The organism is Actinotalea sp. JY-7876 (genome assembly GCF_014042015.1).
In the GTDB taxonomy this organism is placed as follows: domain Bacteria; phylum Actinomycetota; class Actinomycetes; order Actinomycetales; family Cellulomonadaceae; genus Actinotalea.
This window is the reverse complement of sequence record NZ_CP059493.1, coordinates 1,377,181-1,607,866: the sequence shown is the minus strand read 5'-3', so window position 1 is coordinate 1,607,866 and position 230,686 is coordinate 1,377,181. Positions and strand designations below refer to the sequence as shown.

Here is a 230,686-nt window from a genome sequence, read left to right as displayed (position 1 = left end):
CCGCGAGGTTGTGCTCCCGGGCGCCCACGACCTTGACCATGCGCTTGCGGTCGACGGCGCGCCGGTGCTGCGGCATCGGGATCTCCCGGCGACCCGAGAGGTAGGCGCCCGTGACGGACTCCTCCGACGCGAGCAGGCCCGCGAGGTCGCCCGAGTGCACGACGCGCCCGCCGTGCTCGCCCGCCCCCGGCCCGATGTCGACGATCCAGTCGGCCGCCTTGATGGTGTCCTCGTCGTGCTCGACGACGATCAGGGTGTTCCCGAGGTCGCGCAGGCGCGTGAGGGTGTCGATGAGGCGCCGGTTGTCGCGCTGGTGCAGCCCGATGCTCGGCTCGTCGAGCACGTACAGCACGCCCACCAGCCCGGACCCGATCTGCGTCGCGAGCCGGATCCGCTGCGCCTCGCCGCCCGACAGCGTGCCGGCCGGGCGGTCGAGCGCGAGGTAGTCGAGGCCGACGTCGAGGAGGAAGCCCAGGCGCGCGTCGATCTCCTTGAGCACCTGCACGGCGATCGCGCGCTCGCGCTCCCCCAGCTCCAGGGTCCCGAGGAAGTCCCGCGCCTCGCGCAGCGGCATCGCACAGACCTCGGCGATCGAGCGACCGCCGACCCGCACCGCCAGGACCTCCGGCTTGAGCCGCGTGCCGTGGCAGACCGGGCACGGCACCTCGCGCATGAAGGCCTCGTACTTGTCCTTGGACCAGTCGGACTCGGTCTCCGCGTGGCGCCGCTGGATGAAGGTCACGACACCCTCGAAGCCGGTCGAGTACTGGCGCTCGCGACCCCACCGGTTGCGGTACTTCACGTGGACCTTGTGGTCGCGCCCGTAGAGGACCGCGTCCTTCGCGCGCTGCGGCAGCGCACGCCACGGCACGTCCATCGAGAACTCGAGGTCCGCGGCGAGAGCGGTGAGCACACGCTGGAAGTACTCCGACGAGGAGCCCTGGTTCCACGGTGCGACGGCGCCGCCCGCGAGCGTCGCGTCCTCGTCGGGGATGACGAGGTCCGGGTCGACCTCGAGGCGGCTGCCGATCCCGGTGCACTCGGGGCACGCACCGTACGGCGCGTTGAAGGAGAAGGTGCGGGGCTCGATCTCCTCAAGCGTCAGCACGTGGTCGTTCGGGCACGCGCGGTGCTCCGAGAAGCGTCGCTCCCGGTTCGGGTCGTCCGCCTCCGCGTCGACCAGCTCGACGACCATGAGGCCGCCGGCGAGGTTGAGGGCGGTCTCGACCGAGTCGGTGAGACGCCGCTGCACGCCCTCGCGCGCCACCAGGCGGTCGACGACGACGTCGATCGTGTGCTTGAGCTTCTTCTCCAGGGCGGGCGGGGAGGTCAGCTGGACGACCTCGCCGTCGACCCGGGCCCGGGCGAAGCCCTTGGCCTGGAGCTCCTTGAAGAGGTCGACGTACTCGCCCTTGCGGCCGCGGACCATCGGCGCGAGCACCTGGTACCGCGTGCCCTCGGGCAGCTCGAGCAGGCGGTCGACGATCTGCTGCGGCGTCTGCCGGCTGACCTGCTCGCCGCACACGGGGCAGAACTGCGTCCCGGCGCGCGCGAAGAGCAGGCGGAGGTAGTCGTAGACCTCGGTGATGGTGCCGACCGTCGACCGCGGGTTCCGGTTGGTCGACTTCTGGTCGATCGACACCGCCGGCGACAGGCCTTCGATGAAGTCGACGTCGGGCTTGTCCATCTGGCCGAGGAACTGGCGGGCGTACGCCGAGAGCGACTCGACGTAGCGCCGCTGCCCCTCGGCGAAGATGGTGTCGAAGGCCAGCGACGACTTCCCGGAGCCGGACAGACCGGTGAAGACGATGAGGCTGTCCCGGGGGAGGTCGAGGTCGACGTTGCGGAGGTTGTGCTCGCGCGCGCCCTGCACGAGGAGTCGGTCGTTCACCGGATCATCCTACGTCGGGCGGGCGCCGAGCGTACAGGCGTTCGAAGCCACGGGTCCCCACGGTGGCGGGCCGGACGGCCCGCGGCGAGACTGGTCCGCGTGACGACGACGCCGCGACCCCCCGCTCCCCCGCCCCCTCCCGTTCGCAGGCCGGTGGTCCCGACCCCGATCGCCGACTACGCCGTGCTCGGCGACGGCCGCACCGCCGCCCTCGTCTCGCGCACCGGGTCCGTCGACTGGCTGTGCCTGCCGCACTTCGACTCGCAGGCGTGCTTCGCGGCCCTCCTCGGCACCCCCGAGCACGGCCGCTGGCTCCTCACGGTCCGCGACGCCACCCGCATCACCCGGCGGTACCAGGACGACTCCTTCGTCCTGGAGACGACGTACGAGACGCCCACGGGCACCGCTGTGGTGGTCGACGCCATGCCGCTCGCCGACGACCGGGCGGACCTGGTGCGTACCCTGCAGGTGCTCTCCGGGACCGTCACCGTGGAGCACGAGTGGGTGGTGCGCTTCGGCTACGGGAAGATCGAGCCCTGGGTGAACCGGGTCCGTGATCCGCACGGGATCCCGGCGATCCGCGCAATCGCCGGCCCCGACGCCCTCCTGCTCCGGGGCGACCCCCTGCCGCGCGCCGAGGACCACCGGCACCGGGACGTGTTCGAGCTCGGCGCGGGCCCTCCCCTCGAGTTCGGGCTCACGTGGACCGCCTCCTGGGACCCGGTACCGGCGCGGCTGCCCATCGGGGAACGCCTCGAGGCGACCCGCATCCGGTGGGCGCAGTGGGCGCGCGCGTCGGACTACGAAGGCCCGTATCGCGACGCGGTCGTGCGGTCCCTGCTCGTGCTGCGCCTGCTGACGGACGCCCGGACCGGCGGCATCATCGCGGCGCCCACGACGTCCCTGCCCGAGGACTTCGGCGGCGAGCGCAACTGGGACTACCGCTTCGTGTGGCTGCGCGACGCCGCGCTGACCCTGGAGGCGCTCCTCGAGCACGGCTACCGGGCCGAGGCCACCGACTGGCGCGACTGGCTGCTCCGCGCGGTCGCGGGCGACGCCTCGGACCTGCAGGTGATGTACGGCACCGACGGCCGCCGCGAGCTGCCGGAGGTCGAGCTCGACCACCTCCCCGGCTACGCGGGCTCGCGTCCCGTGCGCGTCGGGAACGCCGCCGTCGACCAGATCCAGCTCGACGTGCTGGGCGAGGTCATGACCGCCCTGCACCTCGCCCGGTCGTGCGGCCTCGAGGACACCCCCGACACCTGGGCGCTCCAGCGGCTGCTCGTCGACGACCTCACCCGGACGTGGCACCACGCGGACCGTGGGATCTGGGAGGTCCGCGGCGAGCCACGCCACTTCACCCACTCGAAGATCATGGCGTGGGCCGCCGTCGACCGTGCCGTGCGGGCGGTCGAGGAGCACGGCCTCACGGGACCGGTCGAGCGCTGGCGCAGGGTGCGCGAGGAGATCCACGCCGACGTGCTCGAGCACGGCTACGACGCCGAGCTGGGCACGTTCGTGCAGTACTACGGCGGCACGAACACCGACGCGGCGCTGCTGCAGATGGTGCAGGTGGGGTTCCTTCCGCCCGACGACGAGCGCTTCCTCGGCACCCTGGCGGCCATCCGCGCGGAGCTGGAGGTCGAGGAGGGCCTCGTGCACCGTTACCTGCCGGCCGAGACCGACGACGGGCTCGAGGGGGACGAGCACCCGTTCCTCGCGTGCTCCTTCTGGCTCGCCGACGCGCTCGCGCGCTGCGGCGACGTCGACGGGGCGACCCGCGTCCTGGACCGGCTCACCGGGCTGCGCAACGACCTGGGCCTGCTGTCGGAGGAGTACGACGTCCACGGCGAACGGATGGCCGGCAACTTCCCGCAGGCGCTCTCGCACCTGGCGCTCGTGCGCGCCGTGCACAGCCACGACCTCGCGGTCGAGCGCGAGCGCCGGGCCGCCCGTCGCGCGCCGGTGCGGAGCTGATCGTGGCGTGGGGTGACGTGACCCCGGGCGGGCCGAGCGCCGTGCTGGAGCTGGACGAGGTCGTCGTCCGGAAGGCGTCGGTGGGCCCGATGGACAACAACGCCTACCTGCTCACCTGCCGGCACAGCGGCGAGCAGCTGCTGGTCGACGCCGCGGCCGACCCGGGCCGGCTCCTCGCCCTCGTGCGCGAGGGCGGCGGCGCGCGGGCGCCGCTCTCGGCGATCGTGACCACGCACCGCCACGCCGACCACCACGGCGCGCTCGAGCGCCTGGTGGCCCTGACGGGCGCGGCGACGCTCGCCGGCGCGGCCGACGCCGACCACCTGCCGGTGCCCGTCGACCGCCGGCTGGAGGACGGCGACGTGATCCGCCTCGGCGCGCTCGAGCTGACGGTCGTGGCCCTGCGCGGGCACACACCCGGGTCCGTCGCGCTCGCCTACCGGGAGCCGACGTCGGCGCGCACGCCCGGCGGCGCCCCCGGGCGTGTCCACCTGTTCACCGGGGACAGCCTCTTCCCCGGGGGTCCGGGGCGCACGCTCGACCCGGAGTCCTTCCGGTCGCTCATGACGGACCTCACCGAACGCGTCCTGGACCGCTTCGACGACCGGACCTGCGTGCACCCCGGTCACGGCCGCGGGACGACCCTCGGTGCCGAGCGGCCGCAGGTCGAGGGGTGGTGGGCGCGCGGCTGGTGACGGCCGCCGGCGCTCAGTCGTCGCCGCCGGGGCCCTTGCCCTTGCCGTGGCCCTTGCCGGGCCCGTCGTCCTTGCCAGGGCCACCGTCGCCCCGCGGTCCGGCCGGACCCGACGCTGCCTGCTCGGCGGCCGCCTGCTCCGCCGCCGCCTGCTCGGCGGCTGCCTGCTCGGCGGCTGCCTGCTCGGCGGCTGCCTGCTCCGCCGCCGCCTGCTCGGCGGCTGCCTGCTCGGCGGCTGCCTGCTCGGCGGCTGCCTGCTCCGCCGCCGCCTGCTCGGCGGCTGCCTGCTCGGCGGCTGCCTGCTCGGCGGCGAGCTGTTCCGCGGCCTGCTGCGCCACGACCGCGTCCCGCGTGGCCGCGAGCTCGAGCGCGGTGCGGTCGAGCGCGTCGTCGATGAGGCGGTAGCGCGTCGCCGAGACCTGCCCGGAGTCGACGCCCGCCTCCAGGTCGGCACGCACCTCGGCGAGCTCGGCCTCGGCGTCGTCGTACCGCCCGTCGGCCACGGCCTCGGTCACGGTGAGGACGCCGGCCTGGAGCGTCGCCGCCGCGTCGTTCGCGAGCCCGGATCCCGATCCGCACCCGCCGAGCACGAGGACGACCCCCACGAGCGCCGCGCCACCCGCGGTGACGCCGCGCGGACGCGCTCCGCGGGCGCCGTCCGCCGACGCGCCGCGCCGACGCGCGGCCGTCACGGCGTCACGCTCCGCTGCAGCTCCTCGAGCGTGGCGCCCAGCGGGCCCTCCACGACGGGGTAGTCCGGCGGCGTCGCCGGGTCGGCCCCGCCCATCTGCCCCACCAGGAGGGCACCGGCGCCGAGGACGACCACCCCGACGATGACGAGCGCCGCACGCCGCCGCGGGTGACCGCCGGCGCTGCCCTGCGGCCCGGTGACCTCGGAGGCCGTCGGGCGTCGGCGCGGGCTGCGCGCGGCGCGCTCGGCGGCCGCGCGCAGCTCCGCCGGCGAGTACGGGTGGGTGGCGTCCGGGACCGGCACCTCGCCCGTGTTGCGGCGCCGGGGCGGCGGCGGCGGCACGAGCGGGGGGATGGCCTCGGGCATCGCGTGCCCGGCCGGGGCCGCACCGGCCGCGTCGAGGGCGACGGTGGCGAGCAGGCCGGTCGCGACCTCGCCGGTCGTGACGCCGTCCACGACCAGGTCCGCCAGCCGGACCGCGACCTCGGCCGCGGTCGGCCGGTCCTCGGGCCGCCGGCGGGTCATGGCCTCCAGCAGGTCGGCCCACTCGGGGCCGAACGTGGTCGGGACCGCGGGCGACGTGTTGAGCCGGGCCGCGGCCACCTCGACCATCGTGCCGGTGAACGCCTTGCGGCCGGTGAGGCACTCGAGCAGCACGAGCCCGAGCGCGTAGACGTCGGTGGGCGCCGCGACGGGCGCTCCCGCCGCCTGCTCGGGACTCAGGTACGTCGCCGTGCCCAGGGTGGTGCCCGTGACCGTGAGCCGTGCACCGTCGGCGAGCCGGGCGATGCCGAAGTCGGCGAGCTTGGCGATGGGCCCCGTCGTGGAGACCGCGTCCCGGTCCTCGTCCCCCGCGCCGGCGGGCTCGACGAGGAGCACGTTGGCCGGCTTCACGTCACGGTGGACGACGCCCGCGGCGTGGACGGTCGCCAGCGCCTCGGCGACCTGCCGGCCCAGGCGCGCGGCGCGGCGCGGGCTCAGCGGCCCGCCGGCGAGCCGGTCGGCGAGGGTCGGTCCGTCCACGAGCTCCATGACGAGGTACGTCTGACGCATCGGGCCCTCGGCGTGCGCGAGGCCGGCGTCGTGCAGGGTGACCAGGCCGGGGTGGCTCAGCTGGGCGAGCACCCGCATCTCGGACTGGTGCCGCAGCAGGTCCTCGGCGTCCTCGGCCACGGGGGGGAAGAGCTTGACCGCGACGTCACGGTCCAGGACCAGGTCGTGGGCGCGGTAGACCGTCGCCATCCCGCCCTGGCCGAGCACGTCCTCCAGGCGGTACCTGTCGTCGAGGAGAACACCTCGGGCTACGTCCGCCCCTGGCGTCACCATCTGCCTCCTCGTGCACCTGTGACCGGACGTGACGCCGCCCGCCGCGGGACCCTTCCCACGAAACTAGGCGCGGAGGGCCCGTCCCGCATGTCGAGGGGCCTCCCCGGGCGGGTGAACCAGAGGGCAGGATCGGGTCATGACCGTCTTCGCCGTCCTCTACACCTACGACGACCAGGTCGCCGACCGCGACCGCGTCCGACCGGAGCACCGCAGGTTCCTCGCCGACCTCTACGCGGCGGGCCGGCTGCTCGCCAGCGGACCGTTCACCGGTCCGACCGAGGGCAGCGACCACGAGCCGGACGGCGCCCTGCTCCTCGTCCGCGCGGACGACGCGTCGGCCGTCCGCGCGCTGCTCGACCCGGACCCGTTCGCCGTCGCGGGCCTGGTCGCGGCACGCGACGTGCGCCCGTGGCAGCCGGTCTTCGGCCCCTGGGACTGACGGGGCCTCCCTGCGCCGCCGCGCGGCGCGGGGAAGCTCACGCGGTCGCGGCCGTCATGGCGCGGAGCTCCTTCTTCAGCCCGGCGATCTCGTCGCGCAGGCGGCCGGCGAGCTCGAACTGCAGCTCGGCCGCCGCGGCGTGCATCTGCTCGCTGAGCTCGCCGATGAGGTCCGCGAGGTCTGCCGCGGGCACGGCCGCGAGCTTCGCACGCTCCGACGGGGCGGCGCCGCCCTTGCGCCCCGGCACCGGCGCCTTCCCCTTGCCGCTGTTGCGGTAGCCCCCCTCGAGGAGCGCGGCGGTGTCCAGGTCCTCGCGCGCGAGCATGTCGGTGACGTCGCTGATGCGCTTGCGCAACGGGGTCGGGTCGATCCCGTGCTCGAGGTTGTAGGCCACCTGCTTCTCGCGGCGTCGCGTCGTCTCCTCGATCGCCATCGCCATCGCCGGCGTCACCTTGTCCGCGTACATGTGGACCTGGCCCGAGACGTTGCGGGCCGCGCGGCCGATCGTCTGGATGAGGGACGTCCCGGACCGCAGGAACCCCTCCTTGTCGGCGTCGAGGATGCTCACCAGCGACACCTCCGGCAGGTCCAGGCCCTCGCGCAGGAGGTTGATGCCGACCAGCACGTCGAACTGGCCCATCCGCAGCTCCCGCAGCAGCTCGACGCGACGCAGCGTGTCGACCTCGGAGTGCAGGTACTGCACCCGCACCCCCCGCTCGAGCAGGTAGTCGGTGAGGTCCTCCGACATCTTCTTGGTCAGCGTCGTGACGAGGACCCGCTCGTCGCGCTCGGCGCGGACCCGGATCTCGTGCAGCAGGTCATCGATCTGACCCGTGGTCGGCTTGACGACGATCTCCGGGTCCACGAGGCCGGTGGGGCGGATGATCTGCTCGACCACGCCGTCGGACTGCGCGAGCTCGTACGGCCCCGGCGTCGCGGACAGGTACACGGTCTGGCCGATGCGCTCGACGAACTCCTCCCAGCGCAGCGGCCGGTTGTCCATGGCGCTCGGCAGGCGGAAGCCGTGCTCGACGAGGGCCCGCTTGCGCGACATGTCGCCCTCGAACATGGCGCCGATCTGCGGCACGGTCACGTGCGACTCGTCGATGACCAGCAGGAAGTCCTCGGGGAAGTAGTCCAGCAGCGTGTGGGGAGGCGTGCCCGGACCGCGCCCGTCGATGTGCCGCGAGTAGTTCTCGATGCCCGAGCAGCTGCCGACCTGGCGCATCATCTCGATGTCGTACGTGGTGCGCATGCGCAGCCGCTGCGCCTCGAGCAGCTTGTTCTGCCGCTCGAGCTCGGCCAGCCGCTCCTCGAGCTCGGCCTCGATCGAGGAGATCGCCCGCTCCATGCGCTCGGGCCCCGCGACGTAGTGCGTCGCCGGGAACAGGTGGACGTCGGCCTCCGAGCGCAGGACGTCGCCCGTCAGGGGGTGCAGCAGGTGGATGGCCTCGATCTCGTCGCCGAAGAACTCGATCCGGATCGCCAGCTCCTCGTACACCGGGATGATCTCCACGGTGTCCCCGCGGACCCGGAACGTGCCGCGCGTGAACGCCATGTCGTTGCGGGTGTACTGCATGGTCACGAACCGGCGCAGCAGCTGGTCGCGCTCGATCTGGTCCCCCACGGCCAGGTGCACCATGCGGTCGACGTACTCCTGGGGCGTGCCGAGGCCGTAGATGCACGACACGGACGCCACCACGATGACGTCGCGCCGCGTCAGGAGCGAGTTCGTCGCGGAGTGGCGCAGCCGCTCCACCTCGTCGTTGATCGACGAGTCCTTCTCGATGTAGGTGTCCGTCTGCGCGATGTACGCCTCGGGCTGGTAGTAGTCGTAGTACGAGACGAAGTACTCGACCGCGTTGTTCGGCAGCAGCTCGCGGAACTCCGTCGCCAGCTGCGCCGCCAGCGTCTTGTTCGGCGCCATCACCAGGGTCGGACGCTGCAGCTTCTCGATGAGCCACGCCGTCGTCGCCGACTTGCCGGTACCCGTGGCGCCCAGGAGCACGACGTCCTTCTCGCCCGCCTGGATCCGCTCGGTGAGCTCGGCGATCGCCGTGGGCTGGTCGCCCGACGGGGTGTACTCGGAGACCACCTCGAGGGTGGCGGCACGGCGCTGGAGGTCGGTCACGGGGCGCATGGCTCCACGGTACGTCGCGGGTCCGACACGGCCCGTCCCGGGGTCGGTCCGGCCGGCACAGCCGCGCGACGATCTCGTGTGACGTAGATCACATCGGCGCGCCCTCAAGCCTGTCCGGTTCGTCCCCGATACCGTGTTGTGAGGCACGGAGTCCGGATCATCCGGACCACCGCCTCGTCACAGACAAGGGCAAACCCGCCGCAAGGCGGGGACGCAAAGCCAGGGGCCCGACCAGGGCAGCCCAGCCACCAGATGACAAGGACACGACATGCAGACAGCCCCCACCACCACGACGACCAACGCCCTGCTCACGCCCGGCGAGGTCGCGACGATGTTCCGGGTCGACCCCAAGACCGTCACGCGCTGGGCCAACGCCGGCAAGATCAGCGCCGTGCGCACCCTCGGCGGTCACCGCCGCTTCGTCGCTGCCGAGATCGAGGGCCTGCTCTCGATGGTGCCGACGCAGCAGAACTGACACCGGCGACCGGCCCGGTCGGCCCGACGCGCGAGCGCCGGGCCGGGCCGGGCCGACCCGCGTCACCCCGCCTGCCGACTCACGCCTCGGACCCGGCGGCCATCGTGATCTCGCTGCCGTCGAGACACGCCCCGAGGACGGCCCACAGCGCCACCGCCGACTGCCCCACCGGCAGCGACGCCTCACCGGGACGCACCTGCGCGACGTCGCGCGGGACGTGCACGAGGCCGCCGCGCACGCCCGGGAGGCCGGGTGAGCACGCCAGCAGGTGCATGAGCGCGTAGAACGTCGCGTTGCACACGTAGGTGCCGGCGGTGTTCGAGACCTCCGCCGGGACGCCCGCCGCGCGCACCGCCGCGAGGCACGCCTTGACGGGCAGACCGCTCAGGAGCGCCGTCGGACCGCCGGCCACGACGGGCACGTCCACCGGCGCGGAGCCGTCGTTGTCCGGGATCCGCGCGTCGATGACGTTGAGCGCCACGCGCTCCACGCCGACGGCGGACCGGCCGCCCGCCTCCCCGACGAGCACGACGACGTCGGGCGCGTGCTCCCGGACCGCGTCCCGCAGCCGCTGGCGTGCACCGCGGAACGAGACCGGCAGCCGCGCGACCACGACCTGCTCGTCGCGGTCCCAGCCCTGAGCCACCGCACGCACGGCGTCCCAGGACGCGTTCGCCACCTGCCCGTCGAACGGCTCGAAGCCCGTGAGGAGCACCGTCCGGCTCACGCGGGTGCCGCCGTGCGCCAGCGCTCCCAGAGCCGGTCCACCTGGGCCTGCAGGTCCATGACGGAGCCCGCGCCGTCGAGCACGACGTCCGCCGCCTCGATCCGGGCCTCGTCGTCCGCCTGCGCGGCGAGGCGCGCCCAGGCCTCCTCCGCGTCCAGCCCACGCCCCTCGACGAGACGCCGCAGGCGCAGCTGGGCCGGGGCGTCCACCACGACGACCTCGTCGAAGCGTCCGGCCTGGCCGGTCTCCACCAGCAGCGGGATGTCGTGGACCACGACGTCGTACCCGGCCGCCACCGCGGCGGCCTCCGCGGCGTGGGCCGCCGCCCGGATGAGCGGGTGCACCAGGCCGTTCAGCCGCTCGCGCGCCGCCGGGTCCGCGAACACCACCCGGCCGAGGGCAGGCCGGTCGAGCTCGCCGGCCGCGGTCAGGACACCCCCGCCGAAGGCGGCCACGACGGCGGCCAGGCCGGGGCTCCCCGGGGCGACGACCTGCCGCGCGAGCACGTCGTGGTCCACCACGGCCGCACCGAGCCACGCCAGACGCGCGGCCACGACGGACTTGCCGGCGGCGATCCCGCCCGTGAGGCCGATCCGCCGAACCGTCCTGGCGCGATCGCCCGTGAGCTCCTCGTCGACGGTCACGGATCCAGCCTAGACGCCGACGGGCCGGCCACCCGAAGGTGACCGGCCCGTCGTGCGGCCGTGCCGACGTCGCGCCGAGGCGCGGGCGTCAGTTGCCGGTGAGCTTCTCGCGCAGAGCGGCGAGCGCCTCGTCGGACGCGAGCGTGCCCGCGGCCTCCTCGACGGGAGCCGACGAGTACGTCGACGCGCTGCTGCTGCTGGAGCTGGAGCTCGACTCCGAGGTGCTGCTCGACGCGTCCGCGTCGGCCTGCACGGCCTCGAGGACCTGCTTCTTGTGCGCCTCCCAGCGGGCGTGCGCGGCGGCGTACTGCGCCTCCCACGTCTCGCGCTGCGCCTCGAAGCCCTCGAGCCACTCGTTGGTCTCCGGGTCGAAGCCCTCGGGGTACTTGTAGTTCCCCTTCTCGTCGTACTCGGCGGCCATGCCGTACAGCGCGGGGTCGAAGTCCTCGCTGGTGGGGTCGAGACCCTCGTTGGCCTGCTTGAGCGACAGCGAGATGCGGCGACGCTCGAGGTCGATGTCGATGACCTTGACGAACGTGTCGTCACCGACGTTGACGACCTGCTCCGGCAGCTCGACGTGGCGCACGGCCAGCTCCGAGATGTGGACCAGACCCTCGATGCCGTCCTCGACGCGCACGAACGCACCGAACGGGACGAGCTTGGTGACCTTGCCGGGCACGACCTGACCGATGGCGTGCGTCCGGGCGAACGCCTGCCACGGGTCCTCCTGCGTCGCCTTGAGCGACAGCGAGACGCGCTCGCGGTCGAAGTCGACGTCGAGCACCTCGACCGTGACCTCCTGGCCGACCTCGACGACCTCGGACGGGTGGTCGATGTGCTTCCAGGACAGCTCGGAGACGTGGACGAGGCCGTCGACCCCGCCGAGGTCCACGAACGCACCGAAGTTGACGATCGAGGAGACGACGCCCGGGCGGACCTGGCCCTTCTGCAGGGTCTGCAGGAAGGTCGAGCGCACCTCGGACTGCGTCTGCTCGAGCCAGGCACGGCGCGAGAGGACGACGTTGTTGCGGTTCTTGTCGAGCTCGATGATCTTCGCCTCGATCTCCTTGCCGACGTACGGCTGGAGGTCGCGGACGCGACGCATCTCGACGAGCGACGCGGGCAGGAAGCCGCGCAGGCCGATGTCGAGGATGAGGCCGCCCTTGACGACCTCGATGACGGTGCCGGTGACGACGCCGTCCTCCTCCTTGATCTTCTCGATCGTGCCCCAGGCGCGCTCGTACTGCGCACGCTTCTTGGACAGGATCAGGCGACCCTCCTTGTCCTCCTTCTGGAGGACGAGCGCCTCGACGGCGTCCCCGACCTTGACGACCTCGTCCGGGTCGACGTCGTGCTTGATCGAGAGCTCGCGGGACGGGATGACACCCTCGGTCTTGTAGCCGATGTCCAGGAGCACCTCGTCCCGGTCGACCTTGACGATGGTGCCTTCGACGATGTCGCCGTCGTTGAAGTACTTGATGGTCGCGTCGATCGCGGCGAGGAAGTCCTCACTCGAGCCGATGTCGTTGATCGCGACCTGAGGGGCCGACTTCGTCGGGGTGGAGATGGTCATTGAGTTTCGAGCTCCGATGCGGACAGGGAGTAGGGCGGACAGGGATCGATCGGGGTGCGCCGGCACGACCGGCGCGGACCACCCCTGCCCCCGGAGGAGCCGACGAGGAGCGCGCGAGACGTGCGTGGTCGGACCGACAGACCAGCATGACGAGGCACGCCACACCACCGACCATCCTACGGGCCGTGGTGAAGGGTGGTCAAAGAGGACGCGCCCCCCTCCGCCTCAGGCGAGGACCTGCGCCGTGCGGAGCATGTCCGCGGGCACGTGCTTGACCCGCCCGGCGACCTCCGCCAGCGGGACCAGCTCGATGCGCTCGCCGCGCAGCGCCGTCATGACGCCGGTGGTGCCCGCGGAGATCGCGTCCATCGCCGCGACGCCGAACCGGCTGCCGAGGATCCGGTCCGTCGGGGTGGGCGAGCCGCCGCGCTGCACGTGCCCGAGGATCGTGACGCGCGTGTCGAAGCCCGTGCGGCTCTCGATCTCGCTCGCCACCCGCTCGCCGATCGCGCCGGCGACGATCTCCCCGAACTTGCCGAGCTGCGTGCGGTAGTCCATCGACCCGCCCTCGCGCGGCATCGCGCCCTCGGCGACGACGACGATGGAGAAGTTCGCGTGGGCCCGGTGGCGGTGCTTGAGGAACCTCACGACCTGGTCGATGTCGAACGGCTCCTCGGGCGCCAGGACCAGCTCCGCGCCGCCCGCCATACCCGCGTTGACCGCGATCCATCCCGCGTGTCGCCCCATGACCTCGACGACCATCACGCGGTTGTGGCTCTCGGCCGTGGTGTGCACGCGGTCGATCGCCTCGGTCGCGATGTTCACCGCGGTGTGGAAGCCGATCGACAGGTCGGTGCCCTCGACGTCGTTGTCGATGGTCTTGGGGATGGCCACGATCCGCACGCCCGCCTCGGCGACCTTGCTCGCGGCGTGGAGGGTGCCGTCACCGCCGATGCAGATCAGCGCCTCGATGCGCTCCGCCTCGAGGGTCGCCATCACCGCCTCGATGCCGCCGTTCTCCTCGTCGGGGTGGAACCGCGCCGTCCCGAGCAGGGTGCCGCCCGTGGGCAGCACGTTGCGGATGTGCGGTCGGCCGAGCGGCATGACGTCGCCGTCGACGACGCCCTTCCAGCCGTTGCGGAACCCGATGATCGAGTGCCCGTAGGTGCCCTCCCCGTGCTTCACCACGGCGCGGATCGCCGCGTTGAGGCCCGGGCAGTCGCCCCCTCCGGTCAGCAGTCCGACGCGCACGCGAGCTCCTTCGTTGTGAGGGGGGCGGGTCCGGCGCCCCGACGCGCGCCCGCGAGGACCACACTACCGAGGACGGTGGACGTGCGCCGGGCCGTCGGTCCCCGGGAAGCGGCCCGGGCCTGTGCTGCGCCCGGGACCGGGGGCCTCAGGCGCCCACGGCCAGCTCGAGGCTGCGGCCCGGGATCGCGTCCAGCAGCGCCCGCGTGTAGTCCTGCTGCGGCCGGTCGAAGACGTCGTCGACGGTGCCCTGCTCGACGATCCGGCCGTGCTCCATGACGCAGACCTGGTCCGCGATCTGGCGCACGACGGCGAGGTCGTGGCTGATGAACAGGTAGCTGAGCCCGAGGCGGTGCTGCAGGTCCGCCAGGAGGTGCAGGATCTGCGACTGCACGATGACGTCGAGCGCGGACACGGCCTCGTCGCAGACCACGAGGTCGGGGTTGAGCGCCAGGGCACGGGCGATCGCGACCCGCTGACGCTGCCCGCCCGACAGCTCGCCCGGGTAGCGGCGCAGCAGATCCTCCGGCAGCGCGACGTCGGACATGAGCTCGAGCACGCGGGCCCGGCGCTCGGCCGGCGAGCCCATGCCGTGCGCGCGCAGCGGCTCCTCGATGGTCCGGTAGATCGTGTAGAGCGGGTCGAGGGACGCGTACGGGTCCTGGAAGATCGGCTGCACCTTGCGCCGGAACTCCACCTCGGCAGCGCGGCCGGCGCCGCCCGACCGCCCGGGGCCGACCTCCGCCCCGTTGAACCGGATGCTGCCCGACGTCGGCGCGGTCAGGGCCAGCATCATCCGGGCGACGGTGGACTTGCCGGAACCCGACTCCCCCACGATGGCCGTCGTCGTCCCGCGCGGGATCGCGAAGCTGACGCCGTCCACCGCGGTGAACTCCGTGCGGCGCGCGAACAGCCCGCGTCCGCGCAGGTGGAACACCTTGGTGACGTCGTCCACCTCGACGATCGGGTCCTCGGCGACCGTCGAGGTCGGGGCGTCGGCCGCACCGGAGAGCAGGTCGTCCTGCACCGCGTCCGTCGCACCGGCGCGCTTGGCGAGCTGGATGCGGCGGGACGCGAGCGACGGCGCCGCGGCGAGCAGTCGCTTGGTGTACTCGTGCTGCGGGTCGGTGAGGAGCTGCGCGGCGGGCCCGGTCTCCACCACCTCGCCGCGGTACATCACCACGACGCGGCTCGCGCGCTCGGCGGCCAGCCCGAGGTCGTGCGTGATGAGCAGGACCGCGGTACCCAGCTCGCTCGTGAGCCCTTCGAGCCGGTCGAGGATGACGCGCTGGACCCTCACGTCCAGGGCCGACGTCGGCTCGTCAGCGATCAGCAGTCGCGGTCGGCAGGCCAGGCCCATGGCGATGAGCGCGCGCTGGCGCATGCCGCCCGAGAACTCGTGGGGGTACTGCTCGGCGCGGCGCACCGCGTCGGGCAGCCCGGCCTCCTCAAGCAGCTCGACCGTCCGCCGCCGCGCCGCGGCGCCGTGGGCGATGCCGTTGTCCTCGAGCGCCTCGGCGATCTGCGCCCCACGCCGTGTCACATCGCTGTTACTGGGCAGTCACATCGAGGACTCGGCGAAACTACTGCACATGGAGGACTTTGTGCCTACGCACGCCGGCTTCACGTCTGTTCCCGACGACGTCGGGGGCGCCGCCGCCCGGGGGTGGTGGGACGCGAACGCCGCCGAGTACCTCGCCGAGCACGGCGACTTCCTCGGCAGCGCGGACTTCTGCTGGTGCCCCGAGGGCCTTCGTGAGAGCGACGCACGGCTGCTGGGCGACGTGGCGGGGCGCCGGGTGCTGGAGGTCGGCGCCGGTGCCGCGCAGTGCTCGCGGTGGCTCGCGACGCAGGGCGCCCACGTCGTGGCGACGGACGTGTCGTGGGGCATGCTCGCGCGCGGCAGGGAGCTCGACGGTGCGGTCACGACGCCCGTGGTCCAGGCCGACGCGCGCCGGCTCCCCTTCCCCGACGCCGCGTTCGACGCCGCGTTCACGGCCTTCGGCGCGCTGCCGTTCGTGCCGGACGCCCACGCCGTGCACCGCGAGGCCGCCCGGGTGCTGCGCCCCGGCGCGCCCTGGGTGTTCTCCGTGACGCACCCGATCCGCTGGGCGTTCCCTGACGACCCGAGCGAGCGCGGGCTCACCGCCACCCGCTCGTACTTCGACCGCCGGCCCTACGTCGAGGCGGACGACGACGGGCACGTCCACTACGCCGAGTACCACCGCACCCTCGGCGACCACGTCGGCGACCTGGCGGCCGCCGGCTTCGTCCTCGAGCGGCTCGTGGAGCCCGAGTGGCCCGCCGGGCACGACCGGACCTGGGGCGGCTGGGGCCCGGTGCGCGGCGCCCTGCTCCCGGGCACGGCCATCTTCGTGTGCCGCCTGCCCGGCTGAGGACGCCCCGCCGGACGACCGCGCCCGCCCGGCCGGAGCCGGACGGGCGCGGCGCCGCAGGACCGTGGGTCCCGCCGGCGGACAGCAGACGGTCCGTCAGTGCACGGTCGCCTTCTCCGCGCCGGCGCCCGTGAGGGACCGCACCTCCATCTCGGCGAACTTCGCGTCGTCCGACCGCTCCTTGCTGAGGAGGGTGCCGACGACGCCCAGCAGGAAGGCGAGCGGGATCGAGACGATGCCGGGGTTCGACAGCGGGAACACGGCGAAGTCCACCGACGTGTCCTTGATCATCGAGAGGCTCGCGCCGGTCACCGGGTCGACCTTGCCCGAGACGACCGGCGAGAGCGCGATGAGGACGATGCACGAGAGCAGACCGCCGTACATGCTCCACAGGGCTCCGGCGGTGTTGAACCGCCGCCAGAACAGCGAGTAGATGATGGTCGGCAGGTTGGCGCTCGCGGCGACCGCGAAGGCCAGCGCGACGAGGAAGGCGATGTTCTGCCCCTGGGCGAAGATGCCGCCCACGATCGCGAGCAGGCCGATGACGACCACCGTCATGCGCGCGACCTTCACCTCGCCGTCCGGGTTGACCTCGCCGTGCTTGATGACGTTGGCGTAGATGTCGTGCGCGAACGACGCCGCCGCCGTGATCGTCAGGCCGGCCACGACCGCGAGGATGGTCGCGAACGCGACCGCGGAGATGAACCCCAGCAGGAGCACCCCGCCCAGCTCGTACGCGAGCAGCGGCGCCGCCGAGTTCACGCCGCCCGGGGCGCTCGTGATGGCCTCCGGGCCGACGAGCGCGCCGGCGCCGTAGCCCAGCACGAGCGTGAAGAGGTAGAACGCGCCGATGAGCCAGATCGCCCAGACCACCGACCGACGCGCCTCCTTGGCCGACGGCACCGTGTAGAACCGCATCAGCACGTGCGGCAGACCGGCGGTGCCGAGCACGAGCGCGAGGGCCAGGGAGAGGAAGTCGAGCCGCGTCAGCGCCGAGAGGCCGTACTGCTTGCCCGGCTCGATGAGCGCCTCGCCCCCCTCGCCGCCCGCGTCGACCGCGGCCTGCAGCAGCGCCGAGAGGTTGAGGCCGAACTTCGCCATGACCCAGACGCTCATGACCAGTGCACCGGCGATGAGCAGGATGGCCTTGACGATCTGCACCCAGGTGGTGCCCTTCATCCCGCCGACGAGGACGTAGAGGATCATCAGGGCACCCACCACGGCGATGACGGCGCCCTGCCCGCTGGTCGTCTCGATGCCGAGCAGGAGGGCGACGAGGCCGCCCGCGCCCGCCATCTGCGCGAGCAGGTAGAAGAACACCACCATGAGCGTCGCCAGCGCCGCCGCCATGCGCACGGGCCGCTGGCGGAGGCGGAACGACAGCACGTCCGCCATCGTGAAGCGCCCGGTGTTGCGCAGGAGCTCCGCGACCAGCAGCAGCGCGACGAGCCAGGCGACAAGGAAGCCGATGGAGTAGAGGAACCCGTCGTAGCCGTTGACCGCGATCGCGCCGGCGATGCCGAGGAAGCTCGCGGCCGACAGGTAGTCGCCCGCGATGGCGGTGCCGTTCTGGGGGCCGGTGAAGGAGCGACCCGCGGCGTAGTAGTCGGCGGCGGTCTTGTTGTTGCGGGACGCCCGGAAGACGATCACGAGCGTGACGAGCACGAAGGCCCCGAAGATGGCGATGTTGACGCCCGGGGAACCCACCTGCTGGGACTCGGCTGCGGCGCGCACGATCATCGGACCTCACCCGCCTCGATGCTCTCGCGGAGCCGGTCGGCGACGGCGTCCTGCTTCTTGTTCGCCCAGTTCGCGTAGATCATCGTGATCGCGAACGTGGTCACGAACTGGCCCAGGCCCATGAGGAGCCCCACCGTGATCGTCCCCGCGACGCGGATGCTCATGAAGTCGTGGGCGTACGCGGCGAGCAGGACGTAGAGGAAGTACCAGACGAGAAAGAACGCGGTCATGGGGAAGACGAAGTTCCGGAACCGTCGCCTCAGGTCCTGGAACTCCTGCGACCGCTGCACCCGTTGGTAGTCGGTCTCTGCCGGGTCGATGACCTCGGACATGGCGCCTCCGTCGTGTCGGGCGGTGGCGACACTGCCACCGCGCGACAAAGTGTGTCCTAGGTCACCTTCGGAGGCGACCCCCCACGCCGATATTGCTCGGCCCGCGGACCACGGGGCGGACCGCCGTCAGTGGCCCGCCTCGTGCCAGCTGGTGCCGGTGCCGACGGACACGTCGAGCGGCACGGACAGCTCCGCCGCCGAGCCCATCTCGTGGCGCACGATCGCCTCGGCGACCTCCCGCTCCCCCGGTGCCACCTCGAGCACCAGCTCGTCGTGGACCTGCAGGAGCATCCGCGACCGCAGGCCTTCCTCGCGCAGGCGTCGCTCGACGCCGAGCATGGCGACCTTGATCAGGTCTGCCGCGCTGCCCTGGATCGGTGCGTTGAGGGCCATCCGCTCGGCCATCTCCCGGCGCTGCCGGTTGTCGCTCGTCAGGTCCGGCAGGTACCGCCGGCGCCCGAGGATGGTCGCCGTGTAGCCCGTCCGCCGCGCCTCGTCGACGACCCCCGCGAGGTAGTCCCGGACGCCGCCGAACCGCGCGAAGTAGTCCTCCATGAGGGTCGCGGCCTCGCTCACCGGGATCGCGAGCTGCTTGGAGAGCCCGAAGGCCGAGAGCCCGTAGGCGAGGCCGTACGACATCGCCTTGATCTTGGACCGCATCGCGGGGGTGACCTCGTCGGTCGGCACCCCGAACACGCGCGACCCGACGAAGCTGTGCAGGTCCTCCCCCGACCGGAACGCGGCGATGAGGCCCGCGTCCCCCGAGAGGTGCGCCATGATCCGCATCTCGATCTGGCTGTAGTCGGCGGTCAGCAGGGTCTCGTACCCCGGTCCGACGACGAAGGCGCGGCGGATCTGGCGCCCGGCCTCGGTCCGGATCGGGATGTTCTGCAGGTTCGGCTCGGTCGAGGAGATCCGGCCCGTCGCCGCGATGGTCTGCTGGAAGGTCGTGTGGATCCGGCCGTCCGCGGCGACCGACCGCAGCAGGCCCTCGACCGTCTGGCGCAGCCGTGACGCGTCCCGGTGCGCGAGCAGGTGCGCGAGGAAGGGGTGCTGCGTGCGCTCGAACAGGTCGGTGAGCGACGCGGCGTCCGTCGTCCAGCCGGTCTTGATCTTCTTGGTCTTGGGCATGCCCAGCTGGTCGAAGAGCACCTCCTGGAGCTGCTTCGGCGAGCCGAGGTTCACCTCGCGGCCGATGACGGCGTAGGCCTCGGCCGCGGCGTCGTTCACGGCCGCCGCGAACTCGCGCTCGAGCGCGCCGAGGTAGTCGACGTCGGCCGCGATGCCGGCGGCCTCCATGCGCGCGAGGACCCCCACGAGGGGCAGCTCGAGGTCCTCGAGCAGGCGCTGGGACTCCCGGTCCGCCAGCTCCTGGCCGAGGATCTCGGTCAGCTCGGCGACCGCGGCGGCGCGCAGCCCCGTCCGCCGGATCTCCGAGCTGTCCTCGAGGTCGAGGTCGAGCGCCCCCTGCGCGGCGTCGGCCGCGCCGGCCTCCGAGCGGAGCTCGCGGTGCAGGTGCCGGACGCTGAGGTCGCCCAGCTCGTACGAGCGCTGGTCGGGGTGGCACAGGTAGGACGCGAGGAGGGTGTCGAACGCGACGCCGTCGAGCGCGAGACCTCGGCCGGCGAGCGCGTGCCACGCCTCCTTCGAGCCGTGCAGCGTCTTGCGCGCGCCGGGGTCGGCGAGCCACGCCGCGAGCACGGCCTCGTCCGCCGGGGCCACGGCCGCGAGGTCGATCCCGACCGCCTCGCCCGGACCGTCGGCGATGGCCAGCGTCCACGCGTCGCCGGACGCCGGGGTCGCTCGCCCGGACACGTCCAGCGCGAGCAGGCGCCCGCGTCGGGGCTCCAGCCAGGCCGCCAGCGCGCCCGGCTCCGGCACGGTGACCTCGAGCTCGAAGCCCGTGGTCTCGGGCGCGTCCTCGGGCACCATCGCGAAGAGCCGCTCGCGCAGGGTCCGGAACTGCAGCGCGTCGAAGACCCGGTGCATCGCCTCGCGGTCCCACGGCTGCAGCGCCGCGTCGTCGACGCCGATCGGCAGCTCGACGTCCGTGACAGCCGCGTTGAGCATGCGGTTGATGCGCACCTGGTCGAGGTTGAGGCGCAGGCTCTCGCCGGCCTTGCCGGTGATCTGCCCGGCCGCGGCCAGGACGCCGTCGAGGCCCCCGTACGCCGTGATCCACTTCGCGGCCGTCTTGGGGCCGACGCCCGGCACGCCGGGCAGGTTGTCGCTCGTCTCCCCCACCAGGGCGGCGAGGTCGGGGTAGCGCTCCGGCGCGACCCCGTACTTCTCCTCGACGGCAGCCGGGGTGAAGCGGACCAGGTCCGAGACGCCCTTACGCGGGTACAGGACCGTCACGGCGTCGCCCACGAGCTGCAGCGCGTCGCGGTCCCCGGTGCAGACGAGCACGTCCATGCCGCGGCCGACGGCCTGGCGCGTCAGGGTCGCGATGACGTCGTCGGCCTCGAAGTTGTCCTTCTGCACCGTGACGACCCGCATGCTCTCGAGGATCTCCTGGATGAGCGGGACCTGGCCCTTGAACTCCGAGGGCGTCGCGTCGCGGGTGCCCTTGTACTGCGGGTACTGCTCGGTGCGGAACGTCGTCCGGCCGGCGTCGAAGGCCACCGCCACGTGGGTCGGCTGCTCGTCCCGGAGCAGGTTCGCGAGCATGGCCGTGAAGCCGTAGACGGCGTTGGTCGGCTGACCGGTCGTCGTCGAGAAGTTCTCCACCGGGAGCGCGAAGAACGCGCGGTAGGCCATCGAGTGACCGTCGATCAGCAGCAGCAGGGGTCGGGTTCGCGCCAGGTCGTCCACGGGTGCCAACCTATCGGCCATGTCCGACACAGCCCGGCGCGACGACGCCAGCACCCGAGCCCCCGCCGACGCCGAGGCGGTGCTCGCCGCGGTGCGGGCCTCGACGGCCGGCACCCTCATCGAGCGCATGGGCATCGAGATCCTCGAGGCCTCCCCCGCCCGGGCGGTGGCCACCATGCCGGTCGCCGGCAACACGCAGCCCTACGGCCTGCTGCACGGCGGCGCGTCGGTGGTGCTCGCCGAGACGCTGGGCTCCTACGCCGCGATGCTCCACGCGGGCCCGGACCGGCAGGCGGTCGGGATCGAGGTCGGCGCCACGCACCACCGCGCCGCGCGCGAGGGCCTGGTCACCGGCGTCGCGACGGCTCTGCACCTGGGCCGCACGACGGCGAGCTACGAGGTCGTCGTCGAGGACTCGGCGTCGCGCCGGGTCTGCACCGCCCGCTTGACCTGCTTGCTGATGGACAGGCGAGAGGGCTGAGCCGGCGCGTCCTCGGCGAAGGGGACGTTCTCCTTGTCCCCGACGCGGACGACGTCCCCCACCCCGGCCTTGTCGGCCGCCCGGCCCGCGCGGGACTGACGCCGCCGCGCGATCAGGTCCTCCAGGCCCCGCGACCCCGCGCGCCGCACCATCGCCCCGTCGACCGCGAGCCGGCGCTGCAGCGCCACGGTGCTGGTGACGCGGTGTGCCGCCGCGGCCGCGAAGCCGAGCTGGACGAAGAAGCGCTGCATGCCGCGGGCCCCGGGGATGGGCGCCGCGTAGACGTGCTGCGCACCGGCGCTCGAGGCGACCTCCGCTGCTCCCACCATGAGGGCGTGGCCGACGCCGCGGCGTCGGTGCCGCGTGTCCACGTACAGCGCCTCGACCGCGAGGCTGACGTCGTCGGTGAAGGGGTTCGGACCGAGCAGCCGGCCGAGGAGGAGCCCGACCACCGCGCCCTCGGTGCGCGCCACGAGGACCGTCCCCCCGGGGATCGCCGTGAGGGCGCCGAGCTGCTGGGCGAGCGTGGCCCCGTCGGAGGTGCAGACCTGCGAACCGACGGAGGACTCGGCCCTCGCGGCCAGGCACAGGGCGACGAGACCGTCCATGTCGGCCGGTGTCGCCGGCCCTACCTCGATCCCGGGACGCACGTCGACGGCCTCCTCCGGTGCAGGGCTCCGGTCGCCGCGGGGGACGGGGCCGGTAGATGACGAAAAGATAACGGTCCGGCGGGCCGGAGCAAAGTCCCGGTTCGCGCAGCGGCGAGGGCCTTGGGCCTCGGAGCGATTGCTGCCAAGGTGTGGCGTGTCACGAAATGCCCCCGACACATCCGCTGCCTATCGTTCCGGTCACCTCGTCCCCCCACGCCTCGCCCGACGCCGTCGCGTCCCGGGCGGCGCACGAGGGCCGGGTGACGCCTGATCCCGACTCACCCGCGCGACGGTGCGCGGGCTCGAACCGCGCACCCGCGCGTGAACGGACGGAGACCACACGTGCGACCAGCTGCGACATCGCAGGCCCGGTCCTCGAGCACGACCGCCCCAGGTGTCGCCCAGGGAGCCAGGCGCTGGCTCGTGCTGCTGGTGGCCCTCCTGACGACGTCGGTCGCGCTCCTCCTGGCCCCCGCCGCCTCGGCCGCGACGGGCGAGGCGTGCCAGCCGGGCACCGACCGCGCGTGCGTGGGCGGCACCATCCGGACCGCCGCGGGCGAGCCCGCGGTCGGGGTCGCCCTGGTGGTCGAGGGTCAGGGCGCGTCGGCCGAGGCGACGACGAACGCCGAGGGCCGGTGGTCCGTCGCGGTGACCGCGGCGGGCGCCTACACGGTGACGCTCGACGAGGCGACGCTGCCCGCCGGGGAGACGCTCCGCGACCCGACCGGCAACCCCCGCACCGTCGAGGTCGAGCTCGGGGCCAACCGTGGCGCCCTGTTCCCGCTCGGCGCGCCGACCGCCCCGGCCCCCGGCGCGGACGACGGCGGGGACGGCGGCGACGAGGGCGGCGACGGCGAGACCGCGACCGCGCCGCCGGCACCCGGGGGCGACGAGCCCGGCCTGGACACGCCCGTGCCCGGCACCTCGACCTCGGGCGGCGTCAACTGGGACCGCGTCGCGCAGCAGACCGTGGCCGGCCTCGTCTTCGGCCTGCTCCTGGCGCTGGCCTCCGTCGGCCTCTCCCTGATCTTCGGGACCACAGGGCTGAGCAACTTCGCCCACGGGGAGCAGGTGACCCTCGGCGGCATCCTCGCCTACGTGTTCACCCAGCTCGTCGGGCTCCCGCTCCTCGTGTCCGGGGCGCTGGCCGTGGTCCTCGCCGCCGCATCCGGCTGGTTGCAGGACGCGGCGATCTGGAAGCCGCTGCGCACCAAGCGGGTCGGCATGACGCAGCAGCTCATCGTCACGATCGGCCTCGCGATCACGCTGCAGTACGTCTACCAGTTCTTCCTCGGCGGCAGCTCCCTGCGGATCGTGCGGTCCAACCCCGCGACGGTCACCTTCGGCCCCGTGTTCATCACGCAGCAGTCGCTGGTCTCGGTCGGCCTGGCGGTCCTCGCCCTCGGCGCCGTCTCCTACTTCCTCGTCGGGACGCGGATCGGCCGGGCCACCCGTGCGGTGTCCGACAACCCGGCGCTCGCCGCCGCGTCGGGCATCTCGGTGGACCGGATCATCCGGCTCGTGTGGACGCTCGGGGCGGGGCTGGCGGGCCTCGGCGGCGTCACGATGGGCCTCTACCTCAACGCGACGGCCTGGAACATGGGCTCGACCCTCCTGCTGCTCATGTTCGCCGCCGTCACGCTCGGCGGCCTCGGCACGGCGTTCGGTGCGCTGGTGGGGTCGGTCGTCATCGGGCTCGTCGTCGAGCTCTCCAACCTCGTGATCCCGTCGGACATGCGCTACGCGGGTGCCCTGGTGATCCTCATCCTCGTCCTGCTGCTGCGGCCGCAGGGCATCCTCGGCCGCGCCGAGCGGATCGGCTGACAGGAGATCGACATGGACTGGGAACGCATCCTCACCAACGTCGTCGGCGAGCTCTTCGCTCCCACGACCGCGGCCTACGCCCTCGCGGCGATCGGCCTCAACGTCCACTTCGGCCTCACGGGTCTGCTCAACTTCGGCCAGGCCGGGTTCATGCTCCTGGGCGCCTACGGCTTCGCGATCTCCACGATCGCCGGGGCCCCGGTGTGGCTCGCCGTGCTCGTCGCCATCGCGTGCGCCGTGGTCTTCGCGCTCATCCTCGGCGTCCCGACGCTCAAGCTGCGGGGCGACTACCTCGCCATCGTCACGATCGCGGCCGCCGAGATCGTGCGCATCATCGGCCGCTCCACGGCGCTGACGCCCCTCACGGGGGCGTCGTCCGGCCTGCGCGGCAACAGCTACAAGGAGACGTTCCAGGAGCTGTCGCCGTTCGAGGACGGCACGACAGCGGTCGGGCCCTTCTCGTACTCCAACAACGCGTCGAACAGCTGGTGGATCCGGATCGTCGCGTGGGTGGTCGTGCTGCTCGCGTGCCTGCTCGTGTGGCGCCTGCTGAACAGCCCGTGGGGCCGGGTCCTCAAGGGGATCCGCGAGGACGAGGACGCGGTGCGCTCGCTCGGCAAGAACGTGTACGGGTACAAGATGCAGGCACTCGTCCTCGGCGGCGTCATCGGGGCGGTCGCCGGGATCATCTACGTGCTCCCCCGCGCCGTCCAGCCGGACTCGATGGGTCGCCCGATGACGTTCTGGGTGTGGACGATCCTGCTCCTCGGCGGCGCCGCGACGGTCTTCGGGCCGGTCCTGGGCTCGATGCTCTTCTGGGCGACGCTCATGCTCATCAAGACCGTCGGCCGCGAGCTCATCCCGTCGACCGTCATGCGGACCGAGCAGATCGAGCAGTTCGGCTGGATCGTCGTCGGGGTGACGCTCATGCTCCTGGTGATCTACCGGCCGCAGGGCATCCTCGGCGACAAGAAGGAGCTGGCGATCAATGTCCGCTGAGACCGCAGCCGAGGCCCTCGCCACCGTCCCGGCGGAGCCGGGCGCGCCGAAGCCGGACCCGATCCTCGTGGCCGACGACGTCGTCCGCCGGTTCGGGGGCATGACAGCCGTCGACGTCGGGCACCTGGAGGTGCAGCGCGGCGCGATCACGGCACTCATCGGCCCGAACGGCGCCGGCAAGACGACGTTGTTCAACCTCCTCACGGGCTTCGACCAGCCGAACTCCGGGCGGTGGTCGTTCGGCGGGCGCTCGCTCGCCGGCGTCCCGGCGGCGAAGGTCGCGCGGGCCGGCATGGTCCGCACCTTCCAGCTCACCAAGGCGCTGAGCCGGATGACGGTGATGGAGAACATGCGCCTGGGCGCCGCCGACCAGCCGGGCGAGACGTTCGCGCGGGCCCTCGTGCCCCCGCTCTGGCGGCCGCGGGAGCGGGCGATCACCGCCAAGGCCGAGGAGCTGCTCGACCGGTTCCGGCTGCTCGACAAGAAGGACGAGTTCGCGGGCAGCCTGTCCGGCGGTCAGCGCAAGCTCCTGGAGATGGCCCGCGCGCTCATGAGCGACCCGGAGATGGTCATGCTCGACGAGCCGATGGCCGGCGTGAACCCCGCGCTGACGCAGTCGCTCCTCGGGCACATCCAGGCGCTGCGCGACGGCGGCACGACCGTCCTGTTCGTCGAGCACGACATGCACATGGTCCGGCACATCTCGGACTGGGTGGCCGTGATGGCCGAGGGCCGCCTGGTCGCCGAAGGGCCGCCCGGCTCCGTCATGGGCAACCCGGCCGTCGTCGACGCCTACCTGGGCGCGCACCACGACACGGACCTGGGCGACGACGCGCTGCTGTCGGACGAGGTGGCGCAGGAGCTCGAGGCGGAGGCCGCGGCCGAGGCCCGCGCCCACGACGAGGAGTCACGATGAGCACCACGACCGCGCCGATGCCCGCCACGCCGGGCGGGACCACGCAGGACCCCGTCCTGGAGGCCACCGACCTGGTCGCGGGCTACCTCCCGGGCGTCAACATCCTCAACGGCTGCGACCTGGTCGTCCGCCCGGGCGAGCTCATCGGCATCATCGGCCCGAACGGCGCGGGCAAGTCGACCCTGCTCAAGGCCCTCTTCGGCCTGGTCACGGTCCGGTCCGGGTCGGTCACCCTGCACGGCGAGGACATCACGAACGCGCGCGCCGACACGCTCGTCAAGCGCGGCGTGGGCTTCGTCCCCCAGAACAACAACGTGTTCCCCTCGCTGACCATCGAGGAGAACCTGCAGATGGGCAGCTTCCAGGCGCCCCGCACGTTCGGGGAGCGGTTCGACGCGATCGTCGACCTGTTCCCGACGCTGGGCGACCGGCGCAAGCAGCGCGCCGGCTCGCTGTCCGGCGGTGAGCGCCAGATGGTCGCGATGGCGCGAGCGCTCATGATGAACCCGTCGGTGCTGCTGCTCGACGAGCCGTCGGCGGGGCTGTCCCCGGTGCGCCAGGACGAGACGTTCATCCGGACCCGGAAGATCAACAAGACCGGCGTCTCGATCATCATGGTCGAGCAGAACGCCCGCCGGTGCCTGCAGATCTGCGACCGCGGGTACGTGCTCGACCAGGGCCGCAACGCCTACACCGCGACGGGTCGCGAGCTGATGCACGACCCCAAGGTCATCGAGCTCTACCTCGGCACGCTCGCCGCGGACCAGGACGCGGTCAAGGACACGGGGCCGGCCACGGGCACCCCGCCCGTCGCCTGACGTCCCCGCGAGCACGGCAGTCCCTGCCCGCACAGCAGTCCCAGCCAGCACGACGAAGCCCCGGCCGGTTCCCCGGCCGGGGCTTCGTCGTGCTGTGCTGACTACTGCTCAGCGCTGACCAGCGCTCAGAGCTCGCCGAACTCCTGCGAGATCCAGGCGTTCTTGTTCTCCGCGTCGAACTGGTAGATGCCCACCCAGGCCGACGACGGGTCGTTGTCCTCGTTGAACGCGCCCACGCCCGAGACGGCGACGTAGTCGATGTCCTCGCCGCTCTCGATGAGCTCGACGCAGTCCGCGAACGTCTCGCACTCGGTGCCACCGTCCGCGCCGGACACGGCGTGCAGGTTGGCCTGGATGGTCGGGCCGTCCGTGCCACCGCCCTTGACCGCGGCCAGCGCGGCGAGCACGACGGCGTCGTAGGACTCGCCGGCGTAGTTGTAGTCCTTGAGGTCGGGGTTGACCTCGAGCAGTCGCTCGCGGAACTCCTCGCTCGCGTTGGCCCCGGGCTGGGTCCCCTTCGCGCCCTCGAGCGTGCCGGGCTCGAAGTCCGCCGAGTAGTCGGCGAGGTTGCCGTCGACCAGGTAGAGCTTGGACGTGTCGAAGCCGGCCGAGCTCAGGGCCGGGATCAGGAGCTTCGTCTGGTCGAAGGCGATGACCACGACGGCGTCCGGGGACGTCGACAGGGCCGCGGTCACGGCCGACGGGATGACGTCGTCGGACGCCGGGTCGAACTCCTCGCCGGGGTTGCCGTACGTGACGGTGACGCCGGCCTCCTCGAGCTCACCCTTCGCGACGTCCCGCAGCGTGACGCCGTAGTCGTCGTTGAAGACGAGGAAGGCGACGTTGGAGTGGCCGTCGTTGATGATCGCGTTCGCGAGGGCGCGGCCCTGGATGAGGTCCGACGGTGCGGTCCGGAAGTAGAAGTCCGAGTAGCCGCTGAGGCTGGTCGCCGTGTTCGCCGGGGAGATCTGCACGACGTCGGAGCCCGTGATGTCGTCGACGACGTTGAGCGTCACCGAGGACGACGCCGCGCCCACGATGACCTGGACTTCCTGGCTCAGGAGGTCGGTGACCGACTGCGTGGCGACCTCGGCGTTGTCGGCGTCGGACGAGTCCGCGTGGACGACCTCGACGTCGTTGCCGAGCACGCCGCCGGCCTCGTTGATCTCCTTGATCGCGAGGTCGACACCGGCGATCTCGGGCGGGCCGAGGTAGGCGAGCGACCCGGTCTGCGGGAGCAGGGAGCCGATGATCAGCGGCTCGCTCGACGAGCCGCCGCCCCCGGTGCTGCCGGTCTCCTCGCCACCGCCCTCCTCGCCACCGCCGGCGCACGCCGTGAGCACGAGAGCGACGGCACCTACCAGAGCAGCGGCACGAGCCGCGTGAGTGGAACGCTTCATACGGGAGCTCCCTCTTCTGAGCACTGTGTTCTCCCGCACCGGCTTGGAGGCCCCGGCGCCGGACTGTGCTCGGAAACGTACCCCGGAAGTGTGTCCGAAGTGTGACATGCGTCGTATCAGTCGGCGTCGTTGCCGAGTTGTGACCAACGTCCTACGGCGATGTCACGCGCAGGTGTCAGGAGGACGCGCCACCGACCTGCTCGATGACGGCGTCTGCCACCTCGCGCATCGTCAGACGGCGGTCCATCGACGTCTTCTGGATCCAGCGGAACGACTCGGGCTCCGTCAGGCCCATCTTCGTCATGAGCAGGCCCTTGGCGCGGTCGACCCGCTTGCGCGTCTCGAACCGGTCCGCGAGGTCGGCGACCTCGGCCTCGAGCGCGCTGATCTGGCTGTACCGCGAGATCGCGATCTCGACGGCGGGCAGGAGGTCGGCGGGCGTGAACGGCTTGATGACGTACGCCATCGCGCCGGCGTCGCGCGCGCGCTCGACGAGCTCCTTCTGCGAGAAGGCGGTCAGGAGCACCACCGGCGCGGCGTGCTCCTTGCCGATCCGCTCGGCGGCCGTGATGCCGTCCATGACGGGCATCTTCACGTCCATGACGACGACGTCGGGCCGGAGCTCGACCGCGAGGTTCACGGCCGTCTCGCCGTCACCCGCCTCGCCGACGACGTCGAAGCCCGCGTCGCGCAGGGTCTCGACGACGTCCATGCGGATCAGCGCCTCGTCCTCGGCGACGACGGCGCGTCGCGCGGGCCTCGCCCCCGGCGCGTCGGGGGCCGGCCCGGGACCGCCCATCGGCAGGTCGAGGTCGGGTGTCTGCGGCACGTCCTTCTCGGTCACGGCGATAGCCTAGTGGAGTCGGCGCCGCCGGCAGTGCCCCGATAGCCCAACCGGCAGAGGCGTTCGGCTCAAACCCGATCCAGTGTGGGTTCGAATCCCACTCGGGGCACCCCCGCGCCGTCAGACCGGGCCGCCCGCGTGCGCGACGACCACCGGGCACGGCGCGTGCAGCACCACCTCGTGGCTGACCGAACCGAGCGCCGCCCCGTCGAGACCCTCGTCGCCGTGCGCGCCGACGACGAGCAGCTGGGCGTCGCGCGCCGCCTCGAGCAGCGCGCGAGCGGGCCGGCCGCGTACCAGGCGCCGGCTGAGCGGCACGCCCGCACCCTCGAACGGGGCCAGCATCTCGCGCAGGGCGACCACCTCCGACTCCCGCAGCGCGTCCGCCAGCCCGTGCGTGGGCAGGATCGCGGCCGGCGGCACCGTCGGCGCGTCCCACGCGCGCAGCACCTCGAGGCGGGCGCCGGACCGGACCGCCTCGGCGAGGGCGAACGCCAGGGCGGCGCGCCCGTCCGGCGAGCCGTCGACCCCGACGACGACGGAGCGCACGCCCGACGGCCGCCGTGCGGGCACCAGTGCGACGGGGCACCGCGCGGACGCGGCGAGGCGGTAGGCCAGCCACGCGCCGGCGCCCTCGCCCGCGGGCACCACGAGCAGGGCGGCGTCGCGCGAGCGCTCCAGGAGCGCGCGCCGCGGCGGGTCGGTGACCAGGACGGAACGCACCCGCAGGCCGGGCACGAGCTGCTCCGCCCGGTCGGCGCACGCCTCGACGAGGTTCTTGCCCTGCTGCTCGATCGCGTGGTCGAGGTCCACGTCGAACCCCCACGCCGGCTGCCCCACCGCGTGCACCACCTCGAGGAGCGCGCCCCGCGTCGCGGCCGCGTCGGCCGCCCACGCGAGCGCCTCCTCGCCGTTCGCCGTCCCGTCCACCCCGACGACCACCGTGGCTGCCATCGCCCCTCCTCGCGCGTCGCGCCGGGTCCGACGGTCCCGGGCGTCACCAGCCTCCGGCGGTCCGGCGTCGATGGCGAGGGTCCAAAGGCCCGGGCCCGGCCCACGTCCCGCCCGGGCTCCGGGCGCTAGGCGTCGTCGGTGGCGATCCGCACGTGGACGTCCTGGCCGACGAGCTCGCCCTGGCAGCTGCCGAGGTCGTGGACGTAGCACTCGTGGGTGCAGGGGCCCAACGGCCCGGCCGCTGCGCGGAGGCGTGGGCCGAACGGGTGAGCGACGCCGCGCCGGTTGCCCGGATTGTCCGATTCCCGCGACGATGGCGCCTTGCGGCCGCCGCTCCTGGTGCGACGGCCCCGGCGCGAAGGACTCGCTCGTGACCGACCTGAACCCGCTCCGCACCTCGCAGCACGACATCGCCCTCGACCGGGACCGGCTGCGTCGGCGGCGGTTCTACCGGCTCGCCGCCGTGGTGCTGCTGGTGGAGGCGTGGTTCATCGTGGTGCCGCTCACCGGCCGCTCGCCGCTGCCGGCGCTGCCCGCGGTCGACCCGTTCCTCGTGACCATCATCGTCTTCTTCGCCGCGATGCTCGCGGTCGTCGTCGGGACGCAGGTCGTCAGCAGCCGGTCGCCGCACCTGACGTACCGGCCGGAGCAGGTGGACGTGACCCTCGACGACGTCATCGGGATCGACCCGGTGAAGGAGGACGTCCGGCGCTCCATCGACCTGTTCCAGATGCACCGGCGCTTCGCGGACCGCATGGGCGGCGCCGCCCGGCGGGGCCTGCTCTTCGAGGGCCTGCCCGGCACCGGCAAGACGATGACGGCCAAGGCCATGGCGGCCGAGGCCGGGGTCCCGTTCCTCTTCGTGTCCGCGACGTCCTTCCAATCGATGTACTACGGAGCGACCGCGCGCAAGATCCGCCGGTACTTCGGCGCGCTCCGCAAGGCCGCTCGCCGGGAGGGCGGCGCGATCGGCTTCATCGAGGAGATCGACGCCATCGCCCTGCGGCGCGGCGGCATGCTCGCGGCGGACCCGAGCGGTCGCGCCCATGCGGGTGGCCTGCCCCGCCCGGGCCTGGTCCACGACCGGATCACGAGCGAGGGCACCGGCGGCGTCGTCAACGAGCTCCTCGTGCAGATGCAGTCCTTCGACGAGCCGACGGGGACCGAGCGCCTCGTCAACCGGCTCGTGGCGGCGGTCAACCTGCTGCTCCCCGCGGACCGTCAGATCCCCCAGATCCGGCCGCAGCGCGTCCCGATCCTGCTCATCGCCGCGACGAACCGCGCCGACTCGCTGGACCCCGCGCTGCTGCGCCCCGGGCGGTTCGACCGCCGGCTGACCTTCGCCGCCCCCGACGTCCACGGCCGGCGGGCCCTGGTGGACCACTTCCTGGCCCGCCGGGCGCACGAGGCCGACCTCGACGACCCGCGCCTGCGTGACCGGCTCGCCGCGGCGACCAACGGCTGGACCCCCGTGATGATCGAGCACGTGCTCGACGAGGCGCTCGTCAACGCGCTGCGCCGCGGCTCGGAGGCGATGTGCTACGCCGACGTCGAGACCGCCCGCCTGACCGAGATGGTGGGCATCGGGCAGCCCGTCGCCTACACGCCCGCCGAGCAGCGTCTCATCGCCACCCACGAGGCGGGGCACGCGGTCGTCGCGTGGCTCGTGGCCCCGCAGCGGCAGCTCGAGGTCCTCACGATCGTCAAGCGGGGCGACGCGCTGGGCCTGCTGGCGCACGGCGACGCCGAGGAGGTCTACACCCACTCCGCGTCGGACCTCCGCGGCCTCGTCGAGATCGCGATGGGCGGCCTGGTCGCGGAGGAGCTCTTCTTCGGCCAGACGACGACCGGGCCCGCGAGCGACCTGGCCGCGGCCACCCGCACCGCCGCGCAGATGGTCGGGGCCGCCGGGATGACGGGCTCGCTGGTGTCGTTCCTCGCGACCGGGCACGACGTCGTCGAGGGCGTCCTGGGCGACCGCACCGCGCGGGCGCAGCTCGAGAGCGTCCTGGAGGACGCCCGGCACCGGGTGCTGTGGCTGCTGAGCGAGAACCGGCACCTGGTCGAGGCCCTGCGCGACGCGCTGCTGGAACGGCACGAGCTCGTCGGCGACCAGATCACGGACGTGCTCGAGGCCGCCCGCGCCCGCGGCGCCGAGACCCCGGACGACGTGCCCGCCGCGAGCGTGCCGGCCGACGCCGCGCGGTCCGGCGGCGGGCGGCTCACCGCGGCCTGAGCCTTAGGAGGCGACGACCACCCGGTCACGTCCCGCCCGCTTGGCCGCGAGCAGGGCGGCGTCGGCCTCCGCCCAGCGGTCCCCCGGGGTGTCCGTCGTGGGGCCGGCACCGACCGACACGGTGACCCGGAGCCCGGGGGCGAGCTCCTCCCACGGGTGCTGCCGCACCGTCGCGTGGACCCGCTCGGCCAGCGCCACGGCCGCGTCGCTCCCGCCGGTGAGCAGGACCAGGAACTCGTCACCGCCGAAGCGCGCGACCACGTCGGACTCGCGGGCCTGCGACCGCAGGATGCCCGCCACCCGGCGCAGCACCCGGTCGCCCGTCGCGTGCGAGTGACCGTCGTTGATCGCCTTGAAGTCGTCGACGTCGACGAACACCGCCCAGCGGTCGACGACGTGCTGCTCCGCGGCCGCGTCGATGAGGCGCCGGTTGCCCAGGCGCGTCAGCGGGTCCTGCATGAGCACCTCACCGATGCGGGTGGTCTCCGCCGTGAGCTCGCGCAGCTGGTGGCGGTCGTTGAGGGCGGCGAAGCGGCCCTCCTGCTCCGACCACAGCCGTGCCAGCGCGTCCCGCGCCACCCGCCGCACGAGAGCCAGCGCGGGGTGGGGCCCGGTGATCGCCTCGTGCACGTCGGCGAGGTCCGAACGCGCCGTCGCGGCCCACACGTCCCGGCCCGCCGCGTCCGCGTCGCCGACCAGGGTCGTCAGCAGCCGGACCGCCTCGTCGAGGCGACCGTCGTCGGCGGCGGACTGGGCCAGCACGAGCTGGAGCAGGTGGGTCTCGACGAGCTCGGACCGCGGCGCGAAGCGGGTGGCGGCGGCCGCTGCCCGCGCGGCCGCGAGCCCTCGCTCCCCCAGGTGGAGCATCGCGTACGCCTCGACCACCTCGCCGCGGGCGACGAGGGCGTCGTTGCCGTCCGTGCGCGCCGCGGCGACCATGCGGCGGGCCCGCGACGCGCACTGGACGAGACGCTCCCGCGCGTCGGCGGTGCGTCCGATGAGCAGCAGGCTCGCCGCCCAGAACGCGCTCAGCAGCGCGACCTCGCCCGCCACGAGGGCGTCGACCTCCGGGCGTCCCCCGTACCGGATCGTCGCCAGGACGACGTCGGCCTCCTCGAGGAGGTTGATGGAGCGCAGCGCGAGGCCGACGGCGACGCTCGCCGACAGGTGGTCGTAGGTCTGCACGGGCACGGCGCGCAGCAGGAAGTGCGCCTCCGCCGCGGCGGCGATCGCCGCGGAGTGCCGACCCAGCCGGGTCCGCGACTCCACGAGCACGGAGAGCGCCTTCGCGCGCCACGCCGGGTGCACCTCGTCGCCCAGCTCGCGCAGGATCGCCTCGGCGGCGACCACCGCGTCGGTGTGCCTGCCGAGCTCCTGCAGGGCGATGGCCTCGATGTAGCGGAAGTACCTGACGGAGACGACGTCGTCCGCCGCCGCGGCGAACGCCCGACCGGTCCGCGCGAGCCGCACGGCGTGCTCCGAGAACCCCGTCGCGTACTGCTCGTGGGCGACGTCGGTGAGCGCGTCGAGCGGCCCGAAGACCGGCACGGGGACGAGGGTCGCGCCGACCCGGCCGGTGCTGGACATCGGTCTCCTCACCGGGGCGCAGGGTCACGTGGTGACGGGCCCGCGCGGTGCGCCGACTGCCGTCGTCGGCCGCGATTGTGGCAGGTCAGGAGGCGTGTGGCGGCGCGACGTGCCGTCGCCGGGACACGCGACACCCGAACGCCGCGCACGCCGGCCGCTCCGTCGCCGCTACGATCGTGGCGCCACCCGGCGCCCGCCCTCTGACCACCGAGGTCACCATGCCCGCCCTGAGCTCGAGCCTCGACGACTACGCACGCGCGGCGGCCGGCCGGCTCGGCGATGACACGCACTGCAGCATCACGCTGCGCAGCCGCGGCACCCTCGCCTACGTCGCGAGCAGCAACGACCGTGCCCGGCGCTGCGACGAGGTCGAGGTGCACGTCGGCGAGGGCCCGTGCGTCGAGGCCATGGAGCAGCTGCACGGCGTCCTGGTCCCCGACCTCCAGCCCGAGGCCCGCTGGCCGGTCTGGCGACAGGCGGCGCTCGACGCGGGTTTCCGGTCGGCCGCCGCGCTGCCCGCCGTCGTCGACGACCACACCACTGTCGCGATCAACCTGTACTCGGACCTGACCGATCCGTGGGGCCAGGAGCCGCTGCTCGCCATGGACGAGTACATCCAGGAGATCGCCGAGGTGCTCCGAACCAGGCTGGGAAGCTGACGTGGGCACCGCGGAGCCGGTTCGGCAGGCGAGCGGACGCATGATGACCCATGCTGACCCGATGGCCGTCGCCGAGCTCTTCCTCGAGGCGCGACCCTCCTCCATCCGGGCCGCGCGGCAGTGGGCCGTCAAGCACGCCCGGGACTGCGAGGTCGCACCGGGCATGGTCCGCGTGATCGAGCTCCTGACCAGCGAGCTCGCCGCCAACGCGCTGGCACACGGCCCCACCGAGCCCGTCCGGGTGCGGGCCGGGCTGGCGGGCGACCGGTTCCTCGTGCACGTCGTCGACGCGGGCGACGACCTGCCGGTCGTGCGCTCCACCGGGCCCGAGGTGCCCGGCGGGCACGGGCTGCGGCTGGTCGAGCGCCTGGCGGAGGCCTGGGGCGTCGAGCCGCACCGCGATGGCGGCAAGACCGTCTGGTTCGCGGTGCGGACCGACGGCGAGTCACCCCTGAGCTGAGCCCGCAGGGGCGCGCCCGGACGGACGCCTCAGGGGCGTGGGTCGACACGCCGCCACGGGCGCTCGTCACGACGGTGCCCGGTACCGGCGTCGCAGCGCGGGCACACCCGGCCGACACGCGGCGGCCCTCGTCCAGGATCACCCGCCCGTCGCACCGGCGCACGGGCAGCCCGGCGCCGCGGCGTGGTCGCCCGAACGCGCGCCCAGCCTGGCGCCGCGGACCCGCCCTGGTCGATGATGGGCGACGACCGAGGTGAGTGCGGGGGTTTGCGGTGGCCGACGAGCGACGCGTACGAGGCTCCCGGCGGGACCGTCCGACGTCCGGCGCGGGCCGGCCCCGTGGCCCCCGCCGCCCGGTGGTGGACCCCTCCGAGGTCATCGCCGAGCTGGCGCTCGCGGCGGCCGACGTCGGGACCTTCGAGTGGGACCTGGCCACCGGGCAGCTGCACTGGGACGACCGGATGCTGCGCCTCTTCGGCTACACGCGCCAGGAGTTCCGGGGCAGCGTCGCCCAGTTCAAGGCACGCCTGCACCCGGACGACCGGCCCGTCGTCGGGCGCACGGTCCAGCGGGCCGTCGACGCGCGCGGCGAGGTCGAGCTCGACTGCCGGGTGGTCGTGCCCGGGCGGGCGATGCGGTGGTTGACCGTGCGCGGCCACGTCCTGAGCGGCTCGGACGGGACGCCCGCGCGGGTCCTGGGCGTCGGGTACGACAGCACGGCGCGGCGGGACACCGAGGCGCGCGTGGCACGCGTGCTCGAGTCGATCCCGACGGCATTCGTCGGGCTGGACCTCGCGGCACGGGTGACGTACGTCAACGCCGAGGCCGAGCGGATGCTGGGCCGGAGCCGCCACGAGCTCGCCGGCACGGCGCTGTGGCGGGCGTTCCCGGACCCCGTCGCGGCCGCCCTCCAGGCAGCCTGCGACGAGGCGGTGCGCACCGGCACGACGGGGCTGCTCGAGGCCCACCTGCCGCCGCCGTCCGACCGGTGGTACGAGGTGCGGGCGTGGCCGCACGCGGACGGCCTCGGCGTGTCGTTCCTCGACGTCACCGCCAGGCACACCGCGCAGGCCGTCGCCGAGGACGCGGCGCGCCGCGCACGGCTGACGGCGCGGGTCACGCACGAGCTCGCCGAGACCATGGACGCCGAGACGGCCATGGGCCGCCTCGTGCAGCTCGTGGTGCCGGAGCTCGCCGACTGGTGCGTGGTCACCCTGGCCGAGTTCCCGAGCGACGGACGGGCCCCGCGCCGCCGGCTCCGGGACATCGCGACGTGGCACGCGGACGAGGTCGCGCGCCCGCTGGTCGCCCGGTACGCGACGACCCGGCTCGCGGCGCTCGCGGACGAGTCGTTCCCGGGGCGCGCGCTGGACCGCAGAGAGCCGGTGGCCGTGCCCGCGGAGGCGACGGAGCGCATCGCGGCGATGCTGCGGCCCGGGGAGGCGCTCGAGGCCCTGCGGCTGCTCGCACCCGAGTCGGCGGCCGCCCTGCCGATGAGGGCGCGAGGACGCACGGTGGGCGCGATCAGCCTCTTCCGTGGCCCCGAGCGCGCGCCGATGTCCGCGGCGGACCTCGCCGCCGCCCGCGAGGTCGCCGGACGCGCCGGCCTGGCGCTGGACAACGCCCGCCTCTACCGCCAGCAGCGCCAGCTGGCGGAGGCGTTCCAGCGCTCGTTGCTCACGGAGCCGCCCCAGGCGGACCACCTGCAGGTCGCCGTGCGCTACGTGCCTGCCGCCGAGGCCGCCAAGGTGGGCGGCGACTGGTACGACGCGTTCGTGGAGCCGGACGGCGCGACGGTGATCGTGATCGGTGACGTCGTCGGCCACGACGGCGCCGCCGCCGCGACCATGAGCCAGGTCCGCTCGATCCTGCGTGGCGTGGCTGTGACCTGCGGCGCGACACCCGCGGCGGTGCTCGAACGGGTCGACCGCGCGCTGCGGTCGCTGCGGCTCGACGCGCTCGCGACGGCGGTCGTGGCCACGATCGAGCAGACGGACGACGACCGCGGGCGCGGGCTGACGCGGGTGCGCCTCTCGAACGCGGGGCACCCCACCCCGCTCGTCCTCCACCCCGACGGGAGCGTCGCGGCCCTCACCGCGGGGCGACCCGACATCCTGCTCGGGGTGCGCCCGGACACCGAGCGCAGGGAGACCGTCGCCACCCTCGAGCGTGGAGCGACGCTGCTGCTGTACACGGACGGCCTGGTCGAGCGCCGGGACCGCGGCCTGCGGGAGGGGATCGCACTCCTGCGCCGGACCCTCGGCGAGCTCGCGCCCGCCGACCCCGAGACCATCTGCGACCAGGTGCTCGCGCGCATGCTCCCCGTCCACGCCGACGACGACGTCGCCCTGGTCGCGGTGCGTCTGCAGGGCTCGGCCGCACCGCGACCGGCCCGTCAGCCGACCCGCTTCTCGAACCGCGTGCAGGGCGGCTGACCGGTCGCGGTGCGGTCGGGCTTGCGGGCGTCAACGGCGTCGGGACCGCCGGCCGTCCCGGTGATGCGGGGGCTCAGGAGCCCTGAGTGGCACCGATGGGTGCTCCCGTCGGTGCCGCAGGCGCGTCAGTCCCAGAACGGGGGCAGGTCGTCCTCGTCGATGGCGGCGGGCGCGGTGTGCTCGTTCACAGCTGACCTCTCGGATCGGTGGGGGATGTCCAGCACCTCCACCATCGGCGACCGCGAGCCGTCGGACGTAGGACCTTCAGCCCCGCTCGCGTGCCTGCGACGCGGCGCACCCGACGCAGCGCCGCGCCGTCGGCCGCACAGCGAGCCGGTCGTCGCCCACCGGCCCGCCGCACCGCTCGCAGGTGCCGTAGGTGCCCGCCTCCAGGCGGTCGAGGGCGGCGTCCGCGTCGGCGAGGTCCGCGCGGGCCTGGCGCACCAGCGCCGCGAGCTGTGCGCGCTCGAAGGCGACGGTGGCGCCCTCGGGGTCGTGCTCGTCGTCGGCGTTGGACCAGGCGGACGCCTCGACGACCTCGTCGAAGGCCGCACCGAGCCCGCGGAGGCGGGCGAGGGCACCGTCACGCACAGCGGTGACGCGGGCGGCGGCATCGGGCGTCACACCGCCATCCTTGCAGGCGTCGCCCGGGTGCCGCCGTTACGCTTGCGGGCAGGACGACGAGGCCGGACCCCGCGTGTCGGAACCTCGACGGGGCGGCCGACGTTGCTCCCGCAGGGCGCGCGCGAACCGCGGGCGTCGGTACCCGCATGAAGCTCTGGAGGACTCGCGCCCGATGGTTGTCTCACCCCTGGTCTGGATCCTGACGATCGCGGCGATCGTCGGTCTCCTGGCGTTCGACTACGTCTTCCACGTCCGCAAGGCCCACACCCCCACCCTGCGCGAGGCCAGCATCTGGTCGGCGCTGTACGTCGGCATCGCCCTGCTCTTCGGCGTGGGCGTGCTCGTGCTCGGGGGCGGCGACGCCGGCTCGGAGTACTTCGCCGGCTACATCACGGAGAAGGCGCTGTCCGTCGACAACCTCTTCGTCTTCCTCATCATCATGAGCAGCTTCCGCGTGCCGCGCGAGGACCAGCAGAAGGTGCTGCTCTTCGGCATCACCTTCTCGCTCATCGCCCGGACCGCCTTCATCCTGCTCGGTGCCGCGCTGATCAACTCGTTCGCGTGGGTCTTCTACGCGTTCGGGCTCATCCTGCTCATCACGGCGGGCAACCTGCTCAAGCCCGAGTCCTCGGACTCCCACACGGCGGACAACTTCGTCATCCGGCTGGCGCGCCGGGTGTTCCACACCACCGAGCACTACGACGGCGACAAGATGTTCACGCGGGTCGACGGCCGCCGGGCCCTGACGCCGATGCTCCTGGTGATGGTCGCCATCGGCGGCACGGACATCCTGTTCGCGCTCGACTCGATCCCCGCGATCTTCGGCCTGACCCAGGACGTGTACATCGTCTTCACCGCGACGGCGTTCTCGCTGCTCGGGCTGCGCCAGCTGTACTTCCTCATCGACGGCCTGCTGGACCGCCTCATCTACCTGTCGTACGGGCTCGCGGTGATCCTCGGCTTCATCGGCGTCAAGCTGATCCTGCACGCGATGCACAAGAACAACATCCCCTGGGTCAACGACGGCGAGCCGATCGACGTGGTCGAGGTGAGCACCCCGCTGTCCCTGGGTGTCATCGTCGGCGTCCTGATCGTCACGGTCCTGGCGTCGCTCGCCAGCCCTCGTGGTCGAGCCCAGAACGCGCTCAACAGCGCCCAACGCCACGCGACCGAGTACCTCGACCTCGAGTACACGGCGGACCCGGCCGAGCGCGAGCGGATCTACGCCGAGCTCCTCGAGGAGGAGGCGGAGCTCAAGCGCATGGCCGCCGACCACTCGTCGGTGACCAAGGGCCAGGACGAGCTGCGCGAGCTGATCGCCCGGGCGCACGCCGAGCACCGCGCCCACCCGCTGACCAGCACGCCGGCCGACGCCCCGCCGCGGGACACCTTCTGAGGAGAGGCGTCGCCCCGTCGACCGGTCACACGCTCCGGTCGACGGGCAGCAGGCGCACCTCGACGCTCGCGGCGCGCTCGCCCCGCGACGCGTCGCCGCCCCGCGACGGCACGACGGCCGTCATGACGGTGCACACCGGCTGGCGGCGTCGGTCGGTCGGCGAGCCGGGGTTGAGCAGCCGCAGGCCGGACGGCGTCGTCGTGTCCCACGGGATGTGGCTGTGCCCGAACACGAGGACGTCCGCGTCCGGGTAGGCGGCGTCGGCGCGGCGCTCCCTGCCGGCCGCGGCCCCCGTCTCGTGGACCACGGCGAACCGCACCCCCTCGACGGTGCGCCGGGCGACCTCGGGCAGGCGGGTCCGCAGCGCCGGCCCGTCGTTGTTGCCCCAGCAGGCGAGGAGGTCGCGGGACCGCGCCGCGAGCTCGTCGAGCAGGGCGACGTCCACCCAGTCGCCCGCGTGCACCACCAGGTCGGCCTGCTCGACGAGGTCCCACACCGCCCGCGGCAGCCCGCGGGAGCGGGCGGGCACGTGGGTGTCGGCGAGCAGCAGCAGGCGTGTCGTCATCGGTCCTCCGGGACCAGCACCAGGGTCTGGCCGGGCCGCAGCTGCGCGAGCCGGTCCAGGTCGGCGTCGACCACCGTGGCGACCACCGGGTAGCCGCCCGTGACCGGGTGGTCGACCAGGAAGACGACGGGCAGACCCGACGGGGGCAGCTGCACCCCGCCCGCCAGGACGCCCTGGCTCGGGCGCTCCCCCGCGTCGGCCGGCGGCAGCGCGCGACCCTCGAGGCGCAGCCCGATCCGGTTCGACGCCGTCGCGACGGTCCACGGCACGTGCCACAGCGCGGGTCCCGTCGCCCCGTCCCGCCCCGGACGCGGGACGTCCGGGCCCGGGACGGCGCGCACGCGCACCGCGCCCGCCTCGGGGACGACGGGCGGCTCGGGAGCTCCGACGGCGCCGGACACCTCCCCGCGCACCCCCAGGACCGCGCCCGCGGCCACGGGACCCGGGCCGAGCCCACCGAGCACGTCGCTCGACCGGCTGCCCAGGACCCGAGCACCGTCCAGTCCCCCGCGCACCGCGACGTAGGACCGCAGCCCCGACGGCGGCTCCGGCACCGTCAGGACATCACCCTCGGCCAGGCCCACGGCGTGCCACGCGGACACCGTCCTCCCGCCGCGGGCCGTGGCGACCTCGGCCTCCCGTGCCGCACCCGTGACCGCGACGACGACGGGGCGCGCCGCCCGCAGCCGCAGTCCTCCCAGCACGGTCTCCAGCAGCGCGGCGTCGCGACGGTTGCCCACGAGGCGGTTCGCCGCGCGCGCGGCCGCCCGGTCGGCCGCACCGCCCGGAGAGACGCCGAGATCGCGCCGGCCCGGCCGCCCGAGGTCCTCGACCAGCGTCAGCGGCCCCGGGTGCAGCACCTCGAGCGCGGCCCCGTCGCCGTCGCCGTCGCCGTCGCGGACGGGATGCTCCGCGCGCGGTGCGACACTCGGGACGACGGGCGCCGCCGCGGCGGCGGCGCCCGCACCGGACGCCGTGGGAGCCGTGGCGCGCACGGGTCGGAAGCGCACCCGGTCCCCCGGCCGCAGCAGCGCGGGCGGGTCGGCCGCGAGATCCCACACGGCGGCCTCGGTGCGCCCGAGGAGCCGCCAGCCGCCGGGGCTGCGCCGCGGGTAGACGGCGGAGTACGGGCCGCCCACGGCGACGGCGCCCGCGGGCACCGCGGCCCGCGGCGTCTCGCGGCGGGGCACGCCTCGCCCGTCGCCGACCAGGTACACGAACCCGGGCGCGAAGCCCGCGAACGCGGCGGTCCAGGGCGTGGCCGCGTGCGCCGCGACGACCGCCTCGACGCTGCGCCCGGTGAGCCGGGCGACGTCGGCGAGGTCCTCGCCGTCGTACACGGTGTCGACCTCCACGAGGCGACCGTCCGCCGCCGCCCGCGCCGGGACCTCGAGCGTCCCGAGCAGCGCGGCGGCGCGTGCCTGCAGCCGCCGGTCCCGCAGGACGACGAGCACCGTCAGCGCGCCCGCCTGGAGGTCCTCCTGGCCGGGCACGGGGTGCTGTCGCAGGTGGGCCACCACCGCCTGCACCTCGCCGACGTCCCGGCAGGCGACCAGGAGCGCCCGGTCCCCGACGCGCCTGACCCGGGCGGTCGGCTCACCCACCTGCGCCGCCGGGCACGAAGGGCCCGACCCCGACGTCCGCGGCGGCCAGGGCCCGGCGGACCGCCCGCGCCGCGGCCACCGCGCCGCGGGCGTCCCCGTGCAGGCAGAGGGTCTCGACGTCGAGGCGGACCGGGGTGCCGTCGACGGCGACGACGACGCCCTCGGTGGCGAGGCGGACCGCACGCGCGGCCACGTCGCCGGGATCCGTCACGTTCGCGCCCGGCTCCGTGCGCGGCACCAGGGTGCCGTCGGGCCGGTAGGCACGGTCGACGAAGGCCTCGCCGACCACCCGGACCCCCGCCTCCTGCGCGAGGCCCGCGACGACGCTGCCCGGCATCGTCACGAGCGGGAGCGACGCGTCGAGCGCACGGAGGGCGTCGACGACCGCGGCCGCCTGTCCCTCGTGCCGCAGGATGGCGTGGTAGAGCGCGCCGTGCGGTTTGACGTAGCGCACGTCGCTCCCGGCCGCCCGGGCGACGGCCTGCAGCGCACCGACCTGGTAGACCACCTCGTCGGCGAGCTCCGCGGGCTCCACGTCGAGGAAGCGGCGACCGAACCCCACGAGGTCCCGGTAGCCCACGTGCGCTCCGACCACGACCCCGCGCTCCCCGGCGGCGGCGCACGTGCGGCGCATCGTGGCTGGGTCGCCCGCGTGGAAGCCGCAGGCGACGTTGGCGCTCGACACGAGGTCGAGCAGCGCGTGGTCGTGGCCCATCGGCCAGGGGCCCAGGCCCTCGCCCAGGTCGGCGTTGAGATCGGTCGTCACGGCCCCGACGCTACTGCCGACGACGGACCGTGCACCCGTCGCGCACGCACGCGAGCCCCGGCCGGGACCGGCCGGGGCTCGCGTGACGTCGCTCAGGACTCGCGGGACTCCTGGACCGACTCCTTGGCGCCCTGCGCCTCGCCCTTGAGGTCCTGCGCGGCCTGCTGGCCCTCCTCCTTGAGCGTGTGCGCGGCGTCGGCCGCGGCGTCCTTGACCGCCTGCACCGCCTCCTGCGCGGGCTCGCGGAAGTCCGCGGCGACGGACTGGGCGACGGACTTGGCCTCGTCGACCAGCGGCGCCGCCTGGTCCTTCACCTTGCCCGCGACCTGCTGCTCCTTGCTGGTGCTCGGGATTAGGGACCCGACGAGCCAGCCGAGCCCGAAGGCAACCAGCCCGGCGGCCAGGGGGTTGCCCTCGGCCTGACGCTGCACCGTGCCCGGCACGCCGCGGACGGCGCTCCCCGCGCTCGAGGCGAGCGAGGACGCCGACGACGCCACGCTCTGCGCCGCGCCGGACACGCCGTGGGCGGCGCCCTGCGCCGCACCCCTGACGCTCCCGGCCGCACCCTGCGCGGCGCCGGCCACGTTGCCGCCGACGCTGTGCGTGGTGCCGGAGACCGAGTCCCCGAGGCCCGCCGCGTGGTCCTTCGTGCTGTCCGACACACCCATCACCCTGTCCTTCAGACTCGTCGCCCGGTCCTTGACCGCCTCGACCCTGCGGTGCGCGATCTGGCTGGGGCTGACCTTCTCCTCGAGGGCGTCGACGTCCTGGCTCAGCTCGGCCCTCGTACGCTCGATCTCGGCGCGGATCTCGTCCGGGTCGCTCATCGGTTCTCCTCCTCGTGTCCCTTGAGTGCGTTGGGGATCATGGCGACCGTCTCCTGCGTCTGCGGTACGCCCTTGACCTTCTGGAGCTCGGTCCTGCCCTTGAGGGCAAGCACGGCGGCCACGACGCCCCAGAGGACCGCGACGATGATCGCCGAGATGGTCCAGTTGTCCATGAGGTCCCCGAGGCCCCACCACAGCGCGACCGAGAGGAAGATCAGCACGAAGTGCCCGGCGACGGCCGCGCCCGAGAGCATCCCCGCGCCCTTGCCGGCCTTCTTGCCCGAGTCGGCGAGCTCCGCCTTGGCGAGCGCGACCTCCTGGCGCATGAGCGTCGACAGGTCACGCGTCACGTTGCTGAAGAGCTCCCCGAGCGACGCCTGCCCCGCCGACCCCTGGCCGGGGTCGGCGGCCGGGCGTCCCGCGGCGACCGTCGGGTCGACGTTGCCGCTCACCGGTTCTCCCCGGTCCACGGATCCTCCGACTCGAGGCCGGCGACCGGGTCGCCCGTCGCCGTGCCCGCGAGGTCGTCCGCCGCCGGCGTGGCGCCGGGGGTGGAGGCGACCGGCGCCGGGCCACCCACGCCCGAGCCGTACCCGCCGCTGGAGTAGCCGGAGTCGCCATAGGCGCCCGTGGCCGCCGCGGGCGTGCCGTACGTGCCGGGCGTGCCGGTCGTGCCGTAGGTCGACGTCGTGCCGGTGGTGCCGTAGGTCTGCGCCGTGGTCGAGGCGGTGTCGCCGAGGCCGTAGCCGCCGGTCGGCGGCGGCGGCGTCGACGGCACCCCGGGTGCCCGGTGGGCACCGCCGGAGGTCGGCACGCCCGACGTGAGCGCAGCCGGAGCGTCGTCGCTCGACGCGTCCTTCACCCCGCGCATGAGGCGCCCGGCGACGAGGCCGGCGCCCGCGGCGATGAGGAGGAACGTGCCCGGCTTGCGCCGTGCGAACTGCTTGACCTCGTCGAGCAGCTCCGCGGGCTCGCGCCCCTCGAACCACGTGGCGACGCTGCCCGCCTGGTCGGCGACCGTGCGGGCGACGCCCGCCGCCACGCCGCTCTCCGACGACTCGGCCATCCGGCCGAGGTCGTCGCTGAAGGCGCGCAGCCCGTCCGTGAGGCGCTGCTGCTGGCTCTGGGCGCTCGAGGCGAGCTGGCTGCGCCCCTGGTCGAGCAGGTCCTTCGCCTGGCGGCCGGCCTCCGAGGCGACGCCCTTGGCCTGCGCGCCGGCCTCGCCCGCGAGGTACTTGCCGCTCTCAGCAGCGCTGTGCGCGACCCCCGAGGCCTCGTCACGCGCCGTCTGCGCGGTCGAGGAGCCCTGGGACGTCGAGGTGGTACCCGTCGAGTTCTCGTACGTCATCTCGTCCTCCATCCGTTCGTGCGGTCGGTCCGGCGTGCGTCCGGCTGGTCTGGGGGACCGCCGGCGCCGCCGGTTGCGCAGGGCCCGCCTCCCGGCGCGCCGTGCCCGTGCTCTGACCATTCAGCCCCGCGACACGGGTGTCCCGGCGCTCTCGATGCTTGGACGCTAGGCGCGCACCAGGGGGTCCGCCACCTGAACGGGACGCGGGTGTCCGTGACGGTGGGGACGGACGCCGATCGTGGGACGGCTCCTGCGGGCCCGATCGGCGTCCGGCGCGACAGCCGGTCGCCCGACGGGCACAGTGGTCGCGTGTCCGTCACCGACGTCGTCGTGGTGGGCGCCGGCCCCGCCGGGTTGAGCGCCGCCCTCCTGCTGGGCCGGTCGCGTCGCTCGGTCGTCGTGGTCGATGCGGGCGAGCCGCGCAACGCCGCCGCGGGCCACGTGCAGGGCTTCCTCACGCGTGACGGCGTCCCGCCCGCCGAGCTGCTCAGCCTCGGGGTCGAGGAGGTGCGTCGGTACGGCGTCGAGGTCAGGCACGGGCGTGTCGTGGACGTCACGCCGATCCCACCGGGCGCGGCCGAGACGTCCCGGGCACGGGTCACGGTCGAGCTGGACGACGGGACGAGCCTCGCGGCGCGGCGCGTCGTGCTCGCCACGGGTCTGCGCGACGAGCTGCCCGCCGTCCCGGGCCTGTCCGACCGCTGGGGACGCGACGTCCTGCACTGCCCGTACTGCCACGGCTGGGAGGTGCGTGAGGCCGCGGTGGGCGTGCTCGTCGACCGCCCGGAGGACGCCGTCAAGGCGTTCACGATGACGCAGTGGACGGACGCCGTCACGGTGGTGCTGCACGGCGTCGACCCGGACGACGTCGAACCCGCCGTCCGGCGGCGCCTGGACGCGCTCGACATCCCGGTCCTCCCCGGCCCGGTGACCGCACTCGTGCTCGAGGACGACGCCCTCGTGGCTGTGCGCACGCCCGCGGGCGAGGTCCGGCTGGGCGCCCTCGTGGTGCAGCCGCGCCTGGTGGCGAGCGACGCCCTCCTGACCGCGCTCGGCGCCCACGTGCAGGCCGGCCCGTCCGGGCACACGGTCGTGGCCGAGCCCGACGGGCGCACCGGCGTGCCCCACGTCTTCGCGGCCGGCAACGTCACCGACCCCTCGAGCCAGGTCGTCATGGCGGCCGCTGCCGGTTACCGCACCGCCCTCGCCGTGGACCACGACCTCATCGACGAGGACGTCGAGGCCGCGGTCCGACGATCCGCCGCCGGTGGGCACGACGACGCCCCGGGTGCCCAGCCGGAAGGCTGAGCGCCCGGGGCGCGTGTCGGTCGTGCCGAGGCACCGCCTCGGCGGCCGCGTCAGTGCGTCGCGCTGACCTCGGTCCCGATCTTGTGGACGAGCAGCGAGTTCGTCGTGCCCGGGACGCCCACCGGCGCACCGAAGACGATGACCACGAGGTCGCCGTCCTCGGCCAGGCCGTTGGCGCGCAGCGTCTGGTCGACCTGCACGACCATCGCGTCCGTGTGGGCGACCGTCGGCACCTCGTACGTCTGCACGCCCCACGTGAGCGCGAGGGTGTTGCGCACGTGCGGGTCGGGCGTGAACGCCAGCATCGGGATCCCGGAACGCAGCCGCGAGACCCGGCGGGCGGAGTCGCCGCTCTGCGTGAAGGTCACGAGGTACTTCACACCGAGCGTCTCGGCGACCTCGGCCGCGGCGCGGGTGATGGCGCCACCTCGGGTCTTCGGGCTCCAGCCGAGGGGGGCCATGCGGTCGTGGCCGTGCTCCTCGGTGTTCTCGATGATCCGCGCCATCGTGCGCACGGCCTCGATCGGGTACTCGCCCACGCTGGTCTCGCCCGAGAGCATCACCGCGTCCGCGCCGTCGAGCACGGCGTTGGCGCAGTCGGACGTCTCGGCGCGGGTCGGGCGCGGCGCCGAGATCATCGACTCGAGCACCTGGGTCGCGACGATGACCGGCTTGGCCGACCGGCGCGCGAGCTCGATGGCGCGCTTCTGGACGAGCGGCACCTGCTCCAGCGGCAGCTCCACGCCGAGGTCGCCACGCGCGACCATGATGCCGTCGAACGCGTCGACGATCTCGACGAGGTTCTCGACCGCCTGCGGCTTCTCGACCTTGGCGATGACGGGGACCGTGCGGCCCTCCTCGGCCATGATCCGCGCGACGTCGTCGTAGTCGGCCGCGCTGCGCACGAACGACAGGGCGATGAGGTCCGCGCCCAGGCGCAGCGCCCAGCGCAGGTCCTCCTCGTCCTTGTCCGACATGGCGGGGACGCTCACGGCGACGCCCGGGAGGTTGAGGCCCTTGTTGTTCGAGACGGGTCCGCCGACCTCGACGCGCGTCACGACGTCGGTCGCGGTCACGTCGGTGATCCGGACGGCCACGCGGCCGTCGTCGATGAGGATCCGGTCGCCGATCTTGGCGTCGCCCGGCAGACCCTTGTAGGTCGTGGACACGCGCTCCTTGGTGCCCGGGACCTCGTCCGTCGTGATGGTGAAGACGTCACCGTCGGCGAGCTCGTGCTTGCCCTCGGTGAAGCGGCCCAGGCGGATCTTGGGGCCCTGCAGGTCCACGAGCACGGCGACGGCGCGGCCCGAGGCCGTCGCGGCGGCACGCACCCGGTTGATGACGGCCTCGTGCTCCGACGCGTCGCCGTGGCTGCGGTTGATCCGCGCCACGTCCATGCCGGCGTCGACGAGCGCCTGGATCTGCTCGGGCGACTCGGTCGCGGGTCCGATGGTGCAGACGATCTTGGCTCTACGCATGTCTCCAGCCTATGTCCTCGGCACCGGGACCTTTCGGCCCCGGGGTCGGCGCCCGGGGGCGCCATCATGTCGCCCGCCGCGACGGCGGGGGGCGGTCCCACGATGCCTGCTCGCGGGCGGTGCTGCGAGCGGGCCGCCCGTGGGGGCGTCGTACCGTGGCGGCCGGGGGGGCCGTCACGACGGTGTCAGGGGCGCATGGCCCGGTCGCTCGGCCGCACGGGAGCGGGCAGCTCCGTGCTCCCGCGCAGGTAGGCGTCGACCTCGGCGGCGGCGGCGCGCCCCTCGGCGATCGCCCACACGATGAGCGACTGGCCGCGTCCGGCGTCGCCGGCGACGAAGACGCCGGGGACCGACGACGCGTAGTCCTCGCCGCGGGCGATGGCGCCCCGACCGGTCACGTCGGCGCCGGTCTGCTCGACGAGCACGTCCGTCTCGGGCCCGGTGAAGCCCATCGCCACCAGCACGAGGTCGGCCGGGATGTCGCGCTCGGTCCCGGCGGTGGGCACGCGCCGGCCGTCCGGCAGGTACTCCGTCGTCGCGACGCGGAGCGCGGTGACGCGCCCCTCGTCGTCACCGAGCAGCGCGACCGTCGACGCGAGGTAGGCGCGCTCGCCGCCCTCCTCGTGGGAGGTCGAGACCTCGAAGAGCAGCGGGTCCGTGGGCCACGGCTGGTTCTCGGGCCGGTCGAGCGGCGGCTGCAGGCCGATCGCGAGCGTCGTGACCGACGCCGCGCCCTGGCGCAGGGCCGTGCCCAGGCAGTCGGACCCGGTGTCGCCGCCGCCGATGATGACGACGTGCTTGCCGGTCGCGACGATCTGGTCGGGCACCTCGACGCCCGCGACGACGTCGTTCGCCTGGTGCAGGTACTCCATCGCGGGGTGCACGCCGCTCAGGTCGGCACCCGGCACCGGCAGCGCGCGCGGCACCGGCGCGCCGGTCGCGACGACGACGGCGTCGTACCGGGCGCGCAGCTCCTTCCAGGTGATGTCGCGGCCGATCTCGACACCGGGGCGGAAGCGCGTGCCCTCGGCCTCCATCTGCGCCACGCGGCGGTCGATGAGCTGCTTCTCGAGCTTGAAGTCCGGCACGCCGAACCGCAGCAGGCCGCCGATGCGCGCGTCCCGCTCGAAGACGGCGACGGTGTGCCCCGCCCGGGTGAGCTGCTGGGCGGCGGCGAGCCCGGCCGGACCCGAGCCGACGACCGCGACCGTGCTGCCCGTCAGGAAGTGCGGCACCTGCGGGGTGACGTGGCCCCGCTCGAACGCCTCGTCGGCGATCGAGACCTCGATGTTCTTGATCGTGACGGGCGGCTGGCTGATCCCCAGCACGCAGGACGACTCGCAGGGCGCCGGGCAGATGCGCCCCGTGAACTCGGGGAAGTTGTTGGTCTGGTGCAGCCGGTCGCTGGCCTCGGCCCACTGCCCCTTGCGGACCAGGTCGTTCCAGTCCGGGATGAGGTTGCCCAGGGGGCAGCCCTGGTGGCAGAAGGGGATCCCGCAGTCCATGCACCGGCCCGCCTGGGCGTGCAGCATGGTGGCGTGCTCGGCGCTCTCGGCGGCGGTGCGGTGCTCGACGACCTCGCGCCAGTCCATGAGGCGGACGGGCACCGGACGGCTGGGCGGGAGCTCCCGGTCCCTGACCTTCAGGAAGCCGCGGGGGTCAGCCACGGGACACCTCCAGGATCGTGTCCCACACACCCGGGGCGGCGGGGTCGAGCCCCTCCTGCTCCGCGGCGGCGAGGCTCGCGAGCATGCGCTCGTACTCGGTGGGCAGCACCCGCGTGAAGCGCTCGAGCGCCGCGGGCAGGTCGTCGAGCAGCTCGGCCGCCCGCGGTGAGCCGGTCTCCTCGAGGTGGGTCCGGAGCAGGCCCTCGACCACGACCGCGTCCTGCGCGTCGAGCGCCGACAGGGCCAGCTCGCCGGCGGCGAGGCCCGGGGCGTTGACCGCCTCGCGGCGCAGGTCGAGCACGTACGCCCGGCCGCCGGACATGCCGGCGCCGAGGTTGCGGCCCGTGCGACCGAGCACCAGCACGGTGCCCCCGGTCATGTACTCGCACGCGTGGTCGCCGACGCCCTCGACCACCAGCGTGGCGCCCGAGTTGCGGACCGCGAACCGCTCGCCGACGACGCCGCGCAGGAAGATCTGCCCCGACGTCGCGCCGTAGCCGATGACGTTGCCCGCGATGACGTCGCGGTCACCGGCGAGCACGGAGGCCTGGTCCGGCCGCACGAGCACGCGCCCGCCCGACAGGCCCTTGCCGACGTAGTCGTTGGCGTCGCCGAAGAGTCGCAGGGTGATGCCCCGCGGCAGGAAGGCGCCGAGGGACTGACCGGCCGACCCCGTGAGGGTCACGTCGATCGTGTCCTGGGCCAGCCCGTCGCCCCCGTACCGCTTGGTGACCTCGTGGCCGAGCATGGTGCCGACCGTCCGGTTGACGTTGCGCACGGGCAGCGAGATGCGGACCGGCTCGGCGCGCTCGAGCGCGTCGGCGGCGAGGGCGATGAGCTGGTTGTCCAGGGCCTTGTGCAGGCCGTGGTCCTGGGTGGTCGTCTGGCGCAGCGAGGAGCCGGGGACCGGCTCCGGCCGCACCAGGACCGGACCGAGGTCCAGCCCGGAGGCCTTCCAGTGGTCGACGGCCGCGCGCGTGTCCAGCGACTCGACGTGGCCCACGGCCTCCTCGATCGAGCGGAAGCCGAGCGAGGCGAGGTACTCGCGCACCTCGGTGGCGATGAACTCGAAGAACGTCTCGACGAACTCCGGCTTGCCCGTGAACCGCGCCCGGAGCTCGGGGTTCTGGGTCGCGACGCCGACCGGGCACGTGTCCAGGTGGCAGACCCGCATCATGATGCAGCCCGAGACGATGAGCGGCGCGGTCGCGAACCCGAACTCCTCGGCGCCCAGCAGCGCACCGATGACGACGTCGCGCCCCGTCTTCATCTGGCCGTCGACCTGCACGACCACGCGGTCGCGCAGGTTGTTGAGCACCAGGGTCTGCTGCGCCTCGGCCAGGCCGATCTCCCACGGCGTCCCCGCGTGCTTGAGCGAGGTCAGCGGGCTCGCGCCGGTGCCGCCGTCGTGCCCCGAGATGAGGACGACGTCGGCGTGCGCCTTGGCCACGCCCGCCGCGACGGTGCCCACGCCGAACTCGCTCACGAGCTTGACGTGGACGCGCGCCGCGGGGTTCGCGTTCTTGAGGTCGTGGATCAGCTGGGCCAGGTCCTCGATCGAGTAGATGTCGTGGTGCGGCGGCGGGGAGATGAGGCCGACGCCGGGCGTCGAGTGCCGCGTGGCCGCGATCCACGGGTAGACCTTGTTGCCCGGCAGCTGACCGCCCTCACCGGGCTTGGCGCCCTGGGCCATCTTGATCTGCAGGTCGTCCGCGTTGGTGAGGTAGTCCGACGTGACGCCGAAGCGGCCGGACGCGATCTGCTTGATCGCGCTGCGGCGCTCCGGGTCGCGCAGGCGCGCCGGGTCCTCGCCGCCCTCGCCCGTGTTCGACCGGCCGCCGAGGCGGTTCATCGCCACCGCGAGGGTCTCGTGCGCCTCGGCGGAGATCGAGCCGTAGGACATCGCGCCCGTGTTGAAGCGCTTGACGATCTCGCTCACCGGCTCGACCTCGTCGAGCGGGACCGGCGGGCGCGCGCCCTCGGCGAACGTGAGCAGGCCACGCAGCGTCGCCAGGCGCGAGGACTGCTCGTCCACCCGGCGCGTGTACTGGCGGAAGACGTCGAGCTGGCGGGTGCGCGTCGAGTGCTGCAGGCGGAAGACCGTCTCCGGGTCGAAGAGGTGGATCTCGCCGTCGCGGCGCCACTGGTACTCGCCGCCGATCTCGAGCCGGCGGTGCGCCTGCGGGTTGCCGCTGGCCGGGTAGGCGTCGGCGTGCCGCGCGGCGACCTCGGCGGCGATGACGTCCAGGCCGATGCCGCCCAGGCGGCTCGTGGTGCCCGTGAAGTACCGCTCGACGACGGCGGCGGACAGCCCGAGCGCCTCGAACACCTGGGCGCCGCGGTAGGACGCGATCGTGGAGATGCCCATCTTGCTCATGATCTTGAGCACGCCCTTGCCGAGGGCCTTGATGAGGTTGGCGACCGCCTTCTCGGGCGAGACGTCGCCGAGCGAGCCGTCCCGCGCCAGGTCCTCGACGGACTCCATCGCGAGGTACGGGTTCACCGCGGCCGCGCCGTAGCCGATGAGGAGCGCGACGTGGTGCACCTCGCGCACGTCGCCCGCCTCGACCACGAGGCTCACCCGGGTGCGGGTGTGCCGGCGCAGCAGGTGGTGGTGCACGGCGCTCGAGAGCAGCAGCGAGGGGATCGGCGCGTGGTCGGCGTCCGAGTGCCGGTCCGAGAGGACGATGAAGCTGACGCCGTCCTCGACCGCGCGGTCGACCTGCTCGAAGATCTCCTCCAGGCGCGCGGCCAGCGCCGCCTCGCCGCCGGCGACCGGGTACAGGCCGCGCACGATGGTGGAGCTGAACACGCCCGCCAGGTCGGGGTCGCGGTCGATGCGCACGATCTTGGCGAGCTGGTCGTTGTCCAGCACGGGGAACGAGAGCACGAGCTTGCGCGCGTGCTGCGGGTCGTCGGAGAGCAGGTTCGGCTCGGGGCCGATCGCGCCGCCGATCGACGTGACGAGCTCCTCGCGGATCGCGTCCAGCGGCGGGTTCGTCACCTGGGCGAACATCTGGGTGAAGTAGTCGAAGAGCAGCCGCGGGCGCTCGGAGAGCACCGCGACCGGCGTGTCGGTGCCCATCGCGCCGAGCGGCTCGCCGCCGGTGGCCGCCATGGGGGTCAGGAGGATCTTCAGCTCCTCCTCGGTGTACCCGAAGGCGCGCTGGCGCCGGCGCACGGAGGCGGGGCTGTGCCGCACGTGCTCGCGCTCGGGCAGCTGGTCGAGGAAGAGCGAGTGCTCGGCGACCCACTGCGCGTACGGCCGCTGCGCCGCGAGCTGCGCCTTGATCTCGTCGTCCGCGATGACGCGTCCCGCGCCCGTGTCGACGAGGAACATGCGACCGGGCTCGAGCCGCCCCTTGCGCACCACGGTGGACGGGTCGAGGTCCAGCACACCGGTCTCGCTCGCGAGCACGACGAGGCCGTCGTCGGTGATCCAGTAGCGCCCGGGACGCAGCCCGTTGCGGTCCAGGACCGCGCCGATGAGCGTGCCGTCGGTGAACGTGAGCGCCGCGGGCCCGTCCCAGGGCTCCATCAGGCTCGCGTGGTACTCGTAGAAGGCGCGCCGGTCCGGGTCCATCTCGCCGTGGTTCTCCCACGCCTCCGGGACCATCATGAGCACGGCGTGCGGCAGGCTCCGGCCCGCCAGGTGCAGCAGCTCGAGCACCTCGTCGAACGTGCCCGAGTCGCTGCTGCCCGGGCTGCACACCGGCAGCAGCGGCTCCAGGTCGCCCAGCGCCTCGCTCGCGAGGGTCGACTGCCGCGCCGCCATCCAATTGCGGTTGCCGCGCACGGTGTTGATCTCGCCGTTGTGCGCGAGGAGGCGGAAGGGCTGCGCCAGCGGCCACGACGGGAACGTGTTGGTCGAGAAGCGCGAGTGCACCAGGCCGATCTCGGACGCGTACCGCGGGTCCGAGAGGTCGGGGAAGAACGGCTCGAGCTGGGCCGTGGTCAGCATGCCCTTGTAGGTCAGCGTGCGCGCGGACAGCGAGGCGAAGTAGACGCCCAGCTCGTGCTCGGCCCGCTTGCGCACGCGGTAGGCGCGCCGGTCGAGGGCGATGCCGGACAGCTCGCGCGCCGGGTCGGCGACCACGAGGTGGCGGAAGACGGGCATGCTGGCGCGCGCGGTGGGCCCGACGAGGCCGGCGGTCACCGGCACGTCACGCCACGCGAGCAGCTCCAGACCCTCGTCGACGACGAGCTTCTCGATGCCCTCGACGGCGGCCTGGAGCGCCTCGGCGTCCGTGGGCAGGAAGGCCATGCCGATCGCGTACCGGCCGGCGCCCGGCAGCTCGGCGTCGACGACGTCGCGCAGGAAGGCGTCGGGGATCTGCGTGAGGATGCCAGCGCCGTCACCGCTGTCCGTCTCGGCGCCGACGGCGCCGCGGTGGTCGAGGTTGAGCAGCGCCGTGAGCGCGGCATCGACGATGTCGCGTCCGGGCGTGCCGCGGAGCGTGGCGACGAACGCGACGCCGCAGGCGTCGTGCTCGGCCGCGGGGTCGTAGAGACCCGCAGCTTCCGCGGTGGGGTGGAGCGCCCGGCTCATGTGCACCGTCCTCGCTGGGCCCGGGCACGCGGCACGGGTCGGTGATCGGAGAAGTACCGGGACGCCATCGGCCCAAAGCGTTGCGACGATACCGGCCGCGGCCACGGGCGTCTGCCATCTCGACGAATGATGAGCTTCACCGTCGGCAGGAGCCTGTGGTCAACGGAGGGTGTCGTCGGTTCCCGGGCCTACGGGCCCGACACCGTCCGGAGCCACCGTCTCGTCCGACGGCGCGTCCTCGGTCACCGGCTGCGCGTGCTGCGCCGTGCTGTCAGGGGTGCTCAGCACGGTGGTCTCACGCCCTGGGTGACGGCGCCCGACCAGCACGAATGCTATCAGTGCCGCACCCCCCAGCAGGATCGAGGTCCAGACGTTGAGGCGCAGCCCGAGGACCTGCTCGGCGGGGTCGATCCGGAGCAGCTCGATCCACAGCCGGCCCGCCGTGTAGAGCACGACGTAGAGCAGGAAGACGCGACCGTGGCCGAGCCGCAGGCGCCGGTCGAGCACGATGAGCAGCGCGGCCGCGGCCAGGTTCCAGACCATCTCGTAGAGGAAGGTCGGGTGGAACAGCGTCTCGGGCGGGTAGCCGCTCGGGAACGTCGGGGCCAGCGGGTCGATCCGCAGGCCCCACGGCGCGGTGGTGGGTCCGCCGAAGAGCTCCTGGTTGAACCAGTTGCCGAGCCGGCCGATCGCCTGCGCGACGAGCAGGCCCGGGGCGACCGCGTCGGCGAACACGGCGAAGCGCACGCCCTCGCGTCGGGTGCCGATCCACGCGCCGAGCGCACCCAGGGCGATCGCGCCCCAGATGCCCAGGCCGCCCTCCCAGATCGCGAAGGCGCGCCAGGGGTTCCCGTCCGGGCCGAAGTACGCGTCCGGCGAGCTGATCACGTGGTACAGCCGGCCGCCGACGATGCCGAACGGCACGGCCCAGAAGACGATCTCCATGACCGTGTCCGGGTCGCCCCCACGCTCGACCCAGCGGCGGCGGGTGAGCCAGAACGCCGCCGCGATCCCCGCGAGGATCGCCAGCGCGTAGGCGCGGACCGGGAGCGGGCCCAGGTACCAGGTGTGCTCGGACGGGCTCGGGATCTCGGCCGGCAGCCGTGCCCCGAGCGCGACCAGGCCGGCCGGGACCAGGGTCATGGCAACGCCGCCGTGCTGGGTGTCCGTGGGCTCGCCGTCCGCGGGCTCGGTGTCCGCGCGGAGCGCACGCCCTCGGCGATCCGCCCGACGGCGTCGGCGAGCGCGGTCAGGCCCTCGCTCGGCGTCGCGGCCTCCACCATGGGGCGCACGAACGCGCTGCCGACGATGACGCCGTCGGCGTACGCGCCCACCTCGGCGGCCTGCGCCCCCGTGCTCACGCCCAGGCCGACGCACACGCGCTCGGCACCGGCACGCCGGGTGTCGGCCACGAGACGCTCCGCGTCCTCGCCGACGGACGCACGGGTCCCCGTGACGCCCATGGTGGACGCCGCGTAGACGAAGCCCCGCGAGGCCGCGGCCGTGAGCGCGAGGCGCTCGGGCGTGGAGCTCGGTGCGACCAGGAACACGCGGTCGAGCCCGTGGGCGTCCGAGGCCGCGAGCCACTCCCCCGCCTCGTCCGGGATCAGGTCGGGCGTGATCAGGCCGGCGCCCCCCGCCGCGGCGACGTCGCGCGCGAACGCGTCGACGCCGTACCGCAGCACGGGGTTCCAGTAGGTCATGACGAGGACCGGGGCGCCCGTGGCCGCGACGCCCTCGATCGCGCGCAGCGTGTCGCGCACGCGCACGCCACCGGACAGGGCGCTCTCGACGGCGCGCTGGATCACCGGCCCGTCCATCACCGGGTCGGAGTACGGCAGCCCGAGCTCGACGACGTCGACCCCCGCGTCGACCATGACCCGGGCGGCCTCGATCGAGCCCGCCACGTCGGGGAAGCCGACGGGCAGGTAGCCGACGAGCGCGGGGCGCCCCGCGGCCCGGGTGCTGTCGAGCGTCGCGGCGGTCCGGGAGACGGCGTCCTGGGTCACGCGGTGCCCTCCTCGAGCAACGAGAACCACTCGGCGGCGGTCTCGACGTCCTTGTCCCCGCGTCCCGACAGGTTCACGAGGATGATCTCGTCGTGGCGACCGGCGGCTGCGGCCTCCTGGCCGAGCTGCATGGCGCCCGCCAGCGCGTGCGACGACTCGATCGCCGGGATGATGCCCTCGGTGCGGCACATCAGGCGGAACGCCTCCATGGCCTGCGCGTCGGTCACGGGCCGGTACTCCGCGCGTCCGGTCGTGGCGAGCCACGAGTGCTCGGGCCCGACGCCCGGGTAGTCGAGCCCCGCCGAGATCGAGTGGCTCTCGATCGTCTGGCCGTCGTCGTCCTGGAGCAGGAACGAGCGCGCGCCGTGCAGGACCCCGGGGGCGCCGCCGGTCAGCGTCGCGGCGTGGCGGCCGGTGTCGACCCCGTCGCCGCCGGCCTCCAGGCCGACGAGGCGCACGGAGGGGTCGTCGAGGAACGCGTGGAAGATCCCGATGGCGTTGGACCCGCCGCCGACGCACGCGGCGACGACGTCGGGCAGCCGGCCGGCGAGCTCGAGCACCTGCTGCCTCGCCTCCACGCCGATGATCCGCTGGAGGTCGCGGACCATGGCCGGGAACGGGTGCGGTCCGGCGACCGTGCCGAAGACGTAGTTGGTCGTCCCGACGTTGGTGACCCAGTCGCGCAGGGCCTCGTTGATGGCGTCCTTGAGGGTGCGCGACCCCGTCGTGACCGGGACGACCTCGGCGCCGAGGAGCCGCATGCGCGCGACGTTGAGCGCCTGGCGCCGCGTGTCCTCCTCGCCCATGTAGATGACGCAGTCGAGGTCGAAGAGCGCGGCAGCCGTCGCGGTGGCGACGCCGTGCTGGCCGGCGCCCGTCTCGGCGATCACGCGCTTCTTGCCCAGGCGCTTGGTGAGCAGCGCCTGGCCCAGCACGTTGTTGATCTTGTGTGAGCCCGTGTGGTTGAGGTCCTCGCGCTTGAGGATCACGCGCACGCCGCCGCAGTGCCGGGCGAAGCGTGGCACCTCGGTGATGATGCTCGGCCGGCCCGTGTAGGTGCGGTGCAGGCGCGCCAGCTCCTCGCCGAACGTCGGGTCGGCCTTGGCCTTCGCGTACTCGGCGTCGAGCTCGTCGAGCGCCTCGATGAGGGCCTCCGGCACGAAGCGCCCGCCGAAGTCCCCGAAGTACGGGCCGGAGCCCGCCTCGGCGGTCACCGGGCCGTGCGTCTCGGGCTGGTCGTGGAAGTCCGGGGCCGACGGCTGGTCGCCCGTCACGCCCACCCCGGGCGCCTCGGGCACGGCCGTGCCGGCCTGCTCTTGGCCGGGCGTCGCGGTCACTGGCGCACCGCCCGCAGCGAGGGGTGGGCGCCGGCGGCCACGAGGTCGGCGACCGCGGCCCGCGGGTCGCGCCCGGTGACCAGGGTCTCGCCGACCAGGACGGCGTCGGCGCCGGAGCGCGCGTAGTCCATGACGTCGTGCGGACCGCGCACACCGGACTCGGCGACGCGGACCACGCCGTCGGGGATCATCGGGGCGAGCCGCGCGAAGGTCGTGCGGTCCACCTCGAGCGTCTTGAGGTTGCGGGCGTTGACGCCGATGCAGCGCGCGCCGGCGTCGAGCGCGCGCCCGACCTCGTCGACGTCGTGCACCTCGACCAGCGCGGTCATGCCGAGCGAGTGCACGCGCTCCACCAGCGACGTCAGCACCGTCTGCGAGAGCGCGGCCACGATGAGCAGGCACAGGTCCGCCCCGTGGGCGCGCGCCTCCCACACCTGGTACGGCGTGACGACGAAGTCCTTGCGCAGCACCGGCACGTCGACCGCCGCGCGCACCGCCGTGAGGTCGGCGAGGCTGCCGCCGAAGCGCCGCTCCTCGGTGAGCACCGAGATCGCCGTGGCGCCGCCGGCCTCGTACTCGGACGCGAGCGCGGCCGGGTCGTCGATCGACGCCAGCGAGCCCTTGCTCGGGCTCGAGCGCTTGACCTCCGCGATGACCGCGACCGCCTCCTCGTCGTGCAGGTGGCACTCCTTGGCCGCCGGCTGCCGCGCGGCGCGCTCCTTCACGAGCGCCAGCGGCGTCTGCTCCTCGCGCGCGGCGAGGTCGATCCGTACCCCAGCGATGATGTCCTCGAGGACCGTCATGTCCCACCTCCCCCGTGGGTCCAACCCCGCGAACCCGTCCGGGTCATCGTAGGGCCGACCGGGGACCGGCCCCGTCACGCCCATCTGCTGGGACCGCGACGACCGGGCGAGCGGCGGTCACCGGCGCGTCAGGGCGCCAGCCACGGGGCGAGCGCGGGCACATTCCGGCCCACGGTGAACACGACCATCGCCACCACGACGGTCCAGAGCGCCCAGGGTGGGGCGGCCCAGCTGCGCGGCCGCCCGGTCCAGGCGCGCACCGTCCAGGCCAGCCACGAGGCGACGGCGAACGGCGCGAGCAGCAGCAGGAGCGGGTTCATGTCCCACGCCGCCGCGATGTCGAGGTGCATGAGGCTGTGCGTGGCGCGCAGCGTGCCGCAGCCGGTGCAGAAGAACCCCGTCAGCGTCAGCACCGGGCAGGTCGGGAAGTGCCCGGGCTCGTACGGGTCGGAAGCACCGACGACGATGGCCGCGGCGGAGGCCGCCGCGGCCATCGTCAGTGGAGCCAGGAGGGCGGCGCGTCGAGCGCGGCGCCCATGCGTCCTGGTGTGTCCGCCGGGTGCTCCCGCAGGTGGTGCAACCATCCGCGGGCCCGGGATCAGTACGTCGGGTCGTTCATGCCCGCCATGACCCCTGCGGCGACGAGGATGATGTACAGCAGGAGGCCGACGCCGCCGAGGATCGTCGCCCACAGCGAGAACTGCTTGGCCTTGCGGGACGACTCCTGCGCGCCCGCGGCGTCACCCTGCGCCCACTTGGTGTTCACCTGGGTCGAGAAGATGATCGCCGGGATGGCCAGCGGCCAGCACAGGAACACGGAGATGATCGCCCACACGAGGTAGTTCGAGGGCGGGCTGCCGGCGGGCTGGTAGCCCCCGCCACCGTACGAGGGGGGCGGCGGCGTGGAACCGTACGACGGCGTCGAGCCGTACGGGTCCGATCCGGTGGGCTCCTGGGGTCCGGGCGGTGTGCTCATGCACTCACTCCTGGTCTCTGGGGATTCACGACGCGGCTTCGCCCGCGTCGTGGTGACCGGCCTTCTGGCCGGGCTGGCCGAACCCGAGCATCTTCAGGACCCGTCCGAGGACGAGGCCGAGAAGGATGACGACGAGCCCGGCCCAGAACAACCACGACTCGGCCATGATCATGGCGATCGACGACACCACGGCACCGGCCAGCACCAGGATCACGGTGACCCAGGCGGCGGTCGTGTGACCGTGGTTGCGTGGCGGAGCGGCCGGCGGCAGGTAGCTGACCTCGCCGGTCGCCTCGTTGGTCTCTCGCATTGCGTTCAGTGCCTTTCGTGGAAGTGGACGCGAGCCTATCCAAAGTGCCCGTGCGCGTCGCACCGAGCGGGAGCCCGTGTCGGGTGAGTTTCTCGAAGTGAGGTCGGTGGACCCGGACTCGTCGCCCGGGAAGGGGACGGTCGGGTCAGGTGGGGTCCTCGCCGCGCGAGAGCGCGTCCCACGCGTCGAGGTCGTCGGCCGCGCGCTCCGGGGCGGGCTGCGCCGTCGTCGGGCGGGACGGCTCACCGGGTGCGGGTGCGGGCACCTCGTGCCGGTCGCTCCGGCGCGCCGGCCAGCGGCCGGCGCGCACGACCGCGACGACGCCCAGCAGCACCAGGGCCGCGCCGAGCGCCACGGCGACCCATGGCAGGGGCGTGACGACCACGGGCCCGGTGAGCGCGGAGACGCCGACCTCCGCCGAGGCCGCCGAGCCGGCCGCCCGCTCCGGGTCCGCGAGCCCGCCGGCGGCGGACGCGGCGACCAGCACCCCGCCGAGCGCGATCCCCGCGCCGGCGAGCCGGGCGCCCCAGCGCCCGCCGAGGGCCAGCGCGCCCGCCGCGGCGAGCACGAGCAGGCCGCCCGCGTTGACGCCGGGCGCGACCACGGAGCCGACGGCGGCGACGGGCACCGCGCCGGCCACGGGGCTCGTCGTCGTGCCCCGGACCCAGACGCCCGTGCCGGCGAGCAGGGCCGCCGCGCCGAGCACGAGCGCGGCCCAGACGGTCCGGGCGCGCCCGGAGCGCGGCCGCGCCGCGCGGTTCTCGTCCGGCGCGGGTCCGCCGGCCTGGTCCCGCGGCACCGCGTCCGTCATCGGGCGGCGCGCAGGCGTGCGGCGAGCTGGACCGCGCGGACCGCGGCGGCGGCCTTGTTGCGCGACTCGGCGTACTCGAGCTCCTCCACCGAGTCCGCGACGATCCCGCCCCCGGCCTGGACGCTCGCGCGCCCGTCGCGGATGAGCGCGGTGCGGATCGCGATCGCCATGTCCATGTTGCCCGCGAAGTCGAAGTACCCGACCGTGCCCCCGTAGATGCCGCGCCGGGCCGGCTCCAGCTCGTCGATCAGGGCGATCGCCCGGGGCTTGGGCGCCCCCGACAGCGTGCCGGCGGGGAACGTGGCCGTGAGCGTCTGCAGCGCGGTGGCGCCCGCGCGCAGCGTCCCGACCACCGTCGAGCAGATGTGCATGATGTGGCTGAACCGGCGCACGGCCATGAGCTCGACCACCTCGACGCTCGTCGGCTCGCAGACCTTGACGAGGTCGTTGCGCGAGAGGTCGACGAGCATGATGTGCTCGGCGCGCTCCTTGGGGTCGGCGAGCAGCTCCTCACCCAGCTCGGCGTCCTGCGCCGGCGTGGCGCCGCGCGGCCGCGAGCCGGCGATGGGGAACGTCACGACCTGGCGGTCGGTCACCTTGACCAGCGTCTCCGGGCTCGAGCCCACCACGGCGAACTCGCGTCCCGCGGCGTCCTGCAGCGCGAAGCAGTACATGTACGGGCTCGGGTTGATGGTCCGCAGCACGCGGTACACGTCCAGCGGGTCCGCCGGGCAGTCGAGGTCCAGCCGCTGCGAGATGACGACCTGGAACACCTCGCCCTCGCGGATCGCCTCCTTGCCGGCGCGCACCGCCTCGGTGAACTCGTGCCGCGGGCTGCGGAACTCGAGCTCGGGCTCGGGGACGTCGTCCGCGAGCACGGCGGGTGCGGCGGGAAGCGCCGTCGCGAGGCCGGCCTGCATCCGGTCGAGGCGCGCGACGGCGTCGGCATGGGCCTCGTCGACGCGCGCGTCCGTGTCGTCGAAGTTGATGGCGTTCGCCACCAGCCACACCGAGCCGTCGACGTGGTCGACCACGGCAAGGTCGGTCGCGAGGCACAGCGTGAGCTCCGGGACGTCGAGCTCCTCGGGGGCCTTGGCCGGCAGCGTCGGCTCCCAGTGCCGGACCACGTCCCAGCCGAGCGCACCCACGAGGCCGCCGGTCAGCGGCGGCAGCCCGGGCACGGCGGGCGTGCGCAGCACCTCGAGGGTCTCGGCGAGGACGTCGAGCACGTCACCCTCGCGCGGCACACCCACCGGCACGTCACCGAGCCAGGCGGCGCGGCCGTCCGTGACGGTGAGGGTCGCGCGCGACGCCACGCCGACGAAGGACCAGCGCGACCAGGTGCCGTCGACCTCGGCGGACTCGAGGATGAAGGTCCCCGGACGCCCGCCGGCGAGGGTGCGGTACAGGCCCACCGGGGTCACCTCGTCGGCGAGGAGGCGGCGCACGACCGGGATGACGCGCCGGTCGCGGGCGAGCTCCCGGAACGTCGGCAGGGCCGGCCAGGTCGCGCCCCAGGTCAGCTCCGCGACCTCGCGCGCCTGCTGGTCGAGCGCGGCGCTCACACCTCACCCCGCGGTGCCGCGGCGCCGGACCCGACGACCGCACCGAGGTCGCCCCCGGCCTCGAAGCACGTGCGCGTGCCGGTGTGGCACGCGGCGCCCACCTGGTCCACCCGCACGAGCACCGCGTCGCCGTCGCAGTCGAGCGCGACGGAACGCACGTGCTGGACGTGGCCGGAGGTGTCGCCCTTGCGCCAGTACTCCTGGCGCGAGCGGCTCCAGAAGGTCACGCGTCCGCTGGTCAGGGTGCGGTGCAGGGCCTCGTCGTCCATCCAGCCGACCATGAGCACCTCACGCGTGTCGTGCTGCTGGACGACGGCGCACACGAGGCCGGCGTCGTCCCGCCGCAGACGTGCGGCGAGGGCGGGGTCGAGGGGGGAGGCAGGAAGGTCGGGCACCAGCCGATCCTGCCACGGGCGCGGGGCACCGCGTCGTCGCGTCCGGACGGGTCAGCGCGTCTGCGCGAGCCAGGCCGCGTGCATCGCGGCGTAGGGGCCGTCCTGCCGGACCAGCTCCTCGTGGGGGCCGACCTGGACCACCCGTCCCGCCTCGACCACCACGACCAGGTCGGCCGCCTCCGCGGTGGAGAGCCGGTGGGCGATCGTCAGCGTGCTGCGCCCGGCCGTGAGCTGGTCGAGCGCGCGCGCGATCCGCACCTCGGTCGCCGGGTCGACGGCCGAGGTCGCCTCGTCCAGCACGAGGAAGTCCGCCGCCGCGAGGTGGGCGCGGGCGAGGGCGACGAGCTGGCGCTCCCCCGCCGACATGCGCTCGCCGCGCTGGCCGACGTCGGTGTGCAGGCCGTCCGGGAGGTCGGCGAGCCAGTCCGCCAGGCCGAGGTCCTCGAACGCGCGCGTGACGGCGGCCTCGCGGTCCGGGAGGTCGTCCTCGCGCGCGCCGTAGGCGACGTTGTCGGCCACCGTCCCCTCGAACAGGAACCCCTCCTGCGGCACGAGCACCACGCGCCGGCGCAGGTGGTCGAGCGGGAGCTCGCGCAGGTCGACGCCGTCGAGCAGGACGGCGCCCTGCGCCGGGTCCACCAGGCGCGTGACCAGCTTCGCGAGGGTCGTCTTGCCCGACCCGGTTGCGCCGACCACGGCGACCTTCGCCGTCGCGGGCAGGACCAGGTCCACGTCGCGCAGCACGGGCGGGCCGTCCGGGTAGGCGAACGAGACGCCGCGCAGCTCCACGCCGGCGGCCCCGCGCGGCGTCGTGCGGCCACCGTCGGCCGGGTCGGCGACCTCGACCTCGGTGTCGATGACGCCGAGGACGCGCCGCCAGCCCGCCAGCGCGTTCTGGAGCTCGTTGAGGATCTCGGTCGCCATCTGGACCGGGCCCGTGAAGAGCTGGACGAGGAAGAGGAAGGCGAGCAGCCGCCCGACGGTGATCTCGCCCGCGACGCCGAGGAAGGTGCCCACGACGACGACGGCCGCGAGCACGGCGTTGGCGACGAACGAGCCGCTCGAGAACACGAGCGCGACCCGCACCTGCGCGCGGACCATCGCCTCGCGCGTCCGGCTCACCGCCGCGTCGATGCGCCGCTGCGTCCGCGGGGCCACGCCGTAGGCGCGGATCGTCTCGGCGCCCACGACCGCCTCGGAGATCGCGCCGAGCATGGCGCCCATGCGCTCGCGCACGAGCCCGTACGCGGCGCTCACGCGCTTCTGGGCGGGGCGCAGCACGAGGAAGAGCGGCACGAAGCACAGCCACACGACGATCGTCAGCTGCCAGGAGTAGACGAGCATGAGCGCCGTCGCCACGAGGATCTGCAGCACGGACACGAGGAGCTGGATCCCGCCCCACTGCACGAACAGCGAGATCGTGTCGACGTCGGAGGTCACGCGGGAGACGAGGCTGCCGCGGCGCTCGGTCCCCTGCGTGAGGGCCGACAGGTCGTGCACGTGGCGGAAGGCCCGCACGCGCAGCGTCGCCAGGCCGGCCTCGCTGCTGCGGAAGAGCCGGACGTTCACGAGCGCCGAGCAGACCCCCGCCAGGACGAGGGCGAGGGCGGCCAGCCCGACGAGCTCCACCACGCGACCGGTCTCCGGGCCGCCCGGGGCGAGGATCGCGGTGTCCATCGTCTGCTGCACCGTGACGGGTACGACGATGCGACCGGCAGCCGCCGCCACCGCCAGCAGCACCGTGAGCCACAGGCCCTGCACGATCTGGGGCGAGATCTCCAGGCCGCGGCGCAGCGTGGCCATCGGCCCGAGGCTGCTCGTGCGCGCGAGGCGCACCCCGGCGCGCCCGCGCCCGTCCGGCGCCGTCGTCGTGCTCATCGCCCGCTCCTCCGGCCCGTGACGCGGCGGCCCTCGACCGCGTCCTCGTCGGGGCCCTCGACCGCGTCCTCGTCACCGGGCGCCGCCGCCCGGGCCGCGGTGCGGCGCTCCGACTCCTGCAGGTACGCGGTCGCCAGCTCCCGGTAGCCCGGGTCGCGCGCGAGCAGCTCCTCGTGCGTGCCGCGGTCGGCGATGCGGCCGCCCTCGAGGTGGACGACCTCGTCGGCGAGCAGCACCGACGACATCCGGTAGGCGACCATGAGCACGGTCGGCCCGGCGCCGGCACCGGCCTCCGCGGAGCGCCGCAGGCCCGTGAGGATCTCCTGCTCGACGCGCGGGTCCACCGCCGAGGTCGCGTCGTCGAGGACCAGGAGCCGCGGGCGCCGGACCAGCGCGCGGGCGATGACCAGGCGCTGACGCTGCCCGCCCGAGAGGTTCGCGCCGCGCTCGCCGAGCGGCGCGTCGAGCCCGCCGGGCAGCGCACGGACGACGCCGTCGACGCGCGCGAGGCGCAGCGCCTCCCAGACCGCGTCGTCTCCGGGGGCGCCCGGGTCCCCGTCGTCGGCCAGCGTGACGTTCGACCGGACGCTGTCCTCGAACACGAACGCGTGCTGCGGCACGAGCGCCACCTGGCGCGCGAGGTCGTCCGGTGCGACGTCGCGCAGGTCCACGCCGTCGAGCTCGACCGTGCCCTCGTCCGGGTCCCGCAGCCGCGCGAGCAGCGACACGAGCGTGGTCTTGCCCGCGCCCGTCACGCCCACGAGCGCGACGGTGCGCCCGGGTGGGAGGTCCAGGTCCACGTCGTGCAGCAGCGGCTGCGTGGCGCTGTCCCCGCTGACGCGCACGCCGACCCCGCGCAGGCGGACGGCCGCGCCCCGGGCGACCGGCTCGAGCGGCGTCGTGCCCACCGACAGCGCGCCCGGCGCGTCCAGGACGCGGGCGATGCGGTCGTAGCCGACCAGGCCGCGCGGCAGCTCCCCCAGCACCCAGCCGAACGCGCGCACGGGGACGGCCATGATGGTCAGCAGGTAGGCCGCCGAGACGACGTCTCCCGTGCCGACCGCGCCGGCGGCGACGCGGTAGGTCCCCACGAGCAGCACCAGGAGCGTCCCGAGGCTCGGGAGCAGCTCGATCACCGGGTCGAAGACGGCCCGGATCCGGCCCACGCGCACGTTGGCCCGCCGCAGCTCGTCGGTGCGCTGCGCGAACCGACGCTCCTCACGGTCCTCGGTGCCGAGGGACTTGACCAGCAGCGCCGCCTCGAAGCTCTCGTGCGCGACGTCGGCAACCTCGGCCCGCAGCTGCTGCGCGCGCGTCGCGGCCGGCGACATGCGCCGCTGGAAGACCACGTTCGCCACGACGGCCAGCGGGAGGATGCCGAGCGCGGTCAGGGCGAGCCACACATCGGTGCTCAGCAGGGCGACGGCCGCGACGCCGATCATCACGACGACGCCGAGCGCGAAGGGCAGCGGGTTGAACACGCCGGTCGCCGCCTCGACGTCGGAGCTCGCGTTCGACAGCAGCTGGCCCGTGGGGTGCGCGCGGTGCCAGGACATCGGCAGGCGCAGGTACTGCCGGGTGACGGCACGGCGGTGCTCCGCCTGGATGTCGGCGTAGCCGATGCCGGCGAAGATCCGCCGCCCGGCGACGGCCGTCGCGAGCCCGAGCGCGACGCCGACGAGCACGAGCCCGGCGAGCCAGATCTGCCCGCGCGCCGCGTCGTCGCCCTCGAGCGCGGGCACGACGACACGGTCCGTCACCGTCCCGAGCGCCTCGCTGACGCCCACCATCGCCGCGCCGAACACCGCTGACGTGACGATCGCGAGCACGTACGTGCGCGGCTGGCTCGCCAGGCCGCGCCCGATGAGCTGCAGCGACCGCCGCACGGGGCCGCCCGTGAGGGCGGCACGACGCGTGCGGGTGCCGGGTCCGGCAGGCGGACCACCGGGCGTGAATCGATTCGAGCCCACGGGGGCACAGTCCTTCCCGGCAGTCGTCAGGGGGTGGGCCCATCCTAGGCATGCGACCATCGGCCATGCCCTGGCACACCGTCGAACGTTCCGCCCTGGTCGACGCCCTCCGCGAGGCGGGTCCGCGGCAGCCGACCCTCTGCGAGGGCTGGCTGACCGAGCACCTCGCGGCGCACGTCGCGCTACGCGAGTCGTCGCTCGTCGCCGCCGGCGCCGTGGTGCCCCCGCTGGCCGAGCGTGCCGAGGCCGCGATCCGCGCGCTCGGCGACCGGTCCTCGTCGCCCGCGAACTACGCGGCGCTGGTCGACCGCGTCGCCGGCGGCCCGCCCCGGCACCACCCGATGCGGCTCGCCGGCGACCCGGTCAACCTGCTCGAGCTCTTCGTGCACACCGAGGACGTCCGCCGCGGCACCACCGGGCGGGCCACGCCGCCCCGCGCGCGCACCGACGCGCACGCGGAGGCCCTCTGGCGCCAGCTGCGCCTCATGGCCCGGCTCGCGTACGGGCGGGCAGGCGTCGGCGTCGTGCTCTCGACGCCGCAGGGCGACGCACGCGTCGCCAGGACCACGCCCCGCGGCGACGTCACGATCCGCGGCGCCCTGGACGACGTCGTCCTGCACGCCTTCGGCCGGCGCTCCGCGGCCGACGTCGAGCTGACGGGCGACCCGGACGCCGTGGCGGCCGTGAGCGGCGCGGCCGCCCGGCCCTGAGCGGGCGTGCTCAGCGGACCGCGACGCCCGCCCGGCGCAGCTCGTCCTTGACCTGACCGATCGTCAGCGCGCCGAAGTGGAACACGCTCGCGGCGAGCAGCGCGTCGGCGCCCGCCCGCGCGGCGGCCACGAAGTGCTCCGGCGTCCCGGCGCCCCCGCTGGCGATGAGCGGCACGGCGACCTTCGAGCGCACGTCGGCGAACATCTCCAGGTCGAAGCCCGCGACGGTGCCGTCCGCGTCCATCGAGTTGAGGAGCACCTCCCCGGCGCCCAGCTCGACCGCGCGGACGGCCCACTCGACGGCGTCGATGCCGGTGCCCCGCCGCCCGCCGTGCGTGGTGACCTCGTAGCCGGACGGCGTCGGCGGACCGTCGACCACCCGCCGCGCGTCGACCGACAGCACGAGCACCTGGCTCCCGAACCGGCCGGCGATCTCGGAGATCAGCTCCGGGCGTGCGATCGCCGCCGTGTTGACCCCGACCTTGTCGGCGCCCGCACGCAGCAGCCGGTCGACGTCGTCGGTCGAGCGGACGCCGCCGCCGACGGTCAGCGGGACGAAGACCTCGGACGCGGTGCGCCGGACGACGTCGTACGTCGTCTCGCGGTCGCCGGACGACGCCGACACGTCGAGGAAGGTGATCTCGTCCGCGCCCTCGGCGTCGTAGCGCCGGGCCAGCTCGACGGGGTCGCCCGCGTCACGCAGGTCGGCGAAGTTGACGCCCTTGACGACGCGGCCGGCGTCGACGTCGAGGCACGGGATGACGCGCACGGCGGGAGCCATGGTCAGCTTCCTGTCGGGCCGCCGCGGGCGGCGAGGATGTCGACGACGAAGACCAGCGTCTCCTCGGCGAGCTCGTGGTCCGAGCCGCCGTACCCGAGCGCCGGCGGCACCACGATGAGGACCTGGCTGCCGACGGTCTGCTCGACCAGGGCCTCGTCCCAGCCCTCGACGACGGAGCCGACACCGATGGGGAAGGACGCCGGCAGCTCGCCGGGACCCCAGCTCGAGTCGAACACCTCGCCCGTCGACCACCGCACGCCCGTGTACTGGACCGTGATGACCTGGCCCGGCTCGACCTGCGGCCCGTGCCCCCGCACGAGCGGCTGCACCACGAGCTCGAGCGGCGGGTCGGCCGCGGGCACCGTGATCGTCGGCTCGCCGTGCTCACCGAGGGTCACCGTGGGCAGGCCCTCCCGCGGCTCGACCGGGTCGCCCGAGGCACGCGTGGGCAGCAGGTCGAAGACCGCCACCGTCGCGCTCGACTGACCGTCCTCCGGCGGCACGACGTGCAGCACCCGGGTCCCGACGTGCTGGCCCCGGAGCGCCTCGTAGATGTCCACGCCCAGCGCCTCGGCCGTCAGCGCGAAGGCCTTGGGCTCGCCGCTGAAGGTCTCCCCGACGACCGTGCCGTCGCTGCCGGCCTCCGCGTAGTAGTCGACGAGCACGGGCTGGCCGTCGACGACCTCGGGCCCGGTGCCCTCCCAGACGACCTCGACGACCGGCTCGGTCACGGACAGCGGCATCTCGTAGGCGAGGTCGGGCACCGCGCCCGACTCACCCGTGACCGTGACCTGCGGTGCCGGCACCTCGTCCGGGCCGCACCCGGCGAGCGCGGCGACCGCGACGGCGGTCGCGACCGCACCGGCCAGCAGACGTCGACGCACAGCGCTCCTCCCAGGTCCGCGGGCGCTCGCCCACGGCGGACCACTGTAACGGCCGCGGCCGGGACGACCGGCCGCCGCACGAGGGCTCAGCCGGCGCCCCGCGAGTAACGCGTCACCGCGTCCAGGACGGCGTCGGGCCCGGGCTGGGAGGGGACGCCGGGTACGCACCAGGAGTCGGACCCCACGCGGCGCCACTCGTGGTCGGGCGCGACCTCCCGGGTGATCGTCAGGGCACGCTGCGGGCCGGCGGCCCGGATCTTCTCGTAGAGCTCCGGCGAGACGCCGCGGTACTCGTAGGTGGCCCAGCGGGGCGCGCTCGGCGCACGGAAGCGGGCGGTGAGGACGGTGGTGCTGCGGTCGTAGGTGAGGGAGTCGACGAGGATCACCCCTCCAGCATGCGGTCGTCCGCACACCGGATCATGGGACCTCCTGCCTGGTCGTGGGACCTCTGGCCGCCCGCGACCCGTCGCTCAGAGGGACTCGAGCAGCCGGTCCACCCGCTCGTCGACGCTGCGGAACGGGTCCTTGCACAGCACGGTGCGCTGCGCCTGGTCGTTGAGCTTGAGGTGGACCCAGTCCACCGTGTAGTCGCGGCGGGCCTCCTGCGCGCGGCGCACGAAGTCGCCGCGGAGCTTGGCGCGGGTCGTCTGGGGCGGCACGGCCGTCGCCTCGAAGACGTCCAGGTCGGTCACGACGCGCTCGACCAGACCCCGCGCCGCCAGGAGGTTGTACAGGCCGTGCGTGCGAGAGATGTCGTGGTACGCGAGGTCGAGGCGCGCGATGCGCGGGTCGTCGAGGCTGAGCCCGTGCTTGGCCTGGTAGCGCTCGATGAGCCGCAGCTTGATGACCCAGTCGAGCTCGCGGTCGACCAGGGACAGGTCCCCCGAGCGCAGCGCGTGCAGCCCGCGCTCCCACAGCTCGAGGGTCTGCTTGATCACCGGCGTGAGCTCGACGCCGTCGGCCACGTGGTCCTGCACGCGCGCGAGGAACTCCTCCTGGATCTCCACGGCCGAGGCCGTGCGGCCGTTGGCGAGCTGGACCGGCTTGGTGCCCGTCACGTCGTGACTGATCTCACGGATCGCGCGCATGGGGTTCTCGAGCGCGATCTCGCGCATCGGCAGGCCTGCCTCGACCAGCCGCAGGACGAGGTCGGTCGCGGCGACCTTGAGCAGCGTGGTCGGCTCGGCCATCGAGGAGTCGCCGACGATGACGTGCAGGCGGCGGTAGGCCTCCGCGTCGGCGTGCGGCTCGTCGCGCGTGTTGATGATCGGGCGCGACCGCGTCGTCGCGCTCGAGACCGACTCCCAGATGTGGTCCGCGCGCTGGGAGAGCGTGTACTGCGCGCCGCGCGCGGTCGGCAGCACCTTGCCCGCCCCCGTGAGGACCTGGCGCGTGATGAGGAACGGCACGAGCACGTCCGCCAGGCGGCCGAAGTCGCCCTGGCGGCGCACGAGGTAGTTCTCGTGGCACCCGTAGGAGTTGCCGGCCGAGTCGGTGTTGTTCTTGAACAGGTGGATGGTGCCCGGCACGCCCTCGTGGACGAGCCGCTGCTGCGCGTCGGCGACCAGCCCTTCGAGGATCCGCTCACCACCCCGGTCGTGCGCGACGAGCTGGCGGACGTCGTCGCACTCCGCCGTCGCGTACTCCGGGTGCGAGCCGACGTCGAGGTACAGGCGCGAGCCGTTGCGCAGGAAGACGTTGGACGAGCGCCCCCACGCCACGACCTTGCGGAAGAGGTACCGCGCGACCTCGTCCGCCGACAGCCCTCGGCCCTGGTCCACCGCGCACGTGACGCCGTACTCGGTCTCCAGGCCGAAGATCCGCCGGTCCATGTCAGGCCGGCCCGTCCGGGCCCGGCGCCGGCCGGTCGGCCTCAGGGTCCATCGGGTCCGGGCCCGGCCGCTCGCGTGCCAGCAGGCCCGCGAGCAGCGGCGCCGGCAGGCGCCGGAAGGCGCGCCGGGCACGCGTGCGGTCGAGCACCGCGACCTCGAGCTGCTGCGCCTCCAGCGTGCGGGGCTCCCCCTCGGGCACCGTCCCGAGCACCTGGACCGCGAGCTGCACGACGGCCGCCAGGTCCAGCGCGGGGCGCCACCCGGCCGCCAGCACGTGGCCGAGCTGCTCGGCCTGGCCGCCCATGACGACGTACCCGTGCTCGTCCGCGACGGACCCGTCGTAGCTGAGGCGGTAGATCTGGTCCTCGTCGGCGGTGACCCCGACCTCGGCCACGCACAGCTCCACCTCGAGCGGCTTGGACTCGGTGGTGAACACCGTGCCCAGCGTCTGCGCGTACGCGTTGGCCAGGCCGCGCGCGTTGACGTCCGTGCGGTCGTAGGAGTAGCCGCGCAGGTCGGCGTAGCGGACGCCGGCGACGCGCAGGTTCTCGAACTCGTTGTACTTGCCCACCGCGGCGAACGCGATGCGGTCGTAGATCTCGGAGATCTTGTGCAGGGCACGGGACGGGTTCTCGGTCGCGAACGCGATCCCGTCGTCGTACTGGAGCACGACGACGGAGCGGCCCCGCGCGATGCCCTTGCGCGCGTAGTCCGCGCGGTCGCGCATCAGCTGCTCGGGCGAGACGTAGAACGGCATGCTCATCGGACGTCTCCCCCGCGCGCGCGACGCACGCCCTCGATCTCGGTGACGACGTCGGCCAGCGCGGCATCGTCGACCCGCAGGTAGCCCGACGCCGTGACGACGGCGACGACGGGCCAGATGCGACGGGTCGCGTCCGGACCACCGGTCGCGGAGTCGTCGTCGGCCGCGTCCACGAGCGCGTTCACCGCGGTCCGCACGGCGTCCCCGGCGCTCATGCCGGGCGACCACAGCTTCTTCAGCGAGCCGCGCGCGAACGTCGAGCCCGAGCCCACCGCGTGGAACTCCGTCTCCTCGTAGCGCCCGCCCGTGACGTCGTAGGAGAAGATCCGCCCGACCTCCCGCTGCAGGTCGTAGCCGCCGAAGAGCGGCACGACGGCCAGGCCCTGCATCGCCAGACCCAGGCTGCCCCGCACCATCGTGGCCAGCCGGTTCGCCTTGCCGTCCAGCGAGAGCAGCGCGCCCTCGATCTTCTCGTAGTGCTCGAGCTCGAGCTGGAAGAGCCGGACCAGCTCGAGCGCGAGGCCCGCGGTGCCGGCGATGCCGATGGCGGAGAACTCGTCGGCGGGGAAGACCTTCTCGATCTGCCGGCTCGCGATCATGGACCCCGCGGTGGCGCGGCGGTCCCCCGCCATGACCACGCCGCCGTCGAAGGTCAGCGCGACGATCGTCGTGCCGTGGGGCGCGGACGGCGCCTCGCCGGGCGGGAGCGTGCGGCCGGTCGGCAGCAGCGAGGGGTCGTGCGCCGCGAGGAAGTCGAGGAAGGAGGACGTGCCGGGCGTGGTGAAGGACCGCGGGAGACGGCCGTCGAGGTCATGGGTCATCGAGGCTCACTGACCGCCCTTCTGCACGAACCCGCGCACGAAGGACTCGGCGTTCGACTCCAGCACCTCGTCGATCTCCTCGAGGAGCGCGTCGACCTCGGTGTCGCGCGTCTGGGCGGCGGGGGCCGCGACCGGCTCCGGGGCATCGGCCGGATCCTCGTCGTGGCGCTCGTGGCGTCGCTGGTCCTGACCGGCCATGGTGACCTCCCGGTGCCTGGCTGCGTGGTGGTGCGGTCCGCGCGGGTCACCGCGCTGCTTCGATCCTAGGTGCCCACGGTGCGCCGCGGGCGGGGCGGTGCGTGCGTGTTCGGCAGCGGCCGCGCGGGCACGTCCCTCGGGCGGTCAGCGGCCGCCGAGGCGGTCGACGAGCTCCGCGGCGTCCGCGCAGGTGTCGAGCAGCTCGCCCACGTGGGCGGCCGTGCCCCGCCACGGGTCGAGCAGCGGGATCCGGCGCAGGCTCGGCAGCGTCGGGACGTCGAGCACCACCGAGTCCCACGAGGCGGCCCGGACCTGCGCGCCGAAGCGCCGCACGACCGTGCCGCGGAAGTACGCGCGCGTGTCCGCCGGCGGCTCGGTGACGGCCCGCGCGACGTCGTCGTCGGTGACGAGGCGCTCGACCGCGCCCGACGCGAGCAGGCGGTGGTACAGGCCGCGCTCGGGCCGCACGTCGGACCACTGGATGTCCATCGCCGCGAGGCGCGGGTTGTCCCACGCGAGCCGGTCGCGCGAGCGCATCGCCTCCAGCAGCCGGAGCTTGGCCACCCACTCGACCTCGCGGGCGCACGTCATGGGGTCCTGGCCCAGGCGCTCGAGCACCGAGGCCCAGCGCGCCAGGACGTCGGCCGTGGCCGGGTCGAGGTCCGGGCCCACCGCCTCGCGCAGCGCGGCGAGGTACTCGCCCTGGATCTCGAGCGCGGTCATCCGGCGCCCGTCGGCCAGGTCGAGCGGCCGCCGCAGCGTCAGGTCCCGGCTCACCTCGCGCACGGCGCGCACGGGGTCGGCCAGGCGCAGGCCGAGGAGGCGCTCGACCAGCGCGCCGTGCTCGCCCGCGTGCTCGGCGAGCCACAGCACGAGCGACGTCGTGCCGAGCCGCAGGTAGGTGGCCACCTCCAGCAGGGTCGCGTCGCCGAGGATGAGGTGCAGCCGGCGCCAGCGCGTCCGGTCGGCGTGCGGCTCGTCGCGCGTGTTGACGATGGGGCGGCGCAGCGTGGTCTCCAGGCCCACCTCGGCCTCGATGTAGTCGGCCCGCTGGGAGAGCTGGAACCCCGCGCCCTGGCCGGCCTGGCCCAGGCCCACGCGCCCGGCACCCGCGTGCACCTGGCGGGTCACGAGGAAGGGCGTCAGGAGCGCGACGAGGTCCTCGAACGGCACGGCGCGGTCGACGAGGTAGTTCTCGTGCGTGCCGTAGGACGCGCCCTTGCCGTCGACGTTGTTCTTGTACAGCACGACGTCGGGCATCGCCGGGTTGGCGATGAGCAGCCGCACCGCGCGCAGCGCGACCTGCTCCCCCGCCTTGTCCCAGCGCACCGCGTCGAGCGGGGTGGTGACCTCGGGCGAGGAGTACTCGGGGTGCGCGTGGTCGACGTAGAGGCGCGCGCCGTTGGTCAGGATCGTCGTCGCGGCGCCGGGGTCCTCGTACTCCTCGACCGTGGGACGGTCCACCGCGTCGGCGTCGAGCCCGCCGTCCGCCCTCGGCCCTGGGGGCGCCGGCCGCTGCGGGTCGTCGGTCAGCAGCGACGGGTCCGCCGCGGAGCGCTCGAGCCGGAACCCGCGCGCGTCGGCCAGGGGGTCCTCGTCGGCGTAGTCCCACCGGGCCCGTGGCCCGTGCCCGACGGACGCCGCGTACGCCGCCACGACGTGGCTGGACAGCAGCATCGGGTTGGCCTGCGGCCGGCCCGGCTGCACGATGCCGTACTCGGTCTCGATCCCCATCACCCGGCGCACGGTCACGCCCGTCAGGCTATCGGGGCGGCCCGGGGCGCGGGGCCGGCTCAGAGGTGCCGGCTCAGAGGTACTGGCCGGTGGGCGTGAGGGTCTCGATCGTCCGGCCGCTCTCCTTGCCGGTCTTGCCCTGGACGATCGTGCGGATGAAGACGATGCGCTCGCCCTTCTTGCCGGAGATGCGGGCCCAGTCGTCCGGGTTGGTGGTGTTCGGCAGGTCCTCGTTCTCCTTGAACTCGTCGACGCACGCCGCCAGCAGGTGCTCCACGCGGATGCCCCGCTGCCCGCTCGCGAGGAGGTCCTTGATCGCGGACTTCTTCGCGCGGTCGACGACGTTCTGGATCATCGCCCCGGAGCTGAAGTCCTTGAAGAACAGGACCTCCTTGTCCCCCGACGCGTAGGTGACCTCGAGGAACTGGTTCTCCGGGGTCTCCGCGTACATCCGCTCGACGACGGACTGGATCATCGCGTCCACCGCCGCTGCCGCGTCCCCGCCGTGCTCGGCGACGTCGTCGGCGTGCAGCGGCAGGTCCGGCGTGAGGTACTTCGCGAAGATCTCGCGCGCCGCCTCGGCGTCGGGCCGCTCGATCTTGATCTTCACGTCGAGGCGGCCGGGCCGCAGGATCGCCGGGTCGATCATGTCCTCGCGGTTCGAGGCGCCGATGACGATGACGTTGTCCAGGCGCTCGACGCCGTCGATCTCGCTCAGCAGCTGCGGCACGATCGTGGTCTCGACGTCGCTCGAGATGCCGGTGCCGCGCGTGCGGAACAGCGACTCCATCTCGTCGAAGAACACGACCACCGGGTTGCCCTGCGAGGCCTTCTCCCGCGCGCGGGCGAAGATCAGCCGGATGTGCCGCTCCGTCTCCCCCACGTACTTGTTGAGCAGCTCGGGGCCCTTGACGTTGAGGAAGTAGCTCGTGGCCGGCTCGCCGCCGGGCAGGGCACGACCGCGCGTCTGGGCCAGGGAGGCCGCGACGGCCTTGGCGATGAGCGTCTTGCCGCACCCGGGAGGTCCGTACAGGAGGACGCCCTTGGGGGGCCGCAGCCCGTGCTCGCGGAAGAGCTCGGGGTGCAGGAACGGGAGCTCGACGGCGTCGCGGATCTGCTCGATCTGGGGCCCGAGGCCGCCGATGTCCGCGTAGTCGATGTCCGGGACCTCCTCCAGGACGAGCTCCTCGACCTCCGACCGCGGGATCCGCTCGAAGACGAAGCCCGTCCGGGTCTCGACCGTCAGGGCGTCGCCGACCCGCACGTTCCCGGCCAGGAGCGGCCCGGCGAGGCGCACGACGCGCTCCTCGTCCGAGCGGCCGACGACGAGCGCCCGGTCCGCACCGAGCAGCTCCTTGACCGTGACGATCTCGCCGACGGCCTCGTAGCGCCCGGCCTCGACGACCGTGAGCGCCTCGTTGAGCTTGACCTCCTGGCCGGGGCGCAGGGCGCCCAGGTCGACGGTCGCCGCCGCCTGGACCTGCATCTTGCGGCCCGACGAGATGATCTCGACCGACCCGTCGTCGCGCGCCTCGAGGAACGTGGCGAACGTGGCGGGCGGCTTGCCGAGGTCCTCGAGCTGCTGCTGGAGCTCCACGATGCGGTCGCGCGACTGGCGCAGGGCGTCCGCGAGCCGCTCGTTCTTGGCCGCGAGCAGCGCCAGCTGGCGCGCGTCGGCGGGGTCGCTGGGCCGCGTGGGTGCGCGGTCGGGTCCGTCGGTCATGGTGGCCTCCGCCTGGTTCCGGCTCGCCGGTCGTCTCCGACCCTAGGCGGCCCGGGCGCGCGGGGGCAGGTGCGTCCGGCAGGTGTCGCTCAGGGCGAACACGCCCGTCTCACTGCTCGGGTGCCGCCCCGAGGTCGCGGCGCACGCGGCGGACCTTCTTGTCGGAGATCGCGCGCTCGCCCAGGTCCTCGGGCGTCCACTCCTCCTCCTGCGCCGAGTACCCCTTCGAGGGCCGACGGCGCCGGACGGGCGCCGCGATGCCGTCGGCCATCCGCCGCGTCGTGAGCAGGAAGCCGGTGTGGCCCACCATGCGGTGCTCGGGGCGGACCGCCAGGCCCTCGAGGTGCCAGCCGCGCACCATCGACTCCCACGCCTGCGGCTCGGTGAACCGGCCGTCGTCGCGCAGGTCCTCCGCGAGGCGCGACAGCTGGGTGGTGGTCGCGACGTACGCCACGAGCACCCCGCCGGGCGCGAGCGCGTCGGCGACCGCCACGAGGTTCTCCCAGGGGGCGAGCATGTCGAGCACGACGCGGTCGACCGTCCCCGCGGGCGCGACCTGCGGCAGCACGTCGCTGAGGTCCCCGACCTCGAGCGTCCACGCCGGGTGCGGTGCACCGAAGAAGCCCTCGACGTTGGCCCGCGCGATCGCCGCGAAGTCCTCGCGGCGCTCGATGGAGACCAGGCGGCCGCCGTCGGTCACGGCCCGCAGCAGCGACATCGTCAGGGCGCCGGATCCCACGCCGGCCTCGACGACGGTCGCGCCGGGGTAGATGTCCGCCATCGCGACGATCTGGCCCGCGTCCTTGGGGTAGACGACGGCGGCGCCGCGCGGCATCGACAGGACGTAGTCCGAGAGCAGCGGGCGCAGGGCGAGGTACTCGATGCCGCCGGTCGACGTGACCACCGACCCCTCGGGCGCGCCGATGAGCTCGTCGTGCCGGAAGTAGCCCTTGTGCGTGTGGAACGTCGCGTCGGGCGCCAGGGTGATGGTGTGCAGGCGCCCGCGCGGGTCGGTCAGCTGGACGCGGTCACCCACGCGGAACGGGCCCCGGCGGACGTCCGCGCCGGTCGGCCGGGCGACGGCACCGCGGGGCACGTCGGGCGTGTCGGCCACGGTCGGCCCGCTCGCGTCGGGGGTGGGGCTGGCGGCCGGTTCGGGTGACGTCACGGTGGACGAGTCTAGGCGGCGGCGTCGGGCCGTCCGGCTCGGCCCTGGCGCGGGCCGGGCCGCAGGGCGGCGACGACGTCCTGCGCCCGCAGCAGCCCGAGCACCTCCCCCGCCGCGTCCACCACGACCAGCACCGGGGAGACGCTCGCCCCGGCCGCCACGGCGCGCACGGCGTCCGCGCCGCCGACGTCGGCCCGCACGACGGCGGCCGGGCCGAGCGGTCGCAGCACGGCGGCCAGCGACGTCGTGGACCACGCCGCCGCGGGCACGGCCGCGAGCGCGGCCGGGTCCGCCCAGCCGGCCACGCGCCCGTGGGCATCGAGCACCACGACGCCCGACCCGCCGGTCGCGAGGGCCGCGGCGTCGGCCACGGTGTCCTGCGCGGGCAGCGCGACGGCGGGCACGAGCAGCCGCCGCAGGTCGAGGCGCGCGACGGCGGCCGCGGACCGGGCCGACCGCAGGGCGGCGCCCGCGCCGGCCCACAGGAACGCCGCCGCGAGCACGGTGAGGACCACGGTGAACGGCTCGGGCGCGGCGCCGCTCGCGAGCCCCCGCAGCGCGACCGCGACCACCACCAGGACGGCCAGGACCCTGCCGGCGTGGGCGGCGACGACCGTGCCGCGCTCGCGGTCGCCGGTCGCCGCCCACAGCCCCGCGGCCAGGATCTTGCCGCCGTCGAACGGCAGCGCGGGCAGCAGGTTGAGCGCGCCGGTGGCGGCGTTGACCGCCGCGACCGCGAGGAGCGCCGCCCCGGCGAGCCCGTCGACGGCGCCCGTGAGCGCGAGCAGGCCCGGCAGCGCGAGGAGCAGGCTGGTGAGCGGACCGGCCGCGGCGACGACCGCCGTCGTGCGCGCGTCGAGGCGCTGCGCGTCGAACGAGACGCGCGCGCCCCACGCCGTGACCACCACGCGCTCCACGGCCAGGCCGTACCGCCGCGCGACCACGGCGTGCGCGAGCTCGTGCGCGACGACCGACGCGCCGACGAGGGCGGCCGCGAGCAGCGCGGCGAGCAGGACCGGCCCCCCGGGCCCGGCGCCGGCGTCCAGCACGCGCCAGAGCGCCAGCACGAGGACGGCGAGGGTGACCAGGCTCCCGGGGCTGACCTCCAGGGGCGCGCCCGCGATCCGGCCGGCGACCCACGTGCGCGGTCGCGCCGCCGTCCGGGTGCCGTCCACGTCCCGACCCTAAGCGCTGTCCCGCGAGGCTGTGCCGGAGGTGTCGGTGCCGCGACGTACCCTGCACGCGTGCCGACCGGAACCGCCCCGACCCTCCCCGCCGACGCCGCCCCGCCCGTGCGCCGGCCGGGCCTGTCGCCGTCGCGGGCGAACGACTTCATGCAGTGCCCCCTGCTCTTCCGGTTCCGGGTCGTCGACCGCCTGCCCGAGCCGCCGAGCGCGGCGGCGGTGCGCGGCACGCTCGTGCACGCGGTCCTCGAGCGGCTCTTCGACGCCCCCGCCGGGCGCCGGACCGTCGAGGCCGCGAAGGCGCTCGTCCCCGGAGAGTGGGACCGGATGGTCGCGGACGCGCCGGAGTGCGCCGAGGTCCTGCCCGACGCGGCCGACACGACGGCCTGGTTCGCCGAGGCCGGCGCGCTGCTCGACCGCTACTTCACGCTGGAGGACCCGAACCGGCTGCAGCCGGCGGAGCGCGAGCTGCGGGTCTCGACGGACCTCGACGACGGCTTCGAGCTGCGCGGCATCATCGACCGGATCGACGTGGCGCCGAACGGCGCCATCCGGGTGGTCGACTACAAGACGGGGCGCTCGCCGCGCCAGGGGTACGAGGGCGGCGCGCTGTTCCAGATGCGCTTCTACGCGCTCGTGCTGTCCCGCCTGCGCGGCCAGGTGCCGGCGATGCTGCAGCTCGTCTACCTCGGCGACGGCACGCTGCTGCGGCACGTGCCCGACGCCGCGGAGCTCGAGACCACCGAGCGCCGCATCCGCGCGATCTGGGCCGGCATCCGCACGTCCGCCGAGAGCGGCCGGTGGCTGCCCAAGAAGGGCCCGCTGTGCGGCTGGTGCAGCCACCAGGCGCTGTGCCCGGCGTTCGGAGGCACACCGCCGGACGTCAGCGCCGAGACCGTCGAGCTCGCGCTCGGCGTCCGCCCGACCGCCTGAGGCCGGGCGGACGGGCCGCGCGGGTCAGGCCGCCGGCTCGGCGAGGTGGTCGACGACCTCGCCGCGCGCGAGGGCGCGCAGGTCCGCCACCGTGAACCGGGCGAGCGAGTCGGTGCGGCTCAGGCCGGGGCGCGCCTCGACGGGGGCGATGTGCTGGACGCCCAGTGTCCGCGCGCCCGAGGCGAGCGCCGACGCGATCCCGGGCGGCGAGTCCTCGACCGCGACGCACGCGGTGATGTCCACGCCCAGCAGCTCGGCCGCGCGCAGGTAGGGCTCGGGGTGCGGCTTGCCGCGCGTGACCTCGTCGCCCGTGACGACGACCGAGAACACGCCCGCTGGACCCTGCGCGAGCACCGCGTCCGCGAGGGCGCGGTAGGACATGGTCACCAGTGCGCACGGCACGCCGGCCTCGGCGAGGCCGACCAGCAGCTCGCGCGCCCCGGGCTGCCACGGCAGCTCGCGCCCCACGGACTCCACCACGGCGCCGAGGAGGCGCGCGACGATCGCCTCGGCTCCGAGGTCCACGCCGTGCCGCTGCAGCACCGCGGCCGCGGACATGAGCGGCAGGCCGATCATCTGGAGGGAGTCCGCCTCGGTCCAGGTGCCCCCGGACTCCTCCACCAGGGCGATCTCCGCGGCGAGCCAGGCAGGCTCGGTGTCCACGAGGGTGCCGTCCATGTCCCACAGGACCGCGGCGGGCAGGTCACGTGCTGGCAGGTCGTCGGGCGTGCGGTGAGGCGTCACTGACACGGAAACTCTCTGGTCGGCGGGCTGGGCCCCCGACAGTACCGGCGCGCAGCGGCGGCGCGGACGCGACGCGGCTCCCACCGGGAGGACGGGTAGGGTCCGGCTGCCACCGAGGAGGAGCCGTGCAACCAGGGGTCGACGCCGTCGAGGCGGTACCGGGGATGACCACCGTGCTGGCGGTCCTCCTGATCGCGGCGACCTGCCCGCTCGTGCTCCTGGGCCGCGCGGCGATCGAGCGCGCGTGGCGCCGCGCCGCGGCGTGGGCGGCTGCGACGGCTGTGGTCGTCGGCCTCTGCGCGCTGTACGTCGCGCCCCGCTACGAGACCTGGCAGCGCACCTGGGACTACGACGCGACGTGGGCGCGCGTGGAAGCCCACTACGGGGTCCGGCTCTCCGAGGAGGACAAGGCGACGACGACGCTGCCCCGTCCGCCCCGGGGCTACTCGAGCGGCGTCGTGAACCAGCACGAGCTCGGCCCCGTCACGATGCCCGACGGCACCGTGCGCGAGGACCTCTTCCTGCAGTTCGCCCAGGCCCGACCGGCCCGCGTGGCAGTGGTCACGCAGCCGGAGGGCGCGAACGAGCTGGTGGCGACCGTCGGTGGCTGGTGGCCGGAGATCCCCGTCGTCGAGTAGACCGCCGGCACCCGGGACCACGGGCCTAGGCTTGCCCCCATGAGCGATGCACTCCCCCCCGGCGGACCGCTGCGCGGCGCGGTGATGCTCGCGGCGTTCGAGGGCTGGAACGACGCCGGGGCCGCCGCGACGCAGGCGCTCGTGCACCTGCACGACGTGTGGGGTGCGGAGGAGGTCGACGAGCTCGACCCCGAGGAGTACCACGACTTCCAGGTCAACCGGCCGACCGTCGCGCTGACGGAGGACGGCCGCCGGGAGATCACCTGGCCGACGACGACGATCGCCCTCGCGCAGCGGCCCGACGGCCGCCACATCGTCCTCGTCCACGGCATCGAGCCGTCCATGCGGTGGCGGCGCTACAGCACCGAGCTGCTCGACCTGGCCGAGCGGCTGGGTGTGACGACCGTCGTGACGCTGGGCGCCCTGCTCGCCGACGTGCCGCACACGCGGCCCATCCCGGTCACGGCGACGTCGGACGACACGGTGCTCCAGGCGACCCTCGGCCTGGACGCCAACACCTACGAGGGGCCGACGGGGATCGTGGGCGTCCTCCAGCACGAGGCGCAGCGACGGGGCCTGCGTGCGCTGTCGGTGTGGGGCGCCGTGCCGCACTACGTCGCCCACCCGCCCTCGCCCAAGGCGACGCAGGCCCTGCTCGTGCGCCTCGAAGGGCTGCTGGGCGAGGCGGTGCCGCTGCGCGACCTCGCGGAGGACGCCGAGGCGTGGCAGAACGGCGTCGACGAGCTCGCGGCGGAGGACCCGGAGATCGCCGAGTACGTCGCGCAGCTCGAGGAGGCCAAGGACACGGCCGAGCTCCCCGAGGCGACCGGTGAGGCGATCGCGCGCGAGTTCGAGCGCTACCTGCGGCGCCGCGACGGCGGTCCGGGCGGCGCCTGAGCCACCGGCCGGGCGCCCCGAGGCCGGGGCGCCCGCGCCTCAGAGGCGGACGCCGAGCAGCGCGTCGAGCGCGCGCGCGATCACGCCGGGGGCACCCTCGACGTCACCACCGACGCTGAGGGCCGCGTCGGCCCACGTGTCCACGGCGCGCAGCGCGCCGGGGGCGTCGAGGTCGGCGGCCAGGGCCGAGCGGATCGCGGCGACGGTGGTGTCCGGGTCGGGACCGCCGTTGCCGGAGACCGCGGCGCGCCAGCGCTCGAGGCGGGTCCGGGCGTCCGCCAGCACGGCGTCGTCCCACTGCCAGTCCTCGCGGTAGTGGTGCGCCAGCACGGCGAGGCGCACGGCCATCGGGTCGACACCCTGGCGGCGCAGCTCCGAGACCAGCACGAGGTTGCCGCGCGACTTGCTCATCTTCTCGCCGTCGAGGCCCACCATCCCCGTGTGGACGTGGGCGCGCGCGCCCTGCCCGCCGAGCGCTCGCGCGTGGGCGGTGCTCATGGCGTGGTGGGGGAAGACGAGGTCGCGGCCGCCGCCCTGCACGTCGAACGAGGAACCGAGCGCCTGCTCGGCGATCACCGTGCACTCGATGTGCCAGCCGGGGCGTCCCTCGCCGAGCTCGCCGCCGTCCCAGGACGGCTCCCCCGGCCGCACGCGGCGCCACAGCGCGGGGTCGAGCGGGTCGCGCTTGCCGGGCCGCCCGGGGTCCCCGCCCCGCTCCGCGAAGAGCGCGACCGTCTCGTCGTGGTCCAGGCCGGCGACGGCGGTGAGCTGCTCGTCGGCGGAGATGTCCGCGTAGACGTCCCCGAGGTCGGGCCGGTCGCCGCCGGCGCCCTCCTCGAGCGGAACCCGGTACGCGAGCCCCTGGTCCAGCAGCCGCCGCACCGTCGTGGCGACGGTCGGGATGGTCTCGACAGCGCCCAGGTAGACGTGGGGCGCGAGCACGCCCAGCGCCGTCATGTCCTCGGCGAAGAGCGCCGTCTGCTCCTCGGCGAGCTTCTGCCAGTCGACCCCCGTGGCGGTGGCCCGCTCGAGCAGGGGGTCGTCGACGTCGGTGACGTTGGAGGCGTAGGTGACCTCGAGGCCGGCGTCGAGCCAGGCCCGGTGCAGCAGGTCGAAGGCGATGTAGGTGGCGGCGTGGCCGAGGTGGGTCGCGTCGTACGGCGTGATGCCGCACACGTACATCGTGGCCCGCGGGCCGGTGGCCGCGGTCACCAGCGTGCCGGTGACGGTGTCGAGCACGGTCACCTCCCCGCCGCTACCGGGGATCGAGGGGACATGCGGGGAGGGCCAGGTACGCACCGACGCAGCCTAAGCCAGAGGTGGGACGACCGCCGACCGGCCGTCCTCAGCCGACCGCGGCGCTCACCGGCTGCAGCGCACCGGCCCAGATGAGCACCACGACGACCGCGGCGAGCGCGATCCGGTAGACCACGAAGGGCTGGTAGCTGCGGGTGGAGACGAGCTTGAGGAACCCGATGATCACCAGGTACCCGACCGCGAAGGCGATCGCCGTCGCCAGCGCCGTGACGCCGAGCCCCGGCGTGCCCGGGTCACCGAAGTCGTCGAGGCTCGTGACGAGCTGCTGGAACCCGGAGCCCAGGACCGCGGGGATCGCGAGGAGGAAGGAGTACCGCGCGGCGGCCTCCCGGGTGTAGCCCATGAGGAGCCCGGCGGTGATGGTGCCGCCCGAGCGCGAGACGCCCGGGATCAGCGCCATGGCCTGCGCGAAGCCGAAGAGGATCGCGTGCTTGCCCGTGAGCTGGTCGAGCGTGCGTGTCTTGGCGCCGACCTTGTCGGCCCAGCCCAGGGCGAGGGCGAAGATGGCGAGCGTCGCGGCGACGAGGTAGAGGTTGCGGAACGGTCCCTTGATCGAGTCCTCGAAGGCGAGCCCGAGCACGACGATCGGCACCGAGCCCAGGGCGATCCACCACGCCATCCGCGCGTCCGGGTCGGCCGACCCGAGGCGCGAGCGCAGGTCCGCGCCGTCGCGCCCGCTCAGCGCGCGCCACCACGCGCGGCAGATTCGCGCGATGTCGCGGCGGAAGTAGAGGAGCACGGCGCTCTCGGTGCCGATCTGCGTGATCGCCGTGAACGCCGCGCCCGGGTCACCCCCGCCGGGCAGCAGCTCCCCCACGATGCGCAGGTGCGCGCTGGAGGAGACCGGGAGGAACTCGGTGAGCCCTTGGACCAGGCCGAGGACGACCGCTTCCCACCACGTCATGGCGCGAAGGTTACCGGGGCTCGGGGCCGGGACGACGTCCCGGCCCACCCGACGCCGCCCGGTAGCGTGGTGACCATGGAGGAGCGACAGCTGGGCAGGACCGGACTGCGGGTCTCCGCGCTCGGGCTCGGCACGCTCACGTGGGCGCGGGACACGGACGAGCAGGAGGCCGCGGAGCAGCTGCGCGACTTCGTGGACGCCGGCGGGACCCTCGTGGACACCGCGGCGTCGTACGCGGACGGCGCGGCCGAGGAGCTCATCGGCTCGCTGCTCGGGCGGGTCGTGGCGCGGGACGACGTCGTGCTGTGCACCAAGGGCGGCGTGCGGCGCACGGCGCGCGGCGCCGTCGTGGACGCGTCGCGCGGCGCCCTGCTCTCGTCCCTCGACGCGTCGCTGGCCCGCCTCGGCACGGACCACGTCGACCTCTTCCTCGTGCAGCAGCCGGACCCGCGGACCCCGCTCGCCGAGGTCGCGGCGGCCCTGCGGCACGTCATCGACACGGGCCGCGCCCGCTACGTGGGCCTGTCCAACCACCCGGGCTGGCAGACGGCCCGCCTGGGCACGCTGCTCGAGGCCACGGCGCCGCTCGCGGCCGTCGAGGTCGAGTACTCGCTGCTCGAGCGCGGCATCGAGCGTGAGGTCGTGCCCGCCGCCGCGGCGCTCGGCGCGGGCGTGCTCGCCTGGTCGCCGCTCGGCCGGGGCGTGCTGACCGGCAAGTACCGGCGCACGGTGCCCGCCGACTCCCGCGCGGCCTCGGCGCACCTCGCCGGCTTCGTCACGCCCTACCTCGGGGCGTCGTCGGTCCGGGTGACCGAGGCGCTGCACACGGCCGCGGACGGGCTGGAGCGCACGCCGCTCGAGCTCGCGCTGGGCTGGGTGCTCTCACGCCCGGGGGTGGCGTCCGCGCTCGTGGGCGCGCGCACCGCGGCCCAGCTCCGGACCGCGCTCGACGCCGACACCGCGCTCCCCGAGGCCATCGCTCAGGCCCTGGACGAGGTCAGCGCGCCGGCAACCGGCTACCCCGAAGCCCGCTGACCCACCTCAGCGGCGCGTAGCCGCCGCGCCCCGGTGCGGCGCCCCATCCGCACCCTCCGGCGGAGGCTTGTGACCGGTATGCGGGCACAACCCTCCGGTGCCCCGACCCGCCCCCGGCGACCGGGGTGCCGCGGCTCGTCCGCACCGATCCCGCGGAGGCTTGTGGCCGGGATGCGGGCAGAAGCCTCCGGGGAGCGCGCCGGGCGGGGTCAGCGGCCGGGCTCGTCGAGCTCCGTGCCGTCGAGCTGGTCGTCCTCCAGGTCGTCGAGGTCGTCCTCGTCGACGTCGTCGTCCTCGTCGTCCTCGTCGTCGTCCTCGTCGTCGTCCTCGTCGTCTGCGTCGTCGACCTCGTCACCGAGGTAGAAGGGCAGCGTCTCGCCGTGGACGCGCAGCAGCGCGGTGTCGTAGGCGTCGAAGGCGTCAGCGAGGACGTCGTACGCGTCGTCGACGGCCGGGTCCTCGTCCCCGCGGCCGGTGCTGACCGCGTGGAAGTGGGCCTCGAGTGCGGCGAGCAGGCGGTCGAGCGCGGCACGGGGGTCGTCGGTCATGGGGTCGACGGTAGCGCTCGACCAGGCACAATGGACAACGGCGGTGCGACCACCGGGAGGTATGTGCGTTGAGTCCCATCACGACGTCGGTCCGCGACGGCTGGCGCAACCAGGGCGGTCAGTGGGAGTACCGCGTCCTGACCATCCCGCGCTCCACGAGCAACGGCGACGCCCGCCGCCTGCTCACCGACGAGGCCGAGTACGGCCGGTGGGAGCTGGCCCGCACGAGCCTGTACGCGGGCGGCGAACGCAAGGTCTGGCTGCGCCGCAAGATCATCCGCGTCCGCAGCACGCTCTGACGCCCGCCGCGGCCGGCCTCAGCAGGTGGCGAGCAGCCGGTCCAGGACCCGCGTGCCGAACCGCAGCGCATCCACCGGCACGCGCTCGTCGACGCCGTGGAACATCGCCGAGAAGTCGAGCGACGTCGGCAGCCGCAGCGGCGCGAACCCGTAGCCCGTGATGCCCAGGCGGGCGAGCGACTTGTTGTCCGTGCCGCCGGAGAGCGTGTAGGGCAGCACCGCGGCGCCCGGGTCCTCGGCGTGCAGCGCGGCGACCATCGCGTCGACCAGGTCGCCCTCGAAGGGGAACTCGAGCGCGATGTCGCGGTGGATGTCCTCGATCCGCACACCCGGACCCGCGAGCTCGGCCAGCGTCGCCCGGGCGGCGTCCTCGTGCCCGGGCAGGAAGCGCGTGTCGAGCACGGCCGACGCCGACCCCGGGATGACGTTGGCCTTGTAGCCGGCGTCGAGCTGGGTCGGGTTGGCGGTGTTGCGCACGGTCGCGCCGACGAAGCGCGACGCCGGCCCGAGCGCCTGGACCAGCCGGTCGACGGCGGCCGGGTCCTCCAGGTCGAGCGGCAGCCCGGTGAGCTGCGCGACGCCCTCGAGCAGCGCCCTGACGGTCGGCGTGATCTCCAGGGGCCAGGCGTAGGCGCCGATGCGCGCCACGGCGGCCGCGAGGTGCGTCACGGCGTTCTCGGTGTTGACCTGCGAGCCGTGGCCCGCGCGCCCGTCGGCGACCAGGCGCAGCCAGCCGATCCCCTTCTCCGCCGTCTGGAGCAGGTACGCGCGCCGCCCCCCGACCTCCACCGAGAACCCGCCGACCTCGCTGATCGCCTCGGTCGCGCCCTCGAACAGCTCCGGCCGGTGGTCGACGGCGTAGCTCGCGCCGTAGCGCCCGCCCGCCTCCTCGTCCGCGAAGAAGGCGACGACGACGTCGCGCGCCGGGCGACGGCCCTCGCGCACCATCTGGCGCACGACCGCGAGGATCATCGCGTCCATGTCCTTCATGTCGACGGCGCCGCGGCCCCACAGGAGCCCGTCGCGCTCCTCGCCGCCGAACGGGTCGACGGACCAGTCGTCGGCCGCGGCGGGCACGACGTCGGTGTGGCCGTGCAGCACCAGGGCGGGACGCGAGGCGTCGCTGCCCTCGAGCCGCACCACCACGTTCGCCCGCCCGGGCGCCGACTCGAACAGCTCGGGCTCGAGGCCGACCTCGGCCAGCGCGGCGGCGACGTACTCGGCGGCGACCCGCTCGCCCGGGCCGCTGCCGTCGCCGTAGTTCGACGTGTCGATGCGGAGCAGGTCCTGGCAGAGGCGCGTGACCTCGTCCTGCGCGGTGGTCACGGTGGCGCCGGTCGGCTGGGTCGACATGGCGCCACCGTACCCGCGCGCCGGGAGGTCACCGCGCGTCAGCGGCGCCCCGCACCGTCAGGACAGCCCGCGGCGAGCCAGCAGGGGCGCGATCTCCGGGTCGCGTCCGCGCAGCTCGCGGAAGGTGTCCATGACGTCGAGCGAGCCGCCGCGCGAGAGGAGCACCCGGCGGAAGCGGTCGCCGTTCTCGCGCCGCAGCCCGCCGTTCTCCTCGAACCACGTCACCGTGTCCGCGTCCAGCACCTCGGACCAGATGTAGGAGTAGTACGCCGCGGCGTACCCACCGCCGAAGACGTGGTTGAAGTACGTCGTGCGGTACCGCGGCGGCACGGCCGGCACCGCGATCCCGGCGGCCTCCAGCGCGCGCGCCTCGAACGCCTCGACCTCGTCGACGTCGGTCGGCACCTGCTCGGGGGTGAGCGTGTGCCACGCCTGGTCCAGCAGCGCGGCCGCGAGGTACTCCGTCGTGGAGAAGCCCTCGTTGTACTGCCGCGAGGCGATCATCGTCTCGACCCACTCCTGCGGCAGCGGCTCCCCCGTGACGTGGTGCACCGCGTAGCGGCTCAGCACGCGCGGCTCCCACGCCCACATCTCGTTGACCTGCGACGGGTACTCCACGAAGTCCCGCGGCACCTCGGTGCCCGACTGCGACGGCAGCCGCACGTCCGAGAAGAGCCCGTGCAGCGCGTGCCCGAACTCGTGGAAGAGCGTGATGACCTCGTCCCAGGTGAGCAGCGTCGGCTCGCCCGCGGGCGGCTTGGGGATGTTGAGGTTGTTGACCACCACGGGCCGGTGACCCAGCAGGTGGCTCTGGTCCACGAGGTTGTTCATCCAGGCGCCGCCGCGCTTGGACTCGCGGGTGTACCAGTCGGCCAGGAAGAGCCCCAGCTCGGCGCCGTCGGCGTCGCGCACCTCGAAGACGCGCACGTCCGGGTGGTAGCCGACGAGGTCGGTGCGCTCGGCGAACTGCAGGCCGTAGAGCTCGCCGGCGGCGAAGAAGACCCCGTCGTGGACCACGCGCTCGAGCTCGAGGTAGGGGCGCAGGACGGCGTCGTCCAGCGCGTACCGCTCCTGGCGGACGCGCTCGGCGTAGTAGGGCCAGTCCCACGCCTCGAGGGTCGCGCCGGGCTCGTCGGCCTGCAGGGCCGCTTCGAGGTCGGCGGCCTCGCGGCGCGCGTTCGCGGCGGCGGCCGGCGCGAGCCGGCCCAGGATCGAGGACACGGCCGACGTCGTGCGTGCGGTGCCGTCCTCGGCGACGTACGCCGCGTGGTGCTCGTAGCCGAGGAGCCGGGCGCGCTCGGCGCGCAGGCGCGCGAGCTCGAGCAGGACGGCGCGCGTGTCGTGCTCGCCGCCGCGCCCGCCGCGGGCGATCGACGCCTCGTGGATGCGGCGCCGCACGTCGCGCCGGCGCAGCGTCGCCAGGACGGGCTGCTGGCTGTAGAGCATGAGCTCGACGAGGTAGCCGCTCTCGTGGCCGCGGTCGGCGGCGGCCTGGCGCGCGGCGGCGATGGCGTCCTGCGGCATGCCCTCGAGGTCCTCGGCGTCCTCGACGAGCACGGCGCTGGCGTTGGTCTCGGCGAGCAGCTCCCGCCCGAACGCGGTCTCGAGCGTCGAGATCCGGGAGTTCAGCTCGCGCAGGCGCTGCTGGACCTCCTCGGGCTGCGCGGCACCCGCCCGCACGACGTCGCGCCGCAGCTCGGTGAGCAGCCACGCGGCGTCGGGCTCGAGCGTCACCTCGCCGGCGTCGACGCGCGCCTGGAGCGCCTCGAGGCGCTCGTACAGGCGGCGGTCGAGGTAGATCGCGTCGTGGTGCTCGGAGAGCAGCGGGGCGACCTGCTCCTCGAGGTCGTCGAGCGCGGGCGAGGTGTCGGCGCTCGTCCGGTTGAAGAAGACCGTGGCGACCCGGTGCAGCAGGGACCCGGACCGCTCGAGCCCGAGCAGCAGCTCCTCGGTGGGCGGTTCGGGGTCCGCGAGGAGCGCCTCGACCTCGGCCCGCTCGGCGGCCATGCCCGCCTCGAACGCGGGCAGGTAGTGCTCGTCGCGGATCCGGGTGAAGTCGGGGAGCGCGTACGGCAGCGCCGAGTCGTGCGCGAACGGGTTGGCGGGGTCCAGCGCGGGTGTCGTGTCGATCATCCGGCCATCCTCTCTCACGGCGCGGCGGGCGCCTCCGCGGGCCACGGCTCGGCCGGCGTGCGCGGGTCGTCGCGCAGCAGGGTGGCGAGCCACGCGTCGCGCCGCACGTCGCGCTGCACGCCGTGCAGCCGCACCGCGCCCTCGACCCGGAAGCCGGCACGCCAGGCGATGCGACGCGAGGGCCAGTTGCCGACGAAGGCGGTCCAGAGCACCCGGACCAGGTCGAGCCCGTCGGGGGCGAACGCGTGGTCCAGCACGAGGTCGACGGCCCGGCCCACGACTCCGCGGCCGCGCGCCCACGGCGCGATCCAGAACCCGATCTCCGCCGAGCCGTCGGCGAGGCCGTGCAGCCCGATCATGCCGAGCAGGCGGTCGGAGGTGCCCGTGGCGTCCCGCACCGCCCACACGAGATCCGTGCCGCTCTCCCACCCCGGTCCGACGACGTGGGCGACGAAGAACTCGGCGTCGGACCGCCCGTACGGCGAGGGCACGGTGACCCAGGCGGCGATCTCGGGGTCCTGGCACGCGGCGGTGATGTCGTCCACGTCGCGGTCGGTGGGCGGGGTGAGCAGCAGGTGCTCGTCCCGCAGCATGATCGGTTCCATCGGCGCACGGTAGGGCACCGCGCGACGGCGGACCCACCGCTTTCCCCTCGGCGCGCCGGGTCGCGCGCGGCCGGTCAGGCGGCGGTGACGGGCAGCCCGTGCGCCTCGGCGACCCCGGGCTGCACGAGCGCGCCGTCGTGCGTGGACAGGCCGGCCGCCAGCGCCGCGTCGCGGGCCACCGCCTCGCGCCAGCCGAGCGCCGCCAGCGAGCGCACGTACGGCAGCGTGGCGGCGGTCAGCGCGTGCGTGGACGTGTCCGGCACCGCGCCGGGCATGTTCGCGACGCAGTAGAACGTGGACCCGTGCACCCGGAAGGTGGGCTCGGCGTGCGTGGTGGGACGCGTGTCCTCGAAGCAGCCGCCCTGGTCGACGGCGATGTCGACCAGCACGGACCCCTCCCGCATGCGGGCGACCGTCGCGTTGCTGACGAGCGTCGGCGCCCGCCGCCCCGGGACGAGGACCGCGCCGATGACGACGTCGGCCGCCACGACGGCCTCCTCGACCGCGAGCGGGCTCGACGCGAGCGTGCGCACGCGCCCGCCGTACGCCGCGTCGAGCGCCCGGAGCTTGGCGACGTTCACGTCGAGGATCGTGACCTCCGCCCGCAGCCCGACGGCGATCTGGGCCGCGTGGCGTCCGGCGACGCCGCCGCCGATGACGACGACCGAGGCCGGCGCGACCCCGGGGACGCCGCCCGGCAGCAGGCCGCGACCGCCCTGGCTGCGCATGAGGTGGTACGCGCCGACCTGCGGGGCGAGGCGCCCGGCGACCTCGCTCATCGGCGCGAGCAGCGGCAAGGACCCGTCGGCCAGCTGCACGGTCTCGTACGCGATCGCCGTGGTGCCGGCCTCGAGCAGCGCGAGCGTGCAGGCGCGGCTCGCGGCGAGGTGCAGGTAGGTGAAGAGGACCTGGTCGCGGCGCAGCAGCGGGTACTCCTGCTCGACCGGCTCCTTGACCTTGCAGACGAGCTCCGCGGCCCAGGCGTCGGCGGCCTCGGGGACCATGCGTGCGCCGGCCGCGACGTACGCGTCGTCCGCGATGCCGGACCCCAGGCCCGCGCCGCGCTGCACGAGCACTTCGTGCCCGTCGCCCTCGAGCGCGTGCACGCCGGCCGGCGTGAGCGCGACGCGGTACTCGTGGTTCTTGACCTCTGCCGGTACGCCGATCCTCATCGTGCTCCTCCGTCCGGGGCTCCTGCGAGCGTCGCACGCGGGAGCCGGACGCGACAGCCCTGGGCCCGCTGCGGGCCGGTCGTGGTCGACTGGGGCCATGACGGCGAGGGTCCACCGCAAGGCGCGAGCGGACGCGCCGCCGGGCTTCTTCGCGTGCGAGGCGGCCGGCCTGCGCTGGCTCGCGGCGGCCCGCGCGGTCCCGGTGGTGCGCGTGCTGGAGGTCCGCGACGACGCGCTCCTCCTCGAGCACCTCGAAGCCGCCCCGCCCACGCCGGACGCGGCGCGCGAGCTCGGCCGCGGGCTGGCGCGGCTGCACGACAGGGGCGCGCCGGCGTTCGGCTGCCCGCCCGACGGGTGGACGGGCGACGGCTTCTTCGGTCCGCTCGACGCGCCGCTGCCGCTGCGTTCCGGGGCGTACGAGCGGTGGGGCCCGGCCCTCGCGGACCTCCGGCTGGAGCCGGTGCGCGAGCCGCTGCGGGCGACCGGGCGCCTGTCCCCCGGCCTCGCGGCAGCGCTCGACGTTGTCGGACGCCGCCTGCGCGACGGCGCATGGGACGACGGCGACGGGCCGGCCCGCGTGCACGGCGACCTGTGGTCGGGCAACGTCGTCTGGACCGCCGCGGGGGCCGTGCTCATCGACCCCGCCGCCCACGGCGGGCACCGCGTGAGCGACCTCGCGATGCTGGCCCTGTTCGGCCTGCCGCACCTGGACGTCGTCCTGGCGGGATACCAGGAGCAGCACCCCCTGCCGACCGGCTGGCGGGACCTGCTCGGCCTGCACCAGCTCTTCCCGGTCGCCGTCCACGCGGTGCTCTTCGGCGGCGGGTACGTCGGGCAGCTGGAGCGGCTGGCGACGCACTACGCGGGCGGGTGAGCGCGCCCGCCGTCGCCGGACCCGCGCGCGGCACGGGACAATGGCGCCCGTGTCAGCAACAGTGCAGGCCCGCGGCGTGGCCGCGGCGTTCGGGGACCGCCTCCTGTTCCGGGGGGTCGACCTCGTCGTCGCGCCCGGCGACGTCGTCGGGCTCGTCGGGCCCAACGGGGCCGGCAAGTCCACGCTCCTGGCGATCCTGCGGGGCACGCGCGTGCCGGACGAGGGCAGCGTCGCGGTCTCACCGCCCGACGCGCAGCTCGGGTTCCTCGCCCAGGAGGGCGAGCGGGTACCGGGCGAGACGGTCCGGCAGCACCTCGAGCGCCGCACCGGGGTCGCGGCGGCGCAGGCGGCCATGGACGCGGCGGCCGACGCGCTCGCCGTCGACGCGTCCGGCGCCGCCGGGGACGCGTACTCCGACGCGCTGGACGCGTGGCTGCGCCTGGGCGGCGCCGACCTCGACTCCCGCTGCGCGAGCGTCACCGACGAGATCGGGCTCGACGTCGACCTCGACCACCCCATGACGGCGCTGTCCGGCGGGCAGGCCGCACGCGTCGGCCTCGCCGCGCTGCTGCTCTCGCGCTACGACCTGTACCTGCTGGACGAGCCGACGAACGACCTCGACGCGGCGGGGCTCGACCTCCTCGAGGACTTCGTGCACCGCTCCGAGGCGCCGATCGTCGTGGTGAGCCACGACCGCGAGTTCCTCAGCCGCACCGTGACCGCCGTCGTGGAGATCGACCGCAGCCTGCAGCGGGTGCAGCTCTACGGCGGCAGCTATGACGCCTACCTCGAGGAGCGCTCGGTCGCGCGGCGCCGCGCGCGCGAGGCGTACGAGGGCTACGCGTCACGCCTGGACGCGCTCCAGGCTCGCGCCCGCACGCAGCGGGCGTGGATGGAGAAGGGGGTGCGCAACGCCCGGCGCAAGGCGTCCGACAACGACAAGTACATCAAGAGCTTCCGGGGCCAGACCTCGGAGAAGCAGGCGGCCAAGGCCCGGCAGACCGAGCGGCTGATCGAGCGGCTCGAGACGGTCGAGGAGCCCCGCAAGGAGTGGCAGCTGCAGCTGAGCATCGCGAGCGGCCCGCGCTCCGGCGCCGTGGTCGCCGTCGCCCGCGCGGCCACGGTGCGGCGCGGCGACTTCACGCTGGGACCCGTCGACCTCCAGGTCGACTGGCAGGACCGGGTCGCGGTGACGGGGCCGAACGGCGCGGGCAAGTCGACGCTGCTCGCGCTCCTGCTCGGCCGGCTCGAGCCGACGTCGGGCGCCGTCGACCTGGGCTCAGGCGTGCTCGTGGGCGAGGTCGACCAGGCGCGGCGCGCCTTCGAGGGCGACGAGCCGCTCGTCACCGCGTTCGCGCGCGAGGTCCCCGAGTGGACGACCGCCGACGTGCGCACGCTGCTGGCGAAGTTCGGCCTCGGCGGGCACCACATCCACCGCCCGGCGGCGTCCCAGTCCCCCGGCGAGCGCACGCGGGCGGCGCTCGCGCTGCTGCAGGCCCGGGGCGTCAACCTGCTCGTGCTCGACGAGCCGACGAACCACCTCGACCTGCCCGCGATCGAGCAGCTCGAGGCGGCGCTCGACGCGTTCGACGGCACGATCCTGCTCGTGACCCACGACCGGCGGATGCTCGAGACCGTGCGTCTGACCCGCCGCCTGCACGTGGAGGGCGGCGCCGTCACGGAGATCACGCCGGACTGAGCGCGGCGTCTCCCCTGGCGCGGGGCGCGCGCCCGGCGCAGGGTGGGCGAAGGACCGCCACCGGCGGCCCGCGCGAGGGGGCGACATGTGCCGATGGCTGGCGTACTCGGGGGCGCCCGTGGCGCTCGAGGACCTGTTGTACAAGCAGGCGAACTCGCTCGTGCTGCAGAGCCAGCACAGCCACCTGGGCGCGGAGGCGACGAACGGTGACGGCTTCGGGGTCGGCTGGTACGACGGCCACACCCCCGAGCCCGGGCTGTTCCGGTCCACCGACCCCGCCTGGAGCGACCGCAACCTGCGTGAGCTCGCGCGGCACGTCCGCTCCGGGCACGTCTTCGCGCACGTGCGTGCCACGAGCGGCAGCGCCGTGCAGCAGACCAACTGCCACCCGTTCCGGCACGACGACTGGCTCTTCATGCACAACGGCAGCGTCGACCGGTTCCCCGAGCTCCGGCGCGACCTGCAGCTCGCCGTCGACCCGAGCCTGTTCCCCCTCATCGAGGGCACCACCGACTCCGAGACGGTCTTCCACCTCGCGCTGACGTACGGCCTGGCCGACGACCCGCCCGCGGCGATGGCGGCCGCCGTCGGCCTGGTCGAGGAGACCGGCCGGCGACACGGCGTGGAGTTCCCGTTCCAGGGGACCCTCGCCGCGACGGACGGCCGACGGATGTGGGCGGTGCGCTACTCCTCGGAGGGCCGGTCGCGCACGCTGTTCCGCAACGCCGACATCTCCGCGCTCCGGCAGCACTACCCGCACAGCCGCGCGCTGCGGGGGGTGCCCGACGACGCCCGGCTCGTCGTCTCCGAACCGCTGGGCGACCTGCGCGGCGCCTGGCTCGAGGTGCCCGAGGCGACCTGCCTGGTGGTCGACGGGCGCGACGAGGAGGTGCGCCCGTTCGTCCCGCGCGCCCCTGCCGCCTGACCGCGCGCGTCCGTCAGTCGCCCCCGACGCGCAGCACCTCGTGCAGGCCGTCGCGCCGGTGCACCAGGACCTCGACGACCACGGCCAGGCCGGCGAGCGCTGCGACGGCGGCGAGCAGCCCCACCACCGCGCCCGGGTCGACGACCAGGTCGGGCATGCCGACGCCCCCGGTCATGACCTCGAGCCCGAGCGCGGGGCCCAGCGCGAGCACGACCAGCACGCCCGACGCGGCGCCGGCCAGGACGGCCGCCAGCACCGCCGGGCCGACCTCCGCGAGCGCGAGCCACCACCCCGCTCCCGGGCGCATGCCGAGCGTGCGCAGCAGGGCCAGCGTCCGGCCGCGCTCGCGGGCCCCCGACACGACCGTGAGGACGAGCGCCGCCGCGGCCAGCACGCCGGTCATCGACAGTGTGAGCGCCATGAGGCCCTGGACGCCGCCCACCAGCCCGGGGCCGCGGCGCTCGGCGAGCCACCCGACGCGGGTCGTCACCGCGTCGGCCGGCAGCCCCGCGACGGCGTCGGACGCCCCCGGGCCGGACACCCACACGACGTCACGCGCGAGGGGCTCGTCCATGAGCGGGACGACGTGCTCGGGCGACAGGTAGAGGAACGGCCCCGGGAGCTGGCCGTCCGGGGCGACGTCCGTGGTGCCCACCACGCGCACGGTCAGGCGCGTCCCGCGGAACGTCACCGTGAGGGGGTCCTCGACGGCGTCGCCCAGGTCGCGCGCCAGCGCCGCGTCCACCACCGCAGGCACCGCGTCACCCGCCGCGGTTCCCGCCAGGCCGGCGAGGGCGGCGACGTCGGTGCCGGCGCCCGGCACGCCCCGGACCAGGTCGGCGAACGCCCCGTCGACCGCCAGCACCGACACGTTGACGTTCCGCGGCCCGAGGTCCAGCGCGGTCCCCGCCGTCACGGCCGCCGCCGACACCGCCGTCACGCCGGGCTCGTCGGCCAGGTCACGCGCCAGCGCCTCACCGTCGGTCCCCCGCATCCGCGTGACGTCGACACGGGCGTCCGCGCCGACCCGGGACCACGAGGCGTCCACCTGGCCCTCGGCGACGGTGCTCAGCAGCAGCATGCTCGACACGGCCACGCCCGTGCCCAGGGCGAGGGTCAGCACGGGCAGCGCGGCGACGGCGCGCTGCGCGCGGCTTGCCCCGACCACCCCGAGCGGGCCGCGGGTCCGGCGCGCGAGCGCCGCGGCCGCCCGCACGGGGCCGGGGTGCAGGCGGACGACGACGAGCGTCACCGCGGCCACCAGCAGGAGGGGCGCGGCGGCCAGGAACGGGTCGGTCCCGGCGGTCCTCGTCTGGAGCAGCCCGCGGTCGCGCAGGGCCGTGACGGCCGCCGCCGCCAGGACGAGCAGGCCGCCCTCGAGCACGGCGCGCCGGACCGCGCGGCGCCGCGCGAGCCGCACGCGGTCGCGCGGGTTGGCCGGCACGCGCGTCGCCCCCCACTGCCGGCGCGCCAGCACGGCCGTCTGCGCGGGAGCCGCCAGGACTGCGACGGCGACCACGGCGAGCACCGGCGCCGCGGCACCCGGCGGGACGCCGCCGAGCAGGTGACCCAGCACGAGCACCGGGACGACGGCGGCCAGCGTCAGCGGGACCGACTCGGCGGCAGCGCGCAGCGCGACGCTCGCGACGGACGCGCCGCGTGCCCGTTCGAGCGCCGTGGCGGCGGCGCGCCGGGCCACCAGGAGCCGCGCGGCGAGCACGAGGACGAGCACGGCCACCCCGACCGCCCCGGCGACGGCCAGGTCCATCTGCGCACGGGCCGCGCGGGCCTGGTCGTGGTAGGCGTCCAGGGTCTCGTCCAGCGCCGACCGCGCGAGGACCAGGTTGGTCATCGTCCCGGGGAAGGGCACGTCGCTCCGGGTGATGCGGTCGAGCTGGAGGGCGACGTCGGCGGCCACGGCGGCGGTGTAGGCGTCCGCGTCCGTCGGGAGCACGACGGTCCCCATGGCCTCCGCCCCGAGGGCCGACGCGGCCTGGGTCACGACTGCCGGGCCGGCGAGCAGCGGCGCGTCGGCGCTCGCGGACGGCTCCTCCCACACCCAGCCCAGGGCCTGCCACACCGCGGCCGACGGGTCCGCGGGCTCGACCAGGGTGGTGACCTCGACGGTCGTGGCGGTCACGCCGAGGTCGGAGAAGTGACGCAGCCAGAGCACGTCCCCGACCGCGACGTCAGACGCCTGCGCCCACGCCACCGGCAGCGCGACGGGGCGCGGCTCGCCCTCCGGGGGCAGCGCGTCCGTCACGGGTTCCCCCTGCACCACCCGCAGCGCGGCCAGGGTCGCCGTGGGCAGCATGGTCAGGCGCGTCCGGAACACGGCGTCCTCGGCCAGGCCGCCCGCCTCGACCACGTCGCCCTCGACCGCGTCGTCCCCGACCGCATCCTCGCCGACCGCGCTGCCGACGCCCGGGTCCCGCAGCAGCACGTCCACGGGCTCCACGACGAGGTGCGCGACCCCGGGACCGGTCGTGGCGGCGAGCGGCGCGACGAGCCGCCGCTCGAGGAACTCCGTGTCGTCGACGAAGTCCTGGACGGCCCCGATGCTGTAGGGCCCGTAGTAGGCCGGCGCGGACTCGAGGACGAGGTCCGCCGAGGCGCCGGCGTCCCGGACCGCGGCGCGCGCGCCGTCGTCCAGCGCCCGGAGCACCCCGCGCGGCGCCAGGACGGCGAGCAGCGCGGCCAGCGCCACCAGCAGCCAGCAGACGGCGAGCAGCCCTGCGTCGGCGCGGCACCGCAGCGCCACCAGGCGCGGTCCCCCGCCCAGCAGCGCCGTCAGGCGGCGCGGCGAGCGCGGGCGGTGGCGCGACGCCTCGCCCGCCCTCCCGGGCGTCGAGGTGAGGACCGGCCGGCGCGGCCGACGGCGCCCGATCACCGCGACGCCGATCGCAGGATGGCGCCCGGGTCGGCGGTCCGCTGCCGGGTCGCCGCACCCACGGCCGTCACCGCGGCGGCCGCCGCCACGAGGGCGAGCACGAGCCCGACGTCCCCCCACGGCACGTCGACGACCACGGACGGCACCGGCGCGCTCCCGTCGGGCGCGACGGCGACCAGCGGTCCGACCACGCGGGCGACGAGGAGCCCGACCGCGACGCCCACCACCCCGCCGAGGCCGCACACCACCAGCGCCTCCACGGTCACGACGCCGACCAGGCGCGAGCGCTGCAGCCCGACCGCGCGCAGCTGGGCCAGCTCGACGTCGCGCGAGCGGAGCGTCATCGTCGTGTGCACCGCGTAGCCGAGGAGGGCCACCAGGGCCGCCGCGAGCGTGACGAGCCGCAGCGCGAGGGGCAGCGTGACGTGCAGCGGTCCCTCCCGCAGGTCGCGCGTCAGCCCTGCGACGCTCCGCCCGCTCTCGCCGAGCGGGACGCCGGCCGCGTCGTCGGGCAGGCCGGCGAGGTAGTGGTCCACCTGCGCGGCCGGGACGTCCACCCACCAGTGCGTCGGGTCCAGGTCCTCGCGCCCCAGCACCGCGAGACGGCGTACCAGGGACGTGTGGTCCACCGCCACCTGGTCGCCGGACCGCGACGTCGGCACGCGCGGCACGACGTCGGTCACCACCAGGTCGACGGACACGTCGCCGACACCCAGGACGAGGCGGCCACCCGGCCCGCTGCCCCAGCGCGCGGCCGCGCTCTCGCTGATCACCGCGGGGACGACGACGGCCCCGGGGCGCGCGGCCGCCTCCGGCCAGGTGGTCGCCGCCGCCCGGGCCCCGGTCTGCCGCAGGTCGCGCAGGTCCCCCGCGACGACGACGCCCGGCCAGGCGCGCGTCCCGGCGGCCGGCGCCGGGAGCTCCTCGACCACGGCGCTCGTGGGCCCCGGCTCGGCGGGGAGCGGCGCGGCGAGCCCGGCGAGGGGCACCGCGTGCGCCGAGGGCCACGGGAGCGGATTCGCGGCGGGGCCCGGCTCGGTCGCCGAGACCGGCCCGACGCCCGCGACGACGGCTGCGAGGTCCCGCACCTCCACGGTCGTCCGATAGCCGCCGGACGAGGCCAGCAGCTCCGGGGCGCCGACCACGAGCTGGACCTCCAGGCCGACGACGCGCAGCGGCGTCCGGTGGGCACCGCCCTGCCAGTCCGCCTCGGTGGCCGTCGCCGCGATCGTCGCGGCGGGGGCGCGGACGCCGTCGAGCAGCACCGCGAAGCCCGCCGCCTCGCCGGAGAAGGCCAACGGGAGGCGCACGGCGCTGACGAGCCCGGCCGCGTCCTCGAGCAGCAGCCGCGAGGCGAGCACCACCCCGGGCGGCGGGTCTCCCGCGCTGAGGTCGATCGTGCCCGCGAGGCCGACGGCGTCGTCCGGCAGGACGATCCCCTCGCCGGACGGCGCCGCGCCCGGCAGCGCCGCGACGGCGGCGCCGCCCTCACGGCCGACGCGGCCCTCGGCGAGGTGCTGGCGGGCGGACGCCGTCGCGGCGAGCACCGCGACCGGGTGCCCCGTCCGCGCGCCCGTCCCGGCCTGGGTCGGCTGCCGGAGCCGGGCGCTCGCGACCAGCGCCGGCTGGGGCTCGCCGCCACCCACCGCCCGCGCCCCCTCCGCGAGCACCGCCGGCGTCTGGGAGGCCGCCGACTCCACCACGACGGGTGCCCCGACGGAGAAGGCGGCCTGCTCCGCCTGCGACGTGGACCAGGTGCTGAGGTACGAGCGCGTGAACGTGGCGACGGCGACCGTCACGGCCACCAGGAGGACGGCCGTGGCGGCGCGTCCCGAGCGCCGGCCGATCTCCCACCCCGCCAGCTGCGGCACGATGCCGCGGCCCCGCGCGGCCAGTCGCTCCAGGAGCGCCGAGGCGGCGGGCAGCAGGCGCAGCGCGAGCAGCGTCGCGGCCGTGAGCACCACGGCCGGCCCCACGACCAGGACGGGGTCGATCGCGACCCCGCCGTCGGAGCGGCGCACCGGGCTGCCGTAGGTCTGCAGCTGCCACAGCGCCACGCCGCCCAGCACCACGAGCACGACGTCGAGACCGGCGCGGGCGAGCGCCGCCTGCCGCTCCGGCCGGGCCCTGGCCTGCTCGCTCTCGACGAACGTGTCGCCGGGGCCGAGCAGCGGCGTCACACCGACCGCGGTGACGAGCAGCGCCGCGCCCGCCGCCACGAGCCACGGCAGGAGGCCGACGTCGGCCCCGGCCGTGCCTGCCAGCGTGGTGCCCTGCACGAGCGCCGCGTGGACCCGCGTCGCGAGCAGCGTGCCCGCGACCGCCGCGCCGCCCCCCAGCGCGAACGACTCGAGCGCGCCCGCGGCGACGAGCTGGGCCCGCGAGGAGCCCCGGGCCCGCATGAGCTCGTGCTCGGTCCTGCGGTCCTCGGCGAGCAGACGGGCGCTCTGCGTCAGCGTCGCCACGGCCACCACGACCAGCAGCAGCGCCACGACGACGACCCCGCTGCGGGTCACGACGAGCGCCCCGGCCGCCCTGCCCGCGACGGTCTCCAGGTCGCTGGAGTACCTGACCCCCGAGACCGTGCCCCGGAGCGCGTCGGCCACCCCGTCGCGTGCGGTCTCGCGGTCGACGCCGAGCCGCGCGAGGTCACCCGGCCCGACCCCGTCGACGTCGGGCGTGTAGTGCACGGTCAGCTCCGCGACGGTCAGGGGCGACGCGTCGAACCCGGCCTGGGCGACGACCAGGGGCCCGACGCCGTCCGTCACGACCGTGCCTCCCGCGAAGGGCACCGGGAAGACGGGGTCGTGCCCCACGCCGCGCAGGCGGTCCTGCTGCCACCACGGGTCGTCGAGGTCACCGGCACGGAAGAGGCCGACCACGAGGGCCCCGACGGCCGGCTCCCCCTCCCGCGGGTCGACGAGCGGGATGGTGTCCCCCGTGACGACGCCGAGGGCGGCGGCACCGGCCTCGGGCACCGCCACCTCCAGGACTGCGCCCGTGGCCGCCGGGTCCGGCCAGCGGCCGTCGACCAGGACGGCGTGGTCCTCGACGCCCTGGCGCACGGCGACCCACGTGAGCGCGGACCGCCTGCCCTCCCGCGGGACCTCGGCGAGCCCGGACTCGGCGTCGAGCGCCCGCGCCGTCACCGGCACGCCGATCGCGGCGGAGACCGCGAGCGCCGCGCGCTCCTGCGCCGCCGCCGTGCCGCCCTCGACGTCCTGGGCGACGACGCGCACCTCGAGCTCCGAGGCCGGCGTCGTCGCGAGCGCCGCCCGCACCGCCTCGCCCTCCGACCGGGTGACGAGCAGCGTCAGGGTGCCGAGCGACGTCGTCACGAGCAGCGCCACCAGCCCGACCACCGCGAGCACGCGCCACTGGGCGCGGGCGCGACGCAGGACCGTGGCGGCGAGCCAGCCCCAGGGCACCCGCGGGCGCGCCGGCCTCGCGCGTGCGCTCGCCCGCGGCTCCTGCACCACGCCCACCTCCCCCGGCCCCGGCCGATCGTAGGGGCGGGGTGAGAGCGTGGCCATCGTCCCCAGGGCGGAGGCGGCGCCACCTGCCGCTCACATCACTCCCGCCGCAGGCCACCCGGGGACGTGAGCCGCCACAGCAGCGGCAGGCTCGCCGCCGTGGTGGCGACCACGACGAGCGCCGCGACGCCCGTCGTGAGCCCGATCCCGCGCCAGTCGACGACCAGCGGCGCCTCGGCGCTCGCCTGGAGCGCCGTGGCGAGGGCGGTGCCGGTCGCCGCGGCGAGGACGAGACCCAGCACCATGGGCACGGCGACCTGGAGCATGACGGAGGCGCCGAGCGTCCGCCGCCGCGTGCCGAGCGCCGAGAGGGCCGCGAGCAGGTGTCGGCGCTCGCGGAGCTGCTCCACGACGTTCACCAGCATGCTCGCGCCGATGACGACCAGCAGGCCGACCGTCCCCACCAGGAGCACCTCGCGGACGGCCCGGAGCGTCGGGGTGACGTCCTCCGGCTCGAACGAGGCCAGGTCGGTACGGACATCGGCCCGGCCCACGGTCGTCCGCAAGCGCTCGAGCGCGTCGGCGTCGGTCGGGTCCAGGACGACCAGCGCGGTCACCCAGCTGGGCGGCGGAGCGAACCCGGCCGCAGCGGCGGGGGTCACGAACAGCTCGAACTGGGGCAGGGGCCCGAACGCTCGAAGCTCCTCCGAGGGCTCGACGACCTGCACGCCGTCGGGCACGGTCCACGTCGCACCCGGCGCGTCCTCGGCGACGAGGGTCGCGCCCGCCGCGGGCCGCGCGCCACCGGCGGCCGGGACGACGAAGACGTCGCCGTCGCGGCAGGAGCCGAGCGACGCCTGCACGGCGAGCGTCGCGCAGGAGCCCACGTGCGCGGTGCCGGCCGACCCGCCGGCCACCACCGCCACGGTGCTCACGACGTCGACCTCCGCCACGCCCGGCGAGCCGGCGAGGACGTCCCGCCACCGCGCGGCCGGGTCGTCCTCGCCGGCCACGAGGTAGTCGGTGACCCGGGCGTCGAAGTGCCTGTCGACCCGAGCGGTGTCCGCCGCGTACTCGTGCTCGATCGCGGCGGTCATGCCCTGCAGCGCGATGAGCCCGGTGACCGCGACGACGACGCCCGAGACGGCGCGCACGGCCGTGCCGCTCTCGAGCTGGAGGCGCCGCATCGCGAGCTCCCAGGCGACGGGACCGGCGCCCGACCGGCGCACGGTCGCCTCGACCAGCCACGGCAGCAGGAAGGCCACGCCGAGCAGCAGCACGACGAGGCCGGCGGCGACCGAGACCTGGGCTGCGGACGTGACGGGAGGGCCGGACCTCAGGGGCTGCAGCAGCACCAGGCCCACCAGCGGCAGCACGGGCCGCCACCACAGGCGGCGCCGCCGCTCGGCGGCGTGGCGCACGACGCCGAGCGGCTCGACCACGACCCGCCGGAGCGCCGCCTGGGTGGCCACGACGGCGAGGACCGGGACGAGCACGACGACGAGCGTCGCCAGGCCGACGTCCGGCCGCAGGTCACCGGGGAAGAAGCCGAGGGAGCGCGGCACGAGGCCCGGCACGGCGCCGCGCACGAGGGCGTACAGGGCGCCGCCGACCACCAGGCCGGCGAGCGCGCCGCCCAGCGTCTCGCCGGCGGCGACTCGGCGCGTCATGGCGGCGTCCGCGCCGACGAGCCGCAGCGCCGCGAGCCTGCGGTCGCGGGCCTCGCCGCCGAACCGGACGGCGGTCGCCACGAAGATCAGGACCGGGACGAGCAGGACGGCGAGCAGGACCGCGCCCAGCAGCACGAGCAGGACGTCGCGGGTGCCGGCGCCGCGGGAGGTGCTCCCCCAGGTGTCGATGCGTGAGCTCAGGGCGGGCTCGAGGACGTCCGTCCCGGCGTAGGCGAGGTACTCGTCCGGGCCCGCGAGCCCCGCGGGCCCGATGGTGCCCACGACCTCCTCGCCCCAGCGGCCCTCGAGCAGCGCACCGTCCGGCGACCCGAGCAGGCGCGCGAGCGCGGGCGAGACCACGATCTCGCCCGGCCCGGGCAGCCGCTCCACGCCCGGCGGCGCCGGCGCCGCCGGGCCCTCCGCCTGCACCAGGACGACCATGATCATGTCGTCGCGGAAGTCGGAGAACGCCGCTGCCACGAGGAGCGTGTCGTCCCGTGCCGGGCCCTGGTCGCCGGTCCAGTCGATGGCTCGGGCGTCGAAGCGCGCGTCCCTCGCCGCCAGGACGGACGGCACCGACGCAGCCAGGAGCAGCGCCAGCACCCCCAGGCCGATGCCGCCCGCGATGAGCGCGAGGCGTGCCCAGCCCGAGCGGTCGCCGCCCGTGCTCAGCCGCAGCCCGAGGCCGAGCTCCTGCGCCCACCGGACCGGGGCGGGCCGGCGCCTCGCGGGACGCGACCCCGTCGTGGTCGGCGGCGGCGCCGTCGTCGTCACCGCGCGTACTCCTGCTCGCGCACTCGTCCGTCGCGGACGACGGCCTCGCGGTCGGAGTACGCCGCGACCCGCGCCTCGTGCGTGACCAGGACGACGGCGGCGCCCGTGTCCCGGGCCGCCGCGACGAGGAGCTGCATGACGCGTTCGCCGTTGAGCGAGTCGAGCGCGCCCGTCGGCTCGTCGGCGAAGACCACGCGGGGCCGGGTGACGAGCGCGCGCGCCACGGCGACCCGCTGGCCCTGGCCGCCGGACGCCTGCCCCGGTCGCTTGGCGGCGACGTCGGCGACCTCCAGGCGGACCAGCCACTCCAGGGCGGTCCGGTGCGCGTCGCGGCGGCTCGCACCGGCGAGGCGCAGAGGCAGGGCGACGTTCTCCAGGCAGCTGAGCTCGGGCACGAGCTGGCCGAACTGGAACACGAACCCGAACTCCGAGCGGCGCAGGGCGCTGCGCTCCGCGTCGGACATCGCGGCCAGGTCGCGGCCGTCGTAGGACACCCGGCCAGAGTCCGGCCGCAGGATGCCGGCGAGGCAGTGCAGCAGCGTCGACTTGCCCGACCCCGACGGCCCCATCAGCGCGAGGACCTCTCCCGCGTGGAGGCGGACGGAGGCCGAGGACAGCGCCTCGGTGGGCCCGTAGGCCAGGCGCAGCTCCTCGGCGACCAGGAGCGGGGCGCGGTCGGCGGTCACGGGGTCCGCCTCGGCCGGACGGTGCCGGCGAGCTGGTCGAGCCGGGCCGCGGTGAGCTCGAGCCACCGCAGGTCGGCCTCGAGGTGGAACAGGGCGTGGTCGCAGACCAGCTGGTCGGCGAGGTCGCCGTCGGTCTTGCGGCGCGTGAGCTCGCGCATGAGCCGCAGGTGCTCGGCGCGCTGGGTGTCGAGCACCTCCGTCGCGTCGCGTCCGGTCAGGAGGGCGAGGACCACCTTCGTGTACAGGGTGCTCTGCAGGTACGGCTCCGGCTTCTCCGGCTCCGCGAGCCACGCCCCCACGTCGCTGACGCCCGCGTCGGTGATCGCGTACCGCTTGCGGTCCGGCCCTTCCCCCGGCTCGGGCTCGACCTCCACGAGGCCGTGCTTCAGCAGGCGCGCGAGCGTGGAGTACACCTGCCCGTACGCGAGGGGCCGGCCGTGCCCGAAGCGCTCGTCGTACGAGCGCTTGAGGTCGTAACCGTGACAGGGACCGGACTGGAGCAACCCGAGCAGGGTGTGGCCGACGGACATGCCGACGACTATACGCACGATGTATACCCGCCGTATATAGCGCCGCGCCCGGACCCGCCGCCCGGTCGTCGGTCGCGGTCGTCACACCGGCGTCAGGCCGGCGCGGCACCATCCGGGACCCCGGCGATCGGCTTCGTCCGCGACCGGCCGGACGCGTCCTTGAGCACCACGTACTTGAGGTCGACGTGCGGCTCGAGCGCACCGAACTTGTCGTTCGGCGCCCCGATCACGAGCTGGAAGCCCAGGCCGCGCCACGCACCGATGGCCCGGCCGGTGAACCGTGCGTCCGCCTTGATCAGCGCCTCGTCGAGGAACACCGGGGCGTAGCGCGGGCGGTCCGCGCCGGCGTCGCCGAGCTGGTAGCGCAGGGCCGCGCCGACGATGAACGCGACGAGCTCCTGGGACTCCCCGCCGGACTTCTCGCCGATGTGGTCGTACAGCGCCACGTGGCGGCCCTCGAGGTCCACCTTCTCCGCGCTGAGGCGCACGTGCCGCCGGACGTCGACGAGCTCGGCGAAGTCGGGCGCCGTCCGCCGGATGCGGTCGACCACCTTGGCCATCCGGAGGTACCGCCGCTCGCGCTCGGCGTCGGTCGCGTCGGTCGCGAGGACCTCGCGCAGGTCCCGCAGCTCCGCGCGGAAGCGCGCCACCACGGTGGACTGGACGTCGCGCGCGTCGATCCGCAGCCGGTGGTCGTCGTCCGCGAAGGGCAGGTTCGCGAGGATGTCGTTGACCGGCCGGATGCGCTCCTTGATCTCGCGCACGGAGCGGGCGAGCCCGTTGTGCAGGTCCGCCAGGTCGTTGCCGGACAGCCGCAGCAGGCTCCGACGCCACTCGGCCTCGAGCCCGTGCAGGCCGTCGGCCTCGAGGTCGGCGAGGAGCCGCGCGAAGTCGCCGTACGAGTCCTCGGGGTCGGTGCCCAGGTTCGGGTCGGGCCACCGCTCGACGAACGTCTCGAACGTCCGCCGCAGGGCGTCGCGGGCCGCGACCAGCATCTGCTGGGCCGCCTCGCGGTCCCCGCGGAGCAGGCCCGCCGCGCGGGCGAGCGTCTCGTCGAACCGCCGCAGCGCCTCGACGGGTCCGGCCGGTCGCGCCGCGGCACCGGCCGGCTCCCCCGTCGCGCCGAGCAGCCGCTCGAGGTAGGCGCCCTGCTCCTCGTCGACGGTCGTCCCGGCCGAGCGCGCCGCGTCGAGCGCACGCTGCGCGACGTCGACCTCGTCGGTCGTCGCGGTCCAGCGCCCCTCGAGCTCGTCGGCGGCGCCCTTGACCCGGCCGAGCTCCTCGGTGAGGGCGCGGATGCGCGTCTCGAGCTCCGCCACCCGCCGCTGGAGGCGGGCCACCTCGGGGCTGCCCGACGTGACGTCGTCGATGACCCGCTGCCACCGCACCACCTCGGCCTCGGCCCCGACGACGTCGACCTGCTCCCAGGTGAGCTCGCCGAGCTGCACGTAGGCGTCGCGCTGGACCTCGAGCCGGTCGAGCCGCTGCTCGGCGGCGACGACCTCGGCGTCGGCGAGCCGGAGGCGCTCCTGCGCGTGCGCGTCCTGCCGGTCGAGGTGCTCGAGCCGGCGGGTGTTCGTGAAGCCCAGCACGTTGGTGCGGCCGCGGCCGCCGTGCGCGCCCCGCCGCCCCTCGGAGACCTGGCCGGCGCGCGTCAGCGCCTTGGCGTGCTGCGCGAGCTCCCCGGGGGTGTCGACGCAGACGTACGCGAACCTGCTCGCGAGCTCCCCCCGGAGCCACCCGCTGAACGGGCCGGGGCGCACGTCGAGCCGCCCGGGCAGCGTGCGCGGGTCCAGCGCGACGTCGTCACCCATCCCCGTCGGGACGCCCTCGAAGCGCACGCGCCGCGCGACGGGCACGGCGTCGACCGCGGCGCGGAACGCGCGCAGGTGCGCCACGTCGATGAGCAGCAGCGTGGCGAAGCCACCGAGGGCGAGGTTGAACGCGTCCCGCCAGGGCTCGTGCTCGGTACGGACCTCGACGAGCTCGGCCACGAAGGGCAGGTCCTGCGGCTCCAGGCCCGCGGCGCGCGCCAGGGCCTCGCGCGCCGCGTGCAGGTCGCCCGGGATGTTGTCGGTACGGCGCGCGACCTCGGCCCGCTCCTCGCGCAGCGCCGCCAGCTCGGCGCGCGCCTCCTTGCGCTCGGCCATCGCCTCGGCGAAGGCCCGGCGGGTCGCGGTCTTGGCGTCGTCGTCGCGCAGCGCGGCGCCCGCCTGCGCGACGAGCGCGTCGAACTCCGCCGCGGACGTGAGCGGTCGCCCGAAGGCCGCCTCGACCACCTCGTCGACCCGCCGCCGGGCGCCGGCGGCGCGGTCGCGCCGCTCCTGCGCGCCGCGCAGCTCGCGCTGGGCGGTGGCCAGCCGGTCGCCCCCGGACGCCCACAGCGTCTGCCGGACGCCGTCGAGCTCCGAGCGCGCGGCGTCGACCCGGGCCGTCGTCTCGCGGACCACGCGACGGGCGTCCTGGTGCGCGCCCTGGAGCTCGTCCTCCACCGCCCGCAGCAGACCGAGCCGTCGCTCGTCGCGCCACAGCGCGATGGGCGACGCGCTGTCGTCGACGGTCCCGAGGGCGTCGATCAGCCGGAGCCGCTCGCCGGCCTCCTCGATGCGCTCGCGGTGCTCGCGGATCGGCTCGAGCGCCGTGACCTGCTGGCGCGCGGTGACCATCTGGGCGCGCGTCCCGCTGAGCTTGTCGAACTGCTCGACGACGGCGTCGGCGGTCGCGAAGGTGACGGGCTCCTCGAGCACCATCGCCTTGTAGAGGGCGTCCACGGTGGCGATCTGCTGGCCCGCCTGGATGCGCCCGAGCAGGGCCACGGCCTTGGCGCCGTCGCCCGTCGCGCCGATCCCCAGCGTCAGGTGCAGGCGCGCCGTGTACTCACGGTCCGTGTCGAACGGGCTCAGCCCGGCGGCGGTGACGGCCGGGCGGGAGAGCCGCTGGGCCGCGGCGGGCTCGAGGTCGCGCAGGTCGAAGGCGCCGTCGCACGTCGCCCGCACCGCGACGACGTCGTCGAGCGTGCGCGCCGCGGAGGGGACGTACCACGCGCGCACGGCCGTGAAGAGGCGCTCGGACTGGTCCGCCCACGTCACCGCGATCGCGGACCACGTGTCCCGGCCGTCGCCGCGCAGCACGCGCTCGCGCGTGCCGTCCTCGGTGCGCGACTCGTCGAGCTTGCCGCGCGCGTAGGACACGATGTTGCGCTGGTCCTTGCCGCGCGGGCGGCCGACGACGCCGCCGTTCGAGGCGCCGTTGAACGGCGTCGTGTGCGGCATCAGCAGCGCGATGTACGCGTCCATGAGCGTCGACTTGCCCGAGCCGGAGGCCCCGGAGAGCAGCGTCGCGGTCGAGGCCAGCCGCACCGCGTGGTGGCCGTCGTAGCCGCCCCAGTTGACGAGCTGCAGCTCGCGCGCGACCCACTGCTGGCCCGTCGAGGCCGCCGGCACCAGGCCGAAGAGGGTGTCCACCATGGTCATCGCGCGTCCTCCGCGTTCGTGCGTCCCTGCTCGCGGAGCCAGTCGCGCAGCTCGGCGAGCCGCGCGTTGCTCAGCACGATCTCGACGAGCGGCGTGACGCGGTAGCGCCCCTCCGACTCCTCCTCGATCAGCCCGTCCTTCGCGAGCCGCGCGACGGCGGCGCGGATCTCGCGCTGGCGCGAGGCGACGTTCGAGTCGTCGGGGTCGAAGTACGTCAGCGCGGTCTGCTCGATCTCCTCCACGTCGACGCGGACCGACGCCTGGCCGGCGCCCCGCTCCCGCTGGAAGACCGTGCGCAGGTGCACCAGGACGAGCGTCTCGGCCCGCGTGTACGCCTCGTCGCGCAGCAGCACCGGCACGTCGAGCTCGGCCGAGCGGACCTGCTTCTTGTACGCCACGCCGCGCTCGTGGTCGACGACGAGGTGCACGAACAGGTCGTGCAGGCGCGACTCGACGACCTGCTGGTTCTCCACGAGGGTGCGCCACTGCGCGCGGTTGCGGTCCGCGAGGAGGAACCGCCGCTGCAGGAGGCGCACGAGGAGACGCCGCACGTCGGCGTCGAGGGTGCCCGAGTCGCCGGCGAACAGCTCGGTCGGGTCCTCCTCCATCGGCACGGGCGCGATGAACGCCGTCTCGGTGGTCTCACTCATCGGTCTCGTCCCTCATCCGTGTCGTCACCGCACCGAACGCGAACCGGCGCCGCGTCCCGTCGGGTCGCAGCGCCTCGACGAACGCGAGGTCGCCGGTCTCGGTCATGCCCAGGTCGTGCGCGATCTCCAGGAGGCCCAGCAGGTCGACCGGTCGCCGGAGGGCGCTCGGGGCGGCCGCGAAGGCCGCGGCGACGTCGACCTGCCCGGAGGGGTCGGCCAGACGCGTCAGCTGCTCGTGCAGCGCCGTGTACTGCGGGCCGCCCCAGGCGCGGGCCTCCAGGTGCGAGACGTCGGTGTCGGCGTCGTCGTCGTCCACGCCCAGCGCGGCGGGCGGCTGCGGCGGGCGCAGGTCCCCGGCGGTCTGGCGCAGGTGGTCGACCTCGGCGACGGGCAGGCGCCGCAGCGGCTCGACCTGCTGGCCGCGGCGCGCGTCCGGCGTCCACGCCTGCAGACCCGTCATCACCTCGCGCAGCAGGTCGTCGACCTGGCGGTCGCGCAGCGGGTCGTGGTTGCGCACCTGGGTCGTGATCACGTACGAGGCCTCGCGCTGCGCGGTGAAGACCTGGTCCAGGCCCTGCTCGATGCGGCGGCCGAGGTCGCGCAGCTCCGCGCGCTGCTGGGCCGGCAGGCGGTGGGCGAACCGGTGCCGCAGCACGACGTCGAGCTGGGCGGCGAGCTCGTCCAGGCGCTGCGGGTCGCCGATGAGGCGCAGCGCCCCGGCGAACGCCCGGCCCTCGGCGGTCGACTCCATGACGTGCTCGCCGCGCTCGAGGTACTCGCGCAGCACGTCGCCGGTCGGGCGCACGTCCTGGCGCAGGGCCGTGACGACGTCCCGCTGCATCGCCTTGATCGACTCGGCGACGCGCGCGAAGTCGGCCGGCAGCTCGCGCACGAGGTGCAGGACGTTCTCCGCCTCCTCGAGCAGCTGCTCCTCGTCGACCTCCTCGACCGTGCCGGTCCGCTGCAGGCGGTCGAGCTCGGCGCGGATCCGCGCCATCTCGGCGTCCAGGCGCGCCATGCGCACCAGGACGTCGGGGTCGGCGTCCTGGGCGAGTCGCTCGACGGCGTCCAGCAGGGTCCGGATGCGCGACCGCGACACGCGCGCCCGCGCGCCGCCGGCGCGTCCGGCGACCTCGAGCGCGCCGACGGCGTGGGCCGAGAGCCGGTAGACCTCGACGTCGTCGTCCAGGACGTGGCGCACGAGCCAGCCGGCGTCGGCCCACTGCCGGCACAGCTCGCGCGCGGTGGCGGTGGGCAGGTCGTCCTGGTGGCCCGCGGCGCGCAGCTGCTCGAGGGCCTCGCCCACCTCGGTGTGGGCATCGGCCACCGGCACGGCCGGGCGCTCGGGTGTGAACACGACGGACAGCAGGGACACCACCAGGGGTGCGTGACGCTTGTGGAGCAGGTCCAGCATCGGGTTCTGGAAGGCCCGGACCGCACCCAGGTAGGCCCCCTCCGCTCGCGTCATCATCGCCGCACAGCGTAGGCGCCGCGGAGGGCCGCCCGCGCCGGGCGGCCCTGCGCGGGCGGGGCGTCAGTCCTGCACTCAGTTCTGCACGGAGACCTGCTGCCCCTTCACCAGGGGGTAGCTCGCCAGCTCCTTGCCGTCGAGGTCCTCCTTGTGCATGTCGACGCCCGTGACCTGGCTGTTCTCGTAGGTCGTGTAGTAGTAGACGCCCGTGTCGGTGTTGCAGCACGACGAGTAGATCGTGATCTCGTACCCGTCCCCCACCTGCACGCAGCCGCGCTGCTGCGCGACGGACCCGAGGATCTGGAAGAACTGGCTGATCGACTCCGACTCGGAGTCCCCCGAGACGGAGTTCATCTTCGTGAACACCGCCTTGACGAAGCGCGACGCCGAGGACAGGTCACCGGGCAGCCCGATGCCGCCCATGCCGCGGCTGTAGGTGTCGAGGTCCAGGGCGTCGGAGAACGTGTTCTTCGGCGGCTCGGTCGACAGGCTCATGAAGTTGTTGAGGTTGAACAGCTGGATGTCGAAGGTGGGGTTGTTGGTCAGGACGCCCGTGGGGTTGTCGTAGACCTTCAGGCCCTCCTTGACGGACTCCACGGTGACCGAGGAGTCGCGGTCGGAGATGATCCAGTGCAGCGGCGACAGCGGGAACTGCGCGCTGAACGGGATGTCGACGAGGTTGAGGTCCGCGAGGAGCGCCCGCGCGTCGGCGACCGTCGCGCACTGCCCGAGGATCCACGGGATGAACTCGAACGGCGTGATGTTCGTGCGGCCGTCCGCCTCGGGCTTGTAGTCCGCGTTCCCCGGGAAGTTCAGGCCCGCCATGCTCAGGCCCGCCTCGTTGGTCGCGTCGTAGTAGAGCGGATACCCCTCGGCGACCGTCGCGATGCCGATGATCGCGTGATGGCTCTCGAGCGCCGGCACCCGGCGGAACTCGAAGACGAAGTTCCTCGGCGTGACCGTCACCGTCTCGTTGTACGAGAGCTCCAGGTCGAGATTCCGACCGAAGTAGTGATTCTTGGTCGTGTAGTTCGTTGCTGTGCACATGCGACCGCCCCCCGGTGCGCTGATGTTGCTGTGCCGCCAAGGTACGCCCGGCCCCGGAGGGCGACAAGGCGAGCGTGCGCCCTCTGCTCGGCGTTCAGCGTGACGCGTGAGCGGTGGTGGGGTCGATGACCTTGGGGCAGCCGGGATCGGTGTTGTCGATGACGACCGAGTCCGTGGTGCCGTGCGCGGACGGCGTCGCACCCGACTCCTGCCGACCCTGCACGTCCACGGCCCCAGGCTGCCGTGGCGGGGAGCTGCGGTCCAGCGCCGTCACCGTGTGCGTGGACCCACGGGTGTGCACGCAGCCACACCAAGAAGGCCCCCGCTCTGCGTCTCCGCAGATCAGGGGCCTCTGGTCGCTGTCTCAACGAGTGTCCGGAGGGGGACTTGAACCCCCACGCCCTATACGGGCACTAGCACCTCAAGCTAGCGCGTCTGCCATTCCGCCACCCGGACGGGTGGACTCTCAGGACCCTGACGGCCCCTCGAGTGCGGCAGTAAAGATAGCACGGCGTGGTGGGCCCGTCTGACGCGGCCGATGGGCCACCCCTGCGGCAGACTGAGGCCGACGACGCGCCTCGCGTCCGCCACAAGGAGGTGCGATGACCGACCAGGACGAGTCGACGACCGTCGAGCCGGAGCGTTCCAAGATCTCCATGCGGCACCTCGCCGCGGCGAGCCCGGCGGCGAAGAAGGTCGCCGGTGCCCGGCGGAACCCGTCGGTGGTCGGCTACGAGGAGACGGCGCCGCAGTGGCTGCGCGTCGTCGCGGGCTGGTCGTGGCGCGTGCTGGTCGTCGTCGCTGCCGTCGCCCTGGTCTTCTACGCGACGTCGCGCGTGCTGCTCCTGTTCATCGCGGTGTTCCTCGCGCTCGTCTTCACCGCGGTGCTGCGCCCGATCGTCAACGTCCTGGACCGCTTCATGCCGCGGGGGATCGCGACCGCGCTGTCGATCCTCGCGTCGCTGCTCGTGATCGTCGGGCTGTTCACGTACATCGGGCTCTCGGTCGCCGGCCAGTGGGCGTCGCTCGGTGAGCAGTTCAACACGGGCATCGGCACCATCCTGTCGTTCCTCGAGGACAGCCCACTGCACCTCACGGTGACGAGCGAGGACGTCCAGGACTGGATCGCGTCCGGCCAGGAGTGGCTGCAGCAGAACAGCAGCACGATCCTGAGCCAGGCCCTGACGAGCGCGGGATCGGCGGCGCAGGTGCTCACCGCGCTGGCCCTGGCGACGTTCTGCACGGTCTTCTTCGTCACGCGCGGCACGGAGATGTGGACGTGGTTCCTCAACCAGCTGCCGGCGCGCAACCGCGAGGCGTGGCACACCGGCGGCGGGGTCGCCTGGTACACGTTCTCGGGCTACACCCGCGGGACGTTCATCGTCGCCGCGGCGGACGGCATCCTGGCCGTGATCATCCTGCTGGCGCTCGGCGTCCCGCTCGCGGCGCCGCTCGCGGTCCTGGTGTTCATCGGTGCCTTCATCCCGCTCATCGGTGCGCCGCTCGCGATGGTGGTCGCGATGGTCGTGGCCCTGGCCGCCAACGGCATCGTCAACGCGATCCTCGTGGGCATCGGCATCGCGCTCATCGGCCAGTTCGAGGGGCACATCCTCACCCCGCTGGTCATGGGCAAGCAGGTCTCGCTGCACCCGGTGGCGGTCGCCCTCGGCGTCACCGCGGGCACGCTCGTCGCGGGCATCCTCGGAGCCGTGATCTCGGTGCCGCTCATCGCGGTGGCGTGGGCGGTGTTCGCCCGCCTGCGGCACCTCGACCCACCGACGGACTTCTCGGAGGTGGACCACGACCAGGGTCCGCCACCGGAGAACGAACGCATCGCCGACGGTGAGCCGGTGGGCAGCGCCGAGCGCTGACCGCCGCGTCCCCGCCCGTCGTCGGCGAGCCCACGGGCGCACGTCCGGTCACCGGAAGTCGCGGCTCGCCGTCGGTACCCGCAGGGACAGCGGCGCGAGGTGCTCGGCGAGGAGGTTCGTCGCGCCGTCGGCCCGCTCGAGCCGCCCGCGCACGACGAGCGCCGGCGAGCCGCGGGCGATCGTGCGGAACCGGCTCCAGAGCCCGGACGTGCAGATGACGTTGAGCAGGCCGGTCTCGTCCTCGAGCGACAGGAACGTCACGCCGCGTGCCGTGCCCGGCCGCTGCCGGTGCGTCACGACGCCCGCCACGCCGACGCGGCGACCGGGCTCGTGCTCGAACGCCTGCGCGACCGTGATCACCCCCGCCGCGACGAGGCCGTCGCGCACGTGCTGCGTCGGGTAGGAGTCCACGGACATCCCCGTCGCCCACACGTCGGCGACCGCTGTCTCGACGTGCGTCATGCCCGGGAGCGCCGGCGCCTGCACGCCGACGGCGACGCCCGGCAGCGTGTCCGGCCCCTCCTGGGCGAGCGCCCCCGCCGCCCAGAGCGCCTCGCGCCGGCCGACGCCCAGGGACTCCAGCGCCCCGGCCGTCGCGAGCGCCTCGAGCTGGGTGGTGCTGAGCCGGACGCGACGCACCAGGTCCCGCAGCCCCGTGAACGGTCCGTTCGCCGTGCGCTCGGCGACCAGCGTGTCCGCGAGCGCGTCCCCGATCCCCCGGACAGAGCCGAGCCCGAGGCGGATCGCCGGCCCGCGGAGCGCCGCCTCCGTGGGACGCACGACGCCGACCGCCGCCGGACCACTCCCGCCGCGCCCCGCGCGCGGCACCTCCTCGTCCGGGACCTCGGCCGGCGCCTGCCGGTCGGCGTCGGGCAGCCGCTCGAGGTCCGCGAGCGTCTGGGACGCCTGCACGTCCGGCCGCAGCACCGTCACGCCGTGCCGCCGGGCGTCCGCCACGAGGGTCTGCGGCGAGTAGAACCCCATCGGCTGCGCCGCGAGCAGCGCCGCGCAGAAGGCTGCCGGGTGGTGCACCTTGAGCCACGAGCTCGCGTACACGAGGTAGGCGAACGAGTACGCGTGCGACTCGGGGAACCCGAAGTCGGCGAACGCCTTGAGCTTGTCGAAGATCTGCTCCCCCACGTCCGGGGTGATGCCGCGCGCCGCCATGCCGGACATGAGCCGTGAGCGCAGCGCCTCCATCTTCTCGATCGAGCGCTTGGACCCCATCGCGCGCCGCAGCCGGTCCGCCTCGGCCCCGCTGAACCCGGCGACGTCGATCGCCATCTGCATGAGCTGCTCCTGGAACAGCGGCACGCCCTTGGTCTTGGCGAGCGACTTCTCCAGCAGCGGGTGCAGGTAGGTGACCTCCTCGCGGCCCCGCACCCGGTTGATGTACGGGTGCACGGACCCGCCCTGGATGGGGCCGGGCCGGATGAGCGCGACCTCGATGACGATGTCGTAGAAGCACCGCGGCTGCAGCCGCGGGAGCGTCGCCATCTGGGCGCGCGACTCGACCTGGAAGACCCCGACGGTGTCCGCCGCGCACAGCAGGTCGTAGACCGCGGGGTCCTCCTGCGGCAGCGAGTGCAGGCTGAGCTCGACGCCCTCGTGCCGCGCCACCAGGTCGAACGCGATCCGCAGCGCCGAGAGCATGCCGAGGCCCAGCAGGTCGAACTTCACCAGGCCCGCGTCGGCGCAGTCGTCCTTGTCCCACTGGAGCACGGTGCGGCCCGGCATGCGCGCCCACTCCACCGGGCACACCTCGATCACCGGCCGGTCGCACAGCACCATGCCGCCCGAGTGGATGCCCAGGTGCCGGGGCAGGCGCAGGAACCGGTCGGCCAGGTCGAGCACCGGGTCGGGGATCGACCCCTCCTCCTGCGCCGACGGCGGTCGCTGCGCGGGGACGACGTCGTGCCCGTCGGCGGTCACCTCGGGCGCCACCGGGCCCGCCTTCGTCACGTGCCACCACGACGTCGGCCGCTCCGGCCCGCGCAGCGAGCCCCAGCGCTCGATGCTCTTGCTCCACGCGTCCTGCTGCCCGACGTCGTAGCCGAGCGCCCGGGCGGCGTCGCGCACCGCGGACTTGGGCCGGTAGGAGATGACGTTCGCGACCTGGGCCGCGTGCCGGCGGCCGAACCGCTCGTAGACGTGCTGGATGACCTCCTCGCGGCGCATCGACTCGATGTCGACGTCGATGTCCGGCGGCCCGTCGCGCTCGGGGGCGAGGAAGCGCTCGAAGAGCAGCCCGTGCCGGACGGCGTCGACGGCTGTCACGCCCAGCGCGTAGCAGACCGCCGAGTTGGCGGCCGAGCCGCGGCCCTGGCACAGGATCCCGCGCTCGTGGCAGAAGGACACCAGGTCGTGGACGATGAGGAAGTACCCCGGGAAGCCGAGCGTCTCGATGACGTCGAGCTCGTGCGCGATCTGCGCGTAGGCGCCCGGCACCCGCTCCGCGCCGGGCGGCCCGTACCGGTCGAGCGCGCCACGCCGCACGAGCTCGCGCAGCCACGTCGCCTCGGTGTGCCCGGGCGGCACGGGGTACGGCGGCAGGTTCGGCGCGACGAGCGCGAGGTCGAACGCGCACTGCGCCGCCAGCTCGGCGGCGGTGCGCACCGCCTGCGGGTGGCGGCGGTGCCGCGCGGCCATCTCCGCGGCCGAGCGCAGGTGCGCGCCGGGGCCGCCGGGCAACCAGCCGTCGACGTCGTCCAGGCTCGAGCGGGCGCGCACGGCCGCGAGCGCGGCGGCGAGGTCGGCGTCGGCCGGGGTCGCGTGGTGCACGTTCCCGGTGGCGACCAGCGGCAGGCGGGCGCGCGCCGCCAGCTCGGCCAGCGCGTCGCAGCGCTCGGAGTCCCACGGGTCACCCGTGTCCGAGATCTCGACGGCCACGTTGTCCCGGCCGAACAGGGCGGTGAGCCGGTCGAGCTCGACCCGCGCGGCGTCGAGGTCCCAGCGCCCGTCCGGGCCGTGCGGCTCGAGCGCGCTGCGCACGGCGCCCTTGCGGCACCCCGTCAGGACCAGCCACTGCCCGGCCGCGGCCTGGGCCAGCGTCTCGAGCCGGTGGTCGGCCATGCCCTTGGTGCCGGTCGCCAGGTGGGCCTCGGCGATCGCGCTGGACAGCGCGCGGTAGCCGTCGGGTCCGCGCGCGAGCACGAGCAGGTGCGTGGCGCGGGGGTCGGGCGTGCCCGTCGGCTCGTCGAGCACGCCGCCGGGTGCGGGCAGGTGCAGCTCGGAGCCGAAGACCGTGGGCAGCCCGGCGTCGCGCGCGGCCTGGGCGAAGCGCACGACGCCGTACAGCCCGTCGTGGTCCGTCAGCGCGAGGCCCGACAGGCCCAGCCGCGCCGCCTCGTGGACCAGCTCCTCGGGCTGGCTCGCGCCGTCGAGGAAGCTGAAGGCGGAGTGCGCGTGCAGCTCGGCGTAGCGCTCAGTCATACCGGGCCTCCACGGCCCACACGCCGTCGCGCAGCGCGAGCAGCACCGCGTGGCCGTCCGCGAGGGTGGCCTGGAGGTACACCGCGCGGCACGGGTCGGCCCCCCACCAGCGCTGGACCACGGGCCACGGCCCGGCCCAACCGGTCACCGGCGTCTCGCGCTCGGGCAGGTCCCCCTGCGCGGGCCACCACACCACGGCCGGGTCGGCGCTGACCTGCAGCCGCGCGTCGACCTGGACGCGGCGCCCGTCCGCGCCGACCAGCTGGACCACCTGCGGCTCGGTGAGCACGGTCGCCGGCGCGGGCCGGGGCAGGCTGCCCGGCCACGGCGCACCGGTGGGACGCGTCGGCGGCGGCTCCTCGCCCCACGGGACGAGCGCGACCTGGTCCCGCACCTCGCGCCCGCCCTGCAGCGCGGGCGTGAGCACCCTCTCCGCGCCGATCAGGCCCTGGACGCGGTGCAGCGCGCGCTGGGCGCGCAGGTCGGACCCGCTCGGGTTGCCCCAGAGCCTGCCCTGCTCGGCGCCGACGGCGACGACCTCCTCGGCCCGCAGCCCGAGCCGGACCAGCCGCCCGGGCTCGGGGTCGCTCAGCGCCGGGTCGGCGGACGGGCGACGCGTCCCCTGCCGGGTGAGCCAGCCCTCGAGCTGCCAGCGCACGCGGTCGGTCATCCGCGCCACGGACATGCCGCCCAGCGCCGTGTCCGTGCGCCACGTGCGGATCAGCTCGTGGCCGTCCTCCGTCCGGGCCGTGATCTGCAGCCGCCCGCAGCCGGCGCCGCGCGCCTGGAGCTGGGCGTGGAGCTCCTCGGCGAGCCGCCGCGCCGCGAACGCGGCGGCCTCGACCCGCTCGATCGGCGGGTCCATCTCCTGCTCGACGGCGACGTCGGGCTCGAGCCGTCGCAGCGCCGCCGGGCGGTCGTCGCGGCCCGAGGCGACCGCGTGGGCCCAGGCGCCGAGCGCGCCGAACCGGGTCTGCACGTCGGCGGCCGGCAGGCGCGCCAGGTCGGCCAGGGTGCGCAGGCCGAGCCGGCGCAGCAGGTCGACCAGCTCGGGCACGCGCGCGGCCGTCTCCCCCGTCGCGACGTGCAGCAGCTCACCGACGGCGAGCGGGGCCAGGAACCGGGCCGCTCCCCCGGGCGGCACGAGGCGCCCGGCCCGCGCGGCGAGAACCGCCGCCCCGGCGCCGTCGGCCACCCCGACCTGCGCCTCGTAGCCGGTGCGCTCGGCCACCCCGTCGACGAGCCGCTCCGCCAGCACCTCCTCCGACCCGTGGTACCGCCCGGCCCCCTCGGCGGGGAGCAGGAGCAGCCCCGGGCGGGCGACCTCGATGCCCGCGACCACGGCCTCGGCCGCCGTCGCGACGGGCTCGAAGAGCCGGACGTCGCGCCCCGCGTCGGCGGCCAGCAGGGCGATCTCGGGGCAGCACTCCTGTGCGTGGCGGCGCCGCATGCCGCGACGCACGCCCGCACGCCGCGCGGTGGCCGAGACGGCGACGACGCGCCGCCCGTCGTGGACCGCGGCGGGCAGGTGCGCGTCCACGCCCTCGGCGGTCATGGCGGCGAGCACCGGCCAGTCCGGCACCCACACGGCGGCGGTGCGCACGGGCAGGACCGGGCGGGACGCACCGGCCGGCACGAGGACGTCGGTCACGCTCATCCGGCCCTCCGGACGGGCGGGGCGGGGACGGCGTGCACCACGCCCTGGCCGGCAACCTGGGCACCGGCGGGCTCGGCCGCCGGCTCCCACGGGCGGGCACCCGCGGGCAGGCTGACCTGCGCGCGCACGGGGCGGGCCGCGCTGCCGCGGCCCTGCCGCTCGACGACGAGCTGCCGCGAGCGCAACCGGCCGTGACCGTGCCCGAGGCCCTCCCACGCGGCGGTACGGGCGGTGAGGACCACGTGCGCACCCGGCCACGGCGTCGTCGGCAGCAGCACCGCCGAGCGCTCGCGCGCGCGGGCGGTGAGCCGGCGGCGGTCGCCGTCGGACAGGGCGGTCTGCGGGCCGACCACGACGACGTCGACGCCGTCCAGCAGCGCTGCCACGACCGTGGGCCCGTCAGCGCCCGGGTCGGGGACCAGGACGACGCGGTCCAGCGCGACCCCGAGCTCGTGGGCAGCCAGCACGCCCATGCCGGGCAGGCCCACGACGGCGACCCAGCCGCCGGCGCGCGAGGCCTCGGCGACGAGCCCGAGCACGAGCGACGTCGACCCCGTGACCACCACGGTGCTCCCCCGCCCCAGGGCGCCCAGCGGGAGCAGCGGCGCCAGCTCGGGACGGACCGGCAGCAGTCGCTCGGCCGCCTCGGAGTCGTCGTCGGCGGGCTCGGGCGCGTGGCCCGGGACGGTGAGGGGCGCGTCCGGGGACGCGGCGGCCACGAGCGTCTCGGCGGGCCGCGGTCCCCGGACGGGCCGGACCCAGCCCCGCGCCCCGGTGCGCTCCTCGGCGCGGGCCAGGGCGGCGCGGGCCAGGGCGGCGCGCGAGAGCCCGACCCCCTCCGCGGGCGCCACGGGAGGGCCAGATCGCTCGACGACCGCGGTCATGGGCACCTCCTCCTCGCTGCACGACGTTCGAACGCACGTTCGAACTATCAGTACACGCCGCCACCCCGGAGGTGTCAATCGGCCCGCGCGTCGCCCCGGCGCGTCGCCACCGAGCCCGTGCGGGTGCGCCCGGACGGGGCGGCGACGCTCACCCGGGACGGCCGCACCGCCGCGCTCGCCGTGCGCCGCGCGCCGTGATCGCGATGATGGAGGTGCCGACCCCTGGAGGAACCGTGGACCTCGCCCGACCGACCGCACCGGACCCGTACTCGCTGCTCCCCGAGGCCCCGGACCTCGCCGTGACCAGCGACGACGTCGTCGACGGCGCACCGCTGCCCGAGCGCTTCACCGCCGCCGGCGGGAGCACGTCCCCGCACCTGGCCTGGCAGGGCGCGCCGGACGGGACGCGCAGCTTCGTCGTCTCGTGCTTCGACCCGGACGCCCCCACGCCCGCCGGCTTCTGGCACTGGACCGTGTGGGACTTGCCCGCGAGCACGTCCAGCCTCCCCACCGGCGCCGGTGCGCCCGACGGCGCCGCGCTGCCCGCGGGCGCCCGGCAGGCGCGGAACGACGGCGGCGGCGTCGGCTACACGGGCGCCGCTCCGCCGGCCGGCGACCGCCCCCACCGCTACGTGTTCGCGGTGCACGCGCTCGACGTCGACTCCCTCGAGCTCGACGACGACGCGACCCCCACCAAGGTCGCCTTCACGGCGCTGTTCCACACGCTCGCGCGCGGCACGATCACGCCGACGTTCCAGGCCTGACGACGCCGGTCAGCGCGCGGTGAGCAGGAGCCGCTCCCGGCACGCCCGGTAGGCCGAGAAGCCCTCGCCGGCGACGGCGAGGAACGCGACGCCGCCGGCGATCGTCTCGACGAGACCGCCCGTGAGCTCGACGCCGATGCTGGGGTCGGTCAGCTCTGTCTCGCCGCCGCCTGTCATCACGACCGTGGCGACCACCAGGATCGAGACGACCAGCAGCCACGCGAGCGAGACGACGCGCGTCCTGGACGTGGCCTCGTCGAACGCGACGTCCCCGACGCCGCGCCGCACGAGGTCCGTCGCCATGAGCGTGCCGGCCAGCGCCGCCACCCAGCCCAGCGCGACGGCGAGCTGGGACGCCGGCGGGACGTCCTCGCCCGTGAGGGCGAGCACGAGGGCGATGCTGCTCAGCAGCACGGCGCACCAGTACGCCACGAGCCACCGGACCCGGTAGGCGGTCGCGCGCCCGACGGCCGGTGCCGGCCCGGCCCCGCCGCCCGCCGGCTCGTCCGGCCAGAAGTCCCAGTCCGGCGGAGCCGGGCCCCACGCGGGGTCCGGGGTCCAGCCCGGCCCGGGACGCCACCCGTCGGGCGGGGTCGGCCACCCCGCCGGCACCGTGAACCGCGAACCCGCCATGGTCGCCCCCTGTGACGCCCGGCACCACCGCGCCACGGCGGCGCGCTCCCATGCTGGCCGCGCCCTCGCCGGGGCGTCAACGGGCGCGCGTGCACCCCGCCGGCGGCACGGGTCAGGATGGCACCATGCCGATCGCCGCCCTGGACTGGACGCCAGCCCTCGACCGACCCGACCTCCTCGCTCCCGGCACCACGGCCGCCCTGACGCGGTGGGCCGACGCCGACCCGGCCGTCGCCGCAGCGGTCCGGGTCGCCGAGATCGACCCCGACCTCGCCGACACCGTCGCGCTCACCGCCGCCTACGGGCTGCCCCTCGACGCGTCGGCGAACTGCGTGCTGGTCGCGGGCCGGCGCGCGGGCGAGGAGCGCGTCGCGGCCGCCGTCGTGCTCGCGAGCACCCGCGCCGACGTGAACAACGCGGTCAAGCGCCTGCTCGACGTCCGCAAGGCGTCGTTCATGGCGATGGACCGCGCCGTCGAGGAGTCCGGCATGGAGTACGGCGGCATCACGCCCATCGGCCTGCCGCAGGCCTGGCGCGTGCTGGTCGACGCGCGGGTCCGCGACGCGGGCGACGTCGTCGTAGGCAGCGGCCTGCGCCGCTCGAAGCTCACGCTCCCGGGCGCGCTCCTGGGCACGATGCCGGCCGTCGAGGTGGTGCAGGACCTGGGACTCGACGCCGCCTAGCCCCGGTGGCCGCCGTCGCACTCTCGCATCGAGGACGCACATACGCATGGACGTCCTCGGTGCAGATGTGCGTCTCGGACCTCAGCGCAGCGCCCAGAACGCGACGGCCGACGCCGCCGCGACGTTGAGCGAGTCGACGTCGCCGGCCATGGGGATGCGGACGACGACGTCCGCCGCCGACACCGCGGCGCGCGAGAGGCCGTCGCCCTCGGTGCCCAGCACCATCGCGAGCCGGTCCGGCGGCTCGGCCGCGAGCGCGTCGAGGGTCACGGCGTCCTCCGCGAGCGCGAGGGCCGCCACCGTGAACCCGTCGGCGCGCAGGTCGTCCAGGCCGCCCGGCCACGACTCGAGGCGCGTCCAGGGGACCTGGAAGACGGTCCCCATCGAGACGCGCACGCTGCGCCGGTACAGCGGGTCCGCGCAGCGCGGCGAGACGAGGACGGCGTCGACGCCGAGGCCCGCCGCACTGCGGAAGATCGCGCCGACGTTGGTGTGGTCGACGATGTCCTCGAGCACCGCGACACGCCGCGCGCCCGCCCCGCCGCGGGCGCCCGCGAGCAGCGCGTGGACGCTCGCCAGCGGCGGCCGGTGCATGGCCGCGAGCGCACCGCGGTGCAGGTGGAACCCGGTGATGCCCTCGAGCACGTCCGGCTCGGCGACGTAGACCGGCACGTCGCCACCCTCGCCCGCGCCGGCCTCCTCGAGCAGCGGCGCGAGGTCCGGCAGCCACCTGTCCGCCATGAGGAACGAGCGCGGCCGGTGACCCGCGGCGACGGCCCGCCGGATCACGGTCGAGCTCTCCGCGATGTACAGGCCCTTGGCGGGCTCGTGCTTGGCACGCAGGGCGACGTCGGTCAGGCGCGTGTAGTCCGCCAGCCGCTCGTCGTGGGGGTCGGTCACACGCAGGACGGGCACGGGTCACATCCTCCCAGGGAACGCGCGGCCGCGGTCCTCATCCCTCGCCGGCGATGGCGTCCAGGCCCGCGAGCATCATCCGCACGTGCGTCGCGAAGCTCGCGTCGAGGTCGTCGGGCAGCCGGAAGCCGCCGGCGAGCTCCAGCGTGACGAAGCCGTGGATGCTCGCACGCACCGAGCGGATCGCGTCGACGGTGCGCTCCTCGGGGAGCCCGTAGCCGCGCAGCACGGCCGCGATGGTGGCGACGAGGCGCTCCGCCGCCGCCCGCAGCGCGGCGTCGGCCGGCTCCTGCGGGTCGGGCGCCGCCTGCACCGCGGCCCAGCGGCCGGGCCGGGTGAGCGCGTAGTGGCGCATGGCGTGGGCCAGCGCGACGACGGCGTCGGGACCCGCGCGACCCACCGTCGCGGCGGCCACCGCCTGCGCGAGGTCCTCGACCGCGACGACGCAGACCTCGCGCCGCAGGGCGCCGAGCGAGCCGACGTGCTTGTAGAGGCTCGGCGTCGCGACCCCGGCCTGCGCCGCCACCTTCGCGAGCGACAGCTCGGCGAAGCCCTCGGGACCACCGCCGTCGACGAGCTCGAGCGCGATCCGCACGACGGCCTCGGTCGAGAGCCCGGCCCTAGCCACGCGCGCCGCCCGCCGCTCCGACCACGGGCGGGAGCGCCGCCAGGTGGTCGAGCACCGCGGCTACGACCTCGTCGGGCGCCTCGAGCTGGGGGTAGTGGCCCACGCCGGGCAGGAGGAGCACCGTGGCGCCGAGCGCCTCGCCGGCCCACGCCGCCTCGGCCGCCGGGTCGGCGTAGTCGGGGTCGAGCGCGCCGAAGACCGCGAGCGCCGGCGCCCGGACCCGGGCGACGCGCGGCTCCACGACGCGGTGGTCCAGCTGGAGGCAGAGGTCCCGGAACGACCGCAGCCGCGCCGGGTCGCGCAGGCTCGCGCGCAGCGCCGCCCGGTGCTCGGCCAGGCGCGGGATCGGGCGCTTCCTCGTCAGGGTGCCGTAGATCGCGCTCCACGCCGCCGCGCCCCACGGGCGCGCCAGCAGCACGCGGTACCCGAGCCGCATGAGGCGCTGCCGCGCCGGTGACGCGGGCTCGCGCAGGAAGCCGTCGAGCAGCACGAGGCCGCGGACGAGCTCGGGGCGGTCGGCCGCGACGACGACGGCGGCGGACGCGCCCATCGAGCTCCCGAGCAGCACGGCGGGTCCGGCCCCGAGGTGCTCGACCAGCGCGGCGAGGTCCGAGGCCGTCGCCTCGTCGCCGTGTTCGGTGAAGGTCGTGTCGCTGTCGCCGTGGCCGCGCACGTCGGACACCACGACGCGGTAGCCGGCGGCGACGAGCCGCGGGGCGACGTCGTCGTAGGTGGCGCGCAGGTCGCCGATCCCGGGGACCGCCACGACGAGCGGGCCCTGACCGGTGTCGGTGTAGGTGACCCGGCCCTCGGGGCGCGTCAGGTGGTGGACGGGAGCTGCGGGGACACCCGAGGGGGACGCTTGGCTACTGGTCATAGTGCTGAGGCTAACTCCATTAGCCAGGCCATGCCAACGGCGTCACTCCACGGGTGCGGCCGCCGCGGTGAACTGGCTCGCGTACAGGCGCGCGTACTCGCCACCGGCGTGGAGCAGCTCGTCGTGGGTGCCCTGCTCGACGATCGCCCCGTCGGCCATGACGAGGATCAGGTCGGCGTCCCGGATGGTCGAGAGCCGGTGCGCGATGACGAACGACGTCCGTCCCGTGCGGAGCCGCGCCATCGCGTGCTGGACCAGCACCTCCGTGCGGGTGTCCACCGACGACGTCGCCTCGTCGAGCACGAGGATGGCCGGGTCGGCGAGGAACGCCCGGGCGATGGTCAGGAGCTGCTTCTCCCCCGCGCTGACGTTGCTGCCCTCGTCGTCGATCACCGTGTCGTAGCCGTGCGGCAGCGTCCGCACGAAGCGGTCGACGTAGGCGACCTCGGCCGCGGCGACGACCTCCTCGTGCGTGGCGCCGACCCGGCCGTAGGCGATGTTCTCCTCGATGGTGCCGCCGAAGAGCCAGGTGTCCTGGAGCACCATGCCGATCTGGGCGCGGAGCACCTCGCGGTCCATCGCGGCGATGTCCACGCCGTCGAGCGTGATGCGGCCGCCGTCGAGCTCGTAGAACCGCAGGAGCAGGTTGACCAGGGTGGTCTTCCCGGCCCCCGTCGGGCCCACGATGGCGATGGTCCTGCCCGGCTCCGCGACCAGGTCCAGGCCGTGGATGAGCGGCTGGTCCGGGTTGTAGGAGAAGGAGACGTCCTCGAAGACGACGCGCCCCCGGACCGGGTCGGGACGCGGCGCGTCGGCCGGCTCGGGCGACTGCTCCGGTCCGTCCAGCACCTCGAACACGCGCTCGGCCGACGCGACCCCGGACTGCAGCAGGTTCATCATCGCCGCGACCTGCGTGATCGGCTGCGTGAACTGGCGCGAGTACTGGATGAACGCCTGCACCTCGCCGAGCGTGAGCGTCCCGGACGCCACCCGCAGGCCCCCGACGACGGCGATCGCGACGTAGGACAGGTTCGAGACGAACATCATCGCGGGCTGGATGATGCCGGAGATGAACTGCGCCCGGAAGCTCGCGTCGTACAGCGCGGCGTTCTGCTCGTGGAAGGCCTCGGACGCCCGCTGCTGCCGGCCGAACACCTTGACCAGCGCGTGACCGGTGTACATCTCCTCGACGTGGGCGTTGAGCGTTCCGGTGCGAGCCCACTGCGCGACGAACTGCGGCCGCGACCGCTTCGCGATGGTCGCCGTGACGAGCGCCGCGACGGGCACCGTGACCAACGCGATGAGCGCCAGGACCGGCGAGATCCAGAACATCATCACGAGCACGCCGACGATCGTCAGCAGCGCGGTGATGAGCTGGCTCAGCGTCTGCTGCAGCGTCATCGCGAGGTTGTCGATGTCGTTGGTGACGCGCGAGAGCAGGTCGCCGCGCGGCTGCCGGTCCAGGTGCGCGAGCGGGAGCCGGCCGAGCTTGGCCTCGACCGCCTCACGCATCCGGAACACGACCCGCTGGACCACGCCCGTGGTGAGCAGCCCCTGGAGGTACCCGAAGAGCCAGGCCCCGAGGTAGAGCGCGAGCACCACGAGCAGCACCTGGCCCAGCGCGCCCAGGTCCACGCCCCGGCCGGGCACGACGTCGCTGCCCGCGACGACGTCGGCGAGCCGCTCCTGGCCGCTCGCGCGGAGCTGCTCGACGGCCTCCTGCTGCGTCAGGCCCGCGGGCAGCGACTGGCCGAGGAAGCCGGCGAAGACGATGTCCGTCGCGCGCCCGAGGAGGCGCGGCCCCAGGACGCCCAGGGCGACGCTGACCAGCGTCAGACCCAGGACCGCCAGGAGCACCGCGCGCTCGGGCCGCAGCACGCCGAGCATGCGCCGCGCCGAGCCGCGGAAGTCGCTCGCCTTGGCGGTGGGCATGCCCACCGCCATCCCCATCGGCCCGTGCGGGCGCTGCGGCGGGCGCGGGGCCGGCGCCTCCTGCGTCCGCGCGTCGTCCTCGCGCGTGCTCACGCCGCCTCCTGCGCGCTCAGCTGGGACAGGACGATCTCGCGGTAGGTCTCGTTCGCCGCCATGAGCTCGTCGTGGGTCCCCGCACCCACGACGGCACCGGCATCCAGCACGACGATGCGGTCGGCCGTCCGGATGGTGCTCACGCGCTGCGCGACCACGATGACGGTGGCGTCGCGCGTCTCGGGCGCCAGCGCCCGCCGCAGGGCGGCGTCGGTGGCGAAGTCCAGAGCCGAGAAGGAGTCGTCGAACAGGTAGACGGCGGGCCGGCGCACGAGCGCCCGGGCGATCGCCAGCCGCTGCCGCTGCCCGCCCGAGACGTTCGTCCCGCCCTGCGTGACGGGCGTGTCGAGCCCGCCCAGCGCCCGCACGAACTCGGCGGCCTGCGCGACCTCGAGCGCGTGCCACAGCTCGTCGTCGGTCGCGTCGTCCTTGCCGTACCGCAGGTTCGAGGCGACCGTGCCGGCGAAGAGGTACGGCTTCTGGGGCACGACCGCCATGGCGCTCCAGAGCGTCTGCAGGGCCAGGTCACGCACGTCCACCCCGCCGACGAGCACGGCTCCGGCGGTGACGTCCGACAGGCGCGGGATCATCTCCAGCAGGGTCGTCTTGCCCGAGCCGGTCGAGCCGATGATCGCCGTCGTCCGCCCCGGCTCGGCCAGCAGGCTCACGTCGCGCAGCACGGGCTCGTCGGCGCCCGGGTACCGGAAACCGACGTCGCGCAGCTCGACGGTGAGGCGCGCGGGCAGGGTCGTGACCGGCTCGGTCGGCACGGCGACGCTCGTGGCCGTGCGCAGGACCTCCTGGACCCGGTCCGACGACACCTCGGCGCGAGGCACGATCATGAACATCATCACGGCCATCATCACGGCCATGAGGATCTGCATCATGTAGCTGAGGAAGGCCGTCAGCGAGCCCACCTCCATGGACCCCTCGGCGATGCGCTGCCCGCCGAACCAGAGGATCGCGACACCGGCGGCGTTGGTCACCAGCATCACGGTGGGGAACAGCAGGGCCATGACGCGCCCGACGCCGATCGCGACGCCCATGAGCTCGCGGTTCGCGACGTCGAAGCGCTCGCGCTCGTGGGCGTCGCGGACGAACGCCCGGATGACGCGCACCCCACCGATCTGCTCCCGCAGGATCCGGTTGATGCCGTCGATCCGCGCCTGCATGGTCCGGAACAGCGGCCGCATCCGCGAGACGCCGAGCCCGAGCACGAGGAGCAGCACCGGGACGACGACCACGAGCAGGCCGGAGAGCTCGACGTCCTCGCGCAGGGCCATGACGACCCCGCCGACGACCATCACCGGCGCCGCGATGATGACGGTCAGGCTCATCACCACGACCATCTGGATCTGCTGCACGTCGTTCGTCGTACGCGTCAGCAGCGACGCCGCGCCGAACTGCCCGACCTCGCGCGCCGAGAAGGTCTGCACGTGGTCGAAGACGGCGGCGCGCACGTCGCGGCCGAGCGCGGTCGCGACCTGGGCGCCCACGTAGACGGCGCCGATCGCGCACGCCACCTGCACGAGCGTGACGGCCAGCATCACCGCACCCAGGCGCAGGATCGTGCCCGTGTCCCCCCGCGCGACGCCGTCGTCGATGATGTCGGCGTTGAGGCTGGGCAGGTACAGGTTGGCGATCGCCTGGACGAGCTGGAGCAGCACCACCACGACCAGCGACGCGCGGTACGGGACGAGGCGCTCGCCCAGGAGCGAGACCAGAGCACTGCCCCCGCGACGGCGCGGCTCGGTGCGCGGCTCGGTGGAGGTCACCTCGCGAACCTAGCCCCGGCCCCCGACACGGGCACGCGTGTTTTCCCAGGGCGTAGCGGACGGGTCAGCTGCGGTACGGCGGTGGGGCGATGCCGCCCTGCCCCGCGCCGCCGTCGGCGTCGGCGTCGGGATCCTGGAGCGGCGCCGGTGCGCCCTCGCCCTGGCCGGCCTCCCGGGACCGGTCGACGGGCCGCCCGCTGAGGGTGCCCGCGCTCGTCGCGTCCTGGGTCGCGGCCGCCGACTGGCGCCGCGCCTCCGCGAGCGCCTCGGCCGGCTCGGTGAGGGCCGACGGCGGCAGGTCGTCACCGAGCGGCGACGTGCCTGCGGGCCGTCCGGAGTCCGCGGCCAGCTCGCTGCCGGTGGCCGCACCGAAGCCCTTCCCGATGGCGTTGAGCGCCGCGGTGAACTCGGTCGGGATGAACCACATCTTGTTCGACTGCGAGCGCGCGACCTCGGGCAGCATCTGCAGGTACTGGTAGGCGAGCAGCTTCGGGTCCGCGTCGCCGCGGTGGATCGCGTCGAACACCTGCAGGATCGCGCGCGACTCGCCCTCGGCGTTGAGGATCGCCGCCTGCGCGGAGCCCTCGGCGCGCAGGATCGCGGCCTGCTTCTCGCCCTCGGCGGTGAGGATCTGGGACTGCTTGACGCCCTCCGCGGTGAGGATCGCCGCGCGACGGTCGCGCTCGGCGCGCATCTGCTGCTCCATCGAGCCCTGGATCGACTGCGGCGGGTCGATGGACTTGAGCTCGACGCGGTTGACGCGCACGCCCCAGCGCCCGGTGGCCTCGTCGAGCACGCCGCGCAGCTGGCCGTTGATCTGGTCGCGGCTGGTGAGCGTCTGCTCCAGGTCCATCGAGCCGACGACGTTGCGCAGGGTCGTGACGGTCAGCTGCTCGATGCCCTGGATGTAGTTGGCGATCTCGTAGACCGCCGAGCGCGGCTCGGTCACCTGGAAGTAGATGACGGTGTCGATGCTCACCACGAGGTTGTCCGAGGTGATCACAGGCTGCGGCGGGAAGGAGACGACCTGCTCGCGCAGGTCCACGGCGGCGCGCACCCGGTCGACGAACGGGATGAGCAGGTGCAGCCCCGCGTCGAGCGTGCGCGAGTACCGGCCGAGCCGCTCGACGATGAGCGCGACCGCCTGCGGCACGATCCGCACGGAGCGGACCAGCGCGATGACCACGAACAGGACGAGCAGGCCGAGCAGCACGTACCCGGCGATGGTGAGCGGGCTGGTCTCGGTCACGAGGTCTCCTCCGTCGGGCGTGGCAGGGGCGAGGCACTGGCGTGCGGATCGGTGGAGGGCCCGACGACGGCCGTCGCGCCGTCGATGCGCTGCACCACGACGGTCTCGCCGGGCGCCAGCAGGCGCGCGCCGTCCGTGCGGGCGCTCCACACCTCGCCCGCGAGCTTGACGCGCCCGGCTCGGTCCGAGACCTCGGCGACCACGAACGCGGGCCGGCCGACCAGCGCGTGCACGTTGGTCTCCACGAGCGGCACGCGCTGGCGCAGGTGGCGCAGCAGCCACGGCCGCAGCGCGAGGAGCAGCAGCCCGGACGCGACCGCGAACCCGACGATCTGCACCCACACGGGGAAGCCCATGACGGCCAGCAACGCGGCGACGGCGGCGCCGCCGGCGAACATCACCAGGACGAGGTCGAGCGAGAGCATCTCGATGACGGCGAGCAGCAGCGCCGCTCCGAGCCACCACACCCAGCCCATCGGACCTCCTCAGCCGTGGTCACCATCCTACTCGCCGGATGGTGCTGCCGAGGCCAGGACTTTGCCCGGTCTTGAACCGGCGCTCACCGGTCCTGACCGTCCCGCCCGGTCCGGCCCGGGTCAGCGGGCGCGCGCGCTCCAGCGGGCGCCGCGGCGGCCGCCGTCGGCGTGCCGCTCGACCTGGAGGTCGACGTCGAAGGTGGACGAGAGCCGCTCGGCCGTGAGCACCTCGTCGAGCGGACCGGCGGCGTGCACCCCGCCGTCCTTGAGCAGCAGCCCGTGCGTGAAGCCCTCGGGGATCTCCTCGACGTGGTGCGTGACCAGGACCAGGACGGGAGAGCGGTGGTCGCCCGCGAGCTCCGCCAGCGCGCCGACCAGCTCCTCGCGCCCGCCGAGGTCGAGCCCCGCGGCCGGCTCGTCGAGCAGCAGCAGCTCGGGGTCGGTCATGAGGGCGCGCGCGATCTGCGTCCGCTTGCGCTCGCCCTCGCTGAGCGTCCCGAAGGTGCGGTCGGCGAGGTCGCCGACGCCGAACACGTCGAGCAGCACGCGCGCGCGCTCGTGGTCGAGCGCCTCGTACTGCTCGCGCCAGCGCCCGGTCATCCCGTAGGCGGCCGTGAGGACGACGTCGAGCACCTTCTCCGAGCCGGGGATGCGGTCCGCGAGCGCGGCCGAGGCCACGCCGATCCGCGGCCGGAGCTCGAACACGTCGACGGCCCCGAGCCGCTCGCCCAGGACGTGGGCGGTGCCGCTCGTGGGGTGCATGCGCCCGGCGGCGACCTGCAGCAGCGTGGTCTTGCCGGCGCCGTTGCGGCCGAGCACGACCCAGCGCTCGCCGTCGCGGACGGTCCAGGAGACCCGGTCGAGGATCGTCTTGGGGCCCCGCCGGATGGTCACGTCCTGGAGGTCGAGCACCGCTGTCATGGTGCCCGACCCTACCTGCGCCGGTGCGCCCCGGGGCACCGCACCACGCGCGTCGGCGCGGCACACTGGAGCGCGTGAACCCCGCGCTCGAGCTCCCCCGGTCCGTCCTCCTGGCCCTGTGGCTGCAGGGTGTCGGCGCCGGCGCCGACCCGCTGCGGCGCGCCGTCGCCGCGGTCGAGGGCGACGACGAGCCGCACGTCGTCACGGGCGCCGGGACGACCGTCGTGCCCGGCGTGCCCGACGGCGGGACGCTCGCCGAGCTGCTCTCCGCATGGGCCGCCGGCCCCCGGGCGGCGGCCGCCCTGCTGCCCGTCCCCGGCGACGTCACAGGGCTGCCGCCCGAGGTCGCCGCCGAGGCCGTCGAGGCGGGCGAGTGCGTCCTGGCGCACGCGCAGGGGCGGGCCTGGGCCGCGGTCCCGGAGATCATCGCGTTCGGCTCGGTGCACGACACGGGCCACCTCGTCTCGTGGCGCGTGCACGAGGTGCCCGACTGGCGCCCCCGGCTGCCCGGGATCGTGGGGACGCTGAGCGAGGCGGAGCGGAGCCTGCGGGAGTGCCTGCGCGACGCGACCGAGGCGCTGGCCCAGCTCGACGTCGCGCGCTGGCGCGAGGACGCGGCGGACACGATCGCGGCCCTGCGCTCCGACGCGGACCCGGGCTGGCCGCTGCCCGACCGCCTCGCCGGACGCGCGGTGCGGGTCCTGGCGACCGCGGTCCGGCTGCGCACCGTCGTCGACCTGGCGACGGTGGACGACGGCGGCGCCGTCAACCTCTGGCAGGCCGACCAGCGGTCGGCCGCGCTGCGCCACGTGGACCACGCGGCCCGGCGGGCGGTCGCCGCGGCGACCGCCCAGGCGGCCGGCCCGCCGATCGCGGTCTAGGACCCCGCGAGGACCGACCGGTAGACCTCGATCGTCCGCTCGGCGATCGCGCCCCACGCGAAGTTGTCCTCCACGCGTCGTCGGGCCGCGCGGCCCATCTCGGCCGCGCGGGCCGGGTCGGTGGCGAGCGCGGTGAGGGCGGCGGCGAGGTCGGCGACGAACCGATCCGGGTCCACGGGCGTGCCCGTGCCGTCCTGGACCTGCTCGATCGGCACCAGCAGGCCGGTGACGCCGTCGTCGACGACCTCGGGGATGCCGCCCGTGGCCGTGCCGACCACGGGCAGGCCGCACGCCATCGCCTCGAGGTTGACGATGCCCAGCGGCTCGTACACCGACGGGCACGCGAACACGGTCCCGGCGCTGAGCACCGCCACGAGGTCCTCGCGCGGGAGCATCTGCTCGATCCACACCACGCCGTCGCGCTGCTGGCGCAGGTCGGACACCAGGCCTGCGACCTCGGCGGCGATCTCCGGCGTGTCCGGCGCACCCGCGCAGAGGACCAGCTGCACCTGCGGCGGCAGCGCCTCCGCGGCGCGCAGCAGGTAGGGCAGGCCCTTCTGCCGCGTGATGCGGCCGACGAACACGACCGCCGGTCGCTCCGGGTCGATGCCGAGCCCGCGCACGACCGTGTCGGCACGCGCCAGGGCCTCCTCCGTCTCCGGGCGCCGCCAGCCGGCGAGGTCGATGCCGTTGTGCACCACGTGCACCTTGGCGGGGTCGACCTGGGGGTAGCAGCGCAGGATGTCGGCGCGCATGCCGGCGCTCACGGCGATGACCGCCGCGGCGCCCTCGTAGGCCGTCCGCTCCGCCCATCCGGACAGCGCGTACCCGCCGCCGAGCTGCTCGGCCTTCCAGGGCCGCAGCGGCTCGAGGCTGTGCGCGCTCACGACGTGCGGGATGCCGTGGAGCAGCCCCGCGAGGTGACCGCCGAGGTTGGCGTACCAGGTGTGGGAGTGCACGACGTCGGCGCCCTCGACGTCCCCGGCCATGAGCAGGTCCACGCCGAAGGTGCGCAGGGCGGCGTTGTGCTCGGCCAGACCGGCGGGCACGTCGTAGCCGTCCACCCCCGCCTCCGCGCGGGCGCCGTCGAAGCACCGCACCCTCACGTCGAGGTGGCGCCGGAGCACCGCACTGAGCTCCGCCACGTGCACGCCGGCTCCGCCGTACACGTGCGGGGGGTACTCCCTGGTCAGCAGGTCGACGCGCACGACGACACGCTAGCGCGCCACGCACCCGATCGTCTGGCCGACGGGCCCGAGCACCCCTAGGGTCACGGGTATGGCAGCGCCGCGCGTCCTCGCAATCGTCCTCGCGGGTGGTGAGGGCAAGCGCCTCATGCCCCTCACCGCGGACCGCGCCAAGCCGGCCGTGCCGTTCGGCGGGATGTACCGCCTGGTCGACTTCGCGCTCTCCAACCTCGTCAACTCGCACTACCTGCAGATCGTCGTGCTGACGCAGTACAAGTCGCACAGCCTCGACCGGCACGTCGCCAAGACCTGGCGCATGTCGCCGCTGCTGGGCAACTACGTCGCGCCCGTGCCGGCGCAGCAGCGCGTCGGCAAGCACTGGTACCTGGGCAGCGCCGACGCGATCTTCCAGTGCCTCAACATCATCACCGACGAGCGGCCCGACGTCGTCGTGGTCGTGGGCGCCGACCACGTGTACCGGATGGACTTCGAGCAGATGGTCGACGCGCACCTCGCGTCGGACGCCGAGTTCACGGTCGCGGCGATCCGGCAGCCGATCTCGCTCGCCGACCAGTTCGGCGTCATCGAGACCCGCGCGGACGACCCGACGAAGATCAACGCCTTCCTGGAGAAGCCGACGGATCCGGTCGGGCTCGCCGACTCCCCCGGTGAGATCCTCGCCTCGATGGGCAACTACGTCGCGAACGCCGACGCCCTGGTCGAGGCCGTCACCAAGGACGCGGCCAACCCGACGTCGCGCCACGACATGGGCGGCGACATCGCGCCGTACTTCGTCGAGCGCGGCACCGCGGGCGTCTACGACTTCATCAAGAACGACGTCGCCGGCTCCACCGACCGCGACCGCGACTACTGGCGCGACGTGGGGACGCTGGACTCCTACTACGACGCCAACATCGACCTGATCTCGATCAACCCGGTGTTCAACCTCTACAACACCGACTGGCCCGTCTTCAGCGGGTACGCGCAGCTGCCGCCCGCGAAGTTCGTCCACGCCGGTCCCGGGCGCATGGGCCACGCGGCCGACTCGCTCGTCTCGCCGGGCGTCATCGTCTCGGGTGCCACGGTCACGGGCTCGGTGCTCTCGCCCGGGGTGTACCTGCACTCGTGGGCGTCGGTGAGCGACTCGGTCGTCATGGACGGCACGGACGTGGGGCGTCACGCCCAGGTGCACCGCGCGATCCTCGACAAGAACGTCGTGGTCAAGGAGCGGGCCCGCGTCGGCCTCGACGCCGAGCACGACCGGGCCCGCGGCTTCACCGTGACGGAGTCGGGCATCACGGTCGTCCCCAAGGGGACCGTCGTCGAGGGCTGAGCCCGCACCCACCGGCGCCCGGTCGGCGGACGCGCCGCGGCCACGGCGGCCACGCCGCTACCCTGCACCGCGTGGCACCAGCAGCGGACGTACGTGTGGTCGTGATGGACGTCGACTCGACGCTCATCACGGGTGAGGTCATCGAGCTGCTCGCGGCCCACGCCGGGGCGCGCGAGGAGGTCGCCGCCGTCACCGAGCGCGCCATGCGCGGCGAGATCGACTTCGCCACCTCGCTGCACGAGCGGGTCGCGACCCTCGCGGGCCTGCCCGTGGCGGTGCTCGACGCCGTGCGCGCGGACATGGTGCTGACGCCGGGCGCGGAGCGGCTGGTCGCCGAGCTCCACGACCGCGGCTGGCCCGTGGGCCTGGTCTCGGGCGGCTTCCACGAGCTGGTCGACCCCCTCGCGGCGCGCCTGGGCATCGACTTCGTGCGGGCGAACCGGCTCGAGATCGCCGACGGACGCCTCACCGGCCGCGTCGTCGGGCCCGTCGTGGACCGCGAGGCCAAGGCGCGCGCCCTGCGCGAGCTCGCCGCGGCCCACGGCGTCCCGATGGAGCGGACGGTCGCGATCGGCGACGGGGCCAACGACCTCGGGATGCTGGCGGCCGCGGGCCTCGGCATCGCCTTCAACGCCAAGCCGGTCGTGTGCGCGCAGGCCGACGTGGCGGTCCTCGACGCACCGCTCGACGCCGTGCTGGAGCACCTCCCGCGGCGCCCCACGGGCGCCTGAGCCACGCCCGGCGCCCGGGCGCCGGTGGCTAGGCCGGCGGTCGCACCGCGTCGAGGAGCACCGCGGAGGCCGGCTCGAGGGTCGCCCAGTCCGCGACGTCGAGCACCGCGAAGCCCGCCGTCGGCAGCCCGGCCCGTGCGGAGGCCAAGGCACGCTCGGACCCGCTGCCCGGGCGTGCGAGCGTGGCCGCCGCCGCGGACATCGTCGGCTCGTGACCCACGACGAGGACCGTCGCCACGCGCCCGTCGACGCCGCGCAGCAGGTCGACGAGCTCCGAGACGCCCGCGTCGTACAGGTCGTCGGTGATCACGACGTCCGGCTCCGGGGACCCGCGCAGCGAGCCCCGGACCAGGTCCCACGTCTGCCGGGTGCGCACGGCGGACGAGACGAGCACGAGCTCGGGGACGTGCCCCGCCGCGGCCAGCGCGGCGCCGACCGTGACGCACTGCGCGCGGCCCGCGAGTGCGAGCGGGCGCAGCGCGTCGCCGGCCACGGTGCCGGCCTCGGCCTTCGCGTGCCGCAGCAGCACGAGGCGGCGCCCGCCCGGGCGCGGCGACGTCACGTCACAGGCCCATCGCGTGGAAGCCGCCGTCGACGTGCACGATCTCCCCGGTCGTGGCCGGGAACCAGTCCGAGAGCAGCGCCGCGACGGCGCGGGCGGTGGGCTCGGCGTCGTGCGCGTCCCAGCCGAGCGGTGCGCGCTCGGGCCAGCCGCCCTCCATGGCCTCGAAGCCGGGGATCGACTTCGCCGCCGTGGTCCGGATGGGCCCGGCGGAGACGAGGTTGACCCGGATGCCCTGCGGCCCGAGGTCGCGCGCGAGGTAGCGGGCCGTGGACTCGAAGGCCGCCTTCGCCACACCCATCCAGTCGTACACGGGCCACGCGTACCGCGCGTCGAACGTCAGCCCCACGACGGCGGAGCCGCGCGGCATGAGCGGCTGCGCGGCCACCGTGAGGGCCTTGAGCGAGTACGCGGAGACGTGCAGCGCCGTCGCGACGTCCTCCCACTCGCCCGCGAGGAAGTTCCCGCCCATGACCGACTGGGGCGCGAAGCCGATGGAGTGCACGACGCCGTCCAGGTGGTCGACGTGCTCGCGGACCCGGTCGGCCAGCGCCTCCAGGTCCTGGGTCGACGTCGCGTCGAGCTCCACGACCGGCGCGGTGTGGGGCAGGCGCTTGGCGATGGCCTGCGTGAGGCGGAGCTGGCGGCCGAACGAGGTCAGGACGACCTCGGCACCCTCCTGCTGCGCGAGCCGCGCGACGTGGAAGGCGATGGAGCTGTCCATGAGGACGCCGGTGACCAGGAGCTTCTTGCCGTCGAGCAGACCCATGGAGCCGCTTCCCTTCGTCGAGTGTCGAGCGGTCGCCGTCCGCGCTGCGGCGACGCAGTGTCGTGGTGGTGACCCGTCAGTGCCCCATGCCGAGGCCGCCGTCGACCGGCACGACCGCGCCGCTGACGTACGCCGCGTCGGACGACGCGAGGAAGTGGACCACGCCGGCGACCTCGTCGGGATCCGCGAAGCGTCCGGCCGGGATCGCTGCACGGTAGGCCTCCTGGCGCTCCGGCGGCAACGCCGCGGTCATCGCGGTCTCGACGAACCCCGGCGCGACGACGTTCGCCGTGATGCCGCGCGCGCCGAGCTCGCGCGTGATCGACCGCGCCATGCCGACGAGCCCGGCCTTGGAGGCCGCGTAGTTCACCTGGCCGGCGCCGCCGTAGAGCCCGACCACCGAGGAGATGAGCACGATGCGGCCCCGCCGCAGCCGGATCATGCCCTTCGAGGCGCGGCGCACGCAGCGGAACGTCCCCGTCAGGTTGACGTCGAGCACCTGCTCGAAGTCCTCGTCGGTCATGCGCAGCAGCAGCTGGTCCCGCGTCACGCCGGCGTTGGCGACGAGCACCTCGACGGGCCCGTGCGCGGCCTCGACCTCGGTGAAGGCGGCGTCGATCGAGGCGGTGTCCGTCATGTCTCCGACCACGCCGAGCACGCCCTGCGGCAGGTCACCCGTGCGGTAGATGGTCGCGACCCGGTCCCCCGAGGCGACGAACCGCTCCGCGATGGCGCGTCCGATGCCGCGGTTGGCGCCGGTCACGAGCACGCTGCGAGGCGTGGTCTGCACAGGTCTGCTCCACTCAGGTCGACGGTCGGGAGGGGTCCGGTGCCCACCGGCACGCCCGGTGCCCCGGGAGTGAACGTAGCCGAAGGCCCGCCGCGGCCGCCCCCGACGCCCGTGGACCGAACGGCGGATAAACTCAGGAGGTGAACCGCACAGGCCTCCCCCGGCGCGAGTCCGGGCGACCGGACCGGGCCTCCGAGCCCGTCCCGCGGATCACGAGCGCCGCCGAGCCGCTGGCGGACGACATCGCGCGCCGGACCCGCCGCTACCTCATCCAGATGAGCATCCGGGTCGTGTGCTTCATCGGGGCCGTCACCGTCCAGCACTGGAGCCGGTGGCTCCTGCTCGCGGGCGCCGTGGTGCTGCCCTACATCGCGGTCCTGCTCGCGAACGCCGGACGGGAGCGCGGCGCGACGGTGGACCCGTACGACGCGACACGCGCCCTGCCGCCGGCACCCACGACGACCGCATTGCCCCCGACGTCCCCCCGGAGCCAGGACCAGTGACCACGAACGACACCGAGCCGGCCCAGGAGCTGCTGTGCAGCGCCCGCGGCTGCCGCGACGACGCCGCGTGGGGCCTGCGCTGGAACAACCCCAGGCTGCACTCCGGGGACCGGCGCAAGGTCTGGCTCGCGTGCGACGACCACCGGGCCCACCTCGAGCAGTTCCTGGGGGCGCGCGGGTTCCACCGTGACACGGTGCCGGTCGACGAGCTCGGGCCCGGCGACGGGTGAGCGCGACCGGTTCGACCGTGCGACAGGTCGCGCGGACGCTGCTGGTGGCCCTCGTCGTCGCCGTCGGCTGCACGGGCGCCGGGCTGTGGCAGTGGGGTCGCCACGAGGACCGCAGCGCCGCCATCGCGCTCGTGCAGGCGAACTACGACGCCGCACCGGTGCCGCTGGCGGACCTCCTCGGCCCGGGCGAGCAGCTCGACCCAGCCGACGTGTGGCGACCGGTCCGGGTCCGCGGCACCTACCTGCCCGCACCCGTGCTGCTGCGCAACCGCCCCGTCGACGGGCAGGCCGGGTTCCACGTCCTGGTCCCGCTCGTGCTGCAGGACGACGTGCTCGCCGGCTCGGTGCTCGTGGTCGACCGCGGCTGGGTGCCGCTGGGCGACGACAGCACGACGGCGGAGGTCCCCGCCCTGCCCGGCGGCCCGGTCGACGTCGTGGTGCGCCTGCGGCCCGGCGAGCGCGCCTCGGCCCGCGACGCCCCGGCCGGCCAGGTCCAGGCCATCAATGCCGACCAGGTCCGCGACGCCGCCCTGGGCACGCTGTCGGGCACCGGGCGCGCGGACGCGGGCGACTGGCCGGCCGACGCGACGCTGCGCGCGTACGGTGCCGTCGCCTCCGAGGACGGCGCGCGTCCCGAGGGCCTGGGCGCCCTGCCCGCGCCCAGCACCGACCCGGGCTCGCACCTGTCCTACGCGTTCCAGTGGTGGGTCTTCGCGCTGGGCGCGCTCGGGACCGGCGTGGTGCTGGCGGTGCGCGTCGTCCGGGAGGGCGATCCGGACGACGTCGACCAGCCCGACGCCGAGACCCCTGGCGGGACGCGCCCCGCCGGCACGTCCGGCCAGGGCTCGCGCCGTCGTCGTCCCACCGCCGAGGAGGAGGAGGATGCCCTCCTCGACGCGCAGGACGCGGGGCGTCCCGCCGACGTCAGGAGCGCGACTCCTTGAGGGCAGCGCGGCGCGCCTCGGCGGCAGCACCGCGCGTGGCACCACCCCGGGTCCGCATGGTGACGCCCTGCTCGACGAGCACGCCGTGGACGAACCCGTACGAGCGGCCGATGTCCTCGGCCATCGAACGGATGCTCTCACCGCGGTTGTAGCGCTCGACGAGCGATGCGGCGAGATCTTGCCGACCCTCGCCGGTGATCCGTGACCCCTTCGGCAGCTTCGTACCCATCATCGTCCTCCAGGCCCCAGGTTGGTGTGGCCCGCCACCGGACGGGAGCCCGGCCGACGGCGTCCGACCCGGTCGACGTCGCCCGGGCCGGGCGAGCTCACGCGAGCGAGATGAGGTCCGCGTAGCTGTCGTTCCATAGATCTTCGTCCCCATCCGGCAGGAGCACCACCCGTTCTGGTGACAAAGCGGTCACAGCGCCCTCGTCGTGCGTGACCATGACGACGGCGCCCGCGTAGCCGCGCAGCGCGTCGAGCACCTCCGCGCGGCTCGCCGGGTCGAGGTTGTTGGTCGGCTCGTCGAGGAGCAGGACGTTCGCCGACGACACCACCAGGGCCGCGAGCGCGAGGCGCGTCTTCTCGCCGCCCGACAGGACCCGCACGGGCTTGTCGGCGTCGTCGCCCGAGAACAGGAACGAGCCGAGCACCGAGCGCACCTGCGTGTCGCCCAGGTCGGGGGCCGCGTGACGCAGGTTCTCGACCACCGTCAGCTCGGTGTCCAGCGTCTCGTGCTCCTGCGCGTAGTAGCCGAGCTTGAGCCCGTGACCGGGCACGACCTCACCCGTGTCCGGCGTCTCGACGCCGGCCAGGAGCCGCAGGAGGGTGGTCTTGCCGGCGCCGTTGAGGCCCAGGATGACGACGCGGCTGCCGCGGTCGATCGCCAGGTCGACGTCCGTGAAGACCTCGAGCGAGCCGTAGGTCTTGCTCAGGCCGGTGGCGGTGAGCGGGGTGCGCCCGCACGGCGCGGGGTCGGGGAAACGCAGCTTCGCGACCTTGTCCGACGCGCGCTCGGACTCCAGGCCGGACAGGAGCCGCTCGGCCCGGCGCGCCATGTTCTGCGCCGCCGTCGCCTTGGTCGCCTTGGCCCGCATCTTGTCCGCCTGCGCGAGCAGGACCGTGGCCTTCTTCTCGGCGTTCGCCCGCTCGCGCTTGCGCCGGCGCTCGTCCGTCTCGCGCTGCGCCAGGTAGGCGTCCCAGCCGAGGTTGTACTGGTCCAGCTCGCCGCGGTTGGCGTCCAGGTGGAACACCTTGTTCACGGTCTGGCGCACGAGGTCGACGTCGTGGCTGATGACGAGGAACCCGCCGGAGTAGGAGCCGAGGTACTCGCGGAGCCAGACGACGGAGTCGGCGTCGAGGTGGTTGGTGGGCTCGTCGAGCAGCAGCGTCTCGGCGCCCGAGAACAGGATGCGGGCGAGCTCGACGCGCCGCCGCTGGCCGCCCGACAGGGTGCTCAGCGGCTGGCCCAGGATGCGCTCGGCGAGCCCGAGGTTGGACGCGATGCGCCCGGCCTCGCTCTCGGCCGCGTACCCCCCGGCCGCGGTGAACCGGGCCTCGAGCCGGGAGTACCGCTCCATCGCCGCATCGCGGGTGGCGTCGTCGGCGCTGGCCATCTCGCCCTCGGTGCTGCGCATGCGCCGGACGATGTCGTCCAGGCCGCGGGCCGAGAGGATGCGGTCCATCGCGACGACCTCGAGGTCGCCGGTGCGCGGGTCCTGCGGCAGGTAGCCCACGTCGCCCGTGCGCACCACCTGGCCCGACGTCGGCTGCCCCTCGCCCGCGAGGACGCGCGTCAGCGTGGTCTTGCCGGCGCCGTTGCGGCCGACGAGGCCGACGCGGTCGCCCGCGGCGATCCGGAACGACGCCTTCTCGAGGAGGACGCGGACGCCGATGCGCAGCTCGACGTCATGTGCGGTGATCACTGAGGTTTCCTCCGACGGGCGCCCGGCCGCCTTGTGGGCGGGCACAAACGCCACCCATCCTACGACCGGCTAGCGTGGTCGGCCGACCGCAGTACCGTGACCGACCCGCAGGTCTGGAGGACCATGGTCCCGACGCCCGAGGCCGCCCTGCCCGACGACGGCCGCGCCGGGGCCGCGCTCCCCCTGCCCGCGGCCCGGAGCTCGGCCGCGACCGACGTCGCCCTGGTCGCCACGTTCGCGGCCTTCATCGCGGTCTGCGCGCTGCTGCCCGCCATCACCCTGCCCGGCATGGCCGTGCCGATCACGCTGCAGACGTTCGGCGTGATGCTCGCGGCCCTCGTCCTGGGCCCGGTGCGGGGCGCCCTCGCCGTCCTGCTCTACCTCGCGGTGGGGTTCGCCGGGATCCCGGTCTTCTCGGAGGGCACGGGCGGCCTGGCGACGTTCGGCAAGGTGTCGCTGGGATACCTGCTCGCCTTCCCGGTCGCGGCGCTGGTCGCCGGCCTGCTCTCCGCGCGCGCGCTGCACCTGCGTCCCGGGCTGCGCCCGCTCGCGTTCTTCGCGAGCGCGACCGCCGCGAGCCTGCTGGTCGTGCACCCGCTCGGGATCACCGTCATGGGCGCGCGGCTGGGCCTCTCGGGCGGCGAGGCGATCGCCGCGGGTGCGACCTTCCTCCCGGGCGACGTCGTGAAGAACGTGCTGGCGGCGGTCGTCGCCACGGCCGTGCTGCGGGCGTTCCCGGACCTGCGCGCGCGGCGGCGCTGAGCGCGGGGCGCGGCCGTAGGCTCGTGACGTGATCGAGCTGGTCGACGCGACCGTCACGGTGTGGGCGGCCGGTGACCGTGACGAGGTCGTGGAGCTGCTCGCGCCGACGACGCTCACGCTCGCCGAGCGCCGGGTCGCCGTCGTCGGTGCCAACGGCTCGGGCAAGTCCACCCTCGCCCGCCTGGTCAACGGGCTCGTGCTGCCGTCGGCCGGCGCCGTGCGCGTGGACGGGCTCGACACGCTGCGCGACGGCGCCGCGGTCCGGCGCCGCGTCGGCTTCACCTTCACCGACCCCGACGCCCAGATCGTCATGCCCACCCCCGTCGAGGACGTCGCGCTCTCCCTGCGCCGCCTGGACCTGCCCGCCGACGAGCGGGCCGAGCGGGCGCGCGAGGTCCTCGCGCGCTACGGGCTCGGCGAGCGGGCCGACGTCCCCGTGCACGCCCTCTCGGGCGGGCAGAAGCAGCTGCTGGCGCTCGCGGCGGTGCTGGCCACCGAGCCGGCCGTGCTGGTGTGCGACGAGCCGACGACCCTGCTGGACCTGCGCTGGCGGCGCGCCGTCGACGCGCTCCTGGACTCGCTCGACCTGCAGCTGCTCCTGGTCACGCACGACCTGGCCGCGGCGCGGCGTGCCGAGCGCGTGCTCGTGGTCGACGAGGGCGCGGTCGTGGCGGACGGCGACCCCGACGACGCCGTGGACCACTACGTCGAGCTCATGTCCGGGGTGACGCGGTGAGCGCGCCGCCCGCGCGTCCCGCCGACCCGCGCCACCAGCGCCTGCGGTGGGCCGGTCCGCTCGGCCTGCACCAGCCCGGCGCGTCGTGGCTGCACCGGGCGCCGGCGGGCACGAAGCTGCTCGGCCTCGCGGCCGTCGGTGCGGCGGTGCTCGTGGTCTCCGGGCCATGGCCGAGCCTGGCCCTGCTGGCCGGGGCACTCGGGGTCGCCGCGTCGGCTCGCCTGCGGCTGCGCACGACGCTGCGCCAGCTGCTGCCCGTCCTGGTGGTCGCGGTCCTCGTCGGCGGCTTCCAGGCGTGGCGACGGGGTCCCGCGATCGCGGTCGAGGTGGCCGCCGACCTCGTCACGGTGGTCGTCGTGGCGGTCGTCCTGACCGCGACCACCCCGGCGGACCGGCTGCTCGACGTGCTCGGACGCGCCGCCCGCCCGTTGCGCCACGTGGGGCTCCGCCCGGAGGTCGTCGCGCTCGCCGTCGGGCTCATGCTCCGGGCCGTGCCGGCCCTGCTCGAGACCTCGCTCGAGGCGCGCGACGCCGCCCGCGCCCGCGGGCTCGAACGCGACCCGCGGGCCGTGCTGGTACCCGCCGCCGTGCGCGCCGTCGGACGGGCGCGGCGCACGGGCGACGCGCTCGCCGCGCGCGGCGTCGGCGAGTAGGGACCCGCCCCTCCACCGCGACCGACCTCGACGGGCCGGGCCGCCCGCCCGCCGCTACGGTGACCGCCATGACGTTCAGCGAGGGTGGCCGGTTCGAGGGCGGCCGCGTCGGCACCCGGCGGCGTCGCGGCGGCGCCGTCGCGGGCGGCGGCATCGGCCTCGGCATCGTCGCGTTCCTCATCTTCCAGTTCACCGGCGTCGACGTCGGCCCCGCGCTCGAGGGCATCCAGGGCGGCGGCGAGGAGCGCGGCACCGTCGAGGAGTGCTCCGCCGAGGAGGCCAACACCTCGCGCGAGTGCCGGCTCTCGGCGACCGTGCAGTCCCTGGACGCCCACTGGGCGCAGTCCCTGCCCGCCGGAGCGACCTTCGTGGAGCCCGACGTGTGGGCGTTCGAGCAGGCGACGTCGACCCAGTGCGGCAACGCGACCGCGTCAACCGGGCCGTTCTACTGCCCGCCGGAGCAGGCGATCTACCTCGACCTCGGCTTCTACGACCTGCTGGAGAGCCAGTTCGGCGCGACCGGCGGACCGCTCGCGGAGATGTACGTCACCGCGCACGAGTACGGCCACCACATCCAGGCCCTCACGGGCGTGATGGACAGCGCCGACCGCCAGGGGACCGGGGCGACGTCCGACTCGGTGCGCGTCGAGCTCCAGGCCGACTGCTACTCGGGCGTGTGGGCCGGTCAGGCGTCCTCCCAGGTCGACCCGGACACCGGCACGGTGTTCCTCGAGCCGATCAGCCCCGAGCAGCTGGCCCAGGCCCTGTCGGCGGCGGAGGCCGTGGGCGACGACCACATCCAGCAGCAGTCCGGCGGCGACGTGAACCCCCACACGTGGACGCACGGCTCGGCCGAGCAGCGCCAGCGCTGGTTCATGACGGGGTACGAGTCCCTCGACCCGGCGACCTGCGACACGTTCGCCGCGACGGACCTCTGACGCCGGTCGGCCATGGCGCGGGAGACCACGGGCACCGCTCGACCCGACCACCGCCGCTCCGTGCGCACGGGCCTGCTCCTGGGCGTGGCGGTCATGGCGGCCGTCGACGAGATCGTCTTCCACCAGATCCTCGGCTGGCACCACTTCTACGACGGGTCGACCACCGAGGTCGCGCTCCTGACCGACGGCCTGCTGCACGCGGCCGAGCTGGTCATGCTCGTCGGCGGCCTCTTCCTCGTGGCCGACCTGTCGCGGACCGGGGGCCTGGCGCCGCGCTCCGCGGTCGGCGGCCTGCTCCTGGGCGCCGGGGCGTTCCAGCTGTTCGACGGCATCGTCGACCACAAGGTGCTGCGCCTGCACCAGGTCCGCTACGACGTCGACCTCCTGCCGTACGACCTCGCCTGGAACCTCGCGGGCGTCGCGCTGCTCGCCACGGGGGCGCTGGTCACGCACCGCGCCGCGCGCCGGATCGCGGGCGCGGCGCCGCCGGCGTGAGCAGGGGCGCGCCGGGGGCGGTCGCGTGAGCGCCACGTGGCTGCTCCCGGTGTCGGCCCTCGTCGTGCTCGTGGGCGGCTACGCCGCGGCGGTGGGCGCGCGTCCCGCGACGCTGCCGCGGTGGCGTCCGGGGCGGACCGTCGCGTGGGTGGCCGGCGCCGTGCTCGTCGCCGCCGCCCTGAGCCCGCCCGTCGCCGGCGCCGCCCAGCACGACCACCGGCTGCACATGCTCCAGCACCTGCTGCTGGGGATGTACGCGCCGCTGGGGCTCGTGCTCGGCGCCCCGCTCACGGCGCTGCTCGGGAGCCTGCCGCGGCGCCGGGCGCGCGGCTGGGTGCGGGTGCTGCGCTCGCGGCCCGTCCACGTCCTGTCCCACCCCGCGACGGCGGCCGTGCTCAGCACCGGCGGGGTCCTGGTGCTCTACCTCACGCCTCTGTACGGGTGGACGCGCGAGCACGACGCCGTCAACGCGCTCGTGCTGACCCACCTGCTCCTGGCGGGGTGCCTGCTCACGTGGTCGATCGCGGGCCCCGACCCCGCGCCCGGGCGCCCGGGCCTCGCGGTCCGCACGGCCGTCCTGGTCGTCTCCGCCGGGACGCACGCGTTCCTGGCCAAGCTCCTGTACGCACGGGCCGGTGCGGGCCACCCGGGCGGGCACGACCACACGGGCGAGCACGCCGTGGAGGCCGCCCAGCAGGCCGCGACGTGGATGTACTACGGGGGCGACGGCGCCGAGCTGCTGCTCGCGGCCGCGCTGTTCGCGACCTGGTACCGCCTCCGCGGGAGGGAGCGGGCGGCCGTCTAGAGTGGCCGCAGACCTCGGATCTCGTGCGCCGTCCGCGCTCGTCCGTCCCTGCCTGCCGCCGACCTGGAGCACCCTGTGGCCGTCACCGACGACGCGATCGACCGGCTCCCTGCGTCGCGCGCATGACCGGCCTCACCGCGCTCGCCCGCGCGCTCGTCGAGACGCTCGCACACCGGGCGCACGCGCTGGACGTGGCCCTGCACACGGTCCAGGTCAGCGTGGACGGCCGGCTCGTCGTCCAGGCGGCGAACGACCCGCTCGGTCCGGACACCCCGCAGCGGATGTACTCGGTGTCGAAGACGGTCACCGGCCTCGCCGTCGGCATCCTGGCGGACGAAGGCGCGCTGAGCCTCGACGACCCGGTCGTCGGACACTTCCCGGAGATGGCTCCGGTCCACCCGTGGCTGGCGGGCACGACGCTCCGGCACATGCTGTCCATGCGCGGACCGCACCGGTCCACGACGTACCGCAGGGGCGAGGGTGGCTGGCTCGAGTCGTACTTCCGGGTGACGCCGACGCACCCGCCGGGCACCCTGTTCACCTACGACACGAGCGCCTCGTACGTCCTGGCCGCACTCGTCGAGCGGCTCACCGGCGGGTCGCTCGCGCAGTACCTGCGCCCGCGCCTCCTCGACCCGCTCGGGATCGGCGCGGGACTCCGGTTCCTCACCGGCCCGGAGGGCATCGCCCACGGCGGCTCGGGCCTGATCTGCACCCCGCGCGACCTGCTGCGCCTGGCGCACCTGATGCTCGACGACGGCGTGCACGACGGCGCCGCCCTGCTCCCCCGCGGGTACCTGCGCGACGCGACGCGGGCCCAGGCCGACACCGCCACGCAGACGTGGGGCGCGTCGCTGCGACGGGGCTACGGGTACCAGCTGTGGTTGCCGCGGCCGGGGTGCTGGCTCATGTTCGGTCTGGGCGGCCAGATCGTGCTCGGGGACCCGGCCCGCCGTCTCGCCGTCGTCGTCACCGCCGACACGCAGGCCTGCTCGAGCGGCGACCAGCGGCTGCTCGACGACGTCCTCGAGCACCTGGTGGAGCCGCTCGCCGCGCACCTCGACGCGGCGCGCGCAACCGGCCGTGACGTCGTCGGTCCGGCGTCGGAGGTGGCGCTCGAGTGGCCGGCGCCGCACCACGACCCCGCCCACGCGCGTCCCGTCACGGAGCGCTACGTGAACGTGGCGGCCGGACCTGGACCCGCCGAGCTGACCGTCGCACTGGACGCGCGCGGGGGGCACCTCTCCGCGGCGGGCGTGGGCCCCGCCGGCGACGGATGCGACGTCGAGGTGCGGTTCCACGCACCCCGCAGCATCCGTGCGGGCGCCGCCGCCCCGGCCGTCGTCACCGCGGGATGGACCAGCGCGGACACGCTCGACGTGCGCGGCGCCGTGCACGGCGAGGACCTCGCCACCTGGCGCGCCCGGCTCGCGTGGGCCCCCGACGGGACGCTCGCCGTGCAGTCCCAGGTGTTCTGCGAGTCCGCCGACCCCGCCTGGACCTTCCACGGCGCCTACCGCCCGGCCTGACCGCGGAGGTGGTGGGTCACGCCCGCGGTCCGGACGGTCGGAACGCAGGGACCCGGCCGACCGTCATGGGCAGCGCGGCAGTCGCAGGAGCGTCGGCGCCTCGGCGAGCTGCGCCGTCACCGTCCGGCGCCCGGCACCGCCCACCCGGATCTCAACCAGGTCACCGTCGCGTGTCCGCTCGGTCCCGGGTGCGAACCGCGCCTCGAGCTCCACCGCGTCGGGCGTCCACGCGAGGCGGTCCGCGACGAGCCCGCCGCGGCCGCGCAGTCCCGTGATCTCGCCCTCCGGCCAGGCGTCCGGGCACGCCTGAAGGACCGTGACGACGTTCGGCTGCGCCTCGAGGAGCATCGCCGTGACGACCGCGGGCAGCCCGCCGGACGCATCGACGTTGAAGATCGCCCCGGCGTCGTGGGTCGAGACCCCGTTGGTGCCCCAGTGCAGCTCGGCGAGCCATGTGGCACACCGCAAGGCCATCTCGGCGGAACCGAGGCGCGCGGCGGCGACGCCGAGCTGGACCAGCCCGAACGCCATCTCCATGCGCCCCGGGGGCCCGCTGGGGTCCTCGGCGCGCCAGTCGAGGCGACGACGGATCGCCTCGAGCGCGGCGAGCCTCTCGGCGGTTCCGACGCCCGCCTCGTCCTCGTACCAGAACGGGTACAGGTGCGACGCGTGCCGGTGGGGCACGTGGTCCTCGAAGCCGTCGCCGATCCACTCGGCGAGCGCACCGTCGCTGATCCGGTAACCCGGCAGGGAACGCTCGAGCGCCGCCCAGCGTGCGTCGAGTCCGGGGTCGGCACCGGGCACCAGCGCGGCGATGCGGCGGCCGAGCCGGGCGGCGTCCCGCAGCATCGCGACGTCGCTCGTGGCGTCGACGGCCAGCGGCGTCGCGGCACCCGCCGGCGTGTTCTCCGGCGAGTACGACGGCACCACGTGCGCGCGACCGTCGGCACCGGGGACGACGACGTCGCACGAGAACTCGAGCACGTTGACCGTGAGCGGCCACAGCACGTCGCGCAGGAAGTGGTCGTCCCCGGTGGCCGACCAGTAGTCGAAGCCCATCCGGACCATCCACGGGCCGTTGCCGATCCACCAGTGGTGCGGGTAGCGGTGGTTGGTGTGGTCCGCGCGGCCGTGGGTGGTGCACCGGGCCGGGAGCAGCCAGCCGCCCAGCCCGTACACGCGCCGCGCGTTGTCCTCGAAGTCGTGGCGGAACCGCGAGAGCAGGCGGAAGATCGCGGGCACGACCTCCTCGAAACCCGCGACGACAGCCCCGGCGGCGGCACCGTTCTGCACGTTGCCGTTCATCGTGTAGTCCGAGGACCACGCCGGGGACCACGTCCCCTGCCAGACCCCCTGCAGCGTCGGGGGCAGCACCCCGGTCGACGACAGGATCGTGTGCCGGCCGGCGGCGAAGGCGAGCTCGACCGCGAGCCGGTGCGCGCCCTCCTCGTCGCGGCGGACAGCCGCTGCGAGCGCCTCGAGCTCGGGGGTCGGCTCGCCGCCGCCGACGCGGAAACTGGTCCGTCCCACGAGCCCGCCGTGGTCGCGGAGCTGCGCGGCACGGGCCGCGGCCGGCTCGCCCAGCACCGACCGGCACCGTCGCTCGGTGGCGGACGCGTCGAACGCGCCGTCGCCGAGCTGCACGTCGACCGCGACCGCCAGCGTCGCGACGCCAGTGCCGGCCGACACGCGAGCGCGGACCTCGCCCTCGCCGACGTGCTCCACGACCATCTCGACGCCAGGCCCGGCCACGACGACGGTCTGCGCCACCACGTCGGCGAAGTCACCCCGCGGCGAGGTGAGGAGGTGCAGGCGGCCGCGGTCCGACGACGCCCGGGCGCGCACCCGGGCCGCGTAGGCGGCACCGCGGCTCCCGGGTCCGCCGACCGCGGTCTCGCGATTGAGGCACAGCGTCAGGACGCCGTCGACGGGGCCGGGCGCGCGGAGCTCCACCACGAAGACGTCCGCGGCCCGCACGGGCAGCACGGCGATCCGATGCACCCCGGCGGCCGTCGCCCAGTGCGCCGACGCCTCGCCGGACAGGAAGTCGACCGCACGCCGGTACGTGTCGGTGTTCTCCGGACCGCGGCCGCTCGGCTCCCAGGCCAGCCTCGCGGCGGGGAGCAGCGGGTCGGTCCACACCAGTCGGTCGCCCACGTCGGACGCCGCGACGACCTCGTCCGCCAGTGCCGCGGCGCCCGCGGCGTCACCGGCGAGCAGCCGGCTTCGGACCTCCGGCAGGACGTCGGTCATCACGGGCGCCGGAGGCCGGTCGTTGAGCTCGCCGAAGAACTCCTCGTGGGAGATGTCGACGAGGTGGCGCGCCGGCCCGCCGTGGAGAACGGCACCGGCCGAGCCGGTACCGGCGATGATGCCGGCGTCCCAGGTCGGTGCCGTCGAGCGGCTCGAGAACCCGGTGATCACGCCGCCCCCTCCGCCCGGGGCCGGACCGGGGGCCCCGCCGCCTCGCCGGCGAGGGCGCGGCCGTCGGCCGGGGCCTGGATCTGGCTCGTCTGCACACGCCACCTCTCGGATCGGTCTGGGACGGTGCACGTCGTGCACCACCGTCGGGTGGGTGCCGGCCGCCCGCGGCCGGCACCCACCCTCGACGTCAGCCGTTGGCCGCGGCGTACGCCGCGGTGAGCTCCTCGATCACCTGGGCGAGGTCCTCCCCGCGAAGGCGCTCGATCGTCGCCTCGTAGTCCGCCATCTCGATCTGGCCGGTGATGTACTGGTTGTAGGCGTCGATGACCTGCTGCTCGATGGTGGACCAGCGACTGTCGTAGGTCGGCGAGCTGAGCGACTGAGCCGGGTTCGTGACCACGTAGTCCGCGTTCTCGAGCATCTTCTCGTTCGCCTCGTTGACGTACGGGTCAGAGCTCTCGTAGACCACCGCCTTCTCGGACGGACGAGACGAGCTCCACGGCTGCACCTCCCGCTCCCACGCCGCCTGGTCCGTGATCGTGACGACGCCGTCCGCGTCGACCTCGTAGTGCTCGCCCTCGATGCCGTTGGTCATGAGGCCGTGCGCCTCCTCGTCGAGGAGCGCGTCGATGAAGCCGAGCACCCTGCGCAGCTCCTCCTCCGTCTCCACCTCGCTCTTGGGCATCGCGAGCCAACCCCCCATGCCGCCGGCCGTGTCGGAGAGGATCCGCCGCGGCACGTCGTCGTGGGTCAGGTCGTTGATCAGCGCCCACGCCATCGGGGTGTTCGGGTCGGCGCTCCTGGCCGTGGCCATGTAGTTCTTCGCCTCGAAGAGACCCGCCACGATGATGCCGCCCTTGCCGCGCGCGATGCCGTCCAGCTGGTTCTGCTTCTGGACGGTGACGAACTCCTGGTTCACCCACCCGTTCTCGTACACGCCCCGGTACCACGCCATCGCCTCCTTGAAGGCGTCGGTGGTGAAGGACGGGACGACCTCGCCGTCGTCGGTGACCTCGAACTCGACCCCGGCCCCGAAGTACCCGGCCAGAGACTCGAACGCGAGGGAGAAGCTCTCCTCGCGGTCGTAGAACCCGACCGTGTCGTGCTGGCCGTTGCCGTCCGGGTCGTCCTCGGTGAAGGCGCGAGCGATCTCGGTGAGCTCGTCGATCGTGCTCGGGACCTCGAGGCCCAGGTTGTCGAGCCAGTCCTGCCGCACCATGACGCCGTAGCGGGCCAGGAACCGCTGGTACGGCACTCCGTAGAGGGCGCCGTCGATGCGGGCCGACTCGATGGTCTCCTCGGGGATCTGCGCCAGGTTCGGGAACTCGTCGATGTACTCCTCGATGTCCCAGAACATCCCGGAGCCGAGCGCCGAGCGCACCGGCGTACTCGCCACCGGCCCCATGGTGACGAGATCGGCGAGCTGCCCGGAGGCCAGCGACGCGTTGAGCTTCTCCTCCTTCGAGGCGTCCGGCACCCACTGGACGTCGATCTCGACCCCGGTGTACTCCTCGATCGCGCGCTCGATGGGACCGTTCTTCTCCGGTGTCGACGGGGTGTGGACCACCGTCATCCACGTGATGGGGCCCTGCGCGGTGCCGCCCTCGGCCTCACCGCCCGAGGCGTCGCCGCACGCGGCGAGCGCGAGCGCCAGCACCGTCGCCGACGCCACCGCCGTTCCGTTCCTGCGGTTGATCATGTGATCCCTTCGGTGTGCCAGGTCTTCGCCTCCCGCGCCGTCGCGGGGGCGGTCGTGTCGATCTGCCGAGCCGCCGCACTGGCTCCCGGAGCGCGACAGGGGCGCGCGGGCCACGGGTCGCGCGATTGCGCCGTGCACCGCTCGTACCGACCCCCGGCTCGTCGGACAGCGGCGAGGACGATCGGCGCGCCCTTCTGCTCTCCGTTGAGCGTGGTGTCGGAAGTCGACGAGAAACCGGTTTCCGGGAAGGTATCCGACCGCCGCTCCGTCCCGCAAGGGTCACGGCGTCGGGCAGGGTCACGGCTGCGGGCAGCGCACCTCGCGTGGCGGCTCGACGTACGCGCCACTACCGGGTCCCAGCATCCCGTCGCTAGATTGGGCGCGCCGCGCACGGGAGACGATTCCTGGACGTGGCGTCGGGAGGCGTCGGGCCTCCGCACCCCTCGCGCCCCCGTGACCAGCGCATCGACGTCACGGTCGGCCCCGATCCCGGCCACCGTCGCAGAAGGGACGCACGATGCGGCGCCACGCGAAGAGCGGGCCGACGATCTCCCAGGTGGCGGACGCCGCAGGGGTTTCGCGCGCGACCGTGTCCCGGGTCATGAACGGCCAGGCCACGGTCGCGGCCGACATCGCGGAGCGGGTTCGCGTCGCCGCCGCGGACCTCCGGTACCGGCCCAGCACCGTGGCGCGCAGCCTCTCGCTCGGCCGCACCAACTCCGTGGCCCTGGTCGTCCCGGACCTCGGCAACCCGATGTTCCAGCAGATCCTGCGGGGAGCGGTCGCCGCGGCCGAGCCCTTCGGCTTCCGGTTCCTCGTGGCGGAGACGGTGGAGAACGCGGCGGCGGAGGCGGAGATCGCGCTCGAGGCACGCCTGAGATGCGACGCCCTGATCCTCGCCGCCCCCCGCAGCCCCGACCCCGTCCTGCGGGAGCTCCTGGCCCAGGCCCAGCCCGCGGTTCTGATCAACCGCGACCTCGGCACACCGGACGTCCCCACCGTGCAGGTCGACTACGGCGCAGGGATCCGCAGCCTGGCCGACCACCTCGTGGCACTGGGCCACCGTGAGATCGCCTACGTCGCCGGTCCGCGCGGCAGCACCTCGCAAGGGCTACGCCGCCGGGCGCTCGACGAGGCCCGCGAGCGGCACCCCGGACTGCGCGTCACGACTCTGCCGTGCGGCTCGACGGTCGACGACGGCTACCGCGTCACCGAGGACGTCCTCGCCTCCCGGGCGACGGCCGTCGTGGCCTTCAACGACTTGGTCGCGATCGGCCTGCTCGCGCGCCTCAACGAGATCGGGGTCCACGTCCCCGCCGACCTCTCGGTCGCGGGGTTCGACGACGTGGAGCTCGCGCGGTACACGACCCCGTCCCTGACGACGGTCTCCGTGCCTCAGGCGGACCTGGGCCGGCGCGCGTGGGGGCTCTTGCACGGGCTCATGACGTCGCCGGCACCACGGACCCCGCCGCGGCGCCGCCCCACGGCGGTTCCTGGATCGCCCCTCGTGATGCCGGAGCTCGTGGCACGGTCGAGCACCGGACCGGTGCCGCCCGCTCGGCGCCTCGCCACGGTCTCGACCGACCGCGCCGGCCTCCACAGGATGGCCCCGGAGGAACGGGCGACCTGGACGCGCGCGGGCGACGGGTGGGTGCTCGCCGCCGGCGACCAGCCCTTGGCCCGGTACGCGGACGGGGTGGCCATGCCGGGCGTGCACAGCCCGCGGCCCCACCTGCACCCCGTGCACTCGCTCGGCGGCGTCGCCCTGACGCAGGTGACGCCCGCAGACCACCGCCACCACTACGGCGTCTCGATGGCCGTGCCCGACGTCAACGGGACGACCTACTGGGGCGGACGCACCTTCGTCCGAGGCCAGGGCCCGACGCTCCTGTCGAACCACGGCCGCCAGCGGATCGTGGCGGCGTCGGTCCGCCACGACCGGGCCACGCTGGCGCACGACGTGCGGTGGACCGATGAGCACGGGACGGACCAGCTGCTCGAGGAACGCTGGATCACCGGGCTCGTCCTCGGGGATGTCGGGGCGTGGGCGCTCGGGTGGTCGGGCCGCCTGCACGCTCGCGACGCCGACGTCGTCATCGCGAGCCCGGCGACGAGCGGGCGGCCCGGCGCAGGCTACGGCGGTCTCTTCTGGCGCCTGCCGCCCGCGGCGGAGACGACCACGCTCACAGCGGACGGGACCGGGGACGCACACGGCTCCCGGTCCCCGTGGCTCGCGATCGCGCGGTACACGGGCGACGCGTGGAGCACGCTCCTGCTCGTCCAGCCGGGCGAGGTGCACCCCTGGTTCGTCCGCGTCGCGGACTACGTCGGCGCCGGGCCCGCACTCGCACCGGACGCCCTCCGGACGATCGGGGCCGGTACGTCGCACCACGTCGAACTCGTCGCCGTCGTCCTCGACCGGCGGCTCGGAGCGGACGACGCGGCGGACCTGGCGCAGTTCGCCGTGGCCCGCGTGCGTGCGGCTGCGCCGGGGCATGACGCCCGGGCGACGACCCACGGCTGACTGCGACGCACGAGCGCCGTCGACGTCGCGACGTACCCGCCCCTCCCGGATGCGAGCACCGTCGTTCCCGGACATCGTGTCTCCTGATCATCGCGACAAGGAGGCACGAGTGGGATCACGGAGGCCGTACCTGATCACCGGGGCCGCGGGCAGAGCGGCTCGCGGGATCCGTCCGATCCTGCGCGCCCAGGGGGTCGAGCTGATCCTCCTCGACCGGGAGCCGATGGCGGCCCAGCCGGGCGAGACGGCCGTCCGGGCGGACCTCACGGACGCCGAGGCGGTCCGGGACGCCGTGCGCGGCACCGGCATGGTCGTGCACCTCGGCGGCATCCCGCACGACCGGCCCTGGCACGAGCTCGCGAGCGCGAACGTCGACGGCACGCGGGTAGTGCTCGAGGCCGCCGCTCAGGAGGGTGTGCGCCACGTCCTGGTCGCCAGCTCGAACCACGCCGTCGGCTCCTGGCCGGTGCCGGTGACGCCGGTCGAGCACCTCCCGCCGCGGCCCGACTCCTACTACGGGGCGAGCAAGGCGGCGGTGGAGGCCCTGGGCTCGCTCCTTGCCGACCGGCACGGCCTCGTGGTCACGCTGGCACGCATCGGGACGATCGAGGAGACGCCGTCGAGCACCCGCGCGCTGTCCACGTGGCTCTCGCACGCCGACCTCGTCCGGCTCGTCCACGCCGCGGCGACGCACGACGTCCCCGGGGCGCACGTGGTCTGGGCCATCTCGCGCAACACGCGCCGATGGTTCTCCCTCGAGCCGGGACACGCCATCGGCTACCACCCCCAGGACGACGCCGAGGTCTACGCGGCCCGGCTGGGTCCGCAGGACGACGACGCCGGCGACCTCATCGGCGGCGGCCAGGCCGGCCCCGTGCACGCTCTCGGCGTCGCGCGCTGAGCGCGCGCCGCCCAAGGGCTCAGATGTTGAAGCCCAGGGCGCGCAGCTGCTCGCGGCCGTCGTCCGTGATCTTCTCGGGGCCCCACGGCGGCATCCAGACCCAGTTGATGCGGAAGCCGTCGACGACGCCCTCGAGCGCCGCGGCGGACTGGTCCTCGATGACGTCGGTCAGCGGGCAGGCCGCGGACGTCAGCGTCATGTCGATGACGGCGTGGTTGTTCTGGTCGAGCGCGACGCCGTAGATCAGGCCGAGGTCGACGACGTTGATGCCGAGCTCGGGGTCGATGACGTCGCGCAGCGCCTCCTCGACGTCCGCGGCGTTCGGCGGCATCGGGCTCTGGCCCGGTGTCCCGGGGGTCGTGGTGGTCATGCGTCCTCCTCGGTGGGTCGTGCTGTCGCGTCCGGCGCCGGCTCCCCGGCACGGCCCGACTGGATCAGGGCGTCGCGCAGTGCCGACCATCCCAGCAGCGCGCACTTGATGCGCGCGGGGTAGCGCGCCACCCCGGTGAGCGCGGTGGCGTCACCGAGCTTGTCCTCGGACTCCTCGTCGAGGCCCTCGCCGCGCGCATGCATGAGGCGTCGGAACGTGTCCGCCAGGTCCTCGGCCGCCTCGACAGGCGTGCCGCTCACCAGCTCGGACATGATCGAGACGGAGGCCTGGGAGATCGAGCACCCCTGCCCCTCCCAGCTCACGCGGTCGATCGTGTCGCCGTCGAGGTGCACCCGCAGGCGCACCTCGTCGCCGCAGGTCGGGTTCACCTGGAACGACTCGGCGGTGAAGCCGTCGGCCAGGCCGCGCCCGTGGGGCGACTTGGCGTGGTCGAGGATGAGCTGCTGGTACAGCTGCTCCATCGGGCTGCTCATGCGGTACCGCTCCCGAGTCCGAAGAAGGGCCGGACGGACGCGAGGGCCTCGCCGAAGATGGCGACCTCGTCCGGCGTGGTGTAGACGGCCGCGGACGCGCGCGCCGTGGCCGCGACGCCGAAGCGGCGGTGCAGGGGCTGCGCGCAGTGGTGGCCGACGCGGACGGCGACACCCGCGTCGTCGAGCACCTGGCCGACGTCGTGCGCGTGCACGCCCTCGACGACGAACGACACGGCCGCGAGCCGGTCGCGGACGTCCGTCGGGCCGACGACGCGCACGCCCGGCACGGCCGCGACGGCGTCGAGCAGCAGCGCGGCGATCTCGCGCTCGTGCGCCGCGACCGCGTCCATGCCCAGCTCGCGCAGGTAGCGCGCCGCGGCGCCCATCGCGACCGCCTGGGCGACCATCTGGGTGCCGGCCTCGAAGCGCTGCGGCGGCGGGGCGTACGTCGTCGTCTCCATGGTGACGACCTCGACCATCGAGCCGCCCGTGGTCACGGGCGGCATGGCCTCGAGCAGCTCGCGCCGCCCGTACAGCGCGCCGACGCCCGTCGGGCCGAGCATCTTGTGGCCCGAGAAGGCCGCGAAGTCGACGCCGAGCGCGTGCAGGTCCACGGGCAGGTGGGGCACGCTCTGGCACGCGTCGAGCACCGTCAGCGCGCCGACCTCGCGGGCGCGGGCGACGAACGCGGACACGTCCGTGACGGCGCCGGTGACGTTCGAGGCGTGCGTGAAGGCCAGCACCTTGGTGCGCTCGGTGACCGTGGTGGCCAGCTCGTCGGTGCGCAGCCGGCCGTCGTCGTCCACGCCGATCCACCGCAGCACGGCGCCGGTGCGGGCGCACAGCTCCTGCCACGGCACGAGGTTGGCGTGGTGCTCGGTCTCGGTGACGACGATCTCGTCACCCGGCGCGAGGGCGAACCGCCGCGAGGCCGCTCCCCCGCGCCCGAGCGTCGCGTTGGACAGCGCGTACGCCACGAGGTTGAGCCCCGCGGTCGCGTTGGTCTGCCACACGATCTCGTCGACGTCGGCGCCGACGAGGTCGGCGACCTCCTGCCGCGCCTGCTCGAAGGCCTCGGTGGCCTCCTCGGCGAGCTGGTGCGCGCCGCGGTGCACGGCGGCGTTGCGCTGCAGGTAGAAGTCCTGCTCGGCGTCCAGCACGACGTCGGGCTTCTGCGACGTCGCGCCCGAGTCCAGGTAGACGAGCGGGCGACCGCCCCGCACGGTGCGCGTCAGCAGCGGGAAGTCGGCGCGCACGGCCGCCAGCTCCGCCGGGGTGAGCACGTGCCCGGAGCCCGCGGCGTGCGGCTCGAGAACGGCTGTCATGGTTTCCTCCGGCGGAGCGACGGCGTGGGGACGGGTGCGGTCGAGCGTGACGCTCAGGCCTTGGTCAGGAACCGGTCGTAGCCCTCGGCCTCGAGGCGGTTGGCGAGCTCGGGGCCACCCTCCTCGGCGATCCGCCCGTCGACGAAGACGTGGACGAAGTCGGGCTCGATGTAGCGCAGGATGCGCGTGTAGTGCGTGATGAGCAGGACGCCGACCTCACCGGTCGACCGCACGCGGTTGACGCCCTCGGACACGACGCGCAGCGCGTCGACGTCGAGGCCCGAGTCGGTCTCGTCGAGGATCGCGATGCGCGGCTTGAGGAGCTCCATCTGCAGGATCTCGTGGCGCTTCTTCTCGCCGCCGGAGAAGCCCTCGTTGACGTTGCGCTCGGCGAACGTCGGGTCCATGCGGAGCTGCTCCATGGCGCCCTTCATGTCCTTGACCCAGTGGCGCAGCGCCGGCGCCTCGCCGTCGATCGCGGTCTTGGCCGTGCGCAGGAAGTTCGAGACGCTGACGCCGGGGACCTCGACGGGGTACTGCATCGCGAGGAACATGCCGGCGCGGGCGCGCTCGTCCACGCTCATGGCCAGGACGTCCTCGCCGTCGAGCAGCACGGTGCCCGAGGTGATCTCGTACTTGGGGTGGCCCGCGAGCGAGTACGCGAGCGTCGACTTGCCGGAGCCGTTCGGCCCCATGATCGCGTGGGTCTCGCCGCTGCGGACGGTGAGGTCGACGCCGCGGAGGATCGGCTTGGGGCCCTCCTTGGTCTCGACGCTGACGTGCAGGTCGCGGATCTCGAGCGTGGTCATGCGGTTCTCCTCAGACGTTGGCGGTGACGTCGATGTCGACGAGCACGCGCTCGCCGTCGATCGTCACGGGGTAGACGGGGACGGGCCGGGTGGCCGGCAGGGCGAGGGGCTGTCCGGTGCGCAGGTCGAACGTCGAGCCGTGCAGCCAGCACTCGATCGTGCAGCCGTCGACGTCGCCGTCGGACAGGGACACCTGGCCGTGCGAGCAGATGTCGCTCACGGCGTGCCACTGCCCGTCGGCGTCGCGCACGACGGCGACGGGGACGGGTCCGGACTCGCCCTCCAGCTCGACGCGCAGCGCCGTGCCCGGCTCGACGTCGGCCGTCATGCAGGCGAGCTGGGCGCTCATGCCGAGATGACCGGGTTGTTCGCCGAGACGTCGGTGGGCTCGGAGTCGGACACGGTGCCGGGCACGCCCACCGGGCCGGCCGGGGCCGGCGCGCCCTGGGCCTGCTGGATGACGGACATGCTCTTCTCGAGCTCGGCGTCGATCGCGGCGACGAGCCGCTCCTCGACCTCGGGCAGGCCGATCTGCTGCACGAGCTCGGCGAAGAAGCCCTTGACGACGAGGCGACGGGCGTCGGCCTCGGGGATGCCGCGCGCGCGCAGGTAGAAGAGCTGCTCGTCGTCGAACCGGCCGGTCGCCGAGGCGTGGCCGGCACCCTCGATGAGGCCCGTCTCGATCTCGAGGTTGGGCACCGAGTCGGCGCGGGCGCCGTCGGACAGGACCAGGTTGCGGTTGAGCTCGTAGGTGTCCGTGCCCTCGGCGTTGGCGCGGATCAGCACGTCGCCGACCCAGACGGTGTGGGCGCCGGCGCCCTGGAGCGCACCCTTGTACGTCACGCGCGAGCGGCACGACGGCACGGCGTGGTCGACGAAGAGCCGGTGCTCCTGGTGCTGGTCGGCGTCCGCGAAGTACAGGCCGAGCGCCTCGACCGAGCCGCCCTCGCCCGTGAACTCGGCGTCCGGCGTGACGCGCACGACGTCGCCCCCGAGCGTCACCACGATGTGCTTGACGCTCGCGTCGCGGCCCAGGCGGATGCGGTGCGACGACGCGTGCACGGAGCCGGGCGCCCAGTCCTGGATCGAGACGACCGTCAGGTGCGCCCCGTCCTCGGCGACGACCTCGATCGTCTCGGTCAGGTCCGCGCGGCCGATGTGGTCGATGACCACCACGGCCTCGCTGAGCGGCTTGGCGTGCAGGAGCAGGTGGACGGCCGACGGCTCGGCGGCGCCCTGGAGGGCGTCGGCGACCGGCAGGCCCTCGACGCGGATGCTCGTCGCGGTCGAGGCCACGGCCTGGGCCGGGACCGTCACCACGGTGGCCTCCCGGAACGAGGACCACGCGACCGCCGCGGTCCGGTCCCCCGGCTTGCCGGCGGTGCCCAGGCGCGCGTCGTCCCGGCCGACGATCTCGACCTGGACCTCGGGCGCCTCGACGACCGTGACCTGCGTGGCGGTGCCCTCGAGGCCGACGCCGTCGGCGTCGAAGAGCGGGGCGAGCCGGTCGACCGGCGAGAAGCGCCACTCCTCCTCGCGCCCGTTGGGCACGGGGAAGGCGGCGAGGTCGAACGACGTCGTGCGTGCCGCGCGCGACGTCTCGGGCGTGCCGCCCGTGCCGTGCGTGTGCGCGCCGTCGGCGACGGCCCGGCTGTGGTCGGTCGTCAGGTCGGTGGCCATGTCGGTGGTGTGGGCCTCTCGGGTGGGTTGCGGGGCTGGGACGGGGGCGGCGTCGGCCATCAGCCGACGGAGCCTTCCATCTGCAGCTCGATCAGCCGGTTGAGCTCGAGCGCGTACTCCATGGGCAGCTCGCGCGCGATGGGCTCGACGAACCCGCGCACGATCATCGCCATGGCCTCGGTCTCCGCCATGCCGCGGGACATGAGGTAGAAGAGCTGGTCCTCGCTGACGCGCGAGACCGTCGCCTCGTGCCCCATGGAGACGTCGTCCTCGCGGACGTCGACGTAGGGGTAGGTGTCGGACCGCGAGATCTGGTCCACCAGGAGCGCGTCGCACAGGACGGTCGAGGCGGAGTGCTCGGCGCCCTCGAGGACCTGGACCAGGCCGCGGTAGGAGGTGCGGCCGCCGCCACGCGCGACCGACTTGGAGATGATCGACGACGACGTCCGGGGCGCGGCGTGCACCATCTTGGCGCCCGCGTCCTGATGCTGGCCCTCGCCCGCGAAGGCGATGGAGAGCGTCTCGCCCTTGGCGTGCTCGCCCATGAGGTAGATGGCCGGGTACTTCATCGTCACCTTGGAGCCGATGTTGCCGTCGACCCACTCCATGGTGGCGCCCTCGGCGGCCGTCGCGCGCTTGGTCACGAGGTTGTAGACGTTGTTCGACCAGTTCTGGATGGTCGTGTAGCGCACGCGGGCGTTCTTCTTGACGATGATCTCGACGACGGCGGAGTGCAGGGAGTCCGAGGTGTAGATCGGCGCCGTGCAGCCCTCGACGTAGTGCACGTAGGAGCCCTCGTCGGCGATGATCAGGGTGCGCTCGAACTGGCCCATGTTCTCGGTGTTGATCCGGAAGTAGGCCTGCAGCGGGATCTCGACGTGCACGCCCGGCGGCACGTAGACGAACGAGCCGCCCGACCACACGGCCGTGTTGAGCGCCGCGAACTTGTTGTCGCCGGACGGGATCACCGAGCCGAAGTACTGCTCGAAGATCTCCGGGTACTCGCGCAGGCCCGTGTCGGTGTCGACGAAGATGACGCCCTGCTCCTCCAAGTCCTCGCGGATCTGGTGGTAGACGACCTCGGACTCGTACTGCGCCGCGACGCCGGCCACGAGGCGCTGCTTCTCGGCCTCCGGGATGCCCAGGCGGTCGTAGGTGTTCTTGATGTCCTCGGGCAGCTCGTCCCAGGAGGTCGCCTGCTTCTCCGTGGACCGCACGAAGTACTTGATGTTGTCGAAGTCGATGCCCGACAGGTCCGAGCCCCAGTTCGGCATGGGCTTCTTCTCGAACAGCCGCAGGGCGCGCAGGCGCGTCTTGAGCATCCACTCGGGCTCGTTCTTCAGCGCCGAGATGTTCCGGACGACCTCCTCGGACAGACCACGCTTGGCGGTCATGCCGGCGGCGTCGCTGTCGTGCCAGCCGTACCCGTAGCTGCCGATCGAGGCGATGATCTCCTCGTCGGTGGACATGGGCTCGGTGGGTGCGCTCATCGTGTTCCCTCCACGGTCCCGGGAGCGGGACGGTCGGATGCTGCTGGGTGGTCGTCGTTCCGGTCGTGCCGGGTCGTGCGGGTGCTGGTCGTGGCGCCGGTGGGGACCGGCACGTGCGTCGTGCACACGTGCCCGCCCGCGGCGAGGGTCGAGAGCCGCTGGACGTGGACGTCCAGCAGACGGGAGAACAGCCGCGCCTCGGCCTCGCAGAGCTGGGGGTGCAGCGCGGCGACGTCCTGGACGGGGCAGTGCCCCTGGCACAGCTGGACGGCGCGCCCGCCGGGGACGGGACGCACCGAGGCGGCGTAGCCCTCGGCGGCGAGGCCGGTCGCGAGCGCCGCGACGCGGTCGGTCACGGGGGCCTGGTGGGGTCCGGCCGCGAGGACGCCGTCGGCGTCGTGCGCGAGCAGGCGCTCCTCGAGCAGCGCGACGCGCCGGTCGGCGAAGGCGCGCACGGCGTCCGGCCCGCCCACCTCGGCGAGGAAGGCGAGCGCCTGGGTCGCGAGGTCGGAGTAGGCGCTGCTCAGGGCGGCCTGGCCGCGCTCGGTCGCGACGTAGCGGCGCGCCGGCCGGCCGCGGCGCGGCGCGCCGGCGGGGGCGACGGCGTGGACCACGATCTCGCCGGCGAGCTCGAGCGCCGCGACGTGCCGACGCACTCCGGCCGTGGTGAGCCGCAGGCCGCGGGCGAGGTCCGCCGCGGAGACCGGGCCCTCCTCGACGACGAGCCGCAGGATGCGCCGACGTGTCGTCTGCTCGGCCGGCTCGGTGGGGGCGCCGGGCGCTGCGCCGGGGTCGGCGGCGAGGCCGGGTCGCGACGTCATGACTGCCGGCACGTGCACCTCCTCGCCTGGGCGCCGTCCGGCACGAGCCGCACGACGGGCGGCCGCCCGGCCGCGATATAGGCAACATCCTTGTTGCCCAATTGCTTCCACGCAACGAAGGCGGGCCTCACCTGGCGGCGGTCGTGACCGACGTCACCGCCGTGGCAGCGGGCCCCGGGGGGCCGCGGCGGCCCCCGCGGGGGCGGTCGCGCCTAGACTCGCGCCTCGTGCCCCACTCGACCGCGCTCGACGCCGCACCCGTGCCGGACGACGTCGCCGTCGCCGTCACCGGGCTCGTGAAGCGGTACGGGCGGCGTGAGGTCGTCCACGGCGTGGACCTCGTCGCCCGGCACGGCGCGGTGACGGCCCTCCTGGGGCCCAACGGGGCGGGCAAGACCACGACCGTCGAGTGCTGCGAGGGCCTGCGCTCGCCCGACGGCGGCTCGGTCCGCGTGCTCGGTCTCGAGCCCGTGCGCGACGCTCGCCGGCTGCGCCCGCGCGTCGGGGTCATGCTGCAGGACGGCGGCCTGCCGAGCACGGTGCCGGCCGGCGAGGCGCTGCGCCACGTGGCGGCCATGTACGCGGCACCGCGCGACGTGGGCGAGCTCGAGGAGCGCCTGGGCATCGGCGCGTTCTCCCGCACGCAGGTCCGACGCCTGTCGGGCGGGCAGCGGCAGCGGCTGGCGCTCGCGGCGGCCGTCGTCGGGCGGCCCGACGTCGTGTTCCTCGACGAGCCCAGCGCCGGCATGGACCCGCAGGCGCGGCTGGCCGTGTGGGACCTCGTCCACGAGCTGCGCGCGGCCGGCACCAGCATCGTCCTGACCACCCACCAGATCGCCGAGGCGGAGGCGCTCGCCGACCACGTCGTCGTGGTGGACGAGGGCCGGGTCATCGCGTCGGGCACGACCGCGGAGCTCGTGGGCGCGCAGGACGTCGTGCGCGTCACCGTGAACCCCCCGGGGACCGCGCCGTCGCTGCGCGCCGCGCTCACCGCCGCCGGTCGCCCGGCAGAGGTGCAGGAGGTGCCGTCGGCGACCCCGGGCACCCTCGAGGTCCTCGCGGCCGCCGACCCGGTCCTGGTGCACGCCGTCACGGGCTGGGCCGCCGAGCGAGGGCTGCTGATCGGCTCGCTGTCGACCGGCGGGCGCACGCTCGAGGACGTCTTCCTCGACCTGACGGGACGGACCCTGCGATGAGCGCGACCCTGCCCCACGACGCCGCGGGCACGACGCCGCAGACCGCGGCGCCCCTGGCGCGCCGCGTGGGCGCCCAGGCGCGCGCGGAGGTCCGGACCGTGCTGCGCAACGGTGAGCAGCTGGTCATCACGCTCGTCCTGCCGCTGCTCATCCTCGTCGTCCTGACGCGCACGACCCTCGTCGACCTCGGCACGGTGGACCGGGTCGACGTCGTCGTGCCCGGGATCTTCGCCCTGGCCGTCATGTCGACGGCCTTCACGTCGCAGGCGATCGCGACCGGCTTCGACCGCCGCAACGGCGTCCTGCGCCTCCTCGCCACGACGCCCCTGGGCCGCGGCGGGCTGGTCGCCGGCAAGGTCGTCGCGGTGGTCGTGCTCGAGATGCTCCAGCTCGCCGTCCTCGGCGGCGCCGCGCTCGCCCTGGGCTGGCGGCCCGACCCCGCGGGTCTGCCCAGCGCCGCGGCCGCCCTCGTCCTGGGCACCGCGGCGTTCACGTCGCTCGCCCTCCTCGTGGCCGGGATCCTGCGGGCCGAGGCCGTGCTCGCCGTGGCGAACCTGCTGTGGGTGCTCCTGCTCGCGGGCGGTGCCGTGGTCCTGCCGGTCTCGATGCTCCCGGGACCGCTCGCCGAGATCGCTCCCCTGCTTCCCTCGGGCGCCCTGGGCGAGGGTCTGCGTACCGCGCTGGCCGAGGGCGCGTTCCCCGCGTCGTCCCTCGTGGTGCTGGCGGTGTGGACGGCGGTCCTCAGCGCACTGGTCGCGCGCACCTTCCGCTGGTCCTGAGGCGCGCGTCACGCCGCGACCCCTCCCGGCCCGTGCCGGGGCGGGGCGACGGCGGGCTACCGTGGACCCGTGAGCAGCACGACGGCACCGTCCGCGACGACCTCCCCCGCCGGCCCGTCCCGGAGCTCGTGGCGCCACCCGTCGGCCGCCTGGCGGCGGCGTGTCCTGATCGCCAACCTGGCCGCCCAGGTGCTGATCGTCGGCACCGGCGGCGCCGTCCGCCTGACGGGCTCGGGGCTCGGCTGCTCGACGTGGCCGCAGTGCGAGCCCGGTGAGTTCGCACCCGTCATGCACGAGGCCACCAGCTACCACTCGCTGGTCGAGTTCGGGAACCGGACCCTGACCGGCGTCCTGGCGGTCCTGGCGATCGCCGCCGCGTGGGTGGTGTGGCAGCGGACGGACCGCACGCGCGCGTTCCGCTGGCTGGGCCTGACGCCGCTGCTCGGCGTGGCCGTCCAGGCCGTGGTCGGCGGCATCACGGTGCTCGTCGACCTGCACCCGGGCGTCGTCGCCGTCCACTTCCTCGTGTCGATGGCGCTCGTCGCCGTCTCGGCGCTGCTCCTGGCCCGCGACCGCGAGGGCGACGGAGCACCGGTGCCCACGGTGCCCGAGCGGCTCCGCCGGCTCGCCCTGGCCCTCGTCCCGATCCTCGTCGTGGTGCTCGTCCTCGGCGTCGTGACCACCGGCGCCGGCCCGCACTCGGGGGACGACGAGGTCGCCTACCGGTTCGCGGTCGACCCGGTGCTGGTCGCGCGCCTGCACGCCGCGTCGGTGTGGCTGTACCTCGCCCTGATCCTGGCCGTGCTGGTCCTCCTGCGGCGGGCCGACGCGGGGGCGCGGCGCGCCACGGTCGTGCTGCTCGTCGCGGCCCTCGCCCAGGGGCTCGTCGGCTACGCCCAGTACTTCACCGGGCTCCCCGCGGTGCTCGTCGGCATCCACATGCTCGGAGCGAGCGTGCTGGTGATCGCCCAGGTACGACAGACGGTCGCCCTGCGCGTGCGCGCCTGACCGGCGCCCCGCGGGGCGTTGGCGTGGGGGTACCCGGCGTGGGCGGCGACGGCTCATCCGGACGCCGATCGTCCGGGTGAGCCGTTAGCGTCCCGTGAGAGCCAGGCGCGACGCCCGGCCGGCGCCGAGGAGGGACAACCATGACCGTCCAGACGAGCGACACGGCAGCGTTCCGGGGCGCGGACTTCCGCCGGGCGGACCTCGGTGGCGCGCGCTTCCGCGACTGCAACCTCGCGGGCGTGCGGATCGCCAGCTCGTGGGTGGACGACTTCCGCGTCACGGGGTTCGACGGGGGCGTCGGCAGCGTCGTCGTCGACGACGTCGACGTCACCGACTTCGTACGCGCCGAGCTCGACCGCCGGCACCCCGTGCGGGCGCTCGTGCGCTCGGCCCGCACGACCGAGGAGCTGCGGACCGCCTGGGCCGAGATCGAGCGTGCCTGGGCCCAGGCGGTGGCCCGTGCCCGCACCCTGCCGGACGCCGCGCTGCACGAGCGGGTGGACGACGAGTGGTCCTTCGTCGAGACGCTGCGCCACCTGGTCTTCGCGGTGGACTCGTGGGTCGGCCGGATGCTGTGGGGACGGACCGACCCGAACGACCCCATCGGGCTCGCGCCGACGGACACGGCTCCACCGACGACGGCCGCGCTGGGCCTGGACCCGCAGGCGAGCCCCTCGTTCGACGAGGCGCTCGCCGTCCACGACGACCGGCGGGCACAGGTCCGCGAGGTCCTGGCCAGGCTCGACGACGCCGTGCTGGACGACCCGCGCCGCGGCATCCTCGAGCCGCCCGACGGCGTCGAGGAGCGGACCGTGCGCGAGTGCGTCACCACGCTCCTGCGCGAGCACGCCGAGCACCTGCGCTACGCGACGCGGGACCTGGCGGCCCTCGAGGGTGCGCCCGCCTGAGCCCTCGGACGAGGGCTCGGGCCCGGGCTCAGCCGACCGGCCGCAGGCCCCGCCAGCCGTCGGCGCGCGCGAGCGCCGCCGCGAGCACGCCGTTGACCGCGGACGGGTTGCGGATCGCCCCCGCCCGGACGGCCGCGACGGCGTCGTCCAGCGGCACCCAGCGCAGCTCCATGTCGCGCTCCTCGTCCTCGCGGACATGGCGCTCGGCGTCGGGCACCGGCGTGAGGTCCCGCGCGAGGAAGACGCGGATCGCCTCGTCGCTGCCGCCCGGGGACGTCAGGTAGTCGAGGAGCACCCACCACGAGCCGGCGACGAGGTCGGCCTCCTCGGCCAGCTCGCGCGCCGCGGCCACCTGCAGGTCCTCGCCCGGCACGTCGAGCAGGCCCGCGGGCGGCTCCCACAGCTCGCTGCGGACCGGGTGCCGGTACTGGCGCAGGAGCAGCACGCGGTCGTCGTCGTCGAGCGCGATGACCGCGACGGCACCGGGGTGCCGCACGAACTCGCGGCGGACCGTGCGGCCCTCCCCGAGGTCCACGGTCTCGCGCACGACGTCCCACACCATGCCGTCGTGCAGCTCCTCGGTGCGGAGCACGGCGCGCTCGACGCGCGCGTCGGCGATCGCCGGCGAGGCGTGCCCGGGGCCGGTCACCGGCCCTCGGCGCGGCGCTCGAGGGCCGCCTGCACGAGGCCCGCGAAGAGCGGGTGCGCGCGCGTGGGTCGCGACGCGAACTCCGGGTGCGCCTGCGTCGCGACGTAGTACGGGTGCACCTCGCGCGGCAGCTCCACGAACTCGACGAGCGAGGAGTCCGGCGAGACGCCCGAGACCACGAGGCCGGCGGCCTCGAGCTGCTCGCGGTAGGCGTTGTTGACCTCGTAGCGGTGGCGGTGACGCTCACTGACCCGCTCGGTGCCGTAGGCCTTGGCGACCACGGAGCCCGGGGCCAGCACGGCCTCGTAGGAGCCGAGGCGCATGGTGCCGCCCATGTCCCCGCCGCCGTCGACGATCGCGAGCTGCTCGGCCATCGTCGCGATGACCGGGTCCTTCGTGCCGGGGTCGAACTCCGACGACGACGCCTCCGTGAGGCCGAGGACCGTGCGCGCGTACTCGATGACCATGACCTGCAGGCCGAGGCAGATGCCGAGCGTCGGGACGCCGGTGGTGCGCGCCCACGTCAGCGCTCCGACCTTGCCCTCGATGCCCCGCACGCCGAAGCCGCCGGGCACGAGGACGGCGTCCACGCCGGCCAGCGCGCGCTCGGCGCCCTCGGGCGTCGCGCACTCGTCGGACGGGACCCAGCGGATGACGACCTTGGCGTCGTTCGCGAACCCGCCCGCGCGCATCGCCTCGGTGACCGAGAGGTAGGCGTCGGGCAGGTCCACGTACTTGCCGACGAGCGCGATCTCCACCGAGGTGCTCGGCTGGTGCACGGCGTGCGTCACGCGCTCCCAGGCCGCCCACTCGACGTCGCGGAACGGCAGGTCGAGGCGGCGCACGACGTAGGCGTCCAGGCCCTCGGCGTGGAGCACCCGCGGGATGTCGTAGATGCTCGGCGCGTCGACGCACGCGACGACGGCCTCCGGCTCGACGTCGCAGAACAGCCCGATCTTGCGCTTGGTCGACTCCGGGAGGTCCCGGTCGGCGCGGAGCACCAGCGCGTCCGGCTGGATGCCGATGGAGCGCAGCGCGGCGACGGAGTGCTGCGTCGGCTTGGTCTTCAGCTCGCCGCTCGGGCCGATGTACGGCACGAGGGACACGTGGAGGAAGAAGACGTTGTCGCGCCCCAGGTCATGGCGCACCTGGCGGGCGGACTCGAGGAACGGCTGCGACTCGATGTCGCCGACGGTGCCGCCGATCTCCGTGATGATGACGTCGACCTCGGGGCCCGCCTGCGAGCGCATGCGGGACTTGATCTCGTCCGTGATGTGCGGGATGACCTGCACCGTGTCGCCCAGGTACTCGCCGCGCCGCTCCTTGGCGATCACCGACGAGTAGATCTGGCCCGTCGTGACGTTGGCCTGCGCCGTCAGCGGGACGTCGAGGAACCGCTCGTAGTGGCCGATGTCCAGGTCCGTCTCGGCGCCGTCCTGCGTGACGAAGACCTCACCGTGCTGGAACGGGTTCATCGTCCCGGGGTCGACGTTCAGGTACGGGTCGAGCTTCTGCATCGTGACCCGGAGGCCGCGCGAACGAAGGAGACGGCCCAGGCTCGAGGCGGTCAGCCCCTTGCCGAGCGAGGAGGCGACGCCTCCGGTGACGAAGATGTGCCGGGTCGTGTTGTCCGACCGCCCGGAGAGTCGGTTTGCTCGCTCTGCCACGGGCTTCCACTCTACCCGACGCGCGGCGTCCCGGTCCCCCGCCGCGTCGCCGTGTCCCGCCACACGCGCTCGAGCTGGTCGACGGTGTCGGCGACGGTCGGGAGCTCGGCCGCGCGCGCGAGCGCCGCCTCGCGCAGGTGCGCGCGGCGCGCGTCGTCGCCGAGCACCGCCGCCACGGCGCCGGCCACCAGGCTCGCATCGGGCGCCACGAGGACCGCGGCGCCGTCGCCGGTGACCTCGCGCGTCCCGCCGACGTCGGTCGCGACCACGGCCGCACCGAGCGCGAGGGCCTCCTGCACCCCCAGCGGTTGCCCCTCCCACAGTGCCGTCGAGACGACGACGTCGGCGGCGGCCATGAGGTCCGCCACGTCCGAGCGCCGACCCAGCAGGCGCACGGGCAGCGCCTCGTCGGCGACCCGCGCCGCGAGGTGGTCGGCGAGCGGCCCGTCGCCGGCCAGCACCCACGTCACGTCCCCCCGCACGCCGGCCAGGTGCGCCGCCGCATCGCACAGGAGGTCGAGCCCCTTCTGGGGCGCGAGCCTGGCCACCGTGACGAGCAGGCGTCCGCCGTCCGGCACCCCGAGGTCCGCGCGCACCGCCGCGCGGTCCGACGTCGGCGCCGGGTGCGGCGGGGCGGGCACGAGCGCCCGCTCCGCGCGGCGGGCCCCGCGCGCCCGGGCACGTTCCACGAGGTCACCCGAGACCCCCAGGACCACGTCCGCTCCCCGCGCGACCAGGCGCTCGAGCACCTCGGCGATCGCCCGGACCGCTGCCCCGCCCACGGGCAGGTTGTGCAGCGTCACGACGATCGCCGGCCGGCCCCGCAGGCCCGCCGCGGCGATCACCGCGAGCGCACCCGCGCGCAGCCCGTGGGCGTGCACGACGTCGGTCGTCCGCTCGAGCGCACGCAGCCGGCGGACGACCGCCACGTCGCCCGGCCCCGGGCGGTCGGTGATCTCGACGGGGACGTACGGGACGCCCTCCCCCGCCACCTGCGCGCGCAGGGCGGCCGGACCCGCGACCGCGACCCGGATCCCGCGCGAGGGAGCGGCCGCGGCGATCTGGGCGACGTGCCGGGCGACGCCCCCGGCGCTGGACCCGAGGACCTGCAGCACGCGCGGCCCGGTGCCGCTCGCCTCGCGGTGGGTCGGCTGGTCAGGCATCGGAGTCCCTCCCGGGGGTCGTGGGCGGTGCGCCGGCGGCGCCCGGCGCGGTGCCCGGGGTCTCGCCGGCCTCGGCGGGTGCGGCGGCGGGATCGGCTCCCGCGTGCTGCAGGGCGCGCAGCGTGGTGCGGTCCAGCAGAGCGGTCGCGGCGGCGACCAGGCCCACGGCCGCGACAGCACCGAGCACGCCCGCGCCGAGCGCGGGCAGCACCGCGTCGCCGGGCCCGGCGACGGCGTCGACGATCCGGCGGCCGACGACGGCGCCGACGACGGCTGCGGCCACGGCGACGGCGGCCGTGCGCCCGAGCCCGGCCACGGCCGAGCGGCCGGCGGCACCGGCGACGAGCGCCACCAGGACGACGCCCGCGACGGTCATGCCGACGGAGCTGCCCACCGCGAGGCCGCTGAGCGTGCCGACCACGTCGCCGTCGTCGTTCGCGAGCGCGACCACGGCGACGACCGACGCGGCAGCGACGGTGAGCCAGCCGGTGGCGACTCCCACGACCGACGCGCGCGAGCGCTCGAGCCCGAACAGGACGCGCGAGAGGTGGAAGAGCAGCCCGAAGCCCACGAGCCCGGGGGCGAGCAGGGTGAGCGTCGGAGCCATGGCGGCCACGGTCTGGGGGTCCCGGCTCGCGTCGACGTCGCCGAAGACCTGCGCGACGGCGGGGGCGACGGCGGCCAGGGCGGCCGCTCCCGCCGCGCCGACCACGAGCACCGTCCGCGTGCTGGCGGCCACGAGGCGCGCCGCGACGTCGTGGGCGCCGTGCGCGTGGTGCTCGGCGATGCGGGGGAACGTCGCGGTGGCCAGGGGCACGGCGAGCACCGCGTACGGGAGCAGGTAGACCGCCTGGGAGTACTGGAAGAGGTTGACGGTGCCGTCGTCGCCGTAGGCGTTCGCGAGGCGCAGCGTCACGAGCACGGAGACCTGCTGCGCGAGGAGGCCGCCGATGCCGGAGAGCGCGAGCCGGGTCGCGCGGCGCCCGACGCCGTCCGGGAAGCGCAGGGTCGGGCGCAGCCGGACCCCGGAGCGCAGCACCGGGACGAGGAGCGGCAGGCTCATCGCGGCCACGCCGGCGGTCGTGCCCCAGCCGAGCCAGGCCACCGCGGCCGTCGACAGCGACGCCGGGTCGTCGACCGCCTGCACGGCGAGCCCACGGAAGACGAGGTAGCTCGTCATGACGACGACGCTCGAGGCGAGCGGCGCGGCGGCGGGCCAGGCGAACCGGCGCTGGGCCTGGAGGATGCCCGTGAGCACGATGCCGACGCCGTACAGCGCGACCTGCGGCGCGAAGACGACCAGCAGGTGCGCCGAGAGCTCGACCGTCGCCGCCGGGTAGCGCTCCGGGGACAGGAACAGCTCGGTGAGCGGGCGCGCGACCAGAGCGAGCAGCACCGACGCGGGCACGAGCACGGCGACGGCCCAGGTGAGCATCGCCGACGCGATCCGGTCGACCTCGTGGCGGGTGCCGCGGCTCAGCGGTCCCGCCAGCAGCGGGACGACCGCACCCGCGAGCGCGCCGCCGGCCAGCACCTCGAACAGGACGTTCGGCAGCACGTTGGCCGTCGCGTACGCGGTCCCCGTCTGGGTGGAGCCGACCGCCCAGGACTGGACGAACCACCGCCCGAAGCCGAGCAGCCGGCTCAGCACCGTGATGCCCGCGATGAGCGCGGCAGCCCCGACGAGCCCGCCCAGCGCCCGCCGGGCGGCCGGGCTCACGCGCGGTCCCGGCGCCGGCCCCACTCGTCCAGGGCGCGCAGGGCGGGCGTGCGCGCGATGACGGCGGTGAAGCTCACCCGCTCGCTCGCGAGCGTCAGGCCGACGACCGCGGCGAGGAGTGCGGCGCGCACGGGCCGGGGCGTCCCGAGTACGAGCGCCGTGCCGACGATCGCACCCAGGGCGTTGGCCCCGCCGTCACCGAGCATGTCCTGCTCGCCGAGGTCGCGCGGCAGCGCCGCACCGGCCGCGCCGAGCGCCGCCGCGGCAGCGGGTGCGCCCGCGGTCACGAGGGCCGGTGCGGCGAGCAGCGCGCCCGCCTTGAGGGCACGCCCCGGGCGCAGGTCGAGGAGGTTGACGAGGTTGGCGGTGCCGGCCACGAGAGCGCCGGCGCACAGCACGTCGATCGCGTGGGCCACGCGGCCGGTCGTGCCCCGCTCGAGCGCGAGCGCGGACGCCACGACGCCCGTGGCGCCGATGCCGAGGACCTTCAGACCGCCCGTGGTCAGCTCGCCGTGCGCGAGGGCGCCGAGGTGACCCCGCAGACCCTTGCGGGTGCGGCTGACGTCCTCCGAGAGGTCGTCGACCAGGCCGAACGTCGCGCCGCCCGCCGCGGCGACCGCACCGGCGAGCGCCTCCCTGCTCCCCGACCTGCCTCCGGCGAGGGCGCCGGCGACGAGCCCGGCGGCGACCGCGGGTCCCTCCAGGAGGCTGATGGGTGCCCCCCGGTGGTTGACCCGCGTCCAGCGCGGCGACCCGCCCAGGGTCGCCCCGAGCGCACGGCGCCCGACGGCGGTCACGGCCGCGGCGGTCGTGGCCGCAGCCACGGCGGCGCGCACGATGCTCATCCCTGCTCCGTGCCGGCCTCGGCGCCGGGGTCGGACTCCGTGGCGGCATCGACCGGCGCCTGCGCCACGCGCTCGATGGGCGGCAGGACGACGTGCGGCGGCAGCGGCGCGGTGGCGTCCGGGCTCGGGCCGTAGTGGCCCACGCTCCCGCCGAGGCTCGCGCTCAGCGCCATCGGCACCGAGACCTGCCCCACGAGCTCGTTGGCCGACTCGACGGTGCTGATGCGGCTGGCCGTCCCCTCGTCGGCGCGCACCCGCTCGACCAGGCTGCCCTCGACGAGCTCGCCCCCGACCACCACGGCGGCACGCGACCGCTCCTGGGCCGCGCGCGCGATCTGCAGCGCGGACGTGAGCCGCGCGTCGGCGAGCTCCTGCACGGCCGGGTCGTCCTCGGGCGTCGCCTGCGTGGACTCGGCCTCCTCGGCGCTCACCGTGGGCCCCGCGAGGACGACGATGGCGTCGGCCGGCGCGCTCACGCCGCCGTCGCCGAGCGTGACGAGCCCGGACTCGACGAGCAGGTCCATGACGGTGACCGCGTCGGCGGCGACCGCGTCCGGGTCGGTCGGCTCGGCCATCGTCAGCGCCTGCGCGAGCGCCTCGGCCAGCTCCGTCCCCGTGCCCGCGTCCTGCGCGGGAACCGGGTCGAGCCGCTCGACGAGGCTGCTCGCGATGCCCTGGCGGAAGGAGCGCTGGTCGGGGTCGTCCCACAGCTCGGTGACCTGCACCGTGGCGGAGACCGTCGCACCGGCCTGCGTCAGGCGCTCGGTGACCGCGTCGCGCACCTCGGGCGCGACGTCGTCGAGCTGCACGACGGCAACCCGTCGCCCGGGCAGGATGCCGTCGAGGAGCTCCGGCGCGGCGGCGGCGAACGCCGCCTCCTGCGCCGCGAGGTCCGCCGACGCGTCGTCGAGCTGGGCGCGCAGCTCCTCCTTCTCGGCCCGGAGCTGCTCCACCTGGCCCGTCAGCGTGTCGCCGATGGTCTCCTTCAGCGGACCCGCGCCCAGCGCGATGCCGACGGCGAGCGCGAGGAAGACGGAGATGAGGGAGACGATGTGGTACCTGAAGTCGATCACTGTGAGGTCTCTCGGTCGGTGGCGGCGGGGGACGTCATGCCCCACCGCCGAACAGGCCCCGCACGGACGACCAGACGTCGTCGAACCAGGCGGCGGACAGGCCGAACAGGGTCTGCCCGGCCGACGTGGAGGCGAGCGCGACCCCGAGTGCGAGCAGCCCGGCGACGATGAGCCACGCGAGCTGCCAGTTCGAGATCCGCTGGCGGTAGAGACGTGAGACGCCCTTGGCGTCGATGAGCTTGCTGCCGACGCGCAGGCGCGTGAGGAACGTGCTCGCCATGCCGGAACGGCCCTTGTCGAGGAACTCGACGAGGGTGGCGTGCGTGCCGACGGCCACGATGAGCTCCGCGCCCTTGTCGTCGGCCAGCAGCATCGCGACGTCCTCGCTCGTGCCGGTCGCCGGGAACACGACGTGCTTGACGCCGAGCTTCTCGACGCGCTCGACGCCCGGGGCGTGGCCGTCGCGGTACGCGTGCACGACGACCTCGGCCCCGCACCGCAGCGCACGGTCCGAGACGGAGTCCATGTCGCCCACGATGAGGTCGGGCTTCCAGCCGGCCTCGAGGATCGCGTCGGCGCCGCCGTCCACGCCGATGAGCACCGGGCGGTACTCCTTGACGTAGTGCCGCAGCGCGACGAGGTCTTCCTTGTAGTGGTACCCGCGCACGACGATGAGCACCTGGCGACCGTCGATGACCGTCTCGATGTCGGGGACGCCGACCCCGTCGAGCAGGAGCGCTCGCTCCCGGCGGAGGTAGTCCATGGTGTTGGCCGCGAACGACTCGAGCTGGACCGCCAGGCCCGCGCGGGCCTCCTCCATCGCCGCGGCGACCGAGGCCTCGTCCTGCACGGTCCCCTCGGCCACGAGGCGGTCGCCGTCGTACACCGCGCCGTCGACGACGCGCACCTGCCGACCCTCCGTGAGGGTCAGGACGTCGGGGCCGAGGTCGTCCACCAGCGGGATCCCCGCGGCCAGGAGGATGTCCGGACCGAGGTTCGGGTAGCGGCCCGACGTCGACCGTGCCGCGTTGAGCACGGCGGCAGGCCGGCACGCGGCGAGCGCCTCGGCCGAGACGCGGTCGATGTCCAGGTGGTCGATCACGGCGACGTCACCGGGCCGCAGCCGCTTGGTGAGGTTCTTGGTCCGGGGGTCGACCCGGACCGGCCCGTGCAGTCCGGGTTCGTCAGGAGCCGCTCGGCGCGGTCGCAGGCTGAGTCTCATCGGGGATCATCGTCCCACGACGGAGCGCTCGAGGAGCTCAGCCGCGTGCTGCCGCGCGGCGTCCGAGTCCTCCTGCCCCGAGAGCATGCGCGCGAGCTCGGCGACGCGATCCTGCCCCTCGACGTGCCGCACGTCCGACGCGGTGACGACGTCACCGGCGGTGGACTTGGTCACGACGAGGTGCCGGTCGGCGAACGCGGCCACCTGCGCGAGGTGCGTGACGACCACGACCTGGGCGCCGAGCGCCAGCTCGGCGAGGCGCCGACCGACCTCCACCGCCGCCTTGCCGCCGACCCCGGCGTCGACCTCGTCGAAGACGAACGTCGGGGGCCGCGCCGCACCCGAGCCGGGTGCCGTCGCCAGCGCGACCTCGATCGCGAGCATGACGCGCGAGAGCTCACCGCCCGACGCGCCCTGACCCAGGGGCCGGGGCGGGGCACCCGCGTGGGAGGCCAGCAGCATCTCGACGTCCTCGGCGCCCCACGGCCCGGGCTCGGGCGTCGGGTGGAGCCGTACCTCGAGCACGGCGGACGCCATGGCCAGCCCGGCGAGCTCGGCCGTCACGGCGGACGCGAGCCGCGTCGCGGCGTCCGTCCGCGCGGCGGTCAGCCGGGCCGCGAGCGTCGTGAGCCGCTCCTCGAGCTCGCCGAGACGTGCCCGCAGGGCGGCCGTCCGGTCGTCGGTGCCCTCGAGCTCGAGCAGGCGCAGGCCGGCGTCCTGGGACCAGGCCAGCACCTCGTCGAGGGTCCCGGCGCCGTGGCTGCGGCTCAGGGCCGTCAGCTCCGCGCGCCGCCGGTTGACCTCCTCGAGGCGCGCCGGGTCCGCGAGGAGCGAGTCGCCGTGGCTCGCGAGCTCGGCGGAGACGTCGTCGAGGAGGTAACGGGCCTCGGCGAGGCGCTCCGCCAGGGCGGCGAGGACGCCGTCGTGGGGCGCGACGGCCTCGAGGCTCCGCCGGGCGAGCTCCACGGTCGCCGTGGCGCCCGCTCCCCCGTCGTCGTCGCCCGCCAGGGCCAGGTGGGCGGACGCAGCGGCGGTGCGGAGCTCCTCGACGTGACCGAGGCGCGCGGCCTCGGCCGCGAGCTCGACGTCCTCCCCCGGCTGGGGCGCCAGGCGCTCGACCTCCGCGAGGCCCAGGCGCAGCAGCTCCGCCTCGCGCGAGCGCTCCGCAGCGCTCGACACCATGGCGTCGAGCTCCTCGGCCGCGCGCTGACGCTGCGACCACGCCGCGCGGTACTCGGCGAGCACGGCCGCGTGCTCGGCGCCCGCGAAGGCGTCGAGGGCCTCGCGCTGACGACGCGGCGAGCGCAGCCGGGCCTGGTCCTGCTGGCCGTGCACGGTGACCAGGTCCTCCGCGATCTCCCCGAGGACGGACTGCGGCACCGTCCGCCCGCCGAGGAAGGCGCGCGAGCGGCCGGCGGCCGCGACGGTGCGCAGCGCCACGAGGGTCCCGTCGTCGTCCACCTGCGCGCCGGCCTCGCGGGCGCGCTCGGCGACGGGCGAGGCCGGGTCGACGACGAAGCAGCCCTCGGCCGTCGCCTGGCTCGCCCCGACGCGCACGACGGCCGCGTCCGCACGGCGCCCGAGCAGCAGGTTCAGCCCGGAGAGCACCATCGTCTTGCCGGCCCCGGTCTCGCCGGTGATGGCGGTGAGCCCCGGTCCGAGCGACACGGTGGCCGCCTCGATGACGCCGAGGTTCTCGATCCGAATCTCCTCGATCACCCGCCGTCCCCCGCCGCGACCACGGCACCCTCCCGAGCCGCGCCCTCGTCGCGCTCGGTGCTGCCGTTCGGCCCTCGACCGCGCCACCCGGTCACGGGCAGCGCGAAGCGGGAGACCAGCCGGTCGGTGAAGGGCGCGTGGCTCATCCGGGCAAGCCGGACGGGCACGGGGCTGCGCCGCACCTCCACCCGGGTCCCGACGGGCAGGTCGATCTTGCGCCGGCCGTCACAGGTGAGCACGCCCTCGCTCGACGAACGGCCGAGGATCTCGACCGCCAGCACCGACGCGGGGCCCACGACGAGCGGGCGGGCGAAGAGGGCGTGCGCCGACACCGGCACGAGCAGCATCGCGTCGACGTCCGGCCAGACCACCGGGCCCCCGGCCGAGAACGCGTGCGCGGTGGACCCGGTGGACGTCGCCATGACGACGCCGTCGCAGCCGAAGGAGGACAGCGGGCGCCCGTCGACCTCGACGACGACCTCGACCATGCGGGCGCGGTCCGACTTCTCGACGGTGGCCTCGTTCAGCGCCCAGCCCGTGCGGACGTCGCCGCCCGGCTGCAGGACGCGCACCTCGATCGTCCCGCGCTCCTCGACGTCGTACTCGCGCGACGCGATCCGGCGCACCGCCTCGTCGATCTGCTCGCGCTCGCTCTCGGCGAGGAACCCGACATGTCCGAGGTTGACGCCGAGCAGGGGCACGCCGGAGCCGTGCGTCAGCTCCGCCGCGCGCAGGATCGTCCCGTCGCCGCCCAGGACGACCACCATCTCGAGCGCGTCGACGTCGCCGACCTGCTCCTCGAAGACGGGGTCGAGCCCGTGCGCGCGCAGCGCGCGCACAGCCTCCTCGGCGGCGCGCACCGCCTCGGGCCGACCGCCGTGGCTGACGACGAGCACCGACCGGTTCATGCGGTCCTCCGCGGCAGTCCTCGGAGCTCGTCGACCATCACGGCGGTGGTCCCGTCCACGACGGCGCGCCGCACCGCCTCGCGGACGTGCAGCGCGTCCCGCCCCTCGGCGGGCTCCGGTCGCAGCCACACGAAGTACTCGTGGTTGCCGGCGGGCCCGGGCACCGGGCTGGGCACGACGGCGCGCAGAGACGCCCCGTGCGCCCGCGCGGCCTCGACGACACCGAGGACGGCCTCGCGCCGCAGGTCGGTCGACTTCACGACCCCGCCCGAGCCGAGGCGCTCCCGCCCGACCTCGAACTGCGGCTTGACCATGAGCAGCAGGTCGCCCGCCGGCTCGCACAGCGCCACGAGCGGCCCCACCACGAGCGTCAGCGAGATGAAGGAGAGGTCCGCCACGACGAGCTCCGCGAGCCGCGGGAGGCCCGTGGGTGCGAGGTCGCGCACGTTGACGCCCTCGCGGCACGTCACCCGGGGATCGCCGGCCAGCGCGGGATCCATCTGCCCGTGGCCGACGTCGACGGCGTGCACGTGGGCGGCACCCCGCTCGAGCAGCACCTGGGTGAACCCGCCCGTCGAGGCCCCGGCGTCCAGGCACCAGCGGCCGCGCGGGTCGGGGGCGCCGGGCGCACCCGCCAGGCTGTCGAGGGCCCCGGCGAGCTTGAGCGCGGCGCGCGAGACGTACTCGGTCGCGGGGGCGTCCACGGTGATCTCCGCGTCCTCGCCCACCGGACGCGAGGGCTTCGTGACGACCTCGCCGTCGACCGCGACCCGTCCCTCGGCGAGGAGCCGCGCCGCGCGCGTGCGGGAGCGCACGAGTCCGCGGCGCACCAGCTCCGCGTCGAGGCGGGCGGCGCCGGCGGTCACGGTCCCTCCGCGAGCCGGTCCGCCAGGGCGGCGTGCACCGCCTCGAAGACGCCGACGTGCTCACGCACCGGCCGCTCGGCCAGGCCGTCGAGCACGCTGAGCGCCTGGTCGACGGCGTCGTCGCCCGTCCCGGCGCCCGCCATCCCCTCGTGCTCCACGCGCACCCCTTCGTCGTCGATCGCTCGTCGAACGCCCACGCTACCGCCCACGGGTGGAGGACCGCGGGCCTGACGCGCGAAGCTCAGCGCGGTGCGGGAACCAGCTCCGGCACCGTGCCCGCGTCCACGGACCCGCCAGCGTCGACAGCCGTCCAGACGGCGCCGCAGGCGGCCCGCACCACGTCCATCGGGTCGCCGCCCGCGCCGGACCGCACCTCGAGCGCACGGTCGCGCACCGTCGCCGACGCGTCGCCGCAGACCCACCAGCCCTCGCGGAGAGCGGGGGCGCGGTGCGGCTGGTGCAGCGCCCGCAGGTCCTCCCCGAGGAAGCTCGGCCGGTCGTGGGCCGGAGCCAGCACGACGTCGCGCGCCGAGCTCACGCCCGTGAGCACGTGCAGGCCGGGGAACCCGGCCGCGCGGGCGCCGCCCAGGTCGGTGTCCAGCCGGTCGCCGATCACCAGAGGTCGCTGCGCCGATCGGCGCTCGGCCGCCAGCCGGAACATCGTCGGCTCGGGCTTGCCGGCGCTCACGGGCTCGACGCCGGTCGCCGCGCGTACGACGCCGACGAGGGAGCCGTTCCCCGGTGCGATGCCCCGCTCGTTGGGGAGCGTGAGGTCCAGGTTGCTCACCACGTACCAGGCGCCCCGCTGCACGGCGTACGCCGCCTCCGCGAGGTGCTTCCACCCGAGGTCGGGCGCGAAGCCCTGGACCACGGCGGCCGGCTCGTCATCGGCCGAGGTCACGACCTCCATGCCCACCGCACGCACCGCCGTCACCAGCCCGGCGCCGCCGACAACGAGCACGCGGGAGCCGGCCTCGAGCCGCTCGGCGAGCACCGCGGCGGCGGCCTGGGCAGCCGTCATGACCTCACCCGGCTCGGCGGGGATGCCGAGACCGCTGAGCTGCCCGGCGACCGCCTCCGGCTCGCGGGAGGCGTTGTTCGTCACGAAGACCAGCGACATGCCGGCCTCACGTGCAGCGGCCAGGCTCTCCGCCGCGTGCGTGATCGGCTCCGGACCGCGATACGCGACCCCGTCGAGGTCGACCAGAGCGAGGTCGTAGGCCTGGGCCAGGGTGCTCGTGCACTCGATGAGCATCAGCTCTCCCGCCCGCCGTCGACCCCGCCCGAGGCCGACGCCTCAGGCGCACGGTCCGGCGCGACCTCGTCAGGCGCCGCGTCGGCGCCGCCGTCCTCCTCGAGGTCGTACACGACCACCTCGTCATCGGTGCCGCCGAGCTGGGCGTCGATCGCCGCGGCCTCGGCAAGCCTTCCCGCGGCCCGTAGTGCCTCGGCCCGCGCCTCCAGGACCCGCTCCGCCTGCTCGCCCGACGCCGCCCGCACGGCCGGCGCCGACAGCGCGGCGAGCGCGGCGTCCGGGTCGCCGAGATCCAGGCGTGCGCCGGCGACGACGATCGCGAGCTCCACCAGTCCCTCCGGCTCGAGCGTCCGCGCGGCCTCCTCCTGGGAGATCGCGATCGCCCGCTCGGGCCTGCCGAGCCCACGCTCGCAGTCGGCCAGCAGCGGCAGGTGCTCGTCCGAGCCGTTGAGACGACGGACCGTCCGCAGCTCACGGAGCGCCTCGGCGTACCGGCCCGTGCGGTAGGCGGTGAGCCCGGCCGCCTCCCGGACGACGTCGACCCGGCCGGCACGGCGAACGGCCGCCTGGGCGTGCTCGTAGGCCAGCTCCGGGTCGTCGTCGAGCAGGCGGCCCGCCATCACGAGGTGCCGTGCGACACCGTCGGCGTTGTCCTTGCTGAGCGTCCGCAGTCGGCTCCGCGCCGCCCGGTCCAGATCCGACGCCTGGACGTCGTCCGGCAGCTCGGGGGCGACGGGTCCGCGCGGCTTCTCGCGCTCACGAGCATCCGCCGGGCGCTCGACGCCGCCGCGCGCGGGTCGAGGCGTCGTCGGACGCCCTCCACGGTCCGCAGCACCGCGACTGTCGGGACGACCACGACCCGGTCCGCCCGACCCAGCCGGAGCCGACGTCCGTTCGGGACGAGGACGCGCGGACGCCCCGGATCCGCCCGCCGCCCCGGCGCGCGTGCGGGGCTTGCGCGGGTCGTACCGCTCACCGGCGCCGCGCCCGGCGTCGCGCCGATCCCCGCCTCCCGCGGATCCACGACCTGAGCCGCCGAACGAGTCCCGTCGAGGCTCAGCACGGCGATCCGCACCTGGGGCGCGGCCCGTGCCGCCCGCGGGACCCGCGCCACGATCCGTGGCGCCGTTCACACGCTTCTCCGCGCGCCCCGACGATGCTCCATCGACAGGCTTGCGCGCACCAGTGCTGTCGTCAGACACGCCGGCACGTCCTCTCTTCTTGACTCGACCCATCGTCTCACGCGGGGCGCGGACGGTTCTCACGGGGCCCCTTCCGGGACCGGCGCTACGCCATCAGCGCCGCCCGAAGCGCGCACGCCGAACAACGACGGCGCGACGGGGACAACTTTCGGGCAACGCAACGAGGCCGTCCCCGAAAAGGGGACGGCCTCGTTGTGAAGTGATGTTCGGCGGCGACCTACTCTCCCACACAGTCTCCCGTGCAGTACCATCGGCGCAGAAGGGCTTAGCTTCCGGGTTCGGAATGGAGCCGGGCGTTTCCCCTTCGCTATGACCGCCGAAACTCTATGGAGATGTCAATCGGGTTCCCGACCGTATCTCGGGAACCGCACAGTGGACGCGTAGCACAAGTAAGAGTGTGTCAAGTTATCGGCTTATTAGTACCGGTCAGCTGCGGCAGTCGTTAGTCCTGCCTTCCACATCCGGCCTATTCACCCAGTGGTCTAGCTGGGAGCCTCTCGGGATCAAGTCCCATGGAAACCTCATCTTGAAGCAGGCTTCCCGCTTAGATGCTTTCAGCGGTTATCCCTTCCGAACGTAGCCAACCAGCCGTGCTCCTGGCGGAACAACTGGCACACCAGAGGTTCGTCCGTCCCGGTCCTCTCGTACTAGGGACAGCCCTTCTCAAGTTTCCTGCGCGCGCAGCGGATAGGGACCGAACTGTCTCACGACGTTCTAAACCCAGCTCGCGTACCGCTTTAATGGGCGAACAGCCCAACCCTTGGGACCTACTCCAGCCCCAGGATGCGACGAGCCGACATCGAGGTGCCAAACCATGCCGTCGATATGGACTCTTGGGCAAGATCAGCCTGTTATCCCCGGGGTACCTTTTATCCGTTGAGCGACGGCGCTTCCACAAGCCACCGCCGGATCACTAGTTCCGACTTTCGTCCCTGCTCGACCTGTCAGTCTCACAGTCAAGCTCCCTTGTGCACTTGCACTCGCCACCTGATTGCCAACCAGGCTGAGGGAACCTTTGAGCGCCTCCGTTACATTTTAGGAGGCAACCGCCCCAGTTAAACTACCCACCAGGCACTGTCCCTGATCCGGATTACGGACCGAGGTTAGATATCCAGAACGACCAGAGTGGTATTTCAACGTTGACTCCACCGACACTGGCGTGCCGGCTTCACAGTCTCCCACCTATCCTACACAAGCCGTACCGAACACCAATACCAAGCTATAGTAAAGGTCCCGGGGTCTTTCCGTCCTGCTGCGCGTAACGAGCATCTTTACTCGTAGTGCAATTTCGCCGAGTTCGCGGTTGAGACAGCGGAGAAGTCGTTACGCCATTCGTGCAGGTCGGAACTTACCCGACAAGGAATTTCGCTACCTTAGGATGGTTATAGTTACCACCGCCGTTTACTGGGGCTTAAATTCTGAGCTTCGCTCCGAAGAGCTGACCCGTCCTCTTAACCTTCCAGCACCGGGCAGGCGTCAGTCCGTATACATCGTCTTGCGACTTCGCACGGACCTGTGTTTTTAGTAAACAGTCGCTTCTCCCTGGTCTCTGCGGCCTTCGAACGCTTCGGCAGCAAGTGCCTACACGCCTCAGGCCCCCCTTCTCCCGAAGTTACGGGGGCATTTTGCCGAGTTCCTTAACCACGATTCTCTCGATCGCCTTGGTATTCTCTACCTGACCACCTGAGTCGGTTTAGGGTACGGGCGGCTAGAACCTCGCGTCGAGGCTTTTCTAGGCAGCATAGGATCACCCAATCATCCCGCATAAGCGGTCACCATCAGTTCTCAGGCTATGTGAGCTGCGGATTTGCCTACAGCTCGCCCTACAACCTTGGACGTGGTCTACCATCGCCACGCTGGGCTACCTTCCTGCGTCACCCCTGTTAATACGCTTACCTACTACCGGTTCGGGTCGTGCGCTCCCCCGTCACGTCCCCGAAGGGATCTAGACGGCTTCGGGCACTTAGCATCACCGGGCTCGGTATGGGCGGTTCTTCGCCGGTACGGGAATATCAACCCGTTGTCCATCGACTACGCCTGTCGGCCTCGCCTTAGGTCCCGACTTACCCAGGGCGGATTAGCCTGGCCCTGGAACCCTTGGTCATTCGGCGGACGGGTTTCTCACCCGTCTTTCGCTACTCATGCCTGCATTCTCACTCGTGTGGCGTCCACCGCTGGGTCACCCCGCGACTTCACTCGCCACACGACGCTCCCCTACCCATCCACACGCCTGGATCCGAAGACCTAGCTATTGTGTGAATGCCACAGCTTCGGCGGTATACTTGAGCCCCGCTACATTGTCGGCGCGGAATCACTTGACCAGTGAGCTATTACGCACTCTTTCAAGGGTGGCTGCTTCTAAGCCAACCTCCTGGTTGTCTGTGCAACTCCACATCCTTTCCCACTTAGCATACGCTTAGGGGCCTTAGCTGGTGGTCTGGGCTGTTTCCCTCTCGACTACGGAGCTTATCCCCCGCAGTCTCACTGCCACGCTCTCACTTACCGGCATTCGGAGTTTGGCTGACGTCAGTAACCTTGTAGGGCCCATCGGCCATCCAGTAGCTCTACCTCCGGCAAGAAACACGTGACGCTGCACCTAAATGCATTTCGGGGAGAACCAGCTATCACGAAGTTTGATTGGCCTTTCACCCCTAACCACAGGTCATCCCCCCGGTTTTCAACCCAGGTGGGTTCGGTCCTCCACGCGGTCTTACCCGCGCTTCAACCTGCCCATGGCTAGATCACTTCGCTTCGGGTCTAGAGCACGCGACTGTATCGCCCTATTCGGACTCGCTTTCGCTACGGCTTCCCCACACGGGTTAACCTCGCCACGTACCACTAACTCGCAGGCTCATTCTTCAAAAGGCACGCCGTCACCCCTGCTAGGGAGGCTCCGACGGATTGTAGGCAAACGGTTTCAGGTACTATTTCACTCCCCTCCCGGGGTACTTTTCACCTTTCCCTCACGGTACTTGTCCGCTATCGGTCACTAGGGAGTATTTAGGCTTAGCAAGTGGTCTTGCCGGATTCACACGGGATTTCTCGGGCCCCGTGCTACTTGGGATCCCCTTCGGGAGGCCACGCCATTTCGTCTACGGGGGTCGCACCCTCTGTGCCGGGCCTTTCAATGCCCTTCGACTATGACGCGACTTTCTGACTCCCTGCCAGCTCGGCAGAACTGACTGAAAGGTCCCACAACCCCGACCGTGCAACACCTGCCGGCTATCACACACGATCGGTTTGGCCTTCTCCGCTTTCGCTCGCCACTACTCACGGAATATCTCTTCCTGTGGGTACTGAGATGTTTCACTTCCCCACGTTCCCTCCACACGCCCTATATATTCAGGCGCGGGTAACTGGACATGACTCCAGCTGGGTTTCCCCATTCGGAGATCCTCGGATCACGGTTCGTTTGCCAACTCCCCGAGGCTTATCGCAGGCTACTACGTCCTTCTTCGGCTCCTAGTGCCAAGGCATCCACCGTTTGCCCTTAAAAACTTGCCACAAAGACTTACTTAAAGATGCTCGCGTCCACTGTGCAGTTCTCAAGCTACGGGCGGCCCCACCAGGATCCCGGCGCCTACCCCACCCGAAGGCGAAGCGGTTCATCCGGTCCCGAAGGTCCGATCGCAACCAACCCCCCACTGGGGGCCGGCCCGAGGTCCAGGTGCAAACACCTGTTCCCTCAGGACCCAACAGCGTGCCGAAACAACCACCCGGAGGTCTTCAGGTTCCTCCCGCGCCGAAGCACGAGGTACTGAGAAGCCACCAACGCGGCTGCCACTGGTCGATGTTCCACCCGTGAGCTACCCACCTCGAGACGAACGCTCGAGTAGTAGGCCCTGGACGCTCTCGCGCCAGATGCTCCTTAGAAAGGAGGTGATCCAGCCGCACCTTCCGGTACGGCTACCTTGTTACGACTTAGTCCCAATCGCTGGTCCCACCTTCGACAGCTCCCCCTCTTACGAGTTGGGCCACTGGCTTCGGGTGTTACCGACTTTCGTGACTTGACGGGCGGTGTGTACAAGGCCCGGGAACGTATTCACCGCAGCGTTGCTGATCTGCGATTACTAGCGACTCCGACTTCATGGGGTCGAGTTGCAGACCCCAATCCGAACTGAGACCGGCTTTTTGGGATTCGCTCCACCTCGCGGTATCGCAGCCCTTTGTACCGGCCATTGTAGCATGCGTGAAGCCCAAGACATAAGGGGCATGATGATTTGACGTCATCCCCACCTTCCTCCGAGTTGACCCCGGCAGTCTCCTATGAGTCCCCACCATGACGTGCTGGCAACATAGGACGAGGGTTGCGCTCGTTGCGGGACTTAACCCAACATCTCACGACACGAGCTGACGACAACCATGCACCACCTGTATACCGCCCTTGCGGACCCCATGTCTCCATGAGTTTTCGGTATATGTCAAGCCTTGGTAAGGTTCTTCGCGTTGCATCGAATTAATCCGCATGCTCCGCCGCTTGTGCGGGCCCCCGTCAATTCCTTTGAGTTTTAGCCTTGCGGCCGTACTCCCCAGGCGGGGCACTTAATGCGTTTGCTGCGGCACGGAACTCGTGGAATGAGCCCCACACCTAGTGCCCAACGTTTACGGCATGGACTACCAGGGTATCTAATCCTGTTCGCTCCCCATGCTTTCGCTCCTCAGCGTCAGTTGCGGCCCAGAGACCTGCCTTCGCCATCGGTGTTCCTCCTGATATCTGCGCATTCCACCGCTACACCAGGAATTCCAGTCTCCCCTACCGCACTCTAGTCTGCCCGTACCCACTGCAGGCCCGAGGTTGAGCCTCGGGTTTTCACAGCAGACGCGACAAACCGCCTACGAGCTCTTTACGCCCAATAATTCCGGACAACGCTTGCGCCCTACGTATTACCGCGGCTGCTGGCACGTAGTTAGCCGGCGCTTCTTCTGCAGGTACCGTCACTTTCGCTTCTTCCCTGCTGAAAGGGGTTTACAACCCGAAGGCCTTCATCCCCCACGCGGCGTCGCTGCATCAGGCTTTCGCCCATTGTGCAATATTCCCCACTGCTGCCTCCCGTAGGAGTCTGGGCCGTGTCTCAGTCCCAGTGTGGCCGGTCGCCCTCTCAGGCCGGCTACCCGTCGTCGCCTTGGTGAGCCATTACCTCACCAACAAGCTGATAGGCCGCGAGTCCATCCCAGACCGAAATTCTTTCCAGACGCTACAGATGCCCGTGCGTCTCGTATCCGGTATTAGCTCCGATTTCCCGAAGTTATCCCAGAGTCTGGGGCAGGTTACTCACGTGTTACTCACCCGTTCGCCACTGATCACCCGGTGCAAGCACCGAGATCACCGTTCGACTTGCATGTGTTAAGCACGCCGCCAGCGTTCGTCCTGAGCCAGGATCAAACTCTCCGTAGATGTCTATAGTCACCCACCCCCGAAAGGGCAGAGAAACCAACACACGAAGCGACCCCCCGAAAGGGGCCAGTTGAATCTGGCATCGATCAAATGTCAACTGACGTTAAACATTCGTCTCAACCACGTCGTCCGCCCCCGACAAGCACCCCACCGAAAGCAGGACACCCACCAAGAACGCCGACAAATGGCATCGACTTTTGGCACGCTGTTGAGTTCTCAAGGAACAGACGCACATCCCTCAAGGCCGTTTCCGACCCATCCGGAGGCAACTTCTCAATCTTAGCGGGGCCGCTCCGCGCCGTCAACTCCCGTTGGCCAGCGCCTCGAACCCGCAGTCACCGCATGACCAGTGCCGGACGCTTGCGCGCCCGGGTCCTGTCCTGCCAGTGAGTGGCCGCCTCCGGTGGGACCGGCCGGAGGGCTCTGCCCGTCCGTCCGTTCCTCCCCTCTCGGGGCGACGTCCAGAACTCTACGTATCCCCGGGCGTCACTTCAAGTTGGTGCCGGGTGACGGCGGTCACGCGGTCCGTTCGGCCACTGCGAGGGTCTTCTTGCCCCGGCGGAGGACCGCCCAGCGACCGTGCAGCAGGTCCTCGGGCGCGAGCACGTGCGCCTCGTCCGTGACCCGCCGGTTGTTGACCGAGACGCCGCCCTCGCCGATCGCGCGTCGCGCCGCGGCCCGGCCGGCGACCAGGCCGCCGGCCACGAGGACGTCGACCACCGTCGGTCCGTCCTGCCACGCCTGCTCCCCGAGCTCGGCCCGGGGCAGCTCGGCGACCGCCGCGGCGAGGGTCGCCTCGTCGAGGTCCGCGAGCTCTCCGCGGCCGAAGAGCGCCTGGCTGGCGGCGACCACCTTGGCCGTCGCGTCGGCGCCGTGGACGAGGGTCGTGACGTCGTGCGCCAGGGTGCGCTGCGCCTCTCGGGCGGCCGGGCGCTCGGCGACCGCGCGCTCGAGCTCGGCGATCTCCTCGCGCGAGCGGAAGGTGAAGATCCGCAGGTACCGCTCGACGTCGGCGTCGTCGGTGTTGAGCCAGAACTGGTAGAAGGCGTACGGGCTCATCATGTCCGGCGCGAGCCAGATGGCACCGCCCTCGGACTTGCCGAACTTGGTGCCGTCCGCCTTGGTGATCAGCGGCGTCGTCAGCGCGTGCACGCTCGCGTGCTCCGCCTTGCGGATGAGCTCCACGCCCGAGAGCAGGTTGCCCCACTGGTCGTTGCCGCCGGTCTGCAGCGTGCAGCCGTGCCGGCGGTACAGCTCGAGGAAGTCCATGCCCTGGAGGATCTGGTAGCTGAACTCGGTGAAGCTGATGCCCTCGTCGCTCGCGAGCCGCCGCGCCACGGTGTCCTTGGCGAGCATCGTGCCGAGCCGGTAGTGCTTGCCGATCTCGCGCAGGAAGTCGATGGCGCCCAGGTCGCCGGTCCAGTCGAGGTTGTTCACCAGCTGCGCCGGGTTGTCGCCCTCGAAGTCGAGGAACCGCGAGACCTGGCCGCGCAGGCGCTCGACCCACTCGGCCACCGTGTCCTTGGTGTTGAGGACCCGCTCGCCCGACATCCGGGGGTCGCCGATGAGCCCGGTCGCGCCGCCGACCAGGGCCAGCACCCGGTGACCCGCGAGCTGGAGGTGGCGCAGGAGCACGAGCTGCACGAGGTGACCGTGGTGCAGGCTCGGGGCCGTCGGGTCGAAGCCGCAGTAGAGCGTCACGGGGCCGCCCGTGAGCGCCTCGCGCAGCGCCTGCTCGTCCGTCGTCTGCGCCAGCAGGCCGCGCCAGCGCAGCTCGTCCAGGATGTCCACCACAGTGCCTCTCGATCGTCCGTCGGCCACAGTCTGCCCTGCGTCCACCGGTGGGCGCGGCGCGTCTCGGCATGCGCCGCCCGGCGTCAGGGCCGTCGCCTCGGCGGGGCGGCCCGGTACGCGGAGACGGTCGGCTCGTCCGGGAGCCAGAACCGCCACGGGAACGCCGTCGCGTCGCCGCCCTGACCGCCCACACCCACCCGCGGACCGCTCGACCACACGGTGACCGGCGCCGCCAGGGCCAGGCGCACCGGGCCGGCTCCGTCGACGACGTCGGCGCCGTCGTGCGTGAGGTCCAGGCCGAGCGCGACGGCGAGCCGCGCCGGGCCCCGGGCCAGGTCGACCGCGCGGTGCACGACGCCGCGCCGCGTGCGCCGGGCGAACGCGACCTCGCTCCCCTCGACCACCTCCCCCGCGCGCAGCAGGACCGCCGACGCCGTGCCGTCCCGACCGGTGACGACGTTCGCGCAGTGGTGCAGGCCCATGTGTCGGTAGACGTACAGGTGCCCGGCGGGGCCGAACATCACCGCGTTGCGGGCCGAGCGGCCGCGATACGCGTGGGACCCAGGGTCGTGCTCGCCCTCGTAGGCCTCCACCTCCGTGAGACGGACGCTCACCACGCCGTCGGGCAGGGCGGTGGTCACGATCGCGCCCAGGAGGCGCGGGGCGACGTCGACGGCGGCCGCCGCCAGGAGCTCGCGCGTCGGGCCGTCGGGGGCGGTCGCCTGCATGCCCGCCATCCTCACGCGTCGAGCGGCCGCGTGCCGTCCACGACGACGTCGGCGCGCTCCCGGGTGCCCTCGCGGGCGAAGTGGACCGCCTCCCTGCCCATCCAGCGCAGCCACTCGTCGCGCATCGCCTCGCCGTCGCGCGCCAGCCCGCGCGCGAGACGGACGTCGGCGGGTGCCTCGACCCAGATCACGAGCGAGGCCCGCGCTCCGACCGCTGCCGGTGCGGCGCCGCAGCCCTCCAGGACCAGGGCGCGCGCGACGGGCACGTCACGCCACTCGGCGAAGCGGCCCGCCTCCCAGTCGTACCGCTGGTAGCGGGCGGGGCGGCCGGCCGCGAGGGGCGCCAGGAGCTGGGCCTCGACGCGGTCCCAGACCCGGTCCAGGCCGGACCAGCCCTCGTACAGGTCGTCCAGGTGCACGACGGGCGCGCCGAGCGCCTCGGCGAGGTCCCCGGCGAGCGTGGTCTTGCCGGAGCCGGCGGGTCCGTCGACGCACACGAGACGCACCGGACCCAGCCCGGGCGCCGCCGCCAGCACGCGGGCGGCGAGGTCGTCGACCACGCCGCCCCGCGCGCCTCGGTGACCGAGGTCGCGCGAGCCGTCACCCAGCGGCACCGTCAGGCCCGGGCCCAGTCCCGCAGCTGCGCCGCGCGTGCCTTCGCCGCCGCGAGCTGCTCCGCGACGCGCACCGGGGCGGTGCCGCCCACCGCCGACCGCGACGCGAGCGAGCCCTCCACGGTGAGCACCTCCCGCACGGCGGGCGTCAGGTGCTCGGAGATGGCCGCGAGGTCGTCGTCGGACAGGTCCCACAGCTCGATCCCGCGCTCCTCGCACGTGCGGACGCAGGCTCCCGCGACCTCGTGCGCGACGCGGAAGGGCACGCCCTGGCGGACGAGCCACTCGGCGATGTCCGTCGCCAGCGAGAAGCCCTGCGGCGCGAGCGACGCCATGCGCTCGGTGTCGAAGGTCAGCGTCGCGACCATGCCCGCGAACGCCGGCAGGAGCACGGCGAGCGTCTCCACCTGGTCGAACACCGGCTCCTTGTCCTCCTGCAGGTCGCGGTTGTACGCGAGCGGCAGCCCCTTGAGGGTGGCCAGGAGCCCGGTGAGGTCACCGATCAGCCGCCCGGCCTTGCCACGCGCCAGCTCGGCGACGTCGGGGTTCTTCTTCTGCGGCATGATGCTCGACCCCGTCGAGTACGCGTCGTGCAGGCGCACGAAGCCGAACTCCTTGGTGGCCCAGAGCACCACGTCCTCCGCGAGCCGGGACAGGTCGACGCCGACCATCGCGGCGACCCAGGCGAACTCGGCGACGACGTCGCGCGAGGCCGTCCCGTCGATGGAGTTCTCCACCGGCCCGTCGAAGCCGAGGTCCGCCGCGACGGCGGCGGGGTCCAGCCCGAGCGAGGACCCGGCGAGGGCGCCCGAGCCGTAGGGCGAGCGGGCCGCGCGGCGGTCCCAGTCGACCCAGCGCTCGACGTCGCGCAGGAGCGGCCAGGCGTGCGCCAGGAGGTGGTGCGCGAGCAGGACCGGCTGCGCGTGCTGCAGGTGCGTCCGCCCGGGCATGGGTGCGGTACCGGCGGCCTCCGCCTGCTCGACGAGCGCCTGGACGACGTCGAGGACCAGGCCCGCGAGCGTCCGCGTCTCCTCGCGCAGGTACATGCGCACCAGGGTCGCGATCTGGTCGTTGCGCGAGCGGCCCGCCCGCAGCCGGCCGCCGAGGTCGGCACCCGCCCGCTCGATCAGCCCGCGCTCGAGCGCGCTGTGGACGTCCTCGTCGTCGGGCACCGGTGCGAAGGCCCCGGAGGCGACGTCGGCACGCAGCGCCTCGAGCGCCGCGACCATGCCGGCGAACGCCTCGTCGTCCAGCAGGCCGGCGCCGTGCAGGACGCGGGCGTGGGCGATCGACCCACGCAGGTCCACGTCCGCCAGCCGCCAGTCGAACTGGGTGCTGCGCGAGAGCTCGACGAGCGCGTCGGCCGGTCCGCCGCTGAACCGGCCGCCCCAGAGCGCGCCGGACGGTGTGGTGGCCATGTCAGTCCGTCCCGACTTCCATCGCGGCGCTCTCGAGCGCCAGCTCCTCGCCACCGACGACCGACGGGTTGTCGGTGATGACGTCCGCGCCACCGGCGGGCAGGGCGCCGAACAGCGTCCCGTTCTCGACGAGCACCTGCCCCTGGTCGACCGGCTGCTGCGCGTACAGCTCGAGCTTCGCCCGCGAGTCCGCGATGTCGAGGTTGCGCATGGTCAGCTGGCCGATCCGGTCGGTCGGGCCGAAGGCCGCCGACTCCGTGCGCTCCATCGAGAGCTTGTCCGGGTGGTACGACAGGGCGGGCCCGTCGGTGCGCAGGATCGTGTAGTCCTCGCCGCGCCGCAGCCGCAGGGTCACCTCGCCGGTGACCACGGACGCGATCCACCGCTGGATCGACTCGCGCAGCATGAGCGCCTGCGGGTCGAGCCACCGGCCCTCGTAGAGCAGCCGGCCCAGGCGACGGCCCTCGCTGTGGTAGCTCGCGATGGTGTCCTCGTTGTGGATGGCGTTGACGAGCCGCTCGTACGCGACGAAGAGCAGCGCCATGGCGGGCGCCTCGTAGATGCCGCGCGACTTGGCCTCGATGATCCGGTTCTCGATCTGGTCGGACATGCCGAGCCCGTGCCGCCCGCCGATCGCGTTCGCCTCGCGGACGAGGGCCACCGGGTCGTCGTACCGCCGGCCGTTGATCGTCACCGGACGGCCGCGCTCGAAGCCGATCGTGACGTCCTCGGTCTCGATCGCGACCGCGGGGTCCCAGAACCGCACGCCCATGATCGGCTCGACGAGCTCGAGCGAGACGTCGAGGTGCTCGAGCGTCTTGGCCTCGTGGGTCGCGCCCCAGATGTTGGCGTCGGTCGAGTAGGCCTTCTCGGCGCTGTCGCGGTAGGGCAGGCCGTGCTCGACGAGGAACTGGCTCATCTCCGAGCGCCCGCCGAGCTCGCTGACGAAGTCCTTGTCGAGCCACGGCTTGTAGATCCGCAGCGAGGGGTTCGCCAGGAGCCCGTACCGGTAGAAGCGCTCGATGTCGTTGCCCTTGAACGTCGAGCCGTCGCCCCAGATCTCGACGCCGTCGGACTGCATCGCGCGCACGAGGAGCGTGCCGGTCACGGCCCGACCCAGCGGCGTGGTGTTGAAGTAGGACCGGCCCCCGCTGCGGATGTGGAACGCGCCGCACGCCAGGGCGGCGAGCCCTTCCTCGACCAGCGCCGCCTTGCAGTCCACGGCGCGCGAGAGCTCCGCGCCGTACACGAGCGCGCGGCCCGGCACCTGGTCGATCTCGGGCTCGTCGTACTGGCCCAGGTCCGCGGTGTAGGTGCACGGGATCGCCCCGCGGTGCCGCATCCAGGCGACCGCCACGGACGTGTCGAGCCCGCCCGAGAAGGCGATGCCCACGCGCTCCCCGACCGGCAGCTCCGTCAGAACTTTGCTCACGTGTCTTCCTTCGTCTCTCGTGCGTCGTCGCGACCCCCGGCGAGGTCGAGGAACCGCTGCGCGACGGCGTGACCGCCGTCGGGCTCGTTGCTGATGACCAGGACGGTGTCGTCCCCGGCGATGGTGCCCATGACCCCCGGCAGGACCGAGTGGTCGACGGCCGAGGCGAGGAACTGCGCGGCGCCCGGCGGCGTGCGCAGCACGACCAGGTTCCCCGACGCCTCGGCCGTGACGAGCAGCTCGGCGCACAGCCGCGCGAGGCGTGCCGCCAGGCGCTCCCGGGCCTCCGCCAGGTGCGGCGTGCGGTCCCCGCCCTCGCCCGGCACGGCGTAGGTCAGGTTCCCGTCCTGGGCCCGGATCCGCACGGCGCCGAGCTCGACGAGGTCGCGGGACAGCGTCGCCTGGGTCACCGAGACGCCCTCGTTCGCGAGGGCGGCCGCGAGCTCCCCCTGCGAGCGCATCGGCGCCCGCGCGAGCAGGCGCGCGATGAGCGCGTGCCGGGCAGCCTTCGTCTGGGGCACGCCGGCGGCGGCCGTGCCGGGGCCGGCGGTCGCGCTCATGCGCGTCCCAGGAGCCACGTCAGCACGGCCTTCTGCGCGTGCAGCCGGTTCTCCGCCTCGTCGAAGACCGCCGAGCGCGGGCCGTCGATGACGTCGGCGGAGATCTCCTTGCCGCGGTACGCGGGCAGGCAGTGGAGCACGACGACGTCGGGCGACGCGTGCGCGAGCAGCGCGTCGTCGACCTGGAAGGGCGAGAACAGGGCGACGGCGTCCGCGTCGTCCGTCTCGTCGCCCATGGACACCCAGGTGTCGGTCGCGACCGCGTCGGCGCCGGCGGCCGCCGCGACGACGTCGTCGGTGACCAGGACGGAGCCGCCCGTGGTGGCGGCGATCCGGGCCGCACGCTCGAGCACCGCCGGAGCCGGTGGGCGGCTCGCCGGCGTGCCGATCCGCACGTGCATCCCCGCGGTCGCGCCGCCCAGGAGGTAGGAGTGCGCCATGTTGTTGCTGCCGTCGCCGACGTAGGCGAGCGTCCGGCCCGCGAGCGACGGGACCCCGCCCCAGCGCTCGGCCAGCGTGAGCAGGTCGGCGAGCACCTGGCAGGGGTGGAAGTCGTCGGTGAGCGCGTTGACGACCGGGACGCCGGCGTGCGCGGCCATCTGCTCGAGCCGGTCCTGCCCGTAGGTGCGCCAGACGACCGCGGCCACCTGCGGTCCGATGACGCGGGCGGTGTCGGGGACCGACTCCCGCACCCCGACCTGGGCGAGCTTCCCGTCGATGACCATCGGGTGCCCGCCGAGCTCCACGACGCCCACGGTGAACGAGAGCTGCGTGCGCAGGGTGGGCTTGTCGAAGAGGATCGCGACGGTGCGCGGTCCCGCCAGGGGGCGGGCCGCGAACCGGTCCGCCTTGAGCCGCAGCGCGAGCTCGAGGACCTCCGCCTGCTCGGCCGGGGCCAGGTCGTCGTCGCGCAGGAGGTGGCGCGTCATGCGGCACCGCCCGGCGCGTCGGTGAGCGCGGGCGCGAGGGCCGCGAGAGCGTCGACGAAGCCGCTCACCTGCTCCCACGTGAGGATCAGGGGCGGGGCGATCCGCAGCGTCGTCGGCCGGACCGGGTTGACGATCCAGCCGGCGTCGAGCAGCAGGTCGGCGGCCGCCGGGGCGACCGGGGCCGTGAGCTCGATGCCGATGAGCAGGCCCTCGCCGCGGACCTCGACGACGAGCGGCGTGACGTCGCGCAGCGCGGCGCGCAGCCGCTCCCCCACCACGCGGGCCCGCTCGAGCAGACCGTCGCGCTCGATGACGCCGAGCGTGGTCAGCGCCGCGACCGCCGCGACCGGGTTGCCACCGAACGTCGTGCCGTGCTGGCCGGGCCCGAGCGCGGCCGCCGCACGGGCGCTGAGCGCCACGACGGCGCCGACCGGGATGCCCCCGCCGAGGCCCTTGGCGAGCGTGACGACGTCGGGCACCACGCCGCCGCCGACGTGCGGCAGCTGGTGCGCGAACCAGCTCCCCGTGCGGCCGACGCCGGTCTGGACCTCGTCGAGCACGAGCAGGGCGCCGTGCCGGTCGGCGAGCGCGCGGGCGTGGGCGAGGTAGCCCGGGGGCAGCGGCCGGACGCCGGCCTCGCCCTGGATCGGCTCCAGCACGATCGCCGCGACGTCGTCGCCCATCGCCGCCTCGAGCGCGTCGGCGTCCGCGAACGGCACGAACTCCACGCCGCCGGGCAGGGGCTCGAACGGCTCGCGGATCGCGGCCTTGTGCGTCATCGCGAGCGCGCCCATGGTCCGGCCGTGGAAGGCGCCCTCGAGCGCGAGGACGCGCGGCCGACCCGTCCGGCGGGCGATCTTGAACGCCGCCTCGTTGGCCTCCGTGCCCGAGTTGGTGAAGAAGACGCGCGCGTCGGGCCCTCCGCCGGCGAGCGCGACGAGGCGTTCGGCCAGCGCGACCTGCGGCGGGCTCGCGAAGAAGTTCGAGACGTGACCCAGCGTGCCGAGCTGCGCCGAGACGGCGGCCGTGAGGGTCGGGTGGGCGTGGCCGAGGACGTTGACGGCGATGCCGCCGAGGAGGTCGGTGTACCGGCGCCCGTCGGCGTCCCAGACGTGCACGCCCTCGCCACGGACGAGGACCCGTCGCGGCGCCCCGAAGGTGTTCATCACGGACCGGGCGTACCGGTCCGTCCACTCGGCGACGGAGCCGCCCAGGTCCTGGCTCGGGGCGGATGCGGCCAGCGCCTCGCTCACGGTGCACCTCCGGTGGTGACGACGGGGATCGAGCCGGTGCGCAGGTCGTCGGGCAGGACCATCGTGCCCACCCCCCGCTCGGTGAAGACCTCCATGAGGACCGAGTGCGCCTGGCGGCCGTCGACGACGTGGGCCTGCGGCACCCCGCCCCGCACGGCACGCAGGCACGCCTCCATCTTCGGGACCATGCCGGACTCCAGGCTCGGCAGGAGGGCCGCGAGCGCCGACACCCGGATCCGCCGCGCCAGGGACGTGCGGTCCGGCCAGCGCGTGTACAGGCCCTCGACGTCGGTGAGGATGATCAGCTTGGAGGCCCCCAGAGCGATCGCGAGCGCGGCGGCCGCCGTGTCGGCGTTCACGTTGAGCACCTGCGTCGGGTCCTCGATGTCCGGCGCGACCGTCGAGACGACCGGGATGCGCCCGGCGTCCAGCAGGTCCTGGACCGCCCGCGGGTCGACCTCGACGACGTCGCCCACCTGGCCGACGTCGACCTGCCGGCCGTCGACCGTCGCGGTGCGGCGCCGGGCGCGCAGCAGCCCGCCGTCCTCGCCCGACAGGCCCACGGCGTGCGGCCCGTGCGCGTTGAGCAGACCCACCAGCTCGCGCGAGACCTGCCCGGTCAGGACCATCCGGACGACGTCCATGCTCTCGGGGGTCGTCACGCGCAGGCCGCCCCGGAACTCGCTCTCGATGCCGAGCCGGTCGAGCATCGTGGAGATCTGCGGCCCGCCCCCGTGGACGACGACGGGCCGCAGCCCGACCTGGCGCAGGAACACCATGTCCTGCGCGAAGGCGCGCTTGAGCTCGTCGTCGACCATCGCGTTGCCGCCGTACTTGACGACGAACAGGGCGCCGTCGAAGCGCTGCAGCCACGGCAGCGCCTCGATGAGCACCTCCGCCTTGTGGTCGGGGCGCAGGTCGGTGCGCGTGTCGAAGGCGTCGTCGTCGGGGGACGGCAGGGCCGTCCAGGCGACGTCCGGGTGGTCGTGGTGCGTCAGGTCGCTCATGTGGAGTACGCGCTGTTCTCGTGGACGTAGGCGTGCGTGAGGTCGTTGCTCCAGACGGTGGCCGAGGCGTCCCCCGCGTGCAGGTCGACCTCGACGTGGATCTCCCGGTGCGACGCGAGGTCGACCGACTCGCGGGGCTCGCCCTCGCCGGCCGCCCGGCACACCTGCACCCCGTTGATCGTGACGTCGAGGAGCTCGGGGTCGAAGGCCGCGACGTCCTCCGGCACGGTGCCGACCTGGGCGATGATGCGGCCCCAGTTGGGGTCGTTGCCGAACATCGCGGCCTTGAAGAGGTTCGAGCGCGTCACGGCCCGCGCGACGGCGACCGCCGCGTCCTCGGTCTGCGCGCCCACGACGGTGACGGCGATGTCGTGCGTCGCGCCCTCCGCGTCGGCGATCAGCGCACGCGCCAGCACGGCGCACGCCTCGCGCACCGCCTCGGCGAGCTCCGCCGGGTCGGGCGTCACGCCGCTCGCACCGGACGCCAGCAGCGTCACGGTGTCCGACGTCGACATGCAGCCGTCCGAGTCGATCCGGTCGAACGTCGAGCGCGTCGCGGCGCGCAGGGCGGCGTCGGCCTCCGCCGGGGTGGTGCGGGCGTCGGTGGTCAGGACGCAGAGCATCGTCGCCAGGCCCGGCGCGAGCATGCCGGCGCCCTTGGCCATGCCGCCCACGGACCAGCCGTCACGCCGCACGTGCACCGTCTTGGGGACGGAGTCCGTGGTCATGATCGCGGCCGCCGCGTCGTCGCCGCCGTCACCGGACAGGGCGGCGGTCGCGGCGGTGAAGCCCTCGAGGAGCTTCTCGCGCGGGAGCCGCTCACCGATGAGGCCGGTCGAGCACACGACGACGTCGCCGGGCGAGACCCCGAGGGCCTGCGCGACGTGCTCGGCCGTCGCGTGGGTGTCCTGGAAGCCGGCGGGACCCGTGCCGACGTTCGCGCCGCCGCTGTTGAGGGCGACCGCCGCGACGACGCCGTCGGCCACGACCTGGCGCGACCACTGCACCGGGGCACCCACGACCCGGTTGGTCGTGAAGACGGCGGCACCGACGTGGTCGGGACCGTCGTTGACGACCAGCGCGACGTCGCGCGTGCCGGACGCCTTGAGCCCGGCGGTCACGCCGGCGGCGCGGAAGCCCCGGGGTGCTGTCACGGTCACGGTGCGACTCCTTCGGTCGGCAGGCCCAGCGTCTCCGGCAGGCCGAGCGCGAGGTTCATGGACTGCACCGCCGCCCCGGCGGTGCCCTTGACGAGGTTGTCCAGCGCGCACACGGCGACGACGCGCCCCGCCCGCTCGTCCACCGCCACCTGGACGAGTGCGGTGTTGGCTCCCACGGTCGACGCCGTCGAGGGCCACTGCCCCTCCGGCAGGACGTGGACGAACGGCTCGTCGGCGTACGCACCCACCCAGGCCTCGCGCACCGCGCCCGCGTCGACGCCCGGCGCGAGCCGTGCGGTCGTCGTCGCGAGGATGCCGCGCGAGAGCGGGACCAGGACGGGCGTCATCGAGACCGCGACGTCGTCGGCGCCGACGGCCCGCAGGTTCTGGATGATCTCCGGCACATGCCGGTGCGTGCCGCCGACCGCGTAGGGCACCGCAGCGCCGAGACCCTCGGAGGCCAGCAGGTGCGGCTTGGCGACGCGGCCCGCACCGGAGTAGCCGACGGCCAGGACGGTGACCAGGTCGTCCGCGGCGACCACGCCCGCGGCGACGCCGGGCTGGATGCCGAGCGTCACGGCCGTGACGTTGCAGCCCGGCACGGCCACCCGGCGCGCGCCGGCGAGGCGCTCACGCTGCCGGGAGCCGCCCGCGAGCATGAGCTCCGGCATCCCGTACGGCCACGTGCCGGCGTGCGTGCCGCCGTAGTACGCGGCCCACTCCGCGGCGTCGGTCAGCCGGTGGTCCGCGCCGCAGTCCAGGACGAGGGCCTCGTCGCCGAGCGCGGCGGCCACGGGGCCGGACGCGCCGTGCGGCAGGGCGAGCACGACGACGTCGTGCCCCGCGAGCGTGGCCGGTGACGTCTCGACGATGACGCGGTCGGCGAGGGAGCGCAGGTGCGGCTGGTGGGCCCCGAGGCGGTCGCCCGCCGACGAGTGCGCGGCGACGGCGCCGATCTCGACCTCCGGGTGACCCGCCAGGAGGCGCAGCACCTCGCCGCCGGCGTACCCGCTCGCGCCCGAGACGGCGACCCTCACTGTCATGTGCATGAATATACATGCCATTGCATGGATTCCGTGCGACCGGGCGGCGCGGCGCGCCCGACCGCCCTAGCGTACGACCATGCGCGCGATCCAGGTCTCCGCCCCGGGCGGGCCAGAAGCCCTCGTCCCCGCCGACCTGCCCGAGCCCGTCCCGGGACCCGGCGAGCTCGTGGTCCGGGTCACCGCCGCGGGCGTGAACTTCATCGACACGTACCGCCGCGCGGGGGTCTACCCGGCACCGATGCCCCACGTACCCGGCGACGAGGGCGCGGGTACCGTCGTGGCGCTGGGCGAGGGCGTCGCGGGCACCACGGTGGGCGACCACGTCGCCTGGGCGGACGGCTCCCACGGGTCGTACGCCGAGCTCGCGGTCGTGCGCGCCGACCGCGCGGTGCCGGTGCCCGACGGCGTGCCGGACGAGATCGCCGCGGCGGTGATGCTCCAGGGCATGACGGCGCACTACCTGGTGGAGTCGACGTTCCCGGTGCGCGAGGGCCAGACCGTCCTCGTGCACGCGGGCGCCGGCGGTGTCGGGCTCCTGCTCACCCAGCTCGCCCGGGCCCGTGGGGCGCGCGTGCTGTCGACGGTCTCGACGCCGGAGAAGGCGCGGCTCTCCGCCGCCGCCGGCGCGGAGCCGATCCGCTACGACCAGCTCGAGGACCTCACCGCGGAGCTCCCCCGCATCGTCCGCGACCTCGCGCCGGGCGGGGTCGACACGGTGTACGACGGCGTCGGGCGCGCCACGTTCGACGCGTCGCTCGCGTGCCTGCGCCCGCGCGGCGGCCTCGCCCTGTTCGGCGGCTCGTCCGGCCAGGTGCCCCCGTTCGACCCCCAGCGCCTCAACAGCGGCGGCTCGCTCTTCCTCACGCGGCCGACCCTGGGGCACCACGTCGCGACGCGCGCGGAGCTCGAGCAGCGCGCCGGTGCGGTGCTGGGCGCGGTCGCGGACGGCACTCTCGACGTCCGGATCGGTGCGCGCTTCGCACTGGCCGACGCCGCGGACGCGCACCGCGCCCTCGAGGGCCGGGCGACGACGGGGAAGGTCCTGCTCGTCCCCTGACGCCGCCCGGCACGCTCGGGCTGCCGCTCCGGCCCGCTCAGGCCTCGGTGCCCCGCAGGACCGCGCCATGGCGCCGGTGCGCCTCCGCGAGCGCCGCCTCACGCACGGCGGCGGCCTCCTGCGCCGTGAGCGTGCGGTCCGGCGCGCGCAGCCGCAGCGCGAAGGCCAGCGAACGGCGGTCGGCACCCAGCTCCGGGCTCGTGTAGACGTCGAACAGCCGCACGTCCTCGACCACGTCACCGGCCGCCGACGAGCGCGCGCCCGCGGCGACCGCCGCGAGCACCTCCCCCGCCGGGACGGCGGCGTCGACCACCAGCGCGAGGTCCTCCTTCGCGAGCGGGAAGGTCGAGACGGGCGTCGCCTGGCGCGGCTCGGGGTCGCGGGCCGCGAGGAGCCGGTCGAGGTCCACCTCGAACGCGCTCGCGCGCTCGGGCAGGCGCAGCGCCGTCACCACGTTGGGGTGCAGCTCACCGGCGTGACCGACGAGGGTCCCGTCAGCGAGCCGCAGCCGCGCGCACCGTCCCGGGTGCCAGGGGGCACGCTCGTCGGCCTCGACCACGACCTCGACGCCCACGGTCCGCGCCACCAGGAGCGCCGCGGCGATCGCGTCCGTGTGGTCGGCGCGGCGCCCGGGGCCCCACCAGCCCGCGGGCTCGCGCAGGCCGGCCAGGACGCCCGCGACGCGCCGGGGCTGGGCCGGGACCGCCGCGGCCAGACGCGCGAGGTCCGCGTCGCTCGGTCGTGCGGCGCCCGGGAGGCGGGGGGCCGGTGGTGCGTCCGGCGCGGGCAGCGTGACCAGGCCGATCTCGCTGAGGGCCAGGTCCGTGGTGCCCCGCGAGACGTTCCGTCGGGCCGTGTCCAGGAGCGTGACGAGCAGGCTCGTCCGCAGCTCCGGCTGCTCGTCCGACAGGGGGTTGACCAGGCGCAGCCCGCGGCGGCGCTCGTCGTCCGCCGGCAGGGCCAGCTCGTCGTGCTGGTGGGCACCGACGAAGGGGTAGCTGAGCGTCTCCACGAAGCCCGCGGCGGCCAGCGCGCGCGCCACGGCGCGCCGGAGCTGCTGCTCCTGCGTCAGCCCGCGGCCCGACGGCGCGTGCGGGAGGACGGACGGGATGGCGTCGTACCCGCGGATGCGCGCCACCTCCTCGACGAGGTCCACGCCCGTGGTCAGGTCGGGGCGCCACGTCGGCGGGGTGACGCGCGCGCCGCCCTCGCCGACCGGCTCGACGGTGCAGCCGATCGCCTCGAGCGTCGAGCGGACCTCCTCGTGCGTGTACGGCACGCCGACGACCCGGGCCGGCAGGTCCAGGTCGACCTCGACGGCGCGCGGGGCCGTGGTGCGGTCGAGGTCGCTGAGCCCGTCGACCCGCCCGCCACCGTGCTCGACGAGCAGGGCCGCGGCGCGCCGGACGGCGACCAGGGGGAGCTGCGGGTCGACCCCGCGCTCGAAGCGCCGCGACGCCTCGCTCGGCAGCCTGTGCCGGCGGGCGGTGCGGGCGACCGAGACGGGGTCGAAGTGCGCCGCCTCGAGGAGCAGGTCCGTGGTCGCCGGGCCCACCTCGCTCTCGGCGCCGCCCATGACGCCGGCCAGGCCGAGCACCCGCGACGCCCGAGCGCCGTCGGGCGAGTCCGTGATGAGGAGGTCCTCGGCGTCGAGCGCGCGGTCGACCCCGTCGAGCGTGGTCAGCCGCTCCCCCGGCTCGGCCCGGCGCACGACCACCGGAGCCGCGACCTTCGCGAGGTCGTAGGCGTGCAGGGGCTGGCCGAGATCGAGCATCACGTAGTTCGTGACGTCCACGGCGAGCGAGATCGGCCGCATGCCGGCCTGGGTGAGGCGACGCTGCATCCAGGCGGGCGACGGCGCGGATGCCGCCACGCCGCGCACGACGAGCGCCACGAAGCGGTCGGCGCCCGCGGCACCGTTGATCGGGGCGTCGTCCGTGATCTCGACGGGGAAGCCGTCCCCGGCGACGACGTCGTCGGGCACCGGGAGGGCGGGGTCGGTGAAGGCCGCACCCGTCGCGTGGCCGTACTCCCGGGCGACGCCGCGCATCGAGAAGCAGTAGCCGCGGTCCGGCGTCACGTTGATCTCGAGCACCTCGTCGGCGAGCCCGAGGAGCTCGCGGGCGTCGGTGCCGGGCGTCGTCGACGCGGCGTCGTAGCCGAGGCGATCGAGCACGATGATGCCGTCGTGGTCCTCGCCGAGGCCGAGCTCCTTGGCGGAGCAGATCATGCCGTCCGAGACGTGGCCGTAGGTCTTGCGCGACGCGATCGGGAATGGCCCGGGCAGGACGGCCCCGGGCAGCGCGACGACGACGCGGTCGCCGACGTCGAAGTTGTGCGCGCCGCAGACGATGCCGCGCGGGCCGACCGTGCCGTCCTCACCGACCTCGCCGAGCTCGGGGCCAACGTCGACGCGGCACCAGTTGATCGTCTTGCCGTTCTTCTGCGGCTCGGGAGTGCGGGCCACGACCTCGCCGACGACGAGCGGACCGGTCACGGCGGCGCCGTGGATGGCCTCCTCCTCGAGCCCGACACGGACCAGATCGGCGGCGAGCTGGTCGGCCGTCGTGCCGGGGGGCAGGTCGACGTGCTCGGCGAGCCAGGACAGCGGGATGCGCGGCATCAGAGGGCCCCTTCCAGCTGGAGCGAGAAGCGGACGTCGCCCTCGACCATGTCGTGCATGTCCGCGACGCCGTGGCGCAGCATGAGGGTCCGCTCGATGCCCATGCCGAAGGCGAAGCCCGTGTACTCGTCGGGGTCGACCCCGCACGCCCGCAGGACGTTCGGGTTGACCATGCCGCAGCCGCCCCACTCGATCCAGCCGGCCCCGCCCTTCTTCTGGGGGAACCAGAGGTCGAGCTCGGCGCTCGGCTCCGTGAAGGGGAAGAACGAGGGCCGGAAGCGCGTCCGCGCCTCGGGGCCGAACATCGCACGCGCGAAGTGGTCCAGCGTGCCCTTGAGGTGCGCCATGGTCAGGCCCTTGTCGACCGCGAGGCCCTCGACCTGGTGGAAGACCGGCGTGTGGGTCGCGTCGAGCTCGTCCGTGCGGAACACCTTGCCGGGGCACGCGATGTAGACCGGCAGCTCACGCTCGAGCAGGGTCCGTGCCTGGACCGGCGAGGTGTGCGTGCGCAGCACCAGGCCGGAGTCGGCGCCCGCCGTGGGGTGCGCCACGAAGAAGGTGTCCTGCATCTGGCGGGCGGGATGGTCGACACCGAAGTTCAGCGCGTCGAAGTTGAACCACTCGGCCTCGAGCTCCGGGCCCTCGGCGATCTCCCAGCCCATCGCCACGAAGACGTCGGCGACGCGCTCCTGGAGCACCTCCAGCGGGTGCCTGGCGCCGTGGGGGGCGCGGTCCGCGGGGAGCGTGACGTCGACCGTCTCCTCCACCAGGACGCGGGCGTCCCGCTCGGCCTCCAGGACGGTCTGCCGCGCGGCGAGCGCCGCCTGCACGCGTCCGCGGGCGCCGCCGACGAGCTTGCCGGCGGCGGCCTTGTCCGCGCCCGGCAGGCCCCCGATGGCGCGGTTCGCGAGGGCCAGCGGGCTGCGGTCGCCCGCGTGGGCGAGCCGGACCGCCTTCAGCGCGTCGAGGTCGGGCGCCGAGCCGATCGCCGCGAGCGCCGCGTCGACGGCCGCCGCGACGCCGTCGACGTCGAGCGGGGACAGGGGCGCGGCGCTGCCGATCTCGGTGCCGGCGGGCGCAGCGTTCTCGGGCACAGCGTTCTCGGGCACAGGGGTGTCGGGCATGGAGCGGGAGCCTTCCGGGGCGGGGCGTGCCGGCGCGATGTGCAACGGCGTGCAGGGCGGTACGGCCAGGTCGAGGGTGTGGCCCGCGGGCGGTCTCGCCGGACGCGCGCACCGCGCGCGATCCGGAGCGCGGCTCAGCGCCGCGGCCCACCTGCGGGCCGGCTAAATCGGCGACCACCGGCCCCCGTGCGCCTCTGCGACATGCCCGTCATCCTGCCACAGCGCTCAGGGCCCGGGCGGGCCCAGGCGCAGCACCTCGAGGACCTCGTGCCGGGCGGCGCCACCGGGACCCGCGCCCAGCTCGGAGCGCACGAGCTCGATCTCCTCGACCCGCCACCCGGGCCCGCGGTAGACCGCGAGGGCGTGCGACAGCGCCGCCACCGCCGCCACGCCCGGCTGCTCGCGGCCCCGGGTCGGGCGGCGCCGGGCCTGGTCGCGCACCCGACCGACCGTGAGGTGGGCCCGCGACCGCGGGCGCGGGTCCTGCCGGCCGAGGACCTCGGCGCCGAGGCTCACGGCGCCGTCCATCAGGGCGGTCATGGAGGCGACGTCGCCACCGCACCCGATCCACAGCGTGCGGCGGTCGAACAGCCCTGACCCCTGCAGGCTCAGCCCGAACGGCGCCGTCGCCGCGGCGAGCCCCGCGAGGCCCTGCGCCAGCTCCGGCACGGCGCCGTCCGGCGCCTCGCCGTAGAACGCGAGGGTGAGATGCCGGTCCTGCGGCGGCGTCCACCGCACCGGCCCCTGCCCGTCGTCGGTCGGGGTGCCGGCGCGCGCGAGGACCAGAGCCCGCTCGACGTGGTCGAGGACGTCGCGGGGCGGGCGCACCGCCGCGAACAGCCGCATCAGGCCGGCACTGCGCCGGGCCGTCGGCGCTGCGCCCGGGCGGACGCGTAGAGGCACACCGTGGCCGCCGTCGCGAGGTTGAGCGACTCCGCACGCCCGTGGATCGGCACGCGCACGACGGCGTCGGCGAGGTCGCGGTCGGCGGGGTCCAGGCCCCAGGCCTCGTTGCCGAAGACCCAGACCGTGGGCGTCGCCAGGTCCGGCGCCCCCGTCGGCGCGGCGCCCGCGACGTCCAGCAGCGCGTCCAGGTCGTGCGCGCCGGCACCGTCCGCGGCCGCGACGAGGCAACCGGCGTCGCGCAGCGCCTCGACCGTCGAGGCTAGGGACACGCCCGTCACCACGGGCAGGTGGAACAGGGAGCCGGCGGTCGAGCGCACGACCTTGGGGTTGTGGACGTCCACGCTCCCCTCGGTGAGGACCACGGCGTCCGCGCCGGCGGCGTCGGCCGCGCGGATCACGGCGCCGGCGTTGCCCGGGTCCCGCACCTGGGACAGGACCGCCACCAGCCGGGGGGCGGCAGCGGCCACGTCGGGCAGGGCCGCGGTGCGCGGGCGCAGCACCGCCAGGACGCCCTGCGCGTCCGGGCTCATCGCGTCGAGCACCTCGGCGGTGCCCGTCCGGACCTCGAGGCGTGCCGTGGCGGCGTCCCCGACGATCTCGCCGTAGCGCTGCGCCGCGGCCTCGCTGAGGTAGAGGTCGACGACGTCCGCGGCAGCGAACCGCACGGCCTCGCGCACCGCCTGGGGGCCCTCCACGAGGAAGCGCCCGTGGCGCGCGCGGGCCGAGCGTCCGGCCAGCGACCGGACGGTCCTGACCCGCTCGGCGCGGGGGTTCGTCATCACGGTCGGCACGCGCCGATCCTCCCAGACGCCCGGACGCGCGAGGGCCCCCGGACGACGAGTCGTCCAGGGGCCCTCGAGGTCGTGCTGGTGCTCAGGCGGCCGACGGCGCGTTGACGTCGGCGGGCAGTGCGTCCTTCGCGACCTTGACGAGCGCGTTGAAGGCGGGCGCGTCGTTGACGGCCATGTCGGCCAGGACGCGACGGTCGACCTCGACACCGGCGAGCTTGAGGCCCTGGATGAGGCGGTTGTAGGTCAGCCCCTGCTCGCGGGAGGCAGCGTTGATGCGCTGGATCCACAGCTTGCGGAAGTCGCCCTTGCGCGCCTTGCGGTCACGGTAGGCGTAGACGAGGGAGTGGGTGACCTGCTCCTTCGCCTTCCGGTAGAGGCGCGAGCGCTGGCCGCGGTAACCGCTGGCGCGCTCGAGGGTAGAACGGCGCTTCTTCTGGGCGTTGACCGCCCGCTTCACGCGTGCCACGTGATGCTCCTTGCGTTTCGGGGCTCACAGGTGAGTCGGGGCGCGCGGGAGGCGCGCCGCGGGCTCACTTGCCGAGCAGCTTCTTGATCTTGGGGGCGTCGGCCGGGGAGACGACCTGGTCGGAGGCGAGGCGCCGCGTGCGGCGGCTCGACTTGTGCTCGAACAGGTGGCGGGCGCCCGCCTGCTCCCGCATGATCTTGCCGGTCCCCGTGATCCGGAACCGCTTCTTCGCACCACTGTGCGTCTTGTTCTTCGGCACTGGTGTGCTCTCTTCCATCAGGTCGTCCCGGTCGGGACGAGGTTCACGTGCGGGCCGGGGCCCGCACCTGGTCAGGACGACGCGTCGTCGGTGGACTTCGCCCGGGCGGCCGGCTTGGGGGCCGGACGCGCCGGCTTGGCGGCCGGTGCCGGCCGCGGCGCGGCCGGGCGGGGTGTCGCCGCGGGCTTCGGGGCCGCTGCCGGCGCTGCCGGAGCCTCCCCGGTCGCCGCGGGCTGCGCCCGAGCCGCCGTGCGGGCCGGCGCCGTGCGAGGAGCTGCCGTCCGAGGAGCGGCCGCAGGCCTGGCCGGGGCAGCCGGTGCCGCCTGGGCGGCCGGGCGTGCCGCCGGACGCGGCGCGGCTGCGGGGCGAGCCGGTGCCGCCTCGGCCGGAGCCGACTCCGCGGGCGCAGCCTGCACCGGCGCCGCCGTTCGGGCGGGAGCCGGCGCCTGGACGGGAGCCTGCTCCTGCGCCGGGGCCGGTGCCTCGGCAGGGGCCTGCGCCTGGGCGGGCGCGGCGGACGGCTCCCGCGCCGGACGCTCGGGACGAGCCTCCTCCGGAGCCTGCTGCGCCTTGAGCCGCTGCTGCTCCGCCTTGGCGTCGGCCTTCTTCTTGGTCGGGCCGAGCACCATGATCATGTTTCGGCCGTCCTGCTTCGGCATGCTCTCGATGAAGCCGAGCTCCGCGACGTCGTCGGCCAGGCGCTGCAGGAGGCGCACGCCCATCTCCGGGCGCGACTGCTCGCGACCGCGGAACATGATCATGACCTTGACCTTGTCGCCCGCCTTGAGGAACCGCTCGACGTGGCCCTTCTTGGTGCCGTAGTCGTGCGGGTCGATCTTGAGGCGGAAGCGGATCTCCTTGAGAACCGTGTTGGCCTGGTTCCGGCGCGCCTCACGCGCCTTCATGTCGGCCTCGTACTTGAACTTGCCGAAGTCCATGAGCTTGCAGACCGGGGGCCTGGCGTCGGGAGCGACCTCGACCAGGTCGAGGTCCGCCTCCTGGGCAAGACGAAGGGCGTCCTCCACGCGGACGATGCCGACCTGCTCGCCGTTCGGGCCGACCAGTCGGACCTCGGCGACGCGGATCCGATCGTTGATGCGGGGCTCGCTGATGTGCTGCTCCTCGTGCTCGTCGTGAGACCTCGAGCAACGAAGAAGGCCTCCGGTGCTGAGCACACGCGGAGGCCTGCGTCCGACGGTGCCGCCACACCCTACGAGGGGTGCACCCGACACCAGGTCGCGGCGTCGCGCCGTGACCCTCGGACCGGAACCCGGCACCCTGTCGATCGCACGAGGCGGTCCGTCGGGGCTCGGGTGGGATCTGCTCCACTTGTGCACCGGCACACGCCACCCGCGAGCGGGCAGAACGTACCGGTCGGTCGCGCACCACTCTAGCACCTCCGACCCCGCGACCCCGAGGCGACGGGCGTCACACCCCGAATTCTTGAATGGTTCAAGAAAACTGTGCCATGATCGCGGCATGGACAGCGACACCCTGCGCGACGCGGGGCTCCGGGTGACGGGACCGCGCATCGCGGTGCTCGACGCCGTGGGTCGAGCACCGCACGCGACCGCCGACGCCGTCCTGACGGAGGTGCGCCGCACCCTTCCGACCGTCAGCGTCCAGGCCGTCTACGACGTCCTGCACGCCCTGACCGACGCACGCCTGCTCCGCTGCATCGAGCCGGCGGGCCACCCCGCCCGCTACGAGCGCCGGGTGGGCGACAACCACCACCACGTGGTGTGCCAGGGCTGCGGGGCGATCGACGACGTCGACTGCGCCGTCGGCCCCTCCCCCTGCCTCACGCCCAGCTCGACCGGTGGCTTCACCGTCGAGACGGCGGAGGTCACGTACTGGGGCCTGTGCCCCGACTGCCAGGGCGCCTGAGCGCGCCCACCGAGCAGCAGACGACGCCGGCGGATGCCGGCGTCAGCACCGCCGTGCCGCGATCCCGCGGCACCGCACGACCGGAAGGACCACAGTGACGCCGTTCACCACCACCAACTCCGGGGCGCCCGTCGCCTCCGACGCCCACGCCCTGACCGTCGGCGCCGACGGACCCGTCGTCCTGCACGACCACTACCTGGTGGAGAAGCTCGCCCAGTTCAACCGCGAGCGGGTGCCCGAGCGGGTCGTGCACGCCAAGGGCGGCGGCGCCTTCGGCACGTTCACCACGACGCAGGACGTGAGCCGCTACACGCGCGCCGCGCTCTTCCAGCCGGGCGTGCAGACGCCGATGCTCGCGCGCTTCTCGACGGTGGCCGGCGAGGCGGGCTCGCCCGACACGTGGCGCGACCCGCGCGGCTTCGCGCTGAAGTTCTACACGACCGAGGGCAACTACGACCTGGTCGGCAACAACACGCCCGTCTTCTTCATCCGTGACGGCATCAAGTTCCCGGACTTCATCCACTCGCAGAAGCGCCTGCCGGGCTCCCACCTGCGCGACAACGACATGCAGTGGGACTTCTGGACGCTGTCCCCCGAGTCGGCGCACCAGGTCACGTGGCTCATGGGCGACCGCGGCATCCCCGCATCGTGGCGTCACATGGACGGCTTCGGCTCGCACACGTACCAGTGGATCAACGCCGAGGGCGAGCGGTTCTGGGTCAAGTACCACTTCCGCACCGACCAGGGCATCAAGAACATGACGCCGGACGAGGCGTCGCAGCTCGCCGGCTCCGACGCGGACGTGCACATCCGGGACCTGCACGAGGCCATCGAGGGCGGTGACTTCCCCTCGTGGACGCTGTCGGTCCAGGTCATGCCGTACGCGGAGGCGGCGGAGTACCGCTTCAACCCGTTCGACCTGACGAAGGTGTGGCCGCACGCGGACTACCCGCTCATCGAGGTCGGCACCATGCAGCTCAACCGCAACCCGCAGAACTACTTCGCCGAGATCGAGCAGGCGACCTTCGCCCCCTCGAACTTCGTCCCCGGCATCGCGGCGAGCCCCGACAAGATGCTGCTCGCGCGGATCTTCTCCTACGCCGACGCGCACCGGTACCGCGTGGGCACGAACCACGCGCAGCTGCCGGTCAACGCGCCGCACAACGCGCCCGTGCACTCGTACTCGCAGGACGGCGCCGCGCGCTACACGTTCAACGCGCCCGAGATCCCGGTCTACGCCCCCAACTCGCGGGGCGGCGCGCACGCCGAGCCGGCCCGCGCGGGCGAGTCCGGCTGGGAGTCGGACGGCGCGATGGTGCGGGCGGCCGCCACGCTGCACCCGCAGGACGACGACTTCGGCCAGGCGGGCACGCTGTACCGCGAGGTCTTCGACGACGCCGCCCGGGCGCGCTTCCTCGACGTCATCACCGGGCACGTGGGCGGTGTCAAGGCTGCGGACATCCGCGAGCGCGCCATCGCGTACTGGACCCAGGTGGACGCCGGCCTCGGTGCCGCGCTCCGGGCGAACCTGGCCGGCACGGCGCCCATCGAGACGGGACAGCCGGCCACGTCGGCGCTGCCCGTCGACTGACCGTCCCGCAGGACCCGAGGGGCCCGTCCCGGACCACGCGTCCGGGGCGGGCCCCTCGCCGGTGAGAGGATCGACCCATGAGCCAGCAGGACGCGAGCGCGCCGACCCCGAGCACCTCCGAGACCACCGACGGCGCCCTGCGCGACATCGCCGACGTCGCCGCCGTGGAGGTCATCACCACCGCCGCCGTCCACCTCATGAGCGCCGCCGCGGTCAAGTGCGGGCTCAGCCCGGACACCGAGACCGTCCGCGGCGAGGACCTGCAGGACCTGGACGAGGCGCGCAAGCTCATCACCGCGCTCGCCGGCCTCGTCACGGCCGCGGCGCCCGACATCGGCAACCAGCACGCGCGCTCGCTGCGCGACGGGCTGCGCTCGCTGCAGCTGGCGTTCCGCGAGGCGTCGCCCTTCCCCGACGCGCCGGGCGAGGGCCCCGGGGAGCGACTCACCGGCGCGGTGAGCTGATCCGCGGCGTGCTCCCGGTCACGGCGCACCCGTGCTCTCCTATCCTGGACGGATGACGGAACCGGCCTCGACGGCCACCACGGACCCGGACGCGCCCGCGCGTCCCGAGCCCTTGCGACGCACGCGGCGCCGTCGGACACGCCTGGTGGCCGTCGTCGTCCTCGCGGTCCTGCTCGTGGTGGCGGTCGTGGCGGCCGTGCACCTGTACCGGACGTCGACCGCGTGGCGGGACCGCGCGGGCCAGTACGAGGCCACGGCGCAGGACCTCGGCACCGAGCTGGCCACGACACGGGCGGAGCTCGAGGGCGCGCGCGGCGAGCTCGAGGGCGTGCGGTCGCAGCTGACGACGGCGAACGAGCGGATCGTCGAGCTCGCCGACGAGAAGGCCCAGATCGGCGACGACCGCGAGGTGCAGCGGCAGCTCGTCGACTACCAGCAGCGCGTCTCCGTCGCCGCCGGCACCGTCGCGCTCGCGCTCGACCGGTGCGTGCAGGGGCAGAACCAGCTGATCGGCTACCTCGAGAACGCCGCGCAGTACGATCCGGTCGAGCTCGAACGCTTCGGCACGGAGGTGCAGGCGCTGTGCCAGACCGCGACCGACGCGAACGCCGCGCTGCAGCGGGAGCTCGGCCAGTGAGGCGCCGTCTGCGCGCCCGGGCGGTGCCGGCTGCCACCGCGCTCCTCCTGGTGGGGGCGCTGGCGGGGTGCGCGGCCGTGCAGGAGACCGTCGACGACTTCCCCCGGATGCCCGGTCCCGTCCGGACCGACTTCGTGCCCAGCGAGGCCCCGCTCGAGCAGTCCGGGACGGGGAACCTCTCGCCCGACGGGTTCGACGCGGTGGAGCGCCTCGCGGTCCGGATCCGCAACGTCGGGTGCAGCTCGCTCTCGACCGGCTCGGGCTTCGCGATCGACGCCACCACGCTGATCACCAACAAGCACGTCGTGGCGGACTCGGCCGACCTCCAGGTCCAGACGTACGACGGGCGCGACGTCCCGGTGACGGCGGCCAGCACGGCCACGCTGGCCGACCTCGCCGTCGTCCGCACCGCGGAGGACCTCCCCAGCTACCCCGAGCTCGCCGGGAGCGACCCGGTGCCGGGCGACGCCGTGACCGTCGTCGGCTATCCCCAGGGCGGCGCCCTGACGCTCACCACGGGACAGGTCATCGGCAGCACCACGGACCCGCTGCACGAGAACCTGGGCGAGGTGCTCGTCACCGACGCGGCCGTCGAGCCCGGCAGCTCCGGGTCCGCCGTCCTGGACGCCGACGGTCACGTGGTCGGCGTCGTGTACGCGAAGAACGCGTCGGGGCAGAGCTTCATCGTGCCCGTCAGCACGGTGCGCACCCTCCTGGCGGACGAGGCCTCCTTCACCCCCGCGTCGCAGTGCTCCCCCTGAGCAGGCCCGAGCAGCGAGAGACCCACCACCGAGGGGATGGAGGCAGTCGTGGACGAGAACCAGGACCCGCAGGGACGCCACGGGCACGGACCCGCGCACGGGCACGGACCCGGGCGGCGGCGAGGGCTGCGCGGCCGGACGGACACCGCGGTGCGCGTCGCGGGTGACGCCCTGCACGTGCGCCGCGTCTTCGGCGAGCCCGTGCAGCAGGACGGCGTCACGCTCGTCCCCGTGGCGCTCGTCACGGGTGCCGCCGGGTCCGGCTGGGGCACGGGCGAGCTCGGGGGCGGCGCGAGCACCGACGCCCGCGGCGAGGGCACGGGTGCGGGTGGCGGCGGCGGGTTCGGCGTCCGCGCCCGACCGGTCGGCGTCTACGTGGTGCGCGGCAGCGACGTCTCCTGGGAGCCGGCGTTGGACCTCGGCCGGGTGATCGTCGTCGGCCAGGTGGTCACCGGCGTGGCTGCCCTCGCCCTCGCGTGGGCGCTGCGCGCGCGACGCCGGCACCACTGAGGTCAGGGCGGGCGGCGCCGCCCCTCGGGGTCCGTCAGGCGGCCGCGACGACCTTCAGCTCGATCGAGTCCGCGCGGGCGGCGACGTCCGCGCCACCGAGCGCGTCGCCGACGGCCTGCAGCAGCCGGTCGAGGGCCGGACGGTCGAGGCCCGGACGGACCCCGAGCACGACCGCCACCTCGGCCGAGCGTCCCGGGACGACGTCGACCGACGCCAGGTGGGCCACGCGTGACAGGGCCGCGCGGACGGCCGCGGCCACGTCGGGCGCCACGGCACCGGCCGTCACCGCGGGCTCCCAGGCGACGCCCCGGGCGAGCGCGTGGACCGCCGGCGCCGGGACGACGGCCGTGACGGGCCCCGCCGCGTCGACGACCAGCACGTGCCAGCCCTCCTCGAGGCACGCCGCGGCCGCCCGTCGGGCCGACGCCGGCACCGGCCGCGCCCTCGGGTGCCACGCCGCCATCGCGGCGGTGCTCGTGAAGACCGGCAGCGCGGTGCGGCCGTCGGGCGCGCGCAGCGCCACCACACCCGCTGACGCCTCCTTGTCGACGTGCAGCCCGGCCTCGGTCCGACCGGACGCCTCGAGCTCGGCCAGCACCGGGACGAGCAGGCGTGCGCCGTCCAGCGCCGCGACGAGCGCGGCGTCGGCCCGTGCCCCGGGCTCGTGCCGCGCGAGCGCCGCGGCGAGCGCGGGGTCGGCCGAGCCGTCGTCGCCCGCGAACGGCGACGTGCCGGGCAGCGCGCGTCCGGCCACTACGGGCGCCCGGCGACGTCCAGCGCCTCGGGGAGCGTGAACGCGCCCGCGTACAGGGCCTTGCCCACGATCGCTCCCTCGACGCCCTCCCCCACGAGGTCGCGGAGCGCGACGAGGTCGTCGAGGCTCGAGATGCCGCCCGACGCGACCACCGGGGCGTCGGTACGGGCGCAGACCTCGCGCAGGAGCTCGACGTTCGGGCCGCGCAGGGTGCCGTCCTTGGTGACGTCCGTGACGACGTAGCGCGAGCACCCGGCGGCGTCCAGGCGGGCGAGCACCTCCCAGAGGTCGCCGCCCTCCCGCGTCCAGCCGCGCGCCGCCAGCGTGGTGCCGCGCACGTCCAGGCCGACCGCGATCGCGTCGCCATGACGGGCGATGACATCCGCCGTCCACTCCGGGTTCTCCAGGGCCGCGGTGCCGAGGTTGACCCGGGTGCACCCGGTCGCCAGCGCCCGCTCGAGCGAGGCGTCGTCGCGGATGCCGCCCGACATCTCGACCTTCACGTCGAGCGCGCCGACGACCTCGGCGAGGAGGTCCGCGTTGGAGCCGCAGCCGAAGGCCGCGTCGAGGTCGACCAGGTGGATCCACTCGGCACCGCCGGCCTGCCAGTCGAGCGCGGCCTGCAGCGGGCTGCCGTACGAGGTCTCGGAGCCGGCCTCGCCCTGGACGAGGCGGACCGCCTGCCCGTCGGCGACGTCCACGGCGGGCAGGAGCTGGAGTCGTTCCATGCGGAGGCTCAGTGTCCCTTCAGGGCGGTGACCCAGTTCTCGAGGAGATGGGCGCCGGCGTCGCCGGACTTCTCGGGGTGGAACTGCGTGGCGGACAGCGGGCCGTTCTCGACGGCCGCGACGAACCGCTCGCCGTGCTCGGACCACGTCACGGTCGGTGGGGTGAGGCGGCCTCCGCCGAGCGGCGGCATCTCGCGCACCGCGTAGGAGTGCACGAAGTAGAACCGCTCGTCCTCGACGCCCGCGAACAGCCGGGTGCCGGGCTCGGGGTCGACCTCGGACCAGCCCATGTGCGGCACGACGGGCGCCTCGAGCTTCTCGACGACGCCGGGCCACTCCCCCAGGCCCTGCGTGCGCTCCCCGTGCTCGACGCCCTCGGTGAACATCACCTGCATGCCGACGCAGATCCCGAGCACGGGGCGCCCTCCGGCGAGGCGGCGGTCGATGATCTGGTCACCCCGCACGGCACGCAGGCCCTCCATCACGGCCGCGAAGGCACCGACACCCGGGACCACGAGGCCGTCCGCCTCCTGCGCCGCGACGGGATCCGCCGTCAGCTCGACGTCGGCGCCGACGCGCTCCAGCGCACGGGTCGCGGAGCGCACGTTGCCGAAGCCGTAGTCCAGCACGACGACGCGGGGGGTGCTCACGGGGACGATTCTACGGTCGGTCCGCGGTGCCAGCCGGACCGTCCACGGCTGGGTCAGCCCGCACGCCGCCCGGCGCGCGCGGCCCGGGCGAGGACGCGCGCGGCACGCAGCCGGGACATGCCGACCGACGTGACGGTCCCCGGCAGCTCCGACGCCGTCGCCTGCCCGAGGAGGAGCTGCTCGATCTCGGGCGGTGCCCCGTCGAGCAGGAGCCCGGGGGCGACCTCCTCCTCCTGCTTGCCCCCGCTCCACCGACCGGCGCGGAGCTGGCCGTCCCGCTGGACGATGAGCACCACGGGCGTGTTCTTCAGCAGCTGCGAGAGGACCTGGGCCACCAGCTCGGGGTCCCCCACGGCGGTCGAGCGGCACACGGCGACGGCGCCGATCGAGGTGGGCACGGCGTCGACCGGCACCTTGCTCATGGCGCACGCCGCCGCCAGGCCCTCCGGCATCGCGACCTGCGTCAGCACGACGGCGGCCGGCGCGAGCTCCGCGCTCACAGCGCACCCTTGGTCGAGGGCACGCCGTCGACCCGCGGGTCGCGCGCGACCGCGGAGCGCAGCGCACGCGCGAGGGCCTTGAACTGCGCCTCGACGATGTGGTGGGGGTCGCGGCCGGCGAGCACCCGCATGTGGATGCAGATGCCGGCGTGGTGCGCGATCGACTCGAGGACGTGCCGCGTGAGGGACCCCGTGAAGTGCCCGCCGATGAGGTGGTACTCCTGGCCCGCGGGCTCGCCCGTGTGCACGAGGTAGGGGCGCCCCGAGACGTCCACGACCGCCTGCGCGAGCGCCTCGTCGAGGGGCACCAGGGCGTCGCCGAAGCGACCGATGCCCGCCTTGTCGCCGAGCGCCTGGCGCAGCGCCTCGCCGATCGAGATGGCGACGTCCTCGACCGTGTGGTGCACGTCCACGTCGGTGTCGCCGCTGGCGCGCACGACGAGGTCGATCAGGGAGTGCTTGCCCAGTGCGGTGAGCATGTGGTCGTAGAACGGCACGGACGTCGAGATCTCCGTGCGTCCGGTGCCGTCGAGGTCCAGCTCCACCAGGACGCTCGACTCCGACGTCGTCCGCTCGACGCGTCCCGTCCGGCGGCCGCGCGTCGGCGCCGCCTCGCTCGCTGCTGCGGTCACAGTCCAGCCACCTCCACCAGGGCGTCCTTGAACGCCGTCATCTCCGCCGGGGTCCCGATCGAGACCCGCAGCCAGCCGTCCGGGCCCACCTCGCGGATGAGCACGCCGCGGTCGAGCAGACCCTGCCAGACCGCGTGCCGGTCGTCGAACGTGCCGAACAGCACGAAGTTGGCGTCGGTCGGCGCGACCTGCAGGCCCCGGGCCCGGAGCCAGTCCACCGTCTCGTCGCGCTCGGCCCGCAGGGAGCCGACCTGCGCCATGAGCTCGTCGGCGTGCGCGAGCGCCGCGCGGGCGACCGCCTGGGTGACGGCCGACAGGTGGTACGGCAGGCGCACCACGCGCAGCGCGTCGACGAGCGCGGGCGCCGCGGCGAGGTAGCCGACGCGGGCGCCCGCCAGACCGAAGGCCTTGGACATCGTCCGGCTCACCGCGAGCGCCGGGTGGTCGGCCAGGAGCTCGAGAGCGGACGGCGTCCCGTCGCGGCGGAACTCGCCGTAGGCCTCGTCGACGACGACGACGCAGCCGCCCGGGACGTCGTCGGCCGCCGCCAGCAGGGCCTGGACCTCGGCGCGGGTCAGCGCCGTGCCCGTGGGGTTGTTGGGGCTCGCGAGCAGGACGACGCTCGGCGCGTGCTCGGCGACCGCCGCGACGGCGCGGTCGAGGTCGAGCGTGAAGTCCTCGGCGCGGTGCGCCGTCACCCACCGGGTGGACGTGTCGCGCGCGTACTCGGGGTACATCGAGTACGTGGGGGCGAACGAGAGGGCCGTCCGGCCCGGCCCGCCGAACGCCTGGAGCAGGTGCAGCATGACCTCGTTCGAGCCGTTGGCGGCCCAGACGCCGTCGGGCGCCACCTCGACGCCCGACTCGCGCCGCAGGTACGCCGCCAGGTCCTGGCGCAGCGCCGGGAAGTCCCGGTCGGGGTACCGGTTCAGCCCGCGGGCGGCCTCACCGGCGGCCCGGGCGATGTCGGCCACGACGGCGTCCGACGGCGGGTACGGGTTCTCGTTGACGTTGAGCAGCACGGGCACGTCGAGCTGCGGGGCTCCGTAGGGCGCCAGGCCCCGGAGCTCCGGGCGCAGCGGCAGGCTCGGGGTCACGCGCCGATCGTAGCCAGCGCCGGGCACGGACCCCTGCCGCGCCCGTCAGGCGGCCGGCGCGAGGTCGAGGACCTGCCGCCCGTCCCGCTCCACGAAGCCGACCGCGCGCAGGTAGCGCGCGGACGACGTCATGCCCGGGGACGCGACGACGCGTCGCGTGCCCAGAGCCGCGAAGGGCCCGTCCGGGCGGAAGACGAACTCACCGGGCGTGAAGTCCCGGTAGGGCGGCAGGACGTAGTCGAGCAGGACCTCCTGCTCACCCGGCTGCTCCCCCGCACGTGCCAGCACGACGCCGACGACGGTGTCGCCGGTGCTGACCACGAAGGCGTGCTCGGCCTGCGACGCGGCGTCGTCCGGGAGCTCGGGGTTGAACGTCCGGATGTCGGCGGCGTGCCGGGCGAGCAGGTGGCGCAGGAACGGCTCGGCGACGCCCATCGGCACCGCGTCGTAGGTCAGCGGGTCGTGGCGTGCCCTGGTGGCGCGGACGACCACCGTGATGTTGATCACCGTGAGGACGACGTTCATCACCGCCATCGGCCACACCCCGAGAGCCGCGTTGTAGCCGATGAGCACGACGCACGAGATCGTGTTGAGGACCCGGAACCGCAGCACACGCGTCTGCAGCAGGGAGGCCACCAGCAGCGCGGAGCCCAGCCAGCCGATCACTTCGAGCACTGGCACGTACGCCTCCCGTCCGGCGCGGCCGCCGTCGGCCCGCCCTCGCACGGACGTCCTCGTCCGTGGGGCCGCGCAGGCGACCCGCGCGCGATCCTATGGCCGCGGCGGCGCGCGTCCCCGGGTCCTTCGGGCGCGGGCAGCCCGCCGGGCCTGGGGACGGCGGCGCCGTGTCGGACGTGCTGGGCACACTGGGGGCGTGCCTCACGCGACGAACTCCCCTGTCACCCCGGCCCCGACCCCGGTCGCGACCCCGGACGGCGACCTGCGCGCGCAGGCCGAGGCGGCGCTGCGCCGGCTGGTCGGCCGCGACGACGCGCGGCTGCGCGACGACCAGTGGGCGGCGATCGACGCGCTCGTCACCGACCGCCGGCGCGCGCTCGTCGTCCAGCGCACGGGCTGGGGCAAGTCGGCGGTGTACTTCGTCGCCACCGCCCTGCTCCGGGCCCGGGGCGCCGGACCGACAGTCATCGTCTCGCCGCTGCTCGCCCTGATGCGCAACCAGGTCGACGCGGCGCGCCGGGCGGGGATCCGGGCGGAGACGATCCACTCGGCCAACACCGACGAGTGGCAGGCGGTGCACGAGCGCGTGGCCGCCGGCGAGACCGACGTGCTCCTCGTCTCGCCCGAGCGGCTCAACAACCCGGGCTTCCGCGACGACGTCCTGCCGCGGCTGGCCGACGACGCCGGGCTGCTGGTCGTCGACGAGGCCCACTGCGTGTCCGACTGGGGCCACGACTTCCGCCCCGACTACCGGCGCATCCGCACGCTGCTCTCCGAGCTGCCCGCCGGCACGCCCGTGCTCGCGACGACGGCGACGGCGAACGAGCGGGTGACCCACGACGTCGCGGAGCAGCTCGCCGCCGGGCTGCGGGCCGACGACGGCGCGCAGGTCCTGGTCCTGCGCGGCTCGCTCGACCGCGAGAGCCTCGCGCTGGCGGTGCGCGAGCTGCCGGACCACGCGTCGCAGCTGGCCTGGCTGACCCAGAACCTGCCGCGGTTCGAGGGCTCCGGCATCGTCTACTGCCTCACGGTGGCGGCGGCCGAGCAGGTCGCCGCCCACCTGCGCGGGGCCGGGCTGCCCGTGCGGGCCTACACCGGGCAGACCGAGCCCGCCGAGCGCCTCGAGTGCGAGCAGGACCTCCTGGCGAACCGGGTCAAGGCGCTGGTCGCGACGTCGGCGCTGGGCATGGGCTTCGACAAGCCCGACCTCGCCTTCGTCGTTCACCTCGGGGCGCCGAGCTCCCCCATCGCGTACTACCAGCAGGTGGGTCGCGCCGGTCGTGCGACCTCGCGGGCGGACGTCGTGCTGCTGCCCGGGAGGGACGACCGCGCCATCTGGGACTGGTTCGCCTCGATGGCGTTCCCGCCCGAGCGTGAGGTGCGCGCCACGCTGGCGGCGCTCGAGCAGGACGGCGGGACGCTCTCGACCGCGGCGCTCGAGCCGCGGGTCAGCCTGCGGCGCGGTCGGCTCGAGACCATGCTCAAGGTGCTCGACGTCGACGGCGCCGTGCAGCGGGTGCGCGGCGGGTGGCGCTCGACGGGCGAGCCGTGGGCCTACGACGCCGAGCGGTACGCGCGCGTCGCGGCCACCCGGGACGCCGAGTCGCGCGCGATGCTCGAGTACGTCGCCACGACGGGCTGCCGGATGGCCTTCCTGCGCGCGGCCCTGGACGATGCCGACCTGACCCCCGGCTGGCAGTGCGGCCGCTGCGACCGGTGCACGGGCACGACGCAGGACGCGGCCCCGGACGCCGACGCGGTCGCCGCCGCGCGCGGCGCGCTGGCCGTGCCGGGCGTGGAGCTCTCGCCCCGGCGGCAGTGGCCGAGCGGGATGTCGGCGCTCGGCGTGCCCCTCAGCGGCAAGATCGCCGCCGGTGCGGCCGCCGAGGCCGGCCGGGCCGTCGCACGCCTGGACGCGCTCGGCGTCGGTGGCGTGCTGCGCGCCCTGTTCACGGGTGACGCCGCGCCCGACGGCCCGCTGCCCGTCGCGCTGCGCACCCCCGTGCTCGAGGTGCTCGACGCGTGGTCCCTGGGCCACGTGGACGGTGTGGTCGTGGTCCGCTCAGCGAGCCGGCCCCGGCTCGTCGAGCACCTCGCCGCCGGGGTGGCCCGCCACCTCGGGGTGCCGGTGGTCGGCGCCGTCGTCCCGGAGGACGGCCTGGTCTCGCGGCACGACGTCAACAGCGCCCAGCGGCTCGCCGACGTCGTCCGGCGCCTGCGCCTCGACCTCGGCGCCGCGGCGCGCGACGGGCTCCCCGGACGAACCGTGGTGCTCGTGGACGACCGGTACGACACGGGTTGGACCGCGACCGTCGCCGCCCGCCTGCTGCGCGAGGCCGGCGCCGCCGCGGTCCACCCCTTCGCCCTCGCGCAGGGCTGAGCCCTGCCGCACCGCCGGCGCCCGCGCCCGGTCGGTGGAGCCGGACACCGTACCAGCACGGAGCGTGGTGCCGTCGCGCGGAGCGACGTGGCACGAGTGCGGAGCGACCCGACGTCGTGCGGACATGTCAGCTCACCGGCGCGGAGCGTGGTGCCATCGCGCGGAGCGATGTGGCACGAATGCGGAGCGACCCGACGTCGTGCGGACATGTCAGCTCACCGGCGCGGAGCGTGGTGCCATCGCGCGGAGCGATGTGGCACGAATGCGGAGCGACCCGACGTCGTGCGGACATGTCAGCTCACCGGCGCGGAGCGTGGTGCCGTCGCGCGGAGCGATGTGGCACGAGTGCGGAGCGACGTGCCGTGGCGCGGAGCGTCGTGCCGCCAGCGCGGAGCGACGTGGTGCGACACGCCGGCGTGTCGTGCCACGACGCTCCGCGTGGGATGGGGGCGCGCGGCGCAGGGAGGGAACGCGAGTGGCCTGGCGTGCTACGGAGCGGCGTGCTTCGGAGCGGCGTGCGACCGGCGCGGAGCGACGTGGGGTCTTGCGGAGCGATGTGCCCCGAGCGCGGAGGGTTGTGGTGCGACGCGCCGGGCGTGTCGTGGCACGACGCTCCGCGGTGGGGCGGGAGTGCGCGCGTCGGCAGGGCGGCCCGAGCGGCCGCAGGGAGGGAGCGCGAGGGCCGGACGGGAGGACGGCGCGCCCGGTGGGTCAGGGGGTGGAGCCGGTGGGTCAGGGGGTGGAGCGGGGCGGTGTCTCGGCGAAGCGCGTCTGGACCGCCTCGCCGTGGGCCGGGAGATCCTCGTCGCCGGCGAGGGCGACGATGCGGTCCGCCACCTCCGCGAGCGCGTCCCGGCCGTACTCCACGACCTGGACCGGGCGCAGGAAGCTGTGGACGCCGAGCCCGCTCGCGTAGTGCGCGCAGCCGCCGGTGGGGAGCACGTGGTTCGACCCGGCCATGTAGTCGCCCAGGGACACGGGCGAGTACGGGCCGACGAAGATCGCACCCGCGCTGGTCACGCGCTCCGCGACCTGCGCCGCGTCCGCGGTCTGGATCTCGAGGTGCTCGGCGCCGTAGGCGTTGACCACGGCCAGGCCCTGCTCGAGGTCGTCGACCAGCACCACGGCCGACTGAGGGCCCCGCAGCGCCGTCGCGACACGCTCGCTGTGCCGAGTGGCACCGACCACGGAAGGCAGGAGCTCCTCGACGGCGTCGGCGAGCGCCACGGAGTCGGTCACGAGGACCGACGCCGACGTCGGGCCGTGCTCGGCCTGGGAGACCAGGTCCGCCGCCACGTGAGCCGGGTCCGCCGTGCGGTCCGCGAGGACCGCGATCTCGGTGGGGCCGGCCTCGGAGTCGATCCCGACGACGCCGCGGACGAGGCGCTTCGCGGCGGTGACGTACTGGTTCCCCGGGCCCGTGACGACGTCGACGGGCTCACAGAGGACGGCGCCGTCGCGCTCGTCCTCGCCGTCCGCCCCGTACGCGAGCATCCCGACGGCCTGCGCGCCGCCGACGGCGTAGACCTCGCTCACGCCGAGCAGCGCGCAGGCGGCCAGGATCGTGGGGTGCGGGAGACCGCCGTTCTCCTTCTGCGGCGGGCTGGTCACCGCGAGCGACGCCACCCCCGCCTCCTGCGCCGGCACCACGTTCATGACGACCGACGAGGGGTACACGGCGAGCCCGCCGGGCACGTAGAGGCCCACCCGGCGCACGGGCAGCCACCGCTGGCGCACCTGGGCGCCCGGACCGAGGTCGACGCTCGACGGCGCCGGGACCTGCGCCGCGTGCACCGTGCGGACCCGCCGGATCGCCTCCTCCAGCGCGGCGCGCACGTCCGCGGGCAGCTCGGCGAGCGCCGCGCTCAGCGCCTCGGCGGGCACCCGCAGGTGCTCGGGGCGGACGCCGTCGAAGCGCTCGGCCAGGTCGCGGAGGGCGGCGGCCCCGCGCGCCCGGACGTCGTCGAGGATCGGCGCGACGCGCTCGGCGGCTCCGGCGACGTCGAGCTCGGGCCGCGGCAGCGTCGCGGTCAGCTCGCGAGGGGTCAGGGTGCGACCACGCAGGTCGATGCGGGAGATCACGTCGTGAGTCTAGGTCGGCGGCGATCCGCGCCGGAATCGCGACCGGGCGGCGACGGCAGTCCCACCGCCGGGGACGCCGGCCGGCCGCGACTGGCAGACTCGGGGGGTGGCTCCCCAGGACGTGCAGGACGTACCGGTCGACGAGGCCGGCATCCGCCTCGGTCAGTTCCTCAAGCTCGCGGGCATCGCCGAGTCCGGCGCGCACGCGCGGGCCCTCCTGGAGGAGGGCGAGGTCCGGGTCGACGGCGAGCTCGAGCAGCGACGAGGCCGCCAGCTCGCCACGGGCGCCGTCGTGGTGGTGTCGCTGCCCGACGGCGAGCACGCCTTCCGCGTCGCCTGACGCGCCCGGCACAGGACCGCTCGCCGCAGCGGTCGACCGGGCGGTCGACCGGGGCTGCGGCCACCACGGGGGCCGCAGCCTCGCGCGCGTCAGCGGGTCATGTAGTCGGACCCGAGGACGCGGTCGGCCGTGATGCGCAGCACGACCCGCTGCGGGTCGTGCTCGAGCCGGCGGTAGCGGCGCGCGTACCGCCGCACGGCCTCCTCCACCTCCGCCGGGTCCTCCTCGACCGTCGCGAGGCCCTCGAAGGTCAGCCAGCGGCCACCGTCGACCTGGCAGACCGCGACCCGCGCACCGCCCGCCTCCTGGGCGTTGCGGACGTGGCGCACCTTGGCCGAGGTCACGCGCGTGGTGATGCGCAGGACCCCCAGCGACGGGTCCCACGTGAACCCGACCGGCACGACGTGCGGCGTGCCGTTCGGGCGCAGGGTCGTCAGGGTCGCCAGGTGCCGCTCCGTCACGAAGACGTGCTGCTCGGGGGTCAGGTGGATCACCGGGCGAGTCTAGGTCCGCCCCCGCAGGCCGGCCCGGCCGTCACCCCGTCAGGCAGCCGGGGCCCAGCAGCACCTTGAGGTCCGCGAAGAGCGCCGGCGAGCGGTCGATCCGCAGGCTCTCCTCGAGCCGCATCACGGTGGCGCGTCCGGGCTGCGTGAGCTTGAGGTGCACCTCGGTGACGCCCGGGTGGGTCGTCAGCACCTCGCGCAGCCGCTCCACGACGGGCGGCGTGCACCGCGAGACCGGCAACGTGATCATCACCGGCTTGCTCTCGACGGCGGAGACGTCGGGCAGCCACACCTCGACGGCCTGGAGCTGCATCGTCTCGTCCCGGCGGCGCACGCGGCCGCGGACCGTGATGATCGCGTCCTCCGCGAGCACGGTCGAGTAGGCGAGGTACGTCTCACCGAAGAACATGATCTCGACCGAGCCGTCGATGTCCTCCAGCGTCACCGCCGCCCACGGGTTGCCGTTCTTCGACATCTTCCGCTGGAGCGACGTGACGAGACCGCACACCGTGACCATCGAGCCGTCCGCCCGCGCGTCGTCGGCGTTCAGCGCCGTGATCGAGCAGTCCGCCGCGGCGGCGAGCACGTGCTCCAGGCCGGCGAGCGGGTGGTCCGAGACGTACAGCCCGAGCATCTCGCGCTCGAAGGCGAGCCGCTGCTTCTTGTCCCAGTCCGGCACGTCCGGGACGTCGACCGTGAAGGTGAGCCCCGCGTCGTCGTCGTCACCGCCGAAGCCCGCGAACAGGTCGAACTGGCCCTCGGCCTCCTTGCGCTTGACCCCGACGACGGCGTCGACCGCCTGCTCGTGGACCAGCAGCAGCGCCCGGCGGCTCGGCGCGAGCGAGTCGAACGCGCCCGCCTTGATGAGCGACTCGATCGTCCGCTTGTTGCAGACCACGGCCGGGACCTTGTCGAGGAAGTCGGTGAACGACGTGAAGTCGCCCTTCGCCTCGCGCGTCGCGACGATCGCGTCGACGACGTTGGCGCCCACGTTGCGCACCGCGGTGAGGCCGAAGCGGATGTCGGTGCCGACGGCCGTGAAGTTCGCCGACGAGGAGTTCACGTCCGGCGGCAGCACGGTGATGCCCATGTGGCGGCACTCGCCCAGGTAGAGGGCGGACTTGTCCTTGTCGTCGCGCACGCTCGTCAGCAGCGCGGCCATGTACTCCGTCGGGTAGTTCGCCTTGAGGTAGGCGGTCCAGTACGACACGACGCCGTACGCGGCGGAGTGCGCCTTGTTGAAGGCGTAGTCGGAGAAGGGCAGCAGGATGTCCCACAGCGTCTTCACGGCGTCCATCGAGTAGCCGCGCTCCTGCATGCCCGCGGAGAAGCCGGCGAACTGCTTGTCCAGCTCCGCCTTCTTCTTCTTGCCCATCGCGCGCCGCAGGATGTCGGCCTGGCCGAGGCTGTAGCCGGCGACCTTCTGCGCGATCGCCATCACCTGCTCCTGGTAGACGATCAGGCCGTACGTCTGACCCAGGATCTCCGCGAGCGGCTCGGCCAGCTCGGGGTGGATCGGCACCACGGGCTGCACGCCGTTCTTGCGCAGCGCGTAGTTGGTGTGCGAGTTCGCGCCCATCGGGCCCGGCCGGTAGAGCGCGCCGACGGCGGAGATGTCCTCGAAGTTGTCGGGTCGCATCAGGCGCAGCAGCGTGCGCATGCCCCCGCCGTCGAGCTGGAACACCCCGAGCGTGTCGCCGCGACCGAGCAGCTCGAACGTCGCCGGGTCGTCGAGGGTGAGGTCCTCCAGGACCACCGGGTCCTTGCCGTTCAGCTCGATGTTCTGCAGGGCGTCGTCGAGGATCGTGAGGTTGCGCAGCCCCAGGAAGTCCATCTTGATCAGGCCGAGGCCCTCGCAGGTCGGGTAGTCGAACTGCGTGATGACCGCGCCGTCCTGCGGGCGACGCATGATGGGGATGATGTCGATGAGCGGCTCGCTCGACATGATGACGCCTGCCGCGTGCACGCCCCACTGCCGCTTGAGGCCCTCGATGCCCTTCGCGAGCTCGACGACGCGCTGGGCGTCCGGGTCGGCCGCGTGGACCTGACGGAACTCCTCGGCCTCGTTGTACCGCTTGTCGGCGGGGTCGAAGATCCCGGTGAGGCTGATGTCCTTGCCCATGATCGCGGGCGGCATCGCCTTGGTGAGCTTCTCCCCCATCGCGAAGGGGAGGCCGAGGAGGCGCGAGGAGTCCTTGAGGGCCTGCTTGGCCTTGATGGTGCCGTAGGTGACGATCTGGGCGACGCGGTCCTCGCCGTACTTCTCGGTGACGTAGCGGATCACCTCACCGCGCCGGCGCTCGTCGAAGTCGACGTCGAAGTCGGGCATCGAGACGCGGTCGGGGTTGAGGAAGCGCTCGAAGATGAGCCCGTGCTGGAGCGGGTCGAGGTCCGTGATGCGCATCGCGTACGCGGCCATCGAGCCCGCGCCCGAGCCGCGGCCCGGGCCCACGCGGATCCCGTTGTCCTTGGCCCAGTTGATGAAGTCGGCGACCACGAGGAAGTACCCCGGGAACCCCATCGAGGTGATGACCTCGGTCTCGAACTCGGCCTGGCGCCGCACGTCGTCCGGGATGCCGCCCGGGTAGCGCACGTGCAGCCCGCGCTCGACCTCCTTGATGAACCACGAGGTCTCGTCCTCACCGGGCGGGCACGGGTAGTTCGGCATGTAGTTCGCCGACGTGTTGAACGAGACCTCGCACTGCTCGGCGAGCAGGAGCGTGTTGTCGCAGGCCTCCGGCAGCTCCGCCCAGATGCGCCGCATCTCCTCGGCGGACTTGACGTAGTACCCGTCGCCGTCGAACTTGAACCGGTCCGGGTCCGCGAGCGTCGAGCCGGAGTTGATCGCCAGCAGGGCCTCCTGGAAGGAGGCGTCCTCGCGCCGCGTGTAGTGCAGGTCGTTCGTGGCCAGGAGCGGCGCGCCGATCTCCTGGGCGATCCGCAGGAGGTCCTTCTGCACGCGCGTCTCGATGTCGAGCCCGTGGTCCATGAGCTCGACGTAGAAGTGCTCCTTGCCGAAGATGTCCTGCAGCTCGCCCGCGGCCCGCAGCGCCTCGTCGTAGTGCCCCAGGCGCAGGCGGGTCTGGATCTCGCCCGACGGGCAGCCGGACGACGCGACGAGCCCGGACGCGTAGGTCGAGAGCAGCTCGCGGTCCATGCGCGGCCACTTGCCCATCTGGCCGTCGAGCGACGCGAGCGAGCTCGCGCGGAAGAGGTTGTGCAGGCCCTCGTTGTTGCGCGCCCACATGGTCAGGTGCGTGTACGCGCCGCTGGCCGAGACGTCGTCGTCCTTCTGGTGGGCCTCGCCCCACTTCACGCGCGTCTTGTCGAACCGGCTCGTCCCCGGGGTCACGTACGCCTCGACGCCGATGATCGGCTTGATCCCGGCCCGGGTGGCCTTGCTCCAGAAGTCGAACGCCCCGAACAGGTACCCGTGGTCCGTGGTGGCGATCGCGGTCTGGCCCTGCCGCGCGACCTCGGCGAAGAGCTCGTCGAGCTTGGCGGCGCCGTCGAGCATCGAGTACTCGGTGTGGACGTGCAGGTGGACGAAGTCAGAACCTGCGGCAGCCATGGCGCGATTCTAGGCGGCCCCACCGACACCGCGGACGACCCGCCACTGCGGTCGAGGTCGCGTCGGCGCGCCGCGCGCGCGACGTCAGTCGGTCGCGCGCAGCGCGTCCCACGCCGAGCGCAGGTCGTCCGGGTAGTCGCTCGTCACCTGGGTCCAGGCCCCCGTCGCCGGGTGGTGGAACCCGAGGCGCATCGCGTGCAGCCACTGCCGGGTCAGGCCGAGGCGCTGCGCCAGCGCCGGGTCCGCGCCGTACGTGACGTCGCCGACGCACGGGTGGCGCAACGCGGCCATGTGGACCCGGATCTGGTGGGTCCGCCCGGTCTCCAGGTGCACCTCGACCAGCGACGCGGCAGGCACCATCTCGAGCACCTCGTAGTGCGTCACCGAGGGCTTGCCCGAGGCCGTGACGGCGAACTTCCAGTCCGACGTCGGGTGGCGGCCGATGGGTGCGTCGATCGTCCCGGTCGTCGGCTCGGGGTGGCCCTGCACGACGGCGTGGTACACCTTCTCGACCGTGCGCTCCTTGAACGCCCGCTTGAGCACGGTGTAGGCGCGCTCGCTCTTGGCGACGACCATGAGGCCGGACGTGCCGACGTCGAGCCGGTGCACGATGCCCTGCCGCTCGGCCGCGCCCGACGTCGAGATCCGGTAGCCCGCCGCGGCGAGCGCCCCGACGACGGTCGGGCCGGTCCACCCCGGCGACGCGTGCGCGGCGACGCCGACGGGCTTGTCGACCACGACGACGTCGTCGTCGTCCAGCAGGATGCGCATGCCCGGCACGGGCTCCGCAGCCGCGGCGGCCGCGGCGGCCACGGGGCCGTCGAGCGCCTCGACGTCGACCTCGAGCCAGGCCGACGCGACGAGCCGGTCGGACTTGCCCACCGGGCGACCGTCGAGCGTCACCGCCCCCGCGGCGGCGAGCTCCGCGGCGCGCGTGCGGGACACCCCCAGGAGGCGCGACAGGCCGGCGTCCACCCGCTCGCCCGCGAGCCCGTCGGGTACCGGGAGGGAGCGCAGGCCGCTCACTCGCCGACCGCCCCGGGCCGCGCCACGGGCATCCCGCCGTCCCCGTGCGCGTCCCGCTCGCGCGTCCCGTCGTCGACGGGCGCGCCGGCGTCCGTCCCGCCGTCGTCGGGCGCCTCGTCGGACGCGTCGTCCGTCGCTGCGCCCGGCGCGTGGTCCGCGTCGCGCGTGCCGTCGACCCGGATGCCGCGGAAGCTCAGCAGCACGATGAGCCCGGCGGCCGCCACGATGGCGATGTCCGCGACGTTGCCGACGAACCAGTCGCCGTACGCGATGAAGTCGACGACGTGGCCGCGACCCACGCCGGGCGGGCGCACCATGCGGTCGACCAGGTTGCCCACGGCGCCCCCGAGGAGCAGGCCGAGTGCGACGGTCCAGCCGCGCGAGCCCAGGCGGCTCGCGACGCGCAGGATCACGACGGCGACCGCGACGGCGGCGACCGTCAGTGCCCACGTCATGCCGTCGGCGAGGCCGAGGGCCGCACCGGGGTTGTGCAGGAGGGTCAGTCCGAGCAGGTCCCCGAGGACGGGCGTGCGCTCACCCTCGGTGAAGGTCTGCAGAGCCCAGGCCTTGGAGGCCTGGTCGATCGCGAGGACGGCCACGGCGAGGAGCAGGAGCCGGACAACAGGGCGCACACGCGCCGGGCGGGACGCCACGATTCAGCGACGCTCCTGGCGGGCCTTGCAGGTCACGCAGAGCGTCGCGCGCGGGAAGGCCTGGAGCCGCGCCTTGCCGACCGCCTGACCGCAGGACTCGCAGGTCCCGAAGCCAGGCTCGCCCACCCGCGCGAGCGCGTGGGCGTTCTGCTCGAGCAGGTCGCGCGTGTTCAGGACGAGCGTGAGCTCCTGCTCGCGCTCGAGCGCGCTCGAGCCGGAGTCGGCCTGGTCGTCCCCCGCCCCGTCGCCGGAGTTGCGCAGCAGGGACGAGAGCTCGGCATCGGCGGTCGTGAGCTCGACCCGCAGCCGCGCCATCTCGATCGTCAGCTCCTGCGCGATCTGCTCGACCTCCGCCAGCGTCCAGGGCTCCTCGCCGTCCCGCACCGGGAAGGTCGAAACCAGGCTCGCCAGGTTCGGCATGTCGTGCGGCGGCGGGTTCCCGACGGTGGGGCCGACCGTGTCGTCGATGGCCATGGCACTCCCTTGCAGAAGGTCACGCGAGAGTAGACCTCCCACGGGTGACGCACAACGCACCACACCAGACGAGCCGGTGTGGTGCGTCGTGACGTCGGTCATACGGGTGCGGGCCCGACCGGACCCGCGGGCGACCCTTCGCGGTCAGCCGTTGAACTGCAGACCCTGCTCGTTCCCGCCGCGCGGCGCGACGGACGTGCCTCGCGCGTCGAGGTCGCCCAGCAGGTTCTCGAGGTAGCTCTTGAGGCGCGTGCGGTAGTCCCGCTCGAACACCCGGAGCTCGTCGATCTTGCGCTCGAGGAGGCTGCGCTCCTGCTCGAGCTGCGACAGCGTGCGCGCCGACGTCTCCTCGGCCTCCCGCACGATGCGCGTGGCCTGCGACTTGGCGTCGGCGACGATCCGGTCGCCCTCCTCCTGGCCGGAGCGCACGTAGTCGTCGTGCAGCTTCTGCGCGAGCTGCAGCATGCCGGTCGCGGACTCGGGCTCGGAGAGCCGCTGCGACGCGGTCGGGGCCTGGGCGGTGACGCGCTCCTGGGCGACGGGCGCCGCCACGACCGGCGCGGGGGCCGGCTCCGGCTCGGGCTCCGGCTCGGGGGCGGGCGCCGGCGCCGGTGCGGGCGCGGGCTCCGGACGGTCCTGCGGCTGCGCGAACGGCGACGAGGTGCCGCCACCGTTGTTCCGGCTCAGCTCGGCGACGCGGCGCTCGGCCGCGGCGAGCTTCGCCTTGAGCTCCTCGTTCTCGGCAGAGACCGCGCGCAGGGTGTTCACGACCTCGTCCAGGAAGTCGTCGACCTCGTCCTGGTCGTAGCCCTCCCGGAACTTGGTCGCCTGGAACTTCTTGTTCAGGACGTCATCTGCCGTGAGCAGAGCCATGGGTTCACCTCGTAGATCGTGCTGGTCGGGCCCGGGGCAGTCCGCCGACCGCCTGCGGATCACCGTAGCGGACAACAGACCGCCCGCACGGCGGCGGACGGGGTACAGCGGCGTGCGTGTTACAACGATGCGAGGACGCGGAGCAGGATCCAGCACACGATCACGACGATCGTGAAGGCCAGGTCGAGACGGATCTGTCCGATGGTCAGAGGCGGGACGACCCGCCGCACCGCGCGCAGCGGCGGGTCGGTGGCCGTGTAGACCACCTCCGCCACGACGAGCATCGCGCCGCGGGGGCGCCAGTCGCGCGCGAAGATCTGGACCCAGTCGAGCACCAGGCGCGCGAACAGCAGGATCAGGTAGACGAGAACGACCAGGTACAGGACGTCCCAGACGATGCCGAGCACGTCTCAGCTCTGGTTGTAGAAGCCGGCGCGCTGCTCGCCGCTGCCGGCCTGCTCCTCGCCCGTGACCTCGACGTGCTCCGGGGAGAGCAGGAACACCTTGCTCGTGACGCGCTCGATCGCGCCGTGAAGGCCGAAGATCAGCCCCGCGGAGAAGTCGACGAGCCGCTTCGCGTCGGCGTCCGTCATCTCCGAGAGGTTCATGATCACCGGCGTGCCCGACCGGAAGGCCTCGCCGATGACGCGCGCGTCGTTGTAGGAGCGCGGGTGCACCGTGGTGATGCGGCGCAGCTCGGGCGCGGGCGCGTGGTCGTACGTCTCGTGCTGACGCGTCGGGTGCAACGGGGTCACCTCGGCCTCGTACTCGTGCGTCGGGGCGTACTCGTGGTCGTACTCGTCGACGTAGTCGTCGGCGTCCCGGCGGCCGTCGTCCTCGGCCAGGCCCAGGTACAGCATCGTCTTGCGCAGCGCTCCGGCCACAACGGCCTCCATCCCGAGTCACGGTCCCGTGTGGACCGCCGCCCGAGGGGCGTCGATCCGGTCCTGACCACGCTAACGCGCAGGTCGGCGCCACCGCCGGGCGACACGCCAGGCCGCGCCGGTTGTGTCGCATCGGGTGCCGCGGGTCACGAGGGCGTGCCCGCCCGGTGGGCCGCGGCGTCGGCGGGCGGGTCGGGCAGGAGCCGCACGACCGCCCCGAACCGGCCCGCGGGACGCGCCGACGTCGGGTGGCCCGACGCGCTCGACGCACGGTGGGAGAACCAGCGCGCGTCCTCGACCGTGCAGGCGGCGACGTCCCCGACCCGCCCCACACCGGCGTCCAGCAGCCGGCCGCGGACGCCGGCGGGCAGGTCGAGCGCGGGCGTCCCCCAGGACGTCGTCGACGCCGTGCCGCGCACCGCCCGCGCGACGTCCTCGCGCATGTCCTCGGGCACCTCGTAGCACCGGCCGCACACCGCCGGCCCGATGACGGCGCGCACGTCGCCCACCCGGGCGCCCAGCGCGACCATGCGGTCGACGGCGGCCTCCAGGACGCCCGCGACCAGGCCGCGGCGGCCCGCGTGCACCGCGGCCACCACCCGCCGCCCCGGATCGGCCAGCAGGACCGGGACGCAGTCCGCGACGAGGACGCCGACGGCGACGTCGGACCGGTTCGTGACGAGCGCGTCCCCCTCGGGCAGCTCGGCGTGGTCGAGCGCGCCCAGGCGGGGGTCCGCGTCGCGCACGCCCGCGCCGTGGACCTGGCGGACGAGCGCCAGCGGCGCCCCGAGACGTCCGGCGAGCGCCCGCCGGTGCTCCGCGGCGAGGACACCGTCGCCCACGACCCCGCTGAGGTTGGCGTCCGCGCCCGTGAAGCCGCCGCGGACACCCCGGCCGAGTTCGACCTCGAGCCAGTCCGCGGCGGCCGCCGTCACACCACCGGTCACGGGTTCTTCAGGAAGTCCGGCAGGTCGAGGTCGTCGTTGCCGCCGCGCCGGACCGGCCGCTCGTCGAGCACCGGGGGCACGTCCACCGCGGGCGCGGGGTCGCGGTCGTCGGCGAGGAACGACGGCGCGGCCTCGCCCGCACGGTCCCCGGCCTCGTTGAGCCGCGCGCCGTTGTGCCCGACGGGCTGGTACACCGGCTGCGCGTGCTGCCCGCGCTGGTCCGGGCGCTCCGGTCCGTCCGACGACGGCCCGTTGCCGAAGGCCCGCCACGGCTCGGCCGCGGCAGCCGGGAGGTCCGTCGTCGCCGGGCGCGGCTCCGCCACCGGCAGGCTCGGCGCGCGCGGCGCGCTGCTCACCTGGCCGAGCGCGCGGCTGTCGCGGCGCACCGTGGGGCTGCCGCTGTCGAAGCCGGCCGCGATCACCGTCACCCGGACCTCGTCGCCGAGGGCGTCGTCGATGACGGCGCCGAAGATGATGTTCGCCTCCGGGTGCGCCGCCTCCTGCACCAGGCGCGCGGCCTCGTTGATCTCGAACAGGCCGAGGTCCGAGCCACCCTGGATGGAGAGCAGCACGCCGTGCGCCCCGTCGATGCTCGCCTCGAGCAGCGGCGAGGAGATCGCGAGCTCGGCGGCCTGCACCGCGCGGTCGTCCCCTCGGGCCGAGCCGATGCCCATGAGCGCCGAGCCGGCCCCCTGCATGACGCTCTTGACGTCGGCGAAGTCGAGGTTGATCAGGCCGGGCGTCGTGATGAGGTCCGTGATGCCCTGGACGCCCGACAGCAGCACCTGGTCGGCCGAGTGGAACGCGTCGAGCACGGAGACCGAGCGGTCGGAGATCGACAGCAGACGGTCGTTCGGGATCACGATGAGCGTGTCGACCTCGGCGCGCAGCGCGTCGATGCCCGTCTCGGCCTGCACCGAGCGGCGCCGGCCCTCGAACGTGAAGGGGCGGGTCACGACGCCGATGGTCAGCGCGCCGAGCGAGCGCGCGATGCGCGCCACGACGGGTGCACCGCCCGTGCCCGTGCCGCCGCCCTCGCCCGCGGTGACGAAGACCATGTCCGCCCCGCGCAGGACGTCCTCGATCTCCTCCGCGTGGTCCTCGGCGGCCTTCTTGCCGACCTCGGGGTCCGCGCCGGCGCCGAGGCCGCGCGTGAGCTCCCGGCCGACGTCGAGCTTGACGTCCGCGTCGGACATCAGGAGCGCCTGCGCGTCCGTGTTGATCGCGATGAACTCGACGCCCTTGAGGCCGACCTCGATCATCCGGTTGACGGCGTTGACGCCACCGCCCCCGATGCCCACCACCTTGATGACCGCCAGGTAGTTCTGCGGAGCTGCCACGTCGGTGCCTCTCGTCCTGCGTACGGGTCAAACCTTCACTCTGAGGTAGAAGGTTAGAGTTATGTCAGATGCTGTCGGTTGCGACGCTAGGTCGCCCGGCGGCCCCGGGCAACGACCTGGCGCGCGTGTCGCCGGATCAGGACCGCGTGATGGGCAGCTCGGGCGCCGAGACGTCGAAGTGGCTGGCCGAGCGGCTCGGCTCGGCCGTGCGCAGGGTCTGCAGCACGCGGGCCTTGAGCGCCGTGCGGTCGGCGCTCCCCCACGCGACCGCCGCGCCGTCGCGCAGGGTGAACCGCACCGTGTCCTGGCTGTCGGCCTCGACCGTGGCGATCTCGGCGGCCAGCTCGGGCGGCAGCTGCTGCAGCACCGTGAGCACTGCCGTGAGCGCGCGCGCACCCGGGTCGTCCAGCGGGACCTGGACCACCGGCAGCCCGTCGGGCGCGGCGTCGGAGCGGCCCACCTGGACCCCCTCGACGTCGAGCAGGGCGACGCCGCCCTCGGCCTGCGGGACGGCGACCACCGGCTCGCGCGACACGACGGTGACGAGGAGCCCGTGGGGCCACTCCCGGGTCACCTCCGCCGCCCGCACACCGGGCACGTCCAGGATCTCCCGGCGCAGCGCCACCGTGTCCAGGCGCGGCAGGGGCGTCCCGTCATGCGGCTCGACGACCGCGGCGACCGCCGACGCGTCGACGACGGTGCCCTGCCCCTCGACCCGGACCTGCCCGAGGTCGAGCGCGAGGACCGGCGAGACGAGCAGGAGCCACGCGAGGCCCGCCAGCACCGCGACGGAGCCGGCCACCAGGGCGATGCGCCGGCGTGCCACGTGGCGGCGCACCGCCGCGCGCTCGGCCAGCCGGCCCGCGGCGTCCGACACGACGGCCGGCCGGACCGGGCGCCAGGCGCCTGGCACGACGGACGCCCCGGCGTCGCGCGTGGGCGGCGTCGCCTCGACGTCCACCTCGATCTGGGCGGGCGGGTCCACCTCCACGTGGGCGGGCGGGTCCACCTCCACCTGGGCGGGCGGGGCCGCCGCGCGCGGCGGCCGGGGCGGGGCGGGACGCCCCGCGGCCTGCGGCGTGAGCGGGGCGACGCGGCGCGGCGTCGTCGGCGGCCTCACGACGCGTCGTCGCGGCCGGCGAGGTGCGCGAGGACGACCGGCCCGAGCTCGGTGACGTCGCCGGCGCCGACGGTCAGGACGAGGTCGCCGGGTCGCGCACGCGCCGCGAGCACCCGGGCGGCCTCGAGCCGGTCCGGGACGAAGGTCGCGTCGCCGGTCATGCGCTCGACCACGGTGCCCCCGGTGATCGTGGGGTCGGGGTCCTCACGCGCCGCGTAGACGTCGGTCACCACGACGACGTCGGCCAGGTCGAGGGCCTGGGCGAACTCGGACGCGAATGCGGCCGTGCGCGAGTACAGGTGGGGCTGGAACACGACGAGCACGCGCCCGTCACCGGCGACCGGCCGCGCGGCCCGCAGCAGCGCCGCGACCTCGGTCGGGTGGTGCGCGTAGTCGTCCACGACCCGCACGCCCGCCGCGCTCCCCCGGTCCTCGAAGCGCCGGCCCGTGCCGACGAAGCGGGCGAGCCCTTCGGCCGCGCGCGCGGCGTCGACGCCGAGGAGCCGGGCCGCGGTCCACGCCGCCGCGGCGTCCAGGCCCATGTGCGCGCCCGGGACCCGGAGCCGGAGCGCCACGGGCCCCGAGCCGTCGTCCACCCAGGTGGAACCGCCCGAGCGCGCGGGCTCCGGCGTCCACGGGCCCACGCGCACGTCGGCCCCCGGCGCCGTGCCGTAGGTGCGCACGCCCACGCCCTGGTCCCGGGCGTGCGCGGCGAGGGCTGCGGAGCCGGGGTCGTCCGCACAGGCGACGAGCCACCCGCCCGGCAGCACGCGTGCGGCGAACCGGCGGAACGCAGCCTCGAACGCCTCCCGGGTGCCGTAGTGGTCGAGGTGGTCCGGCTCGATGTTGGTCACGACGGCGATCTGCGGCGCGTACGCGAGGAACGAGCCGTCGGACTCGTCGGCCTCGACCACGATGACGTCGCCCGTGCCGGCGTGACCGCCGCCGACGTCGGGGACCGAGCCCGCCGCCCGGGGGGCGTCCGACGCGCCGTCGGCCGCGAGGACCGTGCCGCCGATCGCCCAGGACGGCGCGAGCCCGGCGTGGTCCAGGGCGACGGCCACCATGGCCGACGTCGTGGTCTTGCCGTGCGCGCCCGCGACCGCCACCGCGCGGCGGTCGGCCATGAGCGCCGCGAGCGCCTCGGAGCGGTGCAGCACCGGCACGCCGTGGTCGCGCGCCGCTGCGAGCTCGGGGTTCGTGGGGCGGATCGCGGTGGAGACCACCACGGTGCCCGCGCCGTCGACGTGCGCGGCGTCGTGGCCGATGTCCACGTGGACGCCCGCCGCGCGCAGCGCGGCCGTCACCGGTCCCTCGCGCGCGTCGGACCCCGAGACCGCCAGCCCGCGCGCCGCGAGCAGCCCGGCGACGGCGGACATGCCGGCCCCGCCGACGCCGACCAGGTGCACGCGCCCGCGGGCCGCGAGGTCCGCGACGGTGACGCTCGCGCCCGTCACCGGGCCGCCTCGACGAGGTCGGCGACGCGCGCCGCGGCGTCCACCACGCCGACGGCCGACGCGGCACGGCTCATCGCGGCGAGCCGCCCGGGGTCGGTGAGGAGCGGCACCACGGCGCGGCGGACCAGCTCCGGGGACGCGTCGGCGTCCGCGACCAGCAGCCCGCCACCCGCGTCCACGACGGGGGCCGCGTTGAGGCGCTGCTCGCCGT

Annotated in this window: 205 protein-coding genes, 2 tRNA genes, 3 rRNA genes and 1 riboswitch (2 of these 211 running past the window's edge); of the genes, 57 read left to right on the top strand and 153 right to left on the bottom strand. The window is 74.4% G+C overall.

Features of this window, described 5'->3' with window-relative positions; translation table 11 throughout:
• Positions 1-1,891 carry the 5' portion of an excinuclease ABC subunit UvrA gene (gene uvrA, locus H2O74_RS07540; RefSeq protein WP_182113812.1) on the bottom strand. 974 nt of this gene lie to the left of the window's left edge, so 1,891 of the gene's 2,865 nt are visible here — the first part of the coding sequence; its start codon is at positions 1,889-1,891; the stop codon falls past the left edge of the window.
• Positions 1,892-2,044: 153 nt separating this feature from the next.
• Between uvrA and H2O74_RS07535 the strand changes: the two genes are divergently transcribed.
• Both H2O74_RS07535 and H2O74_RS07530 read left to right on the top strand, forming a co-directional pair.
• Complete coding sequence (locus H2O74_RS07535) at positions 2,045-3,868, top strand: glycoside hydrolase family 15 protein (RefSeq protein WP_182113811.1); 1,824 nt, start codon at positions 2,045-2,047, stop codon at positions 3,866-3,868.
• Between the two features lie 2 nt (positions 3,869-3,870).
• The gene (locus H2O74_RS07530) at positions 3,871-4,563 is read left to right on the top strand and encodes an MBL fold metallo-hydrolase (RefSeq protein ID WP_255491854.1); all 693 of its coding nucleotides are present in this window, start codon (positions 3,871-3,873) and stop codon (positions 4,561-4,563) included.
• A 13-nt stretch (positions 4,564-4,576) separates the two neighbouring features.
• Here H2O74_RS07530 and H2O74_RS07525 read toward each other — a convergent pair whose 3' ends face one another.
• Positions 4,577-5,254, bottom strand: a complete 678-nt coding sequence (locus H2O74_RS07525) for a hypothetical protein (RefSeq protein ID WP_182113810.1) — start codon at positions 5,252-5,254, stop codon at positions 4,577-4,579.
• Positions 5,251-6,579 carry a serine/threonine-protein kinase gene (locus H2O74_RS07520; RefSeq protein ID WP_182113809.1) on the bottom strand — a complete coding sequence of 443 codons (1,329 nt, stop codon included), beginning with the start codon at positions 6,577-6,579 and terminating at the stop codon, positions 5,251-5,253. The genes H2O74_RS07525 and H2O74_RS07520 overlap by 4 nt, the downstream gene beginning before the upstream one ends.
• A gap of 136 nt (positions 6,580-6,715) precedes the next feature.
• Between H2O74_RS07520 and H2O74_RS07515 the strand changes: the two genes are divergently transcribed.
• Positions 6,716-7,018, top strand: coding sequence for a YciI family protein (locus H2O74_RS07515; protein WP_182113808.1), 303 nt, complete (start codon positions 6,716-6,718; stop codon positions 7,016-7,018).
• Between the two features lie 37 nt (positions 7,019-7,055).
• Here H2O74_RS07515 and uvrB read toward each other — a convergent pair whose 3' ends face one another.
• Entirely contained in the window at positions 7,056-9,158 is a 2,103-nt protein-coding gene (gene uvrB, locus H2O74_RS07510; protein ID WP_182113807.1) for an excinuclease ABC subunit UvrB, read from the bottom strand.
• A 178-nt stretch (positions 9,159-9,336) separates the two neighbouring features.
• Positions 9,337-9,411, top strand: a riboswitch (cyclic di-GMP riboswitch).
• Positions 9,412-9,426: 15 nt separating this feature from the next.
• On the opposite strand from uvrB, the gene H2O74_RS07505 reads away from it, so the two are divergent.
• Positions 9,427-9,633, top strand: coding sequence for a BldC family transcriptional regulator (locus H2O74_RS07505; protein ID WP_182113806.1), 207 nt, complete (start codon positions 9,427-9,429; stop codon positions 9,631-9,633).
• 79 nt (positions 9,634-9,712) lie between these two features.
• Here the strand turns inward: H2O74_RS07505 and H2O74_RS07500 are convergent, their stop codons facing one another.
• The 5 genes from H2O74_RS07500 to H2O74_RS07480 all read right to left on the bottom strand — a co-directional run bounded on the left by H2O74_RS07500 (position 9,713) and on the right by H2O74_RS07480 (position 15,368).
• The gene (locus tag H2O74_RS07500) at positions 9,713-10,360 is read right to left on the bottom strand and encodes a pyroglutamyl-peptidase I (RefSeq protein WP_182113805.1); all 648 of its coding nucleotides are present in this window, start codon (positions 10,358-10,360) and stop codon (positions 9,713-9,715) included.
• Complete coding sequence (gene coaE / locus H2O74_RS07495; protein WP_182113804.1) at positions 10,357-11,004, bottom strand: dephospho-CoA kinase; 648 nt, start codon at positions 11,002-11,004, stop codon at positions 10,357-10,359. The genes H2O74_RS07500 and coaE overlap by 4 nt, the downstream gene beginning before the upstream one ends.
• 88 nt (positions 11,005-11,092) lie before the next feature.
• Positions 11,093-12,577 carry a 30S ribosomal protein S1 gene (gene rpsA / locus H2O74_RS07490; RefSeq protein ID WP_182113803.1) on the bottom strand — a complete coding sequence of 495 codons (1,485 nt, stop codon included), beginning with the start codon at positions 12,575-12,577 and terminating at the stop codon, positions 11,093-11,095.
• A 225-nt stretch (positions 12,578-12,802) separates the two neighbouring features.
• Positions 12,803-13,828, bottom strand: coding sequence for a 6-phosphofructokinase (locus H2O74_RS07485; RefSeq protein ID WP_182113802.1), 1,026 nt, complete (start codon positions 13,826-13,828; stop codon positions 12,803-12,805).
• 145 nt (positions 13,829-13,973) lie between these two features.
• Positions 13,974-15,368, bottom strand: coding sequence for a dipeptide ABC transporter ATP-binding protein (locus H2O74_RS07480; protein WP_370525862.1), 1,395 nt, complete (start codon positions 15,366-15,368; stop codon positions 13,974-13,976).
• Between the two features lie 61 nt (positions 15,369-15,429).
• Here H2O74_RS07480 and H2O74_RS07475 point away from each other — a divergent pair, with 61 nt between their 5' ends.
• The gene (locus H2O74_RS07475; RefSeq protein WP_370525861.1) at positions 15,430-16,221 is read left to right on the top strand and encodes a class I SAM-dependent methyltransferase; all 792 of its coding nucleotides are present in this window, start codon (positions 15,430-15,432) and stop codon (positions 16,219-16,221) included.
• Positions 16,222-16,317: 96 nt separating this feature from the next.
• On the opposite strand, the gene H2O74_RS07470 is transcribed toward H2O74_RS07475, so the two are convergent.
• From H2O74_RS07470 to polA, 3 genes are all read right to left on the bottom strand, one after another.
• Positions 16,318-17,961: a cation acetate symporter gene (locus H2O74_RS07470; RefSeq protein ID WP_182113800.1), complete on the bottom strand. Its 1,644-nt coding sequence runs from the start codon at positions 17,959-17,961 to the stop codon at positions 16,318-16,320.
• Positions 17,958-18,293: a DUF485 domain-containing protein gene (locus H2O74_RS07465; protein ID WP_182113799.1), complete on the bottom strand. Its 336-nt coding sequence runs from the start codon at positions 18,291-18,293 to the stop codon at positions 17,958-17,960. Before H2O74_RS07465 ends, H2O74_RS07470 begins: the two co-directional genes overlap by 4 nt.
• A 126-nt stretch (positions 18,294-18,419) precedes the next feature.
• On the bottom strand, positions 18,420-21,128 hold the full coding sequence (polA, locus tag H2O74_RS07460; protein WP_182113798.1) for a DNA polymerase I: 2,709 nt from the start codon (positions 21,126-21,128) through the stop codon (positions 18,420-18,422).
• Between polA and H2O74_RS07455 the strand changes: the two genes are divergently transcribed.
• Entirely contained in the window at positions 21,127-21,588 is a 462-nt protein-coding gene (locus H2O74_RS07455; protein ID WP_182113797.1) for a hotdog fold thioesterase, read from the top strand. The two genes, polA and H2O74_RS07455, sit on opposite strands and share 2 nt — an antisense overlap.
• Here H2O74_RS07455 and H2O74_RS07450 read toward each other — a convergent pair.
• Entirely contained in the window at positions 21,501-22,196 is a 696-nt protein-coding gene (locus tag H2O74_RS07450; protein ID WP_182113796.1) for a GNAT family N-acetyltransferase, read from the bottom strand. The genes H2O74_RS07455 and H2O74_RS07450 overlap by 88 nt on opposite strands.
• Positions 22,197-22,661: 465 nt before the next feature.
• On the opposite strand from H2O74_RS07450, the gene H2O74_RS07445 reads away from it, so the two are divergent.
• From H2O74_RS07445 to H2O74_RS07430, 4 genes are read left to right on the top strand one after another with little or no spacing between them, the layout of a single operon-like run.
• Positions 22,662-24,062 carry a branched-chain amino acid ABC transporter permease gene (locus tag H2O74_RS07445; RefSeq protein WP_182113795.1) on the top strand — a complete coding sequence of 467 codons (1,401 nt, stop codon included), beginning with the start codon at positions 22,662-22,664 and terminating at the stop codon, positions 24,060-24,062.
• Between the two features lie 12 nt (positions 24,063-24,074).
• Positions 24,075-25,061 carry a branched-chain amino acid ABC transporter permease gene (locus tag H2O74_RS07440; protein WP_182113794.1) on the top strand — a complete coding sequence of 329 codons (987 nt, stop codon included), beginning with the start codon at positions 24,075-24,077 and terminating at the stop codon, positions 25,059-25,061.
• Positions 25,051-25,977, top strand: coding sequence for an ABC transporter ATP-binding protein (locus H2O74_RS07435; protein WP_182113793.1), 927 nt, complete (start codon positions 25,051-25,053; stop codon positions 25,975-25,977). Before H2O74_RS07440 ends, H2O74_RS07435 begins: the two co-directional genes overlap by 11 nt.
• Positions 25,974-26,795, top strand: coding sequence for an ABC transporter ATP-binding protein (locus H2O74_RS07430; RefSeq protein WP_220458033.1), 822 nt, complete (start codon positions 25,974-25,976; stop codon positions 26,793-26,795). The genes H2O74_RS07435 and H2O74_RS07430 overlap by 4 nt, the downstream gene beginning before the upstream one ends.
• A 125-nt stretch (positions 26,796-26,920) precedes the next feature.
• On the opposite strand, the gene H2O74_RS07425 is transcribed toward H2O74_RS07430, so the two are convergent.
• Positions 26,921-28,195: an ABC transporter substrate-binding protein gene (locus H2O74_RS07425; RefSeq protein ID WP_182113792.1), complete on the bottom strand. Its 1,275-nt coding sequence runs from the start codon at positions 28,193-28,195 to the stop codon at positions 26,921-26,923.
• Between the two features lie 175 nt (positions 28,196-28,370).
• The gene (locus tag H2O74_RS07420) at positions 28,371-28,994 is read right to left on the bottom strand and encodes an ANTAR domain-containing response regulator (RefSeq protein WP_182114141.1); all 624 of its coding nucleotides are present in this window, start codon (positions 28,992-28,994) and stop codon (positions 28,371-28,373) included.
• An 80-nt stretch (positions 28,995-29,074) separates the two neighbouring features.
• Here H2O74_RS07420 and H2O74_RS07415 point away from each other — a divergent pair.
• A tRNA-Leu gene (locus H2O74_RS07415) sits at positions 29,075-29,148 on the top strand.
• An 11-nt stretch (positions 29,149-29,159) separates the two neighbouring features.
• Here H2O74_RS07415 and H2O74_RS07410 read toward each other — a convergent pair.
• Both H2O74_RS07410 and H2O74_RS16890 read right to left on the bottom strand, forming a co-directional pair.
• Positions 29,160-29,993, bottom strand: a complete 834-nt coding sequence (locus H2O74_RS07410) for a universal stress protein (protein WP_182113791.1) — start codon at positions 29,991-29,993, stop codon at positions 29,160-29,162.
• Between the two features lie 125 nt (positions 29,994-30,118).
• Positions 30,119-30,223: a hypothetical protein gene (locus tag H2O74_RS16890; protein ID WP_370525859.1), complete on the bottom strand. Its 105-nt coding sequence runs from the start codon at positions 30,221-30,223 to the stop codon at positions 30,119-30,121.
• Positions 30,224-30,363: 140 nt separating this feature from the next.
• Between H2O74_RS16890 and H2O74_RS07405 the strand changes: the two genes are divergently transcribed.
• Entirely contained in the window at positions 30,364-32,229 is a 1,866-nt protein-coding gene (locus H2O74_RS07405) for an AAA family ATPase (protein WP_255491853.1), read from the top strand.
• Positions 32,230-32,232: 3 nt separating this feature from the next.
• Here the strand turns inward: H2O74_RS07405 and H2O74_RS07400 are convergent, their stop codons facing one another.
• A complete protein-coding gene (locus H2O74_RS07400; RefSeq protein WP_182113789.1) occupies positions 32,233-33,816 on the bottom strand; it encodes a diguanylate cyclase in 1,584 nt (527 codons plus the stop codon).
• A gap of 218 nt (positions 33,817-34,034) precedes the next feature.
• Here H2O74_RS07400 and H2O74_RS07395 point away from each other — a divergent pair, with 218 nt between their 5' ends.
• The 3 genes from H2O74_RS07395 to H2O74_RS07385 all read left to right on the top strand — a co-directional run bounded on the left by H2O74_RS07395 (position 34,035) and on the right by H2O74_RS07385 (position 37,370).
• The gene (locus tag H2O74_RS07395) at positions 34,035-34,475 is read left to right on the top strand and encodes a GAF domain-containing protein (protein ID WP_182113788.1); all 441 of its coding nucleotides are present in this window, start codon (positions 34,035-34,037) and stop codon (positions 34,473-34,475) included.
• Positions 34,476-34,518: 43 nt separating this feature from the next.
• Entirely contained in the window at positions 34,519-34,935 is a 417-nt protein-coding gene (locus H2O74_RS07390) for an ATP-binding protein (protein ID WP_182113787.1), read from the top strand.
• A gap of 359 nt (positions 34,936-35,294) precedes the next feature.
• Positions 35,295-37,370 (top strand): SpoIIE family protein phosphatase, encoded by a 2,076-nt coding sequence (locus H2O74_RS07385; protein ID WP_182113786.1) that lies wholly within the window; start codon positions 35,295-35,297, stop codon positions 37,368-37,370.
• A 264-nt stretch (positions 37,371-37,634) separates the two neighbouring features.
• On the opposite strand, the gene H2O74_RS07380 is transcribed toward H2O74_RS07385, so the two are convergent.
• On the bottom strand, positions 37,635-37,994 hold the full coding sequence (locus H2O74_RS07380) for a TraR/DksA C4-type zinc finger protein (protein WP_220458032.1): 360 nt from the start codon (positions 37,992-37,994) through the stop codon (positions 37,635-37,637).
• Positions 37,995-38,166: 172 nt separating this feature from the next.
• Here H2O74_RS07380 and H2O74_RS07375 point away from each other — a divergent pair, with 172 nt between their 5' ends.
• Positions 38,167-39,390, top strand: coding sequence for a TerC family protein (locus H2O74_RS07375; protein WP_182113785.1), 1,224 nt, complete (start codon positions 38,167-38,169; stop codon positions 39,388-39,390).
• Positions 39,391-39,415: 25 nt separating this feature from the next.
• On the opposite strand, the gene H2O74_RS07370 is transcribed toward H2O74_RS07375, so the two are convergent.
• From H2O74_RS07370 to H2O74_RS07345, 6 genes are all read right to left on the bottom strand, one after another.
• Positions 39,416-39,955, bottom strand: coding sequence for a metallophosphoesterase (locus H2O74_RS07370; protein WP_182113784.1), 540 nt, complete (start codon positions 39,953-39,955; stop codon positions 39,416-39,418).
• Entirely contained in the window at positions 39,952-41,559 is a 1,608-nt protein-coding gene (locus tag H2O74_RS07365; protein ID WP_182113783.1) for a carboxyltransferase domain-containing protein, read from the bottom strand. The genes H2O74_RS07370 and H2O74_RS07365 overlap by 4 nt, the downstream gene beginning before the upstream one ends.
• The gene (locus tag H2O74_RS07360; RefSeq protein ID WP_182113782.1) at positions 41,552-42,325 is read right to left on the bottom strand and encodes a LamB/YcsF family protein; all 774 of its coding nucleotides are present in this window, start codon (positions 42,323-42,325) and stop codon (positions 41,552-41,554) included. Before H2O74_RS07360 ends, H2O74_RS07365 begins: the two co-directional genes overlap by 8 nt.
• A 92-nt stretch (positions 42,326-42,417) precedes the next feature.
• Entirely contained in the window at positions 42,418-43,152 is a 735-nt protein-coding gene (locus H2O74_RS07355) for a DUF3618 domain-containing protein (RefSeq protein ID WP_182113781.1), read from the bottom strand.
• Positions 43,149-43,604, bottom strand: coding sequence for a phage holin family protein (locus tag H2O74_RS07350; protein ID WP_255491852.1), 456 nt, complete (start codon positions 43,602-43,604; stop codon positions 43,149-43,151). The genes H2O74_RS07355 and H2O74_RS07350 overlap by 4 nt, the downstream gene beginning before the upstream one ends.
• Entirely contained in the window at positions 43,601-44,500 is a 900-nt protein-coding gene (locus H2O74_RS07345; RefSeq protein WP_182113780.1) for a hypothetical protein, read from the bottom strand. Before H2O74_RS07345 ends, H2O74_RS07350 begins: the two co-directional genes overlap by 4 nt.
• Before the next feature lie 309 nt (positions 44,501-44,809).
• On the opposite strand from H2O74_RS07345, the gene H2O74_RS07340 reads away from it, so the two are divergent.
• On the top strand, positions 44,810-45,808 hold the full coding sequence (locus tag H2O74_RS07340) for an NAD(P)/FAD-dependent oxidoreductase (protein ID WP_182113779.1): 999 nt from the start codon (positions 44,810-44,812) through the stop codon (positions 45,806-45,808).
• 50 nt (positions 45,809-45,858) lie between these two features.
• On the opposite strand, the gene pyk is transcribed toward H2O74_RS07340, so the two are convergent.
• The 15 genes from pyk to H2O74_RS07265 form a co-directional block, all read right to left on the bottom strand.
• Positions 45,859-47,286 (bottom strand): pyruvate kinase, encoded by a 1,428-nt coding sequence (gene pyk / locus H2O74_RS07335; RefSeq protein WP_182113778.1) that lies wholly within the window; start codon positions 47,284-47,286, stop codon positions 45,859-45,861.
• 185 nt (positions 47,287-47,471) lie between these two features.
• Positions 47,472-48,953 carry a glutamate synthase subunit beta gene (locus tag H2O74_RS07330; RefSeq protein ID WP_182113777.1) on the bottom strand — a complete coding sequence of 494 codons (1,482 nt, stop codon included), beginning with the start codon at positions 48,951-48,953 and terminating at the stop codon, positions 47,472-47,474.
• Positions 48,946-53,502, bottom strand: a complete 4,557-nt coding sequence (gltB, locus tag H2O74_RS07325; protein WP_182113776.1) for a glutamate synthase large subunit — start codon at positions 53,500-53,502, stop codon at positions 48,946-48,948. The genes H2O74_RS07330 and gltB overlap by 8 nt, the downstream gene beginning before the upstream one ends.
• Before the next feature lie 159 nt (positions 53,503-53,661).
• Positions 53,662-54,645 carry a prolipoprotein diacylglyceryl transferase gene (lgt, locus tag H2O74_RS07320; RefSeq protein ID WP_182113775.1) on the bottom strand — a complete coding sequence of 328 codons (984 nt, stop codon included), beginning with the start codon at positions 54,643-54,645 and terminating at the stop codon, positions 53,662-53,664.
• The gene (gene trpA / locus H2O74_RS07315) at positions 54,642-55,511 is read right to left on the bottom strand and encodes a tryptophan synthase subunit alpha (RefSeq protein WP_182113774.1); all 870 of its coding nucleotides are present in this window, start codon (positions 55,509-55,511) and stop codon (positions 54,642-54,644) included. The genes lgt and trpA overlap by 4 nt, the downstream gene beginning before the upstream one ends.
• A complete protein-coding gene (trpB, locus tag H2O74_RS07310) occupies positions 55,508-56,725 on the bottom strand; it encodes a tryptophan synthase subunit beta (protein WP_182114138.1) in 1,218 nt (405 codons plus the stop codon). The genes trpA and trpB overlap by 4 nt, the downstream gene beginning before the upstream one ends.
• 119 nt (positions 56,726-56,844) lie before the next feature.
• Entirely contained in the window at positions 56,845-57,651 is an 807-nt protein-coding gene (gene trpC / locus H2O74_RS07305; RefSeq protein WP_182113773.1) for an indole-3-glycerol phosphate synthase TrpC, read from the bottom strand.
• A 128-nt stretch (positions 57,652-57,779) separates the two neighbouring features.
• Positions 57,780-58,145, bottom strand: coding sequence for a DUF2752 domain-containing protein (locus H2O74_RS07300; RefSeq protein WP_255491851.1), 366 nt, complete (start codon positions 58,143-58,145; stop codon positions 57,780-57,782).
• Between the two features lie 104 nt (positions 58,146-58,249).
• Positions 58,250-58,627, bottom strand: a complete 378-nt coding sequence (locus H2O74_RS07295) for a CD225/dispanin family protein (RefSeq protein WP_182113771.1) — start codon at positions 58,625-58,627, stop codon at positions 58,250-58,252.
• 25 nt (positions 58,628-58,652) lie between these two features.
• Positions 58,653-58,937, bottom strand: a complete 285-nt coding sequence (locus tag H2O74_RS07290; protein ID WP_182113770.1) for an HGxxPAAW family protein — start codon at positions 58,935-58,937, stop codon at positions 58,653-58,655.
• Between the two features lie 145 nt (positions 58,938-59,082).
• Positions 59,083-59,748 (bottom strand): Trp biosynthesis-associated membrane protein, encoded by a 666-nt coding sequence (locus H2O74_RS07285; protein WP_182113769.1) that lies wholly within the window; start codon positions 59,746-59,748, stop codon positions 59,083-59,085.
• Positions 59,745-61,313, bottom strand: a complete 1,569-nt coding sequence (locus H2O74_RS07280; protein ID WP_182113768.1) for an anthranilate synthase component I — start codon at positions 61,311-61,313, stop codon at positions 59,745-59,747. Before H2O74_RS07280 ends, H2O74_RS07285 begins: the two co-directional genes overlap by 4 nt.
• Positions 61,310-61,708, bottom strand: a complete 399-nt coding sequence (gene hisI, locus H2O74_RS07275) for a phosphoribosyl-AMP cyclohydrolase (RefSeq protein WP_182113767.1) — start codon at positions 61,706-61,708, stop codon at positions 61,310-61,312. The genes H2O74_RS07280 and hisI overlap by 4 nt, the downstream gene beginning before the upstream one ends.
• A gap of 51 nt (positions 61,709-61,759) precedes the next feature.
• Complete coding sequence (locus H2O74_RS07270) at positions 61,760-63,586, bottom strand: ABC transporter ATP-binding protein (protein WP_182113766.1); 1,827 nt, start codon at positions 63,584-63,586, stop codon at positions 61,760-61,762.
• Entirely contained in the window at positions 63,583-65,472 is a 1,890-nt protein-coding gene (locus H2O74_RS07265) for an ABC transporter ATP-binding protein (protein ID WP_255491884.1), read from the bottom strand. The genes H2O74_RS07270 and H2O74_RS07265 overlap by 4 nt, the downstream gene beginning before the upstream one ends.
• Before the next feature lie 149 nt (positions 65,473-65,621).
• Between H2O74_RS07265 and H2O74_RS07260 the strand changes: the two genes are divergently transcribed.
• Positions 65,622-66,266: a TIGR03085 family metal-binding protein gene (locus H2O74_RS07260; protein ID WP_182113764.1), complete on the top strand. Its 645-nt coding sequence runs from the start codon at positions 65,622-65,624 to the stop codon at positions 66,264-66,266.
• 10 nt (positions 66,267-66,276) lie between these two features.
• On the opposite strand, the gene hisF is transcribed toward H2O74_RS07260, so the two are convergent.
• The 11 genes from hisF to H2O74_RS07205 all read right to left on the bottom strand — a co-directional run bounded on the left by hisF (position 66,277) and on the right by H2O74_RS07205 (position 77,345).
• The gene (gene hisF / locus H2O74_RS07255) at positions 66,277-67,047 is read right to left on the bottom strand and encodes an imidazole glycerol phosphate synthase subunit HisF (RefSeq protein WP_182113763.1); all 771 of its coding nucleotides are present in this window, start codon (positions 67,045-67,047) and stop codon (positions 66,277-66,279) included.
• A gap of 2 nt (positions 67,048-67,049) precedes the next feature.
• On the bottom strand, positions 67,050-67,931 hold the full coding sequence (locus H2O74_RS07250) for an FKBP-type peptidyl-prolyl cis-trans isomerase (RefSeq protein ID WP_255491850.1): 882 nt from the start codon (positions 67,929-67,931) through the stop codon (positions 67,050-67,052).
• Positions 67,932-68,017: 86 nt separating this feature from the next.
• Positions 68,018-68,317, bottom strand: a complete 300-nt coding sequence (locus tag H2O74_RS07245) for a hypothetical protein (protein WP_182113762.1) — start codon at positions 68,315-68,317, stop codon at positions 68,018-68,020.
• Positions 68,318-68,401: 84 nt separating this feature from the next.
• Entirely contained in the window at positions 68,402-69,763 is a 1,362-nt protein-coding gene (pafA, locus tag H2O74_RS07240) for a Pup--protein ligase (RefSeq protein WP_182113761.1), read from the bottom strand.
• 1 nt (position 69,764) lies between these two features.
• Complete coding sequence (prcA, locus tag H2O74_RS07235) at positions 69,765-70,526, bottom strand: proteasome subunit alpha (protein WP_182113760.1); 762 nt, start codon at positions 70,524-70,526, stop codon at positions 69,765-69,767.
• Positions 70,523-71,347, bottom strand: a complete 825-nt coding sequence (gene prcB / locus H2O74_RS07230; RefSeq protein ID WP_182113759.1) for a proteasome subunit beta — start codon at positions 71,345-71,347, stop codon at positions 70,523-70,525. Before prcB ends, prcA begins: the two co-directional genes overlap by 4 nt.
• 6 nt (positions 71,348-71,353) lie before the next feature.
• Entirely contained in the window at positions 71,354-71,545 is a 192-nt protein-coding gene (locus H2O74_RS07225) for a ubiquitin-like protein Pup (RefSeq protein WP_182113758.1), read from the bottom strand.
• A gap of 144 nt (positions 71,546-71,689) precedes the next feature.
• The gene (dop, locus tag H2O74_RS07220) at positions 71,690-73,279 is read right to left on the bottom strand and encodes a depupylase/deamidase Dop (RefSeq protein ID WP_223148107.1); all 1,590 of its coding nucleotides are present in this window, start codon (positions 73,277-73,279) and stop codon (positions 71,690-71,692) included.
• A gap of 73 nt (positions 73,280-73,352) precedes the next feature.
• Positions 73,353-75,002 (bottom strand): proteasome ATPase, encoded by a 1,650-nt coding sequence (gene arc, locus H2O74_RS07215; RefSeq protein WP_182113757.1) that lies wholly within the window; start codon positions 75,000-75,002, stop codon positions 73,353-73,355.
• A gap of 109 nt (positions 75,003-75,111) precedes the next feature.
• Positions 75,112-76,116: a tRNA (adenine-N1)-methyltransferase gene (locus tag H2O74_RS07210; RefSeq protein ID WP_182114135.1), complete on the bottom strand. Its 1,005-nt coding sequence runs from the start codon at positions 76,114-76,116 to the stop codon at positions 75,112-75,114.
• Positions 76,117-76,181: 65 nt separating this feature from the next.
• On the bottom strand, positions 76,182-77,345 hold the full coding sequence (locus tag H2O74_RS07205) for a site-2 protease family protein (RefSeq protein ID WP_182113756.1): 1,164 nt from the start codon (positions 77,343-77,345) through the stop codon (positions 76,182-76,184).
• A gap of 69 nt (positions 77,346-77,414) precedes the next feature.
• On the opposite strand from H2O74_RS07205, the gene H2O74_RS07200 reads away from it, so the two are divergent.
• Positions 77,415-78,287, top strand: coding sequence for a PD-(D/E)XK nuclease family protein (locus H2O74_RS07200; protein ID WP_255491849.1), 873 nt, complete (start codon positions 77,415-77,417; stop codon positions 78,285-78,287).
• A gap of 24 nt (positions 78,288-78,311) precedes the next feature.
• Here H2O74_RS07200 and H2O74_RS07195 read toward each other — a convergent pair whose 3' ends face one another.
• The gene (locus H2O74_RS07195; protein ID WP_255491848.1) at positions 78,312-79,037 is read right to left on the bottom strand and encodes an HAD family phosphatase; all 726 of its coding nucleotides are present in this window, start codon (positions 79,035-79,037) and stop codon (positions 78,312-78,314) included.
• A gap of 119 nt (positions 79,038-79,156) precedes the next feature.
• On the opposite strand from H2O74_RS07195, the gene H2O74_RS07190 reads away from it, so the two are divergent.
• Positions 79,157-79,669 carry a hypothetical protein gene (locus H2O74_RS07190; protein ID WP_182113755.1) on the top strand — a complete coding sequence of 171 codons (513 nt, stop codon included), beginning with the start codon at positions 79,157-79,159 and terminating at the stop codon, positions 79,667-79,669.
• Between the two features lie 39 nt (positions 79,670-79,708).
• A complete protein-coding gene (locus H2O74_RS07185; RefSeq protein WP_182113754.1) occupies positions 79,709-80,566 on the top strand; it encodes a PAC2 family protein in 858 nt (285 codons plus the stop codon).
• A 39-nt stretch (positions 80,567-80,605) separates the two neighbouring features.
• Here the strand turns inward: H2O74_RS07185 and mshC are convergent, their stop codons facing one another.
• The gene (gene mshC / locus H2O74_RS07180; RefSeq protein WP_182113753.1) at positions 80,606-81,865 is read right to left on the bottom strand and encodes a cysteine--1-D-myo-inosityl 2-amino-2-deoxy-alpha-D-glucopyranoside ligase; all 1,260 of its coding nucleotides are present in this window, start codon (positions 81,863-81,865) and stop codon (positions 80,606-80,608) included.
• A gap of 46 nt (positions 81,866-81,911) precedes the next feature.
• Positions 81,912-82,787 (bottom strand): undecaprenyl-diphosphate phosphatase, encoded by an 876-nt coding sequence (locus tag H2O74_RS07175; RefSeq protein WP_182113752.1) that lies wholly within the window; start codon positions 82,785-82,787, stop codon positions 81,912-81,914.
• A 75-nt stretch (positions 82,788-82,862) separates the two neighbouring features.
• Between H2O74_RS07175 and H2O74_RS07170 the strand changes: the two genes are divergently transcribed.
• Positions 82,863-83,822 (top strand): aldo/keto reductase, encoded by a 960-nt coding sequence (locus H2O74_RS07170; RefSeq protein WP_182113751.1) that lies wholly within the window; start codon positions 82,863-82,865, stop codon positions 83,820-83,822.
• Positions 83,823-84,031: 209 nt separating this feature from the next.
• On the opposite strand, the gene H2O74_RS07165 is transcribed toward H2O74_RS07170, so the two are convergent.
• Positions 84,032-84,370 carry a primosomal protein gene (locus H2O74_RS07165; protein ID WP_182113750.1) on the bottom strand — a complete coding sequence of 113 codons (339 nt, stop codon included), beginning with the start codon at positions 84,368-84,370 and terminating at the stop codon, positions 84,032-84,034.
• 68 nt (positions 84,371-84,438) lie between these two features.
• On the opposite strand from H2O74_RS07165, the gene H2O74_RS07160 reads away from it, so the two are divergent.
• A complete protein-coding gene (locus H2O74_RS07160) occupies positions 84,439-84,669 on the top strand; it encodes a DUF5703 family protein (protein WP_220458031.1) in 231 nt (76 codons plus the stop codon).
• Between the two features lie 18 nt (positions 84,670-84,687).
• On the opposite strand, the gene H2O74_RS07155 is transcribed toward H2O74_RS07160, so the two are convergent.
• The 4 genes from H2O74_RS07155 to ald all read right to left on the bottom strand — a co-directional run bounded on the left by H2O74_RS07155 (position 84,688) and on the right by ald (position 89,932).
• The gene (locus H2O74_RS07155; RefSeq protein ID WP_182113749.1) at positions 84,688-86,022 is read right to left on the bottom strand and encodes a M20/M25/M40 family metallo-hydrolase; all 1,335 of its coding nucleotides are present in this window, start codon (positions 86,020-86,022) and stop codon (positions 84,688-84,690) included.
• A gap of 57 nt (positions 86,023-86,079) precedes the next feature.
• Positions 86,080-88,155 carry a M3 family metallopeptidase gene (locus H2O74_RS07150; RefSeq protein ID WP_182113748.1) on the bottom strand — a complete coding sequence of 692 codons (2,076 nt, stop codon included), beginning with the start codon at positions 88,153-88,155 and terminating at the stop codon, positions 86,080-86,082.
• 14 nt (positions 88,156-88,169) lie between these two features.
• Positions 88,170-88,760 carry a GNAT family N-acetyltransferase gene (locus tag H2O74_RS07145; RefSeq protein WP_182113747.1) on the bottom strand — a complete coding sequence of 197 codons (591 nt, stop codon included), beginning with the start codon at positions 88,758-88,760 and terminating at the stop codon, positions 88,170-88,172.
• A gap of 74 nt (positions 88,761-88,834) precedes the next feature.
• Positions 88,835-89,932 (bottom strand): alanine dehydrogenase, encoded by a 1,098-nt coding sequence (ald, locus tag H2O74_RS07140; protein ID WP_182113746.1) that lies wholly within the window; start codon positions 89,930-89,932, stop codon positions 88,835-88,837.
• Here ald and H2O74_RS07135 point away from each other — a divergent pair.
• From H2O74_RS07135 to H2O74_RS07125, 3 genes are all read left to right on the top strand, one after another.
• On the top strand, positions 89,877-90,806 hold the full coding sequence (locus tag H2O74_RS07135; protein ID WP_255491847.1) for a fructosamine kinase family protein: 930 nt from the start codon (positions 89,877-89,879) through the stop codon (positions 90,804-90,806). The genes ald and H2O74_RS07135 overlap by 56 nt on opposite strands.
• 49 nt (positions 90,807-90,855) lie before the next feature.
• Positions 90,856-92,505, top strand: a complete 1,650-nt coding sequence (locus H2O74_RS07130) for an ABC-F family ATP-binding cassette domain-containing protein (RefSeq protein WP_182113744.1) — start codon at positions 90,856-90,858, stop codon at positions 92,503-92,505.
• Between the two features lie 85 nt (positions 92,506-92,590).
• On the top strand, positions 92,591-93,430 hold the full coding sequence (locus H2O74_RS07125) for a class II glutamine amidotransferase (RefSeq protein WP_182113743.1): 840 nt from the start codon (positions 92,591-92,593) through the stop codon (positions 93,428-93,430).
• Between the two features lie 13 nt (positions 93,431-93,443).
• Here the strand turns inward: H2O74_RS07125 and H2O74_RS07120 are convergent, their stop codons facing one another.
• The 11 genes from H2O74_RS07120 to H2O74_RS07075 form a co-directional block, all read right to left on the bottom strand.
• Entirely contained in the window at positions 93,444-96,320 is a 2,877-nt protein-coding gene (locus tag H2O74_RS07120) for an FtsX-like permease family protein (protein ID WP_182113742.1), read from the bottom strand.
• The gene (locus H2O74_RS07115; protein ID WP_182113741.1) at positions 96,317-99,796 is read right to left on the bottom strand and encodes an FtsX-like permease family protein; all 3,480 of its coding nucleotides are present in this window, start codon (positions 99,794-99,796) and stop codon (positions 96,317-96,319) included. The genes H2O74_RS07120 and H2O74_RS07115 overlap by 4 nt, the downstream gene beginning before the upstream one ends.
• Before the next feature lie 95 nt (positions 99,797-99,891).
• On the bottom strand, positions 99,892-102,237 hold the full coding sequence (locus tag H2O74_RS07110) for an FtsX-like permease family protein (RefSeq protein ID WP_182113740.1): 2,346 nt from the start codon (positions 102,235-102,237) through the stop codon (positions 99,892-99,894).
• On the bottom strand, positions 102,234-102,923 hold the full coding sequence (locus tag H2O74_RS07105; protein ID WP_182113739.1) for an ABC transporter ATP-binding protein: 690 nt from the start codon (positions 102,921-102,923) through the stop codon (positions 102,234-102,236). Before H2O74_RS07105 ends, H2O74_RS07110 begins: the two co-directional genes overlap by 4 nt.
• Positions 102,920-103,453: a PadR family transcriptional regulator gene (locus H2O74_RS07100; protein ID WP_182113738.1), complete on the bottom strand. Its 534-nt coding sequence runs from the start codon at positions 103,451-103,453 to the stop codon at positions 102,920-102,922. The genes H2O74_RS07105 and H2O74_RS07100 overlap by 4 nt, the downstream gene beginning before the upstream one ends.
• Before the next feature lie 92 nt (positions 103,454-103,545).
• Positions 103,546-106,926 carry an ATP-binding protein gene (locus tag H2O74_RS07095; RefSeq protein ID WP_182113737.1) on the bottom strand — a complete coding sequence of 1,127 codons (3,381 nt, stop codon included), beginning with the start codon at positions 106,924-106,926 and terminating at the stop codon, positions 103,546-103,548.
• The gene (locus H2O74_RS07090; protein ID WP_182113736.1) at positions 106,923-107,576 is read right to left on the bottom strand and encodes a DUF4194 domain-containing protein; all 654 of its coding nucleotides are present in this window, start codon (positions 107,574-107,576) and stop codon (positions 106,923-106,925) included. The genes H2O74_RS07095 and H2O74_RS07090 overlap by 4 nt, the downstream gene beginning before the upstream one ends.
• On the bottom strand, positions 107,569-109,047 hold the full coding sequence (locus H2O74_RS07085; protein ID WP_182113735.1) for a DUF3375 domain-containing protein: 1,479 nt from the start codon (positions 109,045-109,047) through the stop codon (positions 107,569-107,571). The genes H2O74_RS07090 and H2O74_RS07085 overlap by 8 nt, the downstream gene beginning before the upstream one ends.
• A 75-nt stretch (positions 109,048-109,122) precedes the next feature.
• Positions 109,123-110,094 (bottom strand): choloylglycine hydrolase, encoded by a 972-nt coding sequence (bsh, locus tag H2O74_RS07080; protein WP_182113734.1) that lies wholly within the window; start codon positions 110,092-110,094, stop codon positions 109,123-109,125.
• A gap of 94 nt (positions 110,095-110,188) precedes the next feature.
• On the bottom strand, positions 110,189-110,323 hold the full coding sequence (locus H2O74_RS16625) for a hypothetical protein (protein WP_255491846.1): 135 nt from the start codon (positions 110,321-110,323) through the stop codon (positions 110,189-110,191).
• 143 nt (positions 110,324-110,466) lie between these two features.
• Positions 110,467-110,550 (bottom strand) — tRNA-Leu (locus H2O74_RS07075).
• A 146-nt stretch (positions 110,551-110,696) separates the two neighbouring features.
• Between H2O74_RS07075 and H2O74_RS07070 the strand changes: the two genes are divergently transcribed.
• Positions 110,697-111,965, top strand: coding sequence for an AI-2E family transporter (locus tag H2O74_RS07070; protein ID WP_255491845.1), 1,269 nt, complete (start codon positions 110,697-110,699; stop codon positions 111,963-111,965).
• Positions 111,966-112,013: 48 nt separating this feature from the next.
• Here the strand turns inward: H2O74_RS07070 and H2O74_RS07065 are convergent, their stop codons facing one another.
• From H2O74_RS07065 to H2O74_RS07055, 3 genes are read right to left on the bottom strand one after another with little or no spacing between them, the layout of a single operon-like run.
• Positions 112,014-115,397 (bottom strand): error-prone DNA polymerase, encoded by a 3,384-nt coding sequence (locus H2O74_RS07065; protein ID WP_182113733.1) that lies wholly within the window; start codon positions 115,395-115,397, stop codon positions 112,014-112,016.
• Positions 115,390-117,054 carry a DNA polymerase Y family protein gene (locus H2O74_RS07060; RefSeq protein ID WP_182113732.1) on the bottom strand — a complete coding sequence of 555 codons (1,665 nt, stop codon included), beginning with the start codon at positions 117,052-117,054 and terminating at the stop codon, positions 115,390-115,392. Before H2O74_RS07060 ends, H2O74_RS07065 begins: the two co-directional genes overlap by 8 nt.
• Positions 117,051-117,938 carry a hypothetical protein gene (locus H2O74_RS07055; protein ID WP_182113731.1) on the bottom strand — a complete coding sequence of 296 codons (888 nt, stop codon included), beginning with the start codon at positions 117,936-117,938 and terminating at the stop codon, positions 117,051-117,053. The genes H2O74_RS07060 and H2O74_RS07055 overlap by 4 nt, the downstream gene beginning before the upstream one ends.
• A 233-nt stretch (positions 117,939-118,171) precedes the next feature.
• On the opposite strand from H2O74_RS07055, the gene H2O74_RS07050 reads away from it, so the two are divergent.
• On the top strand, positions 118,172-118,702 hold the full coding sequence (locus H2O74_RS07050) for a YbhB/YbcL family Raf kinase inhibitor-like protein (protein WP_182113730.1): 531 nt from the start codon (positions 118,172-118,174) through the stop codon (positions 118,700-118,702).
• A 9-nt stretch (positions 118,703-118,711) separates the two neighbouring features.
• Here the strand turns inward: H2O74_RS07050 and H2O74_RS07045 are convergent, their stop codons facing one another.
• A complete protein-coding gene (locus tag H2O74_RS07045; RefSeq protein ID WP_182113729.1) occupies positions 118,712-119,335 on the bottom strand; it encodes a hypothetical protein in 624 nt (207 codons plus the stop codon).
• A 125-nt stretch (positions 119,336-119,460) separates the two neighbouring features.
• Between H2O74_RS07045 and H2O74_RS07040 the strand changes: the two genes are divergently transcribed.
• Positions 119,461-120,018 carry a YbaK/EbsC family protein gene (locus tag H2O74_RS07040; RefSeq protein WP_182113728.1) on the top strand — a complete coding sequence of 186 codons (558 nt, stop codon included), beginning with the start codon at positions 119,461-119,463 and terminating at the stop codon, positions 120,016-120,018.
• A gap of 81 nt (positions 120,019-120,099) precedes the next feature.
• Here the strand turns inward: H2O74_RS07040 and H2O74_RS07035 are convergent, their stop codons facing one another.
• The 8 genes from H2O74_RS07035 to H2O74_RS07000 form a co-directional block, all read right to left on the bottom strand.
• Positions 120,100-120,933: an RNA methyltransferase gene (locus H2O74_RS07035; RefSeq protein WP_182113727.1), complete on the bottom strand. Its 834-nt coding sequence runs from the start codon at positions 120,931-120,933 to the stop codon at positions 120,100-120,102.
• 37 nt (positions 120,934-120,970) lie between these two features.
• Complete coding sequence (locus tag H2O74_RS07030) at positions 120,971-121,561, bottom strand: TetR/AcrR family transcriptional regulator (protein ID WP_182113726.1); 591 nt, start codon at positions 121,559-121,561, stop codon at positions 120,971-120,973.
• Positions 121,554-122,438, bottom strand: coding sequence for an alpha/beta fold hydrolase (locus H2O74_RS07025; RefSeq protein ID WP_182113725.1), 885 nt, complete (start codon positions 122,436-122,438; stop codon positions 121,554-121,556). Before H2O74_RS07025 ends, H2O74_RS07030 begins: the two co-directional genes overlap by 8 nt.
• 42 nt (positions 122,439-122,480) lie before the next feature.
• Complete coding sequence (locus H2O74_RS07020; RefSeq protein WP_220458051.1) at positions 122,481-124,370, bottom strand: ABC transporter ATP-binding protein; 1,890 nt, start codon at positions 124,368-124,370, stop codon at positions 122,481-122,483.
• Between the two features lie 89 nt (positions 124,371-124,459).
• Positions 124,460-126,238, bottom strand: a complete 1,779-nt coding sequence (locus tag H2O74_RS07015; RefSeq protein WP_255491844.1) for an ABC transporter ATP-binding protein — start codon at positions 126,236-126,238, stop codon at positions 124,460-124,462.
• A 64-nt stretch (positions 126,239-126,302) separates the two neighbouring features.
• Positions 126,303-127,487: an SPFH domain-containing protein gene (locus tag H2O74_RS07010; protein ID WP_182113724.1), complete on the bottom strand. Its 1,185-nt coding sequence runs from the start codon at positions 127,485-127,487 to the stop codon at positions 126,303-126,305.
• Positions 127,484-127,963, bottom strand: coding sequence for an NfeD family protein (locus H2O74_RS07005; protein ID WP_182113723.1), 480 nt, complete (start codon positions 127,961-127,963; stop codon positions 127,484-127,486). The genes H2O74_RS07010 and H2O74_RS07005 overlap by 4 nt, the downstream gene beginning before the upstream one ends.
• Before the next feature lie 120 nt (positions 127,964-128,083).
• On the bottom strand, positions 128,084-128,884 hold the full coding sequence (locus H2O74_RS07000; RefSeq protein WP_182113722.1) for an ABC transporter ATP-binding protein: 801 nt from the start codon (positions 128,882-128,884) through the stop codon (positions 128,084-128,086).
• 74 nt (positions 128,885-128,958) lie between these two features.
• On the opposite strand from H2O74_RS07000, the gene H2O74_RS06995 reads away from it, so the two are divergent.
• Positions 128,959-129,765, top strand: coding sequence for a hypothetical protein (locus H2O74_RS06995; protein WP_182113721.1), 807 nt, complete (start codon positions 128,959-128,961; stop codon positions 129,763-129,765).
• On the opposite strand, the gene glgA is transcribed toward H2O74_RS06995, so the two are convergent.
• Positions 129,762-130,973 carry a glycogen synthase gene (gene glgA, locus H2O74_RS06990; RefSeq protein WP_182113720.1) on the bottom strand — a complete coding sequence of 404 codons (1,212 nt, stop codon included), beginning with the start codon at positions 130,971-130,973 and terminating at the stop codon, positions 129,762-129,764. The genes H2O74_RS06995 and glgA overlap by 4 nt on opposite strands.
• A 70-nt stretch (positions 130,974-131,043) precedes the next feature.
• Between glgA and H2O74_RS06985 the strand changes: the two genes are divergently transcribed.
• Together H2O74_RS06985 and serB are read left to right on the top strand one after the other, a co-directional pair.
• Entirely contained in the window at positions 131,044-132,285 is a 1,242-nt protein-coding gene (locus tag H2O74_RS06985; protein WP_182113719.1) for a glucose-1-phosphate adenylyltransferase, read from the top strand.
• A gap of 71 nt (positions 132,286-132,356) precedes the next feature.
• A complete protein-coding gene (gene serB, locus H2O74_RS06980) occupies positions 132,357-133,016 on the top strand; it encodes a phosphoserine phosphatase SerB (protein ID WP_255491843.1) in 660 nt (219 codons plus the stop codon).
• Positions 133,017-133,044: 28 nt separating this feature from the next.
• On the opposite strand, the gene H2O74_RS06975 is transcribed toward serB, so the two are convergent.
• The 3 genes from H2O74_RS06975 to fabG form a co-directional block, all read right to left on the bottom strand.
• Positions 133,045-133,578, bottom strand: a complete 534-nt coding sequence (locus H2O74_RS06975; protein ID WP_182113718.1) for a histidine phosphatase family protein — start codon at positions 133,576-133,578, stop codon at positions 133,045-133,047.
• Between the two features lies 1 nt (position 133,579).
• Complete coding sequence (gene fabI / locus H2O74_RS06970; RefSeq protein WP_182113717.1) at positions 133,580-134,347, bottom strand: enoyl-ACP reductase FabI; 768 nt, start codon at positions 134,345-134,347, stop codon at positions 133,580-133,582.
• 76 nt (positions 134,348-134,423) lie between these two features.
• Positions 134,424-135,137: a 3-oxoacyl-ACP reductase FabG gene (fabG, locus tag H2O74_RS06965; protein ID WP_182113716.1), complete on the bottom strand. Its 714-nt coding sequence runs from the start codon at positions 135,135-135,137 to the stop codon at positions 134,424-134,426.
• A gap of 140 nt (positions 135,138-135,277) precedes the next feature.
• On the opposite strand from fabG, the gene H2O74_RS06960 reads away from it, so the two are divergent.
• The 3 genes from H2O74_RS06960 to H2O74_RS06950 are packed head-to-tail and all read left to right on the top strand — an operon-like array spanning position 135,278 to position 136,814.
• Positions 135,278-135,640 carry a DUF3099 domain-containing protein gene (locus H2O74_RS06960; protein ID WP_182113715.1) on the top strand — a complete coding sequence of 121 codons (363 nt, stop codon included), beginning with the start codon at positions 135,278-135,280 and terminating at the stop codon, positions 135,638-135,640.
• A complete protein-coding gene (locus H2O74_RS06955; RefSeq protein ID WP_182113714.1) occupies positions 135,637-135,870 on the top strand; it encodes a hypothetical protein in 234 nt (77 codons plus the stop codon). The genes H2O74_RS06960 and H2O74_RS06955 overlap by 4 nt, the downstream gene beginning before the upstream one ends.
• Before the next feature lie 17 nt (positions 135,871-135,887).
• Positions 135,888-136,814: an SURF1 family protein gene (locus H2O74_RS06950; RefSeq protein ID WP_255491842.1), complete on the top strand. Its 927-nt coding sequence runs from the start codon at positions 135,888-135,890 to the stop codon at positions 136,812-136,814.
• Here the strand turns inward: H2O74_RS06950 and H2O74_RS06945 are convergent.
• Both H2O74_RS06945 and H2O74_RS06940 read right to left on the bottom strand, forming a co-directional pair.
• Positions 136,795-137,043, bottom strand: coding sequence for a helix-turn-helix domain-containing protein (locus H2O74_RS06945; protein WP_182113712.1), 249 nt, complete (start codon positions 137,041-137,043; stop codon positions 136,795-136,797). The genes H2O74_RS06950 and H2O74_RS06945 overlap by 20 nt on opposite strands.
• Before the next feature lie 97 nt (positions 137,044-137,140).
• Positions 137,141-138,739: an ABC-F family ATP-binding cassette domain-containing protein gene (locus H2O74_RS06940; RefSeq protein WP_182113711.1), complete on the bottom strand. Its 1,599-nt coding sequence runs from the start codon at positions 138,737-138,739 to the stop codon at positions 137,141-137,143.
• A gap of 96 nt (positions 138,740-138,835) precedes the next feature.
• Between H2O74_RS06940 and H2O74_RS06935 the strand changes: the two genes are divergently transcribed.
• The 7 genes from H2O74_RS06935 to H2O74_RS06905 all read left to right on the top strand — a co-directional run bounded on the left by H2O74_RS06935 (position 138,836) and on the right by H2O74_RS06905 (position 144,657).
• Positions 138,836-139,501 (top strand): biotin transporter BioY, encoded by a 666-nt coding sequence (locus tag H2O74_RS06935; protein WP_255491841.1) that lies wholly within the window; start codon positions 138,836-138,838, stop codon positions 139,499-139,501.
• A gap of 28 nt (positions 139,502-139,529) precedes the next feature.
• Positions 139,530-140,237 carry an energy-coupling factor ABC transporter ATP-binding protein gene (locus H2O74_RS06930; protein WP_182113710.1) on the top strand — a complete coding sequence of 236 codons (708 nt, stop codon included), beginning with the start codon at positions 139,530-139,532 and terminating at the stop codon, positions 140,235-140,237.
• On the top strand, positions 140,234-140,890 hold the full coding sequence (locus H2O74_RS06925; protein ID WP_255491840.1) for an energy-coupling factor transporter transmembrane component T: 657 nt from the start codon (positions 140,234-140,236) through the stop codon (positions 140,888-140,890). Before H2O74_RS06930 ends, H2O74_RS06925 begins: the two co-directional genes overlap by 4 nt.
• A 68-nt stretch (positions 140,891-140,958) precedes the next feature.
• Positions 140,959-141,828 carry a neutral zinc metallopeptidase gene (locus tag H2O74_RS06920; protein WP_182113709.1) on the top strand — a complete coding sequence of 290 codons (870 nt, stop codon included), beginning with the start codon at positions 140,959-140,961 and terminating at the stop codon, positions 141,826-141,828.
• Positions 141,829-141,840: 12 nt separating this feature from the next.
• Positions 141,841-142,323 carry a DUF2243 domain-containing protein gene (locus tag H2O74_RS06915; protein ID WP_182113708.1) on the top strand — a complete coding sequence of 161 codons (483 nt, stop codon included), beginning with the start codon at positions 141,841-141,843 and terminating at the stop codon, positions 142,321-142,323.
• A gap of 25 nt (positions 142,324-142,348) precedes the next feature.
• On the top strand, positions 142,349-143,128 hold the full coding sequence (locus tag H2O74_RS06910) for a cytochrome c oxidase assembly protein (protein ID WP_182113707.1): 780 nt from the start codon (positions 142,349-142,351) through the stop codon (positions 143,126-143,128).
• A gap of 122 nt (positions 143,129-143,250) precedes the next feature.
• Complete coding sequence (locus tag H2O74_RS06905) at positions 143,251-144,657, top strand: serine hydrolase (RefSeq protein WP_182113706.1); 1,407 nt, start codon at positions 143,251-143,253, stop codon at positions 144,655-144,657.
• A 63-nt stretch (positions 144,658-144,720) separates the two neighbouring features.
• Here H2O74_RS06905 and H2O74_RS06900 read toward each other — a convergent pair whose 3' ends face one another.
• Both H2O74_RS06900 and H2O74_RS06895 read right to left on the bottom strand, forming a co-directional pair.
• The gene (locus H2O74_RS06900) at positions 144,721-147,081 is read right to left on the bottom strand and encodes a glycoside hydrolase N-terminal domain-containing protein (protein WP_182113705.1); all 2,361 of its coding nucleotides are present in this window, start codon (positions 147,079-147,081) and stop codon (positions 144,721-144,723) included.
• 187 nt (positions 147,082-147,268) lie between these two features.
• The gene (locus H2O74_RS06895; protein ID WP_182113704.1) at positions 147,269-148,780 is read right to left on the bottom strand and encodes an extracellular solute-binding protein; all 1,512 of its coding nucleotides are present in this window, start codon (positions 148,778-148,780) and stop codon (positions 147,269-147,271) included.
• 517 nt (positions 148,781-149,297) lie between these two features.
• Between H2O74_RS06895 and H2O74_RS06890 the strand changes: the two genes are divergently transcribed.
• Both H2O74_RS06890 and H2O74_RS06885 read left to right on the top strand, forming a co-directional pair.
• Positions 149,298-151,304, top strand: a complete 2,007-nt coding sequence (locus H2O74_RS06890; protein WP_182113703.1) for a DUF6807 family protein — start codon at positions 149,298-149,300, stop codon at positions 151,302-151,304.
• A 109-nt stretch (positions 151,305-151,413) separates the two neighbouring features.
• Positions 151,414-152,205 carry an NAD(P)-dependent oxidoreductase gene (locus H2O74_RS06885; protein WP_255491839.1) on the top strand — a complete coding sequence of 264 codons (792 nt, stop codon included), beginning with the start codon at positions 151,414-151,416 and terminating at the stop codon, positions 152,203-152,205.
• A gap of 19 nt (positions 152,206-152,224) precedes the next feature.
• On the opposite strand, the gene H2O74_RS06880 is transcribed toward H2O74_RS06885, so the two are convergent.
• Genes H2O74_RS06880 through H2O74_RS06845 form a run of 8 tightly spaced genes read right to left on the bottom strand, consistent with a single transcriptional unit; the run spans position 152,225 to position 159,206 of the window.
• Positions 152,225-152,575 carry a metal-sulfur cluster assembly factor gene (locus tag H2O74_RS06880; RefSeq protein WP_182113701.1) on the bottom strand — a complete coding sequence of 117 codons (351 nt, stop codon included), beginning with the start codon at positions 152,573-152,575 and terminating at the stop codon, positions 152,225-152,227.
• Complete coding sequence (gene sufU, locus H2O74_RS06875; protein WP_182113700.1) at positions 152,572-153,069, bottom strand: Fe-S cluster assembly sulfur transfer protein SufU; 498 nt, start codon at positions 153,067-153,069, stop codon at positions 152,572-152,574. The genes H2O74_RS06880 and sufU overlap by 4 nt, the downstream gene beginning before the upstream one ends.
• On the bottom strand, positions 153,066-154,394 hold the full coding sequence (locus tag H2O74_RS06870) for a SufS family cysteine desulfurase (RefSeq protein ID WP_182113699.1): 1,329 nt from the start codon (positions 154,392-154,394) through the stop codon (positions 153,066-153,068). The genes sufU and H2O74_RS06870 overlap by 4 nt, the downstream gene beginning before the upstream one ends.
• Before the next feature lie 53 nt (positions 154,395-154,447).
• On the bottom strand, positions 154,448-155,203 hold the full coding sequence (gene sufC, locus H2O74_RS06865) for a Fe-S cluster assembly ATPase SufC (RefSeq protein ID WP_182113698.1): 756 nt from the start codon (positions 155,201-155,203) through the stop codon (positions 154,448-154,450).
• A 10-nt stretch (positions 155,204-155,213) separates the two neighbouring features.
• Positions 155,214-155,552, bottom strand: a complete 339-nt coding sequence (locus H2O74_RS06860) for a non-heme iron oxygenase ferredoxin subunit (protein WP_182113697.1) — start codon at positions 155,550-155,552, stop codon at positions 155,214-155,216.
• A complete protein-coding gene (gene sufD, locus H2O74_RS06855) occupies positions 155,549-156,883 on the bottom strand; it encodes a Fe-S cluster assembly protein SufD (RefSeq protein WP_182113696.1) in 1,335 nt (444 codons plus the stop codon). The genes H2O74_RS06860 and sufD overlap by 4 nt, the downstream gene beginning before the upstream one ends.
• A 59-nt stretch (positions 156,884-156,942) precedes the next feature.
• Complete coding sequence (gene sufB, locus H2O74_RS06850) at positions 156,943-158,352, bottom strand: Fe-S cluster assembly protein SufB (protein WP_182114125.1); 1,410 nt, start codon at positions 158,350-158,352, stop codon at positions 156,943-156,945.
• A 17-nt stretch (positions 158,353-158,369) separates the two neighbouring features.
• Positions 158,370-159,206, bottom strand: a complete 837-nt coding sequence (locus H2O74_RS06845) for a metalloregulator ArsR/SmtB family transcription factor (protein WP_255491838.1) — start codon at positions 159,204-159,206, stop codon at positions 158,370-158,372.
• Positions 159,207-159,421: 215 nt separating this feature from the next.
• On the opposite strand from H2O74_RS06845, the gene H2O74_RS06840 reads away from it, so the two are divergent.
• The 4 genes from H2O74_RS06840 to H2O74_RS06825 all read left to right on the top strand — a co-directional run bounded on the left by H2O74_RS06840 (position 159,422) and on the right by H2O74_RS06825 (position 163,085).
• Positions 159,422-160,390, top strand: a complete 969-nt coding sequence (locus H2O74_RS06840) for an ABC transporter ATP-binding protein (RefSeq protein WP_255491837.1) — start codon at positions 159,422-159,424, stop codon at positions 160,388-160,390.
• Positions 160,387-161,169, top strand: a complete 783-nt coding sequence (locus H2O74_RS06835) for an ABC transporter permease (protein WP_182113695.1) — start codon at positions 160,387-160,389, stop codon at positions 161,167-161,169. Before H2O74_RS06840 ends, H2O74_RS06835 begins: the two co-directional genes overlap by 4 nt.
• Positions 161,170-161,238: 69 nt before the next feature.
• Positions 161,239-162,177: a heme A synthase gene (locus tag H2O74_RS06830; RefSeq protein ID WP_182113694.1), complete on the top strand. Its 939-nt coding sequence runs from the start codon at positions 161,239-161,241 to the stop codon at positions 162,175-162,177.
• A 140-nt stretch (positions 162,178-162,317) separates the two neighbouring features.
• On the top strand, positions 162,318-163,085 hold the full coding sequence (locus H2O74_RS06825) for a DinB family protein (protein WP_182114122.1): 768 nt from the start codon (positions 162,318-162,320) through the stop codon (positions 163,083-163,085).
• A 28-nt stretch (positions 163,086-163,113) separates the two neighbouring features.
• On the opposite strand, the gene H2O74_RS06820 is transcribed toward H2O74_RS06825, so the two are convergent.
• The 27 genes from H2O74_RS06820 to argC all read right to left on the bottom strand — a co-directional run bounded on the left by H2O74_RS06820 (position 163,114) and on the right by argC (position 194,713).
• On the bottom strand, positions 163,114-163,734 hold the full coding sequence (locus H2O74_RS06820) for an NUDIX domain-containing protein (protein WP_255491836.1): 621 nt from the start codon (positions 163,732-163,734) through the stop codon (positions 163,114-163,116).
• Positions 163,731-165,401, bottom strand: coding sequence for a CTP synthase (locus H2O74_RS06815; protein ID WP_182113693.1), 1,671 nt, complete (start codon positions 165,399-165,401; stop codon positions 163,731-163,733). Before H2O74_RS06815 ends, H2O74_RS06820 begins: the two co-directional genes overlap by 4 nt.
• An 11-nt stretch (positions 165,402-165,412) precedes the next feature.
• Entirely contained in the window at positions 165,413-166,564 is a 1,152-nt protein-coding gene (locus H2O74_RS06810) for a glycosyltransferase family 4 protein (RefSeq protein WP_182113692.1), read from the bottom strand.
• Positions 166,557-168,284: a murein biosynthesis integral membrane protein MurJ gene (gene murJ / locus H2O74_RS06805; RefSeq protein ID WP_182113691.1), complete on the bottom strand. Its 1,728-nt coding sequence runs from the start codon at positions 168,282-168,284 to the stop codon at positions 166,557-166,559. Before murJ ends, H2O74_RS06810 begins: the two co-directional genes overlap by 8 nt.
• On the bottom strand, positions 168,281-169,129 hold the full coding sequence (locus H2O74_RS06800) for a hypothetical protein (RefSeq protein WP_182113690.1): 849 nt from the start codon (positions 169,127-169,129) through the stop codon (positions 168,281-168,283). The genes murJ and H2O74_RS06800 overlap by 4 nt, the downstream gene beginning before the upstream one ends.
• Complete coding sequence (locus tag H2O74_RS06795; protein ID WP_182113689.1) at positions 169,126-170,202, bottom strand: copper transporter; 1,077 nt, start codon at positions 170,200-170,202, stop codon at positions 169,126-169,128. Before H2O74_RS06795 ends, H2O74_RS06800 begins: the two co-directional genes overlap by 4 nt.
• 34 nt (positions 170,203-170,236) lie before the next feature.
• Positions 170,237-171,424, bottom strand: coding sequence for a putative cytokinetic ring protein SteA (gene steA, locus H2O74_RS06790; protein ID WP_182113688.1), 1,188 nt, complete (start codon positions 171,422-171,424; stop codon positions 170,237-170,239).
• A 6-nt stretch (positions 171,425-171,430) separates the two neighbouring features.
• Positions 171,431-173,143: a DNA repair protein RecN gene (recN, locus tag H2O74_RS06785; RefSeq protein ID WP_182113687.1), complete on the bottom strand. Its 1,713-nt coding sequence runs from the start codon at positions 173,141-173,143 to the stop codon at positions 171,431-171,433.
• A complete protein-coding gene (locus tag H2O74_RS06780; RefSeq protein ID WP_182113686.1) occupies positions 173,140-174,051 on the bottom strand; it encodes an NAD kinase in 912 nt (303 codons plus the stop codon). Before H2O74_RS06780 ends, recN begins: the two co-directional genes overlap by 4 nt.
• A complete protein-coding gene (locus tag H2O74_RS06775) occupies positions 174,048-174,917 on the bottom strand; it encodes a TlyA family RNA methyltransferase (protein ID WP_182113685.1) in 870 nt (289 codons plus the stop codon). The genes H2O74_RS06780 and H2O74_RS06775 overlap by 4 nt, the downstream gene beginning before the upstream one ends.
• A complete protein-coding gene (locus tag H2O74_RS06770) occupies positions 174,914-175,075 on the bottom strand; it encodes a hypothetical protein (RefSeq protein WP_182114358.1) in 162 nt (53 codons plus the stop codon). Before H2O74_RS06770 ends, H2O74_RS06775 begins: the two co-directional genes overlap by 4 nt.
• An 83-nt stretch (positions 175,076-175,158) precedes the next feature.
• Positions 175,159-176,172, bottom strand: a complete 1,014-nt coding sequence (locus tag H2O74_RS06765) for an HAD-IIA family hydrolase (RefSeq protein WP_182113684.1) — start codon at positions 176,170-176,172, stop codon at positions 175,159-175,161.
• The gene (locus H2O74_RS06760; RefSeq protein ID WP_255491835.1) at positions 176,172-176,792 is read right to left on the bottom strand and encodes a hypothetical protein; all 621 of its coding nucleotides are present in this window, start codon (positions 176,790-176,792) and stop codon (positions 176,172-176,174) included. Before H2O74_RS06760 ends, H2O74_RS06765 begins: the two co-directional genes overlap by 1 nt.
• 786 nt (positions 176,793-177,578) lie before the next feature.
• A 5S ribosomal RNA gene (gene rrf, locus H2O74_RS06755) occupies positions 177,579-177,695 on the bottom strand.
• A gap of 75 nt (positions 177,696-177,770) precedes the next feature.
• A 23S ribosomal RNA gene (locus H2O74_RS06750) occupies positions 177,771-180,878 on the bottom strand.
• A 368-nt stretch (positions 180,879-181,246) separates the two neighbouring features.
• A 16S ribosomal RNA gene (locus H2O74_RS06745) occupies positions 181,247-182,769 on the bottom strand.
• The 16S, 23S and 5S rRNA genes sit together here, the layout of an rRNA operon.
• 516 nt (positions 182,770-183,285) lie before the next feature.
• A complete protein-coding gene (tyrS, locus tag H2O74_RS06740; protein WP_304518624.1) occupies positions 183,286-184,563 on the bottom strand; it encodes a tyrosine--tRNA ligase in 1,278 nt (425 codons plus the stop codon).
• Positions 184,564-184,646: 83 nt separating this feature from the next.
• A complete protein-coding gene (locus tag H2O74_RS06735) occupies positions 184,647-185,291 on the bottom strand; it encodes a DNA-3-methyladenine glycosylase (protein ID WP_182113682.1) in 645 nt (214 codons plus the stop codon).
• Positions 185,292-185,302: 11 nt separating this feature from the next.
• Entirely contained in the window at positions 185,303-185,851 is a 549-nt protein-coding gene (locus H2O74_RS06730; RefSeq protein ID WP_182113681.1) for a uridine kinase, read from the bottom strand.
• A 56-nt stretch (positions 185,852-185,907) separates the two neighbouring features.
• The gene (argH, locus tag H2O74_RS06725) at positions 185,908-187,323 is read right to left on the bottom strand and encodes an argininosuccinate lyase (RefSeq protein ID WP_182113680.1); all 1,416 of its coding nucleotides are present in this window, start codon (positions 187,321-187,323) and stop codon (positions 185,908-185,910) included.
• Between the two features lies 1 nt (position 187,324).
• Positions 187,325-188,755: an argininosuccinate synthase gene (gene argG, locus H2O74_RS06720; RefSeq protein WP_182113679.1), complete on the bottom strand. Its 1,431-nt coding sequence runs from the start codon at positions 188,753-188,755 to the stop codon at positions 187,325-187,327.
• Positions 188,752-189,315 (bottom strand): arginine repressor, encoded by a 564-nt coding sequence (locus H2O74_RS06715; protein ID WP_182113678.1) that lies wholly within the window; start codon positions 189,313-189,315, stop codon positions 188,752-188,754. Before H2O74_RS06715 ends, argG begins: the two co-directional genes overlap by 4 nt.
• Positions 189,312-190,244 carry an ornithine carbamoyltransferase gene (gene argF / locus H2O74_RS06710; protein ID WP_182113677.1) on the bottom strand — a complete coding sequence of 311 codons (933 nt, stop codon included), beginning with the start codon at positions 190,242-190,244 and terminating at the stop codon, positions 189,312-189,314. Before argF ends, H2O74_RS06715 begins: the two co-directional genes overlap by 4 nt.
• Positions 190,241-191,497 (bottom strand): acetylornithine transaminase, encoded by a 1,257-nt coding sequence (locus tag H2O74_RS06705; RefSeq protein ID WP_255491834.1) that lies wholly within the window; start codon positions 191,495-191,497, stop codon positions 190,241-190,243. Before H2O74_RS06705 ends, argF begins: the two co-directional genes overlap by 4 nt.
• Positions 191,494-192,504 carry an acetylglutamate kinase gene (gene argB / locus H2O74_RS06700; protein WP_182113676.1) on the bottom strand — a complete coding sequence of 337 codons (1,011 nt, stop codon included), beginning with the start codon at positions 192,502-192,504 and terminating at the stop codon, positions 191,494-191,496. The genes H2O74_RS06705 and argB overlap by 4 nt, the downstream gene beginning before the upstream one ends.
• Complete coding sequence (gene argJ / locus H2O74_RS06695) at positions 192,501-193,664, bottom strand: bifunctional glutamate N-acetyltransferase/amino-acid acetyltransferase ArgJ (protein ID WP_182113675.1); 1,164 nt, start codon at positions 193,662-193,664, stop codon at positions 192,501-192,503. Before argJ ends, argB begins: the two co-directional genes overlap by 4 nt.
• Positions 193,661-194,713 carry an N-acetyl-gamma-glutamyl-phosphate reductase gene (gene argC / locus H2O74_RS06690; RefSeq protein ID WP_182113674.1) on the bottom strand — a complete coding sequence of 351 codons (1,053 nt, stop codon included), beginning with the start codon at positions 194,711-194,713 and terminating at the stop codon, positions 193,661-193,663. Before argC ends, argJ begins: the two co-directional genes overlap by 4 nt.
• Positions 194,714-194,786: 73 nt before the next feature.
• Here argC and H2O74_RS06685 point away from each other — a divergent pair, with 73 nt between their 5' ends.
• A complete protein-coding gene (locus H2O74_RS06685; RefSeq protein ID WP_182113673.1) occupies positions 194,787-195,767 on the top strand; it encodes a quinone oxidoreductase in 981 nt (326 codons plus the stop codon).
• 37 nt (positions 195,768-195,804) lie between these two features.
• Here H2O74_RS06685 and pheT read toward each other — a convergent pair whose 3' ends face one another.
• The 7 genes from pheT to infC all read right to left on the bottom strand — a co-directional run bounded on the left by pheT (position 195,805) and on the right by infC (position 203,111).
• Positions 195,805-198,390, bottom strand: a complete 2,586-nt coding sequence (gene pheT / locus H2O74_RS06680; protein WP_182113672.1) for a phenylalanine--tRNA ligase subunit beta — start codon at positions 198,388-198,390, stop codon at positions 195,805-195,807.
• Positions 198,390-199,514, bottom strand: a complete 1,125-nt coding sequence (gene pheS / locus H2O74_RS06675) for a phenylalanine--tRNA ligase subunit alpha (protein ID WP_182113671.1) — start codon at positions 199,512-199,514, stop codon at positions 198,390-198,392. The genes pheT and pheS overlap by 1 nt, the downstream gene beginning before the upstream one ends.
• Positions 199,515-199,739: 225 nt before the next feature.
• On the bottom strand, positions 199,740-200,360 hold the full coding sequence (gene thpR / locus H2O74_RS06670; protein WP_182113670.1) for an RNA 2',3'-cyclic phosphodiesterase: 621 nt from the start codon (positions 200,358-200,360) through the stop codon (positions 199,740-199,742).
• The gene (locus tag H2O74_RS06665; RefSeq protein WP_182114119.1) at positions 200,360-201,199 is read right to left on the bottom strand and encodes an RNA methyltransferase; all 840 of its coding nucleotides are present in this window, start codon (positions 201,197-201,199) and stop codon (positions 200,360-200,362) included. Before H2O74_RS06665 ends, thpR begins: the two co-directional genes overlap by 1 nt.
• Positions 201,200-201,293: 94 nt before the next feature.
• Positions 201,294-201,677: a 50S ribosomal protein L20 gene (rplT, locus tag H2O74_RS06660; RefSeq protein ID WP_182113669.1), complete on the bottom strand. Its 384-nt coding sequence runs from the start codon at positions 201,675-201,677 to the stop codon at positions 201,294-201,296.
• A 64-nt stretch (positions 201,678-201,741) separates the two neighbouring features.
• On the bottom strand, positions 201,742-201,936 hold the full coding sequence (rpmI, locus tag H2O74_RS06655; protein WP_182114118.1) for a 50S ribosomal protein L35: 195 nt from the start codon (positions 201,934-201,936) through the stop codon (positions 201,742-201,744).
• Between the two features lie 71 nt (positions 201,937-202,007).
• Positions 202,008-203,111 (bottom strand): translation initiation factor IF-3, encoded by a 1,104-nt coding sequence (infC, locus tag H2O74_RS06650; protein WP_255491833.1) that lies wholly within the window; start codon positions 203,109-203,111, stop codon positions 202,008-202,010.
• 304 nt (positions 203,112-203,415) lie between these two features.
• On the opposite strand from infC, the gene H2O74_RS06645 reads away from it, so the two are divergent.
• From H2O74_RS06645 to H2O74_RS06620, 6 genes are all read left to right on the top strand, one after another.
• Positions 203,416-203,823 (top strand): Fur family transcriptional regulator, encoded by a 408-nt coding sequence (locus H2O74_RS06645; protein WP_182113668.1) that lies wholly within the window; start codon positions 203,416-203,418, stop codon positions 203,821-203,823.
• 94 nt (positions 203,824-203,917) lie between these two features.
• A complete protein-coding gene (locus tag H2O74_RS06640; protein WP_182113667.1) occupies positions 203,918-205,414 on the top strand; it encodes a catalase in 1,497 nt (498 codons plus the stop codon).
• 77 nt (positions 205,415-205,491) lie between these two features.
• Positions 205,492-205,878, top strand: a complete 387-nt coding sequence (locus H2O74_RS06635) for a DUF1844 domain-containing protein (RefSeq protein WP_182113666.1) — start codon at positions 205,492-205,494, stop codon at positions 205,876-205,878.
• Between the two features lie 52 nt (positions 205,879-205,930).
• Positions 205,931-206,515: a hypothetical protein gene (locus tag H2O74_RS06630; protein WP_255491832.1), complete on the top strand. Its 585-nt coding sequence runs from the start codon at positions 205,931-205,933 to the stop codon at positions 206,513-206,515.
• On the top strand, positions 206,512-207,276 hold the full coding sequence (locus H2O74_RS06625) for a S1C family serine protease (RefSeq protein WP_255491831.1): 765 nt from the start codon (positions 206,512-206,514) through the stop codon (positions 207,274-207,276). Before H2O74_RS06630 ends, H2O74_RS06625 begins: the two co-directional genes overlap by 4 nt.
• A gap of 48 nt (positions 207,277-207,324) precedes the next feature.
• Positions 207,325-207,786 (top strand): spore germination protein GerW family protein, encoded by a 462-nt coding sequence (locus H2O74_RS06620; RefSeq protein WP_220458029.1) that lies wholly within the window; start codon positions 207,325-207,327, stop codon positions 207,784-207,786.
• 34 nt (positions 207,787-207,820) lie between these two features.
• Here H2O74_RS06620 and H2O74_RS06615 read toward each other — a convergent pair whose 3' ends face one another.
• From H2O74_RS06615 to H2O74_RS06585, 7 genes are read right to left on the bottom strand one after another with little or no spacing between them, the layout of a single operon-like run.
• Positions 207,821-208,540, bottom strand: a complete 720-nt coding sequence (locus H2O74_RS06615; protein ID WP_182113665.1) for an SseB family protein — start codon at positions 208,538-208,540, stop codon at positions 207,821-207,823.
• Positions 208,540-209,268 carry a bifunctional 1-(5-phosphoribosyl)-5-((5-phosphoribosylamino)methylideneamino)imidazole-4-carboxamide isomerase/phosphoribosylanthranilate isomerase PriA gene (gene priA / locus H2O74_RS06610; RefSeq protein ID WP_182113664.1) on the bottom strand — a complete coding sequence of 243 codons (729 nt, stop codon included), beginning with the start codon at positions 209,266-209,268 and terminating at the stop codon, positions 208,540-208,542. Before priA ends, H2O74_RS06615 begins: the two co-directional genes overlap by 1 nt.
• 8 nt (positions 209,269-209,276) lie before the next feature.
• Positions 209,277-209,918 carry an imidazole glycerol phosphate synthase subunit HisH gene (gene hisH / locus H2O74_RS06605; protein ID WP_182113663.1) on the bottom strand — a complete coding sequence of 214 codons (642 nt, stop codon included), beginning with the start codon at positions 209,916-209,918 and terminating at the stop codon, positions 209,277-209,279.
• A 53-nt stretch (positions 209,919-209,971) separates the two neighbouring features.
• Positions 209,972-210,418 carry a hypothetical protein gene (locus tag H2O74_RS06600; RefSeq protein ID WP_182113662.1) on the bottom strand — a complete coding sequence of 149 codons (447 nt, stop codon included), beginning with the start codon at positions 210,416-210,418 and terminating at the stop codon, positions 209,972-209,974.
• Positions 210,415-211,050 carry an imidazoleglycerol-phosphate dehydratase HisB gene (gene hisB, locus H2O74_RS06595; RefSeq protein WP_182113661.1) on the bottom strand — a complete coding sequence of 212 codons (636 nt, stop codon included), beginning with the start codon at positions 211,048-211,050 and terminating at the stop codon, positions 210,415-210,417. Before hisB ends, H2O74_RS06600 begins: the two co-directional genes overlap by 4 nt.
• Positions 211,047-212,147, bottom strand: coding sequence for a histidinol-phosphate transaminase (locus H2O74_RS06590; RefSeq protein ID WP_255491830.1), 1,101 nt, complete (start codon positions 212,145-212,147; stop codon positions 211,047-211,049). Before H2O74_RS06590 ends, hisB begins: the two co-directional genes overlap by 4 nt.
• A 45-nt stretch (positions 212,148-212,192) precedes the next feature.
• Entirely contained in the window at positions 212,193-212,828 is a 636-nt protein-coding gene (locus H2O74_RS06585) for a hypothetical protein (RefSeq protein ID WP_182113659.1), read from the bottom strand.
• A 193-nt stretch (positions 212,829-213,021) separates the two neighbouring features.
• Between H2O74_RS06585 and H2O74_RS06580 the strand changes: the two genes are divergently transcribed.
• Complete coding sequence (locus tag H2O74_RS06580) at positions 213,022-215,205, top strand: RecQ family ATP-dependent DNA helicase (RefSeq protein ID WP_255491829.1); 2,184 nt, start codon at positions 213,022-213,024, stop codon at positions 215,203-215,205.
• A gap of 732 nt (positions 215,206-215,937) precedes the next feature.
• Here H2O74_RS06580 and hisD read toward each other — a convergent pair.
• The gene (gene hisD, locus H2O74_RS06575) at positions 215,938-217,287 is read right to left on the bottom strand and encodes a histidinol dehydrogenase (protein ID WP_182113657.1); all 1,350 of its coding nucleotides are present in this window, start codon (positions 217,285-217,287) and stop codon (positions 215,938-215,940) included.
• 106 nt (positions 217,288-217,393) lie between these two features.
• Here hisD and H2O74_RS06570 point away from each other — a divergent pair, with 106 nt between their 5' ends.
• Complete coding sequence (locus H2O74_RS06570; protein WP_255491828.1) at positions 217,394-217,627, top strand: RNA-binding S4 domain-containing protein; 234 nt, start codon at positions 217,394-217,396, stop codon at positions 217,625-217,627.
• 89 nt (positions 217,628-217,716) lie between these two features.
• On the opposite strand, the gene H2O74_RS06565 is transcribed toward H2O74_RS06570, so the two are convergent.
• From H2O74_RS06565 to murG, 13 genes are all read right to left on the bottom strand, one after another.
• Positions 217,717-218,121 (bottom strand): pyridoxamine 5'-phosphate oxidase family protein, encoded by a 405-nt coding sequence (locus H2O74_RS06565; protein WP_182113656.1) that lies wholly within the window; start codon positions 218,119-218,121, stop codon positions 217,717-217,719.
• A 40-nt stretch (positions 218,122-218,161) separates the two neighbouring features.
• Positions 218,162-221,701: a DNA polymerase III subunit alpha gene (gene dnaE / locus H2O74_RS06560; protein ID WP_182113655.1), complete on the bottom strand. Its 3,540-nt coding sequence runs from the start codon at positions 221,699-221,701 to the stop codon at positions 218,162-218,164.
• A gap of 84 nt (positions 221,702-221,785) precedes the next feature.
• On the bottom strand, positions 221,786-222,727 hold the full coding sequence (locus tag H2O74_RS06555; protein ID WP_182113654.1) for an RluA family pseudouridine synthase: 942 nt from the start codon (positions 222,725-222,727) through the stop codon (positions 221,786-221,788).
• Entirely contained in the window at positions 222,724-223,359 is a 636-nt protein-coding gene (lspA, locus tag H2O74_RS06550; RefSeq protein WP_255491827.1) for a signal peptidase II, read from the bottom strand. The genes H2O74_RS06555 and lspA overlap by 4 nt, the downstream gene beginning before the upstream one ends.
• A 24-nt stretch (positions 223,360-223,383) precedes the next feature.
• Positions 223,384-223,854 (bottom strand): TraR/DksA family transcriptional regulator, encoded by a 471-nt coding sequence (locus H2O74_RS06545; protein WP_370525847.1) that lies wholly within the window; start codon positions 223,852-223,854, stop codon positions 223,384-223,386.
• A 144-nt stretch (positions 223,855-223,998) separates the two neighbouring features.
• Positions 223,999-224,727 carry a DivIVA domain-containing protein gene (locus H2O74_RS06540; RefSeq protein ID WP_182113653.1) on the bottom strand — a complete coding sequence of 243 codons (729 nt, stop codon included), beginning with the start codon at positions 224,725-224,727 and terminating at the stop codon, positions 223,999-224,001.
• A 119-nt stretch (positions 224,728-224,846) separates the two neighbouring features.
• Positions 224,847-225,134: a YggT family protein gene (locus H2O74_RS06535; protein ID WP_182113652.1), complete on the bottom strand. Its 288-nt coding sequence runs from the start codon at positions 225,132-225,134 to the stop codon at positions 224,847-224,849.
• 3 nt (positions 225,135-225,137) lie between these two features.
• A complete protein-coding gene (locus H2O74_RS06530; RefSeq protein ID WP_182114110.1) occupies positions 225,138-225,611 on the bottom strand; it encodes a cell division protein SepF in 474 nt (157 codons plus the stop codon).
• Between the two features lie 146 nt (positions 225,612-225,757).
• A complete protein-coding gene (pgeF, locus tag H2O74_RS06525) occupies positions 225,758-226,558 on the bottom strand; it encodes a peptidoglycan editing factor PgeF (RefSeq protein ID WP_182113651.1) in 801 nt (266 codons plus the stop codon).
• Positions 226,555-227,898 carry a cell division protein FtsZ gene (gene ftsZ, locus H2O74_RS06520; protein ID WP_182113650.1) on the bottom strand — a complete coding sequence of 448 codons (1,344 nt, stop codon included), beginning with the start codon at positions 227,896-227,898 and terminating at the stop codon, positions 226,555-226,557. Before ftsZ ends, pgeF begins: the two co-directional genes overlap by 4 nt.
• A 136-nt stretch (positions 227,899-228,034) precedes the next feature.
• Entirely contained in the window at positions 228,035-229,018 is a 984-nt protein-coding gene (locus H2O74_RS06515) for a cell division protein FtsQ/DivIB (protein WP_255491826.1), read from the bottom strand.
• A complete protein-coding gene (gene murC, locus H2O74_RS06510) occupies positions 229,015-230,397 on the bottom strand; it encodes a UDP-N-acetylmuramate--L-alanine ligase (protein ID WP_182114108.1) in 1,383 nt (460 codons plus the stop codon). The genes H2O74_RS06515 and murC overlap by 4 nt, the downstream gene beginning before the upstream one ends.
• Positions 230,398-230,471: 74 nt before the next feature.
• Positions 230,472-230,686 carry the final stretch of an undecaprenyldiphospho-muramoylpentapeptide beta-N-acetylglucosaminyltransferase gene (murG, locus tag H2O74_RS06505; RefSeq protein WP_182113649.1) on the bottom strand. Its footprint extends 910 nt past the window's final position, so 215 of the gene's 1,125 nt are visible here — the last part of the coding sequence; its start codon lies beyond the right edge, outside the window; it ends in the stop codon at positions 230,472-230,474.

Coding starts and splice junctions, on each gene's coding strand:
- H2O74_RS07520 (WP_182113809.1), bottom strand. CDS start 6,579: ATGGTGACGCCAGGGGCGGACGTAGCCCGAGGTGTTCTCCTCGACGAC.
- H2O74_RS07515 (WP_182113808.1), top strand. CDS start 6,716: ATGACCGTCTTCGCCGTCCTCTACACCTACGACGACCAGGTCGCCGAC.
- uvrB (WP_182113807.1), bottom strand. CDS start 9,158: ATGCGCCCCGTGACCGACCTCCAGCGCCGTGCCGCCACCCTCGAGGTG.
- H2O74_RS07505 (WP_182113806.1), top strand. CDS start 9,427: ATGCAGACAGCCCCCACCACCACGACGACCAACGCCCTGCTCACGCCC.
- rpsA (WP_182113803.1), bottom strand. CDS start 12,577: ATGACCATCTCCACCCCGACGAAGTCGGCCCCTCAGGTCGCGATCAAC.
- H2O74_RS07470 (WP_182113800.1), bottom strand. CDS start 17,961: ATGATCGTGCGCGCCGCAGCCGAGTCCCAGCAGGTGGGTTCCCCGGGC.
- H2O74_RS07465 (WP_182113799.1), bottom strand. CDS start 18,293: ATGTCCGAGGTCATCGACCCGGCAGAGACCGACTACCAACGGGTGCAG.
- H2O74_RS07455 (WP_182113797.1), top strand. CDS start 21,127: ATGTCCGACACAGCCCGGCGCGACGACGCCAGCACCCGAGCCCCCGCC.
- polA (WP_182113798.1), bottom strand. CDS start 21,128: ATGGCCGATAGGTTGGCACCCGTGGACGACCTGGCGCGAACCCGACCC.
- H2O74_RS07450 (WP_182113796.1), bottom strand. CDS start 22,196: ATGGACGGTCTCGTCGCCCTGTGCCTGGCCGCGAGGGCCGAGTCCTCC.
- H2O74_RS07440 (WP_182113794.1), top strand. CDS start 24,075: ATGGACTGGGAACGCATCCTCACCAACGTCGTCGGCGAGCTCTTCGCT.
- H2O74_RS07435 (WP_182113793.1), top strand. CDS start 25,051: ATGTCCGCTGAGACCGCAGCCGAGGCCCTCGCCACCGTCCCGGCGGAG.
- H2O74_RS07430 (WP_220458033.1), top strand. CDS start 25,974: ATGAGCACCACGACCGCGCCGATGCCCGCCACGCCGGGCGGGACCACG.
- H2O74_RS07425 (WP_182113792.1), bottom strand. CDS start 28,195: ATGAAGCGTTCCACTCACGCGGCTCGTGCCGCTGCTCTGGTAGGTGCC.
- H2O74_RS07420 (WP_182114141.1), bottom strand. CDS start 28,994: ATGGGCGGTCCCGGGCCGGCCCCCGACGCGCCGGGGGCGAGGCCCGCG.
- H2O74_RS07410 (WP_182113791.1), bottom strand. CDS start 29,993: ATGGCAGCCACGGTGGTCGTCGGGGTGGACGGGACGGCGAACGGCGAG.
- H2O74_RS07400 (WP_182113789.1), bottom strand. CDS start 33,816: ATGTCCAGCACCGGCCGGGTCGGCGCGACCCTCGTCCCCGTGCCGGTC.
- H2O74_RS07395 (WP_182113788.1), top strand. CDS start 34,035: ATGCCCGCCCTGAGCTCGAGCCTCGACGACTACGCACGCGCGGCGGCC.
- H2O74_RS07390 (WP_182113787.1), top strand. CDS start 34,519: ATGACCCATGCTGACCCGATGGCCGTCGCCGAGCTCTTCCTCGAGGCG.
- H2O74_RS07375 (WP_182113785.1), top strand. CDS start 38,167: ATGGTTGTCTCACCCCTGGTCTGGATCCTGACGATCGCGGCGATCGTC.
- H2O74_RS07370 (WP_182113784.1), bottom strand. CDS start 39,955: ATGACGACACGCCTGCTGCTGCTCGCCGACACCCACGTGCCCGCCCGC.
- H2O74_RS07355 (WP_182113781.1), bottom strand. CDS start 43,152: ATGAGCGACCCGGACGAGATCCGCGCCGAGATCGAGCGTACGAGGGCC.
- H2O74_RS07345 (WP_182113780.1), bottom strand. CDS start 44,500: ATGACGTACGAGAACTCGACGGGTACCACCTCGACGTCCCAGGGCTCC.
- pyk (WP_182113778.1), bottom strand. CDS start 47,286: ATGCGTAGAGCCAAGATCGTCTGCACCATCGGACCCGCGACCGAGTCG.
- gltB (WP_182113776.1), bottom strand. CDS start 53,502: ATGAGCCGGGCGCTCCACCCCACCGCGGAAGCTGCGGGTCTCTACGAC.
- lgt (WP_182113775.1), bottom strand. CDS start 54,645: ATGACCCTGGTCCCGGCCGGCCTGGTCGCGCTCGGGGCACGGCTGCCG.
- trpC (WP_182113773.1), bottom strand. CDS start 57,651: ATGACGGTCCTCGAGGACATCATCGCTGGGGTACGGATCGACCTCGCC.
- H2O74_RS07300 (WP_255491851.1), bottom strand. CDS start 58,145: ATGGCCGCGGCGGCCTCCGCCGCGGCCATCGTCGTCGGTGCTTCCGAC.
- H2O74_RS07295 (WP_182113771.1), bottom strand. CDS start 58,627: ATGAGCACACCGCCCGGACCCCAGGAGCCCACCGGATCGGACCCGTAC.
- H2O74_RS07290 (WP_182113770.1), bottom strand. CDS start 58,937: ATGCGAGAGACCAACGAGGCGACCGGCGAGGTCAGCTACCTGCCGCCG.
- H2O74_RS07285 (WP_182113769.1), bottom strand. CDS start 59,748: ATGACGGACGCGGTGCCGCGGGACCAGGCCGGCGGACCCGCGCCGGAC.
- H2O74_RS07270 (WP_182113766.1), bottom strand. CDS start 63,586: ATGAGCACGACGACGGCGCCGGACGGGCGCGGGCGCGCCGGGGTGCGC.
- H2O74_RS07260 (WP_182113764.1), top strand. CDS start 65,622: ATGCCCTGGCACACCGTCGAACGTTCCGCCCTGGTCGACGCCCTCCGC.
- hisF (WP_182113763.1), bottom strand. CDS start 67,047: ATGGCTCCCGCCGTGCGCGTCATCCCGTGCCTCGACGTCGACGCCGGC.
- pafA (WP_182113761.1), bottom strand. CDS start 69,763: ATGGACCGGCGGATCTTCGGCCTGGAGACCGAGTACGGCGTCACGTGC.
- prcA (WP_182113760.1), bottom strand. CDS start 70,526: ATGAGCATGCCGTTCTACGTCTCGCCCGAGCAGCTGATGCGCGACCGC.
- prcB (WP_182113759.1), bottom strand. CDS start 71,347: ATGACCCATGACCTCGACGGCCGTCTCCCGCGGTCCTTCACCACGCCC.
- H2O74_RS07225 (WP_182113758.1), bottom strand. CDS start 71,545: ATGGCCGGTCAGGACCAGCGACGCCACGAGCGCCACGACGAGGATCCG.
- dop (WP_223148107.1), bottom strand. CDS start 73,279: ATGGGGATCGAGACCGAGTACGGCATCGTGCAGCCGGGCCGGCCGCAG.
- arc (WP_182113757.1), bottom strand. CDS start 75,002: ATGACCGACGGACCCGACCGCGCACCCACGCGGCCCAGCGACCCCGCC.
- H2O74_RS07185 (WP_182113754.1), top strand. CDS start 79,709: ATGAGCGATGCACTCCCCCCCGGCGGACCGCTGCGCGGCGCGGTGATG.
- H2O74_RS07175 (WP_182113752.1), bottom strand. CDS start 82,787: ATGACGTGGTGGGAAGCGGTCGTCCTCGGCCTGGTCCAAGGGCTCACC.
- H2O74_RS07170 (WP_182113751.1), top strand. CDS start 82,863: ATGGAGGAGCGACAGCTGGGCAGGACCGGACTGCGGGTCTCCGCGCTC.
- H2O74_RS07165 (WP_182113750.1), bottom strand. CDS start 84,370: ATGACCGACGACCCCCGTGCCGCGCTCGACCGCCTGCTCGCCGCACTC.
- H2O74_RS07155 (WP_182113749.1), bottom strand. CDS start 86,022: ATGTCGACCCAGCCGACCGGCGCCACCGTGACCACCGCGCAGGACGAG.
- H2O74_RS07150 (WP_182113748.1), bottom strand. CDS start 88,155: ATGATCGACACGACACCCGCGCTGGACCCCGCCAACCCGTTCGCGCAC.
- H2O74_RS07145 (WP_182113747.1), bottom strand. CDS start 88,760: ATGGAACCGATCATGCTGCGGGACGAGCACCTGCTGCTCACCCCGCCC.
- ald (WP_182113746.1), bottom strand. CDS start 89,932: ATGAGGATCGGCGTACCGGCAGAGGTCAAGAACCACGAGTACCGCGTC.
- H2O74_RS07125 (WP_182113743.1), top strand. CDS start 92,591: ATGTGCCGATGGCTGGCGTACTCGGGGGCGCCCGTGGCGCTCGAGGAC.
- H2O74_RS07100 (WP_182113738.1), bottom strand. CDS start 103,453: ATGTCCGTCGGCCACACCCTGCTCGGGTTGCTCCAGTCCGGTCCCTGT.
- H2O74_RS07095 (WP_182113737.1), bottom strand. CDS start 106,926: ATGACCATGGTGGACACCCTCTTCGGCCTGGTGCCGGCGGCCTCGACG.
- H2O74_RS07090 (WP_182113736.1), bottom strand. CDS start 107,576: ATGAGTGAGACCACCGAGACGGCGTTCATCGCGCCCGTGCCGATGGAG.
- H2O74_RS07085 (WP_182113735.1), bottom strand. CDS start 109,047: ATGATGACGCGAGCGGAGGGGGCCTACCTGGGTGCGGTCCGGGCCTTC.
- bsh (WP_182113734.1), bottom strand. CDS start 110,094: ATGTGCACAGCAACGAACTACACGACCAAGAATCACTACTTCGGTCGG.
- H2O74_RS07070 (WP_255491845.1), top strand. CDS start 110,697: ATGACCGACCAGGACGAGTCGACGACCGTCGAGCCGGAGCGTTCCAAG.
- H2O74_RS07065 (WP_182113733.1), bottom strand. CDS start 115,397: ATGACTGAGCGCTACGCCGAGCTGCACGCGCACTCCGCCTTCAGCTTC.
- H2O74_RS07060 (WP_182113732.1), bottom strand. CDS start 117,054: ATGAGCGTGACCGACGTCCTCGTGCCGGCCGGTGCGTCCCGCCCGGTC.
- H2O74_RS07055 (WP_182113731.1), bottom strand. CDS start 117,938: ATGACCGCGGTCGTCGAGCGATCTGGCCCTCCCGTGGCGCCCGCGGAG.
- H2O74_RS07045 (WP_182113729.1), bottom strand. CDS start 119,335: ATGGCGGGTTCGCGGTTCACGGTGCCGGCGGGGTGGCCGACCCCGCCC.
- H2O74_RS07040 (WP_182113728.1), top strand. CDS start 119,461: ATGCCGATCGCCGCCCTGGACTGGACGCCAGCCCTCGACCGACCCGAC.
- H2O74_RS07025 (WP_182113725.1), bottom strand. CDS start 122,438: ATGACCAGTAGCCAAGCGTCCCCCTCGGGTGTCCCCGCAGCTCCCGTC.
- H2O74_RS07020 (WP_220458051.1), bottom strand. CDS start 124,370: ATGCCCACCGCCAAGGCGAGCGACTTCCGCGGCTCGGCGCGGCGCATG.
- H2O74_RS07005 (WP_182113723.1), bottom strand. CDS start 127,963: ATGGGCTGGGTGTGGTGGCTCGGAGCGGCGCTGCTGCTCGCCGTCATC.
- H2O74_RS07000 (WP_182113722.1), bottom strand. CDS start 128,884: ATGACAGCGGTGCTCGACCTCCAGGACGTGACCATCCGGCGGGGCCCC.
- H2O74_RS06985 (WP_182113719.1), top strand. CDS start 131,044: ATGGCAGCGCCGCGCGTCCTCGCAATCGTCCTCGCGGGTGGTGAGGGC.
- fabI (WP_182113717.1), bottom strand. CDS start 134,347: ATGGGTCTGCTCGACGGCAAGAAGCTCCTGGTCACCGGCGTCCTCATG.
- H2O74_RS06945 (WP_182113712.1), bottom strand. CDS start 137,043: ATGGGTACGAAGCTGCCGAAGGGGTCACGGATCACCGGCGAGGGTCGG.
- H2O74_RS06920 (WP_182113709.1), top strand. CDS start 140,959: ATGACGTTCAGCGAGGGTGGCCGGTTCGAGGGCGGCCGCGTCGGCACC.
- H2O74_RS06915 (WP_182113708.1), top strand. CDS start 141,841: ATGGCGCGGGAGACCACGGGCACCGCTCGACCCGACCACCGCCGCTCC.
- H2O74_RS06905 (WP_182113706.1), top strand. CDS start 143,251: ATGACCGGCCTCACCGCGCTCGCCCGCGCGCTCGTCGAGACGCTCGCA.
- H2O74_RS06895 (WP_182113704.1), bottom strand. CDS start 148,780: ATGATCAACCGCAGGAACGGAACGGCGGTGGCGTCGGCGACGGTGCTG.
- H2O74_RS06890 (WP_182113703.1), top strand. CDS start 149,298: ATGCGGCGCCACGCGAAGAGCGGGCCGACGATCTCCCAGGTGGCGGAC.
- H2O74_RS06880 (WP_182113701.1), bottom strand. CDS start 152,575: ATGACCACCACGACCCCCGGGACACCGGGCCAGAGCCCGATGCCGCCG.
- sufU (WP_182113700.1), bottom strand. CDS start 153,069: ATGAGCAGCCCGATGGAGCAGCTGTACCAGCAGCTCATCCTCGACCAC.
- H2O74_RS06870 (WP_182113699.1), bottom strand. CDS start 154,394: ATGACAGCCGTTCTCGAGCCGCACGCCGCGGGCTCCGGGCACGTGCTC.
- sufC (WP_182113698.1), bottom strand. CDS start 155,203: ATGACCACGCTCGAGATCCGCGACCTGCACGTCAGCGTCGAGACCAAG.
- H2O74_RS06860 (WP_182113697.1), bottom strand. CDS start 155,552: ATGAGCGCCCAGCTCGCCTGCATGACGGCCGACGTCGAGCCGGGCACG.
- sufD (WP_182113696.1), bottom strand. CDS start 156,883: ATGGCCACCGACCTGACGACCGACCACAGCCGGGCCGTCGCCGACGGC.
- sufB (WP_182114125.1), bottom strand. CDS start 158,352: ATGTCCACCGACGAGGAGATCATCGCCTCGATCGGCAGCTACGGGTAC.
- H2O74_RS06835 (WP_182113695.1), top strand. CDS start 160,387: ATGAGCGCGACCCTGCCCCACGACGCCGCGGGCACGACGCCGCAGACC.
- H2O74_RS06825 (WP_182114122.1), top strand. CDS start 162,318: ATGACCGTCCAGACGAGCGACACGGCAGCGTTCCGGGGCGCGGACTTC.
- H2O74_RS06810 (WP_182113692.1), bottom strand. CDS start 166,564: ATGCCTGACCAGCCGACCCACCGCGAGGCGAGCGGCACCGGGCCGCGC.
- H2O74_RS06800 (WP_182113690.1), bottom strand. CDS start 169,129: ATGAGCATCGTGCGCGCCGCCGTGGCTGCGGCCACGACCGCCGCGGCC.
- steA (WP_182113688.1), bottom strand. CDS start 171,424: ATGAGACTCAGCCTGCGACCGCGCCGAGCGGCTCCTGACGAACCCGGA.
- H2O74_RS06780 (WP_182113686.1), bottom strand. CDS start 174,051: ATGAACCGGTCGGTGCTCGTCGTCAGCCACGGCGGTCGGCCCGAGGCG.
- H2O74_RS06765 (WP_182113684.1), bottom strand. CDS start 176,172: ATGCTCATCGAGTGCACGAGCACCCTGGCCCAGGCCTACGACCTCGCT.
- H2O74_RS06760 (WP_255491835.1), bottom strand. CDS start 176,792: ATGGCGGGCCGCCTGCTCGACGACGACCCGGAGCTGGCCTACGAGCAC.
- H2O74_RS06735 (WP_182113682.1), bottom strand. CDS start 185,291: ATGCAGGCGACCGCCCCCGACGGCCCGACGCGCGAGCTCCTGGCGGCG.
- argH (WP_182113680.1), bottom strand. CDS start 187,323: ATGGCCACCACACCGTCCGGCGCGCTCTGGGGCGGCCGGTTCAGCGGC.
- H2O74_RS06715 (WP_182113678.1), bottom strand. CDS start 189,315: ATGAGCGCGACCGCCGGCCCCGGCACGGCCGCCGCCGGCGTGCCCCAG.
- argF (WP_182113677.1), bottom strand. CDS start 190,244: ATGACGCGCCACCTCCTGCGCGACGACGACCTGGCCCCGGCCGAGCAG.
- argB (WP_182113676.1), bottom strand. CDS start 192,504: ATGAGCGACCTGACGCACCACGACCACCCGGACGTCGCCTGGACGGCC.
- argC (WP_182113674.1), bottom strand. CDS start 194,713: ATGCACATGACAGTGAGGGTCGCCGTCTCGGGCGCGAGCGGGTACGCC.
- H2O74_RS06685 (WP_182113673.1), top strand. CDS start 194,787: ATGCGCGCGATCCAGGTCTCCGCCCCGGGCGGGCCAGAAGCCCTCGTC.
- pheT (WP_182113672.1), bottom strand. CDS start 198,390: ATGCCGCGCATCCCGCTGTCCTGGCTCGCCGAGCACGTCGACCTGCCC.
- pheS (WP_182113671.1), bottom strand. CDS start 199,514: ATGCCCGACACCCCTGTGCCCGAGAACGCTGTGCCCGAGAACGCTGCG.
- thpR (WP_182113670.1), bottom strand. CDS start 200,360: ATGCGGCTGTTCGCGGCGGTGCGCCCGCCCCGCGACGTCCTCGACCAC.
- H2O74_RS06665 (WP_182114119.1), bottom strand. CDS start 201,199: ATGACGAACCCCCGCGCCGAGCGGGTCAGGACCGTCCGGTCGCTGGCC.
- H2O74_RS06645 (WP_182113668.1), top strand. CDS start 203,416: ATGGACAGCGACACCCTGCGCGACGCGGGGCTCCGGGTGACGGGACCG.
- H2O74_RS06635 (WP_182113666.1), top strand. CDS start 205,492: ATGAGCCAGCAGGACGCGAGCGCGCCGACCCCGAGCACCTCCGAGACC.
- H2O74_RS06630 (WP_255491832.1), top strand. CDS start 205,931: ATGACGGAACCGGCCTCGACGGCCACCACGGACCCGGACGCGCCCGCG.
- priA (WP_182113664.1), bottom strand. CDS start 209,268: ATGGAACGACTCCAGCTCCTGCCCGCCGTGGACGTCGCCGACGGGCAG.
- dnaE (WP_182113655.1), bottom strand. CDS start 221,701: ATGGCTGCCGCAGGTTCTGACTTCGTCCACCTGCACGTCCACACCGAG.
- H2O74_RS06545 (WP_370525847.1), bottom strand. CDS start 223,854: ATGGCCATCGACGACACGGTCGGCCCCACCGTCGGGAACCCGCCGCCG.
- H2O74_RS06540 (WP_182113653.1), bottom strand. CDS start 224,727: ATGGCTCTGCTCACGGCAGATGACGTCCTGAACAAGAAGTTCCAGGCG.
- murC (WP_182114108.1), bottom strand. CDS start 230,397: ATGTCCGCCGTCGCCGGGCTGCTCGCGGCGCGCGGGCTGGCGGTCTCG.